Source organism: Rhizobium sp. CG5 (assembly GCF_023701945.1).
Taxonomy (GTDB): Bacteria; Pseudomonadota; Alphaproteobacteria; order Rhizobiales; family Rhizobiaceae; genus Allorhizobium.
This window is the reverse complement of sequence record NZ_JABAEF010000003.1, coordinates 169,413-396,908: the sequence shown is the minus strand read 5'-3', so window position 1 is coordinate 396,908 and position 227,496 is coordinate 169,413. Positions and strand designations below refer to the sequence as shown.

Sequence of the window (227,496 nt, the reverse complement as noted above, 5' to 3'; positions counted from 1 at the left end):
CAGGCGCGTTCATGCCGACCGTGCCCGGCTTGCGCAGGAGCTCGATCAGTCGGAGTTTCGCGCCAATCGGCTGGAAGAGGTCAACAGGGAGGTGTCGCGGCGCCTCGTGACTGCTATGGAAACGATCCGCGCCGTTCTCGACCGGTAAATCGGGCGGCCTGCTCACACAGATTTTGCAATTCGGAAGGCTCTATGGCTCAGGTTACGGTGACGATCGACGGCAAGGCCTATCGCATGGCCTGCGAGGAGGGGCAGGAAGGTCATCTGACCGAGCTTGCGACCCAGTTCGATCAGTATGTGAACCATCTGAAGGGGCAGTTCGGCGAGATCGGCGACCTGCGCATCACCGTCATGGCCGGCATCATGGTCATGGACGAGCTGGCCGACGTGAAGCGCCGGCTGACCGGCATGGAAGCCGAATTATCGACGCTCAGACAGGGCCGCGACACGGCACTCGACAATGCGTTGGCGCGCGAAGAGCGGCTGACCGGCGCGATTGCCGAACTGACCGAGCGCCTCAACGGCATCAGCCGCAAGCTGACCGCCCCCGCCTCGCAGCGCGTGCCGGCCGAAACGTAAATCGTTCAAAGATCCGCCACCTGCCTCTGGCGCTTTGCGTCGTTCGGCCCTATATCTCGAAGTGCGGTCTGCGCCTCTCGACAGGTACCACAATCCCTGGGGCCATACTCGATCCAAAGGGAGCTGTCCCTGGCCAGGCCCGTGGGCTTGGACACACGGCGCCCACCTACGTTTGTAGGCACCCAGGATCGTAAAAACCACCGGTTGCCGTGGATCGCACTTTTCCCTTTTTGAAATTATATCGGCTTTTACTGGCCGCTAGGTCATCGTTTAGATGCCCCTGCTGAAATATGCTTCTAGGAGAGCGGCGCGCACCGGCGTCCATCCGCATCGATATTTATTAAAGTCTCGTAATCAGCGAACTGATCCACGACATGCAGGTTTGGATTGCCCAACTGTCTTGCTGCTTGCTGAGTTCAAGCATTGGGGCCGTACCTGAACCATGACCGAGCTTGTTTCTGACTTCGCCAAAAAAACTCTTTAGGAGGGTTGCTTCCCAAACATCGATAAACCGACCGTTTTTTGCACTGACCAGATTGTCGATGTATCCGGCGGCGCCTTTCTCATTGCAGGTGGTCCAGCCCTTCTCATCAGAAATGATCTTGATAGTGCTTTCCAGAGCTTTTGCTGCTGATAGGGCAGCATCCTTGCGTTTATTATCACGACGATCGATGGCTTCCAGCAAGTCGTGTTCAACATTTTTCCATTTTGGATCGGACATCAAGGACCAGAATGGTTCTTCAATAGTCGCTGCTATCACTGCGTCTTCCGAAAATTGAACAAAACCGTTGCGGTATAAGAGTGGAAACCTCGCTTGTCGAAATCTCTCGTTTATCTCAGCAACATTTTGGCTAAGAGTTTTGCTTTGGGCATCGTATTGTTGGCGCATGAACTCTTCGGTAGCTTCGGGAATGTGTAATGCACGCGCTAGATTATAAAGGTTCCCATCGCCCCGACTGGCAGCTACACGACGCTCGAATTCAGAATGGGCAAATTCCAGCTGATTTTCGTATTCACGCATCGCAAGTTCTACGAAGCTCACGCGACGCTTGATAAAGATATCTACGTCTAAACCAGGTTCAAAATCTCTCGTGAAGAAATTTTTGACAACATCTACAATTTGGTAGCGATAAGTTCCGAGATAAAGGGGCGAGAGGGGGTCTATGCCTATCTCCATCGCAATCTTGTCATGGATTGCTTGCAGTGTTTCTTTGGACGAATGATTCAAGTCTCCGTTGATGTAATACGGAAAAACCTGCTCGGTTATGATTTTAGCAGCCTGGACCATGAACCGCCGCTCACGGTCACCGAATGAAGTCCAAATCGGTGTATCTTCGTAACGAGTCACGAATACGTCGGTCAGCATTGCGAATCGACCCCAAGTTAAAATGGGCTAGTATTTTAACATATACTGCTGCCTTAAAAGACGCCATGTCTCATGACGGCTGGTTGGTTGTCACACCCTCAATTTGTAGTCACCCAGGACCGTAGAAATCTTTCAAACCCCGAGATCGAGCGTCTTTTCCTTGTCGATATAGGCGCGCTGCTGGTCGGTGATGTAGTCGCGCACGATCGGGGCGGCGTCGCGTTTTCGCGACAGCTGCATGTGGAACACCAGCTGGCTGCCGGTGCGGAACATCATCTCGGCGCTGATCAGGTAGAATTCCCACATCCGCGCAAAACGTTCGTCGTAGAGGGCCACCACCTTGTCGCGGTTGTGCTGGAAGCGTTTTTCCCAATGGGCCAGCGTCGTTGCGTAATGGACCCGCAGGAATTCGAGATCCGTGACCCAGAGGCTGTTCTGCTCCACCACCTCGAAGACTTCCGAGAGCGCTGGCGAATAGGCGCCGGGGAAGATGTATTTGCGCAGCCAGGCGCTGGCCATGCCGGGCGGGCTCATATGGCCGATCGAGTGCAGCACGGCGATGCCGTCATCGGGCATCAGGGCGTTCAGCTTCTTGAAGAATTCGTCATAGTGATGCACGCCGACATGTTCGAACATGCCGACCGAGACGATGCGGTCGAAGGTCTGGTCGAGGTCGCGGTAATCCTTGAGTTCGAAGCGCACGCGGCTCGACAGGCCGGCAGCCTCGGCCCTTTGGGTGGCGAGCGCCTGCTGCTCCTTCGACAGGGTGACGCCCAGCACCTCGACGCCTTCCAATTGCGCGAGATAGAGGGCCAGATCGCCCCAGCCACAGCCGATATCCAGCACTTTCATGCCCGGCTTCAGGTCGAGCTTGGCGGCCAGCAGGCGCAGCTTGTTGCGCTGGGCCTGTTCCAGCGTCTCGTCCGGCTCGCGAAAGTAGGCGCAGGAATAGAGCATGTTGCGGTCGAGGAAGAGTTTGTAGAAGTCGTTGCCGAGATCGTAGTGATGGGCGACGTTTCTCTGGGCCTGGCCCTTGCGGTTCGACTGCTGGCGCTTGCGGAAGCGCATCTTGATGGCGCGCAGGATCTTCTGGATCGGATAGGAGCCGAGCGACAGGCGGTTGATCGAGAACAGGGTGAGGAAGTCGCGCAGGGTCGAGCCTTCCTCGAAGCGCATCGTGCCATCCATATAGGCCTCGCCGGCCGCCAGTTCGGCATTGAAGACCAGCGTGCGGTAAAGTTTCGCGTCGGTCAGGCGCATGGTGACATGGGGCCCGTGCTCGCCGGCAAAGACATGGCGCTTGCCCTCGGCATCGATGACGGTCAGCTGGCCCTTGCGAATGAAGGCTTTCATCATATGCGACAGCAGAAACATGCATGACCTCGCAGCGGAATGATCCTGAGGTCAGCATGCTAGCGAAAAAAAGAGGCTTCGCAATGCCGGAAAGGCAGCCCTGCGGCTGCCTTTCGAGTCATGATAAGGTGCGCCGACCTCTCCGGTCATGGTCGGGCCTGACCCGACCATCCATACTTCATGGAAGCAGATGGATCCTCGGCTCAAGGCCGAGGATGACTCGAGGAGTCGACTTTCGAAGCGGTGATTGTCGCTGAACGGAGAGGCCTATGACGGAAACCGGTCTGTTTGCCGGCCTTAGAACTCTTCCCAGTCATTGCTGGTAGCCGGGCTTGCCGCGGCAGGGCCTTTTGATCCGGAGAATGCCTGGGTCAGCTTGCCGACCATGGTGCGGGCCGGCGATGCGACCGGACGGGCAGAGGGTTCGGCAGGCTTGACCTTGGCAAACAGGGAGCGCGTCGGGGCAGGGGTCCTTGGCGCTGCCGCCGTCGGCTGGCTTGACCAGGATGTCGATGGGCCGGCGCCCGAGACCTGGAACTGTCCGACAAGGCCCGCCAGCGCCGTGGCGCTTTCGGCCAGGCGGTGGGTCACGGCGGTGGTTTCCTCGACCATGGCGGCGTTCTTCTGGGTGAACTGGTCCATCTGGTTGACCGCGGTGTTGATCTCGTGCAGGCCGGTGGTCTGTTCGCGGGCCGATGTGGCGATCGAGCCGATATGGCTGTTGATCTTGTCCACCTGCTGGGAAATCGCGCTCAGCGCCTCGCCGGTTTCGCGCACCAGTTTGACGCCGCCGGCCACTTCCGTGCCGGATTTGGTGATCAGCGCCTTGATGTCCTTGGCGGCATTGGCCGAGCGCTGCGCCAGTTCGCGCACTTCCTGGGCGACGACGGCAAAGCCCTTGCCAGCCTCGCCTGCGCGGGCCGCTTCGACACCGGCGTTCAGCGCCAAAAGGTTGGTCTGGAAGGCGATCTCGTCGATCACGTTGATGATCTTGGAAATCTCGCTGGAGGCGCCTTCGATGCGGCCCATGGCGGCAATGGCGTCGGATACCACCTTGCTGGAGCCTTCGGTGCTCTGGCGGGCAGCGGCAGCCATTGTCGAGGCTTCGTCGGCACGGGCCGACGCGTTGCGAACCGTGGCGGTGATCTGGTCGAGGGCTGCCGAGGTCTCTTCCAGCGAGGCGGCCTGCTGCTCGGTGCGTCCGGCCAGTTCGGTGGAGGCAGACCGCATTTCGTTGGAATTGGCTTCGATCGCCAGGGTTTCCTCGCGCAGCTGGGACAGCGTGTTGTTGAGCTGTTCCGCCGACTGGTTGAAGTTGAGACGCAGGCTGTCGAGGCCATCGGTGAAGGGCTGGTCGATGCGGATGGTCAGGTCGCCTTCGCTGAGGCGCTGCAGGCCGGCGGCCAGCGCATCGACGGCTCTCTGCACGTCGCGGGCCTCAGCGGCCTTGGCGGCCTCGCGCGCCAGGCGTTCCTCTTCGCTCTGGGACAGGTGCTCGGCGGCGCGGCGCTCCAGCTCCTGCTTCTGCACGGCGCCTTCGCGGAACACTTCCAGCGCATGGGCCAGCGCGCCGATCTCATTGTTCAGGTCCTTGTGCGGCACCGTCACGTCGAGCCGGCCCTCAGCGAGACGCTCGGCGGTGGCGGTCAATTGCGGCAGCGGACCCATGATCTTGCGGGCGACCAGGACGACGACGATGGTGGCACCAATCAGCACGAGGACAGCGGTGATGCCGATCGTCCAGGCCATCTGGTTGGCGATGCTGTTGATATCGGCTGAGCGGACGCCGGCATACAGAATGCCGATGACCTCGCCGGCCGGTGCAAAGATCGGCTGATAGATGGTGTAATACGGTACGTCGAGAATGACGGCTTCGCCGCGGAAGGTCTGGCCCTTGGTGGCGATCGGGTAGACGGCGCCGGTCTGGCCAAGCGCCGTGCCGACGGCGCGGCTGCCGTCCGGCTTGATGATATTGGTGGTCTTGCGCCAGAAGTCCTTGTTCTCCGGGTTCCAGGCAAAGATCGTCGCCGTCTGGCCGGTCATGCGGCCGATCGTGTCGATCATCTTGTGGTCGGTGAAGGTATCCGGAATGGCGGTCATGACGATGCGTTCGACATTGCCGTCGCGGCCCCAGGTCACCGTGGTGCCGGGAAAATCGCGCTCGACAATCGTCGCCGCCGTTCTGAGGCTGGCATTCTGGCCGTCGATCGCCTGGGCGGCGATGCGGCCGTTGATACTGCTGGAGATGGCCCATGCGACGGCGCCAAGCGACAGAACAAGGATCAGTATCGTGGTCGCCGTGACGGTTCCGACAAGACCGAAGCGCGAGAAAAGTCTCATGGAGTATACCTTCCGTAAAATATCCTCCCTTCCTTGGTCTTACTTGACTTTTGTTAAATCATCGTTGCCTCAATTTAGTGGTTTCTGAATTGCGATTGCGGACGATCTGGCACAGAAGACATGGCAAGATTGCATTGCCGGAGCGTTTGAATATTGTGCGGGCAGTTCAATCAGTTTGACCGGGGCTCATGACCAGCAAAGAGAAAAAGGCGCAGCTGCGGGCGGAGCGGCTTGGCGTTCGCGACAGTATCGCGCCGGAGGTCAGGATAGAGCACAGCCTGGCCATGGCCGAGTTCGGCGGCGATGCCATAGCGTTCGAGCCTGGCACGATGATCTCCGGCTTCCTGCCGATCCGCTCCGAGGCGGATCTGCGACCGTTGATGGCGAAACTTAAGGATCGCGGCGCAAGGCTGTGCCTGCCGGTCGTCATGGATCGCCAGACCATCGTGTTTCGCGAGCTGATGGCCGGCCAGGAGCTTGTCGATACGGGTTTCGGCACAAGCGGGCCGGGGCCGGATGCGCCGGTGGTGGATCCGTCCGTGCTGCTGGTGCCGCTGTCGGCTTTCGATGCCAGCGGTCACCGCATCGGCTACGGCGCCGGCCATTACGACCGGGCGATTGCCCGATTGCGGGAAAAAGGCCTTGTACCGCGGCTGATCGGCATTGCATTCGACTGCCAGGAAGTGGCACATGTGCCCTTTGAGCCGCATGACGTGGGATTGGACGCTATCCTGACCGAAAGCGGATATCGGCAATTCAGGGGATGACTGGACAACGGAATGCGGCTGCTTTTTCTGGGTGACATGGTTGGCAAGACGGGCCGGACGGCGGTGTGGGAGAGGCTGCCGGGATTGATCTCCGACCTGAAACTCGACTTCGTGATCGTCAACGGCGAGAACGCCGCCGGCGGTTTCGGCATTACCGAGGACATCTATCTGGAGACCATCAATGCCGGCGCCGATGTGGTGACCACCGGCAATCACGTCTGGGACCAGAAGGAGGCCGTCACCTTCTGCACGCGCCACGACCAGTTCCTGCGCCCGGCCAATTATCCGGCCGGCACGCCGGGCAAGGGCTCGGGCCTTTTCTACGCCCGCAACGGCGCCCGGATCCTGGTCGCCAATATCATGGGCCGGGTGTTCATGCATCCCGAACTGGACGATCCCTTCAAGTCGGCGGAAGGCATTCTGGCGGCCTGCCCGCTGAAGGAACAGGCCGACGCCATCATCTTCGATTTTCATGCGGAGGCGACCAGCGAGAAGCAGTGCTTTGGCCATTTCGTTGATGGCCGCGCCAGCTTCGTGGTTGGCACCCATACCCATGTGCCGACCGCCGATTGCCAGATCCTCAACGGCGGCACGGCCTATATGTCGGATGCCGGCATGTGCGGCGACTATGATTCGTCGCTCGGCATGGAAAAGGAAGAGCCGCTCAACCGCTTCATCTCCAAGATGCCGAAAGGCCGTTTCGAGGCGGCCCATGGCCCGGCGACGATCTGTGGCGTCGGCGTGGAAATCTCCGACAGCACCGGTCTTGCCGAAAAGATCGCGCCGCTGCGGCTAGGGCCGCGGCTGGCTGAAACCATTCCGGACTTCTGGCGCTGATCGACCTGATTCATCTGTGAACAGGTCGGCGTGTTGACGAAAATGTGAGCGGTAACGCTCATCTTCGGCCTTTACCTGCCGGGGGCCGTGCCGCATCCTGATACTCGAAAATGGTTCGGGCGGGAGCGGCATGATGCTGCTGAAACTTGCATTTGCAGTTTTTGGTCTGTTGACCACCGTGATGCCTGGCATCGCGGCCGAGGATCGCCCGCCCGTCAGTCAATGCCAGCTGGTGGCCGAGACGCTGCCCTCCGCCACCTTCGCAAGCTTCAAGCCGCCGCTCGGTCGGCAACAGTTTGCGGCGCTGGCCGAAGACGTCACCATCACCTATCTCGGCCATTCGACATTTCAGATCGACACGCCGGGCGGCATCGAGATCGCCACGGATTACAATGGCTGGCTGCGCTCGGCGCGGCTGCCGGATGTCGTGACGATGAACAAGGCCCATTCGAGCCACTATACGCTGTCGCCCGATCCCGCCATTACCCATGTGCTGCAGGGCTGGAACGCGACAAATCCCGGCGAAAAGGTCGAGCATCACGTGGTGCTGGGCGATGCCTATGTGCGCAATGTCGCGACCGACATTCGCTCGTTCGGCGGTTTCGAGGCGAACGGCAATTCGATCTTCATCTTCGAGGTGGCGGGCCTGTGCATCGGCCATCTCGGCCATCTGCATCACGAGTTGACCGACAAGCATTATGCCGAGATCGGCCGCCTCGACATCGTCATGGTGCCGGTCGATGGCGGGCTGACCATGGGGGCGGACAGCATGAGCCGTACCATCAAGCGGCTGCGCTCGGCGCTGATCCTGCCGATGCACCGGCGCGGCCCGCCGATCGGCGACTTCCTGTCGATGTTCGATGCCAGTTTCGACTGGCGGCTGTCGGACAGTCCGGGAGTGACGGTGTCGATGCGGACCCTGCCGAAGAAGCCGCTGATCCTGGTCCTGAAGGGCGTTTGATAGTGGCAATGGAAAAGGCGCAGTCGGTTGACTGCGCCTTGCATGCTCTCTCGATAGGCCTTTGGTTCAGGCAAAGGACAAGCGGCGATGTACGCCGACATCCGGCATTTTCTCGTCATGCAGGTTGGCCTTGGCGATTTCCCAGCCGAATTTCAGCGTGCTGCCGGTCGAGGCCCAGATCTCCGCGTCGTCGAGATGCAGCGCCAGCAGAACCAGCGTCGGGTCCTTCTTGCCGTGTTCATACCAGGCAGCGACGACGGCGCTCCAGTATTCATCGACCTTGGCCGGATCGTTGCGCTGCTCGATGACGCCGGACAGGCAGGCGTGATAGTCGTGGTTCTTGCCGATCACGCAGAAATGCGCACGGGTGCCGGGGCGGATCTGCTGAACCAGATCGGTCGTGGTCTTGGAGAAGAACCAGATCGTGTTGGTGGTCGGATCGGCATAGGGCGCCATCGGCTGCATGTGCATATGGTTGCCTTCCAAGCCCAGCATGCCGGCATGGATATTGTTGATCTCGTCCCAGAGCTGGCTGGCGGGCGCTTCGCGTGCTTCAGAAAAACTGGCCATATCGCTTCCTTTTCATTTGTCGTCGAATTCGAAAGGCCGAACGGTTGCGGCGGGTGGTTTGTTCCCAAGAGCGGGTGATGCCGGTGGAGCGCTTTTGACCCGTGCCGGCTCACTGTGGCAGCATCTTGGGCCGTTAAAAGCCGGCAATCCTCTTGAATGGCGGCAACAACGCCCGTATAAGGCGCCCATTCCGAACAATTAGACCTGAAGCAGGGGTGCCATGGCTGGCCATTCACAGTTTAAAAACATCATGCACCGCAAGGGAAAACAGGATTCCGTGCGGTCGAAAATGTTCTCCAAGCTGGCGCGCGAAATCACCGTGGCGGCAAAGACAGGCCTGCCCGACCCGGCCATGAATGCCAGCCTTCGCCTGGCGATCCAGAATGCCAAGGCGCAGTCGATGCCGAAAGACAATATCGACCGGGCCATCAAGAAGGCCTCGGGCACCGATGGTGAAAACTACGAAGAAGTGCGCTACGAAGGCTACGGCCCGGGTGGCGTTGCCGTCATCGTCGTGGCACTGACCGACAACCGCAACCGCACCGCCTCCACCGTGCGCTCGACCTTCACCAAGGCCGGCGGCGCACTGGGCGAAACAGGCTCGGTGTCGTTCTCCTTCGACCGGGTCGGCGAAATCAGCTACAAGCTGTCGGTCGGCAGTGCCGACAAGGTGATGGAAGCCGCCATCGAGGCCGGCGCCGAGGACGTCTCGACGGACGAGGATGGCCACACGATCATCTGCGAATTCGAAAGCATCGGCGAAGTCTCCAAGGCGCTCGAAGCCACGCTGGGCGAAGCCGAGACCGTCAAGATCATCTGGAAGCCGCAGAACACCGTGCCGGTCGACGAAGAGCGGGCGATATCGCTGATGAAGCTGATCGACACGCTGGAAGACGACGACGACGTGCAGACGGTGTTTTCGAACTTCGAAGTGTCCGATGAAGTGATGGCCAAGCTGTCGGCTTGATCGTCGTGGACCGGAGCAATATTGAGGCCTGGCACCCAAGGATGCCGGGCCTTTTGTTTATCTGGCCGCCTGTCATTCTCAAGATTTCAGACTGGGTCTTTGTTGGTAACATCTGTCGGAAAGTGAGGCGCTTCCATGAAAAAGATCCTCTTCGTTTGCAGCCAGAACAAGCTTCGTAGCCCCACGGCTGAACAGGTTTTTGCAGACTGGCCAGATATCGAAACTCTGTCTGCCGGCACGAACAATGATGCCGAGAACCCTCTGTCGGACGAACAGGTTGAATGGGCTGACATCATCTTCGTGATGGAGAAAGCCCATCGCAACAAGATGCAACAGAAGTACCGATCAGCCTTGAAGGATAAGAGGCTGATCTGTCTTCATATTCCGGATGACTATGATTACATGGATCCGTCACTCGTCCTCCTGCTGAAAGCAAAAGTACCGCAATATCTGTAGGACTTGCCTGCCGATTCCTTACAGCGACGTCTGCTGGGACCCCGCCCGGCCTGGGCCGAGGGGACCAAGCCCCTCGGCGCCGCGGCCCGAGGTTTTATGAGATGTAGAGAACAGGGCAGGCGGCCTCAGGCCGCGACCTTGGCCTGGGAGATCACGCCGATCAGGTCGTTGACGATGCGCTCTATCTGGCTGCGGTCGTCGCCTTCGGCCATGACGCGGATCAGCGGTTCGGTGCCGGAGGGGCGGATCACCAGGCGACCGTTGCGCGACAGCTCGCTCTCGGCATCGGCAATGGCCTGCAGGACCCTGGTGTCCTCCAGCGGCTTGCCGCCGGATATGCGCACATTGCGCAGGAGCTGCGGTACGGGGTCGAAACGGTGGCAGATCTCGCTGACCGTCTTGCCGGTGCGCTTGACGGCCGACAGCACCTGGAGGGCTGCCACCAGGCCATCGCCGGTGGTGCCGAAATCCGACAGCACGATATGGCCGGACTGTTCGCCGCCGACGTTGAAATTGTTCTGGCGCATATGCTCGACCACATAGCGGTCGCCGACCTTGGTGCGGGCCAGCGACATGCCCTTGTCGCCGAGGAAGCGCTCCAGGCCGAGATTGGACATGACGGTGGCGACGATGCCGCCGCCCTTCAGGGTGCCGTCATTGGCCCAGCTCTCGGCAATCACCGCCATCAGCTGGTCGCCATCGACGATCGCGCCGTTCTCGTCGACGATGATGACCCGATCGGCGTCGCCATCGAGTGCAATGCCGATATCGGCGCGGATCTCATGCACCTTCTTCTGCAGGGCGGAGGGATGGGTCGAGCCGCATTCCAGATTGATGTTGACGCCGTTCGGCGTGTTGCCGATCGTGACGACTTCGGCGCCGAGTTCCCAGAGAGCGGCGGGCGCCACCTTGTAGGCGGCGCCATTGGCGCAATCGATAGCGATCCTGAGCCCGTTCAGGGTGACGTCGCGGGGCAGGGTGCGCTTGACGAATTCGATATAGCGGTAGATGTCGCCATCGACGCGCTTGGCGCGGCCGATATCTTCGGCCTTGGCGAGCTGCGAATAGAGGTCCTGGTCGAGAAGGCCCTCGATCTGCGCCTCGATCTCGTCGGACAGCTTGTAGCCGTCAGGGCCGAACAGCTTGATGCCATTGTCGGCAAAGGGATTGTGCGAGGCCGAAATCATCACGCCGATATCGGCGCGCAGCGACCGGGTCAGCATGGCGACGGCCGGGGTCGGGATGGGGCCGAGCAGAAAGACGTCGAGACCAGCGGCGGTGAAACCGGCCACCAGCGCGTTTTCCAGCATGTAGCCGGACAGCCGGGTGTCCTTGCCGATCACCACCCGGTGGCGATGATGGCCGCGGCGGAAAATCGTGCCGACGGCAATGCCAACCCGCATGGCCAGATCAGGGGTCATCGGAAACAAGTTGGACTGTCCGCGGATCCCGTCCGTTCCAAAATAGCGTCGTGTCATGGGTTCTCCCAAAATCCTGTCATCCGCGCCATCCAAGGTGCCGCATCCGATCGGCAGACGAGGATATGGCGCGGTTCTCAATCGCCGCTCATTGCATAATTCGCAGCGCCAAGCACGTAAATTACCATCAAAATCGATTATAACCCGTTACCGGCAAACGAAAGGGCCACACGCCTTGCGGCGCATGACCCTCGTCGGTTCAATCGGAAGATGCTCAGTGCGGCTGGGGTTCCAGGCCGCCTTCGGGCTCGCCGCCGCCCTTGGCATCGGCCGGGCCGTCCTTCTTGGTGCCGGTGCTCGGCACGGCCGAGCCACGGTTCGACGGACCGTCGTCACCGAGGTCACGGGCCGGCTTTTCGCCGCGGATCAGAGCCTTGATCTCCTCGCCGGACAGGGTCTCGTATTCGAGCAGGCCTTCGGCAATGGCGATGAAGCCATCATGGTTGTCGGTGAGAATCTGCGTGGCCTGGGTATAGGCTTCGTCGATCAGGCGGCGCACTTCGGTATCGATCTTCTGGGCGGTCGATTCCGAGACGTTCTTCGACTGCGAGACGGAATGGCCGAGGAATACTTCCTGCTGGTTTTCACCGTAGGAGACGTGGCCCAGAACATCGGAGAAGCCCCATTGGGTGACCATGGCGCGGGCAAGCTTGGTGGCCTGCTCGATATCCGAGGATGCGCCGGAGGTGATGTTCTCCTTGCCGAAGGTCAGTTCTTCGGCAACGCGTCCACCCATCATGATGGCCAGGCGCGACACCATCCACTTGTAGCTCATCGAATAGCGGTCGCCTTCCGGCAGCTGCATCACCATGCCGAGAGCCCGGCCGCGCGGAATGATCGTCGCCTTGTGCAGCGGATCGGCGACGGCGACCTTCAGGGCGCAGATGGCGTGACCGGCCTCGTGATAGGCGGTCAGCTTCTTTTCGGCTTCGGTCATGGCGGACGAGCGGCGCTCGGCACCCATCATGATCTTGTCCTTGGCGTCTTCGAATTCAGCCATGGTGACGACGCGCTTGTTGCGGCGGGCGGCCATCAGGGCGGCTTCGTTGACGAGGTTCATCAGATCGGCACCGGAGAAGCCGGGCGTGCCGCGGGCCAGAACCTTCAGGTCGACATTCGGCGCCAGCGGTACGTTGCGGGCATGAACCTTGAGGATGCGCTCGCGGCCGACGATATCAGGATTGGGCACGACGACCTGACGGTCGAAGCGGCCCGGACGCAGCAAAGCAGGGTCGAGAACGTCGGGACGGTTGGTGGCAGCGATCAGGATCACACCTTCATTGGCTTCAAAGCCGTCCATCTCGACCAGCAACTGGTTGAGCGTCTGTTCGCGCTCGTCATTGCCACCGCCGAGGCCCGCGCCACGATGGCGGCCGACGGCGTCGATTTCGTCGATGAAGATGATGCAGGGTGCGTTCTTCTTGGCCTGCTCGAACATGTCGCGCACACGGGATGCGCCGACGCCGACGAACATTTCGACGAAGTCGGAACCGGAAATGGTGAAGAACGGCACATTGGCTTCGCCGGCAATGGCGCGGGCCAGCAGCGTCTTACCGGTGCCCGGAGGGCCGACCAGCAGAACGCCGCGGGGAATACGGCCACCGAGGCGCTGGAACTTCTGCGGATCGCGCAGGAATTCGACGATTTCCTCAAGGTCCTGCTTGGCTTCGTCAACGCCGGCGACGTCTTCAAACGTGACGCGGCCATGCGCTTCGGTCAACAGCTTGGCCTTCGACTTGCCGAAGCCCATGGCGCCACCGCGGCCACCGCCCTGCATCTGCCGCATGAAGAACAGCCAGACGCCGAGGATCAGCAGCATCGGCAGCAGTGTGCCGATATAGCTTAAAAAACCGGAGGACCCGTCGGTTTCCGGGCGGGCAACGATCATGACATTCTTGGCCTGCAGCTTTTCGAGCAGGTTGTCGTCGATCACAGGGGCATAGGTCTGAAAGGCCGTGCCGTTCTCGACATAGGTGCCGGTGACGCGGTTGCCCGTCACGGTCACGTCACGGACGCGGCTGGAATCGATCTCGCGCAGAAACTGCGAATAGGGAATCTCGCGCGAACTGGTTTGGGACGGTGACGTCTGGAACATGCTGAACAGGGCGATCAGCAAGAGGGCGATGATGGCCCACAGCGCGAAATTTCTCAAATTCGGGTTCATTGAACTCCCCAGGACTGTGCTCGGCGCACAAGGCGCCTTCTTTATGTTGCTGTAACATAGGATTGCCGAGCGTGCTTGCCAAGGCAAACCGGGCTTCCATCTGTGTTTTCCGTCAATAAGTCCTAAAACGGCGGCGGCAAATACGGGTCCCGGCCGAATACTGCGGCAAGAGCGTCGGCCAGTGTGAGGTCGAATCGCGGCAGGAACAGATCGAACGGGGCGATCCGCAGGGTGATCCGCGCGTCCTGTGATCCAACGGGCTGGCCGTCGTCGCTGCGGCTGAGGCTCGGCAGGCCCTTGCGGGCAAGGCGTGCGAGCCCCGACGGCAGGTTCAGCGCCAAGTCGGGAATGGCACCATCGGCGTCACCTTCGACGGTTAAGGGGACATCGCAGAGATTGGCGATCTCGAAGCGGTCGTCCCATAGGTCAACATCGCCGGCTGCGATCACCAGCGGCAAAATACCGCGGTTCTCGCGCAGGATGAACAGGCCGTCGCGGCGGTTGGACAGCACCGTGCGCCCCGTGGTCAGCTGGCCACCCGGCGGTTGGCGGAGCAAAGCCAGGACGCGGTCCATGCTGTCGCGGCCGGGACCATGGACGCGGCCACCGACCGTGGCGATGGCAGCGCTTAGCATATGGCGCAGGTCTTCGCCGGGCTCCGACAGGCCGGCCGGGGCGATCTGCACTGCAGCGCCTGCAATGGTCTTTGCATGGTTACGCAGCCGGTCGGCGGCGCGGGCCGACAGGGCGGTCCGCCGGGTGGTCGATTGTGGATCCAGCTCCGGTAGACCGGTCGCGGCAAGGGCCTGGCGGGTTCTGACCCGCTCGTAGCGGGCATCGGTGTTGCTGGGATCGTCGATCCAGCCCAGGCCATGGTCGGTCAGCAGTCGGCGGATATCGGCACGCCGGCAGAAGAGCAGGGGCCTGGCGATCCAGATGCGGCGATCGTAAAGAACAGCATCGGCCATGCCGGCCAGACCGGAGGCTTGCGTGTCGCTGCGGGCGGCCCGCATGGCGATGGTCTCGGCCTGGTCCTCAAGCGTATGGGCGGTCAGGATGAGCGTGGCGCCCAGCTCGGCGGCGGCTTCAGCCAGCAGGCGATAGCGCGCCTCGCGGGCGGCGGCTGAAATCCCCGTTGCCGGCTTTTGACCATGCCAGCGGCGGATGGTGTGGGAAATCCCGAGACTGGCGCAGAGCTTTGCCACGTCGGCGGCCTCGGCTGCGGATGTGTCGCGCAGGGCATGGTCGATCGTGGCAGCGGCGAGGGTGATATGGGGAAAGGCATTGGTGCGCAGGACCTGATGCAGGGCGATCAGCAGGCCGGTCGAATCACTGCCACCGGAGATGGCGACCAGAAGGCGGGCCGGTTGGCGCATGCAGCCCAGGAACTGACGGGTGGCGTCTTCAGGAGAAAGAGGGTGGTGGCGCACAGCGGGGCCGGCGCTTGATCAGCAGGCCAGCCGCTTTTGTTCGCTGGTCGCCTTGCCGAGCACGGCACGCGAGGCGCTCGGATAGCGCTTGGAGACTTCGCGCAGGGTGGCGCAGGCGGTGTCCTTGTTGTCGAGGGCGGCCAGCGACATGCCGAGTTTCAGCAGCATTTCCGGCGCCTTGGCGGATTTGCCAAAGGCCTGGTGGGCATTGAGGAAGGTCTTGGCGGCATTGCCGAAATCGCCCTGCGAATATTGCGCCTCGCCGAGCCAGAAATTGGCATCCGCGGCCTTGGCGCTTTTTGGATAGCGGGACAGGAAATCGTTGAATTCCGTTTCGGCAAGACCGTAGTCGCCGGACAGCACATGGCCGTAGGCCACCTGGTAGACATCGGCCTCGCGGTCGAGCGAGGCGACTTTCGGACCATTGGGGGTTTCCACGCCGGGGAGGCTGGCATTGGCGCCGGCCTCTCCGTTGAGGGTTGCCGAGCGCGGCATGCCATTGGCGTCGAGCTCGATCGAGCCGAGAACCGTCTCCGGCGGCGCCTGGTCAGCCCCGGACACGGTGGTGTCCCGGGACTGGGTGATGATATCGGTGACGGAGCTTCCCTGATCGGGTGTGACATTGCGGGCGACCGGCGTGTCACGCGGGCGCGTCGTGCCGTTTTCGCTCTTTTCCAGCTCCTGGAAGCGGAATTCGTTGTCTTCCTGGGTCTTGCGCATCTGTTCCTGCATCTGCAGGATCTGGAAGCTCATCTCCTCGATCCGGCCGTTCAGGGCCCGGATTTCTTCCTCCAGCTGCTGAACGCGGACGGCGGGGTCCGCCATTTGCACCAGCTGAACCGGCTGCCCGGCCTGCGCGCGCGGCGATGCCTTGGGTGCACCGTCCATGGGCAGGAGCGGCAGGGAACTTGCGCTGCCATGCGAGCCGACGAATGCTGCCAGCCCCAGCATTCCGGCCATGACAAGTTTCTTCATGTCGTTCTTTCCTGTTTCGAGTTTGATCCAAGCGCCGCATCGGCGCGGACAGGAGTTTTTCCAATTGCCCGCAAAAAGCAACTGAAGTTCGGCCAAAGTGTGGACAAAAGCAAAAGGCGGCCTCTCGGCCGCCCTGCTCGTCCCATCCGAAACGGATGTCCTTTACATTCCGGCGCCACCGAGAACCGTCACGGCGCGGCGGTTCTGCGACCAGCAGGAAATATCGTCGCAGACGGCGACCGGACGTTCCTTGCCGTAGGAAATGGTCTTCATGCGCTGGGCGGGAACGCCCTGCGAGGCCAGGAAGTCCCGGGTGGCGGCAGCGCGGCGGGCGCCGAGCGCCAGGTTGTATTCGCGGGTGCCGCGTTCGTCGGCATGGCCTTCGACGGTGATGGCATATTGCGGATACTTGGCCAGCCACTGCGCCTGACGGCTGAGGATGCCCTGGGCGTCGGCACGGATCGACGACGAATCGGTATCGAAGAAGATCCGGTCGCCGACGTTGACGGTGAAGTCCTGGGTCGAACCCGGCGTTGCAGCACCGGCGCCAAGGCCGAGCTCGGATGCGCTGTTCGGCAGGTTCTTCTTCGAGGCGCAGCCAGCCAGAGCCAGCGTCATGGCGATTGCCACGATCACCGGATTGGTTGCCAGCTGCTGCATACGGCTTTTCGCCGGAGTGTGAATGCGGCTCATCGCCGGTCTCCTTGCATTGTCCATTAGGGTTGCCGAACAATAACCATTCTCGGTTAACTGGCCTCAAACGAACGTGGTTAATTTTGTCTAAAATCGCGCCCTATCAGGGTTCTTACACGAGACTTTGCGGCAACAAAGAGGCAGAGCGCCTCTTCGCTCTTCTCAAGAGCTATTCCAGCAGCGGCGACCAGGCCGGGTCGGATGCGTAGGTCGGCGTACGGACCAGCTGTTCGTTATAGCCGGTCAGGTCGATCGAATACATCTGCGGGCCACCGGCGCCGGCGGTCTGGCGGAAGAACATCAGCACGCGGCCGTTCGGTGCCCAGGTCGGGCCTTCATTGTGGAAGCCGGTGGTCAGGATGCGTTCGCCCGAACCGTCGGTCTTCATCACGCCGATCGAGAATTTGCCGCCCGACTGCTTGGTGAAGGCGATCAGATCGCCGCGTGGCGACCAGACCGGCGTGGAGTAGGAGCCGTCGCCAAACGAGATGCGCTGCTGGCCGGAGCCGTCGGCGCCCATCACGTAAAGCTGCTGACGCCCGCCGCGGTCGCTTTCAAAGACGATGCGGCTGCCGTCCGGTGAATAGGACGGCGAGGTGTCGATCGCCGCCGTATTGGTCAGGCGGGTCGTGGTGCGCGAGCGCAGGTCCATGGTGTAGATGTTGGAATTGCCGTCCTGCTGCAGGCTCATGATGACCTTCTGGCCATCGGGCGAAAAGCGCGGGCTAAACGTCATGCCGGGGAAATTGCCGACCACCTCGCGCTGCCCGGTTTCCAGCTGCAGCAGATAGACGCGCGGCTGCTGGCCTTCAAACGACATGTAGGTCACTTCCTGGCGGCTCGGCGAGAAGCGCGGCGTCAGGACGATGTCCTTGGTGCCGGTCAGCATGCGGACGTTCTCGCCGTCCTGGTCCATGATGGCGAGCTGGCGCTTGCGGTCGATCTTGGAGCCGCTTTCGGAGACGAAGACGATGCGGGTATCGAAATAGCCCTTTTCGCCGGTGATGCGCTCATAGATCGCGTCGGCAATGATATGGGCGACGCGGCGCCAGTTTTCCGGCTGGGTGAAGAATTGCTGGCCGGTCATCTGCTGGCCGGCAAAGGTGTCCCACAGGCGGAACTCGGCGCGCAGGCGGCCATCGGCCTCCTTGGTGATGCGGCCGACGACCAGCGCCTGGGCGTTGACGACCTTCCAGTCCTCGAACCGTGGTGCCTGGTCGGGATTGGAGATCTTCTCGATGAAGGCGGCCCGGTTGACCGGGGCAAACAGGCCCGAGCGCTTGAGGTCGGCTTCAACGACGGCGGAGATCTTGGCGCCGATGCCGTCGCCCGACACGAAGTCGGTGATGGCGATCGGCATGGGCTCGACATTGCCCTTGTTGATGTTGATCTCGACCACGGCCGCAGCCGGTGTCGCGAAGGCGCCGGCAAGACCGGCCACGACGATCAGGAGGCGAAAGAGAGAGAATGTCTTCATAAGGGCAAGCCTTTCAGCTCTTACAGCAATTCGCTTGGGTCGAAATGGACGATCACTTCGGACCAAGCATCATATTTGTCTCTGGGAAGGTTTTTAAAGGGCGCCGATTTCAGGACGGCGCGCTTGGCGCCACCCATCAGCACCCGCTGCGCGGATGGCGAACCGCCGCTGGCGGACACTTCGGGGTCCCCAACCAGCATGCCATCCTGGTCGAGGCTAAACTTCACGGTAATCTGGATGCCGTCGGCATCGGCAATGCCGGACATGATCGACCAGTTGTTCTGGATCTGGCCGCGCAGCGCGTCCATCTCGCTCTGGCTGAGTTTTGTTCCGGTGGTCTTCTTGCCGCCGGCCGAGGCCTTGTCGGGCGAGCGCTTGGCGCCGCCGCCGACGGCTTCGGTCTTGTTCAGCAGGGCTGCCACTTCGTCGGCGTTGAAATCGCTCTCCTTGGAGGATTTCGACTTGGCGGTTTCCTGGGCCTTGTCGGATTGCTTGCGGTCCGGGGTCTTGGCGGTCTGGGATTCGGCCGGCTTGGTCTCGGCGGGCTTTGCCTCGGCCACCTTGGTCGGTTCCGGCTTCGGCTTGGAGGCCGGCACGGGCACGTTTTCGGGCAGCGGGATCTCTTCGGCCTGGGCTTCTTCCGGCGGCTGTTCCTGCGGCGTCGGCTCGGGCTTGGTCTCCGGCGTCACCTCGCGCGGCGGCTCCGCCTTGGCGGCCACTTCTGTTGCCGGTGCCGTCACCGTTTCTTCCTTGGCGACTTCCTTGACGTCGTTGGTCTCGTCGTCGATCGTCGGTTGGACCTTCTCGACCTTTTCGGGCGCCGCTGCGGTCTCGGTGACCACGGGCTTGTTGATCGGCGTCGGCGGTGTCTTCAGGTCGACATCGTTGTCGCCGACGTTTTCGGCATTTTCGACCGGTGTCGGCTTCTTGGTCGGCACGGGGGCGGGCTTTTCGCTCAGCGGCGCGCTCTTGTCGCCCTGCTGGATCTGCGTCAGTTCCTCGATCGGCACGATATCAACAGGCAGCGCTTCGACATCGGCGACCTCGAAAGAGGCCGGCGAGCCGAGCGACATCAGCGCGAATGCCAGCGCGGTGACGTGCAGAATAGCAGATGTGACAATGCTGCCCTTCATTGCGGCGGATCACTTGTCCTGTTGTTGTAGGGTTACAAGGCCGATATTCTTGAAGCCGGCCGCAGAAATCTGCGCCATGACCTTCATCACCGTGCCGTAGGCGGCGGTTGTGTCGCCCCGCACATAGATACGCTCGTTGTAGCCTGTCGTGGCGATCGCCTCGAGTTTCGGAACCACTTCCTCCAGCGCGATGACGGATTCCTGCAGATAGATCTCGCCGGCCGGATTGACGGAAATGGTGATCGGCTGGGTATCGGAGTTCATCGCCTTGGCCTGGGTCTCGGGCAGGTCGATCGGCACGCCGACGGTCATCATCGGTGCGGCCACCATGAAGATGATCAGCAACACCAGCATGACGTCGACCAGCGGCGTGACGTTGATTTCGCTGACCAGGCCGCGCTTGCCACCGCCGCGTCGCGAGCGTCCGCGACGACCGCCGCCTCCGCCGCCATTTCCTCCAGCTGCCATACCCATCGTCTAACCCTTAGCCTTCAAGCTTGTTTACTGCGCTGCGCTTACCGTGCTGCCCTTTACTGCGCGGCTTGACGCGGCTGCAGCTTCTCATCGATCTGGCGCGAAAGAATGGCAGAGAATTCGTCTGCAAAGCCTTCCATGCGCGCCGAGAGCTTGCCGGCCTCGCCGGAAAACTTGTTGTAGGCAATAACGGCGGGAATAGCGGCAACGAGGCCGATGGCGGTTGCCAGCAGCGCCTCGGCGATACCGGGTGCGACGACCGCCAGGTTGGTGGACTTCGATCCGGCAATGGCCTGGAAGGAGGTCATGATGCCGACGACGGTGCCGAACAGGCCGATGAAGGGGCCGGCCGAGCCGATGGTGGCCAGCGAGCTGAGGCGCGCTTCGAGCGTTTCCGCTTCGCGGGCCAGCGTCACGTCCATGGCGCGGTCGATGCGCATCTGCAGGCCGATCGGCGACCGGGCGCCGCGCTCGAAGCTCTTCTTCCACTCGCGCATGGCTGCCACGAAGATCGCCGCCATGCCGGTATTGGTGCGCTCGGCGAGCGTGCGGTACAGCTCTTCCAGCGATTGGCCGGACCAGAAGACCTGTTCGAACTGGTCGAACTGGCGTCTTGCGCGCGAGAAGCTCATGACCTTGTCGATCACGATCGCCCAGGTCCAAACCGATGCGGCGAGCAGGCCGAGCATGACGAGTTTCACCACAAGGCCGGCCTGAATGAAAAGCGACCACAGACTTACATCGTGGGTCGCCGCTGCCAATCCTACTTGTTCCATCGCTCTTTCGTCCCCGAAATCCAAACGCCCGGCGCAGGACCGGGCGATTCAAGTGGTATTACTGCCAAGATATGTCCGGGGGCTTCCGTGTAACGCCCTGGTCTAGCCCCAAGTACCCAGTCTGCCTTCTTGCCTTCAAATTTGGTTAAAGGAAGGCGTGCACCGCACAAATCTAATTCGGGCGATTAAGACATCATTACGGTTAACGGAGCGTTAGCATACCAGTATAGCATATCGTCACTCATCCCAAGAACTTGGCGGCCAGATCCTCCGGCAATCTGCGAGGCCGGCCGCTGGCGTTGACGACGGCGATGATGACGTTGGCTAAGATCAACAGGCGTCCGGCGCTGCTGATCTGCTGCTTCAAGACCATCTTGGCGCCACCGGCCTTCTCGGTCGATGTCTCGATCAGCAGAATATCGTCCATGCGAGCCGGGCTCTTGAAGTCGATCTCCATGCGATGCACGACGAAGACCAGCCCCTCCGCATCGACCGTGTGCAGGGCGCTCTGTTCCACCCCGAGACATCTCAAATAATCCGTGCGGCCGCGCTCCAGGAAGTGCAGGTAGCGGGCGTGGTAGACCAGGCCGGAAAAGTCCGTGTCCTCGTAATACACCCGCTGCAACAACCGGTGTCCATTCTCGGACAGTTCGCCGCTCAGCTGCGCGCTGACATCGTTCATCTCTCTATCCTTTACAGCAGATCGGCCGGGGCCGCCGCGTCGCTCGGCCAGGGTCGGCGTTGTAGTTCTGTCACAAATCGGCATTATCACGGTCGTCTATCATGTGGCCACAGGAGACGATTCCATGAAAATAGCGGTAATGGGCGGCGACGGGTTTATCGGTTGGCCGACCTCATTGCATCTGTCGGATGCTGGTCACGACATTCATATCCTCGACAATCTGTCGCGTCGCTGGATCGATACCGAGCTTGGCGTGCAATCGCTGACGCCGATGGACAGTATCCAGGAACGCACCCGTATCTGGCATGCCGAGACCGGCCGCCGCATTCATTTTCATCTGATCGATCTCGCCAAGGACTACGAGCTGCTGAAGAACTGGCTTGCCGAAAACCGGCCGGACGCCATCATCCATTTCGCCGAACAGCGCGCCGCGCCCTATTCGATGAAAAGCGACCGGCACAAGAACTACACCGTCAACAACAATGTCAGCGCCACGCACAATCTGTTGAACGCGCTCACCGAACTCAATCTCGATGCGCATCTGGTCCATCTCGGCACCATGGGCGTCTACGGCTATTCGACGGTGGGTGCTGCCATCCCCGAGGGCTATCTGCCGGTCGGCATCGAGACGGTCGACGGCCGCTCGGTCAGCCAGGAGATCCTCTATCCGGCCAATCCCGGCTCGATCTACCACATGACCAAGTGCCTCGATCAACTGTTGTTCCAGTTCTATGCCAAGAATGACGGGTTGCGCATTACCGACCTGCACCAGGGCATCGTCTGGGGCACCCATACGGAGCAGACCCGGCGCCATGCGCAGCTGATCAACCGGTTCGATTATGACGGCGATTACGGCACGGTTCTCAACCGCTTCCTGATCCAGGCGGCGATCGGCTATCCGCTGACCGTGCATGGCACCGGCGGCCAGACCCGCGCCTTCATCCATATCCAGGATTCGGTGCGCTGCATCGAGATCGCGCTCAACAATCCGCCGGTCCGCGGCGCGCGGGTCGAGATTTTCAACCAGATGACCGAGACCCATCGGGTTCGCGACCTCGCCGAGATGATTGCCAAGATTTCCGGCGCCGAGATCGCCTGGCTGCCCAATCCGCGCAAGGAAGCAGCGGAGAACGATCTGATCGTCCGCAACGACAAGTTCCTGGAACTCGGCCTTGCGCCGACCACGCTGGAAAGCGGTCTGCTGGCCGAGATCGTCGATGTGGCGAAGAAGTTCTCCTATCGCGTCGACCGGTCGCGTGTTCCGGCTGTCTCGGCCTGGACCAAGGACATCGCCCAGACCATCAACCGCGATCCGGAAGGCAGGCGGCTGAAATCCGTCTCGTGATGATGGGAACCGAAATGCTGCGCGGCATGCGCTCTGCCACCCCCGCCAGCTCCCGCGAGGCCTATGTCACGTTGGTGACCAATGGCGATTATGCCATGGGGGCCGTGGCGCTGGCCCGTTCGATCCGGCTTTCCGGCAGTCATGCCGACATCGTCGTGCTGCATACGGAAGGCGTCGCGGCTGACGATCTTGAGCCGCTGCTGCCGTTCGGCTGCCGGCTGGTCGAGGTCGATCATCTGCCGCTGTCGGACGGCTTCAATCAACGCCATGCCAAGGGCAATGTGCATGCCGCGGCGCCCTTCACCAAGGGGCGAAAGCCGGCCTTCCACGCGCCGCTCGACAATTTCTGCAAGCTCAGGCTCTGGCAGTTGATCGACTACAGGGCCTGCATATTCATCGATGCCGATGCGATTGTGCTGAAATCCATCGACAGGCTGTTCGACTACCCGGAATTTTCCGCAGCGCCGAATGTCTATGAAAGCCTGGCCGATTTTCAAAGGCTCAATTCCGGCGTGTTCGTCGCCCGGCCGTCGCTTGCGACCTTCGAGACGATGCTGAAGCGGCTGGACCAGCCGGATGCCTTCTGGCGGCGCACCGACCAGACCTTTCTCGAGGACTATTTTCCCGACTGGCACGGTCTGCCTGTTTTCATGAACATGCTGCAATATGTGTGGTTCGCGCTGCCGGATCTCTGGGACTGGAAGAGCATCTCTGTTCTGCATTACCAATATGAAAAGCCGTGGGAGATCGATCATCCCAAGGCGGACCGGCTGAAGCCGCTGATCGCTTTGTGGCAGGCCTATTATACCGGCCGGGATATTCCGGACATTGCGTCGCTGGCCAATCCTGAGCAAGTTGCTGCCGCATGAAGGTGCTGGTCTCCGGCGGCACGGGACTGGTCGGGCGCTATGTGGTCGAGGCGCTGCTGGCGGGCGGCTATGAGGTGACGGTCGGCGGGCGACACGCACCGCAGGTTTCGCTGTTCTCCAGGCCAGTGCGTTTCGTGCCGCTGCTGCTGGATGCCGATCTCGACCAGATCTCGGCCTTCGACGAGGCTTATTTCTTCGTCCACGCGGCCTTCGATCATCTGCCCGGCCGGTATCGCGGCGGGGAGGGGGACGATCCCTCGGGCTTCCGGCGGAGAAATCTCGACGGTACGGTCAGCCTGTTCGACGCGGCCAGACGGGCGGGTGTGCGGCGCTGCGTCTTCCTGTCGAGCCGTGCTGTCTATGATGGGGTCGAATCGGGCACAGAGCTTGTCGAAGACCTGCAGCTCTCGCCGCAGACGCTCTATGGCGACGTCAAGCTGAGGGCCGAGCAGGTGCTGCGCGACCTGACCTCGCCGGGTTTTACCGGGGCAAGCCTCAGGCTGACCGGTGTCTATGGCGACCTGCGGCCGAACAAATGGGACGATTTGTTGGGTGATTACCTGGCGGGCCGGCCGATCGCGGCGCGGGTGGGCTCGGAGGTGCATGGGCGCGATGTCGGCCAGGCGGTTCGGCTGATGCTGGAGACCGAGGCTGCAAAAGTGAGCGGTCAGGTGTTCAACGTCTCCGATATCGTCACCGACCGGCATGACATTCTGGCCACCGTCCAGACGGTCACGCATTGTCAGCATCCGCTGCCAGACGCCTCCGACAAAGGCGCGGTCGCGGCAATGCCGACGGACAAAATCCGGGCGCTCGGCTGGCGACCGGGCGGGCAAACGCTGCTGGAGGAGACGGTTCGGCGGCTGGCGGGTTGCGAGGTGCAGGCCGGCTAACGCATCAGATCCGTCTCGGTCCATCCGAATGCCGCCAGGTCTTCGGTGCGGGCCGTTGCATCGTCACCGACGATGAACTCGTCCAGCTGCGGCGGTCTGACACTGGTGCCCGACAGCATGGCATGGACCTGGCCGCGGTGGTGGGTCTGGTGCTGGAACAGGTGGCTGAGGATATCGTCGCAGCGGTCGTGCTGGATGCGGCTGCCGCGATGCACGTTGACGATGGCGGCAAGTTTTTCGCCATCCAGAGCGTTACATAAAGCGATCAGGCGGCGGTCGACGTCGGTCTGTGCCTTGGAGAGATCAGGTAGGTCCGGGAAGGGCTCGCGGTTCTCGAAGGCTTTCGGGCCGAGCGTGCCTCCTTCCAGGGCGTCGACATAGAACCAGTCGACGATCAGGATATGGTTCAAGGTGGCGCGGATCGAGGGGAAGAAACTCTGTCTCGCCGCTTCGAATTCACCGGGACGCAGGGCGGAACAGGCGGTATGCAGCCGGTGATTGGCCAGCGCATTGGCATGGGCGAGTTTGCGGAAGACGCGGACTGGATCGGTCATTTCTGATCAAGCTCCCCGTCGAACCATACCAGATGGCGGGTCGTGTCCGGCAGGGTTTCGATCTGCTCGGCGATGAAATAGGGCGGGATGTCGAGCGCCGTCAGGCTGGCGGTGGTCGCTTCCACCCATTTGAACTCAAGATCGTTGCCGCCGTCTGTCAGGCGATGGACGATGTCGGTCGGATGAAAGGGGAAATCGGCCGGGATCTCCATGCGGTAGTAGAAGCCGAGTTCGTGCCAGTCGCGCTTTTCATAATGGAAGAAGTTCTCCACCACCCAGAGCAGCGGCCCGACGGTGACCTCGACACCCAGTTCCTCGATCATTTCGCGTTTGAGCGTGTCTGCCGATGTCTCGCCGATTTCGGCGCGGCCGCCGGGAAAGGTCCAAAAGCTCTCATGGGTGGCGCGATGCACCAGCACATGGCCATCGCGAAAACCAAGGCCGGCGATGCGGTAGTTGAACCGCTTCGGCTTGGCCTTGATGGTGATCATCGTGCGTTTGGCCATAAAACTATCCCAAGTCGATGACGAGGATCTCTGGCGGCGAGCCGAAGCGGATCGGTGCGATGGAGCAGCCGAGCCCGCCGGAGACGATCAGGTTACAGCCATTCTCCTCGACATGGCCATAGGCATATTTGTCGCCGAAGCGCGACGGAACGACGGGCGCATGGCCAAATAGCCGGACCTGGCCGCCATGGGTATGCCCGGACAGCGTCAGGGCCACCCGGCTTGGCACGTTGGGAAAGATATCGGGCTCGTGGGCCAGCAGGATCACCGGTGCCTCGTCGGTCACCTTGGCCAAGGTGCCGTCGAGATCGTGCCGGCCCTGCACGCCATGGCGGTTGAACTTCGAATTCGGCAGCAAGGCGATCTGGTCTTCGAGGCCGGCGATCCAGAAGGCGCTACCGTCCTTTTCCAGCCGGATGGCGGTGTTGGAATGCACCGTGATCCCGACATCGCGCAGGGCGCGGTGGCTGAAGGTTTCGGTTCCACCGTCCTGGGCCTCGGGATCTTCCCACCAGTCGTGATTGCCCATCACCGCATGGACGCCCAGCGGTGCCGTGAGCGTCGAAAGCGCTGCCGCCCATCGGTCCGGGGCAACGGTGCCGGTGGTCAGCTTCATGCCGGAGACATAGTCGCCGAGCAGAACGGTGACGTCGCCGCCAAGCTCATTGGCGCGGGCGCAGATCGTCGCGATGCGGTCGGCCGACATCCAGGGTTCGCAGGCGTGAATATCGGCAAGCGCCACGATCCGAAGCTTGAGGCCCGGCGTCCAGCCGGGCGGCGTCAGGGCGTAGCGGGTGATATTGAGGCGGGCGAGGGGTTCGATCGCGAAGGCATAGGAGCCAAGGACCATCATGCCGGCGACACCGCCGCCAAGCGTTTTCATAAAATTCCGTCTGTTGATCAATCAATCGTCCTCGAGCGTCAGCCTGAACTGCGCGGCCTCCATGTCTTTCGGAGGCTGCAGGCCGAGATGTTTCCACGCATTTGCGGTCAGAACACGGCCGCGCGGCGTGCGCTGGATAAATCCCTGCTGGATCATATAGGGCTCGATGATGTCCTCGATGGCATCGCGGGGCTCGGACAGGCCGGCGGCGATCGTCTCGATGCCGACCGGGCCGCCGCCGAAATTGACGGCGATCATGTTGAGATAGCGCTTGTCGAGCTGGTCGAGGCCCATATTGTCGACCAGCAGGCGGGTCAGCGCCTCGTCGGCAATCTCGCGGGTCACGGCTGGCGCACGGGCGACCTCGGCAAAATCGCGCACCCGGCGCAGCAGGCGGCCGGCAATGCGCGGCGTGCCGCGGGCCCGTCTGGCGATCTCGCGGGCGCCGTCGTCGGTCATGCCAAGGCCCATCAGCCGCGCGCCGCGCCGAACGATCAGCTCCAGTTCCTCCACCGTATAGAAGGACAGGCGCACAGGAATGCCGAAGCGGTCGCGCAGCGGCGTTGTCAGAAGGCCGAGACGGGTGGTGGCGGCGACCAGCGTAAATTTCGACAGGTCGATCTTCACCGAGCGGGCCGCCGGGCCTTCGCCGATGATCAGGTCGAGCTGAAAGTCCTCCATGGCCGGATAGAGGATTTCCTCCACCGCTGGGCTGAGCCGATGGATTTCGTCGATGAACAGCACGTCGCGCTCTTCGAGATTGGTCAAAAGGGCGGCGAGATCGCCGGCCTTGGCAATGACCGGACCGGAGGTCGAGCGGAAATTGACGCCGAGTTCTTTCGCCATGATCTGCGCCAGCGTCGTCTTGCCGAGGCCCGGCGGGCCGACGAACAGCACATGATCCAGCGCCTCGCCACGGTTCTTGGCCGCCTCGATGAAGATCTTCAGATTGGCGCGCGCCTCCGCCTGGCCGGTGAACTCGTCCAGCGTCTGCGGCCGCAGGGTGGTGTCGAGATCCTCGCCCTTCTTTTCCGGGGTGATCAGACGGGCAGGGTCGGTCATGCGAGCAGTTCCATGTGGGGGACTGTCCTTGCGGCTTTCCGGTCGAATGTCATGGTTGTCCTGCAGCCAAGCTCCCGGTTCTTGAGAGCGATAAAAATATCGGCGAATTCCTCGTTGCTGCGATCCATTTCATCCAGTGTCAGTTCGATGACGTTTTCGTCTTCCAGCACCAGATTTTCAGAATCGAGCAAGCCCGATAGGATGATCTTCAATTCCTCTTTGGACATTTTTACCTGCCGACGGGCTGTCCAGATGAATTCCAGCAAAACCGCGCTGTTGATGAAGCCAGGCTGTTCAAGCGTGAGGCTGCCAGCAAACGCGAGCGCCAGTTTCGTCTGCTCATCATGGTCCCGGATGGTGAGGCGAAGCAAGACATTGGTATCGATGCCGATCATTCGCGTCCCATCACATGGTCGACGATAGCCTCGCCAATAGCCTCGTTCATCTCTTCGACCGTCATGGCCGGCATGCCTGGACGATGCAGGATGCCCGCAAGATCGGTCAGCCGCTTATTCTTGGCTTTCAGCGTGACCTCGCCGTTTTTCACGACGTACCGAAGCCGGTCGCCGGGCTTCAACTTCAAAAGCTCGCGGATTTCAGCAGGGACCGTGGTCTGCCCCTTGGAAGTCATGGTCGCATAGAAGACATTCATGCTCTGCGTCCTCAGGTTCGTCAGTTGTCCTGCTCCTTACAAATCCAAAATAGTAAGGAACTACGCCAAAAGCAAGGATATCACCGCGACAGCTCTTTCAGCCCCAGCCGGATCAGCTTGGCGCTGTCGGCGTCCTCGCCGCCGTTCTTCAGCGCCGCGGCAATGGCGTTGGCGGCCTGGTCGCGGGAATAGCCGAGATTGGTCAGCGCCGAGACGGCGTCCGAGACCGGCGCCGAGGCGACGCCTTCGCCGAGTTCCTGCTTCAGGCCGATATTAGCGCTGGCCTCGCCGGCATAGGCGGGAGCCTTGTTCTTCAATTCGGTGACCAGGCGAATGGCAACCTTTGGCCCGACGCCGGGGGCGCGTGAAATCGATGTCTTGTCCTGCAGCGCGATGGCATTGGCGAGTTCGCCCGGCGTCAGCGTCGACAGCACGGCCAGCGCCACTTTGGCGCCGACGCCCTGGACGCTTTGTAGCAGGTTGAACCATTGGCGCTCCAGCGCGGTCATGAAGCCGTAGAGCTTCAACTGGTCCTCCCGCACATAGGTCTCGATATAGAGCACGATCGCTTCACCCGGCGAACCGAGCCGCCCGAGCGTGCGCGACGAGCAAAAAGCGACGTAGCAGACGCCATGCACGTCGACGAGCACGTAATCGTCGCCGATCTCCTCGATGGTACCTTTAAGTTTGCCGATCATGGGGGTGTCCGTCAGGGATGGGTTTCGGGGGAGATGAGGGAAAGGAGCGGAAAATAGGTGCGGTACCGACCGGCATCGCGGCTGAGCAGTTTGTGGTTCTTCACCATGGCGTGGGCACCGATGTAGAAGTCGGGCAGCGGCGCGCGTTTCTCTCCGCCGCCGCGGCGATACTGCAGGTAGGCATGGCCCGCGGCATAGGCCGCTTCCCAGGGAAGGTCTTCCCGCTGAAAGAGGCTCGGCACCAACGCCGCCTCCAGGTCTGCCACGGTGGCGTAGCCGGCCGCCATTTCGGCATAAATGAGAGGATTGATGATCAGTGCGCCCTCAAAGCGGGCTGCCTGCAGCCGGGCGAAAGACCATTCCGTGAATGCGCTTCGCGTGTGAAAGACGTCGATCAGGATATTGGTATCGACCAGCGTTGCCATGGGTTCAGTCTCGCAGCAACCGGTAGAACTCGTCACCGGTCATGTCGCCGAGAGACATCGAGCCCTGCTGGCGCCGCAGGTGATTGACAAGCTCCTGCACGCGGCGCTCTGCTTCTTTGCTTGATGGCTGAACGCGCCGTAACACGGCTTCTCCGTCACGCAGCACAAATTCGACCTCGCTGCCGGAGTCTATGCCGAGATTGGAGCGGACATTTTTCGGTATGGTCACTTGGCCTTTTTCGGTCACTCGCATTGTAATACCTCCAAGGTATTACTTATCGAGGGAGCGAGAACAAGTCAAGAACAAACTAGCCGGCCAGCAGCGCCTTGCGCATCCGGTCGCCGCCGCGATTGTGGGCGTGGCAGATGGCGATGGCCAGCGCATCGGCGGCGTCGTCGCCCTTGAATTCCGACTTCGGCATCAGGATCTTCAGCATCATGTGGATCTGTTTCTTGTCGCCGTGGCCGACGCCGATCACCGATTTCTTCACGGCATTGGGGGCGTATTCGGCAACCGGCAGCCCGGCGCGGGCCGGCACCAGCATGGCGATGCCGCGGGCCTGGCCGAGCTTCAGGGTGGCCACCGCATCCTTGTTGACGAAGGTCTGCTCGACGGCCGCCTCGTGCGGCTGATAGCTGTGCACGACCTCCGAAAGGCCGTCATGCAGCTGGCAAAGTCTTGAGGCCAGGTCCATGTCGCCATCGGAGGTCACCGTGCCGGAGGCGACGAAGCGCAGCGAATTGCCCAATGTCTCGATGACGCCCCAGCCGGTGCGGCGCAGGCCTGGGTCGATGCCGATGATGCGAATCGCGTTATTCATGATCGATGATATCCTTCCGGATCGCAGAAGTGCCAGCGAAAAGTGAACAAACCAAAAACATCGACCATTGGCCCGCATGACGGCCAGGCAAATATTGGTAAATCCGCAGGGCGTGACTACATGAGAAACCAAACCGTTTTTATATCCCGTTTTATGAAGGCTCTCGTCCATGATCCCGTTTTCCATTCTCGACCTTTCGCCGGTGTCCGAAGGCCATAGCGTCAGCGAGGCGCTCGATGCGTCGCGCCGTTTGGCACAGCAGGCGGAAGCCTTTGGCTACAACCGTTTCTGGCTCGCCGAACACCATGGCATGCCGGGCATTGCCAGCGCCGCGACCTCGATCGTCATCGGCCATGTTGGCGCCGCCACCAAGCGGATCCGCATCGGGTCCGGCGGCGTCATGCTGCCCAATCATTCGCCGCTGGTGATCGCCGAACAGTTCGGCACGCTGGAGGCGCTGTTTCCCGGCCGCGTCGATCTCGGCCTTGGCCGCGCGCCGGGCACCGACATGCGCACGGCGCGGGCGCTGAGGCGCAATCTGGAGGCGGGTGCCGAAAGCTTTCCAAACGATATCATAGAGTTGCAGCGGCTGCTCGGGCCGGCCGGCGAGGACCAGGGCCTGCTGGCCGTTCCCGGCATGAACAGCAATGTGCCGATCTGGGTGCTCGGGTCCAGTCTCTACAGCGCCCATCTCGCCGCGGCGCTGGGGCTCCGTTATGCCTTTGCTTCGCATTTCGCCCCGGATTCGCTGATGGAGGCCGTCTCCATCTACCGCGATCGTTTCCAGCCCTCCGCAGAACTGGCCGCACCCTATATGATGGTCGGCGTCATGGGGGTCGTTTCGGATACGGATGCCGAAGCCGAACGGCATTTCACATCGGCGCAGCAGCAGTTCATCAATCTGCGCCGCAATGTGCGCCAGGCCTTTCCCCGGCCGGTCGACAGCATGGAGGGATTGTGGAGCGAGATGGAGAAGTTCAGCGTCGAACATACGCTGCGCTATGCCGTGGTCGGTTCGCCACGCACCGCCAATGACAAGCTTTCGCAGTTCCTGGCCGAAACCGGGGCCGACGAGCTGATCATTTCGATGCCGGTTCACGATGTCGAGGCACGCCTGCGGTCCGTCGAGCTTTTCGCCGGTTTGGGGCAGTTGATGCGCGCAGCGGCCTGACACGGGCAGGCCGGCACAATCAGGTTTTGGATTTTGGACCGGCGGTGGCGGACACGTTGCCGCCGGTTTGTCTTTGTCGGGAGTAGTACAGTTCGAGTTCTGATGCAATTTAAAGTAAACAGACGTAGTTAATCGCCCCTTAACTTTTGTTCTTCATTATCCAAACGAGATCAGGATGGTGGCCGCGATAACGGCCCGTGGTTCAACGAGGATTTGGAGAATATCGCCATGAAACTGGGCCTTTTGAGCGCGGCTGTCGCGCTGCTGGCGGCAACCACCGCCTATTCCGCCGATGTGTATCAGCCCGAGCCCGCGCCGATGATGGATGCTCCGGAAGTCGTGGTTTCTGAAGCCTCCGGCTGGTATCTGCGGGGCGATATCGGCTATTCGTTCAACGACATGAAGGGTGCCAACTATTTCCAGGGCAGCAATTCCAACCGCGTCGATTTCGACAGCGCGGATCTGGACGACAGCTTCCTGCTCGGCGCCGGTGTCGGTTACCAGGTCAACAACTACCTGCGCACGGACGTGACCTTCGATTACCTGACCAGGGCCGACTTCAACGGCTCGACCAGCGGCTCGTGCGGCGTGGCCGACGACTGCACCTCTTCGGATAAAACGTCGATGACGGTCTATAGCCTGCTGGCCAATGCCTATGTGGATCTCGGCACCTACGGCTCTGTCACCCCTTATGTCGGCGCCGGTATCGGTGGCTCCTATGTCAAGTGGAAAGACCTGCACAACACATCGTGCGACACGGCCGATTCGACCAATTGCGACCCGACCTATGATCACGACGGCAAGGGCAGCTGGCGCCTGACCTATGCGCTGATGGCCGGCGCATCGATCGACGTGACCTGCAACATCAAGGCCGATGTCGGCTATCGCTTCCGCCATATCTCCGGCGGCGACATGTTCGGCTACAATCTCGGCGGCGGTCCCGGCGAAGACAAGGGCTTCAACATGCACGAAGCCCGCGTCGGCGCCCGCTATGCCTTTGGCGGCTGCGACCAGCCGGCTCCCTATGAGCCGCCTCCGGCCGATATCGTCTACAAGTAAGACACCGCTCTCCGGCCCGATCCCGGACCGAATCAAATCGCCCGCATCCACCAGTGATGCGGGCGTTTTCGTGTGTCGGAAGCGATGGGCCGATCAGAATTCCTTCTTGAGGAACAGCCGGTCGACCGACCAGTAGCCGCCACCGAAGGCCGCAAACACTCCGGCACCGCCCGTCCAGAACAGCGAGGCGAGCTCGGCCTTGGTCTGGACCTGTTCCAGGAATTTCGTTCCGCCGTCGGCAAGCCGCTTGACGCCGTCCGGAGTGAAGAAATCACTGCCGGTTTTCAGGGCTTCGATGCCGGCATCCGTCAGGAGTGCATGGCCATAGGGAAAGGCGTAGTGGAACCACAGGGTGATGGCCAGCATGACCATGTTGGCGAGCGCCACCGGCCGGGTCAATAGACCGATGGCGATCATGAAGCCGCCAAAGAATTGCATCACCGCCAGCAAAGGCGACCAGATCCAGCCGGGGTAGAAGCCGAGATTTTCGACGAAGCCGACCTGGGCAAGCGGTGCCATGAGCTTCGGCCAGCCTTCGACCATCAGCATGCCGCCGATTGCGATACGAAATGCCGTCCAGGCAAAGGGTTGCGCAAACCGGTCATAAAATCCGCCAAGGACTGGAATCCACAGGCGTTCTTGTGGGTTCGAAAAGGATGTATTGTCGGTCATTGGAAAGGTCTTTCTTGGCAATGGGCGGAGCCTCCCCCGGCATTGCCGTTAAGAGAGCCGCTCGATGGCGTTATCGTTGTCTTTCGTCACGACTGCGTGGCAGTTTTCCGAGCTGCAGTTGACGATTGGCAGGATAGGCCGCCCGGCGGATTTCGAGTTGACCTATGTCAATAAAGTTGAGCCGATCGGAAGAGTTTTGCAAAACGCACTGTTCGGCAAAAAACGCTTGACGGAAAAGAAAGCTGGCGATAGTCCGGTCAGTGGGACACCTCTCCCCAACGAGAGGCCATATACCTGGAAGGGTAGTACGATGACCACGACGAAGCCGGACCTGCGTCCGAACAACACCCATTTTTCTTCTGGCCCTTGCTCGAAGCGCCCCGGTTGGTCGCTCGACGCGCTTTCCGATGCCCCGCTCGGTCGTTCGCACCGGGCCAAGGTCGGCAAGGCAAAGCTCAAGCAGGCCATCGACCTCACTCGCGAAATTCTGAACGTTCCCGCCGATTACCGCATCGGCATCGTGCCGGCGTCCGACACCGGCGCCGTCGAAATGGCGCTCTGGTCGCTGCTCGGCGAGCGCGGCGTCGACATGCTTTCCTGGGAAAGCTTCGGCGCCGGCTGGGTGACCGATGTGGTCAAGCAGCTGAAGCTGGCCGACGTGCGCAAGTTCAATGCCGATTACGGCCTGCTGCCCGACCTTTCCGCGGTCGATTTCGACCGCGACGTGGTCTTCACCTGGAACGGCACCACGTCGGGCGTGCGCGTTCCCAATGCCGATTTCATTCCGGCCGACCGCAAGGGCCTGACGATCTGCGACGCCACCTCGGCGGCCTTTGCGCAAGACATGGACTTCTCCAAGCTCGATGTGACGACCTTCTCCTGGCAGAAGGTGCTGGGCGGCGAGGGCGGTCATGGCATGATCATCCTCAGCCCGCGCGCTGTCGAACGCCTGACCACCTATGTTCCGGCCTGGCCGCTGCCGAAGATCTTCCGCATGACCTCGGGCGGCAAGCTGATCGAGGGCATCTTCACCGGCGAGACCATCAACACGCCGTCGATGCTCTGCGTCGAAGATTATCTCGATGCGCTGAACTGGGCGAAGTCGCTCGGCGGGCTCAAGGCCCTGATCGCCCGTGCCGATGCCAATGCCAAGGTGATCTTCGATTTCGCCGCCAAGACCGATTGGCTCGCCAATCTGGCCAAGGTCGACGAGACCCGTTCCAATACATCCGTGTGCCTGACCATCGTCGACAAGGACGTGCTGGCGCTCGACGCCGACGGACAGGCTGCCTTTGCCAAGGGCGTTGTCGGCCTGCTCGAGAAGGAGGCCGTTGCCTTCGATATCGGCGCCTATCGCGATGCGCCGTCCGGCCTGCGCATCTGGGCCGGTGCCACCATCGAGACTCCCGACATGGAGGCCCTGATGCCGTGGCTGACCTGGGCCTTTGAGACCCAGAAGGCAACGCTCTCCAAGGCTGCGGCCTAAGCGGTTCCGGCTCCGCCCGCTCGGCGGAGCCTTTCATTCCCGAATTCAGATCCAACGTCTTAACCAGGAGGCCTACCATGGCACCTCGCGTTCTCGTATCCGATGAACTGTCGGAAACTGCCGTCCAGATTTTCCGCGACCGCGGCGTCGAAGTCGATTTCCAGCCGCAGCTCGGCAAGGACAAGGACAAGCTGGCCGAGATCATCGGCAATTACGATGGCCTGGCCATCCGCTCCGCCACCAAGGCGACGGAAAAGCTGATTGCGGCCGCCACCAATCTCAAGGTCATCGGCCGCGCCGGCATCGGCGTCGACAATGTCGATATCCCGGCCGCCTCGCGCCGCGGCATCATCGTCATGAACACGCCGTTCGGCAACTCGATCACCACGGCCGAACATGCCATCGCGCTGATGTTCGCCGTGGCCCGCCAGTTGCCGCAGGCCGATGCCTCGACCCAGGCCGGCAAGTGGGAAAAGTCGAAGTTCATGGGCGTCGAAATCACCGGCAAGACGCTCGGCGTCATCGGCGCCGGCAATATCGGCGGCATCGTCTGCAAGAAGGCCATCGGCCTTGGCATGCATGTTCTGGCCTATGACCCCTTCCTGTCGGCCGAGCGCGCCCAGGAAATGGGCGTCACCAAGGTCGAACTCGACGACCTGCTGGCGAAATCCGATTTCATCACCCTGCATGTGCCGATGACCGACAAGACGCGCGGTATTCTGGGCGCTGAAAACCTCGCCAAGACCAAGCCCGGCGTGCGCATCATCAATTGCGCCCGCGGCGGCCTGGTCGATGAAGCAGCCCTTGCCGAAGCCATCAAGTCGGGTCATGTGGCCGGTGCCGGCTTCGACGTCTTCGAAGTCGAGCCTGCCAAGGAAAGCCCGCTGTTCGGCCTGCCGAATGTGGTCTGCACGCCGCATCTGGGTGCCTCGACCACGGAGGCCCAGGAAAATGTGGCGCTCCAGGTGGCCGAGCAGATGTCGGATTACCTGGTCAAGGGTGCCGTCTCCAACGCCATCAACATGCCGTCGATCACGGCGGAAGAAGCGCCGATCCTGAAGCCGTTCATTCGTTTGGCGGATGTGCTCGGCTCGTTTGCCGGCCAGATGACCGAGGGCCCGATCAAGGAAATCGAGATCCTCTTTGACGGCGTCACGTCCGGCATGAACACCAAGGCGCTGACATCTGCCCTGCTGGCCGGTCTCATTCGCCCGCAGGTGGCCGACGTCAACATGGTCTCGGCGCCGATCATGATCAAGGAAAAGGGCGTCATCGTCTCCGAGGTGAAGCGCGACAAAACAGGCGTCTATGACGGCTATATCAAGCTCACCGTCACCACCGACAAGCAGACACGCTCGATTGCCGGCACGGTGTTCTCCGACGGCAAGCCGCGCTTCATCCAGATCAAGGGCATCAACATGGATGCCGATGTCGGTCAGAACATGATCTACATCTCGAACACCGACGTTCCCGGCATGATCGGCTTCATGGGCACCACGCTCGGCAATGCCAACGTCAACATCGCCAACTTCCAGCTCGGCCGCGACAAGGAAGGTGGCGACGCCATCGCGCTTCTTTATGTCGACGGCCCGGTCGCCCAGACCGTGCTCGACCAGCTGACCGCCAACCCGGCCGTCAAGCAGGCCAAGCCGCTGGTGTTCAACATCGACTGACGGGCTGATCGCCAATCCGGCAGAGTTCGAAACCCGGCGCGGAGCCTCCTCCGCGCCGGGTTTTTCTCATTCCAGCTTGCCGGAGGGGGCAAACGGTCGCACTGTGCGGTCCTGTCGCATCATGCGGGCGCGATGTCGCATTGATCCTTCGGGCGATAAGCCTATTTGACTTTCATCAGATTATGGTCGGCACCGTCCAGAGGAAGTCTATGTGATGTTTGACAATTTCGATGCGGAACTGCTGGCGCGAATCCAGTTCGCCTTCACGGTGTCCTTTCACATCATCTTTCCGGCCTTCTCGATCGGCGTCGCCAGCTATCTGGCGGTGCTCGAAGGCCTCTATCTCTGGACGAAGAAAGAGGTCTATCTGGAGCTCTTCAACTTCTGGAAGACGATCTTTGCCGTCGCCTTCGGCATGGGCGTGGTGTCGGGCATCGTCATGTCCTACCAGTTCGGCACCAATTGGAGCGTGTTTTCCGACAAGGCCGGGCCGGTCATCGGGCCGCTGATGGGCTATGAGGTGCTGACCGCCTTCTTCCTGGAGGCCGGCTTCCTCGGCGTCATGCTGTTCGGATTGAAGCGCGTCGGGCCGGGCTTGCATTTTCTGGCGACCCTGATGGTGGCGCTCGGCACGCTGATCTCGGCCACCTGGATCCTGGCCGTCAATTCCTGGATGCAGACACCGGCCGGCTTTGCCATGAACGATGTCGGCCAGTTCATTCCGGTCGACTGGTGGGCGATCGTCTTCAACCCGTCCTTTCCCTATCGGCTGGTGCATATGGTGCTGGCCGCCTATCTCACCACCGCCTTCGTGGTCGGGGCGGTCGGCGCCTGGCACCTGTTGCGCAAGACCGCGCCGCACCGGGCCGGCAAGATGTTTTCGATGGCCATGTGGATGGCGGCGATCGTCGCGCCGATCCAGATCTTTGCCGGCGACATGCACGGGCTGAACACGCTCGAACATCAGCCGGTCAAGGTCATGGCGATGGAAGGCCATTTCGAGAGCCATCCGAATGGCGCGCCGCTGATCCTGTTCGGCATTCCGAACACGGCGGAAAAGCGGGTCGACTACGCCATCGAGATCCCAAAGCTCTCAAGCCTGATCCTCAAGCATGACCTCAATGCGCCGCTTTCCGGTCTCGACACCGTGCCGGACGAGCTGGAGCCGCCGGTGGCGATCGTGTTCTGGTCGTTCCGGGTGATGGTCGGCATCGGATTTGCCATGCTCGGCATGGGGCTGTGGAGCCTGTGGTGTCGGTATCGCGGCACCCTGCGCGACAACGACTGGCTGCATCGGGCGGCCGTGGCCATGGGGCCGGCGGGTTTTGTGGCGGTGCTGGCCGGCTGGGTCACCACGGAGGTCGGGCGGCAGCCCTATACGGTCTATGGTCACCTGCTGACGGCGGATTCGCTGTCGCCCATCGGGGCACCGGCCGTCGCCACCTCGCTGATCGCCTTCATCATCGTTTACTTCCTGGTGTTCGGCGCCGGCACTTTCTACATCCTGCGGCTGATGGCGCGCCTGCCGCGCGACCCGATGGCCGATCTCGACGACGGACCGATCCGCACGTCCGGCATCACGCCGGCTGCTCAGACCAAGGGAGGCAAGCATGATCATTGATCTGGCATTCGTCTGGGCGGCGATCATCGCCTTCGCGGTTCTCGCCTATGTCGTGCTCGACGGTTTCGATCTCGGCGTCGGCATTCTCTTTCCGTTCTTTCCGGAAAAACGCCACCGCGACCAGATGATGAATTCGGTGGCGCCGGTCTGGGACGGCAACGAGACCTGGCTGGTGCTGGGCGGCGGCGGGCTGATGGCGGTGTTTCCGCTGGCCTATGCGACCATCCTGCCGGCGCTCTATGCGCCGATCATCGCCATGCTGCTCGGCCTGATCTTTCGCGGCGTGGCGTTCGAATATCGCTGGCGCACCAAGCGGGCCGAACATCTGTGGAACTATGCCTTCGCCGGCGGCTCCATTCTGGCGGGCTTTTCTCAAGGGGTGGCGCTCGGCGCCCTGGTGCAGGGCATTCCGGTGGTCAATCGCGCCTATGCCGGTGGCTGGTGGGACTGGCTGACGCCGTTTTCGGTGGCCACCGGCTTCGCCCTGCTGCTCGGCTATGCGCTGCTGGGGTCGACCTGGCTGGTCATGAAGACCACGGATGAACTTGCCACCCGGGCGCGGCGCTTCGCCGTGGTCACGGCCTTTCTGACGGTTGGCGCCATGGGCGTGTTCAGCCTGTGGACCCCGTGGCTCGAGCCGCTCTATCTGGAGCGCTGGTTCAGCTTCCCGACGGCGGTGTTCAGCGTCATCGTGCCGGTGCTGGTGCTGGGCTGCCTCTATCTGATCGTCACCGGTGTACGCGGCAACAAGGACATCCGGCCCTTCGTGGCCGCACTCGGGCTGTTCGTGCTCGGTTATGCCGGGATCGGCATCAGCTTCTATCCCTATATCGTGCCGACCTCGCTGACGATCTGGGATGCGGCGGCGCCGGATTCGAGCCTCAAATTCCTGCTGGTCGGGGCGGCCGTGCTGGTGCCGATCATCCTCGCCTATACCGCCTATGCCTATTGGGTATTCCGCGGCAAGGTCGATCCGGAGGAGGGCTATCACTGATGGAGAAGCAATCCCTGCCCAAGCGCCTGGGGTGGTTCGTCGGTCTCTGGTTCGTCGGGTTGCTGGCGGTCAGCGCCGTGGCGCTGGTGATCAAGCTGGCCCTTGCGGTCTAGGCGCGCGGCACGAATTTGGCGAAAAGCGACGGCGTGCCCTTCAATTGCCGGCACGCCGTCGCCATATAGATTGAAACGGGTGCATGGGAGCGTCCGGAGGAAAGGGAAAATTGGTGTCCATTCGCAGCATTTCGAAATATCTGGGGATCCTGGCCGTCGGCCTGATGGTGTCGATCGCCACCACCGACATGGCCGAAGCCCGCAAGGCCGGTGGCTTCAGCGGCTTCGGCAGCCGTGGCACCAAGACCTTCTCGGCGCCGCCGGCCACTCGCACGGCGCCGGCTCCGGCAGCACCCGTCGAGCGCAGCATGACGCCGCGCACCAATACCACCCAGCCGAATGCAACGCCGGCCAACCAGCAGCGTCCCGGCTTCTTCGGCGGCCTTGGCGGCTCCATGCTCGGCGGCCTGATGATGGGCGGTCTGATCGGCATGATGCTCGGCGGCGGCATGGGCGGCGGCATCGGCTTCCTCGGCCTGATCTTCCAGGTCATTCTGATCGCGGTTCTGGCAAGCCTTGCCATGCGGTTCTTCCGCAATCGCCAGCAGGCGGCCCATTCGACCCCGACCGGCGGTCCGTCGCCGCAGGGCAACAAGGCGCCCGGTTTCGAAATTCCCCGCATGGGCGCGCTGCTCGGCGGCTCGAAGCCCGTATCGGCTGACGAAATCGGCATCCAGAAGCAGGATCTCGACACGTTCGAAAGCATCTTGAAGGATGTGCAGGCCGCCTATGCCGCGGAAGACTATGCGGCCCTGCGCCGCCTGACGACGCCGGAAGCTATGTCTTATCTGGCCGAAGAACTGAGCGACAACGCCACCAAGGGCTTGCGCAACGAGGTGCGCGACGTGCATCTGGTGCAGGGCGACGTGGCGGAGAGCTGGCGCGAAGGCACGGTCGACTATGCCACCATCGCCATGCGCTACGAGGCGATCGACGTGATGCGCGACCGCACCACCGGCGCCGTCGTCAGCGGCGACCCGGACACTGCGTCCGACTCGGTCGAGATCTGGACCTTCGTGCGCCGCCCCGGCGCCGGCTGGCAGGTCTCCGCCATCCAGGGCACGGACGCCGCCTGATCACAAAGACCAAAAGGCCCGAAGCACGGAATGGTGCTTCGGGCCTTTTTTTGTTTTGGGACGTGGTCATGGCAGGAATAGGAGAGGGCGCTCGCCTGTTACGCCAACGGCTGATATCATTTGCTGGCATCGCCGTTGAGCCACGACGGCGTCAAATGATGGGCACCTGGCATGGCACCTCCTTTCTCCCCTGTCGGCATCGATCATGTCGTCTTGCTGATCGATGACATGGACCGAGCGCTTCGATTCTATCTTGAGGTCATGGGGTGCCAGCCGGGCTATTCCTATCCGGCGCTCGGCATGGAGCAGGTCTGGTGCGGATCGTCGCTGATCGTGTTGTGGGACATTACCCATCCGGGCGGGCGGACGGCGGCGCCGCCTGTCGCTGGCGGCCGCAATGTCGATCATATCTGCATCGCCACCAGCCCCTTTGATCACCAAGACCTCCGTGCCCATTTGGAACGCCATGGGGTCGAAATCTCGCGCGAGGCCTTCCATGGCGGTGCCCGAGGCATGGGGCATTCGTTCTATATCCACGACCCGTTCGGCAACAAGATCGAGATCAAGGGGCCTGCGGAATATCCCGATGGACGCACGGCGTAACCGTTGAGACTGTCAACTCCGGCCAATCACCGAGGGCAGGGTCGCCCTAATAGTTGCTGCAATCCTTCAGCTGGCGGGCATAGGTGTAGCTGATATTGGTGAAGCGCTTGGCGCCGTTGAGCGCTTCCGGGCGGCCGCGATAGGCGCCGCGCTTGAATCCCTCATGACCCGAATGATAGGCGAGGTAGAGGTTGTAGGGATCGCTGAGGGCGATGTTGTTGCGGCGATGGCTCTGGTAGTGATACCAGGCGATGAAGCGCACGGCATCGCCGAAATCGGTGCGGCGCGCCAGGCCGCGGCCGGTCTCGCGCTTGTAGCGCTCCCAGGTGCCATCGAGCGCCTGGGAATAGCCGAACGCCGTCGACTGGCGTTTCCACGGAATGAAACCCAGCAGCTTGCGGCGCGGCGGGCGGGCGTTGTGGCGGAAGCCGGACTCCGTATAGATTGTCGCCATCAGGATCGACACGGGAATGCCATACTCGCGCGAGGCCTTGTTGGCCTCTCTGCGCCAGTTGTTGAACACGCCATCGCGCTGCTCGAAAATGGCGCAGGCGTTCTTGGTCTGGCTCGGTGGCTTGGCACAACCGGCCAATGCCAGGAAAAGGGCGACGATTAAGACGCTACGCATCGCGGGACCTCTCTTTGACCCGCTATTGTATTAGGTAAAATTTAACGAAACGTTTGGCGATTGGGTTAACCGTGACGGCGCGCAGATCGCTGGATTGTTAAGACAAATGGCCGGAAAACGGCGATTGCGCGGCGGTGGCGTTAACGCCTGCCGCGTCTGTTGGCGCGAGGCGCCGGTGCAGGGCCCAGAGTCCGGCGCTGGCATTTGAAACAAGAACGATACAACCTTTTCAGCCCTTCTTAATAGTTGAAACGGGCCATTCGGACCCGGCGCTTTTCAAGGTTCTGTGCCAAACGGCGCAAAAGGCCCGGAAAACCTGGGTTTTGGTGCCGTTAAATGCATATTAACCATTTGAAATCAGAGACTTGTCCGGTTGCAAATTATTAGCATTTCGTTGAGGACTTGGTCCGTAGTGTGGCATTGTTCCTATCTGGAACCTCCGCAGATGACTTGTGGGGCAATGAAAAATGGGGACTGGGCACATGAAGTGCGTTAAGTGGCCTGCAATCATTGCGGGCGTTTTTGGTTTGTTTCTGATCTGGCTCCCGATGAGCCTGCAGGCACAGCTGGTTCTGAGCATTGCCGTCCTTGGCCTCATGCTGCTCTGCATGACGCGTCCGGACAACAAGACGCTCCGGCTGATGACCTTCGTATTCGCCGCCATTCTGGCGCTTCGTTACGCCTTCTGGCGTACGACCGAGACCCTTCCGAATTTTTCCGAGCCGCTCAACTACATTCCGGGACTCATTCTCTATGTGGCCGAGATGTATTGCCTGCTCATGCTGGCGATCAGCTTCTTCATTGTGGCCGATCCGTTGAAGCGCAAGACCCCGGCCAGGGCCGCCGACAAGGATTGCCCGACCGTCGACGTCTTCGTCCCGAGCTATAACGAGGAGCCTGAGCTGCTGGCACTGACGCTGGCCGCCGCCCGCTCGATGCACTATCCCAAGGACAAGCTGACCATCTACCTGCTCGATGACGGCGGGACGGATGCCAAATGCAGCCACAAGGATCCGCGCACGGCCCTGTCGGCGCTGCGCCGTCGCGAGCAACTCAAGTCCCTATGCGACGCGATGGGCGTGAATTACCATGCCCGTGCCGAAAACAGCCATGCCAAGGCGGGTAATCTGAATGCCGGCCTGCAGATCTCCAAGGGCGAACTGGTCGTGGTCTTCGATGCCGACCATGCGCCGGTGCGCGATTTCCTCAACGAGACGGTCGGCTTCTTTGCAGAGGACGAAAAGCTTTTCCTCGTCCAGACCCCGCATTTCTTCCTCAATCCCGATCCACTGGAAAAGAACCTGGAGACCTTCGCCCGCATGCCGTCCGAGAACGAGATGTTCTATTCGGTCGTGCAGCGTGGCCTCGACAAGTGGGATGCCTCGTTCTTCTGCGGCTCGGCCGCCGTGCTGCGCCGCGAGGCGCTCTTGGAGACCGACGGTTTTTCGGGCCAGTCGATCACCGAGGATTGCGAAACGGCCCTGTCGCTGCACAGCCGCGGCTGGCACAGCGTTTATGTCGACAAGCCGCTGATCGCCGGCCTGCAGCCGGAAACCTTCGTCTCCTTCATCGGCCAGCGGGCCCGCTGGTGCCAGGGCATGCTGCAGATCCTGATCCTCAACCGGCCGTTCCTTGCGGGCGGCCTGAGCGTGGCGCAGCGTATCTGCTATGCCGGCACCAACCTGTTCTGGCTGTTCCCGATGACGCGGCTGACCTTCATGTTTGCGCCGCTTTTGTACATCTTCTTCTCGCTGGAAATCTTCCAGGCCAATATCCTTGAATTCGCCTCCTATACGGTGACCTATCTCGTCTCGTCCTTCGCCATGCAGAGCTATCTCTACGGCAAGGTGCGCTGGCCGTGGATCTCCGAACTCTACGAATATGTGCAGTCGGTGCTGCTGTTCGGCTCGATCATCAGCGTCGTGCGCAATCCGCGCAAACCGACCTTCAACGTCACGGCCAAGGGCCAGACGCTGGACGAAAGCAAGCTGTCGCCCCTGGCGCGGCCCTATTTCGCGATCTTCTTCCTGCTGCTCGGTGCCAGCCTCTATGCGGTCTGGCGCTACATGACCGAGCCGATGCCGTCCGAACTGCTGCTGATCGTTGCCGGCTGGAACCTCATCAATCTCGGCATTGCCGGTGCGGCGCTTGGCGTCGTCTCGGAGCGTCGCGAACGGCGCCGCAACCAGCGCCTGCCGGTCAAGCGCCATGCGCTGATGCGTGTCGGCGAGATGGTCTACACGATCATCATCCAGGACGCGTCAAGCGGCGGCGTCTCCATCCAGTTCCTCGACGGCAAGCCGGTCATGGACAAGGGCGCGCCGCTGGAGGCCCTCATCGAACTGCGCCGCAATGGCAAGGCTCTGGGCCTCAACGTCGTCTACCGCAGCACCAGCAAGCGTGACGAGGATACCGTGCATGGCTTTGCCTATGCCGAACGCACGCCGCAGACGTTCCTGGTGATTGCCGAGCTGATGTATTCCGACCAGTCGGTGCTGCAGGATCGGTTGACCCGGCGCCAGAAGCGCCGGGGCTTTTTCCAGGGCACCGTGCGCTTTGCCGTATGGACCGTGGCCGAGACCCTGCGCTCGCTGCAATATGCCGGCGGTCTGGTGCGCGAGCAGCAGGTCAAGTCCTTTTCCGATGCGCCAATGGTCATCACCGATAGGGGCGACGCGCCGTTGGAAGAGGGCGAGAATTCCCATGCCCATGATTATCCGGTTCTGGTTGGAGGCGTCGTCTATGGCTAAGCTCGCAAGCGCTACCGCGCTCTCTATCATCCTGAGTGCCGGCTTGTTTGCCGCGCCAAGCCTTGCCGCCCCGCTGCAATTGTTTCCCGGCGCCGAGCCGGCCACGGCGGCCGCTGAACCGGCCTTGACCAAACTTGCCGCAGCCGATGGCCGGCTGGTGCCCTTCGAACAGTCCGGCGACCGGCTTCGGCTGATCGGCGAGGACGCCGCGCGCCTGCTGAGCTTCCATCTCAGCAGCGAGCAGGCCCGCCAGCCGGGCACGCTGCGCATCGCCTATACCAATGCCGTGTCGGTTCTGCCCGACGACGCGATCATGGATGTCGAGGTTAACGGCCGGGCCGTCGGTTCCTTTGCCATCCGCTCACCGAATGGTGTTCTTGCCGAACAATTGGCGCTGTCGCCGACAGACCTCGTCCCCGGCCGTAATGCCGTGCGGCTGCGGGCGCGCCAGCATCACCGCGTCGATTGCTCGCTCGATGCGGTCTATGAGCTCTGGACGCAGGTCGATCCGATTGAGAGCGGCTTTGTGTCGGGTGCGGCGGGGCAGTTTGAGACCCTTGACGATCTCCTGGCGATCGGCCGGACGGCCGAGGGTATCACCGAACTGCGGCTGATCTCACCGGAAGGCGATCGCTCGGTGATGGCGGCCGACAGCCTGGCGACCGTGCAGGCCCTGGCGCTCTATCTCAACCGCGATGACCTGAAAATCTCGGTTGCCGACAAACCGGGCGAGGGTGCCGGCATCGATCTCTATTTCGGTGATGTCAGGAGCTATCCGCAGACCGCCAAGGCCCGTGCCATTCTCGCCGCAGCCCCCAACGGGCTTTCGGTGCGCCGCGGCGAGACGGCGGGTCGCGTCGCTGTCGTCATGCGCGGTGCCAACCCTGCCGATCTGTCGGCCTCGCTTAAAACCGCGGTCGGCAATGTCATGCGTCCCGGCTTCGAGGCCGGCGTGCTGAAGGCCCAGCCGGGCATGATCGACGGCACTGAGACCGGACGCGTCACGCTGGCCGATGCCGGCTATCGCACCGCGCCGTTTACCGGCCGCCTGTTTCGTACCACGCTCGATATCGACATGCCGGCCGATTTCTATCCTGGCGACTATGGCGCGATCGACTTCTATCTGAAGGCGGCCACCGCCCCCGGCCTGGCGCCTGGCTCCCAGCTTCTGTTCCGGGTCAACCAGCGGGCCGTCACCAGCCATATGCTTTACAATCCGGAAGGGGCGAAATTCGACGGCAAGCGCATCGAACTGCCGCTGCGCGCCTTCCACCCTGGCGTCAACCAGGTCGAGATCCTGGCCGAGTTGCCCATGGAGTCCGACAAGGCCTGCGAGCCGGCCGGCCGGTCGCAGGAGCGGCCGCGGTTCCTGCTCTTGGAGGATTCGGCCTTCGAATTCCCCGATGTTGCCCATATCGGCCGCCTGCCGGACCTGGCGGCGTTTTCCGGCAAGGCCTATCCTTTCCAGGATGCGGTGCCGTTTGACGTGCATGTCGACCGGCCGGATGGCGCGTCGCTCGGTGCGGCGATGACCATGGTGACGCGGCTGGCGCTGGCGGCCAGGAAGCCGCTCAATGCGTCGCTGAAGGTCGGTGCACCGGACGCTTCCGTCGATCGCGACGCGCTCATTGTCACCGCCAATGGCCGGCAGGACGGCAGCCCGCCGCCTGCAAAGGGTGTCACGCCGCTTGCCTCGGCAGGTGAGAATGCCGGGCAGCTCGACATGGTGAAGACGGCAGCAATCGGCTCAGCGGTCCCCGGTGGCCCGCAATTGGCGTCGCAGTCGGATGTTCTGCTGGATGCCTTCCAGCAGAGCACGGCGCTGGAGGATGAACATCTGTCGCTGAAGACACGGGTGTGGGTCTGGATGCGCAAGGCGTCCCGCGTCATCAATCACTGGCTGAGATACGAGGACGCAATCGACGACGTGGCGCGGCTTGACCGCTCCGATGTGCTGGTCAGCATGACCCAGACGCGGGCGCCGCTCGGCAATGGCGTGTGGACCGTGATCGAGGCCGATAGCCCGCAGGATCTGGAGGCCGGCGTGCGCGGCCTGACAGCACCGGCCGTCTGGGGTGCGCTGAAAGGCGGCACGGCGCTGATGAAGCGCGACGATCATTCTCTCGTCACCTATATGCCGGCCAGCTATTCCTTCTCGGCCCCCAGCGATACCAGCTTCTCCAATCTGCGCCGGCTGGCCGCGGCGTGGCTGTCCGACCATTTCCAGATCTATGTGCTGCTGGTCATCGCCTGCATGGGCGTGTTCGGCTTGTGGCTTGGCTATGCTGTTCCCCGCAAGGGCGTGAGGACCGATCAATGACCCGAAGCTTTACCCGCCTGACCGCGCTGCTGCTGCAGGGCACTGTACTATTCCCGCTGGCCACGGGCGCCGTCGCCCAGCAGACCCTATCGCTGTTTACGCCGGCCGCGCCTGCGGCTGAAGCGGCCGTCGCCAAGGACGGTGCGGTCGTTGGCGATGCCCAGGGGCCAACACCGGATGCCGTCGAACTGGCGGCGCTCTATTATTATGCCAAGGAAGGCCGGATGGACCGCGTCACCGCCGAGACACGGCGGCTGCAGCTGAAATATCCCGGCTTCTCCATGCCGGGCGACGTCTTTGCGCCCGAGGCCGCAGCCCCTGTGGACGAAAGCTCGCTCTGGGCGCTTTACGAAGCCGACGATTACAGCGGTATCGAGACCGAGGTGACGCGGATTGCCGCGGCCAATCTCGGCTGGGAACCGTCGGAGGATTTCCGCACCAAGCTGGAACGCCGCAAGCAGCGCCATCTGATGAGCGAGGCCTACAAGAACCAGGACTGGCCGTCGGTGATCGCCGCCGGGCAGACGCTCGATCCGCAGCGGGAAACCGAGGTCGACCTGTTGTGGATGCTGATCGAGGCCTATCGTGAGAGCCATATGGCCGAGGCGCTGGTGCCTCTTTATCGCGGCATCCTGTTTCGCGAAGGCGAGGCGCGCATGAGCGACGATGTCATCATGACGACGCTGCAAAAGGCCGTCGAGGATTTCCCGGTGGCCGAGTTGCGCAAGGCGGTGGCGCAGTTTGCCGTGTCGCCCTCGATGACCGAGCGCATGCGCGACCTGTCGCTGGATCTTCTGCGCCGTGAGGTCGCGGATTTCAACAGCGCTGCTGCCGGCGGTCCTGCCGTGGCGCCCGGCATGATCGAAAAGCTCAGGGTCGTGGCAGGCGAGGGCAAGCGTCCCGAAGACCTGACGCTGCTCGGCTGGTATGCGCTGAAGACCGAAAAGCCGGAAGAGGCGGAAAAGTGGTTCCGCCTGGCGCTGGAGCAGAAGGCCTCCGTGGAGACCATCAAGGGCCTGTCGCTCAGTCTTTTGCGGCAGAAGCAGGACGACCAGGCCTATCAGGTCGTGGTGGATCACCTGGCAGAGCTTGGCGAGGAGAGCGAGTTTTTGGCCGACACGCTGTCGCTGCGCTTCCAGAAACCGGAACTCGGCGAGATCGACGCGGCGGTGGTCACGGCCTATTCGGCGGCGATCCAGAAAAGTCTGTCGGCCGATCATGCGGCGGTGCTCGGCTGGTATGCCTATAATTCGAGGCAATTTGCCGCCTCTGCCGCCTGGTTCGGCAAGTCCTTCGAGTGGCAGAAGCATCCCGACAGCCTGAAGGGCCTGGTGTTGAGTGCGGCGCAGATGAAGGATACCGCCACGCTCGATGCGTTGAAATCCGAGTATGCGGCCGCCTATCCCGCTGCGTTCGAAGACCTGAAGGCGATGACGGCGCCGAAGGGCAAGCGCGGCAAGGATGTCGCCGCACCGGCCGCCAATATCGATGCGACCTATGTGGCGAATTTCCGCAACAAGAAGTTCGGCGCCTGCATCACCGATCTGAGGGCGCTTGAGGCACGCAGTACGCTCTCCGCCGATGCGCTGCTGATCAAGGGCTGGTGCCATCTGGAGCTCAACCACCTGAGCGAAGCGCGTGCCTCGTTCTCGGCGGTGCTGTCTGCCGGCGGGCAGAAGGGCCAGGATGCGGCCTATGGCTTGGGGCTGACGCTGCTGCGCGCCAAACTCACCGACGATGCCGAGGCGGTGTTGTCGCGTTATCCGCTGACCGCGGCGCGCGACAGGGAGATCCGCAGCGAGATCTATTGGCTGCGGGCGCGGGATGCCTTCGACCGCAAGCAATACCAGCAGGTGCTGGAGGCGCTCAACGCCCGCCTGCTGATCGCGCCGGAAGCGGCTGGTATTTCGCAGATGCGGGCCTGGTCGCACTACCATCTCGGCAATCTTTCCCAATCCAAGGCGATCTTCGCACAGCTGAATGCCGCGATCAGCGATCCGGCCAATCTGCGCGGCATCGCCGTCATCAACGACCGATTGAGTGGACAATGATCAAAACCCTTCTCACCTCCCTATCTCTTGCTTTGCTCAGCGGCTGCACCTCGGTTCAGGATCCGTTTCTGACGGCCTCGACGGTCAATGCGCCAAGGGTTGCCGGTGCGTCTGCCTCGACCAGCGAAGTGGCGCCGCATTTCGCGCTGGCCTCGCTGCCGGGGCTGCCGGCCAGCATCCTGTCGATCCGGCAGAACCTGACGGCGGAGACCGCCGTGCAGACCATCGTCTTTGCCAATGACACGGTCCAGGACGGCGAAAATGCCCTGACCATCGAGGTTGGGCTTTCCGGCGAAGGCGTGTTCCGCCAGGCACCGAGCCGCAATGATGTGATGCGCGAGATGAAAGCGTCGCTGCGCGGTGTGCCGATGAAGATGACCGAGGCGATGGGCCGCAATGCCTATGGCGTCTACGGCTATGCGACCGGCTCTCTGCCGTCCGGCGGCGCCTGCGTCTATGCCTGGCAGTTGATCAAGGACGGCCAGATGGAGAACGGCGCGCCTGCGGTCGGCAATCTGATGCAGCGGGCCCATCCGGTCCGCATCCGGCTACGCTATTGCGACACGGCGGCAACACCGGACCGGTTGGCGACCCTGCTCGGCGATCTGCGCATCAAGCCGATCACCAGCCAGACCCTCGACATGCTGCGTCTTGCCTCAGGCTCCTCTGCCGCGGCATCGTTTGCACCGGTTGCGCCGGTTGCGCCGTTTGAATCGTTTGCGCCCGTCGCTGCCGAGATGCCGGCTGTGGTGCGTGCGCAGCCGGTCGAGGTGGCGGAAACCCCGAAACCAAGGGCTGCGGCAGTGAGCGCGCCGTCGAACGCCAAAGCCCCGACAGCCGCGCCGGTTCTGACCGGTGCCGTCGAAGTGCCGCTGCCGGAGTGAGGGGCGACGGAATGAGAAGAGGTGAGGGCGTGGCAGATCGACAGTGACGGAGTCCTGTCGTTTGTGCTCTAGGCAGCCGTCATCCCGGCCTTGAGCCACAGCTGTCCGGTTTAAGTTGGCCTGAGATCGAAGGAGATCTGTGCGTTATCTTCGGGCGGCTTTTTGGGCGGCTCGATGAGGTTCTGGATCGTCTTTCGATGCATGAGATTGGCGCGGACCAGCCGTGCGAATGCGAGCGGGCTTTCGATTCTGGCCTGGGTCTTCTTGAGGCTTGCGAGGAGGATATAAGTGATGAGCGCGACCATGACCTGGATGCGCACGGCATTTTCCGAGGTGCCGAGGAAATGACGAATGCGCAGGGTTTGCTTGACCCAGCGGAAAAACAGCTCGATTTGCCAGCGCCTCTTGTAGAGGGCGGCGATCTCTTGCGCCGGTGCGTCGAGGTCGCTGGTGACGATGCGTATGATCTTGCCCGTGGAAATCCTGACCATGACCTCGCGAACGGGATCGACGTAAGGATTGGGGCGCCCATATCCGATCCTGCGATTGAGATGGCCTATCCTGTCAGACAGGATGTCGCCGCCTTCGGGGACCGGCCGGCTCTCGATACTCTGTAGCGGCGTGTGGGTCTTGAGGCGTGTAACGATGCGGCAACCTTTTGCCTTCAGCTCGGCCCACCATGCAAAATCGTAGTAGCCAAGGTCGAAAACATAGGTCGCTGCGGTCTCGACCGGCATGTTCTGCGCCGGCGTGATGTCGTTGACATTGGCGGCAGTGACGACGGCGTAGACCGGCGAGGCCTCGTCGGGATCGTAGACGACATGGATCTTGCCGGCGCAGCTTTTTGCGGAGAAGTGGGCCCAGTTGGCGGAAAGCCTGATGTTCGTCGCATCGACGAGACGCACCGCATCACCGATCTTGCGGCGGGCAGCGCGATCGGCGCCTTGCGCCAAGGCGGAAAAGAGCCCTTCGAACACGGCGGCCGGCCGGCGAGCATTGGCATCGGAAAGGGTCGAGCGCGCCGGGCTCTTGGCGCCGAGGTGATAGAGACCACGCCAGTGGCTGGACAACCCTATCTCGATATCGCGCAGGCTGACCGCACCGCTCAACTGACCGTAAAGCAGTGCCACGAACTGACTTTTTGTGGACAGCCTGCGGACTCTGTGATCGGCATCATGTTGACGGACGAGGCGATCAAAGACGCCCCAGGGAACCTGCTTCAAAACGGCGTGAAAAACACTATTGTGGTGCTGCATGGCATTGATCCCTTGCTCGTGTCCGAAACGCGCTCAAACGTTCAAATACGAGTAGAATCAATGTCATGCGCCATGTCCACAAATTTAAACCGGACAGCTGTGGCCTTGAGCCGGGATCCAGCGTGATCAAGTCCTTGATCACGAAAGACTCTTTCACGGCGCAGACGCGCCGTGCTGGATTCCCGCTTTCGCGGGAATGACGGAAGAGGGAGGGTGCCCTTCGGCCGCGTCGCTTACCAGGCCTTGCTGAGCTTCAGCGTGAATGTCTGGCCCTGGCCGTAGCCGCAGACCAGGGTGCCCTGGCAGCCCGTGACATATTCCTTGTCGAACAGGTTGGTGACGTTGAGCGAGGCGCCCCAGCCGTTCTTTTCGTAGCGGATGGCAGCGTCCACCAGCGTGGCATCGGGCACTTTCTTGGTATTGGCCATGTCGGCCCAGGATTCGCCCTGGTAGCGCAGGCCGGCGCCGATGCTGACGCCTTCAAACACCCCTGACGGAATGGTGTAGTCGAGCCAGGCGGAGGCCTGCACGGCCGGGATCAGATACGGCGTGTTGCCGATCAGGCTGGTATCGGCATGCTCCTGGATTTCCAGATCCTGGTAGGTGAACGAGGTGATCATCTTCCAGTCCGCCGCGATGTCGAACTTGCCTTCCAGCTCGACACCGGTCGAGGTCACTTCGCCGATCTGCGTTGATAGATAGGTGAGCGGGTCGGTGACGGTCCAGTTTTCCTTGTTGATATGGAAGACGGACGCCGTGATCATGCCGGGCAGGAAGCTCGGCTCGTATTTGAAGCCGCCCTCGACCTGGAAGCCTTCTTCCGGCTTCAGGGCGTCGCCGCTGGTGGTGCCGATCTGGGGGTTGAAGAAGGTGGCGAGGCTGGCATAGGGCGTCAGGCCATTGGCGAATTCATAGGCGAGGCCGGCGCGGCCGCTCAGCGCTCCGTCATCGGATTCGTAGCTGTCGGTGCCGAGGCGATCGTCGACCTCGGTGTTGACGAAATCATAGCGGCCGTTGAGGGTCGCCACCCAGCCGGTGCCGAAATGGATCTGGTCCTGGGCGTAGACACCGAACTGCTGCTGGGTCAGCACTTCGTCGATCTGCGTAGTGTTGTCCGGTTGCGCCGTGCCATAGACCGGATCCGTGACGCTGATCGGCGTGGCGGAACTCCATTTCTGCACGTTATCGAGGCGATAATACTTGTAGTCCATGCCGATCGTCAGGTCATGCTTCAGGGCGCCGGTGTCGAACTTTCCGTTCAGGCGGTTGTCGATGACGAAGGTGTCGACCTTGGTGACACCTTCAAAGCCGATGCGCTGCAGATAGGCGTCCGCGCTGGTCGGCTCTTCGAGATAGCCGGTATCGGTTGCCGGATCGTAATAGCCATAGGTATAGGGCCCGACCTCGCGCTTGTTGAGATGGCCGTAGCGGGCGTTCTGGCTGAAGGTCAAGCCATTGTCGAATTCATGCTCGAATTCGTAAGCGATGGTCTTCTGCCGGTATTCGCTGTCGTCGATATCGGGTTCGCCATAATTGGCGTCGGGATCGATCCGGCCGTAGGGCGCGTCGACGACGGTGCCGACATAGGGGAAGAAGCCGTTGCTCGAGCGGGTCTGGTCCAGGCTCGAATAGGTGGCGGAGATGTTGAGCTTGGTGGCGTCGTCCGGCGCAAAGGTGATCTGCGGCATGAAGACGCCGCGCAGGTCTTCGGCATCGTCGCCGGCCTGGTCACCGCCGGCCACCTTGCCGGTGAAGCGATAGCTGATCGTACCGTCGCTGTTGACGTCGCCGGCATCGAGGCCAACAAAGGCGTTGCCGTCGCTGTTGATGCCGATTTCGGTATAGGTGTGTTTCTCATCCAGCGGCCGCTTGCTGACCATGTTGACGAGGCCGCCCGGATTGGAGCCGCCGTACAGCACCGAGGCCGGACCTTTCAACACTTCGACGCGTTCCAGGGTGAAGGGATCGGTCTGGAAACTGCCGTAGCTGTAGCCGTAGAGGCTGAGGCCATCGAGGAACAGGCCGGTCTGGCTGGCGTCGAAGCCGCGGATATAGATCCAGTCGGTATCGCCATCGACGCCGAACGGCTGGGTGGTGACACCGGCCGTGTAGCGCAGGGCTTCGTCGACCTTGTTGACGACGCCGCGATCGGAGAGTTCCTGCGTGCCGATCACCGACACGGCCTGGGGAATTTCGTTGATCGGCGTGTCGGCCTTGGAACCGGTCGAGGATTGCGTCGCGGCATAGCCGTCGACCGGGCCGGTGGCCGTCTCGCCCTTGCCCTCGACGGTGATGGTCGACAACTGCGTGTCCGCATCCTGGGCAAAGGCCTGGATCGGCGCAAGCGACGCCGGCAGGGCGAGCGCCAGAAGCGCGACGCCGGTTTTCAGATGGCGGTTGGTAAACATCAGTCCTGTCTTGCTGCGCATGAAGCACCCCGTACTAGCTGGCAGGCGCGGTTGGCGCTGCCGGTCCCCACTCAAAGTATAAGATGAGTAGTTAGCTCAAGAATTAACGCGGCGCTTGTCTGAAGCGGTGCCGACTTGAACGGATTTGGGTAAACTTCGCACTGCACCCATGAAATTGCCATAAATCAGTTTCCAGCCCTTACAGGGCATGGGTGCGCCGCCAGGCCGACGGCGACATGCCGACCTGCTGGCGGAAGACGCGGGCGAAATGGGCGGGATCGGCAAAGCCGGTTTCGGCGGCAATGGCGGTCAGCGGCAGAGTGCGGTTGGCGAGATGTTCCTTGACCCGGGCGATACGCGCCTTCATCTGCCACTGGTGCGGTGACAAGCCTGTCGAGGCCTTGAAGGCATGGCTGAAATAGGATTGCGACAGGCCGGTCAGCTCGGCCAGTTCCTCCAGCCGGATGCTGCGCAGGCAATGTTCCTCGATGAAGTCGCAGGTGCGGCGCAATTGCCAGCCGGCAAGCTTGGTGCGCTTGCGGTTCTGGGCAGGGGCGATCTGCAGCACGTCGATCAGCAGCGCCAGGGTCAGGCCATCGCCGTAGAGATCGTGCAGCGGCTGGGCGGCGCTGCATTCGGCGGCGATCAGTTCGGCCAGCGCCATCAGCTTTTGTTCGTTGAGCAGGAAGCGCGGCCGTCTCAGGGCCTCGATATCGAGGTTCTCGCCGATCCGGCGCTTCAGGGCGTCGGTGTCGAAATGCAGGTCGAGATGGCGCAGATACTGGATGTCGTGCACCTGGGTGCGCATTTCCATGCCGGCCGGGATAAAGGATACCGCCCGGCGCTGGCAGCCGTTCAGGACCGGGCCGCCGATCTCGGCCATGGTGAAATTGCCGGTCTCGGTGCTGTGCGCATCCAGCACGATGAACAGTCGCGGATCATTGCCGACATAATAACCGCCGGCGCTCGGTGCGCAGTCGACATTCCACAGATCGGCAACCATGCCGTTCCAGTAGCGCCGGTGATAGCCGTCCAGCACGGAGAAACCGTCGATCTTGTTGTTCATGCGCGGCAGATAGGTCATGCCGTCTCCTTGGGACAAAGCGGGCTTTTGCGGATCGTCCCGGCAGGCCATTTGCAATAGATACTTGATTAAAAATATCATATTTAGTAACGGGCATACAAGGCCTGTTGTAGTGGGCCGGGAAGGACCTCGGCATGAACGGGCAAAAAATGCGGGATAACACTGCCATCGGCGACACGAATGCGTTCTCGGTCACCGATCTGACCTTTGCCGTTGACGGGCGACGCCTGCTGAAGGGCGTCTCGTTGGCCTTCAAGGCGGGCGAGATTTCCGGTCTTGTCGGCCATAACGGCTCCGGCAAATCGACGCTGCTGAAGCTGCTGGCCCGCCAGCAGACGCCGACAGCGGGCAGCATCCGCTTCGGTGATCGTGAGCTTGCCTCGATCGGTACGCGGGATTTCGCCCGCAGCGTCGCCTATCTGCCGCAGGACATGACGGCAGCCCATGGCATGACGGTGCGCGAGCTGGTCGCCTGCGGGCGCTATCCCTGGCATGGCGCGCTCGGGCGCTTCACGGCCACCGATGCCGCCAAGGTGGAGGAGGCGCTACGGCTCACCCATATCGAGGCGATGGCCGACCGCATGGTCGACACCCTGTCGGGCGGCGAGCGGCAGCGCGCCTGGATCGCCATGCTGATGGCGCAGGACAGCCAGTGCCTGCTCCTGGACGAGCCGACCTCGGCGCTCGACATCGCCCACCAGATGGAGGTCCTGGCGCTGATCCGCCGGCTGTCGCGCGACAAGGGTCTGAGCGTCGTCATCGTGCTGCATGACATCAACATGGCGGCGCGGTTCTGCGATCATGTGCATGCGCTGAAGCAGGGCGAGGTGGTGGCCAGCGGCCGGCCGGCCAGCCTGATGAACGGGCCTGTGCTGCGCGACATCTACGGCATCGACATGGATACCACGCCCCATCCGGGTCTCGACATTCCGCTTGCCTATGTCTGCTGATCCCGTGCCCCTCTCGACCTTGCACAGCCGCCGCGCCTTGCTGGCCCTGATGGCCGGCAGCGCAGTTCTGCCAGCCTTGCCGGCCCTTGCCGACCCGCTGCCGTCGCGGATCGTCAGCCTCGATTACGGCCTTGCCTCGACCCTGCTGTCCTTGGGCGTGGTGCCGGCGGCGGTCGCCTCGCTGGCCGACTGGGGCAAATGGGTGGTGGAGCCCGAAATGCCGGCCAGCACGATTGATCTGGGCAATTCCTGGGAGGTCAATTTCGAGATGCTGGTCAGCCTCAAGCCGGATCTCATCTTGAGCACGCCCTATCTCGACGCGCTGCAGCCGCGGCTGGAAACGGTGGCACCGGTCGCACGGCTGGAGGTCTTTTCGGCCGAAGGCGGCGATATCCTGCCCAAGGCGATTGCCGCGACACGCAAGCTTGGCCAACGCATCGGCCGGGTTCGTGAGGCCGAGGATTTCCTGAAACGCGCCGACGATACGTTTGAGGCGTATCGGCAGCGTCTTTCGGGCCGCGCCGCGCCGCCGCTGGCGCTGGTCAATTTCATGGATGCCCGGCACGCCCGGATCTATACCAAATCAGGTCTCTACGACAATGTGCTGACCCGGATCGGGCTGACCAATGCCTGGCAGGGGCCGGGCAATTACTGGGGGTTCGAGACGATCGGCATCGAGCAACTGTCTGCGGTGACGTCGCCCGACGCCCGGCTGATCGCCTTTGATCCGGTGCCGGCCGATGTCCTGCCGAAGCTTGGCCAAAGCCCGTTGTGGAACGCCTTGCCCTTTGCCCGGCCTGGGCATTTTGCCGTGCTGCCGCCCGCCCTGATGTTCGGCATGGTCAACGATGCCCTGCGGTTTGCGCGGCTGATCACCACCCATCTGGAAGACACCCTATGACCACCGTGACCCCGAATTGGCAGCGCACCGGTCCGGCGCTGACGACGCTGGCCCTGGCGGTTTTGGCGGCGGGCTTTGCCTCCATGCCGATCCGGGCCGCCCTGCAGGCGGTGCCCGGCGAGGGCTATGATATCGGCCGCATGGTGTTTCTCTATTCGACCCTGCCGCGCATGGCGACCGCGCTGATCTGCGGCGCGGCGCTGGCCCTGTCGGGCGCGCTTTTCCAGCAGGTGCTGCGCAATCCGCTGGCCTCTCCCACCACGCTCGGCATTTCGGCTGGTGCCAATCTGGCGCTGGTGGTCGCCATGCTGTGGGTGCCGGGCCTGCTTGGCATCGGCCGCGATCTCGTCGCGCTGGTCGGCAGCGGCACGGCGGCAGCGCTGGTCTTCCTGCTTGGCGCGCGGCGCGGCTTCTCGCCGTTTTCGCTTGTGCTGTCGGGCCTGGTCATCAGCCTGTGGTGCGGGGCCCTGTCGGCCGTGCTGATGCTGCTCAACGAGCGTTATCTGGTCAGCCTGTTCATCTGGGGCGCCGGCTCGCTGTCGCAGCAGAGCTGGGCCATTCCTCTGTCGCTGCTGCCGAAACTGGCGGTGATCGCCATTCTCGCCGGGCTGATCATCCGCCCGCTATCGCTGCTTGATCTCGGCGACAGCGGCGCCAGTGCCCTTGGTGTGCGGCTGTCGCATCTGCGGTTTCTGGCGGTGGCGGCCGCCGTGGCGCTGGCGGCCTTTGTGACCAGTGCGGTCGGCGTGGTCGGTTTCATCGGCCTTGTTGCGCCGACCATTGCCCGGCTGTCGGGGGCGCGGCGGCCGGCGCAGATGTTGATCTGGTCAAGCCTGATCGGCGCCTGCCTGCTGTGGTTTGCCGATGGCGCCGTGCAGTCTCTGGCCGGCCCCATGGCCGAGTTCCTGCCGACCGGGGCGGTCACCGCGATCTTCGGGTCGCCGCTGCTGCTCTTGCTGCTGCCGCGTCTGAAAACCCGCCACCGGGTTCTGCAGGAACAGATCCGCCAGGCGCACCGGCGGGCGCCGGGCCTGAGGGCCGGGCTGCTGGCTGGCGCCGGCTTGTTGCTGATCGTGGTGCTGGCGCTGGTCTTCGGGCGCAGTATCGAGGGGAGCTGGACGCTTCTCGACCGATCGCTGTTTGCCGATATCCTGCCGCTGCGGCTGCCGCCGGTGTTTGCGGCGCTGGCGTCCGGCGCCATGCTGGCGGTGGCCGGCTCGATCCTGCAGCGGCTGACCGGCAATGAAATGGCAAGCCCTGAAGTGCTGGGCATCAGCGCCGGTGCGACGATCGGCGTGACGGTGGCGCTGTTCGTCTTTGCAGCACCCGGTCTCGGCGCGCAGCTTGGCTTTGCCGCGGCGGGCTCGATCCTCGTTCTCCTGGTGATCTTCCTCTTCGCGATGCGCTCCGGGCTTGCGCCGGAGCGCGTGCTGCTGGCCGGGATCGCGCTCAGCGCCATGGTCGATGCGTTGGTCGGCGTGCTGGCGGCCAGCGGCGATCCGCGGGCGATGTTCCTGATGCGCTGGATGAGCGGCTCGACCTACAATGTCACCGGCACGACCGCCGTCACCGTCTGCGGGGCGGCGATTGCGCTGGTGGCGCTGGCGGTGCTTTCCCGCCGCTGGCTTGATATCCTGCCGCTCGGGCCGACGGCGGCCACGGCGCTCGGCCTGCCGCTGTCGCGCACCCGGCTCTCGCTGTTTGCGCTGGCGGGGCTCTTGAGTGCGGCGGCGACGCTCTGCGTCGGACCGCTGAGCTTTGTCGGATTGATGGGACCGCATCTGGCGCGCGAGGCGGGGCTGACCCGCGCCCGCCCGCAGTTGATCGGTGCTGCGCTGATTGGCGCGGCCCTGATGGTCATGGCCGACTGGGTGGGCCGGACGATCGTCTACCCCTACCAGATCCCGGCCGGCCTCGTCTCCGCCCTGGTTGGCGCACCCTTCCTGATGCTGCTGATGCGGCGCCGCTGATCGGGCCGCAGCCGACATTCGCTTATGAGCAAAAAGACCCTCTCTGGCCTGCCGGCCATCTCCCCCACAAGGGGGGAGAAGACCCGGACGAACCCGCTCGCTTTTATCCATCGAGGGTGCGGCTGGGTTAAGCCCTCCCCCTTGTGGGGAGGGTGGGGCGGGGATCTTTGTCCCAGCACGCCTGGCCGCCCTTCAGCCTCTACCAAAGACCAAAAAACCCCGGCAGCGTTGTCAGAACGTTGCCGGGGTTTCCATTGTCCATCACCGATGCGGCGAGGCTTTATCCGCCTACCAGGTGTATTTCAGCGTGCCGACGATCTTGCGGCGGTCGCCGTAGTAGGAGGTGCCGTAATAGCTTGTCGTCTCGTATTTCTTGTCGAACAGGTTGGTGACGTTGAGCGCCAGGCTGACATTCTCGGTGACCGCATATTTGGCGGAGGCATCGACCACCGTGTAGCTGTCGACCGGAACCGTGTTGGCGGCATCGCCATAGGTGGAGCCGACGAACCGAATGCCGCCGCCGAGCGTCAGGTCGCCGCGGAAACCATCGCCGGGGATCGTATAGTCGAGCCAGGCCGAGGCGATATGCTCGGGGACGCGGTCCGGGCGGTTGCCTTCATTGCCGCTGATGCCGTCCTCGACGATTTCGGCATCCCAGTAGGAATAGGCCAGCGTCACATTCCAGCGATCGTTGAGCGCCATCTTGCCTTCCAGCTCGACGCCGCGCACGTTGACCTCGCCGATCTGGCGCTGCACCGTCGGGCTGATATAGGTCGGCACATTGGTCTGGGTCAGGTCGAACAGGGCGACGGTGAACAGGCCGTTGAAACCTTCCGGCTGATATTTCATGCCGATCTCGTACTGGGTGCCTTCCTGTGGCTGCAGCGAGCCCTCCACCGTGTAGCCATTGCCGGTCGGGGCGACCAGCGGCTGGAAGGATTCGGAATAATTGGCATAGGCGGCCAACTGCGGATTAATCTTGTAGGTGAGACCCGCCCGCTTGGTGAAGGCACTGGCCGTGTCGTGGTCGGAGGTGCCGGTCAGAAGGTAATCGGCTGTGGTATCCACATAGTCGTAGCGCCCGCCGAACGTGGCGATCCAGCGCTCGTCGATGGTCAGTTGTTCCTGCGCATAGATGCCGACCGCCTTCTGCTTGACGACCCAGTCGACATAGGGAGAATCGACCACGCAGGCACGACCGCAATAGACGGGATTGTAGATATCGATGGGGCCAGCCGTGCCGTAGCGGATATCCTCATGGGTATCGTCATAGGTAAAGTCGGCGCCGACCAGCAGCTTGCTGTCCATGTTCTGCCAGCTGCTGTCATACTGCAGCTGGTTGTCGATGGAGAAACGATCCGACGTGCTGTAGACGGCAAAGGACGTGCGGTCGGCGGTGGCGTCGGTCGAGGCGCCGTAGACCTCCTCATAGTCGAGATTGAGATGGGAATAGCGGGCGGTCTGGCGGAAGGTCACGCCATTGTCGAAATCGTGCTCGAAGAGATAGCCGATATCGGTCTGCTCGGTGTCGAACTTGTTGTAGTCCGGCTCGCCAAGAAAGGTGTCCGTGTCGATGTCGACGCCATTCGGAAAGCCGCGCGCCCCATTGCCGTCGCGTTTGCTGTAATCGGTGAGGATGGTCAGCGATGTGCCGTCGTCCGGGCTGATGGTCAGGGCCGGGGCGATATAGACGCGATCATCGTTGGAATAGTCGGTGCCGTGGTCGCCATCCTGCCAGAGGCCGGTGAAGCGGTAGCTCCAGACGCCTTCCGGATCGATGGCGCCGCCGAAATCCGTGCCCGTCTCCAGATGGCCTTCGCCGAAGGTGGTGTATATCTCGGCATGGAACTCGTCCTGCGGCCGCTTGGTCACCGAATTGACCAGGCCGCCCGGACCGTTGAGGCCGAACAGGGTCGAGGTCGACCCTTTCAGGATCTCGACGCGTTGCAGGCCATAGGGCTCCAGGCGGCTTGCCGTGAACCAGGCGGGAATGCGCGCCGGCAGACCGTCGCGATAGGTGCCGAGAACGGTCTGATCGAAGCCACGAATGCGATAATAGTCGTAACGGTCGTCGGAGCCGAACTCGTCGACCATCACGCCCGACGTATAGGACAGGGCAGCCTGAAGGCTATCCACGCCGCGGGTTTCAAGCTCTTGCGCGGTCACGACCGAGACGGCGGCCGGCACGTCGATGATCGGCGCATCGGTCTTGCTGGCGGTTGCCGATTGGGTGGCGACGATCGAGGTATCCGGGCCGACCGGGCCGCCGCTTTGCGTTCCCGTGACGGTGATCGCATTGAGCTGGGTGGTGCCGTCCTGGGTGGTGGTCGTTGTCGAATCCTGGGCCAGGGCCGGCGCCAGCGGCGCGGCAAGAACCAGAATTGCGGCGCCGGCCGAAAGTGCCCTCAAATGGCTGGCCATCCTCTTCCTGCCGCCGTTTCCGGCCTTGGCCCGAACGATCATCCCCATCTCTGCTCTCCTTGATGCTGTCTCTCAATCGCAGTCCCGGCGCGACCTGTCCCCGGTCGAATCCGTCTGTTTCGCCGCGACATTATGAACTGAACTAATTGAGTCAACTTTAAAGGTGAATATGTTACTCAACATTTCAGGTGTGTGGCGAAATGGTCACGGGCGCGCCGCAGGCGGTCTGAGCCGATCGATGGGGCAATGGGCCGCCGAGACCAACCGCCCATTGCCGAACGACCGGGAATAGGTTTGATAAGGGGACCTCACGGGCAGCGGGCGATGCGCAATGGGGTGCCGTGATAGAAAAAGACGACCGGGTGGAGATGGGCATGCCGATACTGGACATTCTGGACTATGCCGGCATTGCCGTGTTTGCCGCGACCGGCGCGCTGTCGGCATCGCGAAAACAGCTCGATATCATCGGTTATGTCTTTCTGGCCTGCGTGACCGCGATCGGCGGCGGCACCATGCGCGATGTCGTGCTGGGGGCGACGCCGGTGTTCTGGGTGGCAAGCCCGATCTATCTGCTGATCAGCGCGGCGGTCGCCATCGTCCTGTTCTTCACCGCCCATCTGTTCGAATCGCGCTACCGCGTGCTGGTCTGGCTCGATGCGATCGGCATGGCCGCCTATTGCGTGATGGGGGCGGCCAAAGGCTTTGCGGCCACGGGCTCCCTCACCGTGGCGCTGGTCACAGGGGCGCTGACCGCCACCTTCGGCGGCGTGCTGCGCGATCTGCTGGCCGGCGAACCCTCGGTGCTGCTGCGCCCGGAGATCTATGTCACGGCGGCGCTCACCGGCTCCTTCGTCTTCGTGCTCTCGAGCTGGGTCGGCCTGCCGCAATCGGCCGCCTCCGTGCTCGGCTTCCTCTCAGCCTTCGCCGTGCGCGGCGGCGCGCTCTATTACGGCTGGCAGCTGCCCAGGGGCAAAGCGCTGCCGGGGCGGGATCCGGATGATGTGTTGTGAGGGGAGTGGTCAGCCGCCCTCGTGGCCGCTGTCGCTACTGTCCAAATTGCTAATCAATGATGAATTGTCGAGAACCGATAGCTGCTGCGCGACGCTCGACCGGATATGATTGTCGTCCTTGTAAAGGACGTGAAGGTCCGGACCGACAATCCTGCAGGTTTCGCCGCTGCACCAGGCCCGGTTAGGATCGGCGAGAACAGTGTCGCCGTCGGCAAGGCCGAGGAGAAAAGCGCCGACGCCATGGCGGTCGTTGATCAGCATCGAACGCGGAAGGTTGCCATAGATCTGCAAATCGAAGCCGTTGAACGCATCCCGCGCAATGCGGTCCGGACCTGAAAATGGCAGAATAGGGCCAGGAAGCACCACCACGATGCGGCGGCCCTGGCGCTTGAGCCGCGCAACGGTTTGCCCGATCAGCGTCCGGGCCGCCTCGAAGGTCGCCACATCGTTGATCCGCTTGCATGCGGCATCACGGATGACGCAGACAGTATTTAAAGGCTTTTCATAGTCCAGAAAACCGACCCAGTTCGCAATGATCATGACCTTGTTATAAGCGGGATCGTCCGCAAGCTTCAAAACGGCCTGATTGAAGGGGCCGCATTTCGGCTGGCCGATTTTTCCGAGCCCGCTGACCGGCGGGCAGCCTGCCATAGTCGCAAAATCGATGGAGGCTCTGCTGCTTTCGGCAAGCGCTGCAAAGCGCGGATACCACATCTGGGCATGGGAATCGCCGATGACGAGGGTCCGCCGATCCGTCTCGGGACCGAGTTTGCAGACGCGCACCGCGCCACTCTGGTCCAGCCCGTCGCAGGATCCGTTCGGAAACGTCCAGTCTTGGCGGGCCTGCTCCGCGTCGGCGATGATCGGACGTTCCGTCGGCTGCGCACGCGCCTCCACGCCGCCTGCCATGTAAACGCCCGCGCTGGCCATCGCGACGGCAGCACAGCCGGCATAGGCCAGGCCGGATGCCAGCCGGCGGCCCTGCATGGCGCGAACCAGCTTGCGCGCCGGCGTTTCGATCGCAACGAAGGATAGGTAACCGAGCATGAAGCTTGTGACAAAGCCGGCGACCAGCAGCGGCCAGGAGGTGAGGCCCGTATAGCGAAGTGCCACCAGCAGCGGCCAGTGCCAGAGATAGACGGAATAGGACCAGTCGCCGACGCGCTGCAGGATCTCATGCTGTAGCCCACCGTCCTTGCCGCGATCGGCTGCGATCACCATGGCGGTCCCCAGCGTTGGCAGCAGCGTGGCAAATCCTGGCCACGGGGTCGCCTCCGTCAAGGCAAGGAAGGACATGGCGATCAGGATGAGACCGAGGCTTTCGATCAGAATTTTGGGAGCGGGAGTTTTCAGGCGCGTCACGAAAACGCATCCACCGAGCAGCATTTCCCAGGCGCGCGACGGGAACATGTAGAACAGGAAGGATGCCATCCGGGTGCCACCGATCTGCGTCAGGCCGAGCGGAACGACAAACGCAATGGCGAAACTGCCGATCACGAACGGGCCGGCATGGCTTGGCGCAAGCCGATACACAAGCGCCATAGCGATCGGGTAGACGATATAGAATTGCCACTCCACCGAGAGCGACCAGGTGTGGAGAAGCCAGAGATCGGCGGATGTCGGTGCGAAGTAACCGCTGGTGAAAAAGAAAAGAATGTTCGAAACGAAAATCAGGGAGGCGGCGGACTGAAGGCCGATCGCCTCATAGGCAATAGGATCGACAAAGATCCATCCGACGATCAGCATTGCCAGCACCATGACGGCCAGCGCTGGAACGATACGGGCAAACCGCGCGGTGTAAAAACCAGGCAGCGAGAAATTGCCCCGCTCATGCCCCTGGATGATGATCCTTGTCATCAGATATCCGGAGATTACGAAGAAGATGTCGACGCCGGCAAACCCGCCCGGGAGATAGGTGAAATGGAAATGAAAAAACAAAACGCCGATGACGGCAAGTGCGCGAAGGCCATTGATATCGGTACGAAAGAAGAACTGCGGTGAAGGCAATGGATGTTTCGAGCCCATAAAGCGCTTGCTCTTTGTAAGAGGGCCGGTCTCGATAACCAGAATTGCCTATGTCTATATTGGAAATAACCGAACTGCAATTGCAAGATATGATTTACTTAACCACGAATGATTTTTGATAACGACTACTCGCGCAACAACCGCGAAATGGGCCCTGCACGGCACTTGAACTATGCTTTTGGCATTTCCACAGCAATTGTCCCGGAACAGAAGGTCGGATAAACGAACGGCTTCCTGTCGTATACATCCGGCGAAACGGTCCCGGCTGCCTCATCGACACTTGGTATCAGACCAGGACATGGCTGGCACATAGCCGCAGGCAAAGCGCTGCCGGGGCAGGATCCGGATGATGTGCTTTAGAGGCGTCAGCCGCCCTCATGGCCGCTGTCGATACTGTCTTTCAACAGGCCTTTTTCCGGCACGATGATCGTGCCCTCGGCGGGTTTGTCTGCCGGCTTGGCGGGCTCGTGAGCCTCATGCTCCGGCGCCGGTTTTCCGTCCTCCGCACTCTCAGCCGGCTTTGCGGTCTCGGCCTGCGCCCCTATCGGCGCCGCCAGCAGGGCGAGCGGCAGCAGCATGGAAAGGATGCGGGTCTTCAGATTGAGGATGGGCATGCGAACTCCGGTGTTTCGAACGGCTTGGGACGCGACCATAGGCGCTCGGGGTTTCGATGCGCTGTTATTTTTGTGGGGCTTTTTAGGGAAGGGGAGGGTTGGGGGCGACAGGCGCGGCTCCATGGCCAAGCCGCTATTTTCCTGACCCTGACCTGCCTAGGCTTTCGGGCGTCCCATTTGCGGACTATGCGGGTGGCACATCGAGGCCGTTCGGGAGCGAGATCCAGATGACGGTCTGGGCCTCAGGGGAATGACGGGACAGATGGCCCTTGCCGTGGGTGTCTTCCACCAGCACGAAGCTGCCCGCCTTGACGCAGCGCACCTCACCGTCGCTCGTCTCGTATTCCACCGAACCATCCAGTCTGACCGTCAGCACAGGCTCGGGGACCTTATGCCAGGCGACCTGTCGCATGCCGGCCGGGATATGGGTGAGGCGGACGCGGGATGCCGGATAACTGGCCGTGACGTCGAACGGCGCGGCATCGGGGTGCACCGATATCTTCGTGGTGGGGAGTTCGACTTCGTCGAAATGCGACTCGCCATCCGGGGTGGCATAGATGCGCAGGCACTTCATGACGGCTGGCTCCTTGTGGTTTCCATGCTGAAACGAAGCATGCCTAGCATGAAGTCGTCGGGAAACACCACGCGCCTGGTGCGAGAGTTCGATGTCGGCCACAGCCGATACCACACAGCACCGACTCGCGGCGGCGACTACACAACACCAAAAACATCCGGTAAAAAATGGTAGCGGGAGGCAGAGTTGAACTGCCGACCTTGGGGTTATGAGTCCCACGCTCTAACCAACTGAGCTACCCCGCCACAGGGGTCCGAAGGGGCGTTCGCCGCTCCGGCCTTAGGTTGGCCGGCTTATAAGATGCGGCTCGTCATCCTGTCAAGCGGTGCCTTCATCTTTGTGTCGTGAAAAATCGGCATGGGGTTTTGGCTGGCCCGTCGGCCGGCGCCGGCCGGGCCGGTTCAGGCGGCGACGGGCCTTTGCAGCAGGGCCTGCAGGCTCACTTCGGCCTCGTGGGAGCGTTCCGAGCGCTCGATGAAGCCGCCGCCGTAAACGCGGGCATCCGGGCCGAGGCCGGAATAGAGCACGCAGGCCTGGCCGGGGGCCACGCCCGCTTCGCCGATCTCCAGGTCGACATAGGTGCCGCGGCTGTCGCAATGCAGCGTGGCCGGTGCCGGCGGGCGGGTGGAGCGCACCCTTGCATAACAGGCAAAGCCGTCGGCCGCTTCCTCGGCAAGCGTCAGGTCGCCGAGCCAGTTGATGTCGCGCAGATAGACGCGGTGGGTTTCCAGCGCTTCCTTCGGGCCAACGATGACGCGCCGCGAGCGGGCGTCGAGATAAACCACATAGAGCGGTTCGCCGGTGGCAACGCCCAGACCCTTGCGCTGGCCGATCGTGTAATGAAGGATGCCGTCGTGGGTGCCGAGAATACGGCCGTCGAGATGGACGATCTCGCCGGCCAGCGCCGCATTCGGGCGCAGCTTGTTGATGATATCGGCATATTTGCCCTGCGGCACGAAACAGATGTCCTGGCTGTCGGCCTTCTTGGCGACGACTAACCCCATGTCTTCGGCCAGCGCCCGGGTCTCGGCCTTGGAGAGGTGCCCCAACGGAAAGCGCAGGTAGTCGATCTGCTCCTGGGTGGTGGCAAACAGGAAATAGCTCTGGTCGCGTTCGTTGTCGATCGGCCGGAACAGCGCGCGGTGGCCGGGATCGTTTGCGAGCGGCACGGATTTCGAGCGGATGTAATGGCCGGTCGCCAGCGCATCGGCGCCGAGCTCCTTCGCCGTTGCCAGCAGATCGGCGAATTTGACGGTCTGGTTGCAGGCCACGCACGGGATCGGCGTTTCGCCGGCCACATAGCTTTCCATGAACGGATTGATCACCGTGTCGCGAAAGCGCTGTTCGTAATCCAGCACGTAATGGGGAATGCCGAGCGTTTCGCAGACGCGGCGCGCATCGTCGATATCCTGGCCGGCGCAGCAGGACCCGGCGCGGTGCACGGCTGCGCCATGGTCGTAGAGCTGCAGGGTGATGCCGAGCACGTCGTAGCCTTCGCGCTTCAGCATGCCGGCGACGACGGAGCTATCGACACCGCCCGACATGGCGACGACGACGCGGGTGTCTTCCGGCCTTTTGTCAAAATCCAGGCTATTCACGGGCGTTCCGCCATTCTCAAGCGTTGCGTGGGATCGCGTCCTCAAAGGCTTTGCCGCCGCGGGAGGGGCCAAATTGCGGGTCAGCGGCAATTCTCGATATCGATCCGATTGTTGAGGGATATAGAAAGGAATGGGCCGGCATGCAAGGGGTTGCTGATTCGGCGAGCGGGCCGGATGGGCCAAGCAAGAGGGTTAGGATGCACAAAGGTTTGACGCTCAGCGCCGTCGAGGAACGGTTTCCGGTTGCCGGCACGTTCACGATCTCGCGCGGCTCGCGCACGGAAATCCGCGTGGTGACGGTGGAGATCTCGGACGGTGTGCAGATTGGGCGCGGCGAATGCGTGCCCTATGGGCGCTATGGCGAGACGGTCGAAGGGGTGATCGAGACGATCCTGTCGCTGGCCAAGGACTTTGCCCAAGGGCTCGATCGGGCCGGCCTGCAGCAGCGTCTGCCGGGCGGGGCGGCGCGCAACGGGCTCGATTGTGCGCTCTGGGATCTCGAGGCCAAGCGGGCGGGAAAGCCGGTGTGGCAGCTGGCGGGGCTCAACCCGCCAAAGCCGATCCAGACCGCCTTCACCCTGTCGCTCGATACGCCCGAGAATATGCGCGCCGCGGCGGAAAAGAATGCCGGCCGGCCGCTGCTGAAGGTCAAGCTCGGCACGGATGCCGATCTGGAGCGCATCCTGGCGGTCCGGGCCGGGGCGCCGCATTCGACGATCATTGTCGATGCCAACGAGGGCTGGACGGCGGAGCATTACCTGGCGCTCGCGCCGGAGCTGGTGCGGCTTGGCGTGGCGCTGGTCGAGCAGCCGCTGCCGGCAGGACAGGACGAGGTGCTGTCGACGATCGAGCGCGTGCTGCCGGTCTGTGCCGACGAGAGCTGCCACGACCGGGCGTCGCTTAGCGCACTTGCCGGCAAATACGATGCGGTCAATATCAAGCTCGACAAGACGGGCGGGCTGACCGAGGCGCTGGCCATGCGCGATGCGGCGGTGGCCGCCGGCTTCGACATCATGGTCGGCTGCATGCTCGGTACTTCGCTTGCCATGGCGCCGGCCTTCCTGGTGGCCCAGGGCGCCCCATACGCCGATCTCGACGGCCCGCTGCTGCTGGCTAGCGACCGCGGCGAGGCGATCCGCTACGAGGGCTCGCAGATGCAGGTGCCGGTGGCGGGGTTGTGGGGGTAGGGTACGGCAGACGGCAGTCAGAAAGACCCCTCCCAAACCCTCCCCACAAGGGGGAGGGCTTAACCCAGTCGCAACTCCTGGTGGAAGGAGCCGAGCGGCTTCCACGAGTCTTCTCCCCCCTTGTGGGGGAGATGGCCGGCAGGCCAGAGAGGGTTTTTCTTCCGCCCCGCTCAAAGTCCGTTCAGCTCGACCCGGTGGCGCTGCATGGTGAGGAACTTTGCATAATCCCGGTCGTAGAGCGTCCGGTTGGCCGGGTTCGGGGCGATGCGTTCTCCGGAGGGGGCCATGGCGGCACCGGCTTCGGTGAGGCTTTTATAGAGCCCGCCGGCGGCGGCGGCATTCATCGCGGTGCCGACCAGCACGGCATCGCGGCTGTCGGGAATGACGAGGTCGCAGCCGGTGACATCGGCATAGAGCTCGACCAGCAGCGGGTTCTTCACATGGCCGCCGGTCAGGTGCAGCACGCTGCTGTGCATGCCGCTCTCGGCCATGGTCTCCAGGATCTGCCGGAGCCCCAGCGCAATGGCGACGCAGGCGCGCCAATAGAGCCGGCAGAGGCCGTCGAAGGAGGCGTCGAGCGTCAGGCCTGATATCACGCCGGTCAGGTGCGGATCGGCAAAGGGCGAGCGGTTGCCGTGGAAATCCGGCAGGATATTAATGCGCTCGGCAAAGCCAGACCCTTCTATGGCGCGCAGCTGCTGGACGCGGGCGATGACCTGCTGGTGGCGTTCGGGCGTCGGGTCGCCGCCAAGGCTGTGCAGCCTGAGCAGATGGCCGAGCAGGGCGCCGGTTGCCGATTGGCCGGCCTCGACCAGCCATTGGCCGGCAAACACGGTTTCCTGATAGGGGCCCCACAGGCTCTTGCCGAATTGCGGATTGCTGGCAAAGCTGATGATGCAGCTCGACGTGCCGCCGACCAGCGCCGTCTGCTGGTGCAGCACGTGCGGATCGGCCGCCACGCCGCCGAGAACGCCCAGCGCACCGGCATAGGCATCGATCATGCCGGCGGCAACGCTGACCGTCTCGTCAAGGCCCAGTTCCGCCGCGACTGCCGCCGAGAGACGGCCGACCGGCGCGCCGACCGGGACGGCGACGTCCGGCAGCGTGCCCTTCTCGACCAGATCGTCAAGGCCGATCAGCCGCAGGAAATCGGCCTGCCAGCCGCTGGCGCGGCCGGCGACGAAATTCCATTTCGAGGTCAGGGTGCAGACCGAGCGCTCGGTCGAACCGGTGGCCCGCCAGGTGAGATAATCCGACAGGTCGAAGAGATAGCCGAGCCTGTCCCAGAGGTCGGGCCGGTGGCGCTTCAGCCACATCAGCTTGGGCATCTGCATTTCAGGCGAAATGCTGCCGCCGCTATGGGCAAGGGTCGGATGGCCGGTGCGGTTGCATTCCTCGGCTTGCGCGGTGGCGCGATGGTCGAGCCAGGCGATGGTGTCGAAGGCCTCGCCGTCTTGCCAATCGAGGGCCAGCGGCGCGCCGTCGTGGTCGCGCAACACCAGCGAGCAGGTGGCGTCGAAGGCAAGGGCAGCGATGCGATCCGGCGCAATGCCGGATTGGGCCAGGGCGCTCCGCACCGAATGGCAGCAGGCGCGCCAGATGTCTTCGGAGGCATGTTCGCCGCGCTCGTCCTGCGGCCGGCGCAGCAGGATCGGATGTTCGCAGCGCACCAGAAGGTGGCCGTTGCGGTCGACCACGCCGGCGCGTGCGCTGCCCGTTCCGACATCCACCGCAATCACGTGGTCCCGCATTATGGCCTGTTTCCGTCCCGGTTTTTCATTTTGCGATAAGGTGGAGCAATTCGGCCATGGCGTCAAACACGGCGTCCGGCTTCAGCCGTGTCACGGCGTCGCGATGGCCTGGTGTGCCGGCATGGGAGCCGCCGGTAAAGGCAAACACCGTCATGCCGGCGGCCTTGGCTGCCTCAATGCCGGCCGGGCTGTCCTCGATGACGATGCAGTCCTTGGGATCGCGCTGCATCTGCTCCGCGGCATAGAGAAACAGATCCGGCGCCGGCTTGCCGTTTCTGACCATGCTGGCGCTGAAGATATGCGGCACGAAGCGGTCGATCAGGCCGGTGACGGTCAGGGACAGCTCGATGCGCTCGCGCTGGCTGGACGAGGCGACGCACCAGGAAAAGCCGTTGGCTTCCAGGTCGTCGAGCGCCGTTTCAATGCCCGGAATGGCCCGCAGGTCGCGGCGGAACCGCGCATAAAGATCATTGCGCAGTTTCAGCAGAAAGGCTTCGTCGATCTCCAGGCCGAATTCGTCGCGGGCCGTCTCGATCACGGCGCCAAGGCTGCGGCCGAGAAAGCGGCGATAGGCCTCCTCGCTGTCGATGGCGACGCCTGCCGCCGCCAGAGCCGCGACCAGCACCTCGACGGAAATCGGTTCGCTGTCGACGAGCACACCATCGCAATCAAAGATGATGAGCTGCTGTGCCGTCTGCGCCATGCCGGTTATCCTATCCGCCGAGTGTGCCGTCGAGATAGCGCTGAAGGGTTTCAGCGGTGCCGACTGTGCGCAAGCTAGCAAGAGCCTCACCGAAACGCTTGATGAATTGAGGGTTTTCCCCGACTTTGCCGAAGATGTCGCCAAGCGCCAGGAAGACGCGAGGATCGGCCTTGGAGGCCAGTGCCGTTGCATGCAGCCGGTCGGCGCTCGGATCGTTGAAGGTGATCTCCTTGCCGCTGTCGGTGACGCCCTCGAAATAGCGGCACCACAGGGCCGATACCAGCGCCAGACCGGTGACGTCGAGGCCCTTGGCAAGGCGATCGGCGGTCGAGGGCAGGATGAATTTCGGCTGGCGGTTGGAGCCGTCCTGCGCCAGGCGCGGAATGGTGTCGCCGATCTTCGGGTTGAGGAACCGGCTTTCGATCAGGGTGAAATAGTCGGCCAGGCTGGTATCGGGCACCGGCGGCACGATCGGGATGATCTCCTCGTTTTCCAGCTTGGCGAGATAGGCGCGGATCAACGGATTTTCCATGGATTCGTGCACGAAGTGAATGTCCATCAGGGCGGCCGGATAGGCGATGGCCGCATGGCCGCCGTTGAGGATACGCAGCTTCATCAGCTCGTAAGGGGCGACGTCCTTCACGAAGGTGACGCCGACCTCTTCCAGCGCCGGGCGGCCGAGCGGGAACTTGTCCTCCAGCACCCATTGCTTGAACTCTTCGCAGAACACAGGCCATTTGTCGTCGATGCCGTAGGTGTCGCGGGCAATGCCGATCTCGCGCTCGCCGGTGGCCGGCGTGATGCGGTCGACCATGGCATTGGGGAAGGCGACATTCTCCTCGATCCAGTGGGCGAAATCCGGGTCCGACAGCTTTGCGAGGCCGGTGACGGTCGCCTCGGTCACTTCGCCATTGCCGGGGATATTGTCGCAGCACATCACGGTGAAGGGCGGAATGCCGGCGGCGCGGCGGGCCCTGAGGCCAGCGATAATCAGGCCGAAGACGCTTTTCGGATGGCTCGGATCGGCGGCATCGGCGACCATGGCCGGATGGGTCGGATCGAACTTGCCGGTGGCCGGGTCGATGTAGTAGCCGCCCTCGGTGATCGTCATCGACACGATGCGGATCGCCGGGTCCGCCAGGGCGGCTACAATCTTGTCAAAATCCGGCGCGGTCAGGATGCCGGTCATCGGTCCGGTGACGGTGGCCGCACTGCGGTTGTTGTCCTGCTCGACGACGGTGGTCAGATAATCCTGGGATTCGAGCTTCTCCTTCATCAGCCGGTCCGACGGCATGATGCCGGCGCCGAGAATGGCCCAGTCGAGATCCCGGCCCTTGTTGAACAGCTCATGGAGATAGATCGCCTGGTGGGCGCGGTGGAAATTGCCGACGCCGAAATGCAGGATGCCGGCTTTCAGCTGGTCGCGGCGATAGGAGGGCACTGACGCCGTCGAGGCGATGTCGGCGAGATGGGCGAGCGATAGGGTATGGGTCATGTCACGGTCCTCGGGGTGCGAGACGCAAAGTCTTTCAGCGATCTGAGCGCCGGAGCGCTCAGCTCATCCAGTTGCCGCCGTCGACATTGTATGTCTGGGCGACGATGTAGTCGGCTTCGGGCGAGGCGAGGAAGATCGCCATGCCGGTCAGGTCCTCGGCCCGGCCCATGCGGCCGAAGGGCACGGCGGCGCCGACCTGTTTCTTCTTTTCGCCCGGTGCCAGATTTTCGTGTCGGGCAAACAGCGCGTCGACACCATCCCAATGCTCGCCGTCGACCACGCCGGGGGCGATCGCGTTGACATTGATGCCGTGCTTGATCAGGTCGAGGCCGGCCGATTGGGTGAGCGAGATGATCGCTGCCTTGGTGGCGCAGTAGACGCCGACCAGCGCTTCGCCGCGCCGTCCGGCCTGGCTGGCCATATTGATGATCTTGCCGCCCGTGCCTCGCGAGATCATCGATCGGGCTGCGGCCTGCAGCATGAACAGCGAGCCGGCGACGTTGATCGCAAACAGCCGGTCGTAGCTGGCCCTGGTAATCTCGACGATCGGCGCCAGATCGAACAAAGCGGCATTGTTGATCAGGATATCGAGCCCGCCGGTCTTTTCCTCGACGGCGCGGACGGCGGCGTCGATGGAGGACTGTTCGGTGACGTCAAGCAGAACCGGATAGGCATTCGGTCCGAGTTCGGCTGCCGTGTCGCTGGCCCGCACGAAGTCGATATCGGCAATGGCAACGGTGGCGCCTTCGGCGATATAGGCCTTTGCAAAGGCGCGGCCGATGCCGCGGGCCGAGCCGGTGATCAGGGCGCTTTTTCCATCCAGCCTGTTCATCGGATTGCCAGCCCCTTGTCGTCGAAGCGGTGGATGCGGTCGGCATCCGGGGTCAGGAAGACCTTGTCGCCATGGCCGACGGGGAAATCACCGCTGGTGCGCACCGTCACCATGCCGATCTCGTCGACATGAATGTGCAGGAAGGTGTCGGATCCCAGATGCTCGGCGACGCCGACGGTGCCGGGCCAGGTGCCGCTCTCCTTGGAGAGTTTGATATGTTCCGGCCGGAAGCCGATGGTGTGGGCCTGGTATGGGGGGGCCAGCGCGCCGCTGGCAAAGTTCATGCGCGGCGAGCCGATGAAGCCGGCGACGAAGATGTTGTCGGGCTTGTTGTAGAGATCGAGCGGCGAGCCGACTTGCTCGATATGGCCGGCACTCAGCACGACGATCTTGTCGGCCATGGTCATGGCCTCCACCTGGTCGTGGGTGACGTAGATCATCGTCGTCTTCAGCTGCTGGTGCAACTCGCTGATCTCCAGCCGCATGGTGCCGCGCAGCGAGGCGTCGAGGTTGGATAGCGGTTCGTCGAACAGGAAGGCCGAGGGTTCGCGCACGATGGCACGGCCGATGGCGACGCGCTGGCGCTGGCCGCCGGACAGCTGGCCGGGACGCCGGTCGAGATAATTGGTGAGGTTCAGCACCTTGGCGGCGTCGTTGACCTTCTTGTCGATGACGGCGGGATCGAGCTTGGCCATCTTCAGCGGGAAGGCGATGTTGTTGCGCACCGACATATGCGGATAGAGCGCATAGGACTGGAACACCATGGCAAGACCGCGCTTGGCGGGCGCTTCGCCGGTGACGTCACGGCCGTCGATGACGATATGGCCGCTTGTCGTGTCCTCCAGGCCGGCGATCAGGCGCAAAAGCGTCGACTTGCCGCAACCCGACGGGCCGACGAAGACGACGAATTCGCCTTCCTTGATCTCCAGGTCGATGCCTGGAATGACGATGGTCGCCCCAAAGGATTTGGAGACCTTGTTGAGTACGATATTGCCCATGTTGTTTTCTCCCCGAGCGTTCTCGGCTTATTGGATTGCCGACGTCTCTTATTTCACCGCGCCGAAGGTCAGGCCGCGCACGAGTTGCTTCTGGCTGAACCAGCCCATGATCAGGATCGGCGCGATGGCGAGCGTCGATGCGGCCGACAGTTTTGCCCAGAACAGCCCCTGCGGACTGGAAAACGAGCTGATGAAGGCCGTCAGCGGCGCGGCATTGGTCGCCGTCAGGCGGATCGTCCAGAAGGCTTCGTTCCAGGCAAGGATGATGTTGAGCAGCATGGTCGAGGCGATGCCCGGCACGGCCATCGGGGTCAGGACATAGATGATCTCGTTCCACAGCGAGGCGCCGTCCATGCGGGCCGCTTCGAGGATTTCCGACGGAATTTCCCGGAAGTAGGTGTAGAGCATCCAGACGACGATCGGCAGGTTGATCATGGTCAGCATGACGGTCAGGCCGATGCGGCTATCCAGAAGCCCAAGGTTGCGGAAGATCAGGTACATCGGAAACAGCACCGCCACCGCCGGCATCATCTTGGTCGACAGCATCCACATCAGGATGTCCTTGGTGCGCCGGGTCGGCGAAAAGGCCATGGACCAGGCGGCCGGAACGGCGATCAGCAGCGCCAAAAGCGTGGAGCCGACCGACAGGATCACCGAGTTCATGAAGGGTTTGAAATAGTTGTACTGGCCCTGGACCTCGGCATAGCTTTCGAGTGTCCCGGACGGGATCATGTTGAAGCCGGCGATCGCCTCCGTTTCCGATTTGAACGACGTGATGATCGTATAGAGGATCGGAAAGAAGATGATGAGGGCGACGATCCAGGCCGCCACGGTGAAGACTGCCTTGCGTTTTGTGCTGATAGCGCGTGCCATGATGTCTTCTCCTACTTGTCCAGGTTCCGGCCGACGGCGCGCATGGCGAAGAAGGCGACGATATTGGCAAGGATGACGGCGATGATGCCGCCGGCGGATGCCTGGCCGATTTTGAATTCGAGCGAGGCCTTCTGGTAGACTAGGAAGGGCAGGTTGGTGGAGGCGTAGCCGGGGCCGCCATTGGTGGTGACGAGGATTTCCGCATAGACGGCCAGCAGGAAGATCGTCTGGATCAGGATGACCACAGTGATCGCCCGCGACATGTGCGGCAGCGTCAGATACCAGAAGCGCGACAGAAAACCGGCGCCGTCCATTTCGGCGGCTTCCTTCTGCTCGCCGTCGAGCGACTGCAGCGAGGTGAGCAGGATGAGGGTGGCAAACGGCAGCCATTGCCAGGCGACGATGATGATGATCGAAAACAGCGGATATTGCGCGAACCAGTCGACCGGCTGCAGGCCGAAAAACCGGGAGATATCGGCGAAAACGCCGTAACTCGGGTGCATGATCATGTTCTTCCAGACCAGGGCTGCCACCGGCGGCATGACGAAGAACGGTGAGATCACCAGGATGCGCACGATCCCCTGGCCGAAGATCGGCTGGTCGAGCAGCAGCGCCAAAAGGGTGCCGCCGATCACGGTGATCAATAGCACGCTGCCGACGATCAAAAGCGTGTTGATGATCGAATAGAGGAAGGCGGGGTTGGAATAGAACAGCGCGTAATTGGAAAAGCCGACGAAGCCGTCGCGGATCGGGTTCAGCGGATTGTACTGCTGGAACGAGAACCACAGGGTAATGCCGAGCGGTATGATCATCCAGATGAACAGCATCAGCACGGATGGCGCCAGCATCAGCCTGGCAAGGGTTTGCGTCTGTCGCGTGGCCATGAAAGTCCTCCCTCGATTGATCTGGACCGTTCGGTCTCTCGGTATTTTTTCTAGGCGACCATGCGGCCGATGGGATCACAGGGGCTGGCGCGGTCTTCATGCAACTGCGTGACGTGTCATGCCTGAACAATTTGGAACGATCGGCGATCTTTCATTTCAGGCTTGAGAGAGACAAAGGCCGCCCGCTTTGACGGGCGGCCAGTTGGCAGGTCTGGTTCAATGGACCAGACCCTGCTGCATGCAAGCGGCACTCTTATTGGATATAGCCGCCTTCGGTCATGGTTGCCGTCGAGACATCCTGGGCCTGCTTCAGCGCGTCGTCGACGCTCATCTGACCGGCAAGGGCTGCCGAGAAGAGCTGGCCGACCGTCGTGCCAAGGCCCTGGAATTCAGGAATGGCGACGAACTGCACACCGACATAGGGCACCGGCTTGACAGTCGGCTTGGTCGGGTCGGCGGCGTTGATGCTGTCGAGCGTCATCTTGGCGAACGGAGCCGCCTTCTGGTACTCGGGGTTGGCGTAGAGCGAGGAGCGCGTGCCCGGAGGAACGTTGGCCCAGCCTTCCTTGGAGGCGACGAGGTCGAGATAGGCCTTGCCGGTTGCCCAGGAAACGAATTTCTGGGCGGCTTCGGCCTTCTGCGTGCCAGCCGGTACGGCGAGCGACCATGCCCACAGCCAGTTGCCGCGCTTGCCGAGACCGGTGTCGGGGGCCAGCGCATAGCCGACCTTGTCGGCAACCGTCGAGTCCTTCGGGTTGGACACGAAGGAGGCTGCCACCGTGGCATCGATCCACATGCCGCATTTGCCCTGCTGGAACAGCGCCAGGTTCTCGTTGAAGCCGTTGGAGGAGGCGCCGACCGGGCCTGCGTCCTTCATCAGGTCGACGTAGAACTGCAGGGTGTTCTTCCATTCGGCTTGGTCGAACTGCGGCTTCCACTCTTCGTCGAACCAGCGGGCGCCGAACGAGTTGGACATGGCTGTCAGGAAGGCCATGTTTTCGCCCCAGCCGGCCTTGCCGCGCAGGCAGATGCCGTTGATCTCAGTGCTGCGGTCGGTCATCTTGCGGGCCGCATCGGCGACGAATTCCCAGGTGGGCGCGTCGGGCATGGTGAGGCCGGCCTTTTCCATCAGGTCCTTGCGGTACATGATGAACGAGCTTTCGCCGTAGAACGGGGCTGCATACAGCTTGCCGTCGACGGAGAGACCGCCGGCAATCGCCGGGATGATGTCGGCAGCGTCATAATCGGCACCGAGATTGTCGAGCGGCAGGAGCCATTCCTGCTTGGCCCAGATCGGGACTTCATAGGTGCCGATCGTCATGACGTCATACTGGCCGCCCTTGGTGGCGATATCCGTGGTGACGCGTTCGCGCAGCACGTTTTCTTCCAGCGTGACCCATTCAACCTGAATGTCGGGGTTTTTTGCGGTGAAATCTTCCGTCAGCTTTTGCATCCGGATCATGTCGCCGTTGTTGACGGTGGCAACGGTGAGGGTTTCAGCCGAGGCCATGGTGGCAAGGGCCAATACCGAGCAGGCGCCCAGTAGAATTGTTTTCAGTGTCATGGTCTTCCTCCCAGAAGAGAAATGAGCAATCGCTAGGCTCATGGGCAATTACTCACTTTTGACGGTGCGAAAGTCAATGCTGAATCCATGCTGCACCGCCGAAGCGGCAGGTTAGCGCGTTGAATCAATGTCAGAAAAACTTATTCTGGAGGATGCTCAGATCTTCAGAAGGTAGCGCGCCGTGTCCTCATCGGTGATGAGGGCGTTGACAAAGCGGCCTTTGACGGCGGCGCGGATGGCGGCGTATTTGCGCTTGCCCTTGGCAATGCCGATGACGCAGGAGGTGTCGCGCGACGGTAGCGCAATACTGGCGACGCGCTCGTTGACGGGATTGTCGAGCAATTGCCCGTCGGCATCGAAAATCCAGCCGCAGATCTCGCCGGTGGCGCCGGCCGCCAGCAGATCTTCCATCTCATTGGCCTGCAGAAAACCGTCGACTTCGAGCGGCGCCTGGTGGTCCATCTCGCCGATGCCGACAAAGGTCACGTCGGCCTTGGCGCCCAGCGAAATCGTCGGGATGACCAGGGCCTGCTGGTGCAGCAGGTCGCGCTCGGCGCGCGACGAGACCAGCACGGGCAGGGGCATGGGAAAATGGCGGGCCTGGATGGCGTCGGCCATCGAGAAGATGACGTTGTAATAGGCGGCCGAGCCGTCCGGGCTGATATTGCCGGTCAGCGAGACGATGCGGTGCTGCGGACAGGCCATCGGCGGCAACTGGTCGACGGCGGCGCGCAGGGTTCGTCCGGTGCCGATGGCCAGGATCAGCGGCTCGGGCTGTTTCAGCCAGCGCTCGATTTCGGCGGCCCCCGCTTCGGCAAGGCCCGTGGTGGCCGAGTCCGAGCCCGGATCGCTCGGCACGATTTCCACCTGCCTAAGGCCATATTTGCGCTTCACGGCTTCGCCGAGCTCGAGACAGACGGCGATCGGGTGGTCGAGGCGGACCTTGATCAGCTTTTCGGCAACGGCCAGCGAGACGAGGCGCTGGGCGCTCTGGCGGGAAATGCCCATGGCGGCGGCGATTTCGTCCTGGGTGCGGCCGGCCACGTAATAGAGCCATCCGGCCCGTGCCGCATCGTCAAATCGTCCGTTGCTGCCTGCTTTGCGTGCCATGGAAACCCTTTGCCTTAATCTGAGTAACCCTGCCGGATTTGGCTGTCAATTGCCGAGCGGGTGCCGAGCGAGCGCCGATCAGGACGGGTTCTGGTTCGATGCCAGCACCAGCTCCACCTGGTTGTCGGCCAGCATCGCGGCGATATCGTCCGGCGGGCGCCGGTCGGTGACCAGCATGTCATAGGTCGACGGCGCGCCGATGATGATCGGCGCCTTGCGGCCGAACTTGCCGGCATCGGCGACGATCATCCGGCAGTCGGCCTGCTTTGCCGCTTCGCGGGAGAAATCCGCCTCATTCATGTCCTGCAGCATGAAGCCATGGGCGGCATCGATGGCGGTGACCGACAGGATGGCGTAGCGGACCTGGAAGCGGCGCACGAAGGTGATCGCCTCCTGCCCGAAGGCGCCGCCATCGTGGGAGCGCAACTCGCCGCCGGCGAAAAACACCCGGTTGCCGTTGCGGGTCGCCAGCGTCTGGGCGACGGCCAGCGAATTGGTGACGACGAACAGATTCTGGTGCTTTTGCAGCGCCACGGCGATGAAGGCGGTGGTCGAGCCGATATCGAGGAACAGCGTGTCGCCATCGGCGATCCGGCTGGCGACGGCAGCGGCGATCGAGCGCTTGGCTTCCGGGTTTTCGCCCATGCGGAAATGCAGAGGCGGTTCGTTGCCGCTGTCCTTCAAATGGACGCCGCCATGCACCTTGGTCACCAGGCCGTTGGCCTCGAGTGTGCGGATATTGCGGCGGATGGTTTCTTCCGAGACGGCAAGGCGTTCGGCCAGGAACTGGATGCGGACCGATCCGCCGGCCAGACGCAATTCGTCCAGAATTTCCCGTTCGCGGTGGTTGGAAAAGGCCTGCTGCGGGTCCGGTTCTGCCATTCTTGAGACGTCCATGGGGTTTGTCGTCGACATCAATGCTGCGTGCATCGACCGCCTCCCTTCCGCATGAGATGGGATCGGCACGGCTCGATGCTTCGAAAGCCTAACGCGGCTGCTGATAAAAATCCACATATTCCCAATATTTCGTTTCTTTCTGTGGTTTTATCTTGACAGGGAAGGCGTTGTGTCCAACCATTTCGGGCAAATGCGCAGGCGAGCGGATCGAGGTTTTCAACCTCCAGCCGGCTCGGATATGGGCGACGGGAACGAGAGGATAGGCATGGTCACTTCGCCGGAGGACAGGATCTCCGCGCTCGACATCTGGTCGGGTCCGGTCCGCATCGCGCCGCTTGATGGCGGCATGACCAACCGCAATTATCTGGTGCAGGACACCGTCCGGCGCTCAGTGGTGCGGTTCGGCGATGACATTCCCGTGCACCATATCAGCCGTGCCAACGAGCTTGCCGCCAGCCGCGCCGCCCATGCGGCGGGCATCTCGCCGGCGGTGGTGCATGCCGCCCCCGGCCTGTTGGTGCTCGACTATATCGAGGCGCGCACGCTCTCAGCCGAAGAGGTGCGCCAGCCGCAGATGCTTTCCCGCATCGTGCCGCTGATCCGCGCCTGCCACCACGAGATCCCAAAGTATTTCCGCGGTCCGGCGATGATTTTCTGGGTCTTCCATGTGATCCGCGACTATGCGGCAAGCCTTGCCGACAGCGGCAGCCGGCACATGACCCTGCTGCCGTCGCTGGTCGCCAAAGCCGAAGGGCTGGAACGGGCGGCCGGGCCCTTCGATTTCGCCTTCGGGCACAATGACCTGCTGGCGGCCAATATTCTCGACGACGGCAAGCGGCTGTGGCTTATCGACTGGGACTATGCCGGCTTCAACACGCCGCTGTTCGATCTCGGCGGTCTCGCCTCCAACAACGGATTTTCCGACGACGACGAGCGGTGGCTGCTTGAGAGCTATTTCGATACGGCGCAAGGCGAGGCGCAGATGCGGCGCTACCGGGCGATGAAATGCGCCTCGCTGCTGCGCGAGACCCTGTGGAGCATGATCTCGGAACTCCACTCGACGATCGACTTCGACTATGCGGCCTATACGGCCGAGAACCTGGCCCGTTTCAACGAGGCCTATGACATCTTCAGCACGCGGTGAGACCATGAGCAAAAAAGACCTGCCCAGCACAGCCAAGGCCGTCGTCATCGGCGGCGGCATTATCGGCTGCTCGACGGCCTATCATCTGGCCAAGCTTGGTCTGACCGATACCGTGCTCCTGGAGCGCCACAAGCTGACCTCCGGCACCACCTTCCATGCCGCGGGCCTGGTCGGCCAGTTGCGCACCAGCGCCAATATCACGCAATTGCTCGGCTATTCGGTCGAGCTCTACAAGACACTGGAGGCCGAGACCGGGCTTGGCACCGGCTGGAAGATGAATGGCGGGTTGCGGCTCGCCTGCAATGCCGAGCGCTGGACCGAGGTCAAGCGGCAGGCGACGACCGCGCAATCCTTCGGGCTCGACATGCAATTGCTGACGCCGAAGGAGGCGCTGGACCTCTGGCCGCTGATGACCATCGACGACCTGGTCGGTGCGGCCTTCCTGCCAACCGACGGCCAGGCCAATCCGTCCGACATCACCCAGGCCTTGGCGCGGGGTGCGCGCATGGCCGGCGCCTCGATCTTCGAGGATACCGAGGTGCTTGACCTGGAGATCGACAAGGGGCGGATCCGCGCCGTTCTCACCTCGCGCGGCCGCATCGAATGCGAGCGGGTGGTGGTCTGCGCGGGGCAGTGGACACGGGCCTTTGCGGCGCGCTTCGGCGTCAACGTGCCGCTGGTCTCCGTCGAGCATCAATACATGATCACCGAAGGTTTCGGCGTGCCGTCCAATCTGCCGACCCTGCGCGATCCCGACCGGCTGACCTATTACAAGGAAGAGGTCGGCGGGCTGGTGATGGGCGGCTACGAGCCGAACCCGATCGCCTGGGCGGTGAACGGCATTCCCGACGGCTTTCATTATTCGCTGCTCGACAGCAATTTCGACCATTTCGAGCAGATCATGGAACAGGCGCTCGGCCGCGTGCCGGCGCTGGAGACGGCCGGCATCAAGCAATTGCTGAACGGGCCGGAGAGCTTCACGCCGGATGGCAATTTCATTCTCGGCGAGGCGCCGGAGCTGAAGAACTTTTTCGTCGGCGCCGGCTTCAATGCGTTTGGCATCGCGTCGGGCGGCGGGGCCGGCATGGCCTTGGCCGAATGGGTGCACAAGGGCGAACCGCCCTACGATCTCTGGCCGGTCGACATCCGCCGTTTCGGCCGTCCGCATTTCGACACGGACTGGGTGCGCACCCGCACGCTGGAGGCCTATGGCAAGCACTATACGCTGGCCTTCCCGCATGAGGAATATTCAAGCGGCCGCCCCTGCCGCAAGTCGCCGCTCTATGACCGGCTGAAGGCGCAAGGCGCCTGCTTCGGCGAAAAGCTCGGCTGGGAGCGGCCCAACTGGTTCGCCGATCTTGCCGCCGGCGAGGTGGCCAAGGATGTCTACAGCTATGAGCGGCAGAACTGGTTCGCTGCGGTCGGCCGCGAGCACAAGGCAGTGCGCGAGGACGCTGTGATCTTCGACCAGACCTCATTTGCCAAATTCGTGCTGAAGGGCCGCGACGCCGACGCCGCTTTGTCATGGATTGCCGCCAACGACGTGGCAAAGCCGGTCGGCACGCTGACCTATACGCAGATGCTCAACGACAAGGGCGGCATCGAATGCGACGTCACCGTGGCGCGCATCACCGAGACCGAGTTCTACATCGTCACCGGCACCGGCTTTGCCACCCATGATTTCGACTGGATCGCCAAAAACATCCCCGAAGGCCTGCATGCCGAACTGGTCGACGTCACCTCGGCCTATACGGTGCTGTCGCTGATGGGGCCGAAGGCGAGGACCATCCTGGAAAAGGTGACGCGGGCCGATGTGTCCAACGCCGCCTTCCCGTTCGGGCGGGTGAAGACGATCGGCATTGCCGGCTGCCCGGTGCGGGCGCTGCGGGTCACCTATGTCGGCGAGCTCGGCTACGAGCTGCATCTGCCGGTCGAATATGCCGGCAGTGTCTACGATGCGCTGATGGCGGCCGGCAAGGAGGATGGTCTGGTCAATGCCGGCTATCGCGCCATCGAAAGCTGCCGGCTCGAAAAGGGCTACCGCGCCTGGGGTTCCGATATCGGGCCGGACCATACGCCGGTGGAGGCGGGCCTTGCCTGGGCGGTCAAGACGCGCAAAGCCATTCCCTTCAAGGGCCGCGAGGCGATCGAGCGGCAGCTGTCTGCCGGCGTCAGGAAACGCATGGCAGCCTTCGTCGTCGACGATCCGGCCGTGGTGCTGCTCGGCCGCGAGACGATCTACCGCGATGGCCAGCGGGTCGGCTGGCTGTCGAGCGGCGGCTTCGGCTACACGCTCGGCAAACCGATCGGCTACGGCTTCGTGCGCAACCCCGACGGCGTGACGGAAGACTATGTGCTGTCCGGCACTTACGAGCTGGATGTGGCAATGACGCGGTTTGCCTGCACGGTATCGCTGGCGCCGCTCTACGACCCCGGCATGGCGCGCATCAAGAGCTGACCGGCGGCTGTGTCTGCATGTGGAAGAGGCGCATGGGGTCATCGGGTCTCCCTCTTCTCCCCAGCGGGGAGAAGATGCCCGCAAGGGCAGATGAGGGGGCCGAGTGCGCTGGCGCTTACCCCCTCATCCGGCGCTGCGCGCCACCTTCTCCCCGAGGGGAGAAGACGATCCGCAGGCGTCCTGCCATGTCCCGGTGTGCGAGGGTCGTCGATCTTGAACGCGAGAGAGGGCTCTCAGCATTTTCCCCGTTGACCGCGCATTTTCGAGCAGCGATACCGCAGGGCACAACGATGCCGCATAACTCGAATGGACCTGCCATGAAACTGTCGATCCCTGATGCCGAAACCCTGGTTGCCGAAGTGCTGATGGGCAAGGGGGTGGCGGAAGGCAATGCCCGGTCGGTGGCCCGGGCGCTGGTGGCGGCGGAGGTGGCGGGGCAGGGCGGCCATGGCCTGCGCCGCGTTCCGGCCTATGCGGCCCAGGCGGTGGCCGGCAAGGTCAATGGCCAGGCGGTGCCTGTCGCAACCCGGCCGAAACCCGGCGTGCTGCTGATCGATGCCCAGAACGGTTATGCCTATCCGGCGCTGGATCTCGCCGTCGAGCACCTGGTGCCGATGGCGCGCGAGCAGGGCATCGCCATTGCCGCGATCCGCCGCTCCCATCATGCCGGGGTGATGGCGCTGACCGTCGAGCGTTTTGCGCAAGCGGGGCTGGCGGCGATGATGTTTGCCAATGCGCCGGCTGCCATGGCGCCCTGGGGCGGCCGCAAGCCGCTCTATGGCACCAATCCGATCGCCTTTGCCACGCCGGTTGCCGGCGCCGAGCCGATCGTCATCGATCTGGCGCTGTCGAAGGTGGCGCGCGGCAAGATCATGGCGGCCGTGCAGAAGAACGAGCCGGTGCCGGAGGATTGGGCCTTCGACGTCGACGGCCATCCGACAACCGACCCCCGTGCGGCGCTTGCCGGCACCATGGCGCCGCTGGGTGGAGCCAAGGGGGCGGCGCTGGCCATGATGGTGGAAATCCTGTCGGCCGGCATGATCGGCGCCAATTATGCCTATGAGGCCTCGTCGCTGTTCGACGACCAGGGTGCGCCGGTGGCGCTTGGCCAGACGATCATCGCCATCGATCCGGTGGCAACCGGCGGCACCGGAGTGCTCGACCGGTTGCGCGACCTGGCCGACGAGATCGGCGCGCAGGAGGGCGTGCGCATTCCGGGCCGCCGTGGCCAGACCCTGCGGGCCAAAGCGCTGGAAGGCGGCATCGAGATCGACGACGAGGTGGTTGCAGCGGCGCGCAACGCCTGACGCGGATCGCGCTTACGCCTCGTAGTCGGTGCGGCTGATCTGGTGGCGCTGCAGCTTGTCGTAAAAGGTCTTGCGCGGAATGCCGAGCGCCTCGATCGTGCGGCGGACATCGCCTGCATTGTCGGCCAGCGCCTGGCGGATCAGCGCCGCCTCGTGGTGCTCCATACGGTCGGGCAGCGACAGGCCCGGCGGTGTGTCGTCCCGAATGGGGGCGGCGGCGTCTTCGGCCAGACCCAGCACGGTGCGTTCGGCGTAGTGGGCGAGTTCGCGGACATTGCCCGGCCAGTCATGGCTCATCAGATGGTGATGGACGAAGGCCGGCAGGTCCGGCACGTCGCGGCGGAAACGCTGAGCGGCGCGATGCAGGAAATGGGAGAACAGCAGCGGAATGTCGCCGCGCCGCTCGCGCAGCGGCGGGATCGAGATGGTCACCACGTTCAGCCGGAAATAGAGGTCCTCGCGAAAACTGCCGCGCTGCGAGGGATCACCGAGATCGACCTTGGCGGCTGCGACGACGCGCAGGTCGATCGGCCTGACCTCATTGGTGCCGAGCGGCATGACCTCGCGCATTTCCAGCACGCGCAGCATCTTCACTTGCGTCGCCAGCGGCATGCTCTCGATCTCGTCGAGAAACAGCGTGCCGCCGCCGGCATGTTCGATGCGGCCGATGCGCTTCTTCTGGGCGCCGGTAAAGGCGCCGGGCTCATGGCCGAACAATTCGCTCTCGATGACGGTTTCCGGCAGGGCGCCGCAATTGAGCGCCACGAATTGGCCGCTGCGCCGCCGGCCCCAGCGATGCAGCAGGGTGGCCACCACTTCCTTGCCGCTGCCGGTTTCGCCGGCCACCAGCACGTCGACATCGGTGTCGGCGATCTGGCGCAGCGTGGCGCGCAGCCGCTCCATGGCCGGCGTCTGGCCGATCAGCGGCAGGTCGTCGCCGGCACTCTCCGCCATCTGCCGCAGGGCGCGGTTTTCCAGCACCAGCCGGCGCTTTTCCGCGGCGCGGCGCACGCTTTGCACCAGTCGGTCGGCGGCAAAGGGCTTTGCAATGAAATCATAAGCGCCATCCTGCAGCGCCTGCACCGCCATCTGGATATCGCCATGGCCGGTGATCAGGATAACCGGCAGGTCGGCATCGATCGCCTTCAGGCGGCTGAACAGCTGCAGCCCGTCCATGCCGGGCATGCGAATATCGGTGACGACGATGCCGCGGGTCTCGGCGGTGGTTTCGCTCAGCATGGCGGCGGCGTTTGAAAAGGCGCGGACGGCAAAGCCGGCCAGTTCCAGCGTCTGCTGCGTGGCGCGGCGCAGGTCCGCGTCGTCATCGACCAGGATGATTTCAATCGCCGTGCTCATGCCGGGTCCGCCTTCTTGAGGGTCACGGCAAATGTCGTGCCGGTGCTGCTGCTGGTGACATCGATGCCGCCGCCATAATCGGCGGCGATGTCCTTGGCGATCACCAGGCCGAGACCGAGGCCGCCGTCCTTGGAGGTGTTGAAGGGAATGAACAGGCTTTTGAGGATGGCGTCTGGAATGCCCGGCCCGTTGTCGGCAACCTCGATCACCACCTCGCCGGCGGAGGCTAGCCCAAGCGACACGTCGATGCGGCCGCCGGGACTGTCGCCGATTGCCTCAAGCGCATTCTGCAGCAGGTTGATGAAGATCTGTTCGAGCCGGATGCGGTTGCCGTGGACGCAGAGCGACGGTGGAATTTCGGCGATGTGCAGCGTGTCCATGCGCCCGGAAAAGCGGCTGCGCAGCAGGAAGAGGGCGCCCTCCAGCACGGTTGCCACGGCGATCGGTTCGGCGGCGCCGCGGCCCTTGCGGGCCAGCGTCTTCAGTTCGTCGGTAATGGTGCCGATCCGCTCCGTCAGGCCGGCGATCAGGACCAGGTTTTCCGCGGCCGTCTCGGGGCGGCCGCGGTCGAGGAAGGTGCGGGCATTGTCGGCATAGGCGCGGATGGTGGCCACCGGCTGGTTGATCTCATGGGCGACGCCGGCCGCCACCTGGCCGAGAATGGCCAGCCGGTTGGCCTGCACCAGTTCCTGCTGCACGGTCTGCAGCTTGGTCTCGGTGCTGCGGTGGCCGGCGATTTCGGCCTGCAGGCGCTCGCCGGCAAGGCTGAGCGCCTGGGTCCGCTCAATCACCCGGCGCTCCAGTTCGTCGCGCCCCTTGCGGTCCTGAGCGGCGCGGCGCAGGGCGCGCTCACGGCGATAGAGCAACCATGCGGCAAGGCCGATCATGGGCAGCAGGATCAGCAGTGCCTGCATTCGGCTTTGCCATGCACCGGATCTGGCGGCCGCATCGACCGGCGTCAGCAGGTGCAGGGTCCAGGGGGTGGAGGCGACCGCCGCCTGCAGGGCCAGCATCTGTTGGTTGGGTCCGGCTGTGTCTGGGGGCGGCTGCACGGTGATCAGGCCGCGGTGCCGGTCTCCGGTTTCGAGAAAGGGCAGGGGCGTCAGCGGCGCTTCGCCGAATTGCAGGCTGTCGCGGATTGCCTCGCGCCGGTCGGGCGCAATCGGCACGATGCTCGAAAACCGCCATTCCGGCCGGCTGGTCATCAGGACGATGCCGCTCTGGTCGGTGACGAAGGTCGGCTTGCCGGAGGCGCCCCATTCCCGCTCCAGCCCGTCGAATTCGACCTTGACCACCACGACGCCCAGCACGTCGCCGCCGGCCGTCTCGACGCGCCGCGAGATATAGAGGCCGGGCCGCTTGCTGACGCTGCCCAGCGCATAGTGTTCGGCGGTCCCGTCCCTCATGGCCAGCCGGAAATAGTCGCGAAACGCGTAGCTGCTGCCGACGAAGCTCGTTTCCTCGCGCCAGTTGCTGGAGGCAACCGTCACGCCATCGGTGCCGATCACGTAGATGACCGAGGCCTTGGTCTCGTCGATCAGACTTTCGAGCTTGCGGTCGAGGCCGTCCAGCAGGCCCTTGTCCTTGGTGGCCAGAGCGCCGCGCAGGTCAGCATCGGCTGACAGCACCAGCGGCAGGGCGCGCGGCCGTTCCAGCACGGCCTGCAGCAGCGCCACCTTGAGGCCGGCATCGGTGCGGGCATCGGCCTCGATGCGCTCCAGCGCCGCCCCTCGGCCATAGTCGCCGGCCGCATAGAGCACTGCCGCCAGCAGGAGGGCGGCGACGGCTGCAAAGACCAGCCAGGCCCGGCCGGGTCGCTCCCTTACTGCTGATGTTTTGTCGTCGCCGTTTCCGCTCATGGCCGTATTGTGCATGAATTCGCACGGATTTCAAAGGCCGTCGTGCGAATATCCGCACACACTAGGATGGCCTTTCCCACTCTCGAGATTATTATGTTTTACAATCAATGGCTTGTCGCTCGCGGCGCCAGTTGGCACGGGCCTTGCTGTTCAGATCTATCATCGGTCAAGGCCGTTGAATTTGACGAACGCAAGGTTGCCCGGGAGGCGGAACTCTTTCCGACGGGCATGATTGGAGGATACCATGATCATCGCATCCGCGGGCGAGACCCCACGCGTAAAACAAGCCTTTTACAAGCATCTCTATGTCCAGGTCCTGGCGGCCATCATCGCCGGCATCCTGCTCGGCCATTTCTATCCCGACATCGGCACGCAGCTGAAGCCGCTGGGCGATGCCTTCATCAAGCTGGTGAAGATGATCATCGCGCCGGTGATCTTCCTGACGGTGACCACCGGCATTGCCGGGATGAGCGACATGAAGAAGGTCGGCCGGGTTGCCGGCAAGGCCATGCTCTACTTCCTGACCTTCTCGACGCTGGCGCTGGTCGTCGGCCTGGTGGTGGCAAACGTCGTGCAGCCGGGCGCCGGCATGCATATCGATCCGGCCTCGCTCGATGCGGCGGCCGTCGCCACCTATACGCAAAAGGCCCATGACTCGTCGATCGTCGGCTTCCTGATGGGCATCATCCCGACCACCATCGTCGGGGCCTTTGCCGATGGCGACATCCTGCAGGTGCTGTTCTTCTCGGTGCTGTTCGGCATTTCGCTGGCGCTGGTCGGCGATGCCGGCAAGCCGGTCACCGATTTCCTGCATGCCGTGATCAACCCGATCTTCAAGCTGGTCGCCATCCTGATGAAGGCAGCCCCGATCGGCGCCTTCGGGGCGATGGCCTTTACCATCGGCAAATACGGCATTGCCTCGGTCGCCAACCTCGCCATGCTGATCGGCACCTTCTACCTGACCTCCTTCCTGTTCATCGTCGTCGTGCTTGGCGCCGTTGCCCGCTATAACGGTTTCTCGATCTTCGCGCTGATCCGCTATATCAAGGAAGAACTGCTGCTGGTGCTCGGCACGTCTTCCTCGGAAGCGGCATTGCCGGGCCTGATGAACAAGATGGAAAAGGCCGGCTGCAAGCGCTCGGTCGTCGGCCTGGTCATCCCGACCGGCTATTCCTTCAACCTCGATGGCACCAATATCTACATGACGCTGGCTGCCCTGTTCATTGCCCAGGCAACCGATATTCACCTGCCGCTCGGTGACCAGATCCTGCTTCTGGCGGTCGCCATGCTGAGCTCGAAGGGGGCGGCCGGTATCACCGGCGCCGGCTTCATCACGCTGGCCGCGACGCTTTCCGTCGTGCCTTCCGTGCCGGTGGCCGGCATGGCGCTGATCCTCGGCATCGACCGCTTCATGTCGGAATGCCGGGCACTGACCAACTTCATCGGCAATGCGGTGGCAACCGTCGTGGTCGCCCGCTGGGAAGGCGAGCTGGACGAAGGCCTGCTGCATGCAGCGCTTGGCGGCAAGGTCTACGAGGAAAACGTACCCGCGCCGGCCCTCAACCCGGCGGAGTAATCTTCGGCGCCGACCCAAGACGGTAAGCCGAAACCAAGGCGCGGTCTGCTTGAAGCGGACCGCGCTTTTTTCATTCCGCCGCGATGATGTGGAATTCGTGCGCGCGGTCCGGATGCTGGGCCTTGCCCATCAGGTAGATCAGACAGCTTGTCCGCAGCAGCGAGGCAAAATTGCTGACCTGGCCGTTGATGTTCAGCGCTTCGTCGTAGAGCGTCGAGAGAAAGCGCGATGTCGACATGGATTGCCCGGCGGCAATCTCGTCGATCAGATCCCAGAAGGCCGCTTCGATCTGGATGCTGGTCGAATGGCCGCCGATCCGCACCGACCGGTTGACGGCGCGGTAGCGGCCGGGATCCTGTCCTGCAAACACCTCACACATGGCGTAAATCCTCCTCCGTTTCTTGTTTTGGCACCCATTATGCGTCCGCTTTTGATGGGGGTCAATTTCGAAGTCATCCGTCGGTTTCCCGCGGAAAATCAGGGGTGCGGTAATGGGCTGCTACCCGCATCGACGCTGTCGGTAGCAAACTGCTGATATAAGATGATTTGCCTGACGTCCTTCAAGGAGTTGCCATTGGCCAAGATGATCCATTCGATGATCCGCGTTCTGGACGAGACCCGGTCGGTCGCCTTCTACGAGGCGGCCTTCGGTCTGTCGGTGGCCGAGCGGCTCGATTTCGAAACCTTCACCTTGCTCTATCTCAGCAATGGCGAGAGCGAGTTCGAGCTGGAGCTGACGGTCAACAAGGGCCGCACCGAAGCCTATGGCCTCGGCGATGGCTACGGCCATCTGGCGGTGTCGGTCACCGATCTCGATGCCGAGCATTTGCGCGTGACCGATCTCGGGCTGAACCCGGGCAAGATCGTCGAATTCAACCGGGACGGCGCGCTTTTGGCGCGGTTCTTCTTCATGACCGATCCTGACGGCTACAAGATCGAGGTTTTGCAGCGGCACGGGCGCTACAAGTAACGGGCGCTACAAGTAAGGCGGTCGGCAGCGGCGGATAGGAGGTCCGCCGCTCTGATCGAAAATTCCGGCCGGCACTTCGATTGTGCCGTCCGACAGCGGACCGGGTGAGGCCGGCTCCGTTTCATGAACCGCAGGACTTTGGGAGGAGACTGACGTGGTAACAGTTTACGAGAAGACGAATGGGCTTTCCCGCCGCGATCTTTTGAAGCGCGGCAGCATCGGCGCCATGCTGGTGATCAGCGGCACGGCGGTGATCAGCCCGCAGAATGCCTGGGGCCTTGAGACGACCGCCTTGAAGCCGGAGACCATGGCGACCCTGATCACGCTTGCCCGAGACATCTATCCGCATGACCAGCTGGCCGACCGCTTCTATGCGATCGCGGTCAAAGGACAGGATGGCCGCGCGGCTAAGGATGCCGCTCACAAGGCGCTGATCGAGGACGGCATCGCCGATCTCAACGCCCGCGCCGGGGCCGGCGGCTATTCCGGGCTCGGCTGGGAGGATGACCGGGTGGCGCTCCTTCGGGAGATCGAGACCACACCGTTCTTCCAGGCGATCCGCGGCGACCTCGTCGTCAGCCTTTATAACCAGCCGGAGCTCTGGCCGATCTTCGGCTACGAGGGCGAGTCTTATTCCAAGGGCGGTTATATCGAGCGCGGCTTCAGCGACATCGAGTGGCTCTGAGCCTTCATCGCTTCCAAAGACCTGCGTGAAGCCGGCGCCTCGATAGGCGCCGCCACGCGACATCACTTCATAGCTGATTTCGACTTTCTGGGAGGAAAACATGGCAGCTCCTTACGATCTCAACGACGACAGCGTGGTCGTCATCATCGGTTCGGGTGCGGGCGGCGGAACGCTCGGCAACGAACTGGCACAGAAGGGCATCGACGTCGTCATTCTGGAAGCGGGCAACCGCATCGAATACGAGGAATTCGTCAACGACGAATGGGCAAGCTTCTCGCAGCTGGCCTGGCTCGACAATCGCACCACCGGCGGCGGCTGGCGGGTGTCGAAGGACTTTCCCAACCTGCCGGCATGGATCGTCAAGGCGGTCGGCGGCACCACCACCCACTGGGCCGGCGCCTCGCTGCGCTTCCAGGAGCACGAGTTCAAGGACCTCACCCATTACGGCAAGGTCGAGGGCGCCAACCTGCTCGACTGGCCGATTACGCTCGCCGATCTCGAACCTTACTATGCCAAGGCCGAGGACAAGATGGGCGTGACCCGCACCAACGGCATCGACGGCCTGCCGGGCAACAACAATTTCAAGATCCTGAAAGCCGGTGCCGACAAGCTCGGCTACAAGGAATGTCACACCGGCAACATGGCGATCAACTCGGCGCCGCGGGACGACCGCAACAGCTGTCAGCAGACCGGCTTCTGTTTCCAGGGCTGCAAATGGGGCGCCAAGTGGTCGACGCTCTATACGGAAATCCCGAAGGGCGAGGCGACCGGCAAGCTGGAAGTCCGGCCGAATTCGCATGTGGTCAAGATCGAGCATGACAAGGACGGCAAGGTCAATGCCGTGGTCTATGCCGACAAGGACGGCAAGCTGCAGAGGCAGAAGGCGCGCATCGTCTGTCTGGCCGGCAATTCCATCGAGAGCCCGCGGCTGCTCTTGAATTCGGCATCGTCGCTGTTCCCGGATGGCCTTGCCAATTCCTCCGGCCAGGTCGGAAAGAACTACATGCGCCACACCACCGGTTCGGTCTATGGCGTGTTCGAAAAGCCGGTGCATATGTATCGCGGCACCACCATGGCCGGCATCATCCGCGACGAGGCGCGCCACGATCCGTCGCGCGGCTTCGTCGGCGGCTATGAGCTGGAAACCCTGTCGCTCGGCATTCCGTTCATGGCGGCCTTCCTCGATCCGGGCGGCTGGGGCCGCTCCTTCACCTCGGCCATGGACCAGTATGCCAATATGGCCGGCCTGTGGATCGTCGGCGAGGACATGCCGCAGGAACAGAATGCGGTGACGCTGCATGCAACGCTGAAGGACAAGTATGGCATGCCGATCCCGGATGTCTCGTTCACCGACCATGCCAATGACGTGGCGATGCGCAACCACGCCTATAAGCAGGGCATGGCGATCTACGAGGCGGTCGGCGCGACCCGCACCTTCCCGACGCCGCCTTATCCGTCGACCCACAATCTCGGCACCAACCGGATGAGCGAAAAGGCGCAAGATGGCGTCGTCAACAAACACGGGCGGGCGCACGACATCAAGAACCTGTTCATCTCGGACGGCAGCCAGTTCACCACGGGGGCTGCGGAAAATCCGACCCTGACGATCGTGTCGCTGGCCATCCGCCAGGCAGACCATATCGCTGCGGAAATGTCGGCCGGCAGCATCTGACGGCGGGGGCTTGAACGATCCCGCACTGCGCGCCCGCGAGAAAAATCCGGGCGCGCAGTTGTGCGTGTCAGGCGGCGATCTTGTCCCGGCGGTGGCGGGCAGGGGGCACTGCCATCTGATTGCCGCGCCAGACAAAGCCGTTGCCGAACCAGGCCGCAGCCCAGAGAGCGGGAAGGGCGGCATCGCGCAGCAGCATGGCGAGCAGCGTCAGCGGCGACAGCGGCCAGCGAAAGAGAGCGGTCAGCAGGATTTCAGACCCGTACCATAGGGCGGCATAGAGCAGCCCGGCCCAGAACGGCCAATCGCCGAACCCCACGAGAACCGCGGTCGAAAGCATCGGCAGGGCGCCGCCGCTTGCGATTTCCGGTGCGAAATAGAGCGGAAAGGAGGCCCGCCGCAGCCGCGCCCAGCGCAATTGCCGGCGCCAGATGCCGGTCCAACTGCGCTGCCCGAGCGGTTGCTGGAACGGCTCGAGGGTCAGGCGCACGCAAAGACCGGCGGTTCGCACGATCTTGGTGGCGGCGGCATCCTCGGCCACCTCTTCGGCAAGCCGTTCGATGCCGCCACTGGCGCCCAGCAGGCTGCGCTGCATCAGCATGGTCTTGCCCTGGCCGAAGCCGAAGCCGATCTCGTCGGCGACAAGCTGCCAACGGGCCTGGAAACTGTTCAGCCAGGCGCATTCGACCTCGGCCCAGAATCCCTCCGGCGCGGAGCCGGCGGGCGGCGAGCACACCATGCCGGTGCCGGGCAGCCAGCGGGCAAACAGCCGGTCGAGATAATCGGACGGCGCCAGCACATTGCTGTCCGCCAGCACGATCCAGTCGTGGCGCGCTGCCTTCCAGCCCTTGACGACATTGTTGAGTTTCGGATTGACGCTGACCTTGACGTCGCCGACCAGCAGGCGGGCCGCGACATCGGGATGGGCGGCGATCAGCCGCTCGACGAGCGGGATGGCCGGGTCATCCGCGGCGGCGACGCAAAAGAGGATCTCGACCTCGGGCCAGTCGAGATGAAAGCTCGATTCGAGGGTTTCGGCGAGATTGTTCTCCAGGCCGCAGACCGGCCGCAGGATGCTGACCGGCGGCCGCCTGACCTGCCATTCGGTGGCGTGCGGTTGGGCCTTGCGGATGCGCCAGGCAGCGCAGGCGATGCTGAGCATCTGACTGACCAAGGCCGTCGCGCAGAAAATCGACAGTGCCCACATGGTGTTTTCCTTATATCCGGCCCGTCCGGGATATAGGGGCTGTGTGACAGTTCGATGAACGGCTGTGGGCTTGGCTGCTGTGCCGGCCGGCATCAGTGGTGGTGCGGAACCTTGATGTTGCGCCGGTTCCCTGCCGGCACCGTCCGTGGGTGCCCCGGCCGTCGGGGGTTGACACGGTGGACACCGCCCTTTCAATCAGGACAGTGCAGAACGGTAAAGGGTGACGGCTTTTATGACGGCGACGGAGATCAGGCTGGAAGACAGCTGGAAGCGGGTGCTCGGGCCGGAGTTTTCCAGCCCCTACATGCAGCAGCTTCGCGCATTCCTGCTGGCGGAAAAAGCGCAGGGAAAGCATATCTTCCCGAGGGGTCCGGAATATTTCCGGGCGCTTGACCTGACGCCGCTTGAGCATGTGCGCGTGGTGATTCTCGGGCAGGATCCCTATCACGGCGCCGGGCAGGCGCATGGGCTGTGCTTCAGCGTTCAGCCGGGCGTGCGCACGCCGCCGTCGCTGGTCAATATCTACAAGGAATTGCAGGCCGATCTCGGCATTGCGCCGGCCCGCCATGGGTTTCTCGAAAGCTGGGCGCGCCAGGGCGTGCTGCTGCTCAACAGCGTGCTGACGGTGGAGGAGGCACGGGCCGCCTCCCATCAGGGCAAGGGCTGGGAGCGGTTTACGGACGCGGTGATCCGCACCGTCAACGACGAATGCCAGAATGTCGTGTTCATCCTGTGGGGGGCCTATGCCCAGAAGAAGGCGGCCTTCGTCGACCAGACGCGCCATCTGGTGCTGAAGTCGCCGCATCCCTCGCCGCTCTCGGCCCATAACGGCTTTTTCGGCAGTCGCCCGTTTTCCAAGGCCAATGAATTCCTGGTGTCGCGCGGGCTGGAGCCGATCGACTGGCGCCTGCCGGATGCGCCGCATACGGCCTGATGGTGCGCTGCAGCGGCGTCGCGCGGCACCGGCTGGACCCCTAAAATCTTAGTGCTTTTCAAGTGGAACAAATTCGGCATACTTTGGACATATTCCATTGAATTCCTAGGATCAATACCGATGATACCGCCTGTCTTCTCCCGCCCGGTGTGGAGGCGCCCGAACCGTGCGCCTGTGGCCACCGTCGGGCTTGAGCAAAACGAAGAGGCTGACCTCGTCATCATCGGCGCCGGCTTTCAAGGGCTGTCGACGGCGCTGCATGCCGCGAGAAAAGGACTGTCGGTCCGGGTGATCGAGGCCGGCCGGATTGGCGAAGGTGCCTCGGGGCTGAATGGCGGGCAGGTCATTCCGGGCCTGAAATATGATCCGGAATGGCTGCTGCAGCATTTCGGCGATGACCGCGGCGAGCGGCTGACGGCGTTTTCTCAGACAACGGCCGATACCGTTTTCGACCTGATCACACGCAACGGGCTCGATGTGGAGCACAGTCGCCACGGCTGGATCCAGGCCGCGCACACCGAGACGGCACTGGCTGCCGCCGCCGAGCGCAATCGCCAGTGGAAGGCGCGCGGCGCCGATGTCACGCTGCTCAACGATGCCGAGATCTCCTTCATGACGGGTGCCAGCGGTTATGTCGGCGGCTGGCTCGACCGGCGCGCCGGGGTCATCAACCCGCTGGCCTTCGTGCTGGAACTGGCGCGGCTGGCCGTGGAAGCCGGCGTGCGGATTGCCGACGGTGCGCGGGCAACGAAACTCCGGCAGGAGAACGGCCGCTGGACGGTCGAGACGGCGGCCGGCGGTGTGGTGCGCGGCAAGACGGTGGTGGTCGCCAGCAATGCCTATTCCGACCGGCTGGTGCCGGGGCTTGCCCTGAGCCTGGTGCCGCTCAATTCCTTCCAGATCGCCACGGCGCCGCTGCCTCTTGCTCAACAGGACCTGATCCTCGCCCATGGCCAGGCGGTTTCCGACAGCCGGCGCATTCTCGTCTACTACCGCCGCAGCCCCGACGGGCGTCTGGTGCTGGGCGGGCGGGGCCGGATGGCGGGGCCGCGCCGTGGCGAAGACTGGGCGCATCTGGAACACGCGCTGCTCAGGCTTTTCCCGGTGCTTGCCGGCATCGACATCGAGCATCGCTGGTTCGGGCAGGTGGCGATGACGGCCGACCACCTGCCGCATATCCACGAGCCGCAGAAGGGCCTGCTGATGGCCGCGGGCTGCCAGGGCCGCGGCGTCGGCCTGATGACGGCGCTGGGCAACAGCTTTGCCGATTACATCGAATGCGGCGATCCGGCCACGCTGCCCTTCCCGATCTCGCCGATCCGGCCCATCCCGCTGCATGCCCTGCGCCAGATCGGCGTGGCGGCGATGATCACCTGGTACCGCATGCTCGACAGCCGCGAGCGCTGAGGGGTTCCTGTGCCGCCTGACATTTGCGAGTGGTGTCGACAGCAGCCAGCGCGTCAGATCAGATTATGGATCATGCTCACCAGCGCACTCGTTCAACGTCTCTATCCTTGACAAAATGTGTAAAACACGTAATTTACGCAAAAAGGGAGACGAGCAATCATGGCCCAAGCTTTAAAAGTTTCCGCTACTGAGTTCGCGCGTAAATTTACGACATTCAGGGAACAGGTGCAGTCGGCGGGTGTGATTGAAGTCACGGCGCATAACCGCACGATCGGCGGGTTCCTCTCTGCCGCGGAGCTCAATCACTATCACGACATGAAAAAGCGTGAGCGAGACGTCATTCGTGTCAGCGAAATTGACGACGAAACCATGGCGTTGATCATGAATTCTGAATACGGCAAAGCTTCCGAGTGACATACCCAAGGCCGGTTGCGGGCCTCGTCGTGCGCTACAATTACCTGTGGGACAAGGAAAAGAGCGAGGGCTTTTCCGTGGGCAGCAAGGATAGGCCTTGCGCCATTGTCGTTTATCACTCGAAGACCAACGATACCATCGTCGTGCCGATCACGCATTCTCCACCCGAACTAGGTGAGGAAGATCTCTCCCTCGAGGTTCCGCCCGAACTCTGCAAGCAGCTCGGCTTGGACGATGACGCCAACTGGATTCGCGTGAGCGAGGTCAACAGATTTGAATGGCCCGGCGTTCACCTCAGGCCACTCCTCTCCGATCCGAGCCGTTATCATTATGGAATGATCCCGCCGGACCTCTTCGAACGGATCAAAGCCAAACTTCATGAGACGATGAAGAAGGGGCGGGTGGCTTTGGCTAAGCGTTGACTGGCGGTGCCATGGTCGATGATCTTCTTCTCTACTTCATAATTCCTGAAAATTTTCCCCGTGCGCGTCTGCGGCTTGCGGCGGCGGAGGGCTTGATTGATAGTGCGCGGCACACACCGCATTCAGAGGAGTAAGCCATGAGCCACCATCTGCAGTTCTTCATCGACGGCCAGTGGGTCGATCCGGTCAAGCCGGCGGTGCTTGATGTCATCGATCCCTCGACGGAAGAGGCCTATACGCAGATCTCGCTCGGCTCCGAAGGCGATGTCAACAAGGCGGTTGCTGCCGCCAAGGCCGCCTTTGCCAGCTTTTCGCTGTGGTCGAAGGACGAGCGCATGGCGCTCTTGAAGCGCATCCTCGAGGTCTATAACGAACGCTTCGAGGATATCGCCCAGGCCGTCAGCCAGGAAATGGGCGCGCCGCTGTCCTTTGCCCGCGACAGCCAGGCCGCTGCCGGCCGCGGCCACATGGAATCGACCATCGCTGCCTTCGAGACCTATGAATTCTCCGAAAAGCGCGGTTCGACCATGGTGGTCAAGGAGCCGATCGGCGTCTGCGCGCTGATCACGCCGTGGAACTGGCCGCTCAACCAGATCGTCTGCAAGGTCGCCCCGGCGATTGCCGCCGGCTGCACCGTCGTGCTGAAGCCCTCGGAAATCGCGCCGATCAGCGGCGTGATCTTTGCCGAGGTGATGGAAGCCGCCGGCACGCCGAAGGGCGTGTTCAACATGGTGCAGGGCAACGGCCCGGATGTCGGGCAGATCATGGCCGGCCACCCCGATGTCGACATGGTGTCCTTCACCGGTTCGACCCGGGCCGGCATTATCGTCGCCAAGACGGCGGCCGATACGGTCAAGCGCGTCGCCCAGGAACTGGGCGGCAAGTCGGCCAATATCATCCTGCCGGATGCCGATCTGCAGCAGGCGGTCACCGATGGCGTTGCCGGCTGCTTCGGAAATTCCGGCCAGTCCTGCGACGCGCCGACCCGCATGCTGGTGCCGGCCGATCGCCATGACGAGGCACTGGCGATTGCCAAGACGGCGGCCGAGACCTTCGTGGTCGGCGATCCGCGTTCCGACGAGACCATGCTCGGGCCTGTCGTCAGCCAGGTGCAGTTCGACAAGATCCAGCGGCTGATCGAGGCGGGCATCGCCGAAGGGGCGGTGCTCGTCACCGGCGGTCCGGGCCGGCCGGAAAACCTCAACCGCGGCTATTACATCCGCCCGACCGTGTTCGGCAATGTTTCCAACGACATGACGATCGCCCGCGAGGAGATTTTTGGTCCTGTTCTGTCGATCCTGCCCTACAAGGACGAGGAAGAGGCGGTTTCGATCGCCAATGACACGGTTTATGGGCTGGCGGCCTATATCCAGTCCGGCGAGATCGGCCATGCCCGCAAGGTGGCCGCCCGGATGCGGGCCGGCTCGGTCTATATCAACTATCCCGACTGGGATACGTTCGCGCCGTTCGGCGGCTACAAGCAGTCCGGCAATGGCCGCGAATATGCCGACTGGGCGATCCACGATTTCCTCGAAATCAAGGGCATCGTCGGCTACGGCGACTGATCCCTGAGACGCCTGAGGCCGGGAGGGACGAACGTCTCCCCGGCCTTATCCCATCGCGACAGGAAACAGCGCGGACCGCGCTTGTTCGGGCCCGATCGTCGCGATAGGGTCGGTCATTCTTCACGAGTCCCGGTTCCTCCATGCCTCCTGACAATCAGCGCCAGTATCGGGCCGGTGTGGTCTATGCCGCGACCTCGGCTCTCGCCTGGTCGACGTCGGGCCTGTTCATCCGCTCGATCACCACGGACCTGATGACCATGCTGTTCTTGCGCGGCCTGGTGTCGGGCACTTGCGTCTTCCTGGTCTTTCTCTTCATGGAGCGGGGCCAGGCGCTGGCGATCCTGAAGCGCATGCGCGGGCCGTCGATCGCGGCCATGGTGCTGTCGGCCGTCAGCATGATCAGCGGCATCGGCTCGATGTATTACACCTCGATTGCCGATGCCATGGTGATCTACGCCACCGTGCCTTTCGTGACGGCGGGCGTCGCCTTTCTTACGATCGGCGAGCGGCCAAGCCGTTCGACGCTGATTGCCAGCGCCGTCGCGGTCATCGGCGTGTTCGTCATGCTGGCCGACAGCGATGGCGAACCTGGAAGCTGGGTGGGCAGGTTGCTGGCCGTGGTGATGACGGTCAGCGTAGCGGGTCTGGCGACCGTGATGCGCCGGCATCGCAGCGTGCCGATGCTGCCGGCCATGGCGGGCTCGGCTTGGTTGTGCTCGGCTGCGACCTTCTGGTTTGCCGCGCCTTTGTCCGTTTCCGCCGCCGATCTCGGACTGATCGTCACCTTCGGCATCGTCCAGAATGCCGTCGGGCTCATTCTCTACACCGCCGCCTCGCGCCGCATTCCGGCGGCCGATGCCAGCCTGCTGACGGCGCTGGAAGTGCCGCTCACGCCGCTCTGGGTGGCGCTGTTCCTCGGCGAACTGCCATCGGCCTCGACGATGATCGGCGGGCCGATCGTGCTGGCAGCGCTGTTCGGGCATATCCTCTACGAAGTCCGTCGTGATCGTGGTGGCGTGGCAGCACCTGAGAGCCTGGCGTAGAGTGTTTCCTGGTTAGATTGAAACATTCTGTTGGCTCAAACGGAGTTGGATGATCGCCCGACCGGCGCGTGTCGTAGCCACGCCCTACGGCCAAGCCGGTCGGGCGATCAGGCAGCCCGTTTCAGCCAACCCGAAGGGCCGGGCATCTTTCCGTCAGGGCAAAGGCGATCGGCTCGGACGTACCTTCGGGTATGCCCTTCGCCAATCGCCTTTGCCCTGACGAAAACCTGCTCCGGCAGAATGCTTCAATCTAACCAGGAAACGCTCTCACCTGCCGCCAAGGCTTGAACCGGCGGACGAAAGGCGGTTCACTGACCTTTGTCCTTTGCCGCGCTATCCTCTTCGAGAATCGAGTCTGCCCATGAAACAGGTCTTCAATCCGCCGTCGGTGCGGCGTCCGTTCGGTCACTACAATCACGGCCTGCTGGTGCCGGCCGCGGCCAGCCTGCTGGTCACATCGGGTCAACTGGGCATCCGTCCGGACGATACGGTTCCAGACGACGTGACATCGCAGGCCGAGCTTTGCTTCGAGGCGATCAAGGCCATTCTGGAAGAGGCCGAGATGACCTTTGCCGATGTCATCCGCATCTCGGGATTCGTGACGAAGCGGGAGGATTTTGCGCCCTACATGGCGGTGCGGGATCGCTATACGCTCGATCCGAAACCGGTTTCGACATTGATCATCGTTTCCGGTTTCACCTGTGCGGAATTCCTGGTCGAGGTGGAGGTGACGGCAGCGAAGTTGCTCTAGCCGCAGCGCGTGGATCGATCGCGGTGGAACAAAAATGGCGATCATCCGTTGTTCGTGCACCTGATTATGCAGGAACAAAGGACCAAGTCATGAAGACCAAACTGATGATTCTCTCTGCCGTTATGATCGGTGCCATTGCCGGCACAGCCGTTGCCCAGGAAGGCACCGTGACCGGCGCTGCCGGGGGTGCCGTGACTGGTGCCATCGTTGGCGGTCCGGTCGGCGCTGCCGTCGGCGGTGTGGTCGGTGCGATTGCCGGCACGGCCATTGATCCGCCGCCGGCCCCTGTCGTCACCTATGTGCGCCAGCAGCCCCTGCCGCCTGAAACCGTTGTAATCGACCAGCGTGTGGCGGTCGGCGAACCGATCCCGCAGCAGGTCGTGCTCATGCCGATCCCGGAAAATCCGACCTATTCCTATACGGTGATCAACAATCAGCGCGTCATCGTCGATCCGCAGACCCATGTGGTCGTCGGCATCGTCGAGTAAAAACTGCGATGAGCCATTGCGGCAAGCCGCCTTTCGCGGCCCTGCAATGGCTCGTTCCAAACCCGGCTTGCGGGCAGAAACCATGAAACATTTGATGATGATGACTCCGGCGGATTCGCGTTTTGCGGCGGCCGCTGTTGGAGCGTTTTTTGTGGTCGCCGGTTCGACCACGGCATCGTCCTCGGCTCCAACGCTCGAGACACAGCCTGACTTCGCTTGAGACACAGCCTGAATTTTCGGAACCGGCTTCGATTGCTGTCGACACCAATGGCGGACTTTCCCTTCGCGACGCTTCGTCCATTCGTATGGTCGGTCCGCGCTTCTATACTGATCCTGAGAAAGCCCGCGATTTCGTCGGCCGGGATTGAGACTTGTCCTCAAAGGAGTGACGCCATGACTGACGATAGAGCCCCAACTGTCATTAATACCGGAGAAGGTGGCGCCGGATGGGCTGTTGCCCTGATCTTGGCCGTGCTGCTGGCGCTCGGCGCCTTCTTCGTCTTTTCGGACGGTCAGATGACCGGCGGCGGCAACGTCAACGTCAATGTTGCACCAGCGGCAACAGAGGCGCCGGCCGCATCGGCCCCGTCATCGCCCGCTCCGGCGACACCGGCCCCCGCGGCACCCGCACCGGCTGCCGCACCTGCCAGCAACTGAGGCTGGTTTGCCGCCATCTCTCAACGAAGAAGGCCACGCCGGCGACGGCGTGGCCTTTTTTCATGTCAGGGGATGGAATTACTGGCCATCCGGCAGGGCGTAGGCGATGACGTAATCGCCGCGGTCCGGTGACTGGCGGGCACCGCCGGCCGAGATCAGCACATATTGCTTGCCCGTCTTCGGCGACTTGTAGGTCATCGGGCCACCCTGGCTGCCAACCGGCAGGCGGGCTTTCCAGACTTCTGCACCGGTCTGGGTGCTGAAGGCGCGCAGATAGTAGTCCTGCGTGCCGGCGATGAAGACGAGGCCACCCTGGGTGGCCAGCGTGCCGCCGAGCGTCGGCATGCCGATCGGGATCTGCAGGCCCATCTTGATGCCGAGCGGGCCGGTGTCCTCGACGGTGCCGACCGGAACCTGCCAGGCGACCTGCTGGGTCTTCATGTCGATGGCGGTCAGCGTGCCATAGGGTGGCTTCTGGCAGGGGATGCCGAGCTGCGACAGGAAGCGGTTCTTGTTGACCGCATAGGGCGTGCCCTTCATCGGCACGAGGCCCATGCCGGTATTGACGCTTTCGCCGCCGGTATTGATGCCGGTTGCCGTCTTGGTCTCGACCTTGATCATCTGGATCCACAGGCCGAGGCGCATGTCGTTGACGAAGATGTAGTTGGAGTTCGGATCCGACGACAATCCGCCCCAGTTCATGCCGCCGAGCGAGCCGGGGAAGCTCAGCGAGACATCGGTGTCCGGCACCGTGTAGAGGCCGTCATAGCGCATCGACTTGAAGGCGATGCGGCACAGAAGCTGATCGATCGGCGTTGCGCCCCACATATCGGCTTCGGTCAGGGTTTCGGTGCCGATCTGCGGCATGCCGACCGAGCGCGGCTGGGTCGGGGCATAGGGCTCGTCCGGGATCGTGCCCGGCTTGACCGGCTGTTCGACCACGTCGGTCAACGGCTTGCCGGTGGCGCGGTCGAGCACGTAGAGCTGGCCGGCCTTGGTGCCGAAGACCAGCGCCGGCACGGTGGTGCCGTCCTTCTGCGGGAAATCCACGAAGGTCGGCTGCATCGGCACGTCGAAGTCCCAGAGGTCGTTGTGGACGGTCTGGTAGACCCATTTTTCGCGACCGGTGGTAGCGTCGAGCGCCAGCATTGAGGCGCCGTATTTGTGGTCAAGCGCGGTGCGGTCGGCACCCCAGAGGTCGACCGACGGACTGCCGACCGGCATGAAGACGGTGTTGGAGGCCGGGTCGTAGGACATCGACGCCCAGACATTCGGGGTCGAGCGGGTATAGGTCTGGCCTTCAGGCGGCAGCAGGGTGATCGCCGGATTGCCCGGATCGAAGGCCCAGCGCAGGGCGCCGGTGACCGCATCGAAGCCGCGCATGACGCCGCCCGGCATGTCGGTGCTGACATTGTCGGCGATACGGCCGCCGACCACCACCGTGGTGCCGGCAAGGGTCGGTGCTGAGGTCAGCACATAGCTGGGATCCGGCGCATCGCCCATGCCGATCTTCAGGTCGACGCGGCCATTGGTGCCGAAATCCGGGCAGAAGGCACCGGTCTCGGCATCGAGCGCGATCAGTTCGGCCTGGATGGTGTTCATCAGGATGCGGCGTTCGCAGAGCGCGCCGGGTGCCACGGCGACGGCGGTCACCGGTGTGGAGTTCGGTGCGGTCGGCTGTTCGAGGGGCCGCGTCGCGTCGAAATAGGCCAGGCCGCGGCAGCGCATCCAGACGGATGACTTGGCGTTGATCTCGGCCTTCCAGATTTCCTTGCCGGTATCGGCATCGATGGCAATGACGTTATTGTGCGGCGTGCACAGGAAGACGCGCTCGCCGACCTGCAGTGGGGTCTGCTGATCCTCTGCGCCATTGGCGCCGGGGCTGATCGGCGTATCGCCGGTGTGATAGGTCCAGGCGACCTGCAGGCCCTTGACCGTGTCCAGATTGATCTGGTCGAGGGCGGCAAAACGGCTGCCGCCCGGCGTATTGCCGTAGTGTTCCCAGTTCTTCTGTTCCGTTTCAGGCGTCACCGCGACGCGCTCGGGAAGAGCGCCGCTGGCCGTCACCGTCGGATGGGGAATGAACATGGTGGCAAAGCCGGCGCCCGAGGCGATGGCGAGCATCAAGGCGATGGCAAACGATCCCTTGTAGGCCGGCGCCTTGCCAACGCTGCGGCGCAGCAGCGGGAAGGATAGGGCGATGACCGTGGCGCCGACGCCGAGCGCCAGCAGGCGCGAGATCAGCGGCCAATAGTCCAGGCCGACTTCCCAGATCGCCCAGCCGATGGTGGCCAGGGTGGCAATGGCGAAGATCCAGGCGCCGAGCGGGCGCCCCTTGATGATCAGGAGGCCGGAGACGACCAGCGCCAGGCCCATCAGGGCAAAATAGGCACTGCCGCCGAGCGACAGAAGATAGGCACCGCCACCCAGCAGCGCCAGGCCGGCCAGAACGACCACGAGGCCGAGCAGGACCAGATACAGGCGTCCAAGAATGGTGGGAGGGAAGGAAGAATGGGGCATACTGAGAGGGACTCCGGCTGATGTCTCATTCCGGAGCCTGCGCCACGAGGAGATCCCATTCAAGGCCCGTCTTGATCAGCGGGACACGATGGACGAACCTGCGATCGTGCAAGGATGATCCGGAATACACCGCTCTGTCCCACCTGCATCGGCTCGACGCAAGGTGTGAAATACAACAATCGTTCCTCGTAACGGTGTTGTGTAGCCTCTTAGGCGCAGATCCAGCCGGTCTAGAATTTTTCCATCTCGCGCTTCACCCGCTGCAGAAATGCCGCGCGCGTCTCGTCCGTGCAGTTGTTCATGTCGTAATGGGCGAGATACTTGACCGGCGCACCGAGCTTGATCTGGGCGCGCAGCACGCGGGTGACGATCTTCTTCGGCGGATTGCCGGCCAGAAAGGCGCGCATCGGCGTGGCGCCGTAGGTCATCACGGCGGCGAGTTTTCGGATATGGCGCAGCGACGGCGTCAGCTTGCCGTCTTCGAGCACAAAGGACACGCCCGGCAGCCAGACGCGGTCGAAATAGCCTTTCAGCATGGCCGGGAAACCGAAATTCCACACCGGGGTGACGATGACCAGCGCTTCGGCCTGTTTCAACCGCTCGACATAGGGTTTCACCAGCGCCGTATTGTCGGGATAGGTGTGGTAGATCGCCCGGTCATGGGCCGAGAGGACCGGGTCGAAACCTTCCTCATAGAGATTGCAGCCATCGACCTGATGGCCGACCTTTGTGAGGCTTTCGCAGGTCTGGCGATAGAGCGCCCGGCCATAGCTTTCATCCAGCGGGTGGGAGTGCAGAACGAGAACGCGCATTGTCAAAGCTCCAAGTCATTGCCCGTCGGCTGCAAGCCTTCGGGTGCAAATTCAAAACTTCCGCGCCGTTTGTCCGACTGCCGTTTCCCCGTGTCCGACGGGGAGCGGCATTCATGACCGTTACCGATCATCGATCCCGGCACGTCAGGCGATGGCCGGGATCGGGAGTACCTTCGGAATGTGACAGTTCACAAGAGGCGTCAGGCCTCCATGAAGGATTGCAGGCCGGGGAAGAGATAGTTCTTGCCGGCCTTGAAATCGAAATCGGGATTGTCCCAGGCAATCATCTTGCCGGGGTTCAGGAGACCCTTGGGATCGGTCTCCTTCTTGAAATCCAGCTGCACGGTGTCGGTCTGCTTCATGCCGCCTTCTTCCAGCGTGTAGCGGTGCGGATTGAAGATCGGGCAGCCGTTTTCCTCATGCAAGCGGATGATTTCCTCCAGCCGCTCCGGCGTCGTATAGCGCACCAGCGGCAGGCCGGAGCACTGGATGGCGCCGTTGAACTTGATGAATTCGAGATGGCCGATCACCTCGTCGCCGAACAGCTCGACCATCGCTTCGACCTTGGCGACGTGATCCGGACCCGGATACTGGACCTGCAGATAGGTGAAAGTCGGATCGACCTTCAGGGCGCGCAGCGTCGTGTGGTTCCAGGCCAGTTCATAGGCATGCGGCATGCCCTTCATGCTCTCGACGGTGTCGGAACGGAAGCGCACGTCGCCGTTCATCTTCTCGGCATAGGCCAGGAACGGTCCCATGGAATGGGGCGCCACCATCAGCACGACCACCGACTGGCCGTCCTTCAGGTAGGGCTTGTGGCGGGTGAAATAGTCGAACGGCACGGGGGCGGCGATCGGTGCCACTTCCTTCAGCAGGATGCCGTTGCGATGGGTCAGGGCATCGGCGAAGCGCACGGCCTCCATGAATGTGTCATAGCCGACGATGACATCGACCCAGTCATAGGCAGGCGCAAGCGGCATTTCCACTTCGGTGATGATACCGTTGGTGCCATAGGCATGGCTGACCTTCTGCAGGTCCCAGGCGGACAGGTCGAGAACGCGCGGTTCTGCCTCCATGGTGACGACCCGCAGCCGCAATATATTGCCGAGATCGCGCAGCCCGCCCCAGGTGATCGAGCCGACGCCGCCCGAGCCGCCGGCGATGAAGCCGCCGAGGGTGGCCGTCTGGGCGGTCGAGGGATGGAAGCGCAGTTCCTGGCCGGAATGGGCTTTGGTCTGCTTGTCGAGCTGCGAAATGATCACGCCGGGCTCGCAGATGACGCGGCCGGGCTGGATATCCCTAACCTTGTCCATGCCGAGCAGGTTGAGCACGATGCCGCCCGACAGGGGCATGGCCTGGCCGTAATTGCCGGTGCCGCCGCCGCGCGGCGTGATCGGCGCGCCATGGGCAAAGGCGAGTTTCAGGGTGGTGATCACCTCCTGCTCGGACTTCGGCGAGACGATCAGGTCGCCGGTGACATTGTCGAGCTGACTTTTGAGGATCGGCGAATACCAGTAGAAGTCGCGGCTCTTCTGCTTGACGAGGGCCGGATTGTCCTCGACGGCGATGCCTTCGGCCTCGAGAAGGGCCTTGATCTCTCTATAATCGGGCATGGTCAGTCTTTCACGATCGGGTCAAGGTCACGGTAATCCGGCAGGCGACGGTCGATGCCCTTGCCATTCCGCATCACGATGCGGTCGGCCTGCGGACGGGAAAGGAATTCGCTCCAGCGCCTTGCGCTGAACAGCACGAGATCGGCGGCCTGGCCAACGGCGATGCGCCCGAGATCCGGGCGGCCGAGGATATCGGCGGGCGAGCGGGTAACGATGCGGGATGCCTCGTCGAGCGGGTGGTCGAGATGGAGGATGCGCACCGCCTCGCGGAACACCTCGACGGCATCGAGGTCGCCATAGGCGTAGAACGGGTCGCGGGTATTGTCGGAGGAGACGGCGGTGGCGACGCCGGCCGCGGCCAATTCCTTGAACAGCGTGACGCCGCGATAGCGCGGCGTGCGGCCGGGCGTGCGGTCCTGCAGATACATGTTGCACATCGGCAGCGACACCACGGCGATCTTCGCCTCAGCCACAAGATCGATGGTCGCCTTGGCAACGTCCTCGTCCTGGCGGGCCAGCGAGCAGCAATGGCCGACGGTGACGGCGCCCTCGAAGCGGTTGCGCAGCTTGGCCTCGGCGATGGATTTGAGCGTCAGCACCTGCTTGTCCTGCGTCTCGTCGACATGCAGGTCCACATCGAGCCCGTTGTCGGCGGCGGTGCGAAACAGCAGGTCGAGGCGGGCGTCGAGATCGGGCCACATCTGCGTGACGCCGCCGAGCAGTCCCTTGTGGGTGACGATGACCTCGACCAGATCCTTGAAAAAGGCCGCGTCGGTGATGGCATCGAGCGGGAAGAGGGCGACGGCCTGCAGTGCGATGCGGTCCTTCCAGGCCTCACGAACCTGCGAAAACACCTCGAACGAGATGCGGTGCTGCGGCGCCAGGCTGTCGAGATGGGTACGGATCAGATGGGTGCCGTGGGCATAGGCTGACTTCAACGAGAATTCCATGCGGGCGCGCACGTCGGCAGCCGACCAGTTGGCCTCGCGGTCGCTCCTGACGGCATCCAGGGCGCCTGGAAAATCGCCGGTCGGGTTGGGACGGCGGTCCCAGATATGGCCCTTGTCGAGATGGGTGTGCATGTCGACGAAGCAGGGCCAGGCCATGCCGTGGCCCAGATCGGCGGAGGGCAGGTCGGCAGGCGCGGTGCCGGCCGGCAGCAGGGCCTCGATACGGCCAGCCGAGACCACGATATCGGCGGCGATCAGCCCTTCTTTGGCCGGTGTCACAAAACCATCGACGGCGATGGCCGGCAGGGTGGCGTTGGCAAGCACGAAACGATCAGAATTGGGCAGCGACAGGAAGGACGAACTCATCAGTTTTCTCTTTTCAGGCTGCTTTCATGCCAGCGATGCAGGCTTGCCCAGGCAATGGTGGAGGTGATGGCGAAGATCGTCACGCCGAGGGCGGAGAGCAGGAAGAGGGCGGCAAACAGGCGGGGGATGTTGAGGCGGTACTGGGCTTCGAGCAGGCGGAAGGCGAGGCCCGATCCGGCCCCGGCCGAGCCCGCGGCAAATTCGGCGACCACGGCGGCGATCAGCGCCAGGCCGCCGCCGATCTTCAGGCCCGTCATGAAATAGGGGAGTGCTGCGGGCAGCTTCAGATAGAGCAGGGTCTGCCAGCGGCTGGCGCCGTAGAGATCGAACAGGTTCAGCAGGTTGTGATCGACGCTTTTCAGGCCCTGCACCATGTTGGAGAGGATCGGGAAGAAGGCGACCAGGAAGGCGCAGATCAACAGCGCCACCTGGGTCGACGGTGCATAGATCAGGATCAGCGGCGCGATGGCAACGATCGGGGTGACCTGCAGGATGACGGTGATCGGATAGAAGGCGGTCTCGATCCATTTCGATTGGACAAGGCAGATGGCCATGCCGCCGCCGCCGATCAGCGCCAGAGCGAGCGACGCCAGCGTGATCTTGGTGGTGACCCAGAGGGCGGGCGCCAATGTGCCCCAGTCCTTGATGAGCGCGCCGGCCACCGCCACCGGCCCCGGCAGGATATATTGCGGCACGCCGGAGACCAGCACGCCGATATGCCAGATCAGGATCAGCACCGCGACGACACCGACCGGAACGGCGATGCTGAGCAGCGTCTCGCCATAGCGGGTGAAAAAGGTCTGAGGCTTCGGCTGCAGAAGGGTCTGGGTGTCGAGCGGTGCCATCAGTGACCGTCCTTGCCGGGTTCGAGCGGGAAGCCGATGGCCTCCAGAAGCACGTTGGAGGCTTTTTCGCAGGTGACGCGATACTCTTCCGAGGTGCGGTAATGGGCGTCGCGGTCGAGGCTGGTATGGATCGGAAAATCGGCATGCACCCGGCCGGGCCGCGCCTTCATCACCACGATGCGGTTCGAGAGATAGGCGCTCTCGAACACCGAATGGGTGACGAAGATCACCGTGATGCCGGTCTCCTTCCACAGCCGCAGCACGTCGTCGTTCAGTCGCTGCCGGGTGATCTCGTCAAGCGCCGCAAAGGGCTCGTCCATCAACAGCAGCTTGGGCTTGGTCACCATGGCGCGGGCGATCGAGACGCGCATCTTCATGCCGCCGGACAGTTCGCGCGGATAGGCATCGGCAAAATCGGCAAGACCGACGGCGGCAAGCGCTGCCATGATCTCTGTCTTGACGGAGGATTTCGACTGGCCGCGCAGCTTCAGCGGCAGATAGACATTGCCGAACACGGTCTGCCAGGGCATCAGGGTCGGCTCCTGGAAGACGAAGCTGATATCGCCCTCCGGCAGGCCGCGGGAATTGATGCGGGAGCTTGGCCAGTCGATCGAGCCGGCCGAGACATCGCCAAGGCCGGCAATGATGCGCAGCGCCGTGGACTTGCCGCAGCCCGACGGCCCGAGCAGGCTGACGAACTCGCCCGAATTGACCGACAGCGACATGTCGGACAGGGCCAGGGTGCCGTTCGAGAACATTTTCGACACACGATCCATCACCACCAGCGGACGCTTGAGGGTTTCGGGCGGCAGGCTTGTGGTCGGTGCGTCTGAAATGATCATTACAGGCCTTGGATACTGGGTCTCGACGGTCGCTTGGTTCGGCGTCGGGTCTTGGCTGTACCCTGCCCATGAGGGAAGGGTACAGCATATGAAAAGATCCCCTCCCAAACCCTCCCCACAAGGGGGAGGGCTTAACCCGCGGCACTCTTGGTGGATGGAGCCGAGGGGTTTCCGCTAAGTCTTCTCCCCCCTTGTGGGGGAGATGGCCGGCAGGCCAGAGAGGGCCTTTGTAAGGGCAATCGTCGATTACTTCTTCAGCGCCATGCCGACGCCCTTGCAGACGTATTTGGTCGTATAGGCCTTGGTGTAGTCGAGGCTGGCGTCGACGACGCCGATTTCGACCATGTCGTCGAAGAAATCCTTGTAGCGCGCATCGGTCATGCAGCCGATGCCCTTGTCGAGCGCTTCACCGGACTCGACGATGCCATATTCCTTCATCTTCTTGATCGAATATTCGATCTGGCCGTCGGTCATCTCAGGATTGTCTTTCTTGATCAAATCGTTGGCCGGCTTGTTGTCGCCGTAGAGATAGTTGTACCAGCCCTCGATCGAGGCATCGACGAAGCGCTGCACCAGATCCGACTTGGTCTCGACCATGGTGGTGGTCGTGGTGATCATCGTCGAATAGGGGTTGTAGCCATTGTCGGCGAGCAGGAACACTTTTGGGTCCCAGCCGGCCTGCTTGCCGATCTCGTAGGGCTCGGAGGTCAGGTAGCCCTGCTGGGCGGATTTCGGATCGGCGATGAAGGGCGCCGGGTTGAAGGTATAGGGCTTGTACTGCTCGTCCTTGAAGCCCTCGTAATTCTTCTTCATCCATTCGAAATAGGTGACGTAGCCATCCTTGCCCATGAAGATGCTGTCGAGCTTGGCCAGATCGGCAAATTTCTCGATGCCCTGGTCGGGATGGGCCAGCAGAACCTGCGGATCCTTCTGGAAGATCGACGCGATGTCGATGAGCGGCACGCCCTGCTTGATGGCATCCATTTCGCCGAGCGGGCTGCCCATGTAGAAATCGACCTTGCCGGCGATCAAAAGTGCACGATTGGCGGCATTCGGACCACCCTGCACGATGGTGACCTTGAGGCCGTATTTCTCGTAGGTGCCATCAGCGACGGCCTGGTAGAAGCCGCCATGCTCGGCCTGGGCCAGCCAGTTGGTGCCATAGCTCACTTCGTCCAGCGCAAGGGCCTGGCTGGTCGTCGAAAACGCCACCCCGAGGCCGATACAGGCGAGAAGGGATGTGGATTTCAGTGTCTGGAGCATGTCGATCTGTTCCCCTTTTGAGCCATGCAGCGTCCTCATGGACGCCCATTTTCTTCATTTGAGCCGTTGCGTTGCGCTTTGAAAAGCATCAAAATTCGTCCGCATTGATGCCTTTGAGGCATCGCTCGCCGCTTTGTTATCGGATTGGGCGCATTGATCAAAAAACAGGCAGGCACAGCGTATGCTACACTCAAGAAAGCTGCAATATATTGACGAGATTGCCCGCTGCGGCTCGATCCGCAAGGCGGCGGCCAGGCTCAATGTCGCCTCGTCGGCCGTCAACCGGCAGATCCTGGCGCTGGAGGAGGAATTCGGCGCGCCGATCTTCGAACGCCTGCCGCGCGGGTTGCGGCTGACGGCGGCCGGCGAACTCTGCGTCGAGCATATCCGCGATGTGCTGAAGAACTACGAGCGGCTGGAGAGCCGGATCCGCAGCCTGAAGATGCCGCAGGCCGGCAAGGTATCGATCGTCACCACGGTGGGCCTTGCGGCCGGCCCGCTGCCGGAGATCATCAGCCGCTTCATCGAGGCGCATCCGCGGGTGCGCATCCAGCTGCGCAACGATGGCGGCTCGACGACCATCAATGCGGTGCTGACCGGCGAGGTGGATATCGGCCTCGGCTTCAATATTCCAGCGACCCCCGGCATCCGGACGCTCGCCAATTTCGACATTCCGATCGGTGCCGTGCTGCCGCCTGGGCATCGGCTGGCCAAGGAGACTGGACCGATCGACCTGATCGACGTGGTGCAGGAACGGCTGGTGCTGGCGCAGCCCGGCACCAGCCTGCGCAATGTCATCAATCTGGCGCTCGCCCCTTTGCCGCTGCCGGTCGAGCCGGTCGTCGAGACCAATGCCTCGGAACTGCTGAAGCAGCTGGTGAGATATGGCACGGCGCTGACCATTCTCAATCCGCTCGACGTGATCATGGAATGTCGGCGCGGCGAACTGGTGTTCCGCCCCTTTGCCGACCAGCATGCCCGTCACCAGCCGATGAAGCTGTTTGCCCGCGCCCGCGCGCCGCTTGACGCCGCCACCAGCCTGTTCGTCGAATATCTGATGCAGGAATTGCTTGGTCTCGTGCAGGAACTGCAGGAGCGGGGCTATATTCCGCCCGTCGAAAAATCACCGCTGGAGCGCGGCGGGCTCGACCGCGATCCGGGATGAACGCGGTCGGGATCTCGCTTAGCGGCTGTAGAGATTGGAGAGCGGATAAGTGCTGAGATCGCGCAGCAGGTCGATGAAGCCTGCGACCTGATGCCGGCAGATGGCAGCCCCCTTGTCGGCCGTGCCCTTGGAGGCATCGCCGACCACGCCATGCGGGTTGAGGTCATGGGCGATCCAGGCCAGCGAATGGGGCGGCAGCGGCTGCAGGAAGCGGGAATGGGCCTTCATCTCCTCGGCCTTCGAGACAAAATTCTCCGCCTTGTCCATGCGCACCAGATCGGGCCGGAAATGCAGCATCAGCGATGTCTCGACCTCGCCGCCATGAATGCCGAATTTCGTTTCATGCTCGGAAATCAAACCGTCCGGATTGCCGAAACGGCCCCATTGCGTGCTGACCACGGCCATCTGGTGGCGAACCCGCAGTTCGCGGGCGACGATGCTCATCACATCGACATTGCCGCCATGGGAATTGACGATGACCAGCTTGCGGATGCCGGCCTCGGCGACTTTCGCACCGATGGCTGTCCAGGCCGGAATGAGGATCTCCGGGCCGAAGGACAGCGTGCCGGGGCCATAGATATGCTCGTTGGCCTTGCCGATTTCCTGGGTGGGCAGGACGAGGAAATCGAGATCGTCCGGCCGCTGGACACGCAGTTCGGCGAGCATGCCGTTGGCGATCGCCACGTCGGTGGCGACAGGCAGGTGCGGTCCGTGCTGCTCCGTCGAGGCGATCGGCAGGATGGCGATGGTGGTGTCGGGGGACAGGAGCGCGAAGTCGGCGGTGTTCAGTTCGTTCCAGTAAAATGGCGTGCCCATGGCCGCTCCTCTGTTTGCAGGCACTACCGATACGGCAATTGCGCGGCGCTGGAAAAGCACCAATTTGTCACCGCTATGATGCTTTTAAGCGCGCAATGGCGCGCCGGGCGCACGCCGGGGCCGGCCGTTTCCCGAATTGCGTGCTACACACCCGACGCCAAGACGGTTGGCGGCGGCGGCCTGTGGCGGGGCCGGCAGTTGTGAAGGTCGATCAGCCGGGGTAGAGAGGGCTTAAGCATGGAATGGCCGGAGCCCCGATGAGACGTTTGCTGCGCAGAATTTTCTCCAATGGCTCGGGACGCGGGCGGGGCGCTGACGCCCGGTCGCGCCTGTCGCTGCAGGGAGCCGCGTTTTCTGCGATCTATGCGATCGGCGACGTGCATGGCTGCTATACGGAGCTTCTGGGCGCCGAGCAGCGGATCCTGCGCGATGCCAGCCAGCGGGATGGTCGCAAGCTGATCGTCATGCTCGGCGATTATATCGACCGGGGACCCAATTCCAGCCAGGTGCTCGATCATCTCTGCCAGGCGCCGCCGCAGGGTTTCGAGCGGGTGGCGCTGTGCGGCAATCACGACGATGTCTTCCTGCAGTTTATCAAGACGCCGCGCGACCATATGGAATGGCTCGAGCTGGGCGGTCGCGAGACGCTTTATTCCTACGGCATCGATGCGGCCCATATGCTGGAGCGCTCCGGTGGCGAAAAAATGCTCGCGGACACCGTGCGCCAGACGATCCCGGTCCAGCATGTCGAATTTCTGGAAGGCCTGCCGTCCCTGCTCTGCGTCGGCCGGCTGGTCTTCGTGCATGCCGGGCTTCGGCCGGGCGTGCCGCTGGAGGAGCAGATCGACGAGGATCTGATGTGGATCCGCGAGCCGTTCCTCAGTCGCGGTCCGGATCTGCCGGTGCTGGTGATCCACGGTCATACGCCAGCGACAGAGGTGATGTACGGAACGCGCCGGGTCGGCATCGATACGGGGGCCTATGCCACCGGGCGGCTGACCGTCCTGAAGCTCGCGGACGGGGCGGCCGAGGAACTCTGACGATCGCTGCGGGCTTTAGCCTTTGAGCCTGCTAGCCTGCTGTTTTCGGCTTGCCCCATTCGGCAATGGCGATGCCGCCCAGCACCAGCGCCAGGGCAATGACGTGGAAGGTTTCCAGGCTCTCGCCGAGAATGAGGAGCGACAGCAGCGTGCCGAACACCGGCACCAGATTGATGAACAGGCCGGCGCGGTTGGCGCCGATGCCCTCGACTCCCTTGATGTAGAGGATCTGCGAAATCAACGAGGGGAAAATGCCGGCATAGAGCATGATCGCCCAGCCGAGCATGTCGGGCGCGATCAAGCGGTCGTTGGAGAGTTCCCAGAAGACGAGGGGCAGGGAGGTGAGGGTGGCGGCCAGCGCCGGGCCGGCCATCAGACTCTTCCAGTGCACCGGCGGCTTGAAGCGCAGCGCCACGGTATAGATGGCATAGCTGATGACGGCGAGCAGCAGCAGCGCGTCGCCGTAGTTCAGTGTCAGGCCGAGCAGGCTTGCCAGGTCGCCATGGGCCGCCGTCAGCGCCACGCCGGTGAAGCTGATCAGGAAGCCGAGGATCTGCACGGGGGAGACCGGAATGCGGAAGATGGCGAAGTTGATGATGAAGATCAGCACCGGAATGCCGCCCTGTTCGATCGCGCCATTGACCGCGCTGGTATATTGCAGGGCCGAATAGAGAAAACCGTTGAAGGCCGTATAGCCGATCGCGCCATAGGCCAGCAGCAGCTTCCAATGGCGGCGCAGCAGCGGCCAGTCCTTCTTCAGTTGCGGACCGGAAATCAACAGGATGATCAGGGTGGCGATCATCCAGCGGCTGAAATTGAGCACCATCGGGCTGACATGACCGACAGCAAGCTTGCCGACCATTGTATTGCCGCCCCAGAGTATCGTGGTGACGACCAGATAGGTATAAGCTCTAAAAGGCAATGGAGAGATACCGCTGTTTGGAAGGCGCGAAGTGGGCCCACCGCGCCGTTTGCCCAGCCGGAATAGGGCAGAGCCTTGACTTTGTCACGCAAAAAGCCAAATCGGCGAACATAAACAGGTCGATTTCCGCAAAACAACGCAGTATAGATGCGCGGGTTTGCGGTAGGCGCGTTTTCGCGCATGGAACAGGATTTTGAAATGACCAATGTCGTGGTGGTGGGTTCGCAGTGGGGCGACGAAGGCAAAGGCAAGATTGTCGATTGGCTTTCGGAGCGTGCGGATATCGTGGTTCGATTCCAGGGCGGCCACAATGCCGGCCATACGCTGGTGATCGACGGCGTGTCCTACAAGCTGTCGCTGCTGCCCTCCGGCGTCGTGCGCCCCGGCAAGATGGGCGTGATCGGCAATGGCGTGGTCGTCGATCCCCATGCGCTGATTGCTGAAATCGGCCGGTTGAAGGTCCAGGGCGTCGAAGTCACCCCGGCAAATCTGCGCGTTGCCGACAATGCGACGCTGATCCTGTCGCTGCACCGCGAACTCGACGGCATGCGCGAAGATGCCGCCACCAATAGCGGCACCAAGATCGGCACGACACGCCGCGGCATCGGCCCGGCCTATGAAGACAAGGTCGGCCGTCGCGCCATCCGCGTCATGGACCTGGCCGATCTGGAAGCGCTGGAAGGCAAGGTCGAGCGTATCCTGACCCATCACAATGCGCTGCGCCGCGGCTTTGGCGTTGCCGAAGTCGAACACAAGACGATCATGGAGGAATTGACCTCGATCGCCGATCAGGTGCTGCCGTTCCGCGAGACCGTGTGGCTGTTGCTCGACAAGGAACGCCGCAAGGGGTCGCGCATCCTGTTTGAAGGCGCGCAAGGGTCGCTGCTCGACATCGACCACGGCACCTATCCCTTCGTGACCTCGTCCAACACGGTGGCCGGCCAGGCCGCTGCCGGCTCCGGCATGGGTCCCGGATCGCTCGGATATATCCTTGGAATCACCAAGGCTTACACCACGCGCGTCGGCGAAGGGCCGTTTCCGACCGAACTTACCGACGAGATCGGACAGTTTCTTGGGGAAAAAGGTCATGAATTTGGCACGGTGACCGGTCGTAAACGGCGCTGCGGCTGGTTCGATGCGGCGCTGGTGCGCCAGTCGGTTGCCACCAACGGCATCACCGGCATCGCGCTCACCAAACTCGATGTTCTCGACGGTCTTGACGAGTTGAAGATCTGCGTCGGCTATACGCTGGATGGCGTGGAAATCGACCATTTGCCGGCCAGTCAGGGCGCTCAGGCCCGCGTCGAGCCGGTCTATATCACCCTGGAAGGCTGGAAGGAATCGACCGTCGGCGCCCGCAAATGGGCAGAACTTCCGGCCCAGGCGATCAAGTATGTTCGCCAGGTGGAAGAGCTGATCGGAGCGCCGGTCGCCCTGCTTTCGACCAGCCCGGAGCGCGACGACACCATACTTGTGACCGATCCGTTTGAGGATTAATGTCAGAAATAATTAACCAATTGTCATACGGCACGGGCCGTCGACCATGAGAAAGTGCTGATGGCTGACTTTGTAGCAGTTATTCGACGGGCCGTTGACGGCCTGTCGAACAATACCCCGGAAATGCGCGCGAAGGTGTACGAGAAGGCTCGTGGCGCGGTGATGCGCCAGCTTCAGAACATGTCGCCCCGCCCGCCGGAGGAAATGCTGCGCCGTCAGCTCGACAAGCTTGAAGCCGCGATCGTCGAGGTCGAGGCGGAGCATGCCGAGGCCTTGATGGCGATCGAGGAGGAGGCGGCGACGGCCACTGCGGCAGCCTATGTCGCGCCGGCCTTTGTCGAGCCGGAGCCAGTCCCGCCTGAACCCGTCGAACCCGAAGCGCCCGCCGAACCGGAGCCGGCCCCTGTCGAAGCGCCGGTCGTGGCCGCCGCGCCGGAACCGTGGAGCCCCGAGCCCGAGACGTCTGCAAGCCCGAGCGTGGACACCGACGAGCCCGCCTCTGTCGGTGAGAATGCTGCGCATCCCGTCGAGCATGCGGCGCAGAACCCCGATGTGTTTGCCCCTATGGTCGACGACAGAAGCGGTGCCGTGGCTGCGGAACGACCGCGCTACGACTATCCCGAGGTGACAGCCGACGAGCCCGCGGCCGATCGTGCGTCGCCGGCTGTTGACGCCGACGATCACTTTGCCGCGGATGCCGGTTCCGCTGCGCCCGGCGCCTATGCGCCCTGGCCTGAGCCCGAGCCTGAACCCGTCCGGACACCACCCGCTGCCGACGTCGAAGCCTGGGACGAGACCCCTCAGCCCGACCGCCTTGCGCAATGGCCGGACGATGCCGAGACCGTGGTTCACGGCGACGTTCAGGACCGTCCGGTTACGCCCGTTACGGCGCCGCCGGCCTTCGGCGACTGGCCGCCTTATGAGGAGGACGCGCCGGATCCCTTCGTCTTGCCCGAGGATGCGACTGCACCGGTCGCTCCGATTGCCCCCGACGCGCCGAAGGCCAAGACCTTCGACGAAGCCGGCGCGCTCGGCGAATTCGACGATTTCGTTCGCAGTGGTCAGAGCAAGCGGCCCGCGCCGGAAATGCCGCCGGCGCTCGATCTTCTCGAATGGGACGAAGCCGATCATCAGACCAGCTTTGCCGGCAAGGCCGCAGCTCCCGACGCGGATCTTTCGGATGGAGCGGATGCCGGCTGGTTCAAGGATTTCGATCAAGGAGCGGCCAACGCCAGCGCCGTCCCGGCCGCGGCCCGCGGCAATGGCGCCAAGGCTCAGACGGCTTCGACCGAGGATATCGATGCGCTTCTGGCGAACGCCGAGCAGAAGGCCTACCGCCGCGATGACAAGCCGCGCCGCAATTATGCGCCCGTCGTGCTGGGCGTGGCTGGCGTCCTGCTGCTGGCCGGTGCCGGCTATGGATTGTGGATCAACCGCGACGCTGTCGGCAGCCTCGTCGAAGGATTGATGAGTTCGGCTCCGCAGACGGAGACAGCGAGCGAAGAGACCACCGCCGACACGGAGACGCCGGGTACGATCGTGCCGTCCGGCAATGGCACGATACCGGCTGATCCCGCGGCCAATGGCACTCCCCCTGCCGATGGTTCGGTCACCGGCCACAAATTCACGCAACGGCTGCTGCCGGACGGTGGCGAAGTCGACGAGGGTGTCGGCGCAGCACCCGGCAGTGCCGTGCCGGCCGGCGAAGGCACATCGGTCGCGGAAAAGAACGTTCCCTCCGCGACATCGCCGACAACGCCAGCCATCCAGGCGCCTGCCGCTGCCGAGGGGGCTGCCACGACGACCCCGGCACCTGCCACCCCGGGTGCGCCCACTGCTCCAGCTGCGACTGCGGCCAGCGATGTTGCCATGCCGGTCGACGGGCAGAAGGCCTTTCTCTATGAGGAACGGCTCGGCCAGACCGTGCCCACCACGGTTCCGGGCCATATCGTCTGGACAGCGCTTCGGGAAACCGCCGATAACGGCAAGGCCGAGCCGGTCATCCAGGGCAGCCTGTCCATTCCGGGCCGCGGCCTGACCGCGCTCATCACCTTCAAGCGCAATGCCGATAATTCCTTGCCGGCCAGCCATCTGGCGGAAGTGGTGTTCTCCGTGCCGGCCGATTTCGAGGGCGGGGCGATCGACAGCATCCAGCGGATCGCCATGAAGGCGACCGAGCAGGACCGCGGCGATCCGCTGATCGCGGTGACCGCGAAGATCACCGACGACACCTACATGATCGCCTTCAACGATTTCGCCGAAGTGGTGGCGCGCAATCTGGAACTGCTGCAGAGCCGCGGCTGGATCGACATTCCGGTGACCTACCGCAATGGCCGCCGCGCACTGCTGACCCTCGACAAGGGCGCGCAGGGCAAGGCCGTGTTCGACAGCGTCATCAAGGAATGGTCGACGATGAGCAGCGCCCGCGGCGGCTGAGTTTTCTCAGGGTGCATAGACAAAAACAAACGGCCGGCAATTTGCCGGCCGTTCTGTATTCGGGGGTAACGTCAGCGTGATGCTGCCGATCAGGCGTTGACGAGCCGAACAGCCTTGGCGCGTTCCAGGGCTTCCTTCTGGACGGCCTCCTGGACCTTTTCAAAGGCTCGCACCTCAATCTGGCGGACGCGTTCGCGGCTGATGTCGAATTCGCTCGACAGTTCTTCCAGCGTCACCGGATCTTCTGCCAGGCGACGTGCTTCGAAGATGCGGCGTTCGCGGTCGTTCAGCACGCTCATGGCACGGCTCAGCATGCGACGGCGGGTTTCCAACTCGTCCTGCTCGATCAGCACGGCTTCCTGGCTCTCATGGTCGTCGACCAGCCAATCCTGCCACTGGCCGGATTCACCCTCGGAGGCGCGGATCGGGGCATTCAGCGATGCGTCGCCGGACAGGCGGCGGTTCATCGAGATGACCTCCTCGGCCGAGACGTTCAGCTTGGTGGCGATTTCCGCGACCTGGTCGGGACGCAGGTCGCCTTCCTCGATCGCCTGGATCTTGCCTTTGAGGCGGCGCAGGTTGAAGAACAGCCGCTTCTGGTTGGCGGTGGTGCCCATTTTGACGAGCGACCACGAGCGCAGGATATATTCCTGGATCGACGCCTTGATCCACCACATGGCATAGGTCGCCAGGCGGAAACCGCGTTCCGGATCGAATTTCTTGACGGCCTGCATCAGGCCGACATTGCCTTCGGACACCACTTCGCCGATCGGCAGGCCGTAGCCGCGATAGCCCATGGCGATCTTGGCGACCAGACGCAGATGGCTCGTCACCAGCCGATGGGCGGCATCGCGGTCGGCATGCTCGGCATAACGCTTGGCAAGCATGTATTCTTCCTGCGGCTCCAGCATCGGAAACTTGCGGATCTCGTCGAGATAGCGGTTCAATCCCGCTTCGCCGGCAGTAATGGTTGGCAGATAGTTGCGGGCCATAAAGCACCCCCTTTCGCTATTGGCTTCCCTTGCGGACTGGTCGGGCAAGCCAAGACTGTTGTGGATTTTCCAAATCCCACAAAAATCCATGTAACAAATAAGTGTGGCAAACTAGGGATTCAAGGGATCACGAAAATGTAATGACATTACGTTTCGGTAATGTTCCGGCGGCTCAATAGTCGAACAGCGTATGGCTGTCGCGCCATTGTTTCCGCAATGCCGCACCGTCGCAAAATCCATCATCCAGGAGGCAGCAACCTTCGAACCGGTTATGACGGAAATGGCGAAATCCGTTGCGCAGTTCACAATAGGCCGCCAGATGAATGCCGTCCACATAATAAACGAGGGCCAGCGGCCGGATGGTGCGTTCCGTCTGGCGTCCGACGGCATCCCGATAGACGATCAACAGCTTGCGCTCGTCGCGGATGGCGCGGCGGATGATGTTGAGATCGACGCTGGCTTCAGGAATGGAATGCCAGGTCGAGACGTAGAGCGGCATGGCGTCGATGCTGGTGCGGTCGCAGGGCAGCACGTCGCCGATCTTGGCGGCGGCGCTGCGGCCGGCGGCCTCAAGGCTGTTGTCGCCGGTGCGGGCGACCAGCGACAGACCGACGGCGATCGCCTCGATCTCCTCGTGCGAGAACATCAGCGGCGGCAGGTCGTAACCGCGTCGCATCATGTAGCCAAGGCCGGCCGCGCCCTCGATCGGCACGCGCGAGGCCTGCAGGGCGGCGATGTCGCGGTAGATGGTGCGCTTGGTCACCTCCAGCCGTGCCGCGATCGCATCGGCGGTGAGCGGCACGCGCGAGGCTCGCAGCATCTGGATGATGTCGAACATGCGGCTGGACTGCGCCACGGTCTTGTCCTTCGATTGAGTGGCCTTCGATTGTGTGGCCCATGCTGCTGACAGGCTGTTGTCAGCAGCACCTTGCTACAGCTGGCGACGCTTTCCAACCGCCAAGGACACACGCTCCGTGAAAATCTCTCCCTATGTCTTCGGCCTCACCGCTGTCTTGACGGCTACCGTGGCGCTCAGCACCGCCGGGTTGATGACGCGGCTCATCACCATGGATGCCCCGACCCTGCTGTTCTGGAGAGGGATCATCAGCGGCGCCTTTCTGTTGCTTTGCCTGCTCGTCTGGAAGGGGCGGGGCGTGCGGGGCGATTTCGCCCGGCTCGGGTTTTCCGGGTTGGCGATCTGCATCGCCTCTGCCACCAGTGCGACCCTGTTCATCTCGGCCCTGCATGAAACGACGGTGGCGCATGTCGCCATCATCTTCGCCACATGCCCGTTCCTGGCCGCCGGACTTGGTTTTGCGGTTCTCGGTGAACGGCCGGGCCGCGGTGCCTTGGTGGCCAGCAGCGTGGCGATGGCGGGCGTGCTGCTGATGATCGGCACGGGAGACGAGGGCTCGCTGTTCGGCGACATCCTGGCCTTTGCCATGACTGCAACTGTCGCGCTGTGGACGGTTCTGGTGCGGCGCTATCCGAATAAGCCGGTGCTGGCCTGCTCGGTGCTGTCGACGCTTCTGACTGCTGCCTTCGCGGTGCCGTTTGCCGCACCGCTGGCCGTGTCCGGCCACGACTTGGCTGTCGTCGTGCTGTTTGCCGTGTTCGGCTTTTCGCTCGGCGTGGTGCTGCTGATCATCGGCTCGCGGGCACTGCCGCCGGTCGAATCCGCCCTGATCGGTGCGCTGGATGCGCCGCTGGCGCCATTCCTGGTCTGGCTGTTCGTCGGCGAGGTGCCGTCGGTCACGACCCTTGTCGGCGGAACCGTCGTGCTGTCCGCCGTCACCCTGCACGTCGTTTCCACCACGATGTTCAACCGCAGTGCCTGCCAGACCTAAGTGAGGTCCTACACCGCCTGCAAGGCGTCGATCACGGCCTGCATGTCGGCCGGCACCGGGGCTTCGAAACGCATGGTCTTGCCCGTCGAGGGGTGTTCGAAGGCCAGCAGATAGGCATGCAGGGCCTGACGGTGGAAGCCGTTGACCACGGTTCTGGCGACGTCCGGCAGGAGATTGGCCTTGGTCTTGAAGGCGGCGCCATATTCCGGGTCGCCGATCAGGGGATGGCCGATATGGGCCATGTGCACGCGGATCTGGTGGGTGCGGCCGGTTTCCAGGCGGCATTCGACCAGTGAGGCGACGCAGGTGGCGTCCGGCTTCTCGCCATAGCGCTCGACCACCGTGTAATGGGTGATCGCCTCGCGGGCGTCGTCGGTGTCTTCCTTCTTGACGGTGCGCTTGGTGCGGTCGCCGGCGCGGCCGAGGGGCGCGTCGATGGTGCCCTTGAGGGTGCGGGGACGGCCCCAGACGATCGCCCGGTAGGCACGCTCCAGCGGTCCGGTGCGGCCATGGTCGGCAAACTGGTCGGCCAGATGCCGATGGGCCAGATCGTTCTTGGCGACCACCATGACGCCGGTGGTTTCCTTGTCGAGTCGGTGCACGATGCCCGGCCGCTTGACGCCGCCGATGCCCGACAGGCTGTCGCCGCAATGGTGGATCAGCGCATTGACCAGCGTGCCCGTCCAGTTGCCGGCGCCGGGATGCACGACGAGGCCAGCGGGTTTCGCCAGCACGATCAGGTCGCGGTCCTCGTAAAGCACCTCGAGCGGAATGTCCTCGCCCTGCGGTTCGGCGTCTTCCGCCTCGGGCATGACGATCGCCAGGCTGTCGCCCGGCTTGATCTTGCGCTTGGGTTCGGTGACGGCCGTGCCGTTGATGAAGACCGCCCCTTGCTCGATCAGCGCCTTGACGCGGTTGCGCGACAGATCGCCGCCAAGCGCGCCGGCAAGCCATGCGTCGAGCCGCCCTTCGGCGTCTTCTCCGGCAATCAGGGCTTTTCTTAACGGATCGGCTTGTTTAAAGGGGTCGTTCATTCTGTCATCCCGCGTGTGCACCACCGGCTTGCGGCGCATTGGTTTCGGTGCCACTTGGCACAGACTGCCGCATTCTACAATCGAACAGCCATATAACGTGGCTCTTTTTCCCTGAACCGAGGTTCGCAGCCAGGGAAAACGCCCAGATCCCGCGGACGCAAGAGAAGCAGAGACAAAAAGCCGATGGCCGATATCGAACCCGACGACCTGGACGAAAAGCCGCTCGATCCGGCCATGGAAAATGTCCGCCGCAAGATGGTGAAGCTGCAGCTGGTGTCGGGCGGCATCATGCTGTTGATGTTTATGGCGGTGCTGGCGGCGATTGTCTACAAGGTGACCCGTCCGGACGGTTCGGAGCGCCTTGTCGCCCAGCCGGGTCTTGCCATTCCCGCCGACCAGCCGATCGTCGTGGCAGCACTCCTGCCGCCGGGCTTCACCGTGCTGTCCACGGATCTGTCGAACAACCAGATCCTGTTCTATGGCACGACGAGCGACGGCACCCGCAAGGCGTTGGTGTTCGATCTCTCGGTCGGCCGGATCGTTGCCGACGTCACCATTGCCGGCAACTGATTGGCGGATGCTCCGATGAGGGAACGGGCGCTGATTGCCATCACAGACCCCGACGACCCGCGCATTGCCGAGTTCCGTCAGATCCGCGAGCGCGACCTGACGGGCCGGCAGGGCCGGTTCATCGCCGAGGGCACGGTGGTGCTGCGCATGCTGGCGCAGGCGCATGGCGCTGGCCGCGGCATAAGGGCGGAAAAGATCCTGCTGCTGCAGAACCGGGTTGGCGGTCTCGACGAGTTGCTGGCAGCCTTCCCGCCCGATATCCCGGTCTATGTGGCCGAGAGCGCCCTGCTCGATGCCATTGCCGGCTTTCACCTGCATCGCGGCGTGCTGGCGCTTGGCCTTCGCGACGCGGCGTTGCCGGCATCTGGGCTGATCGCAAGCCTGCCGGAGCAATCGCTGGTGCTGGTCGGCTGCGGCATTTCCAACCATGACAATATTGGATCCATGTTCCGCAATGCGGCCGGTTTTACGGCCGACGTCGTGCTGCTCGACGAGACCTGTTGCGATCCGCTCTATCGCAAGGCGCTGCGGGTGTCGGTCGGCTCGGTGTTGAGCGTGCCGTATGATCGACAGGGCAGTGCGGTCGAGTTGCTCGGCAGTCTTGCCGATGCCGGTTTCGCCATCTGGGCGCTGTCGCCGTCCGGCGCCGTTGAGCTCCGCGACATCCCGGCGTCGACGCGCATGGCGCTGGTGGTCGGCACCGAGGGTGAGGGGCTGCCGGCCGAGGTGCTGGCGCGCTTTCAAACGGCCCGCATCGCCCAGGCGCCCGGTCTCGACAGTCTCAATGTCGGCACGGCCAGCGGCATCGCGCTTTATGGCCTGGCGCAGGCCATGGGGCGGCTCTAAAAAGGCGAAGGACCTGCACCAGGTGTGAAGCCTGTCTAACTGAAATCAGGCGACACAATCGACTGTCGAGAAGGCTACGTCTTTCAATTGAAAGACGTATCAACGCCCGAATAGAATCTATCAGGCGAGACTCGGCTGATGATCATGCGACTTTGCGGTCAATTCAATTCCAAGCGCCTTCATCACCGCAATCGTTGTCTTAAGCGTCGGGTTTCCGTTTTCGCTGAACGAGCGATACAGCTGTTCGCGGGACAGCCCTGTTTCACTGGCGATTTGCGTCATGCCTTTTGCGCGCGCGACCACGCCGAGCGCATGGGCAATATATCCCGCATCTTCGGATGCGAATGCTTCTGCCATGAACGCGGCAATCGCTTCATCGGAGTTCAATCCTTCTGCAGGGTCGAAGTTCGTCAGTTTTTCAACCATGTCATTCACTCCATTCTTTTGCCAGACGTTTCGCCGTCTTGATGTCCTTGCTCTGAGTGCTCTTGTCGCCTCCGCAAAGCAGGATGACGATGGTGGTGCCGCGCTTTTGAAAATACACTCGATAGCCCGGGCCGTAATGAATGCGCAGCTCGCTTATTCCTTCCCCCACAGGCTCGGCATCGCCGGGATGGCCGTAAGCAAGCCGATCAAGCCGGGCAAAGATCGCGCCTCGGGCACGTTCGTCCTTGAGCTTGGTCCACCATGTGCGAAACGTTTCCGTCTGCTTTAATTCGATCATATCTCGATGTAGTTTAAAAACTACGATCGGTCAAGAATTACGCGTAAGCGCAATATCCGGTGCCAGGCGGGCCACCCGTTCGGCCAGCGAGCCGGGTTTTGGGGCGGGCGCATCGGCGGCGCCTGCCAGCAGCGATGGGATCGGCGAGGCGCTGCCTTCGCGCGCAGCCGTCAAGGCGATCATCCGGGCGGCAATCTCCGCCACTTCTTCGCGCAGGGCCGGATCGTTGGCGTCGGTGCGGGCCTTCAGGAGCCGTTCGGTCAGGGCGATATGCCGATGGCGCACCTCGTCGGCAAGCGCGTCAGTGGCCGGGTCCGGGGCGGGGGCTGGGACGCTGCCGACGATATCGACCGGCATGCGCTGCGGCATATCCCGGGCGATAGCCGGTTTTGCCGGGCGTGAGGGTCTGACAGCGGCGCGGCCGTTCAAGTCGGGTTCCTGCAGCTTTTCCTTCAGTCGGGCGATTTCTTTCAGATGGCGCTCGATCGTGCCGTCCTTGTCGACGGAGGTCGCCATGGCGCGGGCCAGCTTGTCCTCCAGCCGCAGCAGCTTGTGTTCTTCCTGCGCAAGGCGCTGTTCGGCCTGCTTGGCGCGGATGCCGGTCGATTTGACCTCCTGGCGCAGGGCCTCGCGCTCGTCGCGCAGGGTCTGGACGCGCATGCGCAGGTCCTCGATCTGGGTCTCCCGCGTCGTGCCCTCGATCTTCAGATTGTCGATTTCGCCGTTGAGCCGGGTGATCCGCTGGGTCAGCCTCTCGATCTCCAGATCCTTGGCGACCGCGGTTTCCTCGACGCGCAGCAGCGCGTCCTTCATCTGCTCCAGATTGGTCGCCTCCCGGCGCAGCTGCGAGCGCAGAGTGCCGGCCTCGGTGCTCATCTCGTCAATCTGCATGCGCAGGTCCTGGCTTTCGGCGAGCGCATGGCTGGTCTCTTTCGCCAGCGTATCGTTGCTGATCTCGAGCGCCATGGATTTTTCCCGCTCGCGCTGCAGCTCCTGGGCGGTCCTGGCGTTTTCGGCGGCATAGACCGCCCGGGCCATGTCCTTCTGGGCGCGCACTTCCTGGGCGCTCAGCGGCGTCGTCGCCTTCAGGCGGTGTTCCGTATACAGTACGATGCGGCGATGGATCGCCGGCGCCAGCAGCATGGCCAGCAGCGCCGCACTCAAAAAGCCCAGTCCGAACAGCAGAGCATATTCAATCACGGCGGCGCCATTTCAGCTCGAGTCCATGCCATCATCCGATCCTTAACCCACGGGCCTCGCCGCCGACAAGCCGTGGGCCTGGGGATGCCCGCAAAAAGCCCGTTGGCGATGGTCTTTTCAGGGTCAATGGGCGATCAGAAGGGGTTCCAGGTGGGGGCGCGGGTCAGCTTGAGATAGCCGACATTGACGCCGAGGCGGGCGCCGACGCCGGTGCGGATCGGCACCAGCAGGACGTCGTTGGATTTCAGCACGGTCATGCCGACGCCGGCCACCACATAGGCCGAGCCGCTGACGCCGCCGAAGCGGGTGAAGAGCGTGTCGACGGCCGGCAGGTTATAGACCAGCATCATCGAGCGGGTGCCGTTGCCGCCGTAGTCGATGCCGAGCGACGGGCCTTGCCAGAAGACCTCATGCTGGCCGGCATTCTTCGTGTAGAGAATGCCTTCGCCATAGGTCAGGCCGGCGATGAAGGCGCCCGAGCCTTCCTGGCCGAGGATATAGCCGTTCGGCAGGCCGTATTGCTGGAAGGCTTTTTCGAGCACCTTGGCCAGCGCGCCGCTGGTCGAGCCGAAGAAGCCATGGCCGGCATCGACCACTTCCTGAACGGAGTACTGGCTGTTGTCGACAGCTTCGGCATGCCGCGGGTTCAGCGTCAGGGCGGACAGCAGCAGGCCCGCGACGAGCAGGCAAAGACGAGCGGTCCCGCGATTTCTGACAAGGCGCATGGCGTCCTCCATCCAAAGTCAATATAAAGGGCTGTCGTTGAGACAGGTTGGCGTATCTTGCTTCGATCGTCTTAATAATCGGTTTACCAAATATGGTGTCATTATGGCGGCAATGGTATCCGGCCAGATGCGCGCGCTGCATAAGCGTGGCACCTGGGGCCGATATGTGCCGATCCCGCAGTTCAGGAGAACTCGATGCTGAAGAATCCCACGCTTACCCTTGCCGGTCCTGATCTCGCGGCGCTGTTGTGCAGCCGGGTCTGCCATGACGTCATTTCGCCGGTCGGCGCCATCAACAATGGCCTGGAACTGCTGGACGAAGGCGGCGCCGATGCCGATGCCATGGACCTGATCCGCACCAGCGCGCTCAATGCCTCGGTTCGCCTGAAATTCGCGCGCCTGGCCTTCGGCGCCTCGGGCTCGGTCGGCGCATCGATCGATACCGGCGAGGCCGAGAAGGCCGCCAAGGATTTTGCCGCGGCCGAAAAGAAGGCCGAGGTGACCTGGACAGGCCCGCGGTCGATCATTGCCAAGAACAAGGTGAAACTGCTCTTGAACCTCTTCCTCGTCGCCTACAGCGCCATTCCACGGGGCGGCGTCATCGACGTGACGCTGGAGGATCCGGAAGACAAGGCGAAGTTCCGCCTGGCGGCGCGCGGCCGGATGATGCGGGTTCCGGCGAAATTCGCGGAAATCTGCGCCGGGCGTCTCGACGAGGCCGTCGATGCCCATTCGATCCAGCCCTATTATACGGTTCTGCTGGCCGACGAATCCGGCATGGAGCTGAAATACGAGGTGACGGACGAGGAAATCATCTTCACCGCCGAGACCGTCGCGGCCTGACCGGCTGCGGACGGACGGGTTCGGACTATTCGCAAAAGGGGCGGGAAATCGTCCCTTTTTTCATGGGCGACAGCTGCAGCGCGCTCCTTTGTGGCGCAAAACGGGACAGTCAGCGGTAACCTTTCCTTAGTCGAATAGCCCTACACTTTATGCGAGGCAGCCGCGTCTGCAGGTTGCGGCGTGGAAAAAAGATGGAGATGGGCATGCAGCGCTTGATGATCGCCGATTCGTCGGATGTGGTTCGCAAAGTGGGCAAGAAAATCCTCTCCGAACTTGGTTTCCTGGTGATGGAAGCGTCGACGGCGCGCGAAGCGCTGAAGCGCTGCGAAGGCGAATTGCCCAATATCGTCATCGTCGATGCCGGCCTGGAAGGTGCGCTCGATCTGATCGCCAACATCCGGGCGCTGCCGGAAGGCAAAGACGTGCGGATCTATTATTGCGTCATCGAGGCCGATCTGAAGACCATGATGATGGGCAAGCGCGCCGGCGCCAACGACTTCCTGCTGAAGCCCTTCGACCGCAAGATCCTGACGACGATCTTTACCGATCGTATCGCTGCCTGATATTTTCGACTGCCGAGAACAATCGCAAGGCCGGGCGTGGTTTCCACCGCCCGGCCTTTTTGCATGGTCGGGAGCCGACATGCCGCATAACGTCAAAAAGCCCGCCCCGAAGGGCAGGCTTTTTGGGTACTATCGGCGGTGGTCGAAAGGGTCAGGCTGTTTCCATATACTCGGCGGCGTCCGGCTCGCGCAGCACGTAGCCGCGGCCCCAGACGGTTTCGATATAATTGGCACCACCGGCAGCATTGGCCAGCTTCTTGCGCAGCTTGCAGATGAAGACGTCGATGATCTTCAGTTCCGGCTCGTCCATGCCGCCATAGAGGTGGTTCAGGAACATTTCCTTGGTCAGCGTCGTGCCCTTGCGGAGCGAGAGCAGCTCCAGCATCTGGTATTCCTTGCCCGTCAGATGAACGCGCTGACCGCCGACTTCGACCGTCTTGGCATCCAGGTTGACGATCAGTTCGCCGGTAATGATGATCGACTGGGCATGGCCCTTCGAACGGCGGACGATCGCATGGATGCGGGCAACCAGTTCGTCCTTGTGGAACGGCTTGGTCATATAGTCGTCGGCGCCGAAACCAAGGCCACGAACCTTGTCTTCAATGCCGGCCATGCCGGACAGGATGAGGATTGGGGTCTTGACCTTGGAGAGACGAAGCGTCCGCAGCACTTCGTAACCGGACATGTCCGGCAGGTTGAGATCCAGTAGAATGATATCGTAGTCGTAGAGCTTGCCGAGGTCGACACCTTCTTCCCCGAGATCCGTCGTGTAGACGTTAAAACTCTCGGATTTGAGCATCAATTCGATGCTCTGCGCTGTCGCGCTGTCGTCTTCGATGAGTAGAACCCGCATAATTATCCCCTTTACCGCCGCCGACAGGTCGAATTGGCCCCCTACGCGTTACGGATCCAGTCGTTGCCTGATTTGAAGGCTGCCACCAAATGGTTAACAAATTCTGATTCCCTATGGCAAGGTGTATCGAATTTATTAAATAATTAGAGCAGTCTCCTGATTTTGAATGCGATTTCGCCATTGCCATATATGAATCGGATTGTCAGGCTTTCCCGATAACCGATTCAAATGACTCATCATTGTCATTGGCCCATATTTAGACCCTGGCATTTACTGACCCTTAAGTGATCCTCCTTATCATTAACGATGCCCGTAAACGAAAGGTTACCAACGGTAGTTTTTTGTTAACGCCGCCGATTTTTTTCGCTGGTGATTCGTTTTTTGCGTGCGGGCGCATTTGTAAAGCGTGTGAAAGCGGGCCATCTCGCATCACGGGAGTATTGCGTATGAAGTCGCGTGAGAGCCTGGTGCGCCTGAAAGGTTTTCAGGTCACCGAAAAGCGTCGGCAGTTGCAGCAGCTGCAATTGATGATGTCGGAATTTGAGCGCATGTCCAAGGACCTGGAAAACCAGATCACCGTGGAAGAAAAGAAATCCGGGATAACCGACCCCAACCACTTCGCCTACCCGACGTTTGCCAAGGCGGCGCGTCAGCGGGCCGACAATCTTCAAACCTCGATCCGGGAGTTGAAGGTGCAGCAGGAGGCGGCCGAACTGGGGCTGGAGGAGGCGGAGGCTGAGTATGCCAAGGCCGCAGCGCTCGAGGAGCGGGACGGCCAGATGCGAGTCCGGGCGTAGCGCGCTGCGCCCCGAAGCGTTGACTTCAAAATCCGCGGCGGCCTAAGGCTGGCCGCGGCGGCGGCATTTGCCGCCCCAACGCCGTCCAGCATGCGCCCTTGCGGGTGTTGCACGGGTCAGCCTCAGTGTTTGACCACATCCTGCCAGTCGGGGTGGCGGTCCAGCTGAGCGCGAAAGAACGGGCAGAGCGGGATGATCTTCCAGCCGCCGCGCCTTGCGTCTTCCACTGCATATCGGGCCAAGGCCTGTCCGGCGCCCTGGCCGCGCAAGCTGTCGGGCACTTCGGTGTGATCGATGATGATCAGTTGCGGCGAACTGCGCGAATAGGTCATCAGCGCCCGCGGTTCCTGCGTCCCCAGCAGATAGCGCCCGCCGGACTTGGTTTCTTCATGAACGATGGTCATGTCGTGCTCCACAAGTTGCATGGTCCTGCCTTAACATCTGTCGATTCGTACGGCAAAGATGTGTCGGGCTGGCCGGTCATGCGGCATCGGCCACGACGGACGGTCCAAACTGGGGTGTCGGATGATCTGGGTGAAATCCGCGATGCTGGCGCTGGCGCCGTTTTGCCTGGCGCTTGGGCTGGTGCTGCCGCTGGTCCGTTTTGAGAAGCTGTATTTCTTCAGCGAGGATCCATCGTTAATCGGCATCGTGCTGTCGCTGTGGCAAAATGGATCACCGGGGCTGGCGGTGCTGGTCGGTCTGCTGTCGATCGTCTTTCCTGCGGTCAAGATGGTCGGGTTGATGGCCGAGGCCCTTGCGCCTCTGGAGACGGGCGCTGCCGCCTTGCTGGTGCGCCGCATCGTGCCGCATCTGTCGAAATGGTCGATGATGGATGTCATGCTGGTGGCCATCGTTATCTTCGCGGCCAAGACCAGCGGCCTGGCAAGTGCGTTCACTCAGCCAGGCCTTTGGTTCTATGCTATCTCGTCCGTGATGGCCGGGCTGTTAAATATCCTGCTGCGCAGGGCGGCCTGATCGTATCTTAAAAAGGAATAAAATACCCGACGTACTCGGATCTCAATGGCGATATTGCTGGATCCGCGTGGTCCGCAGACCGGGCAGGCCATGATCGTTGATCGACGACTGCCAGGACAGGAATTCCTCGACCGTCAATGTATAACGCTCGCAGGCTTCTTCCAGGCTCAGCAAGCCGCCGCGAACGGCAGCGACGACCTCGGCCTTTCTGCGAATGACCCAACGACGGGTATTGGCAGGCGGCAAATCGGCAATCGTCAAAGGGCTGCCATCGGGACCGATGACATATTTAACTCGGGGACGTATCAATTCGGTCATTGGACTCTCTACACATACTCAAGACCACAGATGCGCATCCTAGCGGCGCATCTTTAAAATTTGGCTAAGCCTGTCGTAACAATTTGCTAATAAATTGAGCGAGTTCGAAGCGGCGGATTCAGGGTCGCGATGGTCTTTGCCTGCCGTTGCGTAAACTTGCGGCAGTTGCATAGGAGTTATGCTAAATTAGAATTATTTCTATTTAAAAATTAGAGTAAAAGCAGCAGTAGAACTGAAGCGTCCGGTTCCTGATAACAATTGACGCTGTCGTGGCACGGCCGCGGATAATTCCAAAAATCAAGTATGGTGTCCGGAAGGGAAATCGTTCCCTCCTGGGCTTTGAAGCGTTTCGGTTGGCCGTTGGGCCCAAGGCATAGCCTTGTCGCGGCGAAGGGAAAACATCAGTGAGAATGACGGAATCGACATTCGGTGAACTGGCCCAGGATGGGTCCGGCGCCACCGCTGACGCAGGCAACAGTGCGCTTTGCGCCATCGGCCGGCAATTTCAGTCGCTGGCGCGCAAGGCGGGGCTCGATTTCTTTCTGGTCACGCGGTTTCCGCTGGGCGACCGGATCGAATTTGCCGCCAATCATCTGCTCAGCAACTGGCCGCGCGCGCTGATCGACGGCTACGATGCCAGCGACATGTTCGGCATCAGCACCCTGGTATCGCGCCTCAAAGACAGCATTCTTCCGGCCTTTTGCCGCAAGGGTCTGTTTTCCAACCGTGCGTCCAAGCTGGCGGAGGACCTGGACAAGGCGTTCCTGACGGCCGGCCTGCAAGACAATCTGGCCTTCTCGCTGCACGATGCCGAACTCAACCAATATATTTTCGTGTTCTCCGGCACCAAGGAGAGGCTGGAGCAGAGCGAGATTTCCGCACTTTATTTCGGCTGCATGGAACTGCTGGATACCTGTTTCAACAATATCCGGGCGCAGGAAGGGCCGCGCGAGCGTCTCTCTGCTCGGGAACTCGAATGTCTGAAATGGTCGGCGGCCGGCAAGAGCAGCGAAGAGATTGCCATCATCCTCGGCATTTCAGCCCATACCGTGGTGAGCTACCTGAAAAGCGTCATGCGCAAGCTCGATGCGGTCAATCGGATGCAGGCGGTGGCGCGCGCCTGTCGGTATCGATTGCTCTGATATCCCAGGGGACCGCCGTCGTTTTCCTGAACGCTTTAAAAGCCGTTGCCGCCGGTCAGTTCGGCACGGATCGTGCCGGCGATGATGCGCAGGTCCATCCAGAACGAAAAATTGTCGATATAGTGCAGGTCGCAGGCAATGCGGGCCCGCGCCTTGCGCGGTCGATCTGTCGGGCCGCGCAGGCCGCGCATCTGAGCCAGACCGGTCATGCCGGGGCGCATGGCGTGGCGGCGGTGGTAATGGGGCACGAGGTCCTCGTAAAGACGCCCGGCCGCCAGCATGCCAATGGCGTGGCAGCGCGGGCCGACCAGCGACATGTCGCCTTTCAGCACATTGAAGAGCTGCGGCAGTTCGTCAATGTTGGTGCGGCGGATGATTGCGCCGATACGGGTCACCCGGGGATCGCCGGCCACGGTTTGCTGTACGCCGGAGATATCGCAGAGATCCGTGCGCATGGATCGGAACTTATAGACGCGGATCTTTCTGCAATCCTTGCCCCAGCGGGTCTGGGTGAACAGTACCGGACCGGGACTGTCCAGGCGGATGACCAATGACACTGCCAATAAAAATGGCAAAAGCAGAATCAGTGCCGCGAGAGATACAGCAATATCCAGTATTCGTTTGGCGAAAAAATGTGCGCTTCCGGCTTTTATTTGATCGGAAAATGTCATCTTGCTGTAATATTCAGCATGATGAGTGTTGTCTCCCTCAAGATCAAAGGGGCGCGTTGCAGTGCGATTATGTGTTCGGGGGATACTCACTGTCTTCATCCAGCCCTGGTTTATCACTGTTCGCTTCTCATCACTGCGACATGAATATCTTAGGCATTCCCGAAAGTCACCGCTATTCTTAATAAATGGTTAACTCACAAAGCAAGGGTTGATATTGCATGGGACATGTTGCTTGCCAATAATTCATTCACTGTAACAAAGCAGCAACTCATCGATGTTCCAGATAAACAGGATGTTTCTATATTTAAGAACAACCTAACGTTCCTTATTGTGGAAGGGGTTGCGGCTATAGCATCGCCGCTGTTAGCTCGGTCTTGCCGGAGCCGAACTGCACTTGCGCGGTACCTGTATGGGAGAGCGTCAGCCAGTCGCCGGACGAGAGGGAAGCCAATGTCGTCAGAGACTGGGTGAGGGGACCGCCCGTGCCCTGGCAGCCGGAGAGCGCGCTGCTGTCATTCAGGATCAGTTCCATGCCGTGGCCGGTCGACGTCAAAACGCTCAGATGAACAGCGATGAGATAGATTCCATCGACCGGTATCAGCAGCCGGTTGCCGTGGCCGGAGGACAAGGCGGTGCCAAGAGAAAAACCGCCCTGCTGGAGATGCAGCGTATCGAAGCCCGTCTGGCTGCCGCTTGCCGGCGTGAAGGCCGTGCTGGTGAGGGCGGCACGAACAAGCGGGCGGTGGCCGGTGCGCACGCAACCGTCGGCAGAGATGCTCAGTGCCGTTTTCCACAGGGCGCCGTCGGCGCTGACCTTGATGGCGAGGTCGTCGGAACCGGTCAGGCCCAATTCAGCCCGTCCCTGCCAGTTGGACTGAAACAGCAGCGACGCGGTATCGAGCGGCCCCGCCTTGTTGATCTTCAACTGATGGCCGCTGCCGGCATGGGTGAGCAGGCTTGCCGGCGAGGAGACCGCCAGGCGGTTGAAATCATCAGCAGTCGTGCCGATGCCGAGGGTTGATACCGTTGGATTTTGCGGCAGCGGCAGATCGGACCACTCTCCCCCGACGAAGACCAGCAGGCTCTGGCTCGTCAGATCGTAGGCGCGCCATCCCTGGCGGGGCTGCAGAAAAATCCAGTCGCCGTCCTGGCGCAGCGCCAGCTGCCCGGCCTTGCCGCTCCAGGCGCCGGTGGCGGGCGCGTTGACGGCATAACAGGCGCCCTCGCTGGCGTCGTCCGGCGGTGCGGGCAGGTGGGCGGCCAGGACCAGCTGCACCGCCGCATCAAGGCGCTGCAGGGCCTCGTTGTGGGTGACGTGCTTCTGCGCCTGGGAGGGCAGGATATAGGGCAGGGCGAGATTGGCTGTGGCGTCCGACATGGCGTGCTCCGCGGGTTGCTGTGTGGAGCATTATGATGCGCGGCACAGCATCGGGGACGACCGCGGGGTTTGTGGCCTGAAAAGATTGCCAAGCCGCGAAAACGCTTCCGCCCCGCAATCGGTTTTTTCCGTGGCGGGGCGGATTGATGGGTCGCTCTGTCTCGGGATCAGCCGCGCTTGCCGCCCCAGGCGACGAAGAACGGATTGGCGAAATCGGAATCGGTCGCCTGGTTGATCTTGCCATAGGGCAGGGGCTCTCCGTCGAGACCAAGCGTGATGCCGCCGGCGGCGCGCAAAACGGCATCGCCGGCGGCCGTATCCCATTCCATGGTGCGGCCGAAGCGCGGATAGACATCGGCCTCGCCCTCTGCCAGCAGGCAGAATTTCAGCGAGGAGCCGACCGATTTGTAGTCGGCAACGCCATTGTCGCGCAGGAAGGCTTCGGTTTCCGGGCTGTTGTGCGACCGGCTGGCAACCGCGATCGGTGCGCCTTCGTGTCTGCGCACGGCAATTGCCTTGCGGTCGGTGACGGTGAAATCCGCATCGACCGTGAGCTTTTCCGCGCCAGCCCTGGAGCCGAGATAGGCGACGCCCTTGGCCGGGGCATAGACGATGCCGGCCACCGGCACGCCGGCCTCGATCAGCGCGATGTTGACGGTGAAATCGTCGCGCTTGTTGATGAATTCCTTGGTGCCGTCGAGCGGATCGACCAGAATGAAGTTGCGGCCCGCCGTCTGCGGGATCTGGCCTGCCGCCACCGCCTCTTCGGCCACCACCGGAATGTCCGGAAAGGCTTTTGCCAGATGCTCGAGGATGATCGCCTCGGCCCGTTCGTCGGCTTCCGTCACCGGCGAGGCGTCGGCCTTGATTGTGACATTCGGACCCGAATTGTAGACGTCGAGAATGGCCCGACCGGCGGCAAGCGCTGCCGTTTCAAAGAGTGCCAGCATGGTCGTTCAGTCCTTTGCGTTGCTGATCAGGAAATCGGCGATCTGCATGGCCAGCGCCTGCGGCGTGTTGCCGACCGTCTCCAGATGCAGTTCCGGGTTTTCCGGGATTTCGTAAGGTGAATCAAGGCCGGTGAAATTGTTGATCTCGCCGGCCAAAGCCTTCTTGTAGAGACCCTTCGGGTCGCGGCGGGCGCATTCCTCAAACGGCGTGTCGATGAACACCTCGATGAATTCGCCGGGCTCCATCAGGTCGCGCGCCAGGCGGCGTTCGGACCTGAAGGGCGAGATGAACGAGACCAGCACGATCAGGCCGGCATCGGCCATCAACTTGGCGACTTCGGCGACGCGGCGGATGTTTTCAACGCGATCGACGTCGGTGAAGCCGAGGTCGCGGTTCAGCCCGTGGCGGACATTGTCGCCGTCGAGCATATAGGTGTGCTTGCCTTCGGCATGCAGCAGCTTTTCGAGGTTGTTGGCAACCGACGACTTGCCCGATCCGGACAGGCCGGTGAACCAGACCACGCCGGCGCGCTGATGCTTCAATTCGGCGCGTGACTTGCGGTTGATGTCCAGCGCCTGCCAATGAACGTTGTCGGCGCGGCGCAGCGGATGATCGATCATGCCGGCGCCGACGGTCGCATCGGTGAAACGGTCGATCAGCACAAAATTGCCGGTAATGCGGTTGTCGGCATAATTGTCGAAGGCAATCGGCGTCTGGGTCGAGATATTGCAGACCCCGACTTCGTTCATATGCAAGGACTTGGCGGCCATCTGGGCGAAGGTGTTGACGTCGACGCTGTGCTTGAGCGACGTGACGGTGGCGGCAACGCTGTCGGTCTCGGTGCGCAGCACATAGCTGCGGCCCGGCATCAGCGCGTTGGCATCGAACCAGATGACATGGGCCTGGAACTGGTCGGCGATATGCGGCCGGTTGTCAGGGGCCACCAGCATATTGCCGCGCGACACGTCGATCTGGTCTTCTAGAACGATGGTGACCGCCTGGCCTTCGACCGCGGTTGCAAGAGAGCCGTCCTGGGTAACGATATCCTTGATCTTCGACAGCTGGCCGGATTTGGCCACCGTCACCGCATCGCCGATCGAAATAGAGCCTGAGGCGACCTGGCCGGCAAAACCGCGGAAATCGAGATTGGGACGGCTGACCAGCTGCACCGGGAAGCGGAACGGCTTGTCGATATAGAGGTTCTCGATCGGCACGGTTTCCAGATGTTCAAGCAGCGCCGGGCCGGTATACCAGGGCATCTTGGCCGAGCGGCTGGAGACATTGTCGCCGAAGCGGGCCGAGAGCGGGATCGGCTGCACCGAGGTGAAGCCGAGATCCTTGGCGAAGTCCATGTAGTCGGCGACGATCTGGTCGAAGACCGTCTGGTCATGGCCGACCAGGTCGATCTTGTTGACCGCCAGAACGATGTGGCGAATGCCGAGCAGCGAGGCGATGAAGGAGTGACGGCGCGTCTGGCGCAGGATCCCCTGGCGGCTGTCGACCAGCACAATGGCGAGATCGGCGGTGGAGGCGCCGGTGGCCATGTTGCGGGTATATTCCTCATGGCCGGGTGTGTCGGCGACGATGAACTTGCGCTTGGCCGTGGCGAAGAAACGATAGGCGACATCGATGGTGATGCCCTGTTCGCGCTCGGCCTCGAGGCCATCGACCAGCAGGGCGAAATCGATGTCCTCGCCATTGGTGCCGTGTTTCAGGCTGTCGCGCTCCAGCGCTGCCAGCTGGTCCTCGAAGATCAGCTTGGTATCGTAGAGCAGGCGGCCGATCAGCGTCGACTTGCCGTCATCGACGGAGCCGCAGGTCAGGAAGCGCAGGAGAGACTTGTTTTCCTGCTCGTGCAGGTACTCGACGACGCTCCTGGGGAATTCGGTCTTGGTCATGGTATCCATCAGAAATAGCCCTCGCGCTTCTTCCTCTCCATCGAACCGGCTTCATCCTTGTCGATCATGCGGCCCTGGCGCTCCGAGGTGCGGGCGGTCAGCATTTCGCGCACGATGTCTTCCAGCGTCGCTGCATCCGATTCGATGGCGCCAGTCAGGGGATAACAGCCGAGCGTGCGGAAACGCACCAGGCGTTCCTTGACCTTGTCGTTTTCGGTCAGCGGCATGCGCTCGTCATCGACCATGATCAGCATGCCGTCGCGCTCGACCACCGGCCGCCTGGCGGCAAAGTAGAGCGGCACGATCGGGATGTCCTCCTTCAGAATGTATTGCCAGATGTCGAGCTCGGTCCAGTTGGACAGCGGGAAGACGCGGATCGATTCGCCGGGACCGACGCGGGTATTGTAGGTCTTCCACATTTCCGGGCGCTGGTTCTTCGGATCCCAGGCGTGCTGGGCATTGCGGAAGGAAAAGATGCGCTCCTTGGCGCGGCTCTTTTCCTCGTCGCGCCGTGCCCCGCCGAAGGCTGCATCGAAACCATAGTGATCGAGCGCCTGGCGAAGCCCGAGCGTCTTCATCACATGGGTATGCACGCTCGACCCATGAGTGAACGGGCCGACATTCTGCGCGATGCCGTCGGGATTGACATGGACCAGCAGGTCGAAGCCGAGCGTTTTGGCCATCCGGTCGCGAAAGGCGATCATCTCGCGGAATTTCCAGGTGGTATCGACATGCAGCAAGGGGAAGGGCGGCTTGGCCGGATAAAAGGCCTTCATCGCCAAATGCAGCATGACGGAGGAATCCTTGCCGACGGAATAGAGCATGACCGGCTTGGCAAACGTGGCGGCTACCTCGCGGAAGATATGAATGGCTTCCGCTTCGAGACGCTGCAGATGGGTTAGGGGCATTGGATGTTCTTTCGACGCATGGTGTCACATCACAGTCGCACCCATAGCTTTCACGGAGCTTGGGTGCGCGTCGTTTCGCCCGCTAAAGATTGGCCTATGGCTCCGGCTTCTGGCCGGTCGCTGCCCGCATCGACTGCAGGCGCTTCAAGTGAGCTTAAGGGCCGACGGTGTCAGGTCTTGACCATCTTCACGGCTTGTCTTGAGAGACATCATCACCTCAAGCGCTTCCTCGATCTCGATCGTACGATTCTCGATGGGGTGAAAGTACCGGGGATAGAGAATATAGGCTGCCGCGAAGACGTTGAGGACCGAGAGCGTCCTGGTTCGGCGCGGATTGGGCTGCCGCGCATCGGTCAATCCCCAGCCGGCATAGAACGGGCAGCCCAAGGTGGTCACCGGAATGCCCCGCAAAAGAGCCTCGAAACCGCCGAGCGATGTAATGGTGTAGACGTGATCGATCGTCTCGAGGGATTGGCTGAAGGGAATGCGGTCGAGAACGACGGTCGCAATGTCCGCCACTTCATTCGGGTCCGACAGCATCTTGCGACTGCCATAGATCGTGTCGGGATGGGGTTTGTAGATGATCTGCGCGTCTGGGTTCTCCGCATGGGCCAGTCGCACCAGGTCATTGTTGTTTATCTTTTGATCGCAGCCATATCGGATCGACGCATCGTCCTCGACCTGGCCGATGACGAGAATTCGCTTGGCTTTCTTCTCGCCGTAAAGGGCGGCGATATCGATGTTTTCGGCAAAATTATATTTGCTCAGCCCGGACTTCAGGAACGTTGCGGCGCACTCCTCGGCCCGTCGCATCAGTTCGACATCATTGTCGAAGTCGTAGTTTTGCAGCAGCGTCTCAAGATCCGATGGCGTCCGCGCGTCAAAGTAGAGCCCCTGACGATCGAAGCAGAGAGACAGGGGTTGCTGGCGCTCGTTGCCAAGGCCGGTGCTGCGAATAAAGCCATCCTCGCAGTAGATCACCGGGATGGAGTTTTCGCGCGCGAAGTCATAGACCCATTTGTCTGCCCGATATCCCCAGGAGAGAATTTCCGAGCGTGAATCGGCCAGCAGCCTGCGCCGGAAGTGTTGGTCGAACATTTTACGATCAACCCGCATGCCCATGATGAGCAATGTTCTGTCGGGAAACCATTTTTTCAGGAACAGCTTGCGGTCATCGAAAAAGAAGGCAAACAGCGGAGGGCTGGGAAAGCCCCCGGATGACCCCTTGCCCATGTATTCTCTGAGGCTGTCAGGAATGGCGCGAAGGTGGCTTTTTCCTGTAAACGGGCGGGCAAGGCGTTTGGCGATTCTTGTTAAATTGCTTTGTATGGTCATTTATCTGCCGTTTTCCTAGGTGTCAGTTTATTGGTCTCAGCCATCACTGGGCGACGTGTTCGTCGTCGCGCTAACGCCCGGTCGTTAAATTTGTTCGGTCCAGCCATCGCACCTGATCGGACGTTCTTGCCAATGCCGCCACAGGCGATTCAAGCAAGATGTGAGCGTTGTCATAGCCGTATATCTATTTACATGAATATGAAAAACGCATTCCACTTTTTTCGAGCCTCGCGAAGTCGCATCGTGCTATCGAAGACCGGCTGTCAGCATCCAGAGCCGTCTGGCCGCCGGTGAAGTAAGAGTCTCGCAGTGCTTCTGTCACCAATCCCGGAAGGCCGTAAAGCGGTGGCTATCAGCTGCTTTCTCATACAAAAATGGTCAATTGTGTGGCGGACCATACGGTTTGCCAGAGGTAGACTTTCGTTTCGCTGGTTGATATCAGGTGAGCCCCTCATGAGGGTGATATGCGATGAAAATCCACCTCTTAGTTCCAGATGTCGCATAGCGGAATAAAATCCCGGAGCCAGGTGACTAATGCAAAGTATTAAAAGAATAGTGACAATGGCGGTTCGTTATTGTTCGGCGCTCTTCCGGCTAGGATCCACAGCCAAATCAAACAATTCCGAAGCCAAGGCTAACCTTTTTAAGGGGTGGGCGGTTGCCACAAACCCGATCGACCAAATCGACGACGGCGCGACAAAAATCGCCTATGTGCGCTGGATCCCGGAACACAGCGATGTTCTGATTGCCAGGATCATCGGCGCAACGCCCCTGTTCGATTTCGTGGATCTCGATGCGTTTCGGGGGCAGGATGGGCCGGCTCTGCGTAGAGAACTGACGCAAGCGTCGGAGCGGGAGCCGGTTCGGTATCGTCGGATTCTGCTGCAGAAGATTCTGGCACTGCGTTCGAGCGGCGTTAAGGCTGTTGTCCTGACGCTTGACTGGACAGCGCCATTGCGGGAGATCGTGTTTGCCTGCCGCAGTGTCGGCATCACGACGATCCTCGTGCCCCATGAGAGTGTCTTTTCGACGCCCGATACGTATTATGTTCAAAAGCGACGCAAGACCAATGCGCCGATGACGGACTACGTGCTGTGTTGGGGCGGACTGCAGGAGCAGATTTTTCTCAATCGAGGCTATCCGAGTGATCGTCTGATCAAGGTCGGATCGCCGAAGCTTGATTTTGACGTGACATACGAGCCGATCCTGTCGAATTCCCAGTATCGGGAGATTTTCGGGCTGGGTGAAGGTGGAAAAATCATCGTCTTTGCCATGCAGCCAATGGACAATTACGATAGCAAGCGCTCGGCGCGGGAGGATCAGGCAAGAGCGATATCCGACGTTCTGGCCTATTGCGAAGAGCGGGGACACCAGCTTGTCGTCAGGACCCCGCCGTCCAGAGACGAAGTCATTCCGACGTTCCTTTCACAGAAGCTCAACAGTTCGCCCAACATCGCCGTCGATATTGCCGGGGAGTATGTGCTGACGCCGGAAGAGACCATTGCCCATGCCGATCTCGTGGTATCGGTGAACAGCACCATGCTGTTCGAAGCCCGCTTGATGGGCAAGCCAAGCATCGGCATGCGCTATATTGACCTGCCCAGCATTTGGTCCGAAGCCGGCATTCCCATGGTTCTGTCGCGCCTCGAGTTTTCCATGGTAGCCGACAAGGCTCTTGCGGCGGACGGAGGCTCTGTTCCAAAGGCCAGCGAGTGGGCCGAAGCGCAATTTTCCAATCCCGATTTCGGGTTCGACGGCAAGTCCCTGTTGCGCATTCGCGACAAGCTTGAAGCTATCGTGAAGGCGCCGGGTGCGCCGCTGGCGCTTGACGTGCGCGGTTTCGCCAATCCGGCCGTGGGGCCGGTATTTTACCCCTCGTCGGTGGTGGTGACGGACGGCCTGTTGCAGCAATATGGTGCAGAAACCCTGCAGAGCATCCTGCAGGTCGAGGCCGTTTTCAAGGCGGCGACGCCTTATAACGCCGCAGCCGGAGATCTCTTCGTGGGTTCGCCGGAAACCCTGACGGTCGAGTTCGAGAAGATGCGCAAGAGTTTGGGGCGGCCTCTGCGGGTGCTGGACGACAGCGAGATTGCCGCCCGCGCCGAGAAATTGGCACCGGCACCGGAGCGTGAGGACTAAAACACCGGATTTCGGGAAGAGGTCGCCGGCGTCGATCCAGCCGGAACGGCGCCCGCCGCCTTGCCGCGTCATGCGCTGCCTTGCCAATCCGGCGCATGTCCCAAACGCACCACTTTCCGTCCCAACCGGACTTGCCCTTTTCGCCGCATGTGCAAATGTGCGGCGAAATCTTTCTGGGGTGCTCGATGCGCTATTCCGCCTTTTCCATTTTGAAGAATGCCCTTTCCGGCAATCGCGACTGGGCGCCGATGTGGCGCGAGCCGCAGCCGAAGGCCCATTACGACGTGATCATCGTCGGCGGCGGCGGGCATGGGCTGGCGACCGCCTATTATCTGGCCAAGGAGCACGGCATCACCAATGTCGCGGTGCTGGAAAAAAGCTATCTCGGCTCCGGCAATGTCGGGCGCAACACGACGATCATCCGCTCCAACTATCTGCTGGAAGGCAATGAGCCGTTCTACGAGCTGTCGATGAAGCTCTGGGAGGGGCTGGAGCAGGATTTCAACTACAATGCCATGGTCAGCCAGCGCGGCATCGTCAACCTGTTCCATTCCGATGGCCAGCGCGATGCGGCGGCCCGGCGCGGCAATGCCATGAAGATGCACGGCGTCGATGCCGAGCTGCTCGACCGCGAGCAGGTCCGCAAGATGATGCCGTACTTGAATTTCGACCATGCCCGCTTTCCGATCTTCGGCGGTCTTCTGCAGAAGCGGGCCGGCACGGCGCGCCATGATGCGGTGGCCTGGGGCTATGGCCGCGGTGCCGACAGCCGCGGCGTCGACCTGATCCAGCAATGCGAGGTGACCGGCATCCGCCGCGACGAGGCCGGCAAGGTTGTCGGCGTCGAGACCTCGAAGGGTTTTATCGGCTGCAACCGGCTGGCGCTGGCCACCGCCGGCCATACATCGGTCACCGGCCGGATGGCCGGCCTCGAGCTGCCGATCGAGACCCATGTGCTGCAGGCCTTCGTGTCGGAGGGCATCAAGCCTGTGATCGACAATGTCATCACCTATGGGGCCGGACATTTCTACATTTCGCAGTCCGACAAGGGCGGCTTGGTGTTCGGCGCCGATATCGATTATTATTCGTCCTATGCGCAGCGCGGCAATCTGGCGACCGTCGAGCATACGATCGAGGAGGGCGTGTCGCTGATCCCCGGTCTGTCGCGTCTCAGGGTGCTGCGCGCCTGGGGTGGGGTGATGGACATGTCGATGGACGGCTCGCCGATCATCGACCGCACGCCGATCGACAATCTCTACCTGAATTGCGGCTGGTGTTACGGCGGCTTCAAGGCGACGCCGGCCTCCGGTTTCTGCTTTGCCCATCTGATTGCCAAGAACGAGCCCCATCCCGTCGCCCGCCTGCTCCGGCTTGATCGCTTCCGCCGCGGCTTTGCCGTGGACGAAGGCGGCAAGGGCCCGCAACCCAATTTGCATTGAGATCCTGTCATGGCCAGCCTGATATCCTGCCCCCATTGCGGCGCCCGTCCCAAGGAAGAGTTCTCCATTCGCGGCGATGCGACGCTCACGCGCCCGGCGCCCGGCGCCTCGGAAGACGCCTGGCATGCCTATGTCTTCGTGCGGGACAATCCCAAGGGACGTATCTCGGAATATTGGCATCATACGCTCGGCTGCCGGCGCTGGCTGGTGGTCGAGCGCGACAATGCTGCAAGCCATGAGGTCTATGCGGTGACCGATGCGGCGGTGAAGGCCAGGGAGGTGGCGCGATGACCGGTTTCCGTCTCAATTCCGGCGGTCTGGTCAATCGCGGCCGTGCCCTGTCCTTTACGTTCGACGGTCGCGAGATGACCGGATTCGAGGGCGATACGCTGGCCTCGGCGCTGATTGCCAATGACCAGCTGCTGGTGGCCCGCTCGTTCAAGTATCACCGGCCGCGCGGCATTGTGACGGCTTCGTCCGCCGAGCCGAATGCGCTGCTGACCATCGGCTCGGGCGCCCGCAGCGAGCCGAACACGCGCGCCACGGCGGCCGAGCTTTATCACGGGCTGATGGCTGCCAGCCAAAACCGCTGGCCGTCGCTCCAATACGATATCGGCGCGGTCAACAGCCTGCTGTCGCCGTTTCTCGGTGCCGGTTTCTACTACAAGACCTTCATGTGGCCGGCCGCTTTCTGGGAGAAAGTGTACGAGCCGATCATCCGTCGCGCCGCCGGTCTCGGCAAGGCGGTGATGGAGGCCGATCCCGATCGCTATGAAAAGGCCTGGGGCCATTGTGACCTGCTGGTCATCGGCGCCGGTCCGACCGGCCTGATGGCGGCGCGGGCGGCCGGCCGCGCCGGTCTGCGGGTGATCCTCGCCGACGAGAGCTTTCGTCTCGGCGGCTCGCTGCTGTCGGAACGGGTTTCGGTCGGCGGCATGGCGGCCGCCGCGTTTGCCGATCAGGTGGTGGCGGAGCTGAAAAGCCTGCCGAATGTCACGCTGATGCCGCGCACCACCGTGTTCGGCTGGTATGACGACAATGTCTTTGGCGCGGTCGAAAAGGTCCAGAAGCATGTGGCGCTGCCGTCCGCCGACCTGCCGGTCGAGCGGCTGTGGCGCATCGTCGCCAAGCGGGCGATCCTGGCATCGGGCTCGGAAGAACGGCCGCTGGTGTTCGGCGGCAATGACAAGCCGGGTGTGATGACGTCAGGTGCGGTGCGCAGCTATCTCAATCGTTATGGCGTGGCGGCGGGCCAGACGGTTGCCGTCTTCACCAATGGCGGCGCCGGATATCGCACGGCGGCTGACTTGAGCGCTGCCGGCGTCGAAGTTACGGCGATCATCGACAGCCGCGCCGGCTCAAACGATGCCGGGCCGCAGGGCGTGCGGGTCATTCGCGGCGGTTCGGTCACCAAGACGACGGGCCGGCTCAGGCTGTCCGGCCTGATTGCCGGGCGCTCCGGTCTGGAAGAAACCATCGCCTGCGACGCGCTGGCGATGTCGGGCGGGTTCAGCCCGATCATACATCTCGCCTGCCAGCGCGGCGCCAAGCCGGTGTGGTCGGACGACCATCAGGCCTTCCTGGCGCCGGATGTCGGCGGACACTTCGTGCCGGCTGGTGCGGCTGCCGGGTTTGCCGCGCTGTCTGACTGCCTGAAGGACGGCGCCACCAAGGGCCATGCGGCGATTGCCGCTCTCGGACGCCTGGTCGGCGATATCGATCTGCCGGAGGTCGAGGGCGACTATGACGCCTCGTTTGCGCCGCTGTGGTATGTGCCGGGCGCCAAGGACAAGGCGTTCACCGATTTCCAGAACGATGTGCATGTCAAGGATCTCGCTTTGTCGCAGCGCGAGGCCATGGGCCATGTCGAGCATACCAAGCGTTATACCACCGGTGGCATGGCGACCGACCAGGGCAAGCTCGGCAATGTCAATGCCGCCGGCATCATTGCCGGCATGCGCGGTGTGTCGCCGGCCGAGATCGGCACCACGACCTTCCGGCCGTTCTATACGCCGGTGTCGTTCGGGGCGATGGCCGGCACCAGCCGGGCCGAGCATTCGCGGCCCGTGCGCCAGTCGCCGCTGCATGGTTGGGCCAAGAAGAACGGCGCCGTCTTTGTCGAGACGGGCCTCTGGTATCGTTCTTCCTGGTTCCCGAGAGAGGGCGAGAAGACTTGGCGCGAGAGCGTCGACCGCGAAGTGCTGAATGTGCGCAAGAATGCCGGGCTCTGCGATGTCTCGACGCTCGGCAAGATCGAGGTGTTAGGCAAGGATGCCGCCGAATTCCTCAACCGGCTCTATTCCAACGCTTTCCTGAAACTGCCGGTCGGCAGGGCGCGTTACGGGCTGATGCTGCGCGAAGACGGCATGGTCTATGACGATGGCACGACCAGCCGGCTCGCCGACCAGCATTTCTTCGTCACCACCACCACGGCCTATGCCGGCGAGGTGATGACCCATATGGAATTTGCCGCGCAGGCGCTGTGGCCGGATCTCGACGTGCGCTTCGTCTCGTCCTCGGATCAGTGGGCGCAGATGTCGCTGGCCGGGCCGAAGGCGCGGACGATCCTGCAGCCGCTGATCGAAGACGACATTTCCAACGAGGCCTTCCCTTTCTTGTCGGCCCGTGCCGTGACGCTGAAAGGCGGGCTGAAGGCGCGGCTGTTCCGCATCTCGTTTTCCGGCGAACTGGCCTTCGAGCTGGCGGTTCCGGCCGGCTACGGCGAGGCGGTTGCCGATCAGATCATGGAGGCCGGCAAGGCGCATGGCATCTGCGCCTATGGCGTCGAGGCGCTCAACGTGCTGCGCATCGAGAAGGGCCATGTCACCCACAACGAGCTGGACGGCCGCACCACGCCGGACGATGTGGGCCTGGGAAAAATGTTCTCGACCCAGAAGCCCGATTTCATCGGCAAGCGCCTGTCGAGCCGGTTTGGCCTGACGGCCGCCGACCGGCCGCAGCTGGTGGGCCTGAAGCCGATCGAAAAGGACAAGGAAATCAAGGCCGGCGCCCATCTGTTGAAAGAAAACGCCAAGCCGTCGATGACCAATGACCAGGGCCATGTCTCCTCGGTCTGCTATTCGCCGGTGCTCGGCCAGTATATCGCGCTGGCCTTCCTGAAATCGGGCCGCGAGCGGCTCGGCGAGCGGGTGGTGGTCTGGGATGGACTGCGCGGAACGGAAGTGCTGGCGGAAGTCTGCAGCCCGGTCTTCGTCGATCCCGACAATATCCAGCTGCATCTTTGAGAGGAGAGGGCGCGATGACCTTCATCTACAGACACCCGCTCGAAGACTTCATCACCGGTTTCGAGGCCGAGCCCAATCCGCATCATCTTGATGTGCTGAAACGTCCGACAGTGATCTCGGTCATGGTCCATGCCGGTTTCGAGGCCGACGTGGCCAAGGCTTTGCAGGCCCTGCCGGATGTCTCCTGCCGGTTTGCCGGTCCTGGCGAATGGCTGCTGGTCTCCGGCACATCAGGTGCCGACAGCCTGCTGCGCGATGTGGCGGCCCTGGGGCCTGAAAAGGTCTCGGCGCTCGACCAGAGCGATGGCCGCGTGGTGCTGCGGATCGTCGGGCCGCGGGTGCGGCAGATCCTGGCGAAATGCCTGGCGCTCGACCTGCATCCGGACGAATTTGCGATCGGCCGGGCCACCAATGCGCAGTGCTGCCATGTCGCCGCCAACCTCGCCCGCACGGCCGAGCATACGTTCGAGATCGTGGTGATGCGCTCCACTGCCGGCTTCGTCTTCGAGGAACTGGTGGAGATGGGCCGCGAATGTGCCATGACGACGAGGTTCGCGCACTGATTGCAACAGACCTATCCCTCTGATATTCAACCCAGATTTATTTTGTTAGCACTGGATCTTTTTCGTCCCGTACCCGTTTCCTTTGCACGTATATTTTTATACGCGAATGTTCCACCGGTTGGACGGGTATGAGTGCGCATGGATAAGATCGGGACCGGCAACGAAGGTGATATGGCTGAACGGGGCTCACAGGCGGTCGATTACGATACCAACAGCGCTGCCTTCTCAGAGGCTGCCGATCCAGCGACACGCGGACGAGCGGCCCTGCATGAAATCCTGATGGGGTTCGCGCTGGTCTTATGTTCGCCACGCCAGCTGCAAGTGACACGTCAGGCGATTTCCCAAGCTGACAGTACGCCGGATGGTCCACTTCTGTTGCACGGCGATTGGGAGCAAAAAGCGCATGATGCCGTCGTTCACGTGCTTGCTCTAAACCCTGAGATAATGCCCGGCCCCGTCAGGGATGCGTCATCGATCGCGACCGCTCTCATCGGGGCTGCGACCGGCGGCCTGCAGATCGCCGCACTGATCGGCCATACGGATCCGGATAAAGTGCTGCAAACCTTGGATGAGCGTATTGCCGATGCGCTGACCCTCGTCCTGGGGCCGGACCGGAGCGAGGTTGTCGTGCCGATGACCCGGTCGAGAGCCTTTTGATAGGCGCCTGTGCCGGAACTGTTCTGACGATCTGAGGTGCGGACGGGCCGCAGCAGCCGGGGTCGGCCGCTGCGGCAGTCCTGATCAGGGCTGCTCGGTCGCCAAAACGGCCTGACGATCGAAGCTGGTAAGGGCCACAAGTGCCGCCAGCAGGGCGAAGCCGGCGATGATAGCGACCATCGGGATGGCGCTGCCGTCTTCGAAGATGCCGATCAGAAAACTTCCCAAGGCACCCGCCCCGAAGCCAAGCCCGCCCATCAGCGCCGCGGCCGTTCCGGCAATCGCGCCATGGGCTTCCATGCTCAAGAGATTGCAGGACGGCATGATGGCGCCAAGGGCGGAGATGATCAAGAAGAGCAACAGGCAGACCTGCCAGAGGCCGGACAATCCGCTCATTTCCAGTGCCAGCAGCAGGACGGCGGCCGAGGCGTAGACCAGGGTCGCTGTCTTGACGATGGTCTTTGCGCCGAACCGCTTCATCTGGCTGGCGGCGACCTGCGTGCCGATGCCAAGACCCACGGCGTTGACCCCGAAAATGATCGAATAGACCAGCGGCGACAGGCCGTAGATGTTGATCATCACGAAGGACGAGCCGGTGATATAGGCGAAGAAGCCACCCTGGGTGAGGGCGAGCGTCCCGGCAAACGGGACGAAGCTGCCGCTGACCAGCAGCCGTGCATAATGCTTCAAGGCATGAGCCGGATTGCTGCCGGCGCGCAGGTCCGGCGTTCGCGTTTCCGGCAGGCGGCTGTAGATCATGGCAGCGGCGGCGAGGCTGAAGGCGGCCAGCAGCGCGAAAATGTAGCGCCACTCGGCAAATTCCAGGATGAGGCTGCCGATCAGCGGTGCGATGATCGGCGCCATGCCCAGAACCAGGACGACCAGCGACATCAGCTTTGCGGCCATGACGCCGGTGTAGAGGTCGCGGACGACGGCTGTGCTGATCACCATGCCGATCGAGCCGCCGATGCCCTGGGCGAAGCGCCAGACCAGCAACTGGTCGGCACTGGTTGCAAAGGTGCAGCCGATCGAGGCGATGAGGAAGATCGCAAGGGCCAGGTAGACCATCGGCTTGCGACCGGTGCGGTCCGAAATCGGACCGTAGAACAATTGGCCGATGGTAAAGCCCAGGAAAAAGCTCATGACGCTCATCTGGATACTGGCGGCCGGGGCGCCCAGATCGGCAGACATTTGCGGCATGGCGCTCAGGTACATATCGGTGCCGAGCGGCCCCAGGGCACAGAGCGCACCCAGGCACAGGGCGATCGGCAGTGTTTTCTTGTCCATCAAAGCATCTCTTTCTCGTGCGGACGGTTCCGCTTGCCAGACAGGAGAGGAAACGATAACGTTTCCGCTACAAAACAGGAAACGTATTCGTTTCCTCTTGTCAAGAAAAATGTCAAGGAGACGGAGTATGGACCTCGAAACCGCCCGTCAGGGTAAAGAGAGCGTATCGATCAGGCCGCCGGTCATGCCGGAGGCGGAGCGGCGGATGCTGATCATCGAGGCTGCCGAGCGGGTGTTTTCGGCGACCGGTTACGGCGATGCGACGATGGAGCAGATCGCGCGCGACTGCGGCATGGCCAAGAAATCCGTCTATCGGCTCTATCCCGACAAGCAGGCTCTGTTCACCGCCCTGATCAATAGCCACGAGTATCCGGCAATCACCCGACCGACCGATCCGGCCACGGCAACAGTGGGGCGGCAGGCGCTGCATGACCTGCTGCTGGATATTGCCCGGTTCGTGTTTTCGCCGCGGCAGCTTCGTCTGACCCGGCTGGTGATCTCGGAAGCCGGCAAATCGCCGGAACTGGCGCAGCAATTCTATGACGACTGCGTTCAGAAGACGCGCAGCTTCGTCTCCCAGGAAATCGAGCGCAATAGCGCTGTGACGATGAAGAGCCACGATCCCGGCATGATCGCCGATGTCTTCATCGGCGCAACGCTCGGCGCGCTGCAGTTCAAGGCGCTGATCAGCAAGCTCGATTGCAACGGGATCAACGACGAACTGGAGACCAGGATCGACATCGCGCTGGCGCTGATCCTCGGCCCGGCGCCGGAGCAGCCGACGATCGTTGCACGGGCAATGCACCAGCGATCCGCGTGATATCGACGCCGCTGGCTTCTTGGCACAAACGCTCGAACCCCTGTGATCTGCCGGTGCCTTCCGGCCGTAGTGCAGGGTGATCAACACGAAAGGCGTTTGATGTTTCATCTCATTTTCGGGCTGCCGTGGCTGGTGGTCGTCGTCCGGTTTATCCAGCCATTGCCCTGGAACTGGACCTTCAAGCTGGCGCTGGCGATCATGCTGCTGATTGCCTCCCAGTACCACCTGTTCAGCCGCCTTTCGTCCGGATCGGTTTTTGCGCCGGAGTTTCCGCGCCCGCTGGTCATTGGCTTCAACGTGCTGTTGGGCGCCATCCTGATGCTGGCGGTGTTCCAGATTGTGCTCGATGCGGCCTCGCTGCTGGTGATGGTCGTCAAGGGATCGTTTCCCGTTGTGCCGGTCGGGGTGCGATATGCGCTGGGCGGCGCGGCCATCGCCCTTGCGGGTCTGGGTGTCAGCCGCGCCATCATCGTGCCGCCGCTGAAAGACGTGGAAATTTCCATTCCCGGCCTTCCCCAGGAATTCGACGGCTATCGTCTCGTGCAACTGACCGACCTTCACATCAGCCGGCTTTTTCCGGCAGCGTGGACGCAGGCCGTCGTGGCGCGGACCAATGCGCTCGGGGCTGATGTGATCGTGATCACCGGAGACCTGATCGACGGCGACCTTGACCATCGCCGCGCGGATGTTGCTCCGCTATCGGGTCTGCAGGCCCCCGATGGGGTCTATACGATTCCTGGAAACCACGAATATTTCTTTGGCGTGGACAACTGGCTGCAACACTTTGCAGGCCAGAACATGCGCATTTTGGCCAATGACCATGCGATCCTGAGGCGCGACGGAGCCGAGCTGGTGCTGGCTGGTGTCACGGACCTCTCGGCGGAGCGGAGCGGCTCTCCCGCTCCGGACCTAGCTGCGGCTTTGCGTGGGACACCGGCCAATGTGCCCGTCGTGCTGCTCGATCATCAGCCGATGCTGGCGGCAAAGGCGGCGGAAGCCGGCGTCGCACTGCAGCTGTCCGGTCATACCCATGGCGGAATGATCGTCGGCCTCGATCGGATGGTGGCTAGAGCGAACAACGGCTTCGTGTCCGGTCTCTACCGGGTCGGGGCCATGCAGCTTTACGTCAACAACGGGACGGCGCTCTGGCCGGGCTTTGCTCTGCGGCTGGGAACGACGGCCGAGCTGACCCGCATCACGCTGCGCCGCGCCGCGCCGTGACGGTCCGCCCCGGCCGACCTGTGGCCGCGGCGCTATTCGGACAGTTTCTTTGTCTTGAGCGACATGTTTCGTCGCAGCGTGGGCTTCCGGCTTTTCCCGCGCCGCTCTAGCTTCGGGCAATCGCCTGCAAGCACCCAAAGGAGCGTTTCATGAAAAGCCATGCCAGAGTTGTCGTCATCGGCGGGGGTGTCGTCGGGTGTTCGGTGCTCTATCACCTGACCAAGTTCGGCTGGACCGATGTCGTGCTTGTCGAGCGCTCGGAGCTGACCTCCGGCTCGACCTGGCATGCGGCCGGCGGCATGCACACCATCAACGGCGACCCGAACGTTGCCAAGCTGCAGAAATATACCGTCGAGCTCTACAAGGAGATCGAAGAATATTCCGGCCAGGATATCGGGTTGCATATGACCTCCGGCCTGATGCTGGCGGCTACCACCGAGCGCTTCGACTGGATGAAGTCGCTGCTCGCCAAGGGCAAATATGCCGGCGGAGAGGCGACACTGATCTCGGCCGAAGAAGCCTATGAGATGATGCCGCTGCTCGATCCCAAGCAGTTCGTCGGCGCGGTGTTCGATCCGCACGAAGGCCATCTCGACCCCTATGGCACGACCCATGCCTATGCGAAATCCGCCAAGAAGAACGGCGCCGAGATCTATCTGCACACCAAGGTCGAGGATCTGGTGCAGCTCGAAGACGGCACCTGGCGGGTCATCACCGACAAGGGCGAAATCCGCGCCGAGCATGTCGTCAATGCCGCCGGTCTCTGGGCGCGCGAGGTCGGCCGCATGGTCGGGCTGGAACTGCCTGTTCTGGCCATGGAGCATATGTACCTGATCACCGAGGACATGCCCGAGGTCGTCGAGTTCAACCAGAGCCGCGGCAAGGAGCTGATGCATTGCGTCGATTTCGATGGCGAGATCTATATCCGCCAGGAGCGCAACGGCATGCTGATGGGCACCTATGAAAAGGATTGCCGACCGTGGTCGCCGATCGAGACGCCGTGGACCTTCGGCCACGAGCTGCTGGCCGAAGACCTGGAGCGCATCACCAACGAATTGGAAATCGGCTTCCGGCATTTCCCGGCCTTCAACAATGCCGGGATCAAGAAGATCATCAACGGCCCCTTCACCTTCTCGCCCGACGGCAACCCGCTGGTGGGTCCGGTGCGCGGCATGACCAATTTCTGGTCGGCCTGTGCCGTCATGGCCGGTTTCAGCCAAGGGGGCGGCGTCGGCCTGGCGCTGGCCAACTGGATCATCGAGGGCGATCCGGGCTTCGACGTCTTTGCCATGGATGTCTGCCGCTATGGCGATTATGCGACGCTTGGCTACACCAATGCCAAGGTGCGCGAAAACTATTCGCGCCGCTTCTCGATCCGCTATCCCAACGAGGAACTGCCGGGCGGCCGGCCGCTGCTGACCACGCCGATCTACGACAAGCTCAAAAGCGCAGGCGCCGTGTTCGGCGCGTCCTATGGTCTGGAAACGCCGCTGTGGTTTGCGCCTGAGGGCGTCGAGGACAAGTTCTCCTGGCGTCGCTCCACCGATTTCGAGGCGGTCGGTGCGGAGGCCAAGGCGGTGCGCGCCAGCGTCGGGCTGATGGAAACCTCGGGCTTTGCCAAATATTCGGTGGGCGGCGAGGGGGCGCGCGACTGGCTGGATCGGATGCTGGCCTGCAAGATCCCGGACATGGGCCGCATGGTGCTGGCACCGATGCTGAAGGACGACGGCAAGCTGATCGGCGATTTTACGCTGGCCAATCTCGATGACGAGGAATTCCTGATCATCGGCTCCGGCATTGCCGAGGACTATCACATGCGCTGGTTCGAGAGCCATCTGCCGGAGGACGGCTCGGTGGAGATCAATCCGCTCAATCTCGGGCTGGTCGGTCTATCGATTGCAGGACCGAAGGCACGCGAGGTGCTGCAGAAGCTCACCCATCTCGACCTGTCGGATGCTGCCTTTCCGTTCATGGATATCCGCGAGATGGATCTCGGCATGGCGCCGGCGATTGTCGGGCGCGTCAGCTATACCGGCGATCTCGGCTATGAACTGTGGATGCGGCCGGAATACCAGCGTTATCTCTTCGACGCGCTGATGGAGGCCGGCGCCGAATTCGGCATCACGCTGTTTGGCCTGCGGGCGCTCAACGCGCTCCGGCTGGAAAAGAGCTTTGGCAGCTGGTCGCGCGAATATCGCCCGCTCTATGGGCCCTATGAGGCCGGCCTTGGCCGTTTCGTGTCGTTGAAGAAGGAGGCGGATTTCATCGGCAAGGCGGCGGCGGCCCTCGAAAAGGCAGAGGGCGGCACGATGCGGCTCTGCACTTTCCTCATCGAGGCGCGGGATGCCGACGTGATCGGTGACGAACCGATCTCGTTCAACGGCGAGGTGCGCGGTTGGGTGACCTCGGGTGGTTATGCCCATGGAAGCGGCGTCTCGGTGGCGCTCGGCTATGTGCCGAAAGAGATCGCCAACGAGCTCGAAGGCTGGAGCATCGAGCTGCTGGGCGAGATGCTGACGGCAAAGCTGCAGCCGCAGCCGCTGTTCGACGCCAACGGTTCGCGCATGCGCTCTTGATGGCGGGCAACTGTATTAGTCATGTATAGCATATAACGATTATCAAGATACCAGGTCGGCATCCCTGCCGATCTGGTCAATAAATAAGCGGATCATGCCGCTTTTTTGATGAAACTGATCCTGATTGCGCCAAATTGTGTGCAACTGGTAACAAAATGCGCGCTGCACAGCTTTTGCGCTTCACATTTCAAACGAAAAGGCTATCAAATCGCCCTCATGTTAAGAACCCGAATGGGACAACATACAAGAGACGCGGCGTCCAAAGGACCGTGTCCGGGGGATAGTAAATGGAGTATTTCGTCCAGCAGCTCATCAACGGGCTGACTCTTGGATCCATCTATGGCTTGGTGGCTATCGGCTATACGATGGTGTACGGTATTATCGGCATGATCAACTTCGCTCATGGCGATATTTTCATGCTTGGCGGCTTCTCCGCCCTGATCGTCTACCTCATCCTGACATCCTTCTTCGCCGGCATTCCGGTGGCGCTTGCGCTGCTGATCATGCTGGTGATTGCCATGCTGATGACGGGTCTGTGGAACTGGGCGATCGAGCGGGTTGCCTATCGGCCGTTGCGCGGATCGTTCCGCCTGGCGCCGCTGATCACCGCGATCGGCATGTCGATCGTGCTGTCGAATTTCATCCAGGTAACGCAGGGACCGCGCAACAAGCCGATCCCGCCGCTGGTCACCGATGTGTTCCATCTCGGTGCGATCACCGTGTCCCTGAAGCAGCTGATCATCGTCGCCGTGACGGCCGTGCTGCTGACGATCTTCTGGTACATCGTCAACAAGACGCCGCTTGGCCGCGCCCAGCGCGCCACCGAACAAGACCGCAAGATGGCGGCTCTGCTCGGCGTCGACGTGGACAAGACGATTTCCATCACCTTCGTGATGGGGGCAGCACTGGCTGCCGTCGCCGGCACCATGTACCTGATGTATTATGGCGTCGCCTCGTTCAACGATGGCTTCATTCCGGGCGTCAAGGCCTTTACTGCAGCCGTTCTGGGTGGCATCGGCTCGCTGCCGGGCGCCGTGCTCGGCGGGCTGCTGATCGGCCTGATCGAAAGCCTGTGGTCGGCCTATTTCTCGATCGCCTACAAGGATGTCGCGACCTTCGGCCTCCTGGCCTTCGTGCTGATCTTCAAGCCGACCGGCATTCTGGGCCGGCCCGAAGTCGAGAAGGTGTAAGCGGATGGCACATTCTGCAATCGAGACCGACAAGGCGCCGTCCAGTCTTCTGGTACGGGCAGTGAAGGAAGGCCTGTTTGCCGCAGCCATCGCATTCGGCATGTTCCTGCTGTTCGTCGGCATCAAGACCGACCAGAACATTTCCAACGAACTGATCTGGTATACGCGCTGGGGCCTTCTGGCCGTGTTCGTGGCGGTGGCCGGGGTCGGCCGCTTCCTGATGGTGGCGGTGTTCGCGCCGTGGTTTGCCGAGCGCAAGATGAACCGCGCCAAGGCGGCCGATGCCGACATCGACGCCAAGCCGAGTTTCTTCAAGGTGCATTTCCTGAAGATCGCGCTGATCGCGCTGATCCTCTATCCGCCTGTCATCATGTGGCTGGCCGGTATCCAGGGCTCGCTGAAATATGTCGATAACTTCGGCATCCAGATCCTGATCTACGTCATGCTGGCCTGGGGCCTGAACATCGTCGTGGGTCTCGCCGGTCTGCTCGACCTCGGCTATGTCGCCTTCTATGCGGTGGGCGCCTATTCCTACGCGCTGCTGTCGCAATATGGCCTGTCCTTCTGGGTGCTGCTGCCGATCTCCGGCGCGCTTGCTGCACTCTGGGGCATCATTCTCGGCTTCCCGGTCCTGCGTCTGCGGGGCGACTACCTGGCCATCGTGACGCTCGCCTTCGGGGAAATTATCCGGCTGGTGCTGATCAACTGGACCGATGTCACCAAGGGCACGTTCGGCATTTCCGGCATTCCCAAGGCGACACTGTTCGGCATCAAGTTCGATGCCTCGGCCACCGGCTTTGCCAAGCTGTTCGGCCTGCCGATGTCGTCGGCCTATTACAAGGTCTTCCTGTTCTATCTGATCCTGGCACTCTGCATGCTGACGGCCTATGTCACCATCCGCCTGCGCCGCATGCCGATCGGCCGGGCCTGGGAAGCGCTACGCGAGGACGAGACCGCCTGCCGTTCGCTCGGCATCAACACGGTGACGACCAAGCTGACGGCCTTTGCCATCGGCGCGATGTTCGGCGGCTTTGCCGGCTCGTTCTTTGCCGCCCGCCAGGGTTTTGTCTCACCGGAAAGCTTCGTCTTCCTGGAATCGGCGGTTATTCTCGCCATCGTCGTTCTCGGCGGCATGGGCTCGCTGACCGGCATTGCGATTGCGGCGATCGTCATGGTCGGCGGCACCGAACTGCTGCGCGAAATGGAGTTCCTCAAGCACGTGTTCGGGCCCGATTTCACGCCTGAACTCTACCGCATGCTGCTGTTCGGCCTGGCGATGATCATCGTCATGCTGTTCAAGCCGCGTGGCTTCGTGGGGTCCAGAGAGCCGACGGCCTTCCTCAAGGAGCGCAAGTCCGTCTCAGGCAGCTTTACCAAGGAGGGTCACGGCTGATGACCTCCGGGACAGAAACGATGACCACCGATACGATCCTGAAAGTCGAACACCTGTCGATGAAGTTCGGCGGCCTGATGGCCATCAACGACTTCTCCTTCGACGCCAAGCGCGGCGAGATCACCGCGCTGATCGGCCCGAACGGCGCCGGCAAGACCACCGTGTTCAACTGCATCACCGGCTTCTACAAGCCGACGATGGGCATGATCACCATGACGCAGAAATCCGGCAAGCAGTTCCTGCTCGAACGCCTGCCGGACTTCGAGATCCCCAAGAAGGCCAAGGTCGCCCGCACCTTCCAGAACATCCGGCTGTTTTCCGGCCTGACGGTTCTGGAAAACCTGCTGGTCGCCCAGCACAACAAGCTGATGCTGGCCTCCGGCTATACGGTCCTCGGCCTGCTCGGCCTGCCGGCCTACAAGAATGCGGCCAAGCAATCGGTGGATTTCGCGGCCCATTGGCTTGAAAAGGCCGACCTGCTCGACCGCGCCGACGATCCGGCCGGCGATCTGCCCTATGGGGCGCAGCGCCGTCTGGAAATCGCCCGCGCCATGTGCACGGAGCCGGAACTGCTGTGCCTCGATGAGCCAGCCGCCGGCCTCAATCCGCGGGAATCGGCGGCCCTCAACACGCTGCTGCACAGCATCCGCGACGAGAACGGCACGTCGATCATGCTGATCGAACACGACATGTCGGTGGTCATGGAGATCTCCGACCACGTGGTCGTGCTGGAATACGGCAAGAAGATTTCCGATGGTACGCCGGACCATGTGAAGAACGATCCCAAGGTTATCGCGGCCTATCTGGGCGTGGAAGACGACGAAGTGGAAGACGTGATTGCGCATGAACTCGACGGAGGGGCGATCTGATGACCGATGAAGCCCTTCTGAAAGTCCAAGGTGTCGAAACCTATTACGGCAATATCCGGGCGCTGGCCGGGGTCGATGTGCATGTCAACAAGGGCGAGATCGTCAGCCTGATCGGCGCCAACGGCGCCGGCAAGTCGACGCTGATGATGACGATCTGCGGCAGTCCGCAGGCCCGCGCCGGCTCGATCATCTTCGACGGCACGGATATCACCCGCATGCAGACGCATATGATCGCCCGTCGCCGCATTGCCCAGTCGCCGGAAGGCCGCCGCATTTTTCCGCGCATGACCGTGCTCGAAAACCTGCAGATGGGCGCCGGCCTCGACAACCTGAAATATTTCGACGAGGACGTGGAAAAGATCTTCACGCTCTTTCCGCGGCTCAAGGAGCGGCGCGCCCAGCGCGGCGGCACGCTGTCGGGCGGCGAACAGCAGATGCTGTCGATCGGCCGCGCGCTGATGGCTCGTCCGAAGCTGCTGCTGCTCGACGAGCCGTCACTCGGGCTTGCGCCGCTGATCGTCAAGGGCATTTTCGAGGCGATCAAGAAGCTCAACAAGGAAGAGGGACTGACCGTCTTCCTCGTCGAGCAGAACGCCTTTGCAGCCCTCAAACTGTCCGATCGCGCCTATGTCATGGTCAATGGCCAGGTGACCATGAGCGGCTCGGGCAAGGAACTGCTGGCAGACCCGCAGGTTCGCGCCGCCTATCTCGAAGGCGGACGACATTGAGCGGCGGTCAGGGGAGCGATTGATATGCAGGGTTTGTTTTTCGATACCGATACCGGCGTTCGCTACGTGCTGCGCGTCCTCGTCATGCTGGTCGGTTTCTGGACCGCATGGCGGGCCGGCCGAGCGGTTGCCGACGGCTGGCAGAACTATCCGGCCGTGGTGATCTACACGGCGCTTCTGGGCGTTGTGATGCGCTTCCTCCACTATGCCCTGTTTCAGGGCCCCTTCATCAGCCCCTTCTTTTACGTCATCGATGTGGCGCTGCTGCTGGTGTTTTCGACCGCGGGTTTCCGCACGAAACGCACCAACCAAATGGCCGATAACTATTATTGGCTTTACGAAAAGACCTCCGCCTTCTCATGGCGGAAGAAAGATTGACAGCCGCGCTTTTCTTGTCAGATTGGCAAGTGAAGCGGATGCTTTCAACGAGTGGAACAGCTTTTCCCGGCGCAATCACGGTGGGTATTGCGCAGGGTTCTAAAAAACCAAACCCGCCTAAGAAATTGGGAGTATCACTATGAAGAAAACTCTTCTTTCCGCCGTTGCGCTGTCGGCCATGGTCGCCTTCAGCGGCAACGCCTGGGCTGACATCCTTGTCGGCGTCGGTGGTCCGTTGACCGGCCCGAATGCTGCTTTCGGCGCACAGCTCCAGAAGGGTGCCGAACAGGCAGCCGCAGACATCAATGCTGCTGGTGGCATCAATGGCGAGCAGATCAAGATCGTTCTCGGTGACGACGTGTCCGACCCGAAGCAGGGCATCTCGGTTGCCAACAAGTTCGTGGCTGACGGCGTGAAGTTCGTCATCGGTCACTTCAACTCCGGCGTTTCGATCCCGGCGTCTGAAGTCTATGCTGAAAACGGCATCCTCGAAATCACCCCGGCTGCGACCAACCCTGTCTTCACCGAGCGCGGCATGTGGAACACCTTCCGTACCTGCGGCCGTGACGACCAGCAGGGCGCCGTTGCCGGTGCCTATCTCGCTGAAAAGTTCAAGGACGCCAAGATCGCTGTCGTTCACGACAAGACGCCTTACGGCCAGGGCCTTGCCGACGAAACCAAGAAGGCGATGAACGCTCTCGGCCTGACGGAAGTCATGTACGAAGGCGTCACCACCGGCGACAAGGACTTCTCGGCCCTCATCGCCAAGATGAAGGAAGCCGGCGTCACGATCATCTACTGGGGCGGTCTCCACACCGAAGCCGGCCTGATCATCCGCCAGGCTGCCGACCAGGGCCTCAAGGCCACGCTCGTCTCGGGCGATGGTATCGTTTCGAACGAACTGGCCTCGATTGCCGGCGACGCTGTCGAAGGCACGCTCAACACCTTCGGCCCTGACCCGACACTGAACCCGGCCAACAAGGAACTCGTCGAAAAGTTCAAGGCTGCCGGCTTCAACCCGGAAGCCTACACGCTCTATTCGTATGCAGCCATGCAGACGATCGCAGCTGCCGCCAAGGCCGCCGATTCCATCGAGCCGGAAGCCGTTGCGACTGCCATGAAGGAAAAGGGCCCGTTCCCGACCGCTCTCGGCGACATGTCGTTTGACGCAAAGGGCGACCCGAAGATCCCAGGCTACATCATGTACGAGTGGAAAAAGGGCGCCGACGGCAAGTTCACCTACGTTCCGCAATAAGCTGTTCGCTTTTGCCTGAAAATACTGGAAAGCCCGGCCTCGCGCCGGGCTTTCTGTTTTGCGGCGCCGCAGCCGATATCGTCGGGCATCCGGAAATAATAACGTTGCGTGCATCGGCGTTTCGGTAATACTTGAAAGCTGGGAAACGAGTTGGGAGGCTCCAGAACCATGCATGCAATGACAGCTGCCGGCAGCGACAGCATCTATGACCGCGACCTCGACAAGAGCCCCGCCAATTTCTCGCAGATGTCGCCGTTGAGCTTTATCGAGCGGACTGCTGCGATCTATCCGGCGCGCACCGCCATCGTCTATGGCACTCTGCGGCGCAACTGGGCGCAGACCTATGATCGGGTGCGCAAGCTGGCCAGCGCGCTGACCAATCGCGGCATCGGCAAGGGCGACACCGTCGCGGTGATCGCCGCCAATATCCCTGAAATGTTCGAGTGCCATTTCGGCGTGCCGATGAGCGGCGCGGTGCTGAACGCAATCAATACAAGGCTCGATGCCGAGGCGGTCGGCTTCATCCTCAACCATGCCGAGGCGAAGCTGTTGATCGTCGATCCGGAATTTGCAGATCTTGCCGAGCGCGCCGTGGCCATCACCGGTCGGTCCATCGAGATAATCGATATCCTTGACCCGAGCTTTGCCGGCGGACGGCAGGTTGGTGCCCAGACCTATGACGCCCTGCTGGCAGAAGGCAATGCCGATTTCCCGTGGCAGCGGCCGGCCGACGAATGGGATGCGATCAGCCTCAATTACACCTCCGGCACGACGGGCGACCCGAAAGGCGTCGTCTATCACCATCGCGGCGCGTATCTCAACGCCATCGGCAATATCCTGACCTGGAGCATGGCCACCCATCCGGTCTACCTCTGGACCCTGCCGATGTTCCATTGCAACGGCTGGTGTTTTCCCTGGACCATCGCCGCTGCGGCCGGCACCTCGGTCTGCCTGCGGGCGGTCCGGGTCGATGCGGTCTACGGCTTGATCAAGACGGAAAAGGTCACGCATTTCTGCGGCGCGCCGATCGTTCTCAACCTGCTGGCCCATGCCCCGGCCGAGCTAAAGGTCGGCATCGATCATTCGGTCAAGGTGATGACGGCGGGGGCGGCACCGCCGGCGGCGGTGATCGAGGCCATGGAGGCGCTCGGCTTCGAGATCACCCATGCCTATGGTCTGACCGAGACCTATGGCCCCGCCGTGGTCTGCGCCTGGCATGACGAATGGGATGCGCTGGACATCTCCGAAAAGGCCCGGCTGAAGGCCCGCCAGGGCGTGCGCTATTGCGTGCTCGACGGGCTGATGGTCGCCGATCCCGAGACGCTCGAGCCGCTGCCGCACGATGGCGAGACGATGGGCGAGATCTTCTTTCGCGGCAACAATGTCATGCGCGGCTATCTCAAGAATGCCTCATCGACGGACAAGGCCTTTGCCGGCGGCTGGTTTCATTCCGGCGATCTCGCCGTGACCCATGCCGACGGCTATATCGAGATCAAGGACCGCTCCAAGGACATCATCATCTCAGGCGGCGAGAACATCTCGTCGATCGAGGTGGAGGGCGTACTCTACCGCCACCCGGCGGTGATGGAGGCGGCCATCGTCGCCCGACCGGACGAGAAATGGGGCGAAACCCCTTGCGCCTTTGTCGGGCTGAAGGACGGCGCTGAGGTGACGGAGAAAGACCTGATCGACTTCTGCCGCGCCAACATGGCCCATTACAAGGCTCCGAAGACGGTGGTGTTCGGGCCTCTGCCGAAGACTTCGACCGGCAAGATCCAGAAGTATCTGTTGCGGGAAAAGGCGAGGGCGCTTTAGGGGTTGGGGCGTTTTGTCTTGTTGCAGACCCTTGCATGAGACGGTTACCCCCCTCTGGCCTGCCGGCCATCTCCCCCACACGGGGGGAGATCGGCTTGAGCCGCCGGTGCCGTCAAACCATGGCCATGACCAGGAATCACTACATTGCTGATGGGCTGAGCGTTTCCGCGATTCGATCTCCCCCCGTGTGGGGGAGATGCCCGGCAGGGCAGAGGGGGGTACCCTATCCACCGTCGTGTCTCAAAAGACGTGAAAAAACTCACCCCTCGTGCAACACATGCGCTGCCTTGACCGCGGCCGAGGCGCGGTTTTCGACGCCGAGTTTGACGTAGATCTGTTCGAGATGCTTGTTCACGGTGCGGGCCGAGAGGCCGAGGATGTCGCCGATATCGCGGTTCGACTTGCCCTTGGCGATCCATAGCAGCACTTCGGATTCGCGCTGGGTCAGGCCAAAGCTCTGGCGCAGGGTTTCGTCGTCGCTCTTCTGGCTGGAGGCGGTCAGGCGGAACAGGTATTCGTCGGCTCCGATGGCACCGAGAAAGGCCAGTTGCAGGGCGGCCTCGCCGTCATGGGCAAAGGCAAACGACGTATCGCGTGAAAAGCCTGGTGTGTTGCGGCTGGCCATCCAGGTGGCGACCGAGCGGGCGACGGTTTCGAGCCCATCGTCGCGGCCGGTGGCGGCATTGACGAGGCGGGTTGCCTGCGGGGTCGACCAGTGCACCGAGCCATCGCCCTTGACGGCCAGAAGGTGGCGGCCGGCGGCATCCAGCGCGACGCGGGCGCTCTGGGCCGAACGGGCATTGGACAGATGCACGCGGATGCGGGCCCGCAATTCGTCGATATTGATCGGCTTGGTCAGGTAATCGACGCCGCCCGATTCCAGCGCGTGCACCACATGTTCGGTTTCCGTCAGGCCGGTCATGAAGATGACGGGCACCTGCGCCACTGCGGCATTGGCCTTCAGGCGGCGGCAGGTCTCGAAACCGTCCATGGCCGGCATCACGGCATCGAGCAGGATGAGATCGGGGCTGATGCGCTCGACGATGCCGAGCGCTGCCGTGCCGGAGGTGGCGATCAGCACGGAAAAACCCGATTGCTCCAGCGCATCGGTGAGGAAACCGAGTGCGTCCGGGCTGTCATCCACCAGGAGGATGATATCGCGGGGTTGGTTGCCGTCAGCCACGGGTGTCTTCTTTCTCCGACTGGAACTGCTTCAGGAAGGCTGCGTAACCCGACAGGTCGAAGGCCTGAACGTAGACCCGCAGAGCTTCCGTAAATGGCAGGTTTTCCGGGCTTTTGGCAAGGTCGGCGAGCTTGGATTCGATGCCCCTGACATAACCGATTTCGCCCAGCTGGACGAGATCCTCGATATGGCCGGCGCCGGGGCTTTGCGGGCGGGCCGGCGGTTTTGGTTTCAGGGGGGCCGGCATCTCGTCGGCATAGATCCAGTCGAGGCCGAGATACATGGCGAGCTTGTCGCGCAGCTTCTTGACATCGACCGGCTTGGAGATCGCATCATTGTGACCGTCCTCGCCGGCGCTGCGCACCGAACCGTCGCCGATATTGGCCGACAGCATCAGGATCGGCGAAGTCTGGCCGCCGTCGCGCAGCTTTTCGACCAGTTGCCAGCCGTTCATGCCAGGCATGGAGATATCGACCAGGAAGAGATCCGGCTTGACGCCCTCGATCAGGGTCAGGCAGTCCGGTCCGGAATTGGCGGTCAGCACGACGAAATCGAGCGGTCCGAGCACTTCGCGCATCAGGTCGCGGTGGTCCTCGTTGTCGTCGACCACGACGACGGTGCGGCGCGGGCCGGAATAGGAGACGATCTTGCGTTCCGGTGCCGGTGCCGTGCTCGGCCGGTCGACGGTCGACAGCATCAGCCGGACCCGGAAGGTCGAGCCCTTGTCCTTCTCGCTGGTGACGGCAATTTCGCCGCCGAGTGTATTGGTCAGCAGGCGGGTGATCGTCAGGCCGAGACCCAGGCCCGGCATCGGCCGCACAGTTTCGGCCTCGCCGCGCTGAAAGGGCTCGTAGATGCGGGCCAGGTCCTTCTCGGCAATGCCGCGGCCGGTGTCGGCGACGGTGAAGGTCGCCACCTGGCTGCGATAGGTTATGTCGAAACGCACGGTGCCGGCATCGGTGAACTTGATGGCGTTCGACAGCAGGTTGACAAGGATCTGGCGCAGCCGCTTTTCGTCGGCGCGCACATATTGCGGCAGGTTGCGCGGCCGTTCGTGCTGGAAGGTCAGCCCCTTGGCCTCGGCCTGGGGCTGGAACATGTCGACGATCTGGTCGAGGAAATCCTGGATGTTGATTTCGTTGGAATAGCCCTGCAAGCGACCCGCCTCGATCTTCGAAATGTCGAGCAGCCCGTCGATCAGGCCGGATAGGTGATCGGCCGAGCGGCGGATGACGCGGATCGCCGACTGGCGGGGGGCAGGGATCGTTTCGTCGCGCTCCAGCAGTTGCGCATAACCCAGCACGGCATTGAGCGGGGTGCGCAGCTCGTGGCTGAGCCCCACCACATAGCGGCTCTTGGCGCGGTTGGCAGCTTCCGCTGCTTCCTTCGCCGACTGCAGGGCGGCGTCGGTCTTCTTGTGGGCGGCGATTTCCTTGAGGAGCAACGTGTTCTGGCGTGACGATTCCTCTTCCGCCACCACCCGGCTGTCATGGGCCAGCACATAGAACCAGCTGGCCACGCCGGTGATGACCGAAAATACGAAGAAGACGATCAGCACCGAGCTGTTGACCACATCGGCGGTGTCCGGCGAGGCGGTCGCCACCTGATGGGCAATCAGCGCCAGGATGGCGCCGATCAGCGAGATCGAGATCACCGCGGTGATGACATAGCGGCCGAGCCGGGTGGTCAGTCGGGCGATGATGCCGGCCGGCAGGAAGGCGCCGGCCACCGTGCCGACCTGGGCATTGAGCTTGGCCTGCGGCTTGCACATGTCGTGGCAGCGGCTGTCGAGCGAACAGCACAGCGAACAGATCGGCGCCGCATAGGCGGGGCACCAGGCCATGTCTTCCGGCTCGAACGGGTGTTCGCAGATCGAACAGGTGATCGAGGAAAGATTCTTCCAGCTCTGGCGGGGTTTGCGGGCCAGATAGAACTTGCCCTCGGTTAGCCAGGCGATCAGCGGCGAGATCAGGAAGGCGATCAGCGTCAGATAGGGGGCAAGCGAGGCCAGCAGTGGGCCGAACAGGCCGAAATGGGCGGAAAGCGCGATGCCGCCGGTCAGAAGCAGCGTGCCGCAGCCGACCGGATTGATGTCGTAGAGATGGGCGCGCTTGAACTCGATGCCGGGCGGGGCAAGGCCGAGCGGCTTGTTGACGAAGAGGTCGGCGGAAATGGTGCAGAGCCAGGACATGGCGATGATCGAGAAGATGCCGAGCGTCTGTTCGAGCAGCCGGTAGATGCCGAGTTCCATCAAAAGCAGGGCGATCGCCACGTTGAACACCAGCCAGACGACGCGGCCGGGATGGCTGTGGGTGAGGCGGGAAAAGAAGTTCGACCAGGCGAGCGACCCGGCATAGGCGTTCATCACGTTGATCTTCAGCTGCGAGATCACCACGAATGCGGCCATCAGCAGCATGGCGGCGGTGTCGTTGGGGATCATGTAGCCAAAGGCGGTCAGATACATATGGGCCGGATCGGCCGCCTCGCGGATCGGCACGGCGGTCGAGAGCGTCAGGACTGCGAGGAAGGAGCCGGCCAGAAGCTTCGGCACGCCGAGCACCACCCAGCCGGCGCCGGCCAGGAAGATCGCGAAGCGATGATGCAGCTTGCGCCCGCCCTCCGGCGGCAGGAAGCGCAGGAAGTCGACCTGCTCGCCGATCTGCGGCATCAGCGCCAGGATCACGGCGGAAGCGGCGCCGAATTCCAGGAGATCGAAGGGGGCGGCCAGGCCCGGTTCCGCATTGGAATGGCCGACGCCGGCAAAGGAGCGCCAGAGATCGAACTTTTCCCAGTCGGAAAAGGCGATGAAGATGAAGGGCAGGACGTTGAGAACGATCCAGAAGGGCTGGGTGATCAGCTGGAATTTCGAGATCAGCTGCACGCCATAGGTGACCAGCGGAATGACCGCGACGGCCGAGATGATATAGCCGATCCACAGCGGGATGCCGAAGGCCAGCTCCAGGGCGCCGGTCATGATCGACGCCTCGATGGCAAACAGCATGAAGGTGAAGGCGGCGTAGATCAGCGAGGTAATGGTCGAGCCGATATAGCCGAAGCCGGCGCCGCGGGTCAAAAGGTCGATATCGACGCCGTGTCGGATCGCATAGCGGCTGATCGGCAGGCCGATGCCGAGCATCAGGATCGCTGCGGCAACGATGGCGAAGAAGGCATTGGTGGTGCCGTAGGACAGCGTGATGGTGCCGCCGATCGCCTCCAGCGCCAGGAACGAGATCGCGCCGATGGCCGTCTGGGAGATGCGGCTGGAGGAGAAGCGCCTTGCGCTCTTGGCGGTGAAGCGCAGCGCATAGTCTTCCAGGGTCTGGTTGGCGACCCAGCGATTGTATTCGCGCCGGACGGGAATGATGCGTTGGCGTGCTGCCATGCGGCCTGACTAACTTCTCGACAAAAGGGGATGATGACCTGAGGTCTAAGTGTCGGCGGATTATTGGCAATTTGCAAGGGCGGATTGCTGCGCTGCGAAAGGCCGGAGCGGGTCAGAAATGGTCTGGCCGGGTTGCTTGGGCCGGCTTTCAAAGTCCGGGGCTTTGTCCTAAGGCTTGCCCGATGATGCCGACAGGGGTCGACCCTGGGAGGGACGAGAATGGACACCGCAAACCAACCGCAACGGCCGTCGACCTGGCGGGTCGTGCTGGCCTTCATCCTTGATTTCTTCATGGTGTTCTGGGTGTTCGGCCTGCTGATCGCCCGGATCTTCGGCGGCGCGACCGAGGGCGGCTTCAATCTGACCGGCGGACCGGCCATCCTGCTGTTTGCCCTGATGATCGGCTATTTCGTGATCTGCAACCGCTATCTCGGCGGCACGATCTGGAAGCGCATCCTGAAGGCCCGGTAGGCAGACACGGCCCCGCAACAGCGCCGGAGGACTTCCGGCGCCTGCGATCATCTTGGATGGGAAGCGTCTTATTTCTTGGGCGTCGCAGTCTTGGCGGGCGTCTTGCGCACGGTCTTCTTCTTGGGCGCCTCGTCTTCCACGGGGGCCACCCCTTCCTGCTGCATGCGCAGTTCGCGCAGCTTCTGGGTCTTCTTTTCCCGGGCTGTCGCTTCGGCCTCGATAATGGCGCGGGCGCTGTCGTCGGTCTGCTGCGCCTTGGCGATCTTGGAGACTTTCTCGGGCTTGAAAAATGCTTCAGTCGTTGCGGTCATGTCATATCCTCGCAGATCGGTTGTCATGCGCGGGACCGCCAGAAATGGCGGCCCGAACCGGAGTCGGTCTGTTAGAGCTCGTCAGGGAAACGAAGGCCGTTCCCGAAGCGACAAACTCACAGAAAATTCAAGCGCGGGCGGCAGGCACGACGCGCTTGGGCATGGGCAGCAGGCCTTCGCGCTGCATCTTCTTGCGGGCCAGCTTGCGGGTCCGGCGAATGGCTTCGGCCTTTTCACGAACGCGCTTTTCGGACGGCTTCTCGTAAGCCGAGCGTGCCTTCATTTCGCGAAAAAGACCCTCGCGCTGCATCTTCTTCTTCAGAACGCGCAGAGCTTGATCAACGTTGTTGTCTCTTACCAGAACTTGCAATGGAACTCCTTGGCCTTGACCCTGGATCATCTGGATCCGGGCGGTCGGCTTTCATGTGGTCGTTGCGGGCGAAAAGGCTCGGGCCATTTCCGCTTTTCAAGATGATGCGCTTTCGGTCGGAACGCGACGTCGGCAAAGCTCAAGATAAACGAAGAAGGCCGAGCGATGGCTCGGCCCTGCCGTTTCGAGCGACTATGGTGCCGGCATATCCGCGGTCACCGGTCGCTGGAACCGAATTGTCAGATCGCCTGCAGATTGGCAGCCGAGCTTTTGCCCGTGCGGCTGTCCTTGGCGACTTCGTACTGGATCTTCTGTCCTTCGGCGAGACCGGAAAGGCCCGAACGCTCGACTGCGGACACGTGTACGAACACATCCGTCGAACCGTCGTCAGGCTCGATAAAGCCAAAACCCTTGGTGCTGTTAAACCACTTCACAGTGCCTGAAGCCATGTTCCATTCCTCCATTCGTCTTAATCTTGCCGACGGAGATCCGTCGGCGGCGGATCGATAGTGAATGGAATCGTGCGAAAGCTTAGGCTTACGGGTGATGGTCGCAGACAGGGATCGATGCGTTAAATATAAGTTCCGGCATCGAAAAAGCAAGTTTTTTATAAAAATATTTTATCAGATTGGACTATTGGAAAATTATTTATTCGTATGTACCGGCAAAATTCGGGTTCTGGAAGAATTTCTTTGCCCGGCTCGTTTTGAGCGGAGCGGCGCTTGGCCAGATCCAGTGTCCCCTGAGGCGAATCCCCCCATTCTCCCCCCTCGGTTACGTCATATGACGTATACGGTTTTGCAGTGCAGCGTCCGATAGTCCCCTTCAGCAACGGTTAAAGTTTTCTTTACCCACCGATTGCCCAACGAATAGAGGGGAGTTCCAGATGAAACTGAAAGCCAAACTGACCGGCGCATTGCTTGCTGCCATGCTGTCCACCACGGCATTCAACGGCGCGCTTGCGGCCGATGACACGATCAAGGTCGGCGTCCTGCATTCGCTGTCCGGCACCATGGCCATTTCCGAGACGACGCTCAAGGATGCCATGCTGATGCTCATCGAGGAGCAGAACAAGAAGGGTGGCGTACTCGGCAAGCAGCTTGAAGCTGTCGTCGTCGATCCGGCCTCCGACTGGCCGCTGTTTGCCGAAAAGGCCCGCCAGCTGATTTCCCAGGACAAGGTCGCTGCCGTGTTCGGCTGCTGGACTTCGTCGTCGCGCAAGTCGGTTCTGCCTGTGTTCGAAGAGCTGAACTCGATCCTGTTCTACCCCGTGCAGTACGAGGGTGAAGAATCCTCGCGCAATATCTTCTATACCGGTGCCGCTCCCAACCAGCAGGCCATCCCGGCCGTCGACTACCTGGCTGAAACCGAAGGCGTCGAGCGCTGGGTTCTGGCCGGCACCGACTATGTCTATCCGCAGACCACCAACAAGATCCTCAAGGCCTACCTGCTCTCCAAGGGCGTGAAGGAAGAGGATATCATGATCAACTACACGCCGTTCGGTCATTCCGACTGGCAGACGATCGTGTCCGACATCAAGAAGTTCGGCTCGGCCGGCAAGAAGACCGCCGTCGTGTCGACCATCAACGGTGACGCCAACGTTCCCTTCTACAAGGAACTCGGCAACCAGGGCATCAAAGCCGAAGACATTCCGGTCGTCGCCTTCTCGGTTGGCGAAGAAGAACTGGCCGGTCTCGACACCACGCCGCTGGTCGGCCATCTGGCTGCCTGGAACTACTTCCAGTCCGTCGACGCTCCGGTCAATGCCGAGTTCATCAAGACCTGGCATGCCTATACCAAGAACGACAAGCGCGTCACCAACGACCCGATGGAAGCCGCCTATATCGGCTTCAATGCCTGGGTAAAGGCCGTCGAGGCTGCCGGGACGACCGACACCGACGCTGTTCTCGACACGATCATCGGCACCTCCGTTCCGAACCTGTCGGGCGGCTATTCCACCGTCATGCCGAACCACCACATCACCAAGCCGGTGCTGATCGGTGAAATCCAGGCCGATGGCCAGTTCGAAATCGTCCAGGAAACCCCGGCCGTGGTCGGCGACGAATGGTCGGATTATCTGCCGGACTCCAAGGACCTGATCTCCGATTGGCGCAAGCCGATGGAATGCGGCAACTTCAACGTTGCCACCGGCAAGTGCGGCGGCAAGGGCGCCTGATCGGGCAATCCCCTCCCCACAAGGGGGAGGGGCTTTACGGCGGGGCGTTTGCATCTGCTTGTCATTGTTGAAGAGACGCGGGGCGATGCCACGAATTGTCTCCCCCCTTGTGGGGGAGATGGCCGGCAGGCCAGAGGGGGAGTCAGTGTCCACTGACACCCGAAACCATCGCCACGGCGCATCTATGCGACGGGCGGATGAGGGGCGATCTCATGACCTTTAAAATATTCATCCAGGCGTTTTTTGCACTTTTGATGCTCGCCCTCGCCACGCCATCCCTGGCGCAGAGCGATCCGAAGGACCTGATCAATGCGCTGGGCAAGGCGAGCTTCACCGAGGCTGCCGATCTGCTCGGGCAGATCGCCGCAAGCGGCGACACCCGCGTCGTGCCGGCGCTGGAGGCCTTTGCCGAGGGCGATCTCTATCTGCGCAAGACCGACGGCGCTGTCGTCATCACCAAATCGGCCGGCGCCAATCTCAAGGCGATCGATCCTCTGACCGGCGAGAGCGCCGGCGAGGCGCCCAAGGCCGCCTTTACCAAGATCAAGGTCAACAACACGCTGCGCCGCGCCATCCGTTCGGCGCTTGGCGGCCTGACACTGCTCAGCCCCGACAAATCGGTGCGGTTGGCCGCGGCGCAATCCGTGCTGCAATCGCCGAGTGCCGAAAATCTCGATCTGGTCGAGACGGCGCTGGCCAAGGAAACCGACGCTGAAGTCAAGCTGCGCATGGAAGAGGCGCGCGCCGTGTCGGTGCTCGCCTCCGACCGCTCCGTCGAGGAGAAGCGCGCCGCGATCGACACCGTCCAGTCGATCGGCGGCCGCGAGGCGATCGGCATGCTGATGACCGTGTCCTCGTCGATCGATGCCACACTGAAACCGGATCTCGATGCGGCGATTGCCGACCTGCAGGGCGATCTGGCCCTCTGGGATCTGGCGCAGAATGTCTGGTACGGCCTGTCGCTCGGCTCCGTGCTGCTTTTGGCGGCGATCGGCCTTGCCATCACCTTCGGCGTGATGGGCATCATCAATATGGCGCATGGCGAAATGGTGATGATCGGCGCCTATTCCACCTTCGTGGTGCAGGAGGTGATCCGCTCCAGCTATCCCGGCCTGTTCGACTGGTCGCTGGCCATCGCCGTGCCGGTCGCCTTCCTGGTCACGGGCTTTATCGGTCTGGTGGTCGAGCGCGGCGTCATCCGGTTTCTGTACGGCCGGCCGCTCGAAACGCTGCTGGCCACCTGGGGCATATCGCTGATCCTGCAGCAGGGCATCCGCACCATTTTCGGGCCGACCAACCAGGAGGTCGGTAACCCCTCGTGGATGTCCGGCTCCTTTCCGCTCGGCGGCATTACGGTGACCTGGAACCGCATGTGGATCATCCTGTTCTCGCTGTCGATCTTCTTTGCGCTGCTGGTGCTGATGAAGAAATCCGCCTTCGGCCTGCAGATGCGCGCCGTGACCCAGAACCGCCGCATGGCCTCCTCCATGGGCATCCGCACACCCTGGGTCGATGCCTTCACCTTTGCGCTCGGCTCCGGCATTGCCGGCATTGCCGGCGTGGCACTCAGCCAGATCGACAACGTTTCGCCGAACCTCGGCCAGGCCTATATCATCGACAGTTTTATGGTCGTGGTGTTCGGCGGCGTCGGCAATCTGTGGGGAACGCTGGTCGGTGCCTTGTCGCTCGGCGTGCTCAACAAGTTCCTTGAACCATCGGTCGGCGCCGTGCTCGGCAAGATCCTAGTTCTGGTGCTGATCATCCTGTTTATCCAGAAACGACCGCGCGGCCTGTTCGCGCTCAAGGGAAGGGCGATCGAAGCATGATCACCGGTTTCATCCTGCGCGCCCTCGAAGGCCGGATCATCGTCACCATCGCCATACTGATGGGCGTGGCCGTGCTGATCCCGGCGCTCAATCTGCTCACCCCGGAAGACAGCTTCTTCCACATTCCGACCTATGCCATGGCGCTGATGGGCAAGTATCTGTGCTACGCCCTGCTGGCCCTGGCGCTCGATCTGGTCTGGGGCTATTGCGGCATCCTGTCGCTTGGCCACGGCGCCTTCTTCGCGCTCGGCGGCTATGCCATGGGCATGTATCTGATGCGCCAGATCGGTTCGCGCGGCGTTTACGGCAATCCCATCCTGCCCGACTTCATGGTCTTCCTGAACTGGAAGGAATTGCCGTGGTTCTGGCACGGCTTCAACATCTTCCCGTTCGCCATGGTCATGGTGCTGTTCGTGCCCGGCCTGCTCGCCTTCATCTTCGGGTGGTTCGCCTTCCGCTCCCGCGTCAACGGCGTCTATCTGTCGATCATCACCCAGGCGATGACCTATGCGCTGCTGCTTGCCTTCTTCCGCAACGACATGGGTTTCGGCGGCAATAACGGCTTGACCGATTTCAAGGAAATCATCGGCTTCAACGTCCAGGCCGACGGCACGCGGGCCGTGCTGTTTGCGGCTTCGGCGCTGATGCTGGCGCTCTGCCTGCTCCTGACCTCCGGCATCGTCAATTCGAAATTCGGCAAGGTGCTGGTCGGCGTGCGCGATGCGGAAAGCCGGGTGCGGTTTCTGGGTTACCGGGTCGAGAATATCAAGCTCTTCACCTTCGTCGTCTCGGCGATGATGGCCGGCATTGCCGGAGCGCTGTTCGTGCCGCAGGTCGGCATCATCAATCCCGGCGAATTTGCACCGGCCAATTCCATCGAAGTGGTGGTGTGGACCGCGGTCGGCGGCCGCGGCACGCTGATCGGCCCGATCATCGGCGCCATCCTGGTCAATGCGGGCAAGAGTTATTTCACCGGCGCCTTCCCCGACCTCTGGCTGTTTGCGCTCGGCGGCCTGTTCATCGGCGTGACGCTGTTCCTGCCCAAGGGCATCGTTGGAACGATCCAGCAGCGCTGGACCGCCCGAAAGGATCTGAAGGCGGCGGCAGAGGCGGAAAAGGGCAGGGATACCGGCTTGCCGGTCGGCCAGGCAGCGGAGTGATGGATATGACCGAGACAAAACCGACAAGCCTGCTCTACCTCGATGGCGTTTCCGTCTCGTTCGACGGGTTCAAGGCGCTGAATTCGCTGTCCTTCGTCATCGAACCCGGCGAGCTTCGCGCCATTATCGGCCCGAACGGTGCCGGCAAGACGACGATGATGGACATCATCACCGGAAAGACCCGGCCCGACAGCGGCGTCGTGTTCTTCAACGGCGAGGTCGATCTCACCAAGAAGGACGAGGCGGAAATCGCCCAGCTCGGCATCGGCCGGAAATTCCAGAAGCCGACGGTGTTCGAAAGCCACACGGTCTGGGACAATCTGGAACTGGCGCTCAACCGCAAACGCGGCGTGTTCGCCACGCTGTTTTATCGGCTGACGGCCGACGACCGGGCCCGTATCGAGGAAATCCTTGAGACCGTGCGGCTGACCGGCCGCAAGGACGATCTGGCCGCCAACCTGTCGCACGGCCAGAAGCAATGGCTGGAGATCGGCATGTTGCTGGCGCAGGAGCCCAAGCTGTTGCTGGTCGACGAACCGGTGGCCGGCATGACGGATGCCGAAACCGTGGAGACGGCCATCCTCTTGAAAGAGATCGCCAAGACCCGTTCGGTCGTCGTCGTCGAACACGACATGGGCTTCATTCGCGACCTCGGCGTCAAGGTGACCTGCTTGGCCGAAGGCTCGGTGCTGGCCGAGGGCTCGATCGACTTCGTGTCCAACGATCCGAAGGTCATCGAAAACTATCTGGGGCGGTGAGGATGGCTCATCGGTGCAGCGAAATCCCCCCCTCTGCCCTGCCGGGCATCTCCCCCTCAAGGGGAGAGATCGGTATGGGGCAGGCCGCTTACCTCCCATCTGCCCCCCTGAGGGGGAGATGTCACGACGTGACAGAGGGGGGTGAACCCCGCGTGTTGCCATTTTGCAGGAGCATCCCATGCTGACAGTCGAAAACGTCAATCTCCATTACGGCGCCGCGCAGGCGCTGAGGGGTGTCTCGATCAAGGCCGAGATGGGCAAGATCACCTGCGTGCTGGGGCGCAACGGGGTCGGCAAGTCGTCGCTGCTTCGGGCCGTCACCGGCCAGCATGCGATCTCGGCCGGGACGATCACCTTCGGCGACACCAAGCTCAACGGCATGGCGCCGTTCAACCGCGCCAAGCAGGGCATCGGCTATGTGCCGCAGGGCCGGGAGATTTTCCCGCTGTTGACCGTCAGGGAAAACCTTGAGACCGGCTTTGCGCCGGTGGCGCGCAAGGACCGGTTCATTCCCGACGACATCTTCAGCCTGTTTCCTGTCTTGCAGACCATGCTGTCGCGGCGCGGCGGCGATCTGTCGGGCGGCCAGCAGCAGCAGCTGGCGATCGGCCGGGCCATGGTGACGCGGCCAAAGATCCTTGTTCTCGACGAGCCGACCGAAGGCATCCAGCCGTCGATCATCAAGGATATCGGCCGGGCGATCCGTTATTTGCGGGATTCCACGGGGATGGCCATTCTGCTGGTCGAGCAATATCTCGACTTCTGCCGGGAGCTGGCCGACCATGTCTATATCATGGATCGCGGCGAGATCGTCCACCAGGGAGCGGCCGAGACGCTCGACACGCCGGAGGCGCGCCGACACCTGACCGTGTGATTTCTGCAGGGCAGGGTTGATGATTTATTAGGAATAAGCGGTTGATGCTGGTGCGCAGTATGCTATTTTTACCGCAACTGCTAACGGAAGGCGTCTCATGACCAACAAAGCACTTTCCCGCCGTTTTCGGCTGGAGACGATGCTTCGCGCGTTTGCGACCGGAGCTCTTTTTCTCTCAGGCCTGGCCAGCACGGCCCATGCCGCAGGCTGCGGAACAACGGTTCGCTCCGGACAACAGGAGCTGATCATCCAGTCCGGTGGACTGGAACGCCGGGCGATCGTTTTTGTTCCGGCAAATTACACCGCCAAGAAAAAAGTCGCCGTGGTGTTCGACCTGCATGGCAGCAACAGCTATCCGAAGGATCAGCTGGCGCGCAGCCGTTGGGACGATGTCGCCAAACGCGAGGGCTTTCTGGTGGTGGCGCCGCAGGGCGGCCTTGATGGCAAGCTGGCCGGCACCCATGCCTGGAACGTGCCGGGCGTGACGGCCGGTGATGGTCCGGACGATGCCGGCTTCCTGAAGGATGCGGTGGAAACCGTGAAAACCAAGTTCTGCGTCGATGCCGAGCGGATCTATGCGTCCGGTTATTCCGGCGGCGGGCGCATGCTGTCGCAGTATATCTGCAACGGCAATGGCGATTTTGCTGCGGCCGGTTTCGTGATGAGCCTGCGTGCCGGCTATCCACGACAGAAGGATGGCGTCTGGCTTCCCGACAATACCAGTTGCGCGCCGCCGAAGCCGGTGTCGATCATCGCCTTCTGGGGCCTGAAGGACAATACCAACCCGTTTGCCGGTGGCGGCAGCCCCTATTGGCAATATAGCGGCGAGACGGCGCTGAAGCGCTGGGCGGAGCTCGATGGTTGCGAAGGCGACATGAAGGTGGCCTCAGGCGAGCGCATTTCCTACATGTCCTTCGACAAGTGCAAGGGCGGGGCGCGCATCCTGTCCTATACGATTGCCGATGGCAGCCATGCCTGGCCGTCGCAGACGGTCGGCTTCTCGCTGGCATCGGCTGCAGACAAGGTGTCGGAAGAGGTTGATGCGGCGACCAGAATGTGGAACTTCTTCGATGACAGCCAGGGCAAGCTGATTGCCGATGTTCGGGCCAAGAGCGATTGCCCGGACGATGCCATTGCCGCTATCTCCAAGGCGGATGCGAAGGGAAAGACGTGCAGCCAGCCGGGCAAGCCAGACAGCAACGCGCATACGGCAGCGGACGCCTTGTAGCCAAGGCGTTCGAGGGGCGTACGCGCCTTGTCGAATTCTACCAGGAAGGGGCGGGCAAGATCCGCCTGCCCCAGACCTTCACCTCCGAAATGGAAGCCGTGCTGATCAATACGGCCGGCGGTTTGACTGGCGGCGATCAACTGACGTGGTCGCTGACCGCCGGCGCGGATACGTTCCTGACCGCCACCACGCAAGCCTGCGAAAAAATCTACAAGGCCTCGTTCGGCACTGCCGAGATCGCCACGACCATCTCGGTCGGCGAGGGCGCCCGCTTCGACTGGCTGCCCCAGGAGAGCATCCTGTTCGACAATGCCTCGCTGACGCGCCGGCTTGAGGTGGATCTCGCCCCTGACGCCGAGTTCCTGGCCGTCGAGGCGGTGCTGCTCGGCCGCAAGGCGATGGGCGAGGCCATGCGGCAAGGGCAGATGCGCGATCGCTGGCGGATTCGCCGCAGCGGCCGGCTGATCCATGCCGAAGACCTCAACCTTGACGGCGATATTGCGAGGCTCACCGCCGAAACGCCGGTGCTGGGCGGGCAGGTGGCCTTTGCCACGGCGCTTTATACCGGCGCAAAAGCCGAGGCGCTGCTGCCGCAGGTGCGCGAGGCGTTGGGCAGCGCCTGCGGCGGCGCCAGCCAGTGGCAGGACAAGCTGGTGGTCCGTCTGACGGCCGATGATGGCTTTGCCTTGAGAAAAATCCTGATCCCGGTCATTTCGGTCTTGCGCGGCGGCGCATCTGTGCCGAAAGTCTGGAATCTCTGACACCGGCCCAGCATAGCGGAGCAACCATGAATCTCAGCCCCCGAGAAAAAGACAAATTGTTGATCGCCATGGCGGCCATGGTGGCGCGGCGCCGGCTGGAGCGCGGCGTCAAGCTCAACTATCCGGAAGCGATCGCGCTGATTTCCGATTTCGTCGTCGAAGGGGCGCGCGACGGTCGGGCTGTTGCCGACCTGATGGAGGCGGGCGCCCATGTCATCACCCGCGGCCAGGTGATGGAGGGCATCGCCGAGATGATCCATGACGTGCAGGTGGAAGCCACCTTCCCGGACGGCACCAAGCTGGTGACCGTGCACGAACCGATCCGCTGAGGGGAATACGATCATGGCCCTGGAGCTGCGTCCGAACTGCGAATGCTGCGACCGCGATCTGCCGCCGGACAGCGTCGACGCGATGATCTGCAGTTTTGAGTGCACCTATTGTGCCGACTGCGCTGGCGGGGTGCTGGCCGGCCTCTGCCCGAATTGCGGCGGTGAATTGGTGCGCCGACCAATCCGACCGGCCGGAAAACTCGTAAACAATCCGCCGTCCACACAACGGGTCCTGAAGGCCGAGGGCTGTGTCGGCTCCAAGGCCGCCTGAAATTGCCGCTAGTGTACCGACCAGATAAGTCCGGCCGTGCATGTTTTCACCCTCGACGAGGTGATCGAGGGAGTATTCAATCTGATCCAGGATGTTCAGTCTAGGTATCGTTTTCAAACTGTACAAAGCTTGAGGCCGGCTACGAAACGATCCGCTGAGGGGTGCGAAATGTTTGGATTTTTCAAGAACGCCGTGCTTCGGGAAAATGCCAGACTGATGAGCCAAAACTGGAGCGCGTCTAGTTATGTCGCCGCGTTTGAGCCGGACCTCGCAGCTTCTGCTCAAGCTCAGATAACGGCACTTCAGACAATATGGAATCCTTTGATGCCCTTACCGCCTGAGGTGGTCCGTAGTCTGCTCTACACAAATAAACGGCTTCGGCGCGCCTATGATCGAACTCCTGGTCGGCATTCGAAAAAGTTCGACGATGCATTCCGACCTATACTAGGCTGGGATAGTCATTATCGTGATCTTGGAATTAAGTAAGACTTCAGCGCCTGCTTTGAATGAACCTATGAACAACGAATGGAGGATTAGTCCATGATCCCAGGCGAAGTGATTGCCGCCAAAGGCGAGATCGAACTCAATGTCGGCCAGCCGACCCTCACCATCGAGGTGTCGAATACTGGCGATCGGCCGGTGCAGGTCGGCAGCCATTACCATTTCTACGAGACCAATGCCGGCCTCGAGTTCGAGCGCGACAAGGTGCGTGGCATGCGGCTCGATATTCCGGCCGGCACGGCGGTGCGTTTCGAGCCCGGCCAGACCCGCCAGGTGACGCTGATCCCGCTGGCGGGCAAGCGCGAAGTCTACGGCTTTCGCCAGAAGGTGATGGGCAAGCTGTGAGCGGCCCGATCTGGGGAGGGGGCTGCTTATGAAATCCGCGCTGTTTCTCATGCTCTGCGGCTGCGTGCTGCTGGTCGACGCGCCTGCCTCGGGCGAGGACGAGGTCGACTGCGCCAATGCCATGACGCAGTTCGATATGAATGCCTGCGCCCAAAAAGACTACGAGGCAGCCGATGCGCGGCTCAATGCGCAGTGGAAGCTGACCAAGACGGCGATGGCCGACGTCGACAGCGGGCTCGACGAGGCCCTCAAGGGGGCGTCCAAGGCGCTGCTCGACGGGCAGCGGGCCTGGATCGCCTATCGCGATGCGCAATGCACGCTGGCCGGTTTCGAAGCGCGCGGCGGCAGCATGGAGCCGATGCTGGTGTCGGGCTGTCTGGCTGAACTCACCGATGCGCGCACCAAGGAGCTGAAGGCGCTGGCCGACGGTCTGGGGAACTGACGGTTGGCAAGCCTTGCGCGGCAGATCATGATCGTCGGCAATGGACCGGTCCCGGAGGGTGCCGATGCCGTGATCGATGCAGCCGATTTTGTCATCCGGTTCAACGATTGTCGCAGTTTTGGGCGCGCCGGTCAGCGCACCGATGTGATCGCGGTCTGCAATACCGGCCGGCCGGCCCGCAACATGATCGGGTCTGAGACCTGGCGCGACAGTGCGCCGGTCGTTGCCTGTTCGCAGATCTGGTCGGTGCGCGATCCGGAAAAGTTTGAGGAGATGCGCCGGCCTCTCGTCCTCAGCCATCCCGAGCTCGACGATTTCTGCGACGACTATACCGAGGCCTTCCGGACCTTTGCCGAAGGTCAGGGAAAGGTGCATGAGGTGATCGACCGACGGGTCCACGAGGCCATGGACGCGGCCCTGTCCGCCCATCAGCCGCCGCCTTATGTCGTGCCGAGCAGCGGCATGGTGGTGATCGGCGCGTTGCTGGACAATCCGGCCTATGGGCAGGACGCCATCTCGATTGCCGGTTTCAGCCATGAGGGCTGGGACGGCCATCCCTTTGCCGCGGAAAAGCGGCTGGTGGAGGCCTATGTGGCGCAGGGATCGCTGCACAGGCTCGGGTAGACGCTGAAGGTTGGTTGCTTGGATGGGTAGGGCTCTTGTGATAAAGTAGGGCGATCGCTAAAAAGCAGGAAATGTTCTCATGGGTCGGTACGAAGCCAAGACGTCCCGCAAAGGTCAGGCCACCATTCCGGTGGAAATCCGTAACCTGATCGGCCTTGAGCCCGGCGGTTCCCTTCAGTTCATCGTGTCGCCCGAAGGTCAGGTCAGCGTTGTCGCCAAGAAGAGCGGTTTGCGGCATCTGAAAGGCCTGTTCGGGCCGCAGGCAGCGCCGGTGGATGTGGAGGCTGCCGTATCGGAGACGATCGAACGGCGAACCGATCCACAATCCGGGGGTGTCGATCCTTGATCGGGCTCGATACCAATGTACTGGTGCGCTACATTCTCGACGACGACCCGGTCTGGTCGCCGATCGCCACCGATTTCATCGATACGAAACTGTCGCCACAGCGTCCGGGCTACATCAACCCTATCACGCTGGTCGAACTGGTGTGGACCATTCGACGTTTGCCGCAGTTTGATCGCGAAAAGCTCGCCTTTCTGATTGAAAATCTGCTGCTTGCCGATACGATTGTGGTGGGTGAGGCCGATGCCGTTTCCCGCGCTCTTGCAGCGTATAAAAGCGGAAGCGCCGGTTTTGCCGACTATCTGATTGCCGAACTAAACGAAGCGGCCGGTGCATCCTCGACGGTGACGATCGATCGAAAAGCCGGAAAAAGCCTGCCCTTTACTCCCCTCTCCCAAGGAGCCTGACCGTATGCCCTACAAGATGTCCCGCGCCGCCTATGCCTCGATGTTCGGACCGACCACCGGCGACCGGGTGCGGCTTGCCGATACGGAATTGTTCATCGAAGTGGAGAAGGATTTCACCACCTATGGCGACGAGGTGAAGTTTGGCGGCGGCAAGGTCATTCGCGACGGCATGGGCCAGAGCCAGGTGACGCGGGCCACTGGTGCGGTCGACACCGTCATCACCAATGCGCTGATCGTCGACCACTGGGGGATCGTCAAGGCCGATGTCGGTCTGAGGAACGGTCGCATCCATGGGATCGGCAAGGCGGGCAATCCCGATACCCAGCCGAATGTGACGATCATTGTCGGCCCGTCGACCGAGGTGATAGCCGGCGAAGGCAAGATCCTGACGGCGGGCGGCATGGATGCCCATATCCACTTCATCTGCCCGCAGCAGATCGAGGAAGCGCTGATGTCCGGCATGACCACCATGCTGGGCGGCGGCTCCGGCCCGGCCCACGGCACGCTGGCCACCACCTGCACCGGCGCCTGGCATATCGAGCGCATGATCGAGAGTTTTGATGCCTTCCCGATGAATCTCGCCCTGGCCGGCAAGGGCAACGCCTCGCTGCCGGCGCCGCTGGAGGAAATGATTCTCGCCGGCGCCTCCAGCCTGAAACTGCACGAGGACTGGGGCACGACGCCGGCCGCCATCGATTGCTGCCTCTCGGTCGCCGATCAGTACGACGTGCAGGTGATGATCCATACCGATACGCTGAACGAGAGCGGCTTCGTCGAAGACACGATCGACGCCATCAAGGGCCGCACCATCCATGCCTTTCACACAGAGGGGGCGGGCGGTGGCCATGCGCCCGACATCATCAAGATCTGCGGCCAGACGAATGTCATCCCGTCGTCGACCAATCCGACCCGGCCCTACACGGTCAACACCATTGCCGAACATCTCGACATGCTGATGGTCTGCCATCACCTGTCCTCATCGATCCCGGAAGACATCGCCTTTGCCGAAAGCCGCATCCGCAAGGAAACCATCGCGGCGGAAGACATCCTGCACGATATCGGCGCGTTTTCGATCATCTCGTCGGACAGCCAGGCCATGGGCCGCGTCGGCGAAGTGGCGATCCGCACCTGGCAGACCGCCGATAAGATGAAGCGCCAGCGCGGCCGCCTGACCCAGGAAGTGGGTGACAACGACAATTTCCGGGTCAAGCGCTATATCGCCAAATACACGATCAACCCGGCCATCGCACAGGGGCTGTCCCATGAGATCGGCTCGATCGAGATCGGCAAGCGCGCCGACCTGGTGCTTTGGGACCCGGCCTTTTTTGGCGTCAAGCCGAGCATGGTGCTGCTCGGCGGCATGATCGCCGCGGCGCCGATGGGCGATCCGAACGCCTCCATTCCGACGCCGCAGCCGATGCATTACCGGCCGATGTTCGGCGCCTATGGCAAGGCGCGCACCAGTTCCTCGGTGACCTTCGTCAGCCAGGCCTCGCTCGATGCCGGTCTTGCCGCACGTCTCGGCGTTGCCAAGCAATTGCTGGCGGTCAAGAACACCCGCGGCGGCATTTCCAAGAAGTCGATGATTCATAACGATCTGACGCCGGAGATCGAGGTGGATCCGGAAACCTACGAGGTGCGGGCCGACGGGGAATTGCTGACCTGCGAACCGGCGACCGTGTTGCCGATGGCGCAGCGCTATTTCCTGTTCTAGGCGGCGGGTGCCGAGACGTTTAGCGGGCCTGTTGTTAAAGCCGGTGCGCAGTCTGCTGGCCGTTCTGCTCAGCTTGCTGGCTCTGGCAGGGGCGGGCACGCTCGTTCCGCGGCCGCTATGGTCGGCGGGCCACCCTGGGTCGGCCGAGGCGGCGGCGCGGCGCATTCTGGTGCTGAGCAACCCGATCCATACGGATATCGCCATTCCGCTCGATGACGAGACGCGACGCCGTTTTGCTTTTCTGGACGAGAGCGGCATGCCGCTGTCCCATCCGGAGGCCCGCTGGTTGGTCTTGGGCTGGGGCGGACGGGCCTTCTATACGCAAACCCCGACCTGGGCGGATCTGAAGCCTCTGCCGCTTTTGAAGGGGCTGACGCTGGACCGCTCGGTCATGCATGTCGATGTGGCCGGGGATATCGTGGAACCCTCCGAAGGCATCATTGGTTTCGACGTCGATGCGGAGCGCTATCAGGCCTTGTTGGCCTTCATCGCGGCCAGTTTCCGCGGCGAGGGGGACCGGGTCGACGTGATCCCGGGTGCCGGTTATGGGGCGAACGACCGGTTCTTTGAAGCCGATGGCTGGTTCAGTGCTCTGCTTGGCTGCAACACCTGGACGGCGGCGGCTCTGCGGGCGGCGGGTATGCGCACCGGCTGGTGGAACCCCCTGCCGGTAACGCTGACCACGTCCCTGGCCCTGTTCAACTGAGCAGGCATCCGTGCATGGCCTCTCGCCAGGCATGCGTCGTCTGCAAGGCTGCCATGCGCGGGCTTTTGTTCCATGGTTTGATGCTGCGCCGCAGCAGGATTTCGGCTACACCAAAATCTTCCTCTTTCGCCGCCCCGCGTCCTCCCAAGACGCTGGGCGTTGCGGCCCTGAATTTAAGGAGATTTGTTTATGTTGATCGGCAAGAAAGTCCCGTTCGTTACCTTCCGCACGCGTATTCGCGACGAGGCGGTTGGCGGCCCGAATCCCTTCCGTTGGGAAGACAAGACCTCCGACGATTATTTTGCCGGCAAGCGCGTCGTGCTGTTTTCGCTGCCGGGCGCCTTTACCCCGACCTGCTCGACCTTCCAGCTGCCGGACTTCGAGAAGATGTACGAGCAGTTCAAGGCCGAGGGCATCGACGAGATCTATTGCATCTCCGTCAACGACGCCTTCGTCATGAATGCCTGGGGCAAGTCGCAGAGCCTCGATCACGTCAAGCTGATCCCGGACGGTTCTGGCGAATTCACCCGCAAGATGGGCATGCTGGTCTCCAAGGACAATCTCGGCTTCGGCATGCGCTCCTGGCGCTACGCTGCCGTCATCAACGACGGTCTGGTCGAGCAGTGGTTCGAGGAAGAAGGCTATTCCGACAATTGCGACAGCGATCCCTATGGCGTGTCGTCGCCGCAGAACATCCTGGAGAAACTCAAGGAAAAGAAGGCGGCCTGATCCCGCCCTTTTTCCTGTTCGACCTGAAAAACCCGGCCGCGCGCCGGGTTTTTTTATTCGCGATTGCCGGACCGGCGAATTGGGGCTGCCGGATCTGCAAGGTCCCGCAGCCGTGGCGCCCCCGATTGGCGGATGCTGTGACGTTGAGGGACGATTTCAGGCTTGAAACGAAGAAATTGTCGTATTCCGGTTGTTGCCGTTACAGTTGCGCAAATAGGCACAAGTGTTAACGGACGATGCCCGAAAGTGGGACAATATTGTGCCGGGGCCTGAACAATAGGACTACACCCGCAGGTTGATAATTGACAGGTGGCAATTCTGCGGCAAGCGAATATTTTCGGTTGCTTCTATGCTTTGGTGCAAAGTTTCTTCCTATTCTGATGCTTTGTCACCGAGATGGGCCGTTGCTGGATACAATCTGCGATGGCGCGCCGTTCCGTTTCTGTGGACAATTCAGATATTTTGAGCTTTGTCGGCATTTTATCGATTGTTTTAGGACTACGCCAATAAAAGCCTCCTATTCGATGAGGGAAGGAACGAGGAGCGACAAGATGCATTTGTTCAAAAACTGGATATTGCTTCAAGTCGATCTTGGGAGCTTTACGAGGAAGGGCGCGGTCTATGAATTTGCGCTGAAAATGGCGTTAAGAGCCATTCTTCTGTCTTTTATACTCAATCTCATTGTGTTGCCGATCTGTCATTCGTTGGGTCTCGTGCCGATGGCGCTCGGCGATGCGATCCGCCTCAGCGTCGTCATGTCCTGGCTGGTTGTGGGTGGGACGTCCGGAGCGCTCGGTATCCTGACCGGTCACATGATCCGGCACTTGTCGCTCTCCAAAGCTGAATTCGAGCATCTGAGCCGGACCGACATGCTGTCCGGTCTTCACAACCGGCGGGCTTTTTCCGACTTTCTCGACAAGACCGTCGGTCCGGCTTCCCTGGCGATCCTTGATCTCGACCGCTTCAAATCCATCAATGACGGCTATGGCCATTGCGCCGGTGATGCGGTCATTCAAGGCGTGTCTGGCATTCTGCGCGAGGTGTTCGGCGAACGTCACGTAACGGCCCGGCTCGGGGGCGAGGAGTTCGGCGTGATCATCCATGGCGGCACACCGGAAAGCCGCCTGGCGATGGTGGAAGAGGTGCGGGCGGCGATTGCCGGTCGGATCATGACGCTGGACGGTGCGGTGATCTCGACGACCATCTCGGCCGGTGTTGCCGAGATCCGCAGCGGCCGGCGCATCGAGGCGATCTATTCCTCAGCCGACCGGGCACTGTATCTGGCCAAGGCCGGCGGGCGCAATCGGGTGGTCCATGAAGACGACGGCGTCGCCCTGTTTGAAACACCCCTGAAGGAAGCCGCGGGCGGCTTCTAAGAATTTTGGGCGGCGATAGCAGCAAACTTCCTGTTGCAGGCTGGCGCTTTATTTTGCATGGTTCTGCTCTGCCAATTCGGAGTGCAAATGCAGCGCGTTACCTCCTATCTCACCGCCGGAACGTCCGGCGAATGTCCTGTCGCCACCGTCATCCTTGCCCATGACGAGCGTCATCTGCGGCGCAAGCTGCTGCATCTCGACAATGGCGACATGGTCATGCTCGATCTGAAGGAGCCGGTGCTGTTTGCCCATGGCGATCGGCTGGTGCTTGAGAATGGCGATCTGGTCGAAATCCATGCGGCGGACGAACGCCTTCTGTCGGTCTTGCCGCGCGATCCCCTGCATCTGGTCGAGCTTGCCTGGCATCTGGGCAATCGTCATCTGCCGGCGCAGGTCGAAACGGACCGTATCCTGATCCAGCGCGACCACGTCATTGCCGCCATGCTGAAAGGTCTTGGTGCCGAGGTGCGCGAGGTGATCGAGCCGTTCCAGCCGATGCGCGGTGCCTATCACACGCCAGGCCATGGTCATTCGCACGGGCACGGCGCGAAGACCGAGCACGATCCTGCGGCCGTGCATGCCCCCGACGCGGATTGACGTCGCTATGACCAAGGCGACCGACATGCGCAGCCTGCTGCGGCTGATGGCCTGGCTGTCGCCGGCCTTTCCGGTTGGCGCCTTTGCCTATTCCGGGGGGCTGGAACGGGCGGTGGCCGATGGGTTGCTGGCCGGTGAGCATGGCCTGTCCGACTGGATCGCAGCAGTGGTCGACCATGGTTCGGCCTGGAACGATGCCGTGCTGCTGAACGAGGCGCTGAGCGCCCATGCGGATGCCGGTCGGCTTCATGCCGTGGCCGAACTTGCCGAGGCGCTGGCCGGATCGCGCGAGCGGCATGCCGAAACCATGGCGCTGGGCAATGCCTTTGTGGAGGCGGCCGGGGCTTGGCCGGCGGACGTGGTTGGCCTGCTGCCGCAGACCGTTGCCTATCCCGTGGCGGTCGGCGCCGTCGCCGGGGCTCATGGCATTGCGGCCGGCCAGGCGATCGGCGCCTATCTGCATGCGGCCGTCTCGCAACTGGTCTCGGCCGGTATCCGGCTTGGCGTGGCGGGTCAGCGGCAGGGGGTGGCTGTTGTGGCGGAGCTCGAGCCGCTGCTGGAGGCGGTGGCGCAGCGTGGGGCGGCCTCGACGCTTGACGATCTCGGCAGCGCCACCATCCGGGCGGATATCGCGTCGCTTGCCCATGAAATTCAAGGAACGCGGCTGTTCCGCTCGTAGGCGGTCGGGCGGCCTCGGTCCTGCCGACAATGAGGGCTGCCAAGGCGGCCGTTCCATAAAGGATAGAGATGATGAAATCGGCGAATGGCCCTTTACGCGTCGGGATCGGCGGACCGGTCGGCTCCGGCAAGACGGCACTGACGGAAAAGCTCTGCAAGGCGATGCGCGACGACTATTCGGTCGCCGTTGTGACCAATGACATCTATACCCGCGAGGATGCCGAGGCGCTGGTGCGCATGCAGGCGCTGTCGTCCGACCGGGTGGTCGGGGTGGAAACCGGAGGCTGTCCCCATACGGCGATCCGCGAGGACGCGACGATCAATCTGCAGGCGATCGCCGACCTTTCCCGGCGTTTCACCGACCTCGACATCGTCTTCATCGAGTCGGGCGGCGACAATCTGGCCGCGACCTTTTCGCCGGATCTGGCGGATCTGACGATCTATGTCATATCGGTCTGTCAGGGAGAGGAAATCCCGCGCAAGGGCGGTCCGGGCATTACCCGATCCGACCTGCTGGTGATCAACAAGAAGGACCTGGCGCCCTATGTCGAGGTCGATCTCGATGTCATGGAGCGGGATGCGCATCGCATGCGCGACGGCAAGCCCTTCCTGTTTTCCGACATGAAGCGAGGCGCCGGCGTCGAGGAGATCGTGCGGTTTCTGAAAGACACCGGCGGCCTCTGACGGGAGAGGCCGGCCGACCTGCGAGACAATCAGATCTGCTTCAGGGCGCTGATATCGCTGATCTGGATGATCCGGCCACGCACCGTGACACCAGCCCGGCGCAGGGCCGAGAAGGCGCGGGACAGGGCTTCCGGCGCCAGACCCAGCTTGCCGGCCAAAAGGCTTTTCTGGAAGGGCAGGCGGATGGAGGCAGAGGCGCTGTCGCGCGGGCAATTGTCGAGCAGGTATTGGGCGACGCGCTGCGGTGCTGTCTGCAGCCGGTCATTGGCGATGCAGTCCATGGTGCTGCGCAGATAGTTCGACAGGCACTGGATGATGGCTTTCGCCACGTCCTTTTCCTGCTCGGCGATGGTGCGAACCTTCTGCAGTTCAAACCGCGCCACCGTGGCATTCTCGGCGGCCTGGCTGTTGTAATAATAGGTATCGCCCACCGAAAGCAGGCATTCGGCAAAGGTGTCGCCGGGGCCGCAGATGCGGATATCGGCTTCGCGGCCGTCCTTGTTCAGCCGATAGAGCCGGACATAGCCGCTGAGAACACAATAGAAATACTCGGCCGCCTCGCCGTCGCGAAACAGCAGGTCGCGCGCCTCGTAACTGGTCACGGTCGCGATGTCGATCATGCGCGCCAAAGCGTTCGGACCGAGCGACGCCATCAGCGGCGTCTTGAGCAGGATATTTCTATCGCGTGTGTTCAATTTCAAAACCTTGTTCACGGCTTCCCGGCTCCTTCAAGCGGCGCTGCCAAGAGCGCCATGCCTTTCCCAACGACCCGCAAAATTCAACTGGGAAATATCAGCGACACGCGCCACGATCACGCTTGGTTCTCACGATCGAAAGACTGATGGCGCGGACGTCTTCCCTTTGGCAATCGCCGCGTATGGGCTGGTCACGCATTCCTCAACAGCCCGTAGAATAGGGCAGTCAAAATGGCGGCGGGTTGATTTCGATCAATAGAACCGAGACGTCGCGCCGCATTTTTGAAGAACAACGGAGAGCGACATGGCAAAGGCGGCCGGATCGAGCCCGTCCGGCTTGCCGAAACCGTCATTGCGACGCATTCTGCAGATCGACCGACCGCGACTGGACCATGGAGGCACAACAGACATTGACGATCCACATCGAGATCGAGACAGCGCCAGATGAAGACGTGCAACGGCTCATCGACGAGGGGCTCGATATCTTCAATACTGAGCGGGCCGGGCCTGACAATGCCGAGGATTTATGGGTCATCGCCCGTGGCAGCGACGGCAGCGTTTGCGGCGGCCTCAAAGGCCGGACATACTATGGATGGCTGTTCATTGACTGGCTCTGGGTGTCCCCCTCGGCACGCGGCCATGGCACCGGCCGGCACCTGATGACCAAGGCCGAAGATGCGGCGCGCGGGCGCGGCTGCCTGGGTGCCTATGTTGATACGTTCAGCTTCCAGGCGCCGGATTTCTACCGCCGCAACGGCTACGAGGAATTCGGCCGGATCGACGGACTTCCGCCGGGCCATGCCTGCATATGGCTGAAGAAGACATTTTAAAGACGGGCTAGAGGGGCGCCGGTCTCTCAAGGTCATCCGAGATTATGTGAAATAGGAATTCTGAAAGCGACAGATGCGGATAGTGCTTACGGGTAGTTCTGGACGGGTCGGCCGCGCAATTTTCAGCGCCCTGGTTGACAAATACGAGGTCGTCGGAATCGACCGCTCGCCTTTCTCAACCACACATCTTGTCGGGGATTTCGCCGATGCAATGCTTTTGCATTCTGCTTTTGAGGGCGCGGATGCCGTGATCCATGTGGCTGCGCTTCACGCTCCTCATGTTGGCACAATTCCAGATGAGGAGTTTCAGCGCATCAATGTGGAAGGAACGCGTCTGGTCGCAGAGGCGGCGATTGCCACAGGCGTGAGACGGCTGATCTTCACCAGCACGACAGCCTTGTATGGCTACGCCGTTTCTCCCTCCTCATGCACATGGATCGACGAAGAGACGCAGCCGAAACCCAAGAGCATCTATCACCGGACGAAGCTCGACGCTGAGCGCGTTCTGGAAGACATGGCCGGCCCGGAATTGGCCGTGCGTGTCCTGCGCATGTCGCGGAGCTTTCCCGAGCCAGCCGATATAATGGCGGGGTACAGGCTGCATCGCGGCATTGATATTCGCGACGTTGCCGACGCTCATGTATCAGCGCTCACGAATGAGGGAGCGAATTTCCAGCGCTATATCGTTTCGGCCGCCAGTCCGTTCACGATGCAGGACTGTGAAGACCTCGCGACTGACGCAGCGTCTGTCATAAAGCTAAGGGCTCCGGCCCTTGCTGCCGAATTTGACCGGAGGGGATGGAGCCTGCCCAAATCCATCGATCGCGTATATCATTCGGCGCGGGCAAAGCATGGACTTGGGTGGCAGCCACGCTTCGGCTTTGACGAAGTCGTGGCGCAGATGGACCGGCGGAGTCTGGACGTGTTGCCTCCCGGTTCCGACATCAGCAGGCAATCCGAGTAGATTTTGCGAACCTCCCATGTCTGACGCCAGATCAGCCGTCGCCGGATAACCGAGGGCGTTTCCGTCGCAAAATCAGGCTATACTATTTCGTGTTCTGCGACGGATCGCTGCCACGGAAGGCAATCCGAATTTAGCTTGAGAGCCGGGCTGGACCCGGCTCCTGTGTCGTCTCTCTCGGCCTTTGCCTCTGCGCCGTCACTCGGCGGCCAGCGGCGGACGTGGAACGATGCGGATCGGTTCCTGGGCGCGGCGGGCGGCGTCCTGGCGTTTTTCCATGGTCGTCAGGCGCTCTTCCATCGAGGTCAGGGCCTGGCGGTTGGATTTCGCCAGTTCCGTCAGCACCTCCGGTGCCAGGGCTTCCGGTTCCTGCTCCTTCTTGCCGACCATGCGGCTGAACAGCCAGCCGAGCAGGCGGGACAGGTCGTCCATGATCAGGAAGAAGGCCGGAACGACCAGCAGGCTCATTACCGTCGAGACGATGATGCCGCCGATCACGGCGATCGCCATCGGGGCGCGGAACGAGCCGCCTTCGCCGACGCCGAGCGCCGAGGGCAGCATGCCGGCCGACATGGCGATCGAGGTCATGATGATCGGCCGGGCGCGCATGCGGCCGGCTTCCACCATGGCTTCGACGCGGTGCAGGCCCTTGTGGCGCATCTCGATGGCGAAATCGACCAGCAGGATGGCGTTCTTGGTGACGATGCCCATCAGCATCAGGATCCCGATCAGCACGGGCATCGACAGGGCGTTGCCGGTGATGATCAGGGCCGCTGCCACGCCGCCGATCGCCAGCGGCAAGGACAGAAGGATGGTCAACGGCTGGATGACGTCCTTGAACAGCAGGATCAGCACGGTCAGCACCAGCAGCAGGCCGAGCAGCATGGCGTTGAGGAAGCTCTGCTGCATCTCGTTCTGCACTTTGGTGTCGCCGCTTTCAGCCAGCCGCACGCCGGCCGGAAGGCCGGCCTGATCGACCGTCTGGCGGAAGGCTGCCGAGGCCGTGTCGAGGGCGACGCCCTGTGGCAGGTCGGCGCCGATGGTGACGACCCGGTTGCGGTTGTTGCGCTTGATCGAGCTGACGCCTTCCGAATAGTCGATATCGGCGACGCTCGACAGGGGAACCGCAGCACCCGTCGCGGTCGTGATTTTCAGCGCCCGGATGGCCGCCAGATCGCTGCGCAGGTCCAGCGAGGCCTGCACGCGGATCGGGATCAGGCGGCTGTCGAGCGAGATCTTCGACAGAGCGGCGTCGATGTCGCCAATCGTGGCGACGCGCACCGTTTCGGCGATCTGGCTCGGAGTGATGCCGAGACGGGCTGCCTCGTCCTTGCGCGGCCGGATCTGCAGTTCGGGGCGGGGCAGGGCACCTTCGGCGCTGACATTGGCCAGAACCGGCACGGTGCGCAGTTTTGCTTCCAGCACGCCGACGGCGTCGTTCAACTCGTCCTCGTTCTTGGAGAGGAAGTTGAAGGCAAGGTCGCGCTCGCCGCGGTCATTGAGCTTCAGCACGCGGATGTCGGCGATCGGCCGCAGCTTCTGGAAGACTTCCAGCTCGATATCCCATTGCGGGCGCTTCCGGCCTTCGACATGCATTTTCGGCATGTACTGGCCGATCACCGGCAGGCCGCCGAGGCCCTTGTTGACCAGCGTCTTCAGCAGCGAATGCTCGATCTTGGCCAGGTTGAGCGTGACGCTTGCCCGGCGCAGTTCCAGATCGCCCTTCGGCGAGGCGCCGCCGAGGATGAAGACGCTTTCGACGCCGTCGAGATCCTTGACGGCGGCATAGATTTCGTCGGTCTTGCGTTCAGTCTCGGCCAGCGTCGCATTCGGCGGCAATTCGACCGACAGCGAAACGCGACCGGCGTCTTCCGGCGGCAGGAAGCTGCCGGGCACCTGCGCCAACAGCATCATCGATCCGATCAGGAAGGCGAAGGCGCCGATCAGCGTCGCATAGCGCATATACCATTTGGTCGTGGTGGTGCGTACCAGCCGTGTATAGGCCTTCATGAACAGGCTGTCATTGTCGTGATGGTCGTCTATCCCGTCTTCGGCGCGCATCAGATAGGCGGCCATCAGCGGCGTGATGAGGCGCGCCACCATCAGCGAGAAGAACACCGAGAAGGCGACCGTCAGGCCGAACTGGATGAAGTACTGGCCGGGAATGCCGGGCATGAAGGACACCGGCACGAAGACGGCGATGATGGTGAAGGTCGTGGCGATGACCGCCAGGCCGATTTCGTCGGCGGCCTCGATGGCGGCGCGATAGGGCGATTTGCCCATCTTGATATGGCGGGCGATGTTCTCGATCTCGACGATGGCGTCGTCGACGAGAATACCGGTTGCCAGGGTCAGCGCCAGGAAGCTGACGAGATTGAGCGAGAAGTCCATCATGTCCATGATCCAGAAGGTCGGGATCGCGGACAAAGGCAGGGCGACGGCGGAAATCAGCGTGGCGCGCCAGTTGCGCAGGAACAGGAAGACGACGATGACGGCCAGGATCGCGCCTTCCAGCAGCGTATGCATGGCGGCTTCGTAATTGCCGTAGGTGAAGTAGACGGAATCGTTGATCAGCTCGATGTCGACATCGGGATTGTCGGCGCGGACCTGCTTGAGGCTGGCGCCGACCGTTTCGGCGACGCTGACCTCGCTGGCCCCTTTGGCGCGGAACACGGCAAATGTGACGACCGGCGCGCCATTGTAGCGCGAGAAGGATTTCTGTTCCTCATAGGTGTCTTCGACCGTGCCGAGATCCGACAGCTTGACGAAGCGTCCGCCGGACAGCGCAATGGTCGTGTCGGCGAGTTGCGACACATCGCGGGCATCGCCCAGCGTGCGGATTGCCTGTTCGGCACCGGCCACCTGGCCGCGACCGGACCCGACATCGAGATTGGTGGTGCGCATCTGGCTGTTGACGTCGGCGGCCGTGATGCCATAGGCGTTCAGCCGGTCGGAATCGAGTTCGACGCGGACTTCGCGGTCGGCGCCGCCGTAGCGGTCGATGCGGCCGATGCCGGCCTGGCCCTGCAAAGCGCGCTTGACGGTATCGTCGACGAACCAGGACAGCTCTTCGAGCGTCATGTTGGGGGAGGAGACCGCAAAGGTCTGGATCGCCTGGCCTTCGACATCAACCTTGGAGACGATCGGCTCGTCGACCGAGGCGGGCAGGTCGCCACGGATCTCGTCGATGGCGTCCTTGACGTCCTGGACGGCCTGTTCGGTCGGGATTTCCATGCGGAACATCACGACCGTCTGGGACTGGCCATCGGTCACCGTCGAAGACAGTTCGTCGACGCCGGTGATGCTGGCGACGGCGTCCTCGATCTCCTTGGTCACCTGCATTTCCAGCTCGGCCGGCGAGGCGCCGCTCTGGGTCACGGTGATGGCGACGAGCGGCACGTCGATATTCGGGAAGCGGGTGATCGGCAGCGCCAGGAAGGCCTGCGTGCCGACGACCATCAGCAGGAAGAAGGCGAGCAGCGGCGCAATGGGATTGCGGATGGACCAGGCTGAGAAATTCATCGCGGCGTCCTTCTCAATTCGACATCGCCGCCGGGTCGCGGACAGGGTTGATATGGTCGCCATCACGCACGAAGGCGCCGGCCTTGGCCACGACCTCGTCTTGGCCGCCGATGCCGCTGGTGACCTGGATATAGGCGCCGTCCTGAATGCCGGTGTCGATCTTGACCTGCTTGACGATACCGTCGTTGACGAGGCGCACCGTGGAGCCGTCCTTGTCGGTGTTGACCGCCGATAGCGGCAGGGCAATGCCCTCCTGGCTCTCGATAACGATCTCGGCGCTGCCATACATGCCGGCGCGGGCGCGCTGGTCATCGTCGATGGCAATGTGCACGGCGGCAAGCCTGGTCGTCGCGTCGACGGTCGGCGAAATCAGCCGGACGGATCCGCTGAGGGCCTGGCTCGCGCCCGCCACCTTGACGATCGCCTTCTGGCCGACCGTGATGCGCAGCATGTCGGTTTCCGAAATGTCGGCGACCAATTCGATCTCGCCATCGCGGATAATCGTGAACAGCGGTTGGCTGGCGCCGGCGGCAATCGCGCCGATCTTGGCATTGCGCGAGGCGACGAGGCCGCCATAGGGGGCCTTGACATCGGTGCGGGCCAGGTTGAGATCGACATCGGCGATCTGGCTTTCGACCACCCTGACGTCGGCTTCGCCGACGGTCACGGCCTGCTCGGCCGCATTGAGGCGGGCCACAGCCACGTCGGCGGTCGCCTGGGCCTGTTCGACCTGCGAAATGGACGTCGTGCCATTGCTGCCAAGCTTCTTGGTGCGGTCGCGCTGGCGGATGGCGTCGTCGAGATTGGCCTTTGCCTCGATCAATTGTGCCTGGTACTGCGCAACGCCGGCTTCGGCCTTCGCCTTGTTTGCCTCGTATTGGCTCTTCTGCAGCAGCAGCGCATCGACATTGAGGGTTGCCAGAATACCATCGGCTTCGACACGGTCGCCGATATCCGCCGCCAGCGACTTGATCGACAGACCGTCGACCAGCGGCTGGACGTAGATTTCCTCGACAGCCTTGATCGTGCCGGTCGCCACGATGCGGTCGACCAATTGCCGGGTCTCGGGCTGGGTCACGACAATCGACGGCAGCTTGGGTGCTGGCGGCGCTGCCGCCGGTTCCTGCGCGAGGCCGTGTATGGGCGTGAACAGGACGCCGATCGTCATCAGCGCGGCTGCGGTCTTGTGCAGATCTCGAACCATGGGCCCCTTCCGAAATTTCGGATAAATTGTAATAAACTATAACTATACGGATGCGCAGGATGTAATCCTGTAGTTCCTCTCCAACCGTGCAACGTAACGCGGTGTTGCGTTGCTCCTCCATCCCCGGCGGTTCTGCTTAGTCGATTCCGTGTCCTAAAGTGGGGCCGGGCGATACACTTACAAGGCCCATGCTTCAGGATTCCGTTCGTACAATTTTAAGCCGCCGCGCCGCACAAATCAATCATACATGGGCGCGGATTCATGTTGTTTTCTAGCAGAACAAACAGCTACCGGCTGTTCTATAGAAAAGGCGCGCGAACAACAGCCCGCGCGCCTCAGTTTTTCAAATAAAAGCTTAAGCGACCCTTATTTCAGGGCGGCGTCGGTGATCTCGGTGGTGAAGGCGCCGGTCGGTTCCTTGCTGATGACCGGATCCGATCCGCCGCCAAGCAGGGTCTTGACCGTGCGGTCGTAGTCGGCCTTGTCGAGGGCGCCGTTGGAGCCGGCGGTCAGCTTGGCCACTTCGCCCATCATGCGCTTCTGGTGCTGTTCGGTCTGGGCGCCGGAGGCATCGTTTTCGAGGACGATGTCGGCGGCGTCATCCGGATTTTCCTCGGCCCATTTCCAGCCCTTCATCGAGGCGCGGACGAACTTGACCATCTTTTCCTTGAAAGCCGGATCGGCAAGCTTGTCTTCCAGCGCGTAGAGGCCGTCTTCGAGCGTGGCGACGCCTTCATCCTCGTATTTGAAGGTGACCAGTTCCTCCGGCTTGATGCCGGCGTCGATGACCTGCCAGTATTCGTTATAGGTCATGGTCGAGATGCAGGCCGCCTGCTTCTGCAGCAGCGGATCGACGTTGAAGCCCTGCTTGAGCACGGTCACGCCACCTTCGGAACCGTCGGTCTTGATGCCGAGCGTCGCCATCCAGGACAGGAACGGATATTCGTTGCCGAAGAACCAGACGCCCAGCGTCTTGCCCTTGAAGTCTTCCGGCTTGGTGATGCCGGTTTCCTTCAGGCAGGTCAGCATCATGCCGGACGACTTGAACGGCTGGGCGATGTTGACGAGCGGCACGCCCTTTTCGCGGGTGGCAAGCGCTGACGGCATCCAGTCGACGATCACGTCGGCGCCGCCGCCGGCCAGGACCTGGGCCGGTGCGATATCCGGTCCGCCCGGCTTGATCTCGACATCGAGGCCTTCAGCCTCGTAAAAACCCTTGTCCTTGGCGGCATAATAACCGGCGAACTGCGCCTGGGTCACCCATTTCAGCTGCAGCGTCACCTTGTCGGCAGCGGCCGCCTGCATCGCCATCAGCGAGACGGCGCTGGCCAGCAGCACTGTTGCAATCCTGGTTTTCATTGTCTTCGTTCCCTCTTCTTGTTTATGCCTGCCCACCACGGACAGACGGATGCCAGAACGTAACGGCGCGCTCGGCGAGCGCCACCACGCCATAGAAGACCGAGCCGGCGAGTGCGGCAACCGCAATCTCGGCCCAGACCATGTCGACATTGCTGCGCCCCACTTCCGTGGAAATCCGGAACCCCATGCCGACGATCGGGGTGCCGAAGAATTCTGCCACGATGGCGCCGATCAGCGCCAGCGTCGAATTGATCTTCAGGGCGTTGAAGATGAAAGGCCATGCGGCGGGCAGCCTGAGCTTGACCAGCGTCTGCCACCAGGAGGCCGCATAGGTGCGCATCAGGTCGCGCTCCATGGGGCTGGCGGCGGCTAACCCCTGCACGGTGTTCACCAGCATGGGGAAGAAGGTCATGATGACCACCACGGCGACCTTGGATGGCCAGTCGAAGCCGAACCACATCACCATGATCGGCGCCACGCCGACGACGGGCAGGGCGGAGACGAAATTTCCGATCGGCAGCAGGCCCTTCTGCAGGAAGGGCGAGCGGTCGATCAGGATGGCGGCGATGAAGCCGAGCCCGCAGCCGGCGACATAGCCGGTCAGCACCGATTTCAAGAAAGTCTGCTGAAAATCGGCCCAGAGGATCGGCAGCGAATGGATCAGCCGGATCCAGATCATCGACGGCGCCGGCAGAAGGATGGCGGGGATGGCAAAGCCGCGTACCGCGCATTCCCAGATCACCAGCAGGGTCACGCCGAACAGCACCGGCACGGCGATATTGACCGCCCGTTGGGTCGGGGCATGGGCGAAACGCTGGCGCACCAGCCATTCGTTGAGCGCCCAGGCTGCTCCCCAGAAGACAAGCGCAAAGATGAGATACGCGCCGGTCATGGCTTCATCCCCATGCGCCTGAGGACGGAGGTATGGGCAAGACCGACGATCGAGACCAGCACGGCGGCAAGGCCGGCGGCCATGAACAGGGCTGCCCAGATCTGGATGGTCTGGCCGTAATAGGAGCCGGACAGCAGGCGCGCGCCGAGACCGGCGACCGCGCCGGTCGGCAATTCGCCGACGATGGCGCCGACCAGCGAAATGGCGATCGCTACCTTCAGCGAGGTGAAGAGATAGGGTATCGAGGCCGGCCAGCGCAGCTTCCAGAAGGTCTGGGCGGGGCTGGCATTATAGGTGTGCATCAGGTCGATGAAGATGGTGTCGGGGCTTCTGAGCCCCTTCACCATGCCGACGACGATCGGGAAGAAGGACAGGTAGGTCGAGATCAGCGCCTTCGGCATGATGCCTGATATGCCGATGGCGTTGAGCACGACGATGATCATCGGCGCGATGGCGAGAATCGGGATGGTCTGGCTGGCGATCACCCAGGGCATCAGCGAGCGGTCCATGGCGCGGTTGTGGACAATGCCGATGGCGAGAACAATGCCGAGCACGGTGCCCATGGCAAAGCCGGCCAGCGTCGCCGACAGGGTGATCCAGGCGTGGTAGACGAGGCTGCGCTTGGACGTCACCGCCTTGTTGACGGTGGTGTCCCAGAGTTCGACGGCGATCTGGTGCGGGGCGGGCAGGACCGGGCGCTCCTGGACAAAGGTGCGCTCGACCAGCTGGGCAAAGCTGATGGTCTCCTTGGCGCGCGCCGCCTGATCGCGCACGAAGGGCGCATTCAGGGAGATGACGCAAAGATGCCAGATCACCAGGATCGCCAGGATGACGGTGAGGATCGGCAGGATGCGGTCGCGGAATAGGCTTGGCTTTGTCATGGTCAGACACCGCCCTTCGAGGGAAATAGCATCAGTCCCATCGACACGACGCCAAGCGCCACGCCGGCGATCTGCACGGGTGTCAGGCGCTCGCCGAAGACGAGGAAGGCGATGATGTTGATCAGCAGCAGCTGGGCGACCGAGGAGGCTGAAATCGCCAGACCCAGCCCGCCTTCGCGCATCAGCTTCACCATCAGCAGATTGCCGATGCAATAGAGCGCCAGCGATCCGCCGAGCACCCAGAGATTGCTGCTGGCAATATAGGCCCGCGAGGCGGTGGCGGCACCGAGAAAGACCACCATGGCGGCGCCGAGCCAGAGGAGGAAGGCGGGGTTCATGGGGTCATGTCCTTGGTCAGCCTTGTGGAAAACACACCCCCCTCTGTCCTGCCGGACATCTCCCCCTCAAGGGGGGAGATTGGCAAGACGCGAAACGCTTTGCGCAGATTTCCAGGGCGAGCTGCTGTTGGCGTTTTCCTTCTCAAGACGGCCGCAGCGTTGGCGGCCAATCTCCCCCCTTGAGGGGGAGATGTCACGGAGTGACAGAGGGGGGTAACCGCGCATGCCGCCGGTTGACCTCGTTCGGCTACCGCAAGGGGCAAATGCAGCCGATTATTCCTCATAACTATGCCCCGCTCTCAAACCTTCCCGAACCCGGTGGGCGATCTCCAGGAATTCTGGCGTTTCGCGGATGCCGAGCGGGCGCTCCTTCGGCAGGGTCGATTCGATGATGTCGGTGACGCGGCCGGGGCGGGGGCTCATGACGACGATCTTGGTGGAGAGATAGACCGCTTCGGGAATGGAATGGGTGACGAAGCAGATGGTCTTGTTGGTGCGGTCCCAGAGCTTCAGCAGCTGTTCGTTCAGATGGTCGCGGACGATCTCGTCGAGCGCGCCGAAGGGTTCGTCCATCAGCAGCAGATCGGCATCGAAGGCGAGCGCCCGGGCGATCGAGGCGCGCTGCTGCATGCCGCCCGAGAGCTGCCAGGGGAATTTCTTGCCGAAGCCCGCGAGATTGACCAGATCCAGCGTCTGCCCGACCCGCTTCTTCTGCTCGTCGCGGGTAAAACCCATGATCTCCAGGGGCAGGGCGACATTGTCCTCAATGGTGCGCCAGGGATAAAGGGCGGCAGCCTGGAAGACATAGCCGTAGGAGCGGTCCTTGCGGGCGTTTTCCGGCGTCATGCCATTGACGGTGATGGTGCCGCTGGTGTGTTTTTCGAGATCGGCGATGACCCGCAGGAAGGTCGTCTTGCCGCAGCCGGACGGGCCGATGAAGGAGACGAATTCGCCCTTCTTCACCTCCAGGTCGACATTCGACAGGGCATGCACCGGCCCATCGCCGGTCTGAAAGGTCAGGCAGAGATTTTTGGCCGAAACGACGGAAAACGGTGCGGATGTCATCAAGCGGGACCCATCGGACTTCTTGCAAATGCGCTTTGCATCTGGCGTATTATCATAGGGCCATGGAGACAGCCCGGCCTATCGGGTTTTGTGGCAACGGCCCTTTTCGAGGAGGAATTCGGCAATGGATCAAGCATCAAAACCCACCTGCCGGCTCGTCAAGCCCGGCGCCACCTATGACGGCAAGCAGGGGCTTTCCTATTTTCACGGCATTTCGGCCGAAAGCACGGGTGCCAAAGGCATCTGCATGCATATCCTGACCATGCCGCCGGGCACCAAGGCCAAGGCGCATCTGCACGAGAGCCACGAGACGGCGATCTACATGCTGTCGGGCTCGGCCCATACCTGGTACGGCGAGCGCCTGGAACACCATGTCATAGTGCATGCCGGCGAGCTGTTCTACATCCCGGCCGGCGTGCCGCATGTGCCGGCCAACCTGTCGAGCACGCCCTGCACGGCGCTGATCGCCCGCACCGATCCCAACGAGCAGGAAAGCGTCGTGCTGTTGCCGGAGCTGGATGCGTTGGTGGAGATGCCGCTGCCGGCGTGAGGAAAGCTGCTGCCGGGCGGACTGACGGGCGGTTTTACCCCCCTCTGCCCTGGCGGGCATCTCCCCCTCAAGGGGGGAGATCGGCTCCATCCGTACTCCTGCCGGAGGCAAAGTCTGGAAGCTGTGGTTGACGCGTGTTTCGGCGGCGATCGATCTCCCCCCTTGAGGGGGAGATGTCGCGGAGCGACAGAGGGGGGGGAAAGCCACGGAATGCGCCATCTCAGAGATCGTCAAACCCCGCTCGCCGGAATGCCGGTGCGTTCCACCTTGCGCGGCGAGACCAGGTCCTTCCAGGTGGACAGCGCCTTGTTGACCGCCGAATAAGGCTCTCGGCTGACGAACTGGCCGTGGCCTTCTTCCGTCTTCACCGTGCCTTCCTCGATCGCCACCTTGCCGCGGGTCAGCGTGAACCGCGGCAGGCCGGTGACGGTCTTGCCCTCGAAGACATTGTAGTCGATCGCCGATTGCTGGGTCTTGGCCGAGATCGTCTTGGAGCGTTTTGGATCAAGCACGACGATGTCGGCGTCGCTGCCCACTAGGATGGCGCCCTTTTTCGGATAGATGTTGAGGATCTTGGCGATATTGGTCGAGGTGACGGCGACGAATTCGTTCATGGTCAGGCGACCTGTCGCCACGCCATAGGTCCAAAGCATCGGCAGACGGTCTTCCAGGCCGCCGGTGCCGTTGGGGATTTTGGTGAAATCATTAAGGCCGAAGCGTTTCTGGTCGGTTGTAAACGCGCAGTGGTCGGTGGCGACGACCGACAGCGAGCCTGCCTGCAGGCCGGCCCAAAGACTGTCCTGGTGCGTCTTGTTGCGGAACGGCGGGCTCATGACGCGGCGGGCGGCGTGGTCCCAATCCTTACTGAAATATTCGCTCTCGTCGAGTGTCAGATGCTGGATCAGCGGCTCGCCATAGACCCGCATGCCTTTTTGCCGGGCGCGGCGGATGGCCTCGTGGCTCTGTTCGCAGGAGGTGTGCACCACATAGAGCGGCACGCCGGCCATGTCGGCCAGCATGATGGCACGGTTGGTGGCCTCGCCCTCGACTTCCGCCGGCCGAGAATAGGCATGCGCCTCGGGGCCGTTGTTGCCCTCGGCCAAGAGCTTGGCCGACATGGCCGCCACCACGTCGCCGTTTTCGGCATGGACCAGCGGCAGGGCGCCGAGTTCGGCGCAGCGCGAGAAGGAGGCGAACATCTCGTCGTCATTGACCATCAGCGCGCCCTTATAGGCCATGAAATGCTTGAAGGTGTTGATGCCCTTGTCCTGAACGACGGTCTTCATCTCATCGAACACCCGTTCGTTCCAGCCGGTGATCGCCATGTGGAAGGAATAGTCGGTGTTGGCGCGCGACGTCTTGTTGTGCCACATCTGCAGGGCATCGAGCAGGGACTGGTCGGGCGCCGGCAGACAGAAATCGACCACCATGGTGGTGCCGCCGGAAAGGGCCGCCCGCGTGCCGCTCTCGAAATTATCGGCTGAATAGGTGCCCATGAAGGGCATTTCCAGATGCACATGCGGATCGATGCCGCCCGGCATGACATAGCAGCCGGTGGCGTCCAGGGTCTCATCGCCGGACAGGTTTGGACCTATCTCGACGATCACGCCGCCGTCGATCTTGACGTCCGCCTTGTAGGTGAGGTCGGCGGTGACGATCGTGCCGTTCTTGATGACTGTGGTCATTGTTGTTCCCCTGTTTGTTCGACTTCATTCGCGGGAGAAATTGCATATCCCAGGCCAGTGACGTGAATAAGCGCTGCTTCGAGCCGCTTCATCTCTCCAGCGCCCAGCCGTCCGATCTGCTGACGAATGACGTCCTTCCTCAATGGCGAGATTTTTTCCACCATGATTTGTGAGAATTCCTGCAAACCATTTTCACCATTCGGTGCAATGATCGGTCGCAGTATGGGAGCATCGATCAGGTGTGTTGTCATCGGGCAGGCCAGAACAGTGCTGAATATCTCTGTCAGTTGGTCTGGTTGGAGAATGACAGCCGGCCTCGGTTTGCCCAGTTCACCCGGAAAAACAGCGATTACGACGTCTCCCCGACTCAACTTCACGGCTTGTCCCAATCCGTGGGTCCGACAGCTTCAATCCAATCCATGATGCCTTCCTTCGCATCGGCTTGCGCGATCCGTTGCGCTTCCTCCTGGAGCTGTCTGCGGAGCACCTCATTATCGAGATCGGGCACCCAGATCTCGACTGGCCGGTAGCCGCGGCGCATCAGATCAGCGCGCTCTTCCTGCGACAATTCCGTTGGTCGTCCCATGGTGATCTCCTGTTCGATCAAGAAGGCACTGCAACTTACCCCACAATCTCCGCCGTCTCCAGCACCGCATGCAGCAGCACGTCGGCGCCGGCCAAGGCCCAGTCCTTGGATATTTCCTCGGCCTCGTTGTGGGACAGGCCGCCGACGCAGGGGCACATGATCATGGTGGCGGGTGCCACCTTGGCCGCCCAGCAGGCGTCGTGGCCGGCGCCGGAAATGATGTTCATATGGCTGTAGCCGAGCCGTTCGGCGGCGTTGCGCACGCTGTCGACCAGTTTCGGATCGAAGGTGATCGGATCGAAATGGCCGACGGCCTCGACCGAACAGCCGACGCCGAGTGCCGCGCAGATCGTCGCCGCTTCCGCCTCGATCTTCGCCCGCATGCGGTCGAGCTTGTCCTGGCTTGGCGTGCGGATGTCGACGGTGAAGACCACCGTGCCGGGCAGGACGTTGCGCGAATTGGGCGAGAACTTGACCTGGCCGACGCCGCCGACGGCGCCCGGCTGTTCACTCATCGCCACCGTCTGGACCATTTCCAGGATGCGCGCCATGGCAAGGCCGGCATTGACGCGCAGGTTCATCGGCGTCGAGCCGGTATGGGCCTCGCGGCCGGTGAGCGTGAATTCCAGCCACCACAGGCCCTGACAGTGGGTGACGACGCCGATCTGTTTATCCTCGGCCTCGAGGATCGGCCCCTGTTCGATATGATATTCGAAATAGGCGTGCATCTGCCTCGCGCCCACCTCTTCCTCGCCGCGCCAGCCGATGCGCTGCAACTCGTCGCCATAGGTCTTGCCGTCCGGATCTTTTCGCGAATAGGCGTAGTCGAGGCTGTGCACGCCGGCAAAGACGCCGGAGGCCAGCATGGCCGGCGCAAAGCGGGCGCCTTCCTCGTTGGCCCAGTTGGTGACGACGATGGGATGTTTCGTCTTGACGCCGAGATCGTTCATCGAGCGCACCACTTCGAGCGCCGCCAATACGCCGAGCACGCCGTCATATTTGCCGCCGGTCGGCTGGGTGTCGAGATGGCTGCCGACATAGACGGGCAGGGCGTCCGGGTCGGTGCCGGGGCGGGTGGCAAACATCGTGCCCATCTGGTCGAGCCCCATGGTCAGGCCGGCATCCTCGCACCAGGTCTGAAACAGCGAGCGGCCCGCCGCGTCCTCGTCGGTCAGGGTCTGGCGATTGTTGCCACCGGCCACGCCAGGGCCGATCTTCGCCATGTCCATGAGCGAATCCCACAGACGATCGCCATTCACGCGCATGTTCTCGCCGGGTGCTGCCGTCATTACAAAAGTCCTCGCCTGTTTCTCTGGGGAGCCTGCAAGCGGTCTGTCCCCAATCTGTTCCCCGGTCTCCGGCGGCCATTTTTTTGGCTTTTTCCGGGTTGTTATATCGATGGTTGCCTTTGCGCAGCAACTGGTCGATATTTGACCGATTGGTAAACATTACAACTTCCGGCGCGGCACTCAAGACGGAAAAGACGAAAAATACCGACAAAATATCGGGCATTTTGCCTTTAAAATAAGCGGCAGGCTATAAAGCGGTCCATTGGGCGGAACCTATTGAAATTCGAGGACAAAGACAGCGTGATGGCCATCCCGAGAGCAGCGAGAACCCAGCGCCGGACCCGTATCCAGGAAGAAAAGGAAGAGCAGATTCTCGAGGCCGCCCTCGACGTGTTTTCGCTGAGGGGGTTTCGCGGCTCGACCATCGACCAGATCGCCGAGGTGGCGGGCATGTCGAAGCCCAACCTGCTCTATTATTTCCGCACCAAGGAGGCCATGCACCGGGCACTGATCGACCGGGTTCTCGAAGGCTGGCTGGAGCCGCTTCGGGAATTCGATGCCGATGGCGATCCGGAGGCCGAACTGTGTGCCTATATCCGCCGCAAGCTCGAAATGGCGCGGGATTTCCCGCGCGAGAGCCGGCTGTTTGCCAACGAGATCCTGCAGGGCGCCCCACATATCATCGACATGCTGCAGGGGCCGCTGAAAGACCTGGTCGACGAGAAGGTCGAGGTCATCCGCAGCTGGATGCGGGCGGGAAAGGTCAATACCTGCGATCCCTATCACCTGATCTTCTCGATCTGGTCGACCACGCAGCATTATGCCGATTTCGACGTGCAGGTGACGGCGGTGCTGGGCGAGGGGAAGCGCTCGGACAACCGCTTCGAGGATTCGGCACGGTTTCTCGAAGACCTGTTCGTGCGCGGGCTAATCGTCACGAAGGTTTCGGAACTCTGAGTTCCCGGGCATCCGGGTGCCGGTCGCTGTGGCAGTGATGTGCACCCGGATGTCGTCGGCGAATGATACGGGGTTTAGATGCTCTGACCGCCGGAGACTTCGATGCGCTGGCCGGTCATCCAGCGATTGTCATCGGACAGAAGGCTTGCAATCATCGGGCCGATATCATCTGGCAGACCAACGCGACCAAGCGCCGTCATTCCGGCGAAGAACGTGTTGAAGTCCGGCGTGTCCCGCACCGCTCCCCCGAAAAAGTCGGTTTCAATGGCGCCGGGCGCCACGGTATTCACCGTAATGCCGCGGGCGCCGAGTTCCTTGGCCATATAGATGCTGAGGACTTCGATGGCGCCTTTGACGGCGGCATAGGCGCCCCAGCCGGCCGCGGAAATGCGTGTCAGTCCCGACGACAGATTGACGATGCGGCCGCCGTCCGCAATGAGCGGCAGCAAGGCCTGGGTCAGAAAGAACACGCCCTTGAAGTGGACGTTGACCAGGGCGTCGAACTGCGCCTCCGTGGTCTCTGCAATCAGTGCCATGTCGCCATGACCGGCATTGTTGACGAGATGATCGAATGTGTCGCGGCCCCATGTGTTGCGCAATGCCGCCTGCAACTGCTCGATGAAGGCTTTGAAGCCGGCCACAGCGCCGGTGTCGAGTTTCAGCGCGACGGCCCGGCGACCCATGGCCTCGATCTCGGCAACGACGGCCTGCGCATCCTGTTTACGGCTCTGATAGGTGACGATGACGTCATTGCCTTTTCGGGCGATGTTGAGGGCGGTGTTGCGGCCCAGTCCGCGGCTGGCTCCCGTGATGATGGCGATCTTGGTCATGTCGAAAACTCCTAATTTTGCGAGGACCATCAGTAGTCGACCGAGGCCGGAGACGTCGTTGCCGAAACCGTGACGATCTTTGCCTATTCCTCCAGAGTGGTTTCGAGCCGATCGGAAATCTGTTAGGGATTTGCCATGACCAATCCGCTCCTTGATGCTGTTCTTAGCTATTCCCAGGCCCATGCCGATTCGACCGGCCTTTGCCAGACGCCGATCTCCGGCCTGTCCATCGTCCGGTTGTTGGCGCCGAGCGGTCTCGAATGTGCGATCAGCCGGCCGCTCGTGTGTCTTGTCCTTCAGGGCGACAAGCATGTGGCGATGGGCACACAGAGCTTTGCGTTCGGCGCGGGCGATTCGCTGCTGATCACGGCCGATGTGCCGACGGTCAGTCAGATCACCAGGGCCAGTCGGGACGAACCCTACCTGTCCTTCGTGCTGGAACTGGACACGGCGGTCGTTGCCGAACTGTCGCTGCGGATGAAGGATGCACCGGTTGCCGGGCCGCCGGTTCGCGTGGAGCCGACCGATTCCCAGGTGGCCGATGCCGCATTGCGGCTGATGAGCCTGCTGGATCGGCCGGAATCCCTTCCCGTTCTCGTTGGGTCCGTGGTCAGGGAGCTTCACTATTGGCTTCTGGTCGGGCGGCACGGGGCGGAGATCCGGCGTCTGGGCTGGCCGGACGGTCATTCGCATCGCGTCGGACGCGCCATCGCCAAGCTGAGGTCCGATTTCGCGCAGCCGCTGCGGGTCGAGCAACTGGCCTCTTTGGCCGGCATGAGCCCGTCGTCGTTCCACCAGCATTTTCGCAGTGAGACCTCACTGTCGCCACTGCAGTTTCAAAAGCAGCTTCGCCTGATCGAGGCCAGACGCATCATGCTGTCGGAGGGAAGGACGGCGAGCAGCGCCGCTTTTGCGGTGGGTTACGAGAGCGTGTCGCAGTTCAACCGGGAATACCGCAGACTGTTCGGGCTGCCTCCGGCGCGCGACGCCGAAACGGCACGGGGCGCTACGCGGCCGGCCGCCTGATTGGTCGCCGCGGCCTGTCAGATGCGCCTTGCACGGACAATCGCAAAGGCAGATGGCGATGTGTTGGCCTCCCGCGGTCAGGCCCCGGCGACCGATTTTGGTGTCAGGCCCGAGCGCCCTTGCCGAGCGACAGCCAGGCGCGGTCCGTGGCGAAGGTCATGAAAGCATCGGCGCTCATCGGCCGGGCGAGGGCGAAACCCTGCAGCGTATGGCAGCCGAGATCGCGCAGGATATCGGCATGATCCAGGGTCTCGACGCCTTCCGCAATGATCTCGATGCCGAGCGAGCGACCGATATCGACGATTGAGCTGATCAGCCGGCGCTGCGGCTCGGAGGTCAGGATCGGCATGGTCAACTGCCGGTCGATCTTCAGACGGGCGGGCGACAGTTTCAGCAGGCTGAGGATCGAGGCATAACCGGTGCCGAAATCGTCGATCTCGATCTCGATGCCGCAGCTCTTGATGCGTTCGATGGCCACGGCCACAGCCTCGCCCTTGTCGTCGAAGGAAATCGACTCGAGCAATTCGAAGGAGAGCGAGCCGGGTGCGATCTGCAGATCCTGCAGGCGGCTCATCAAGGTCTCGTCAAACAGGCGCTGCGCCGAGATATTGACCGAAACTCTGGGAATGTTCAGTTCGGCGGCGGCCCAACGGGTCGATTGCAGCAGCGCCTGTTCGAGGATCGCCGCGTCGATCTGCGAGACGACGTTGAGGTTTTCGGCGACCTTCAGGAAGGCGTCCGGCGACAGCAGCCCGTGTTCGGGATGCTGCCAGCGCGCCAGCGCCTCGACGCCGGAGATTTCCAGGGTCTCGGCATCAAACTGCGGCTGGAAGAATGCCAGGAAACCGTCCTGGTCGAGCGAGCGCAGGATGGCGTCGGCGGTGCGCTTGGTATTGATGGTCATCGACTTCAGCGTGTCGGTATAGTGCTCGACGCGGTTGCGGCCCTGGCGCTTGGCCTCATAGAGGGCGATATCGGCATTGATCAGCAGTTGCTCCACGGCGAACTCAGCGCGCCGGCGCGTGGCGATGCCTGCGCTGGCGGCGACCCGGCATTCGTGGCCGGCATAGCTGATCGGCACGTTGACGGCGTCGATCAGCCGGCGGGCAAGGTCACCTGCTTCCGGTTCCGTCCTGAGACCCCGGCAGACCACGACAAACTCGTCGCCACCGATGCGGGCGACAAAGTCGCCGGCGCGGATATGGTCGCGCAATTGCTGGGCGGCATGGCGCAGGATCTCGTCGCCGGCGCCGTGGCCCATGGTATCGTTGATGTCCTTGAAGCGGTCGAGATCGATATGCAACAGGGTCAGCGGTGCATCGGCAACAGGCTCATGGTCAATCTCCAGCAGATACTGGTCGAGATAGCGCCGGTTGGGCAGGAGGGTGAGGGCATCGTGCAGCGAGTTATGCTCCATGTGCCGGCGGGCCTGGTCCAGGGCCAGATTGTGGATCTCCGCCTCGGACTTGGCGGCCCGCAGCTCTTCCTGAAGCCGGATGTCGGCGGTGACGTTCCAGTTGACGCCGACGATCTTCTTGCGGAAGCGTGCATCGCGATACATCGTGCCATAGGCACGGATATGGCGGATTTCGCCGTTGGCACAGGCGATGCGGAATTCGGTCGAGTAGTCGCGGCCCGACTTGACGGCGTTTGCAAAGACGCGCTCTGCCTCCTCCAGATCGTCCGGGTGGATGGCACACCGCCAATCCTCGTAGGTGCAGGCCTCGCGGGCCGGGTCGACGCCATAGAGCAGCTTCATGCGGGTATCCCATTCGAGGTTGCCGCTGCCGACATCGAGCTCCCAGACGCCGATCTTCGAGGCTTCCAGGGCGATCTGGAAGCGATGCGACAGGGCCCGCAATTCCTCCTCGCGCTGGCGCAGCACCGCGATGTTGCGCTGGCGTTCGCGCAGCAACCGCGCCACCCAGAGAACCGGCGCCATGATCATCACGGCGACCAGCATCATGACGGTGCGGAAGAGCCAGATGTCGGGCGGCAGCCTGTCCCAGCCGCCTTTCGGAACAGCGGCCAGAATCCAGGTTTCCTGGCCGAAATTGACTTCCATGCGGACTGGATCGGCGAGCATCGTTGACTGGTCACCGAAAAACAGGATGCTGGAGCTGTCTGTGTCCCGTTTCGACGCGATGGCGATGTCGAGAAACGGATTGTCGACCAGAAGGCCGCTGTCGCGGTACAAGGCATCAATGTCGATGACGGCCGACAGGATGCCCCAGAATGTGCGTCCACCGTTGATGGTTTCATTGACGATGGGATAGCGCACGATCAGGCCACGGCCACCCTGGAGAAGGTCGACCGGCCCGGTGACCACATATCGACCGGTCTGCTGCACCCGCATGACAGCGTCATGCTGGATGGAATCGGTGCGGAAATCGAAGCCGATCGTCTGCTTGTTGGCCTGGTAAGGGTAGACGAATTTGATGACGAGGTCTGGTGCGGCGGCAATATTGCGCAATTGCGACGGCGCCTCGAAAATGCGTGCGGACAGGGCCGAAAACCGTTCCTGGGTGATGTCCGGTTCGGTGTCCAGCGTTGCGACGAATCCTTGCATGAGCTGGATATTGGCGTTGATATCTCCCTCAAGCTTGGCGCGCACGACCCCAAGGTTTTGGGTGACGCCGAAGCGCATCATCTCGCGGTGAAACCCGCGTTTCTGGACGTCGGCATAGGCGATCGACAGGGCGACCGCCAGAATGACGATCAGGGCCGGCGCGTAGTATTGCGCCGCCGTGCCGAGTGCGTTCCATGGAAATCGGTTTCTTTCATGCGCCGTCATTCAGGAATGGTCCCTCGCCAGAGCTTAAGGGTGCATCTTTCCGGCAAACCCTTTACCCCCGATTCAAGGGATGCACGTAATCCTTCAATAAACTCTGAAGACAAGCGGAGAATCTTGACCAGGTGGCGTTTTGTCATCCCAAAAACGACAAGGCCCCTGGGAAGGGGGCTTTGCCCTCTGCAGATGCCGGGGTCGGTCTATTCGGCGGCCTGGACCGACATCGGGTTATTCGGATGGGTCGTCCAGTTGGCATAGGTCGGATCGACCGGCTTGCCGGTGCGCTGGTCGAGCGTTCCGGCGTCGAGGCCGACCATGGTGATGCAGTTTTCGACCGGACAGACGTTGACGCAGAGGTTGCAGCCGACGCATTCGTCCTCCATCACCTCGAAATGGCGGATGCCGTTGACCGAGCTGGTGATCGCCTGGTGCGAGGTGTCCTCGCAGGCGATGTGACAGCGGCCGCATTCGATGCAGGCATCCTGATCGATGCGCGCCTTGGCGATATAGTTGAGGTTGAGATATTGCCAGTCGGTGACATTGGGCACGGCGCGGCCGGTAATGTCGTCGAGATTGCGGTGGCCCTTGGCGTCCATCCAGTCGGAAAGGCCCGTGATCATTTCCTGGACGATCTTGAAGCCGTAGGTCATCGCCGCGGTGCAGACCTGCACATTGCCGGCGCCGAGCACCATGAATTCGGCTGCATCGCGCCAGGTGGTCACACCGCCGATGCCGGAGATCGGCAGGCCGTAGGTTTCCGGATCGCGGGCGATTTCGGCGACCATGTTGAGGGCGATCGGCTTGACGGCCGGGCCGCAATAGCCGCCATGGGTGCCCTTGCCGTGGATCGAGGGTTCCGGCGAGAAGTTGTCGAGATCGACCGAGGTGATCGAGTTGATCGTGTTGATCAGCGACACGGCGTCGGTGCCGCCGGCTTTTGCGGCGCGGGCCGGCTTGCGGATATCGGCGATGTTCGGGGTCAGCTTGGTGATGACGGGCATGCGGCTATACTGCTTGCACCAGCGCACCACCATCTCGATATATTCCGGCACCTGGCCGACGGCCGCCCCCATGCCGCGCTCGGACATGCCGTGCGGACAGCCGAAATTGAGCTCGATGCCGTCGGCGCCGGTTTCCTCGACCAGCGGCAGGATGGCCTTCCAGCTTTCCTCGACGCAGGGCACCATGATCGAGGCGATGAGCGCCCGGTCCGGCCAGTTCTTCTTGACCATCTTCATTTCCTGCAGGTTGATCTGCAGCGGCCGGTCGGTGATCAGTTCGATATTGTTGAGGCCGAGCAATCGGCGGTCGGCACCCCAGATGGCGCCGTAGCGTGGGCCGTTGACGTTGACGACCGGCGGGCCTTCCTCGCCGAGCGTCTTCCAGACCACGCCGCCCCATCCGGCCCTGAAGGCGCGCTCGACGTTATAGGCCTTGTCGGTCGGTGGCGCCGAGGCGAGCCAGAAGGGGTTCGGCGATTTGATGCCGACGAAATCATTGCGCAGATCAGCCATTTAAAATGTCCTCTCGAAAAGCAGGTCCGGGAAAGCCATGACACGGGTTTCCGCGACGGACCTGCGTTGAAACAAAGCCGTCAGGCGACGGCACTTGCTCCCGCCGAAAGCGCGGCGAGAGAACGGTTGATGGATTCCGCTGCATCGCGGCCCATGGCAACGGCAGAGACGGTGAGGTCCTGGCCGCCGGCCGCGCAGTCGCCGCCGGCCCAGACGCCGGCAATCGACGTGCGGCCCTCGGCGTCGACGGCGATCTTGTTGCCGTCAAGCTTCAGCGATTCGATGCCGGTGCCGTCGAGCTTCTGGCCGATGGCGACCAGAACCTGGTCGGTGGCAATCTCCATGACATGCCCGGTGCCCTTCATGATGCCGTTGTCGACATGGGTATATTCGAGCCTGATGCTGGAGACGTGGCCGCCGTGATGGTCGAGGTGTTTTGGCTGCAGCCAGTGGCGGATGACGACGCCCTTGGAGGTCGCCAGGTCCTGTTCGAAGTCGGAGGCGTTCATGTGCTCCTTGCCGCGGCGATAGCAGATCGTCACGTTTTCCGCGCCGAGCAGTTTTGCCTGGACGGCGGCATCGATGGCGGTCATGCCGCCGCCGATCACCACGACATTGCGGCCGACCGGAACGTCGGCCTTGTCCTTGGCCTCGCGCAGGTTGGAGATAAACTCGACCGCGTCGACGACACCGTTGACGTGGCTGCCCTCGGTATTGAGCATGTTGACATTGCCAAGGCCGATGCCGAGGAACACCGCGTCGAATTTGGCCTGCAGCTCATGGAGCGTGAAATCGCGGCCGAGCATCTGGCCGGCCAGCACGTCGATGCGGCCGATCGACAGGATGTAATCCACTTCGGTCTGGGCGAAATCGCCGGTCGTCTTGTAGGCAGCGATGCCGTATTCGTTGAGGCCGCCGGCCTTTTCGCGGGTGTCGAAGATCGTCACCTGATGGCCGTTCATCGCCAGGCGATGGGCGCAGGCAAGGCCGGCCGGACCGGCGCCGACCACGGCGACCGTCTGGCCGGTGGGGGCGGCTGGCGTGTAGAACTGCCGGTTCTGTTCGATGGCGATGTCGGTGGCGTAGCGCTGCAGCCGGCCGATCTCGACCGGGCGCTCTTCGGCCGTGTTGCGCACGCAGGCCTCTTCGCAGAGCGTTTCGGTGGGACAGACGCGGGCGCACATGCCGCCAAGAATGTTCTGGTCGAAAATCGTCTTGGCCGAGCCGAGCGGATTGCCTGTCGATATCTGCCGGATGAACAGCGGGATATCGATGGAGGTGGGACAGGCCGTCATGCAGGGCGCATCATGGCAGAAATAACAGCGGTCGGACGCCACCAGCGCCTCGTGGTCGCCAAGGCGCGGGTGCAGATCGGAAAAGTTCTTTGCGTATTGGGCAGCGTCCAGCCGCCCGGCCTTCAGGCCCGGTTCCAGTCTTCGCATCGCAGTTCCCTCTTTTTTATAACGCGATTGCAGCAAAGGTAACTCAGCTTAAAAAATTTATCAAACGGTAAAATTTCAGAAATCGCAGACGCAAACTCCCGGCGGCACAAGGCTTCAGCCGTCGAGCAGGGCCTGTTCCCGCTGCCGATAGGTGCTTGGGGACTGGCCGGTATGGCGGGAAAAGAATCGGCTGAAATAGGCATGGTCGTCGAAGCCAAGACCGGTGGCGATCTGCTGGATGGAGATCGAGGTGAAGACCAGGTCGCGCTTGGCCTCGGAGACGATGCGCTCGGCAATCAGCCGGCTGACCGGCTTGCCGGTCAGGGAATGGGTGATGCGGTTGAGATGGGTTACCGACATGCCGAGGCGACGGGCATAGGTCTCGACGGGAAGGTGGGCGCGAAAACCGTCGCCGATCAGCGCGGTCAATCGCTCGAAGCGCTGCTGGTCGCGGTCGTGCTGTTGCGCCGGCACCGCTCCGGCGAGACGATGGGCCATGAGCAGGGCGGTGGCAAACATCGCCTCGAGAAGGGCGGCCGAGCCTGGCGCATCCTGAAGGATCTCCCGTTCGGCGCGGTCGAGGATGTCGCCCAGGAAAACCGCGTCGCCATGGTCGGCGGCGAGCGTCAGAAGACGCGGCTGCGATAGCCATTCGCCAAGGCCGGCATGGGCCGGCAGGCGCGCCGGAAAGCGTTTCGACATCAGGGTCATGATCGCCCCGTCGATCGTCCTGGAAAACCGAAAGCCGTGATCATGCTGTTCGGGCACGACGATCACCGCCGGCGCCGTGAACGGCTGCCACTGGCCGCCCAGCAGGGCCTGGCCGTCGCCATGCCGGATGTGCAGAATTTGAAAAAGATACTCATGGCGATGCGGTTTGATTTCCCAGTCGTGCAAACGGCTGCGGCTGGCGATCGACTCCGCATGGACCCAGAATTCGGGCTTCTGGGACAATTCCTCGCCATAGAGATTGTAGGTGGGTACCGGTTTGTTCATGGCGTGCGCAGGCCTGCATGTTCGAATTGTCCAATAAATTGCCGGAATTTTCCATTGCCGGCAAGGGGCCCCGGTTTATCATTCGGCAAGAAATGAGGGAGGAGACTTCATGCGTACCCAGGTTGCCATCATCGGCTCCGGGCCTTCGGGCCTGTTGCTCGGCCAATTGCTCAGCAAGGCCGGCATCGACAATATCATCGTCGACCGGGTCGACCGCGACTATATTCTCGGGCGGATCCGGGCGGGCGTCCTGGAATCCGGCGCCGTGCAGATGCTCAGCAAGGCCGGTGCCGGCGAGCGCATGCACAAGGAGGGCCTGATCCATGACGGGTTCGACCTGTCCTTTGCCGGGCGCCGCCATCGCATCCATCTCAAAGACCTGACCGGCACGTCGGTGATGGTCTATGGCCAGACGGAACTGACGCGCGACCTGATGGATCATCGCGAGGCGACCGGCGGGCTGACGGTCTACAATGCCGAGGACGTGACGCCCCATGATTTTGACGGCGCCCACCCGTATGTCACCTACAAGAAAGACGGCGTGACCCACCGCATCGACTGCGATTTCATCGCCGGCTGCGACGGCTATCACGGCGTGTGCCGCGCCTCGGTGCAGGACAAGGGCATCCAGTCCTTCGAAAAGGTCTATCCGTTCGGCTGGCTCGGCATCCTCGCCGACGTGCCGCCGGTGCATCACGAGTTGATCTACGCCAACCATGCGAGAGGCTTCGCGCTCTGTTCGCAGCGTTCGCATACCCGGTCGCGCTATTATGTCCAGGTGCCTTTGACCGACAAGGTCGAACAATGGTCGGACGACGCGTTCTGGGACGAGCTGCGCCGCCGCGTGCCCGACGATGTGGCGCAGGCGCTGGTGACCGGCCCGTCGATCGAGAAGTCGATCGCGCCGCTGCGCTCCTTCGTTGCCGAACCGCTACGCTTCGGCGCCCTGTTCCTGGTCGGCGATGCCGGCCATATCGTGCCGCCGACCGGCGCCAAGGGGCTCAATCTGGCCGCCTCCGACGTGCATTACCTGTTCGAGGGCCTGCGCGAGCATTACGGCGAAAAGTCCATGGCTGGCATCGACGCCTATTCGGGCCGCGCGTTGAAGCGCATCTGGAAGGCCGAGCGCTTCTCCTGGTCGATGACCATGCTGCTGCACCGGTTTCCGGCGGATGGCGAGTTCGGCCAGAAGGTGCAGGAGGCGGAACTCGACTATCTCTCGTCCTCCCATGCGGCCCAGACGGCGATGGCCGAAAACTATGTGGGACTGCCTTATTAGGCGGGCCATTCTCCCGGCCATCGGCGGCCGGGCGGGGACAAGGCCTTCACGGTTCCAGGACGGATAGTCCCAGGCTGTGCTTGACGGTTTTCAGGGCGATCAGGCTCTTGTACTTTCGCACAAGGGCCTGCTGCTCGCTCATCAGTCGCTCGATGAAGGCGTTGTATTCGTCCAGATTGCGGACAGCGACCAGCAGGACATAGTCCATGTCGCCGGTGACATACCAGCATGACTGCACCTCAGGCGCACGGTCCAGCCAGCGCTGGAATTGCTCCAGCGTGTGTCGGTGTTCGTTCTGGATTTCAAGCTCGACCAGAACCGACAAGGTGCGATCGACGGCTTTCGGACTGACCACCGCGACGATCTTCTGGATGATGCCATCCTGCTTCAGTCGGCCGATCCGCCGCTCGACGGCCGAGGTCGACAGATTGACCGCGTCGGCAATCGTCTTGCCGGGAATGTCGGCATTGTCCTGCAGCATGGCCAGAATGGTGCGATCGATAGTGTCCACGGCGTTTGATCCCGACTGTAAGCGGAAAATCCTTGCAGATTTTCAGAGTTGCGCGGTTTCTCCGCGTCGAAAATTCATACCATCTGCCCATGACAAAACAAGCACCGCTTTCCGCCGTCCATATCGACGATGCCCGCACGAAGATCGATCCGGTTTTCCTGAACAGCAAACTCCTGCGTAGCGATCGGCTCGGGCTGTCGCTGTTTGCCAAGGACGAAACCGACAATCCGATCCGCAGCTTCAAGGGCCGCGGAACGGGGTATTTTCTCGCCGATCCCACGGGCGACACGGCGCCCTTGGTCACGGCATCGGCCGGCAATTTCGGCCAGGGGCTTGCCTATAATGCGGCGCGGCACGGGCGATCGCTGGTGGTCTTTGCCAGCGTCAACGCCAATCGCCTGAAGATCGAAGCCATGCGCCGGTTCGGGGCGGAGGTCCTGCTCGCCGGAGAGGATTTTGACGCCGCGAAGGACGCCGCCCGAGCCTATGCCGCCCAACGGAGTCTTCCGTTCGTCGAGGATGGTGCAAGTGCCGCCATTGCGGAAGGGGCGGGAACGATCGCGGCGGAGTTGACCGACGAGGTCGACGATATCGATGCGGTCTTCATTCCGCTTGGCAACGGCGCGCTGGCGGCCGGGATCGGCTGCTGGTTCAAATCGCGGTCGCCGCGAACACGGGTCGTGGCCGTCGCCGCAAAGGGTGCGCCGTGCATGGCGCTGTCCTTTGCGTCGGGTCAGGTGATCTCGACGCCTGAGGCGCGCACGATCGCCGATGGCATTGCGGTGCGCATTCCGGTCCCGTCGGCCGTCGACTGGCTTCAGGATACCATCGACGAGGTCGTTCTGGTCGATGACGATCAGATCCTGGAGGCCATGCGCTTTGCGCAGGACACCTGGTCGCGTCTCGTCGAGCCCGCCGGGGCGGCGGGGCTTGCCGCTGTTCTGGCCCAGGCCTCCGCGCTCAAAGGTTGCCGCGTGGCGACGATGTTGTGCGGTGCCAACCTCACCGATCAACAGATCAGGGACTGGCTGCCCTCGGCCTTCAGGAATGGTGCCGGGACCTGATCGGCGGCCTGGGTAAACCGGCGGTTTTCTTTTGTCGTTTAATATGAGAAAAATAATCAGGTATATACTTTACTCAAAAACTCATGTTTTGTATGGTCCAGATCCAAAGGGCACGAGTCTGCAATCGGGCAGGGCTCGCCGCACCCTTGAGAGGGACGACATGGCCAAGAAAAAGCGCGCCGATCAGAAGAATGGCGGCAAGTCGGGTGGCGATGCCACGCCGGTCAAGAAGCCGGCGCTCGACGTCAAGAGCTTTCTCTATGTCGGCGGGCGCGATTGCCAGGTCGCCCATCTGCGCCAGATCGCCAGCAATTTCGGCGCCGAACTGATCCATCACGATGGCGGTTTGAGAGAAGCGGTGTCCCGCATCGATACGGTGCTGCCGTCGGTCGACTGCGTCTTCTGCCCCATCGACTGTATTAGCCACGATGCGTGTCTGCGGGTGAAGACCGGCTGCAAGAAGTTCGGCAAGACCTTCATCCCGTTGCGCAATGGCAGCAAGTCCAGTCTGGAGCGGGCGCTGCAGACCCTGAACGAGAGGAATGACGCACAATGACTGACGATGGTCTCGATCCGGCCCTGCTGATCGGCCTTCATAAACTGGCCGCCCAGAATGGCGACGGTCTGGCCGCGGAGCTTCTGGAGCGGCTGGCCGACCAGCAGGCCTGCCTGGCGGCATCCGCCGAGGTGATTGCGCTGCCGGGCCTGCACGAGCGTCCCGTGTCGCGCAACCAGCATCTGGCCGATGGCTGGCGGCCGTCTGGGCCGCGCGACACAGACAATGTCATCGCCTTTCCGGCTCCCAAATGGCAGCAGAACGCTGCCCGCAAGAAGGTCTGACGGGCATGGCCGACGACGACAACCGCATCGAGATTCTGCCGATCCTGCCGTCGCTGTCGATCGCGGAAAGCCGGGCTTTCTATAGCGATCAACTCGGCTTCGACGAGATCGTCTACGAGAGCGGCGACTACCTGATCGTGCGCCGGCAGTTCTGCGGCGCGCCGCTGGAGCTGCATTTCTGGCTGACCGACGACCCCTCGCTCTGCGAGCGCTCCGCGGTCTATCTGCGCGGCGGCGGCATCGACCGGTTGCATGCGGAGTTCACGGCGCGCGCCGTCAAATCCCTGTCGGAGATGGCTGTGCGGCCGTGGAACATGGAGGAATTCTATGTCTCCGACCCGCACGGCAATCTGCTGAAATTCGGCCGCGTGCCGCAATGAACGGGGTCTGACCGCGGCTGCTCAGCTGTCGCTGCGAAAGAAGGCGCCGGCGCCGGCCACCAGCCATCCCGCGATCATCAGCATGCCGCCGGTCGGGGCGGCCATGGGCAAGAGACCAAAGCCGAGGAATTGCTTGCTCGCCAGATCGCCGGCAAACAGGATGGCACCCAATCCCATCAACAGGGCGGCAGCGGTTGCCGTTCTGATCGAGCGGCGGCCGGCATGCAACGCCAGCAGAGCCGGCGCATGGGCCAGGCACATGGCCGATGCCGGCCCCAGCAGCGCGCCGCCCATATGGGTGGCGGCCGCCGCCATGGCAACGCCGGCAGCCCCGATCAGCCCGGCCAAGAGAACAACGACGCGAGGGGCCAGGCCGCTTGACGGCGTGCCGGAGGACATTGCGGAAGGCATGGGGGCTATTCCTTGTTCTGCATGTGTTTGGCCAACCGGACGACCGGATCCCAGATGATGTCGCGCAGCTTTTCGTTGTCGATCGTCTCCGCCATGGCGCGACTGAAGCACAGCAGCCATTCGTCATGCTCCTGCGGTCCGATCTCGGCCACCATATGGCGGCGGCGCAGCATGGGATGGCCGCGTTTCTGCATATAGATCGGCGGGCCGCCGAGATAGCCGGTCAGATAGTCGTAGAGTTTCTCTTCGCTGCCCGAGAGATCCGGTGGATGGATGGCGCGGCAGCGGGCGGCTTCGGGCAGCGTATCCATCAGCTCGTAGAAGCGCCGGGTCAGCGCGCGCACGGTCGGCTCGCCGCCGATGGCCTCGTAGAGAGTGATGGTGTCTTCGCTCAAGCCCGGGATCCTCGTCATCGCACGCTTTTCTTTTGCCGGTTTAGGCCGGCCCGTGCAACGGGTCGAAGCGGCACTGCGGCGATCGGGCACATATTTTGCGAGCAATATGGCCGGCGGAATTGTCCAGGCCAAAAAGTCGCCCGCCATCCGATGCCGGTCCAACCGGCGGGGCGACCGGTCTTGTGGCATCGGGCGACGGGCGTAGACGCGCGCGTGTCTATCGAGGCTTTCTCAGAGGCATTTTTCTTCCAGCACATACTTCAGCAGCCGTGCGGTATCAGCGGTGAACAGCGGTCCGTTCTCGTCAACGTCATTGCCCACCAGGTGATGGGAGTTGAGGCTGACCACGAGGTTGTCGCCCGAACCGCCGTCGATCTTGAAATTGGAGAACCAGGCGCCGCCGCTGTTGCCCTTGCGCATCGGATTGCCGCTGATGGTGACAATGCCGCCCAGCACCGAGGCCCATTCGCCATCGACGCTTTGCAGCACCTTGCCGTTGCCGTAATTGCGGGGATAGCCGACGGCGGTCAGCGGCTTGGTGGCTGGGATGCCAATCTGCAGGGTGAGGGGGGGCTTTTCGTCGTTCTTGTCGGTCAGGATGAAGGCATAGTCATAGGCATAGTTCTTCGCCGGCGCATGGTAGGCGTCGAAGATCGACATGCAGCGCCAGCCGACGGTCTGCGCCGACTTGCCGCTGGTATAGGCACGTTTAAAGGTGAAGTTGGTGTTCCAGGCGCCGGCCTTGATGTCATAGACGCAATGGGCGGCGGTCAGGATGATCTTGAGGTCGCCGACGAATTGCGCCGTGCAGCGATGGGTCTTGCCGTCCGCCTTCTTGAAGGCCAGCTTGCCGGTGCTCCAGTAGGGGCTGTTGGCGTCAGGATCGTTGACCGGTGCAGGCACGCCTTGCTGCAGGTTCTCGGTGTGGTCGCCGGGCTCGATTTCGAGCAGGCCGGGATTGAGCTCCCGGTAGCGCTGACGCATCAGCTCAAGTTCCTCCGGCGTGACGGTTTCGTCGAGCGGCTCGGCAGCCTCGATCTCTTCGAGGCTGAGCAGCGTCGATGTGCCGCTGTTCTCTATGCTGTCGATCTTCTCGTCGGCATGGGCCAGGACCGGCAGGCCGCCGAGCAGCACAGCAAGCACAAGCAGGGTGCCGCAGCCAGGTCGAGCTGTGGGCTGGGGGCGCGGCAGGGTGTCTCGGGATGTGATGTCCATTGTCATGACCTTTCTGGCATGGGCGCAGGAACGGGCTCCGCTCCGTCATGGGCGGCAGGCCGGCAACGCCACTGGTGAAGGGAAGGTGGGGCCGCCCGGTTGCGGATTTATCGGCCGCGACCGGGCGGTGCATCTGCCGCAATCGCCGGCTGTGGGGGCGGCGATCGAGGCAGAATCGTCAGTCGTGTCAGGTCGGCAGGAACTGGCCGTGGACCGGATCGTAGGTCAGATCCGCATCGGTGACGGCGCCGCCGAACTTGGCAATGGTCGGATTGCCAGCGATCTCGGTGATCACGGTCTGGCTGGTGAATTCGCTCTGCAACCAGATATAAAGGTTGATGAACGGCGTCATCTTGGCATGCTGGGTGGCCAGCACGGTCTGCGCCGAGATCGGCCGGCGGTCCTCCGGCTTGTTGTTGACCAGGGCGGTCTGCGCCAGGCCGAAGGTCAGCGAGTTGTACTTGTCGTAGGGCATCTTGTTGATGGCGGCATAGGTGCCGCCCGAGACCGGCAGGATGGCGTTGTTCTTCTGGTAGGGCCCGAACACGCTGGTCGTGGCCAGGTCATAATAGCCGCCGTCGAGCGCCGGACCCGGATCAACCTCCGTCAGCTTGTTGATCTTGGCGCCATCGACAACCTCGTCAGTGGAGGCATAGATCCAGTAGTTTTCCTCCCATTCGATGGTGGTCGAGGGGAACGGATCGACGTCCAGCCAGATCACGTTGGGACCGATCGTGCCGACCGGTTTGGCGATGGCAACGCGCTGTCCGGCATTCTTGATGTTGGTCAGGACATTGCCGGCGAAGCGCAGGGTAAGGGAATAAGTCGTCACGTTGGTGCTCCTTGCTGCTGGGTTTTTCTCAATGCTCCGCGACGGTATTTCGTCTCTAAAGCGTTCCTATTCGCACAACCGGGACAGCGATGATTTCAACCCTTGAATTGTGTCGGGTTTCAATCCGCAAGCGGCCGGCGCTGACCGGTCACGAGGGCCGAAAACCCCTGCGGACGGGGCCTGCGGCCCGGCCATGGAGGCGAGGACGCAACTCAAGAAAATATGCAGCTTTATGGGGTTTTTGGAATTGACAGCAACTTAATGGTGTGATCAAAAAGGAACGGTTGTGATACAGTTCATCACAGGGGATCGGCTTGGCTTGCCCGGTCGATCGTTGAAATTGTTCTCGGTTGTCTGGAAAATTGGCGCGATGAATCCATGAGAATTGGCTATGCACGCGTGTCGACATCCGACCAGAACCTGGATCTGCAGTTGCAGGCGCTGACGGCCGCCGGATGCGAGCGGATCTTCTCCGACCAAGGACTTTCGGGCGCCTCGCGTGCCCGGCCCGGACTGATACAGTCCTTCGACCAGCTCGGCGCCGGCGATACCCTGGTCGTATGGCGGCTCGACCGCCTCGGCCGCTCGCTGTCGCATCTGATCGACGTGGTGGCCGAGCTTGGCCGGCGCAATATCGGGCTTTATTCGATCAACGAGGCAATCGACACCGCCTCGGCCGGCGGCATCCTGATCTTCCACATCATGGGGGCTTTGGCCGAGTTCGAACGCACGCTGATCTCCGAGCGCACCCGCGCCGGCATGTCGGCCGCCAAGGCGCGCGGCAGCCTGATCGGCCGGCCCGTCAAGCTGCCGGCCGCCGCGATGGACGACGCCCTCCATGCCATTCGCGTCGATGGCCGGACGGTGACGGCGGCGGCGGCTGAATTCGGCGTCAGCCGCGCCACGCTCTACCGCGCCATGCGGCGCAGAACACCCGACACGGGCACGGCGGTGCGGGTGTAGACTGTGCCTTTGTGCCCTGCCGTCTGGATGGTCAGGCGCTCAGGGCCATCGCGGCCGGGCCGTCTGCGCGGGACGGTGCCTCGGCCTTTGGGAGAAGCTCCACGACGCTGGTCCAGAGGTGGTAGAGGGAGCTTGCCGGGATGGTCTTGGCGACGGAGTTCCCCTCAAGGTCGAAACGATCATGCCAGCAGCCGGCGGGCGCATCCTTGAGATAGGAGCCAAACAGCGCGGCGGCAACGGTTTCCGCCTGCTGCAGGTCTTCTTCCTTGCCATGCGCTCGGTGCTGCACCAAAAACGCCTTCAGCAACTCGGTCTGCGGCCACAGACGGCGATGCTTCGCCGTCGATGCGCCGCCGACCGTGGCGCCGTCGAGAAGGAACGCTGAACCCTCGAGCCGCCCGAGCGCCAGCGCTTTGGACAGCAAGGCGGCGCAAAGGGTGTCATCGCCCTGTCCGGTCAGAGCCTCATGCCGCCGGACCAGCCATACCCATTCGCACATATGCCCCGGCTCCAGCGTATCGGACTGATAGCGATCGGAAAGCTCCCAGCGTGGACCGAACAATTCGCGCAGCAGGCCTTTGCGGGCGTCGAAAAAATGGTCGCCGAGCAGGGCGAACAGTTTTGCTTCCAGCGGAGGGTATTGCGGGTCACTGTCCGTTTCGCACAGGGCCAGACTGGCTTCCAGAAAATGCATGTGCGGATTTTGCCGCCGCGGCAAGGTGCCGGCGCTGTCTTCCGCCCAGCCGCCGAAGGGATCGCCGAGCGTCTGGTCGATCGCGGCGATCAGCAGCTTGATGTGTCGCCGATAGACGGGCTTGCCGGTGGCTTTCGCCAGCCAGGCGAGCGCCAGCAGGACGCAGGCACTGTCATAGAGGTCGCGCTCGGGATCGGTGACCTCGTCGCTGAAGCGGTCGAAGGTCCGCGCATATCCCGGTCTCGTGCCGGAAATCCAGGCGACGCGATGCAGATTGGCGAAGGCGCGTTCGGCCTTTTCGAGGGCACCGGCTGGCGCCACATTGAGCGCGCTGGCATGGGCATAGACATAGATCAGCCGCGCCGCCGTTCGCGTGCGGACGATGCCTGTCGCCTCCGCAGATCCATCGAGTTGCAGCGCCTCCATGAAATGGCCACGCTGTTCGTCATAGGCGGACATCGCCCATTTGGGCAGCGCTTCATCGATGAAATAGCGCGTCAGTCGGTCCAGTTCCATGCGGGTCTCCTGTCAATGGTCAGTGAAGCGCGGCGCTTTGTCCGTGGGATGCGGGCCGATTGGTGCGAGCCGGACATGTGCGGGCGAGGGGGCGGCGGGTTTTGCCCGTGCGAGGGACAGGTCGAGCGCTCGGCCACAGCCGAGGCAGACGAATTCAGGCACTTAAAGCCAGAATTCGTTCCCAAAATCATATTGCCGTCTTATTGTCAGGAATATTTGTGATATTAATGAGGCAGGATTGTAATTTTCAAGCCAAAAAAATGAAATCAAAATGATCAATTGGAACAATTATACGTTCATTTGAATCGATAATACGTGTTGTCTGTGTGTTTTTATTTTAATTATGGAACTTTTATATATTTGAAACGTTTCGACATTCGTCGGCAATTCTAAACTCCGGCTTGCTTCAATCTTGTCTTGCACGAAGGGTACACCGGAATGAGCGCATTCAAACGTCTGGCCATCATCGGCAATTCTCTACCGCGCCGTTGCGGGATCGCCACCTTCAGCAGCGATCTGCACCGGGCGATGACGCAATCCTTCGAGAGCATCGAAACCTCGATGGTGGCGATGACCGACAAGGGACGCACCTATCTCTATCCGCCGCAGGTGATTGCCGAAATCCACGAAGAGGTGGTGACGGACTATATCGCGGCGGCTGATCAGCTGAATGCCGGCGGCTATGATCTGGTGTCGCTACAGCACGAATTCGGGATTTTCGGCGGCGAGGCCGGCGGCCATATCCTGACCCTGCTGTCGCGCCTGCGGATGCCCGTCGTCACCACGCTGCACACCGTGCTGTCGGAACCAAGCCCGGCGCAAAGGGCTGTTCTCCAGCAAATTATTGCCACGTCGGCACGCATCGTGGTCATGGCGGAAAAGGGTCGTGAATTGTTGCAGACCGTCTATGGCGCGCCGGCCGCCAAGATCGACGTCATTGCCCATGGCATTCCCGAAGTGGCCTTTGCCGAGCCGGACCAGGCCAAGGCCAAGCTCGGCTTTGCCGACAAATCGGTGATCCTGACCTTTGGCCTGCTGTCACCGAACAAGGGCATCGAGGTGATGATCGACGCCATGCCGCAGATCCTCAAGACCTGCCCGGATGCGGTCTATGTCGTTCTGGGTGCCACCCATCCCAACCTGTTGCGCGATAAGGGCGAAGCCTATCGCGACAGCCTGAAGGCGCGCGCCGAAGCGCTGGGCGTCGGGGCCAAGGTGGTGTTTCTCGACCAGTTCGTCGACCTGCCGAAACTTCTCGATTTCATCGGGATGTGCGACGTCTACGTCACGCCTTATCTCGATGAAGCGCAGATGACGTCCGGTACGCTCGCCTACAGTTTCGGGCTTGGCAAGGCCGTGGTGTCGACGCCCTATTGGCATGCCCGCGAATTGCTGGCCGATGGTCGCGGTTGCCTGGTGCCGTTCAATGCCCCGGTCGAGACCGGCCAGGCAATCGCCGAGCTTTTGGGCGATGCACCGCGCCGTCTGGCGATGCGCGAACGGGCCTATGCCGACAGCCGCTCGATGACCTGGGAACACACGGCTGAAAAATACCTTTCAACCTTCAACGCGGCCCGGCGCAGCCAACCGCTGCGTCTGGTGGCGCCCGGCGGGCAGGGCGGGTTGCCGGCGATCGGCGGCGGACCGGGCATCAATTTCGGCCATCTGCTGGCAATGTGCGACGATACCGGCATCTACCAGCACGCCGTGCACTCGGTGCCTGACCGATCGCACGGCTATTGTGTCGATGACAATGCGCGGGCGCTGATTCTTGCCTGTGGACTGGTGGCGGCCGGCGAAAAGACGATACCCGACCCGCTGGTGGCCGGGTTTTCCGCCTTCGTGCAGCATGCCTGGAACCCGGATACCGGGCGATTTCGCAATTTCATGAGTTTCAGCCGCAACTGGCTTGAAGATACCGGCTCGGAAGACAGCCACGGCCGCACGCTCTGGTCACTGGGCATTGCCGCCTCCACCGACGTGGACCTGTCGCGCCGCCGCTGGGCGCAGGGGCTGTTTCCAAAAGCGATGGAGGCGGTCGAGGGCTTCGCCTCGCCGCGGGCCTGGGCGTTCACGCTGTTGGGCCTTGATGGCTATTGCAGCAGCAAGCCGGAGGATCGCAGGGCGGCGCGCCTGCGTATCGTGCTGGCCGAGCGATTGATGGCGCTGCTGGCGTCGGTCGAGACGCCGCAATGGCTCTGGTTCGAAGAGGGGCTTTCCTATGACAATGCCCGGCTGCCGCAGGCCTTGATCCTGACCGGCGTTGCAACGCTTGCGCCGCAATATGTCGAAGCCGGCATCCGCACGCTTGAGTGGCTGATGACCAAGCAGACCGCACCGCGCGGCCATTTCCGCCCCATCGGCACGGAGGGTTTCTTCGAGCAGCGCAAACCGCCGCGGCTGTTCGATCAGCAGCCGGTCGAAGCGACGGCCACCATCTCGGCCTGCATCGCCGCATGGCGGGTGACGGGCGATAGCAATTGGCGCGACACGGCCCTCCGGGTGTTCACCTGGTTTTCCGGCAATAACGATCTTGGCGTGCCGCTCATCGACGACGAGACCGGCGGCTGCCTCGACGGTCTGCATGCCGACCGGGCCAACCAGAACCGCGGCGGCGAATCCGTCGTCTGCCTGCTGATCAGCAGCGTCGAAATCCGCCAGCTGTCACGAAACCGCGACAGCCATCCGGGCCTCCTGCAGCGGCGCGCCTGAGCGCGCCGCCTTCCTTCCGCCAGTAAAGAAACCTCGAGGCAATTTTGTCCCATTCCGCATTCGTCAATCGCCAGGCCCTCTACCTCCGTCCCGATCCAGCACGAGTCATCGTGCGCCCCTTCAAGCCGGCAACCGAAGCCCGCGACCTGAAGCCGACCGACAAGACGCGGGCCAACCATATCGTCGACCGGGTGCTGGCGCTGGACGACGTGACGGCGGCAAGACTGCTGACCGACATTCTCGAGAACTTCGAGGGGCGGCACCGCAACCTGTTGCGCAAATTCGAGCTTCGCGCCGATTCCATGGAAGACGCGCTGGTGGGACATGAGCCCTTCTCCCAGAAGCAGCGGCAACTGGTCGGTGCCTATTTCATGAACGAATATTCGTTCGAGGCGGCTGCCCTCTTCAACCCGAGCATTGTCCTGCATCCCGACCAGTCGAGCGCCTCGCCGGGAGCGCAGCGCTTCATCCTCAGCCTTCGCGCCGTGGGGGAGGGACACATTTCCTCCCTGACCTTCCGATCGGGGGAAGTCACTGCCGATGGCGCGGTGCGGATCGATCCGCCGGTACGGCTTGCCTCGCCGCCGGAAATCGTCAGCTCGTCCGCCTCGGCTTATGGCGATGCGATCCGGCTGAATTTCAGCGCGGACAGCGACTTGAGCGAACGGGTGATCTTTCCGGTCACGCCCTCCCAGTCGAACGGCATCGAGGATGCCCGCTTCGTCGCGTTTGTCGATGAGGGTGTTACCACCTATTACGCGACCTACACCGCCTATAGCGGTCAGGCGATCCGTTCCGAACTGCTTGAGACCACGGATTTTGTCAGTTTCCGCATGACGCCGCTGAACGGCAGCGCGGCCCGCAACAAGGGCATGGCGCTGTTTCCGCGCAAGATCGGCGGCCAGTATGCGATGGTTGCCCGGCAGGACAACGAGAACCTCTATCTCATCTATTCCGACGATCTCTATCGCTGGGATGGTGGTGATATGCTGATGTCGCCGAAATTTCCCTGGGAATTCGTGCAGATCGGCAATTGCGGCGCGCCGATCGAGCTGGACGAAGGATGGTTGCTTTTGACCCATGGCGTCGGGCCGGTGCGGCGCTACTCGATCGGCGCGACCCTTCTCGACAAGGAGGATCCGACCAAGATCCTGGCCCGCTCCAGCGAACCGCTGCTGCGTCCGGAGGCTACCGAGCGTGAAGGTTATGTGCCGAATGTCGTCTATACCTGCGGCGCCATGCGCCACAAGGATATCATCATCCTGCCATACGCGATCTCCGACACCTATTCGAATTTCGCCACCATGAGCATCAAGGCGCTGCTGAAGGCGATGGGCTGAAGACGTCCTTGGCCGCTGGCGGGGAATGGTCTGCAGCAGCGGGCTGCTGCCAGTCCCGCCGCGGCACATTTGCCGGCGATCGCGGGCGATAGGCGGCTCTGTCTCAATTGAAACGTTACGCCTTGTCGTAGGTGAACGAGGTCAGCAGCGTCGTGACGAAATTGCTGGCCTTTTCCTTGACCAGAACCTCGGTCCACTCATTGGTGCCGCGCAGCATCAGCCCGGAATAGATGCTGTCGACGGCCGCCTCTTCAATGCGCTTGATATGGGCGTGAAAGGCGGCCTCGCCGCCCGACGTGTACATGTCGCGGATCACCATTCGCAGAATTTCCTGAATGGCGATCTGCCAGGCCGTATTGATTGCCTGAAGCTCGCTGGTCTGTTCCGTCATGGGATCTCCGGCGGGTGGGGCCCGCATGTCCGCCGCTGCAGGAGCATGGCAACCGGGCATAAAAAAAGGCCAGGCATATTGCCTGACCTCGCTTGGTAATTTGCCTTCGACAGTGCCGGTACATCCGTGGTCAAAGGAAAGCAGTTACCGATTATACGGCCTGCAGGTTGCAGGCAGACATCTTGCCCGACTTCTTGTCGCGCTCGAGGTCGAAGCTGAGCTTCTGACCTTCAACGATTTCGCGCATGCCGGCGCGCTCTACGGCCGAGATGTGAACGAAAGCGTCGTCGCCGCCGTTGTCAGGCTGGATGAAGCCGAAGCCCTTGGTGGAATTAAACCATTTAACTGTGCCAGTGGTCATGATGAACCCTTTCATAGCAGTAAGAGACGACCGCGGCACGAATGCTGCGGATGGTGATAACGATTTTTGAAAGGAAGGTTCGTTCAGGGCGCGGTGCCAATCGCGCGTTAACCAAAGCTCAGCAAGCAAATATCGACAACCCATACATAGAGGGTCCACAGGCCGGCGTCAACTTTTAGTTTTTCTTTTTCAAAGATCAACTTTCAAGCGGTTGATCGGTGCGAGCAATCGGCTGGTTGCAAGGCTTTATCGGTCACAGCGTGTCTTAAATACAACCGGTCGCGGTCAACAGGCTGCCCGACATTGTCAATATTTCGAGAAGGCCCATATAACGGGCCAAGCATGGTGCAAGGGTAGATCCCTGCCGCTGTTTTTAAGAATGTGCCAACAGTCTTTTTGTGGAATGTGACGTAATGACGAAGCGGAGAAAGACGTCAGTGGTCAGCACTGGGATCGCCGGACTTGACGAGATCGTGCGGGGCGGCCTGCCGGTGTCCAATCTCTATATGCTGCAGGGCGCTCCCGGCTCGGGCAAGACGACGGCGGCGCTGCAGTTCCTGCGGGCCGGTGTCGAGGCCGGCGAAAGCTGCATCTATGTCACGCTGTCGCAGACCGCTGCCGAACTCGAGGCGATTGCCCGGTCGCATGGCTGGACGCTCGATGGCATTCGCGTCGAAGAGCTGTCGACGTCGGGCACCGTCAACGAAGCCGATGACCAGAGCATATTCCTGACCACCGATCTGCGCCTCGACGAGACGCGCAAGGCCATCGAGGCGGCGATCGTGGAGCACAAGCCCCGCCGCCTTGTCTATGATTCCCTCCTGGAGATCCGCCTGATCACCGGTGACTCGCCCCGCTTCCGCCGCGAGCTGATCGGCTTCAAATCCTTCCTGGCCAAGCAGAATGTCGTGGCGTTGCTGCTCGATACACAGTCGGCCGGCTGTGACCGCAGCGGCGAGGAGGTCGAGGGGCTGGCCCATGGCGTGATCCGGTTTGACAAGTCGCTGGAGGACTATGGCGGCGTGCGCCGCCGCGTCGAGGTGTCGAAAATGCGCGGCGTGCCGGTTGCAGACGGCTATCACGACATGGCGATCCGCGAAGGCGAGGGGGTGGTGGTGTTTCCGCGCATCATGCCGAACACCGCGTCTGACAGCGGCAAGCCGCAGCTGATCAAATCGGGCGTTGCCGAACTGGACGATATGTTCGGGGGCGGCCAGGAGGCGGGCACGACGACCCTGGTGATCGGCCAGTCCGGCACCGGCAAATCGACCATGTCGTCGCTGTATGCAACGGCGGCGCTGGAGCGCGGCGAGAGTGTCGCGCTGTTTTTGTTCGAGGAACGGCTCGAAACCTTCTTCCGGCGCTCCGAGGGCCTCGGCATGGAGCTGCGGCAGTTTCATAAAGACGGCAAGCTGATCCTGCGCGACTTCAATCCCAACGAAATATCCCCCGGCGAATTCGGCAAGATCGTCCAGGAGGCCGTCACCGAGAACAAGGTGCGCGTCGTGGTGATCGACAGCCTGACCGGCTATCTGAACTCGCTGCCGCATCGCGAGAAGGCGGTGCGCGATATCCAGTCGCTGCTGAAGTATCTGGCGCGCTCCGGCGTGCTGACGATGCTGATCGTCGCCCAGCATGGGCTGATCGGCCAGAATGTCAGTCTCGATGTCGATGTCAGTTTTCTGGGCGATACGGTCCTGCTGCTGCGCATCGTCGAGCATGAGGGGCGCCTGCGGCGCAACATCACCGTGGTGAAGAAGCGCCATGGTCCGCATGACCTGAACATTCGCGAATTGCAGATCGAGAGCGGCAGCGTCAGCGTTGTCGCCTATAACCCTCTGCCGGACCCGAAATGAACGCGGTTGCGAGCGGCAGCGAGCTCGACTGGGTGCTGGTTGTTGCGCCCTTTCGCAAGGATGCCGACTATATCGCGGCGTTTCTGCGCGAGCAGGCTATCGAGGTCAGGACCGGCCGGCCGGCCGACGATCTGAATGAGCACTTGGCGCTCTCGCCGGGCATTATCGTCGTCTCGCACGAGGCGCTGAATGCGGATGTGGTGGCAAGGATTGCCGAACATCTGGCCACGCAGCCCGACTGGTCGGAAGTGCCGATCTTCGTGCTTCTGGAGCGTGCGGCGCCGATTTCCCGCATCCGCAGCCATCTGGCCGGCTGTTGGACCGGGTCGCGTCTGCTGTTCCACACCCGTCCGATCGCGCCGCTGGAACTCGTCAACGGCATCCAGTCCAATCTGCTGGTGCGGCTGCGCCAGCGCCAGGTGCGCGATTCCATTGAGCGCGAACGGGAACTGCGCCTGGAACTGAACCACCGCGTGAAAAACATCCTGGCCAGCGTCACCTCGATTTTCCAGATGACGCGGCGCGGCGCGGCGACGGTCGAGGATCTGGCGCACGATTTCACCGGTCGCCTGCAGGCCCTGTCCAATGTGCATACCGCCGTGTTCGAGGCGGGAGGCGAGGAGGTGCTGCTCTGCTCCGTCGTCGAGTTGACGGTATCTCCCTATTACAGCGATGGCGTGCGGCGCATTCATGTCGCCGGGCCGGATGTGACGGTGAACCGCCAGGGCGGCACGACGATCGCGCTCTGCCTGCACGAACTGATCACCAATGCCATCAAATACGGCGCGCTCTCCCATGCCGACGGACAGGTCGACATCCTCTGGGACGTTTCAGATGGTGATGATCCCGCGCTGTCGTTGACCTGGATCGAAAGGGGCGGTCCCGCCGTCCGCGAGCCGACGCGCCAGGGCTATGGCACACGCTATGTGCGCTCGGCGCTGGCGGGCCTGTTCGGCAAAAGTCCCGAGATCGTCTTTGCGCCATCCGGGTTTCGCTGCAGCGCCAGCGGCCCGCTGTCGCGTCTAGCGCCGTCCAGCCATGAGGCGTAGGGTCGCGCCGCCTGCCGATCGTTTGTACCGCCACAGCGGCGGCGCTGGCGGTGCAAACAAAGAGCCGTTTCCCGACGGATCATTCCAGCCACGCATGCGTTACACCTGTTCGTCCGACTGATTAAAAACAATAGCTACGGCGTAAAAGGCGGAGACGACGGATGGCGCATAATGGGATTGCAGTGCTTGTTGTGGAGGACGAGACGCTTATCCGCATGGATATCGCCATGTCGCTGACCGACGAGGGTTTCACCGTCTACGAAGCCGCCAATGCGGACGATGCGATCGTCCTGCTGAACACCCATTCCGATATCAGGCTTCTGTTCACCGATATCGACATGCCGGGCAGCATGGACGGCCTGAAACTCGCCGTCGCCGTGCGCGACCGCTGGCCCCCCGTCCAGATCATCGTGACCTCGGGCCACCGCAACCTTACCGATGACGCGCTGCCGGTCAAAGGCCGGTTCTTCAGCAAGCCCTATGACCATGCGCGCGTGGTCAGCACGATGCTGGAGATGGTGGGGGCGTAGGGCATCGGAGGTTTGGGATTTTTTATCGATGAGCCACATAAACGCGGATTCTGGCTCGTTTTTTCGTTGAATTTTCAAATCTTCCGACAAAAGCGTGCACTCATGCACGATAAGTCCGGATCTCAAAGCCAGCCGAACCCATCAGTATGGATGCTGTTTGATTGGAGCGGCCATTGGGACTATGATACGGGTATCCAGAGAGGTAACCGCTATGCTCAACCCTAAAGAGGATGGTCCGACCGTCGAAGAGACGCTGATCGACTTTTCCGAAGGACGCATCAGCCGGCAGCGCGCCATGCAACTGCTCGATGTCGACTACTCGGATCTATGGGATCTGCTGGCGCAGCGCCGCCTTTCCATTCCGGAAATCAGCGATGAAGAGGCTGAAGCCGCTGGACGGAAAATGTCCGACTTCCTGGGTGCCATGGGTGTATGACGAACGTCGTCATCGTCGTGCCGGACGCAGGCCCGCTGATCAGCCTGGCCAAAGCAGATCGGCTTGACTTGCTAACGGCTCTGGGTTTGCCCGTTTATGTGATGGATCAGGTCTACTGGGAGGCAACCCGCAACAGAGACAAACCTGACGCCATGCTCATCGCGGAATTTGTCGCCGAGAATTCTGACCTCATTCACATCGCCGAGACGGAGACAGGGGAAAACGCACGCTTTGCCCGCGAAGGCGGCCGCCTCGGAATGCGGCAATCCAGTTTGGGCGAAGCGGCCATCTCCGAATTCCTCACTGAATTCGAGGTGCGCTTTGAGGATACGGCTGCTCTCCTCATCTATGAAGATTCCGACTTCAAGAGGAAGCGGTTCGTCATTCCAGAAAACGTGCACGTCGTGTCGACGAAAAGCTTCCTCTATGGTCTTCAGGATAGGAAGCTTGTTGAAGATGCATCCGCTGTCTGGCAGGCGATCAAGGCTGCAGGACGCGAGCCATCCGAAGAAGAGGTCGATCA

214 protein-coding genes, 1 tRNA gene, 1 other RNA gene and 1 pseudogene (2 of these 217 running past the window's edge) are annotated in these 227,496 nt (G+C 62.2%); 112 read left to right on the top strand and 105 right to left on the bottom strand.

What is annotated here, in order from left to right; translation table 11 throughout:
* The 3 genes from HGO38_RS07760 to ssrS all read left to right on the top strand — a co-directional run.
* A protein-coding gene (locus HGO38_RS07760; RefSeq protein ID WP_168471955.1) for a DUF4164 domain-containing protein crosses the window boundary here: on the top strand, window positions 1–148 show its 3' portion. 122 nt of this gene lie to the left of the window's left edge; only the last 148 of its 270 coding nucleotides appear in the window; its start codon lies off the left edge, out of view; it ends in the stop codon at window positions 146–148.
* Between the two features lie 44 nt (window positions 149–192).
* Window positions 193–579 (top strand): cell division protein ZapA, encoded by a 387-nt coding sequence (locus tag HGO38_RS07755; RefSeq protein ID WP_250955312.1) that lies wholly within the window; start codon window positions 193–195, stop codon window positions 577–579.
* Between the two features lie 62 nt (window positions 580–641).
* A non-coding RNA gene (gene ssrS / locus HGO38_RS07750) (6S RNA) lies at window positions 642–799 on the top strand.
* A 120-nt stretch (window positions 800–919) separates the two neighbouring features.
* Here the strand turns inward: ssrS and HGO38_RS07745 are convergent.
* The 3 genes from HGO38_RS07745 to HGO38_RS07735 form a co-directional block, all read right to left on the bottom strand.
* Window positions 920–1,945, bottom strand: coding sequence for an abortive infection family protein (locus HGO38_RS07745; protein ID WP_250955311.1), 1,026 nt, complete (start codon window positions 1,943–1,945; stop codon window positions 920–922).
* A gap of 132 nt (window positions 1,946–2,077) precedes the next feature.
* Window positions 2,078–3,319, bottom strand: coding sequence for an SAM-dependent methyltransferase (locus HGO38_RS07740; RefSeq protein WP_250955310.1), 1,242 nt, complete (start codon window positions 3,317–3,319; stop codon window positions 2,078–2,080).
* Between the two features lie 276 nt (window positions 3,320–3,595).
* Window positions 3,596–5,638, bottom strand: a complete 2,043-nt coding sequence (locus tag HGO38_RS07735; protein ID WP_250955309.1) for a methyl-accepting chemotaxis protein — start codon at window positions 5,636–5,638, stop codon at window positions 3,596–3,598.
* Window positions 5,639–5,826: 188 nt separating this feature from the next.
* Between HGO38_RS07735 and HGO38_RS07730 the strand changes: the two genes are divergently transcribed.
* The 3 genes from HGO38_RS07730 (at window position 5,827) to HGO38_RS07720 (ending at window position 8,203) form a co-directional block, all read left to right on the top strand.
* Window positions 5,827–6,405: a 5-formyltetrahydrofolate cyclo-ligase gene (locus HGO38_RS07730; RefSeq protein WP_250955308.1), complete on the top strand. Its 579-nt coding sequence runs from the start codon at window positions 5,827–5,829 to the stop codon at window positions 6,403–6,405.
* A 12-nt stretch (window positions 6,406–6,417) separates the two neighbouring features.
* Window positions 6,418–7,242: a TIGR00282 family metallophosphoesterase gene (locus HGO38_RS07725; protein WP_250955307.1), complete on the top strand. Its 825-nt coding sequence runs from the start codon at window positions 6,418–6,420 to the stop codon at window positions 7,240–7,242.
* Between the two features lie 133 nt (window positions 7,243–7,375).
* Window positions 7,376–8,203, top strand: coding sequence for an MBL fold metallo-hydrolase (locus HGO38_RS07720; RefSeq protein WP_502941513.1), 828 nt, complete (start codon window positions 7,376–7,378; stop codon window positions 8,201–8,203).
* 66 nt (window positions 8,204–8,269) lie between these two features.
* Here HGO38_RS07720 and HGO38_RS07715 read toward each other — a convergent pair whose 3' ends face one another.
* Window positions 8,270–8,773 carry a pyridoxamine 5'-phosphate oxidase family protein gene (locus tag HGO38_RS07715; protein ID WP_250955306.1) on the bottom strand — a complete coding sequence of 168 codons (504 nt, stop codon included), beginning with the start codon at window positions 8,771–8,773 and terminating at the stop codon, window positions 8,270–8,272.
* A 220-nt stretch (window positions 8,774–8,993) separates the two neighbouring features.
* On the opposite strand from HGO38_RS07715, the gene HGO38_RS07710 reads away from it, so the two are divergent.
* Both HGO38_RS07710 and HGO38_RS07705 read left to right on the top strand, forming a co-directional pair.
* The gene (locus HGO38_RS07710) at window positions 8,994–9,740 is read left to right on the top strand and encodes a YebC/PmpR family DNA-binding transcriptional regulator (protein ID WP_250955305.1); all 747 of its coding nucleotides are present in this window, start codon (window positions 8,994–8,996) and stop codon (window positions 9,738–9,740) included.
* Window positions 9,741–9,875: 135 nt separating this feature from the next.
* Window positions 9,876–10,196: a low molecular weight protein tyrosine phosphatase family protein gene (locus HGO38_RS07705; RefSeq protein ID WP_250955304.1), complete on the top strand. Its 321-nt coding sequence runs from the start codon at window positions 9,876–9,878 to the stop codon at window positions 10,194–10,196.
* 125 nt (window positions 10,197–10,321) lie between these two features.
* Here HGO38_RS07705 and glmM read toward each other — a convergent pair whose 3' ends face one another.
* The 10 genes from glmM to ybgC form a co-directional block, all read right to left on the bottom strand.
* The gene (gene glmM / locus HGO38_RS07700; protein ID WP_250955303.1) at window positions 10,322–11,674 is read right to left on the bottom strand and encodes a phosphoglucosamine mutase; all 1,353 of its coding nucleotides are present in this window, start codon (window positions 11,672–11,674) and stop codon (window positions 10,322–10,324) included.
* 214 nt (window positions 11,675–11,888) lie between these two features.
* Window positions 11,889–13,838, bottom strand: coding sequence for an ATP-dependent zinc metalloprotease FtsH (gene ftsH / locus HGO38_RS07695; protein WP_250955302.1), 1,950 nt, complete (start codon window positions 13,836–13,838; stop codon window positions 11,889–11,891).
* Window positions 13,839–13,960: 122 nt separating this feature from the next.
* Complete coding sequence (tilS, locus tag HGO38_RS07690) at window positions 13,961–15,214, bottom strand: tRNA lysidine(34) synthetase TilS (RefSeq protein ID WP_250955301.1); 1,254 nt, start codon at window positions 15,212–15,214, stop codon at window positions 13,961–13,963.
* A gap of 72 nt (window positions 15,215–15,286) precedes the next feature.
* Window positions 15,287–16,243, bottom strand: coding sequence for a tol-pal system protein YbgF (ybgF, locus tag HGO38_RS07685; protein WP_250955300.1), 957 nt, complete (start codon window positions 16,241–16,243; stop codon window positions 15,287–15,289).
* A gap of 162 nt (window positions 16,244–16,405) precedes the next feature.
* Entirely contained in the window at window positions 16,406–16,936 is a 531-nt protein-coding gene (gene pal, locus HGO38_RS07680; protein WP_250955299.1) for a peptidoglycan-associated lipoprotein Pal, read from the bottom strand.
* A gap of 169 nt (window positions 16,937–17,105) precedes the next feature.
* Entirely contained in the window at window positions 17,106–18,413 is a 1,308-nt protein-coding gene (gene tolB, locus HGO38_RS07675; RefSeq protein ID WP_250955298.1) for a Tol-Pal system beta propeller repeat protein TolB, read from the bottom strand.
* A gap of 20 nt (window positions 18,414–18,433) precedes the next feature.
* Window positions 18,434–19,546, bottom strand: coding sequence for a cell envelope integrity protein TolA (gene tolA / locus HGO38_RS07670; protein WP_250955297.1), 1,113 nt, complete (start codon window positions 19,544–19,546; stop codon window positions 18,434–18,436).
* A gap of 9 nt (window positions 19,547–19,555) precedes the next feature.
* Window positions 19,556–20,020 carry a protein TolR gene (gene tolR, locus HGO38_RS07665; protein WP_250955296.1) on the bottom strand — a complete coding sequence of 155 codons (465 nt, stop codon included), beginning with the start codon at window positions 20,018–20,020 and terminating at the stop codon, window positions 19,556–19,558.
* 56 nt (window positions 20,021–20,076) lie between these two features.
* On the bottom strand, window positions 20,077–20,796 hold the full coding sequence (tolQ, locus tag HGO38_RS07660; RefSeq protein WP_250955295.1) for a protein TolQ: 720 nt from the start codon (window positions 20,794–20,796) through the stop codon (window positions 20,077–20,079).
* A 241-nt stretch (window positions 20,797–21,037) separates the two neighbouring features.
* On the bottom strand, window positions 21,038–21,478 hold the full coding sequence (gene ybgC / locus HGO38_RS07655; RefSeq protein WP_250955294.1) for a tol-pal system-associated acyl-CoA thioesterase: 441 nt from the start codon (window positions 21,476–21,478) through the stop codon (window positions 21,038–21,040).
* A gap of 124 nt (window positions 21,479–21,602) precedes the next feature.
* On the opposite strand from ybgC, the gene HGO38_RS07650 reads away from it, so the two are divergent.
* Genes HGO38_RS07650 through HGO38_RS07640 form a run of 3 tightly spaced genes read left to right on the top strand, consistent with a single transcriptional unit; the run spans window position 21,603 to window position 24,585 of the window.
* Entirely contained in the window at window positions 21,603–22,823 is a 1,221-nt protein-coding gene (locus HGO38_RS07650; protein WP_250955293.1) for an NAD-dependent epimerase/dehydratase family protein, read from the top strand.
* Complete coding sequence (locus HGO38_RS07645; RefSeq protein WP_502941512.1) at window positions 22,823–23,692, top strand: glycosyltransferase; 870 nt, start codon at window positions 22,823–22,825, stop codon at window positions 23,690–23,692. The genes HGO38_RS07650 and HGO38_RS07645 overlap by 1 nt, the downstream gene beginning before the upstream one ends.
* On the top strand, window positions 23,689–24,585 hold the full coding sequence (locus HGO38_RS07640; RefSeq protein ID WP_250955292.1) for an NAD-dependent epimerase/dehydratase family protein: 897 nt from the start codon (window positions 23,689–23,691) through the stop codon (window positions 24,583–24,585). The genes HGO38_RS07645 and HGO38_RS07640 overlap by 4 nt, the downstream gene beginning before the upstream one ends.
* On the opposite strand, the gene HGO38_RS07635 is transcribed toward HGO38_RS07640, so the two are convergent.
* From HGO38_RS07635 to ruvC, 10 genes are all read right to left on the bottom strand, one after another.
* Window positions 24,582–25,139 (bottom strand): DinB family protein, encoded by a 558-nt coding sequence (locus HGO38_RS07635; protein ID WP_250955291.1) that lies wholly within the window; start codon window positions 25,137–25,139, stop codon window positions 24,582–24,584. The genes HGO38_RS07640 and HGO38_RS07635 overlap by 4 nt on opposite strands.
* A complete protein-coding gene (locus HGO38_RS07630; RefSeq protein ID WP_250955290.1) occupies window positions 25,136–25,645 on the bottom strand; it encodes an NUDIX hydrolase in 510 nt (169 codons plus the stop codon). Before HGO38_RS07630 ends, HGO38_RS07635 begins: the two co-directional genes overlap by 4 nt.
* A 4-nt stretch (window positions 25,646–25,649) precedes the next feature.
* Window positions 25,650–26,549, bottom strand: a complete 900-nt coding sequence (locus tag HGO38_RS07625; protein ID WP_250955289.1) for a metallophosphoesterase — start codon at window positions 26,547–26,549, stop codon at window positions 25,650–25,652.
* Complete coding sequence (gene ruvB, locus HGO38_RS07620) at window positions 26,550–27,590, bottom strand: Holliday junction branch migration DNA helicase RuvB (RefSeq protein ID WP_250955288.1); 1,041 nt, start codon at window positions 27,588–27,590, stop codon at window positions 26,550–26,552.
* Complete coding sequence (locus HGO38_RS07615; RefSeq protein ID WP_250955287.1) at window positions 27,587–27,985, bottom strand: type II toxin-antitoxin system VapC family toxin; 399 nt, start codon at window positions 27,983–27,985, stop codon at window positions 27,587–27,589. The genes ruvB and HGO38_RS07615 overlap by 4 nt, the downstream gene beginning before the upstream one ends.
* Entirely contained in the window at window positions 27,982–28,242 is a 261-nt protein-coding gene (locus tag HGO38_RS07610) for an AbrB/MazE/SpoVT family DNA-binding domain-containing protein (RefSeq protein WP_250955286.1), read from the bottom strand. The genes HGO38_RS07615 and HGO38_RS07610 overlap by 4 nt, the downstream gene beginning before the upstream one ends.
* Before the next feature lie 80 nt (window positions 28,243–28,322).
* Window positions 28,323–28,940, bottom strand: a complete 618-nt coding sequence (gene ruvA / locus HGO38_RS07605) for a Holliday junction branch migration protein RuvA (RefSeq protein ID WP_250955285.1) — start codon at window positions 28,938–28,940, stop codon at window positions 28,323–28,325.
* An 11-nt stretch (window positions 28,941–28,951) separates the two neighbouring features.
* Window positions 28,952–29,365 carry a type II toxin-antitoxin system VapC family toxin gene (locus HGO38_RS07600; RefSeq protein WP_250955284.1) on the bottom strand — a complete coding sequence of 138 codons (414 nt, stop codon included), beginning with the start codon at window positions 29,363–29,365 and terminating at the stop codon, window positions 28,952–28,954.
* 4 nt (window positions 29,366–29,369) lie between these two features.
* On the bottom strand, window positions 29,370–29,618 hold the full coding sequence (locus HGO38_RS07595) for an AbrB/MazE/SpoVT family DNA-binding domain-containing protein (protein WP_250955283.1): 249 nt from the start codon (window positions 29,616–29,618) through the stop codon (window positions 29,370–29,372).
* Window positions 29,619–29,673: 55 nt separating this feature from the next.
* Complete coding sequence (ruvC, locus tag HGO38_RS07590; RefSeq protein ID WP_250955282.1) at window positions 29,674–30,186, bottom strand: crossover junction endodeoxyribonuclease RuvC; 513 nt, start codon at window positions 30,184–30,186, stop codon at window positions 29,674–29,676.
* Between the two features lie 169 nt (window positions 30,187–30,355).
* Here ruvC and HGO38_RS07585 point away from each other — a divergent pair, with 169 nt between their 5' ends.
* Together HGO38_RS07585 and HGO38_RS07580 are read left to right on the top strand one after the other, a co-directional pair.
* On the top strand, window positions 30,356–31,357 hold the full coding sequence (locus HGO38_RS07585; protein WP_250955281.1) for an LLM class flavin-dependent oxidoreductase: 1,002 nt from the start codon (window positions 30,356–30,358) through the stop codon (window positions 31,355–31,357).
* A 228-nt stretch (window positions 31,358–31,585) separates the two neighbouring features.
* Window positions 31,586–32,416: an outer membrane protein gene (locus HGO38_RS07580; RefSeq protein ID WP_250955280.1), complete on the top strand. Its 831-nt coding sequence runs from the start codon at window positions 31,586–31,588 to the stop codon at window positions 32,414–32,416.
* 93 nt (window positions 32,417–32,509) lie between these two features.
* Here the strand turns inward: HGO38_RS07580 and HGO38_RS07575 are convergent, their stop codons facing one another.
* Window positions 32,510–33,088, bottom strand: a complete 579-nt coding sequence (locus tag HGO38_RS07575; protein WP_250955279.1) for a DoxX family protein — start codon at window positions 33,086–33,088, stop codon at window positions 32,510–32,512.
* Window positions 33,089–33,398: 310 nt separating this feature from the next.
* On the opposite strand from HGO38_RS07575, the gene HGO38_RS07570 reads away from it, so the two are divergent.
* From HGO38_RS07570 to HGO38_RS07545, 6 genes are all read left to right on the top strand, one after another.
* Complete coding sequence (locus HGO38_RS07570; protein WP_250955278.1) at window positions 33,399–34,574, top strand: phosphoserine transaminase; 1,176 nt, start codon at window positions 33,399–33,401, stop codon at window positions 34,572–34,574.
* Window positions 34,575–34,651: 77 nt separating this feature from the next.
* Window positions 34,652–36,247 (top strand): phosphoglycerate dehydrogenase, encoded by a 1,596-nt coding sequence (serA, locus tag HGO38_RS07565; protein ID WP_250955277.1) that lies wholly within the window; start codon window positions 34,652–34,654, stop codon window positions 36,245–36,247.
* A gap of 214 nt (window positions 36,248–36,461) precedes the next feature.
* Window positions 36,462–37,868: a cytochrome ubiquinol oxidase subunit I gene (locus HGO38_RS07560; protein WP_250955276.1), complete on the top strand. Its 1,407-nt coding sequence runs from the start codon at window positions 36,462–36,464 to the stop codon at window positions 37,866–37,868.
* On the top strand, window positions 37,858–38,862 hold the full coding sequence (gene cydB, locus HGO38_RS07555; protein ID WP_250955275.1) for a cytochrome d ubiquinol oxidase subunit II: 1,005 nt from the start codon (window positions 37,858–37,860) through the stop codon (window positions 38,860–38,862). The genes HGO38_RS07560 and cydB overlap by 11 nt, the downstream gene beginning before the upstream one ends.
* Before the next feature lie 232 nt (window positions 38,863–39,094).
* On the top strand, window positions 39,095–40,051 hold the full coding sequence (locus HGO38_RS07550) for a Tim44 domain-containing protein (RefSeq protein WP_502941516.1): 957 nt from the start codon (window positions 39,095–39,097) through the stop codon (window positions 40,049–40,051).
* Window positions 40,052–40,222: 171 nt separating this feature from the next.
* A complete protein-coding gene (locus HGO38_RS07545; RefSeq protein WP_250955274.1) occupies window positions 40,223–40,654 on the top strand; it encodes a VOC family protein in 432 nt (143 codons plus the stop codon).
* A 46-nt stretch (window positions 40,655–40,700) separates the two neighbouring features.
* Here HGO38_RS07545 and HGO38_RS07540 read toward each other — a convergent pair whose 3' ends face one another.
* Window positions 40,701–41,282, bottom strand: a complete 582-nt coding sequence (locus HGO38_RS07540; RefSeq protein WP_250955273.1) for a transglycosylase SLT domain-containing protein — start codon at window positions 41,280–41,282, stop codon at window positions 40,701–40,703.
* A 467-nt stretch (window positions 41,283–41,749) separates the two neighbouring features.
* Here HGO38_RS07540 and bcsA point away from each other — a divergent pair, with 467 nt between their 5' ends.
* The 4 genes from bcsA to bcsN are packed head-to-tail and all read left to right on the top strand — an operon-like array spanning window position 41,750 to window position 49,287.
* A complete protein-coding gene (bcsA, locus tag HGO38_RS07535; protein ID WP_352230463.1) occupies window positions 41,750–44,032 on the top strand; it encodes a UDP-forming cellulose synthase catalytic subunit in 2,283 nt (760 codons plus the stop codon).
* Window positions 44,025–46,352 carry a cellulose biosynthesis cyclic di-GMP-binding regulatory protein BcsB gene (locus HGO38_RS07530; protein ID WP_250955271.1) on the top strand — a complete coding sequence of 776 codons (2,328 nt, stop codon included), beginning with the start codon at window positions 44,025–44,027 and terminating at the stop codon, window positions 46,350–46,352. The genes bcsA and HGO38_RS07530 overlap by 8 nt, the downstream gene beginning before the upstream one ends.
* On the top strand, window positions 46,349–48,403 hold the full coding sequence (locus HGO38_RS07525) for a hypothetical protein (RefSeq protein WP_250955270.1): 2,055 nt from the start codon (window positions 46,349–46,351) through the stop codon (window positions 48,401–48,403). The genes HGO38_RS07530 and HGO38_RS07525 overlap by 4 nt, the downstream gene beginning before the upstream one ends.
* Complete coding sequence (gene bcsN / locus HGO38_RS07520) at window positions 48,400–49,287, top strand: cellulose biosynthesis protein BcsN (protein ID WP_250955269.1); 888 nt, start codon at window positions 48,400–48,402, stop codon at window positions 49,285–49,287. Before HGO38_RS07525 ends, bcsN begins: the two co-directional genes overlap by 4 nt.
* 110 nt (window positions 49,288–49,397) lie before the next feature.
* Here bcsN and HGO38_RS07515 read toward each other — a convergent pair whose 3' ends face one another.
* The 3 genes from HGO38_RS07515 to HGO38_RS07505 form a co-directional block, all read right to left on the bottom strand.
* The gene (locus HGO38_RS07515; RefSeq protein WP_250955268.1) at window positions 49,398–50,543 is read right to left on the bottom strand and encodes an IS4 family transposase; all 1,146 of its coding nucleotides are present in this window, start codon (window positions 50,541–50,543) and stop codon (window positions 49,398–49,400) included.
* Between the two features lie 233 nt (window positions 50,544–50,776).
* Window positions 50,777–52,972 (bottom strand): TonB-dependent siderophore receptor, encoded by a 2,196-nt coding sequence (locus tag HGO38_RS07510; protein WP_502941511.1) that lies wholly within the window; start codon window positions 52,970–52,972, stop codon window positions 50,777–50,779.
* Between the two features lie 178 nt (window positions 52,973–53,150).
* On the bottom strand, window positions 53,151–54,035 hold the full coding sequence (locus tag HGO38_RS07505) for a helix-turn-helix domain-containing protein (protein ID WP_250955267.1): 885 nt from the start codon (window positions 54,033–54,035) through the stop codon (window positions 53,151–53,153).
* A gap of 134 nt (window positions 54,036–54,169) precedes the next feature.
* Here HGO38_RS07505 and HGO38_RS07500 point away from each other — a divergent pair, with 134 nt between their 5' ends.
* The 3 genes from HGO38_RS07500 to fhuB are packed head-to-tail and all read left to right on the top strand — an operon-like array spanning window position 54,170 to window position 57,856.
* The gene (locus tag HGO38_RS07500) at window positions 54,170–54,985 is read left to right on the top strand and encodes an ATP-binding cassette domain-containing protein (RefSeq protein ID WP_502941510.1); all 816 of its coding nucleotides are present in this window, start codon (window positions 54,170–54,172) and stop codon (window positions 54,983–54,985) included.
* The gene (locus HGO38_RS07495; RefSeq protein WP_250955266.1) at window positions 54,975–55,886 is read left to right on the top strand and encodes an ABC transporter substrate-binding protein; all 912 of its coding nucleotides are present in this window, start codon (window positions 54,975–54,977) and stop codon (window positions 55,884–55,886) included. Before HGO38_RS07500 ends, HGO38_RS07495 begins: the two co-directional genes overlap by 11 nt.
* Window positions 55,883–57,856 (top strand): Fe(3+)-hydroxamate ABC transporter permease FhuB, encoded by a 1,974-nt coding sequence (fhuB, locus tag HGO38_RS07490; RefSeq protein ID WP_250955265.1) that lies wholly within the window; start codon window positions 55,883–55,885, stop codon window positions 57,854–57,856. Before HGO38_RS07495 ends, fhuB begins: the two co-directional genes overlap by 4 nt.
* A 288-nt stretch (window positions 57,857–58,144) precedes the next feature.
* Here the strand turns inward: fhuB and HGO38_RS07485 are convergent, their stop codons facing one another.
* Complete coding sequence (locus HGO38_RS07485) at window positions 58,145–60,319, bottom strand: TonB-dependent siderophore receptor (protein WP_502941515.1); 2,175 nt, start codon at window positions 60,317–60,319, stop codon at window positions 58,145–58,147.
* Window positions 60,320–60,651: 332 nt separating this feature from the next.
* On the opposite strand from HGO38_RS07485, the gene HGO38_RS07480 reads away from it, so the two are divergent.
* Window positions 60,652–61,287, top strand: coding sequence for a trimeric intracellular cation channel family protein (locus HGO38_RS07480; RefSeq protein WP_250955263.1), 636 nt, complete (start codon window positions 60,652–60,654; stop codon window positions 61,285–61,287).
* 9 nt (window positions 61,288–61,296) lie between these two features.
* Here HGO38_RS07480 and HGO38_RS07475 read toward each other — a convergent pair whose 3' ends face one another.
* The 5 genes from HGO38_RS07475 to mnmA all read right to left on the bottom strand — a co-directional run bounded on the left by HGO38_RS07475 (window position 61,297) and on the right by mnmA (window position 66,098).
* Entirely contained in the window at window positions 61,297–63,312 is a 2,016-nt protein-coding gene (locus HGO38_RS07475; RefSeq protein ID WP_250955262.1) for an acyltransferase family protein, read from the bottom strand.
* A gap of 365 nt (window positions 63,313–63,677) precedes the next feature.
* Window positions 63,678–63,926 (bottom strand): hypothetical protein, encoded by a 249-nt coding sequence (locus HGO38_RS07470; RefSeq protein WP_250955261.1) that lies wholly within the window; start codon window positions 63,924–63,926, stop codon window positions 63,678–63,680.
* 184 nt (window positions 63,927–64,110) lie between these two features.
* A complete protein-coding gene (locus tag HGO38_RS07465; protein WP_250955260.1) occupies window positions 64,111–64,500 on the bottom strand; it encodes a cupin domain-containing protein in 390 nt (129 codons plus the stop codon).
* 168 nt (window positions 64,501–64,668) lie between these two features.
* A tRNA-Met gene (locus tag HGO38_RS07460) sits at window positions 64,669–64,745 on the bottom strand.
* A 156-nt stretch (window positions 64,746–64,901) separates the two neighbouring features.
* Window positions 64,902–66,098 (bottom strand): tRNA 2-thiouridine(34) synthase MnmA, encoded by a 1,197-nt coding sequence (gene mnmA, locus HGO38_RS07455; protein ID WP_250955259.1) that lies wholly within the window; start codon window positions 66,096–66,098, stop codon window positions 64,902–64,904.
* Window positions 66,099–66,295: 197 nt separating this feature from the next.
* Between mnmA and dgcA the strand changes: the two genes are divergently transcribed.
* The gene (gene dgcA, locus HGO38_RS07450; protein WP_250955258.1) at window positions 66,296–67,285 is read left to right on the top strand and encodes an N-acetyl-D-Glu racemase DgcA; all 990 of its coding nucleotides are present in this window, start codon (window positions 66,296–66,298) and stop codon (window positions 67,283–67,285) included.
* Between the two features lie 170 nt (window positions 67,286–67,455).
* On the opposite strand, the gene HGO38_RS07445 is transcribed toward dgcA, so the two are convergent.
* The 10 genes from HGO38_RS07445 to HGO38_RS07400 all read right to left on the bottom strand — a co-directional run bounded on the left by HGO38_RS07445 (window position 67,456) and on the right by HGO38_RS07400 (window position 78,377).
* Window positions 67,456–69,036, bottom strand: a complete 1,581-nt coding sequence (locus HGO38_RS07445; protein ID WP_250955257.1) for an FGGY-family carbohydrate kinase — start codon at window positions 69,034–69,036, stop codon at window positions 67,456–67,458.
* Between the two features lie 25 nt (window positions 69,037–69,061).
* The gene (locus HGO38_RS07440; RefSeq protein ID WP_250955256.1) at window positions 69,062–69,739 is read right to left on the bottom strand and encodes an HAD family hydrolase; all 678 of its coding nucleotides are present in this window, start codon (window positions 69,737–69,739) and stop codon (window positions 69,062–69,064) included.
* 10 nt (window positions 69,740–69,749) lie between these two features.
* On the bottom strand, window positions 69,750–71,234 hold the full coding sequence (locus tag HGO38_RS07435) for a mannitol dehydrogenase family protein (RefSeq protein ID WP_250955255.1): 1,485 nt from the start codon (window positions 71,232–71,234) through the stop codon (window positions 69,750–69,752).
* Between the two features lie 58 nt (window positions 71,235–71,292).
* Entirely contained in the window at window positions 71,293–72,066 is a 774-nt protein-coding gene (locus HGO38_RS07430) for an L-iditol 2-dehydrogenase (RefSeq protein WP_250955254.1), read from the bottom strand.
* Window positions 72,063–73,064, bottom strand: coding sequence for an ABC transporter ATP-binding protein (locus HGO38_RS07425; protein WP_250955253.1), 1,002 nt, complete (start codon window positions 73,062–73,064; stop codon window positions 72,063–72,065). Before HGO38_RS07425 ends, HGO38_RS07430 begins: the two co-directional genes overlap by 4 nt.
* A 48-nt stretch (window positions 73,065–73,112) precedes the next feature.
* On the bottom strand, window positions 73,113–73,937 hold the full coding sequence (locus tag HGO38_RS07420; protein WP_250955252.1) for a carbohydrate ABC transporter permease: 825 nt from the start codon (window positions 73,935–73,937) through the stop codon (window positions 73,113–73,115).
* 11 nt (window positions 73,938–73,948) lie between these two features.
* On the bottom strand, window positions 73,949–74,821 hold the full coding sequence (locus HGO38_RS07415; RefSeq protein ID WP_250955251.1) for a carbohydrate ABC transporter permease: 873 nt from the start codon (window positions 74,819–74,821) through the stop codon (window positions 73,949–73,951).
* Between the two features lie 253 nt (window positions 74,822–75,074).
* Window positions 75,075–76,385, bottom strand: coding sequence for an ABC transporter substrate-binding protein (locus HGO38_RS07410; RefSeq protein WP_250955250.1), 1,311 nt, complete (start codon window positions 76,383–76,385; stop codon window positions 75,075–75,077).
* Between the two features lie 156 nt (window positions 76,386–76,541).
* Window positions 76,542–77,495 carry a sugar-binding transcriptional regulator gene (locus HGO38_RS07405; RefSeq protein ID WP_250955249.1) on the bottom strand — a complete coding sequence of 318 codons (954 nt, stop codon included), beginning with the start codon at window positions 77,493–77,495 and terminating at the stop codon, window positions 76,542–76,544.
* 78 nt (window positions 77,496–77,573) lie between these two features.
* On the bottom strand, window positions 77,574–78,377 hold the full coding sequence (locus HGO38_RS07400) for a DeoR/GlpR family DNA-binding transcription regulator (protein ID WP_250955248.1): 804 nt from the start codon (window positions 78,375–78,377) through the stop codon (window positions 77,574–77,576).
* 280 nt (window positions 78,378–78,657) lie between these two features.
* On the opposite strand from HGO38_RS07400, the gene HGO38_RS07395 reads away from it, so the two are divergent.
* From HGO38_RS07395 to HGO38_RS07385, 3 genes are all read left to right on the top strand, one after another.
* On the top strand, window positions 78,658–79,536 hold the full coding sequence (locus HGO38_RS07395; protein WP_250955247.1) for a phosphotransferase: 879 nt from the start codon (window positions 78,658–78,660) through the stop codon (window positions 79,534–79,536).
* 4 nt (window positions 79,537–79,540) lie between these two features.
* Window positions 79,541–81,994, top strand: a complete 2,454-nt coding sequence (locus tag HGO38_RS07390) for a GcvT family protein (protein ID WP_250955246.1) — start codon at window positions 79,541–79,543, stop codon at window positions 81,992–81,994.
* 317 nt (window positions 81,995–82,311) lie between these two features.
* Window positions 82,312–83,301 (top strand): Ldh family oxidoreductase, encoded by a 990-nt coding sequence (locus HGO38_RS07385; protein WP_250955245.1) that lies wholly within the window; start codon window positions 82,312–82,314, stop codon window positions 83,299–83,301.
* A 12-nt stretch (window positions 83,302–83,313) separates the two neighbouring features.
* On the opposite strand, the gene HGO38_RS07380 is transcribed toward HGO38_RS07385, so the two are convergent.
* Together HGO38_RS07380 and HGO38_RS07375 are read right to left on the bottom strand one after the other, a co-directional pair.
* Window positions 83,314–84,657, bottom strand: a complete 1,344-nt coding sequence (locus tag HGO38_RS07380; RefSeq protein ID WP_250955244.1) for a sigma-54-dependent transcriptional regulator — start codon at window positions 84,655–84,657, stop codon at window positions 83,314–83,316.
* Window positions 84,654–86,531 (bottom strand): sensor histidine kinase, encoded by a 1,878-nt coding sequence (locus HGO38_RS07375; RefSeq protein ID WP_502941509.1) that lies wholly within the window; start codon window positions 86,529–86,531, stop codon window positions 84,654–84,656. Before HGO38_RS07375 ends, HGO38_RS07380 begins: the two co-directional genes overlap by 4 nt.
* Window positions 86,532–86,760: 229 nt before the next feature.
* On the opposite strand from HGO38_RS07375, the gene HGO38_RS07370 reads away from it, so the two are divergent.
* On the top strand, window positions 86,761–88,092 hold the full coding sequence (locus HGO38_RS07370; RefSeq protein WP_250955242.1) for a dicarboxylate/amino acid:cation symporter: 1,332 nt from the start codon (window positions 86,761–86,763) through the stop codon (window positions 88,090–88,092).
* Window positions 88,093–88,162: 70 nt separating this feature from the next.
* Here the strand turns inward: HGO38_RS07370 and HGO38_RS07365 are convergent, their stop codons facing one another.
* A complete protein-coding gene (locus HGO38_RS07365) occupies window positions 88,163–88,471 on the bottom strand; it encodes a ribbon-helix-helix domain-containing protein (RefSeq protein WP_250955241.1) in 309 nt (102 codons plus the stop codon).
* A 195-nt stretch (window positions 88,472–88,666) separates the two neighbouring features.
* Between HGO38_RS07365 and HGO38_RS07360 the strand changes: the two genes are divergently transcribed.
* From HGO38_RS07360 to HGO38_RS07350, 3 genes are all read left to right on the top strand, one after another.
* Window positions 88,667–89,062, top strand: a complete 396-nt coding sequence (locus HGO38_RS07360; protein WP_250955240.1) for a VOC family protein — start codon at window positions 88,667–88,669, stop codon at window positions 89,060–89,062.
* Window positions 89,063–89,216: 154 nt separating this feature from the next.
* A complete protein-coding gene (locus HGO38_RS07355) occupies window positions 89,217–89,747 on the top strand; it encodes a gluconate 2-dehydrogenase subunit 3 family protein (protein ID WP_250955239.1) in 531 nt (176 codons plus the stop codon).
* Between the two features lie 100 nt (window positions 89,748–89,847).
* Window positions 89,848–91,419, top strand: coding sequence for a GMC family oxidoreductase (locus tag HGO38_RS07350; RefSeq protein WP_250955238.1), 1,572 nt, complete (start codon window positions 89,848–89,850; stop codon window positions 91,417–91,419).
* A 67-nt stretch (window positions 91,420–91,486) separates the two neighbouring features.
* On the opposite strand, the gene HGO38_RS07345 is transcribed toward HGO38_RS07350, so the two are convergent.
* Entirely contained in the window at window positions 91,487–92,623 is a 1,137-nt protein-coding gene (locus HGO38_RS07345) for a ceramide glucosyltransferase (protein ID WP_250955237.1), read from the bottom strand.
* Window positions 92,624–92,855: 232 nt separating this feature from the next.
* Here HGO38_RS07345 and ung point away from each other — a divergent pair, with 232 nt between their 5' ends.
* The 9 genes from ung (at window position 92,856) to HGO38_RS07300 (ending at window position 100,304) form a co-directional block, all read left to right on the top strand.
* Window positions 92,856–93,557 carry a uracil-DNA glycosylase gene (gene ung, locus HGO38_RS07340; protein WP_250955236.1) on the top strand — a complete coding sequence of 234 codons (702 nt, stop codon included), beginning with the start codon at window positions 92,856–92,858 and terminating at the stop codon, window positions 93,555–93,557.
* A gap of 120 nt (window positions 93,558–93,677) precedes the next feature.
* Window positions 93,678–94,964, top strand: a complete 1,287-nt coding sequence (locus HGO38_RS07335) for an NAD(P)/FAD-dependent oxidoreductase (protein WP_250955235.1) — start codon at window positions 93,678–93,680, stop codon at window positions 94,962–94,964.
* A gap of 159 nt (window positions 94,965–95,123) precedes the next feature.
* A complete protein-coding gene (locus HGO38_RS07330; RefSeq protein WP_250955234.1) occupies window positions 95,124–95,378 on the top strand; it encodes a hypothetical protein in 255 nt (84 codons plus the stop codon).
* A 29-nt stretch (window positions 95,379–95,407) separates the two neighbouring features.
* Window positions 95,408–95,800: a hypothetical protein gene (locus HGO38_RS07325; RefSeq protein WP_250955233.1), complete on the top strand. Its 393-nt coding sequence runs from the start codon at window positions 95,408–95,410 to the stop codon at window positions 95,798–95,800.
* 137 nt (window positions 95,801–95,937) lie between these two features.
* Window positions 95,938–97,365: an aldehyde dehydrogenase family protein gene (locus HGO38_RS07320; protein WP_250955232.1), complete on the top strand. Its 1,428-nt coding sequence runs from the start codon at window positions 95,938–95,940 to the stop codon at window positions 97,363–97,365.
* A gap of 140 nt (window positions 97,366–97,505) precedes the next feature.
* The gene (locus HGO38_RS07315) at window positions 97,506–98,408 is read left to right on the top strand and encodes a DMT family transporter (RefSeq protein ID WP_250955231.1); all 903 of its coding nucleotides are present in this window, start codon (window positions 97,506–97,508) and stop codon (window positions 98,406–98,408) included.
* A 361-nt stretch (window positions 98,409–98,769) separates the two neighbouring features.
* A complete protein-coding gene (locus tag HGO38_RS07310; RefSeq protein WP_250955230.1) occupies window positions 98,770–99,159 on the top strand; it encodes a RidA family protein in 390 nt (129 codons plus the stop codon).
* A gap of 89 nt (window positions 99,160–99,248) precedes the next feature.
* Window positions 99,249–99,647 carry a DUF1236 domain-containing protein gene (locus HGO38_RS07305; RefSeq protein ID WP_250955229.1) on the top strand — a complete coding sequence of 133 codons (399 nt, stop codon included), beginning with the start codon at window positions 99,249–99,251 and terminating at the stop codon, window positions 99,645–99,647.
* Window positions 99,648–100,040: 393 nt separating this feature from the next.
* On the top strand, window positions 100,041–100,304 hold the full coding sequence (locus HGO38_RS07300) for a hypothetical protein (RefSeq protein WP_250955228.1): 264 nt from the start codon (window positions 100,041–100,043) through the stop codon (window positions 100,302–100,304).
* Window positions 100,305–100,382: 78 nt separating this feature from the next.
* Here the strand turns inward: HGO38_RS07300 and HGO38_RS07295 are convergent, their stop codons facing one another.
* From HGO38_RS07295 to HGO38_RS07265, 7 genes are all read right to left on the bottom strand, one after another.
* Entirely contained in the window at window positions 100,383–102,824 is a 2,442-nt protein-coding gene (locus tag HGO38_RS07295) for a glucose/quinate/shikimate family membrane-bound PQQ-dependent dehydrogenase (protein ID WP_250955227.1), read from the bottom strand.
* 230 nt (window positions 102,825–103,054) lie between these two features.
* Window positions 103,055–103,636, bottom strand: a complete 582-nt coding sequence (locus tag HGO38_RS07290; RefSeq protein WP_250955226.1) for an NAD(P)H-dependent oxidoreductase — start codon at window positions 103,634–103,636, stop codon at window positions 103,055–103,057.
* A gap of 200 nt (window positions 103,637–103,836) precedes the next feature.
* Window positions 103,837–105,249 (bottom strand): FAD-binding oxidoreductase, encoded by a 1,413-nt coding sequence (locus tag HGO38_RS07285; protein ID WP_250955225.1) that lies wholly within the window; start codon window positions 105,247–105,249, stop codon window positions 103,837–103,839.
* A gap of 2 nt (window positions 105,250–105,251) precedes the next feature.
* Window positions 105,252–106,565 (bottom strand): cytosine deaminase, encoded by a 1,314-nt coding sequence (locus HGO38_RS07280; protein WP_250955224.1) that lies wholly within the window; start codon window positions 106,563–106,565, stop codon window positions 105,252–105,254.
* Complete coding sequence (locus HGO38_RS07275; protein ID WP_250955223.1) at window positions 106,565–107,410, bottom strand: ABC transporter permease; 846 nt, start codon at window positions 107,408–107,410, stop codon at window positions 106,565–106,567. The genes HGO38_RS07280 and HGO38_RS07275 overlap by 1 nt, the downstream gene beginning before the upstream one ends.
* On the bottom strand, window positions 107,410–108,252 hold the full coding sequence (locus HGO38_RS07270; RefSeq protein WP_250955222.1) for an ABC transporter ATP-binding protein: 843 nt from the start codon (window positions 108,250–108,252) through the stop codon (window positions 107,410–107,412). Before HGO38_RS07270 ends, HGO38_RS07275 begins: the two co-directional genes overlap by 1 nt.
* A 246-nt stretch (window positions 108,253–108,498) precedes the next feature.
* Window positions 108,499–109,515 carry an ABC transporter substrate-binding protein gene (locus HGO38_RS07265; RefSeq protein WP_250955221.1) on the bottom strand — a complete coding sequence of 339 codons (1,017 nt, stop codon included), beginning with the start codon at window positions 109,513–109,515 and terminating at the stop codon, window positions 108,499–108,501.
* 181 nt (window positions 109,516–109,696) lie between these two features.
* Here HGO38_RS07265 and HGO38_RS07260 point away from each other — a divergent pair, with 181 nt between their 5' ends.
* The gene (locus HGO38_RS07260; protein WP_250955220.1) at window positions 109,697–110,680 is read left to right on the top strand and encodes a LysR family transcriptional regulator; all 984 of its coding nucleotides are present in this window, start codon (window positions 109,697–109,699) and stop codon (window positions 110,678–110,680) included.
* 18 nt (window positions 110,681–110,698) lie between these two features.
* On the opposite strand, the gene HGO38_RS07255 is transcribed toward HGO38_RS07260, so the two are convergent.
* Window positions 110,699–111,496, bottom strand: a complete 798-nt coding sequence (locus HGO38_RS07255) for a creatininase family protein (RefSeq protein WP_250955219.1) — start codon at window positions 111,494–111,496, stop codon at window positions 110,699–110,701.
* A gap of 257 nt (window positions 111,497–111,753) precedes the next feature.
* Between HGO38_RS07255 and HGO38_RS07250 the strand changes: the two genes are divergently transcribed.
* Complete coding sequence (locus tag HGO38_RS07250; RefSeq protein WP_250955218.1) at window positions 111,754–112,536, top strand: metallophosphoesterase family protein; 783 nt, start codon at window positions 111,754–111,756, stop codon at window positions 112,534–112,536.
* A 31-nt stretch (window positions 112,537–112,567) separates the two neighbouring features.
* On the opposite strand, the gene HGO38_RS07245 is transcribed toward HGO38_RS07250, so the two are convergent.
* On the bottom strand, window positions 112,568–113,458 hold the full coding sequence (locus HGO38_RS07245) for a DMT family transporter (RefSeq protein ID WP_250955217.1): 891 nt from the start codon (window positions 113,456–113,458) through the stop codon (window positions 112,568–112,570).
* 198 nt (window positions 113,459–113,656) lie between these two features.
* On the opposite strand from HGO38_RS07245, the gene HGO38_RS07240 reads away from it, so the two are divergent.
* Window positions 113,657–114,955, top strand: a complete 1,299-nt coding sequence (locus tag HGO38_RS07240; protein ID WP_250955216.1) for an adenylosuccinate synthase — start codon at window positions 113,657–113,659, stop codon at window positions 114,953–114,955.
* A gap of 60 nt (window positions 114,956–115,015) precedes the next feature.
* The gene (locus tag HGO38_RS07235) at window positions 115,016–117,391 is read left to right on the top strand and encodes a hypothetical protein (RefSeq protein ID WP_250955215.1); all 2,376 of its coding nucleotides are present in this window, start codon (window positions 115,016–115,018) and stop codon (window positions 117,389–117,391) included.
* A gap of 89 nt (window positions 117,392–117,480) precedes the next feature.
* Here the strand turns inward: HGO38_RS07235 and rpoH are convergent, their stop codons facing one another.
* Window positions 117,481–118,383, bottom strand: coding sequence for an RNA polymerase sigma factor RpoH (gene rpoH / locus HGO38_RS07230; protein ID WP_250955214.1), 903 nt, complete (start codon window positions 118,381–118,383; stop codon window positions 117,481–117,483).
* 172 nt (window positions 118,384–118,555) lie between these two features.
* On the bottom strand, window positions 118,556–119,239 hold the full coding sequence (locus HGO38_RS07225) for a helix-turn-helix transcriptional regulator (RefSeq protein ID WP_250955213.1): 684 nt from the start codon (window positions 119,237–119,239) through the stop codon (window positions 118,556–118,558).
* Between the two features lie 118 nt (window positions 119,240–119,357).
* On the opposite strand from HGO38_RS07225, the gene HGO38_RS07220 reads away from it, so the two are divergent.
* Window positions 119,358–120,230 carry a DMT family transporter gene (locus HGO38_RS07220; RefSeq protein WP_250955212.1) on the top strand — a complete coding sequence of 291 codons (873 nt, stop codon included), beginning with the start codon at window positions 119,358–119,360 and terminating at the stop codon, window positions 120,228–120,230.
* A gap of 8 nt (window positions 120,231–120,238) precedes the next feature.
* Here the strand turns inward: HGO38_RS07220 and HGO38_RS07215 are convergent, their stop codons facing one another.
* Entirely contained in the window at window positions 120,239–121,264 is a 1,026-nt protein-coding gene (locus HGO38_RS07215; RefSeq protein WP_250955211.1) for an RluA family pseudouridine synthase, read from the bottom strand.
* Between the two features lie 183 nt (window positions 121,265–121,447).
* Between HGO38_RS07215 and HGO38_RS07210 the strand changes: the two genes are divergently transcribed.
* Window positions 121,448–121,834, top strand: a complete 387-nt coding sequence (locus HGO38_RS07210; RefSeq protein ID WP_250955210.1) for a hypothetical protein — start codon at window positions 121,448–121,450, stop codon at window positions 121,832–121,834.
* A gap of 15 nt (window positions 121,835–121,849) precedes the next feature.
* Entirely contained in the window at window positions 121,850–122,680 is an 831-nt protein-coding gene (locus HGO38_RS07205; protein WP_250955209.1) for a TrmH family RNA methyltransferase, read from the top strand.
* 120 nt (window positions 122,681–122,800) lie between these two features.
* Here the strand turns inward: HGO38_RS07205 and HGO38_RS07200 are convergent, their stop codons facing one another.
* The 4 genes from HGO38_RS07200 to HGO38_RS07185 form a co-directional block, all read right to left on the bottom strand.
* On the bottom strand, window positions 122,801–123,106 hold the full coding sequence (locus HGO38_RS07200) for an addiction module antidote protein (protein ID WP_250955208.1): 306 nt from the start codon (window positions 123,104–123,106) through the stop codon (window positions 122,801–122,803).
* Window position 123,107: 1 nt separating this feature from the next.
* Window positions 123,108–123,404 carry a type II toxin-antitoxin system RelE/ParE family toxin gene (locus HGO38_RS07195; RefSeq protein ID WP_250955207.1) on the bottom strand — a complete coding sequence of 99 codons (297 nt, stop codon included), beginning with the start codon at window positions 123,402–123,404 and terminating at the stop codon, window positions 123,108–123,110.
* Between the two features lie 30 nt (window positions 123,405–123,434).
* Complete coding sequence (locus HGO38_RS07190; protein ID WP_250955206.1) at window positions 123,435–124,604, bottom strand: coiled-coil domain-containing protein; 1,170 nt, start codon at window positions 124,602–124,604, stop codon at window positions 123,435–123,437.
* 134 nt (window positions 124,605–124,738) lie between these two features.
* The gene (locus HGO38_RS07185; RefSeq protein ID WP_250955205.1) at window positions 124,739–125,329 is read right to left on the bottom strand and encodes a DUF1134 domain-containing protein; all 591 of its coding nucleotides are present in this window, start codon (window positions 125,327–125,329) and stop codon (window positions 124,739–124,741) included.
* Between the two features lie 195 nt (window positions 125,330–125,524).
* On the opposite strand from HGO38_RS07185, the gene chpT reads away from it, so the two are divergent.
* Window positions 125,525–126,172 (top strand): histidine phosphotransferase ChpT, encoded by a 648-nt coding sequence (chpT, locus tag HGO38_RS07180; RefSeq protein WP_250955204.1) that lies wholly within the window; start codon window positions 125,525–125,527, stop codon window positions 126,170–126,172.
* Between the two features lie 197 nt (window positions 126,173–126,369).
* The gene (locus HGO38_RS07175; protein ID WP_250955366.1) at window positions 126,370–126,735 is read left to right on the top strand and encodes a response regulator; all 366 of its coding nucleotides are present in this window, start codon (window positions 126,370–126,372) and stop codon (window positions 126,733–126,735) included.
* Between the two features lie 151 nt (window positions 126,736–126,886).
* On the opposite strand, the gene ctrA is transcribed toward HGO38_RS07175, so the two are convergent.
* Window positions 126,887–127,588 carry a response regulator transcription factor CtrA gene (ctrA, locus tag HGO38_RS07170; protein ID WP_168472072.1) on the bottom strand — a complete coding sequence of 234 codons (702 nt, stop codon included), beginning with the start codon at window positions 127,586–127,588 and terminating at the stop codon, window positions 126,887–126,889.
* A gap of 446 nt (window positions 127,589–128,034) precedes the next feature.
* Here ctrA and HGO38_RS07165 point away from each other — a divergent pair, with 446 nt between their 5' ends.
* Window positions 128,035–128,385 (top strand): flagellar export protein FliJ, encoded by a 351-nt coding sequence (locus HGO38_RS07165; protein ID WP_250955203.1) that lies wholly within the window; start codon window positions 128,035–128,037, stop codon window positions 128,383–128,385.
* A gap of 122 nt (window positions 128,386–128,507) precedes the next feature.
* On the opposite strand, the gene HGO38_RS07160 is transcribed toward HGO38_RS07165, so the two are convergent.
* A complete protein-coding gene (locus HGO38_RS07160; protein WP_250955202.1) occupies window positions 128,508–128,789 on the bottom strand; it encodes a GNAT family N-acetyltransferase in 282 nt (93 codons plus the stop codon).
* 121 nt (window positions 128,790–128,910) lie between these two features.
* Here HGO38_RS07160 and HGO38_RS07155 point away from each other — a divergent pair, with 121 nt between their 5' ends.
* Window positions 128,911–129,363, top strand: coding sequence for a paraquat-inducible protein A (locus tag HGO38_RS07155; protein ID WP_502941508.1), 453 nt, complete (start codon window positions 128,911–128,913; stop codon window positions 129,361–129,363).
* Between the two features lie 42 nt (window positions 129,364–129,405).
* Here HGO38_RS07155 and sciP read toward each other — a convergent pair whose 3' ends face one another.
* The gene (sciP, locus tag HGO38_RS07150) at window positions 129,406–129,681 is read right to left on the bottom strand and encodes a CtrA inhibitor SciP (RefSeq protein ID WP_250955200.1); all 276 of its coding nucleotides are present in this window, start codon (window positions 129,679–129,681) and stop codon (window positions 129,406–129,408) included.
* Between the two features lie 410 nt (window positions 129,682–130,091).
* Here sciP and HGO38_RS07145 point away from each other — a divergent pair, with 410 nt between their 5' ends.
* Window positions 130,092–130,823: a helix-turn-helix transcriptional regulator gene (locus HGO38_RS07145; protein ID WP_250955199.1), complete on the top strand. Its 732-nt coding sequence runs from the start codon at window positions 130,092–130,094 to the stop codon at window positions 130,821–130,823.
* Between the two features lie 35 nt (window positions 130,824–130,858).
* On the opposite strand, the gene HGO38_RS07140 is transcribed toward HGO38_RS07145, so the two are convergent.
* The 6 genes and pseudogenes from HGO38_RS07140 to HGO38_RS07115 form a co-directional block, all read right to left on the bottom strand.
* Complete coding sequence (locus HGO38_RS07140; RefSeq protein ID WP_250955365.1) at window positions 130,859–131,494, bottom strand: sugar transferase; 636 nt, start codon at window positions 131,492–131,494, stop codon at window positions 130,859–130,861.
* Window positions 131,495–131,840: 346 nt separating this feature from the next.
* Window positions 131,841–132,872, bottom strand: a complete 1,032-nt coding sequence (locus HGO38_RS07135) for a DUF2793 domain-containing protein (RefSeq protein ID WP_250955198.1) — start codon at window positions 132,870–132,872, stop codon at window positions 131,841–131,843.
* Window positions 132,873–133,039: 167 nt separating this feature from the next.
* Window positions 133,040–133,822, bottom strand: a complete 783-nt coding sequence (cysQ, locus tag HGO38_RS07130) for a 3'(2'),5'-bisphosphate nucleotidase CysQ (protein WP_250955197.1) — start codon at window positions 133,820–133,822, stop codon at window positions 133,040–133,042.
* Between the two features lie 6 nt (window positions 133,823–133,828).
* On the bottom strand, window positions 133,829–135,721 hold the full coding sequence (nodQ, locus tag HGO38_RS07125; RefSeq protein ID WP_250955364.1) for a bifunctional sulfate adenylyltransferase/adenylyl-sulfate kinase NodQ: 1,893 nt from the start codon (window positions 135,719–135,721) through the stop codon (window positions 133,829–133,831).
* 8 nt (window positions 135,722–135,729) lie between these two features.
* Window positions 135,730–136,632 (bottom strand): annotated as a pseudogene (gene cysD, locus HGO38_RS07120) (sulfate adenylyltransferase subunit CysD); the annotation flags it as partial.
* A gap of 141 nt (window positions 136,633–136,773) precedes the next feature.
* Entirely contained in the window at window positions 136,774–137,964 is a 1,191-nt protein-coding gene (locus HGO38_RS07115; protein ID WP_250955195.1) for a capsular polysaccharide export protein, LipB/KpsS family, read from the bottom strand.
* 561 nt (window positions 137,965–138,525) lie between these two features.
* Here HGO38_RS07115 and HGO38_RS07110 point away from each other — a divergent pair.
* The 6 genes from HGO38_RS07110 (at window position 138,526) to HGO38_RS07085 (ending at window position 146,007) form a co-directional block, all read left to right on the top strand.
* Window positions 138,526–140,103 carry a glycosyltransferase family protein gene (locus HGO38_RS07110; protein ID WP_250955194.1) on the top strand — a complete coding sequence of 526 codons (1,578 nt, stop codon included), beginning with the start codon at window positions 138,526–138,528 and terminating at the stop codon, window positions 140,101–140,103.
* Window positions 140,104–140,288: 185 nt separating this feature from the next.
* Window positions 140,289–141,542 (top strand): sarcosine oxidase subunit beta family protein, encoded by a 1,254-nt coding sequence (locus HGO38_RS07105; protein ID WP_250955193.1) that lies wholly within the window; start codon window positions 140,289–140,291, stop codon window positions 141,540–141,542.
* 9 nt (window positions 141,543–141,551) lie between these two features.
* Complete coding sequence (locus HGO38_RS07100) at window positions 141,552–141,833, top strand: sarcosine oxidase subunit delta (RefSeq protein ID WP_250955192.1); 282 nt, start codon at window positions 141,552–141,554, stop codon at window positions 141,831–141,833.
* Window positions 141,830–144,787 carry a sarcosine oxidase subunit alpha family protein gene (locus HGO38_RS07095; protein ID WP_250955191.1) on the top strand — a complete coding sequence of 986 codons (2,958 nt, stop codon included), beginning with the start codon at window positions 141,830–141,832 and terminating at the stop codon, window positions 144,785–144,787. The genes HGO38_RS07100 and HGO38_RS07095 overlap by 4 nt, the downstream gene beginning before the upstream one ends.
* 14 nt (window positions 144,788–144,801) lie before the next feature.
* The gene (locus HGO38_RS07090; protein ID WP_250955190.1) at window positions 144,802–145,350 is read left to right on the top strand and encodes a sarcosine oxidase subunit gamma; all 549 of its coding nucleotides are present in this window, start codon (window positions 144,802–144,804) and stop codon (window positions 145,348–145,350) included.
* 138 nt (window positions 145,351–145,488) lie between these two features.
* Window positions 145,489–146,007: a hypothetical protein gene (locus HGO38_RS07085; protein WP_250955189.1), complete on the top strand. Its 519-nt coding sequence runs from the start codon at window positions 145,489–145,491 to the stop codon at window positions 146,005–146,007.
* A gap of 84 nt (window positions 146,008–146,091) precedes the next feature.
* Here the strand turns inward: HGO38_RS07085 and HGO38_RS07080 are convergent, their stop codons facing one another.
* Window positions 146,092–147,294: a multidrug effflux MFS transporter gene (locus HGO38_RS07080; RefSeq protein ID WP_250955188.1), complete on the bottom strand. Its 1,203-nt coding sequence runs from the start codon at window positions 147,292–147,294 to the stop codon at window positions 146,092–146,094.
* Between the two features lie 127 nt (window positions 147,295–147,421).
* On the opposite strand from HGO38_RS07080, the gene HGO38_RS07075 reads away from it, so the two are divergent.
* The 10 genes from HGO38_RS07075 (at window position 147,422) to HGO38_RS07030 (ending at window position 159,539) form a co-directional block, all read left to right on the top strand.
* Entirely contained in the window at window positions 147,422–148,114 is a 693-nt protein-coding gene (locus tag HGO38_RS07075; protein ID WP_250955187.1) for a TetR/AcrR family transcriptional regulator, read from the top strand.
* A gap of 99 nt (window positions 148,115–148,213) precedes the next feature.
* Window positions 148,214–149,335: a metallophosphoesterase gene (locus HGO38_RS07070; RefSeq protein ID WP_250955186.1), complete on the top strand. Its 1,122-nt coding sequence runs from the start codon at window positions 148,214–148,216 to the stop codon at window positions 149,333–149,335.
* 149 nt (window positions 149,336–149,484) lie between these two features.
* Window positions 149,485–151,911, top strand: a complete 2,427-nt coding sequence (locus HGO38_RS07065; RefSeq protein ID WP_250955185.1) for a GcvT family protein — start codon at window positions 149,485–149,487, stop codon at window positions 151,909–151,911.
* A 287-nt stretch (window positions 151,912–152,198) separates the two neighbouring features.
* On the top strand, window positions 152,199–153,101 hold the full coding sequence (locus HGO38_RS07060; RefSeq protein ID WP_250955184.1) for a branched-chain amino acid ABC transporter permease: 903 nt from the start codon (window positions 152,199–152,201) through the stop codon (window positions 153,099–153,101).
* A gap of 4 nt (window positions 153,102–153,105) precedes the next feature.
* The gene (gene livM, locus HGO38_RS07055) at window positions 153,106–154,494 is read left to right on the top strand and encodes a high-affinity branched-chain amino acid ABC transporter permease LivM (protein ID WP_250955183.1); all 1,389 of its coding nucleotides are present in this window, start codon (window positions 153,106–153,108) and stop codon (window positions 154,492–154,494) included.
* Window positions 154,494–155,363 carry an ABC transporter ATP-binding protein gene (locus tag HGO38_RS07050; RefSeq protein ID WP_250955182.1) on the top strand — a complete coding sequence of 290 codons (870 nt, stop codon included), beginning with the start codon at window positions 154,494–154,496 and terminating at the stop codon, window positions 155,361–155,363. The genes livM and HGO38_RS07050 overlap by 1 nt, the downstream gene beginning before the upstream one ends.
* Complete coding sequence (locus tag HGO38_RS07045; protein WP_250955181.1) at window positions 155,363–156,091, top strand: ABC transporter ATP-binding protein; 729 nt, start codon at window positions 155,363–155,365, stop codon at window positions 156,089–156,091. The genes HGO38_RS07050 and HGO38_RS07045 overlap by 1 nt, the downstream gene beginning before the upstream one ends.
* A 24-nt stretch (window positions 156,092–156,115) precedes the next feature.
* On the top strand, window positions 156,116–156,469 hold the full coding sequence (locus tag HGO38_RS07040; RefSeq protein ID WP_250955180.1) for a DUF6867 family protein: 354 nt from the start codon (window positions 156,116–156,118) through the stop codon (window positions 156,467–156,469).
* A gap of 139 nt (window positions 156,470–156,608) precedes the next feature.
* A complete protein-coding gene (locus HGO38_RS07035) occupies window positions 156,609–157,724 on the top strand; it encodes a branched-chain amino acid ABC transporter substrate-binding protein (RefSeq protein ID WP_250955179.1) in 1,116 nt (371 codons plus the stop codon).
* A gap of 168 nt (window positions 157,725–157,892) precedes the next feature.
* Complete coding sequence (locus tag HGO38_RS07030) at window positions 157,893–159,539, top strand: acyl-CoA synthetase (RefSeq protein WP_502941507.1); 1,647 nt, start codon at window positions 157,893–157,895, stop codon at window positions 159,537–159,539.
* A gap of 259 nt (window positions 159,540–159,798) precedes the next feature.
* Here the strand turns inward: HGO38_RS07030 and HGO38_RS07025 are convergent, their stop codons facing one another.
* On the bottom strand, window positions 159,799–160,722 hold the full coding sequence (locus HGO38_RS07025; RefSeq protein WP_250955178.1) for a response regulator: 924 nt from the start codon (window positions 160,720–160,722) through the stop codon (window positions 159,799–159,801).
* Window positions 160,715–164,104: a hybrid sensor histidine kinase/response regulator gene (locus HGO38_RS07020; protein WP_250955177.1), complete on the bottom strand. Its 3,390-nt coding sequence runs from the start codon at window positions 164,102–164,104 to the stop codon at window positions 160,715–160,717. The genes HGO38_RS07025 and HGO38_RS07020 overlap by 8 nt, the downstream gene beginning before the upstream one ends.
* Window positions 164,105–164,323: 219 nt before the next feature.
* Here HGO38_RS07020 and HGO38_RS07015 point away from each other — a divergent pair, with 219 nt between their 5' ends.
* A complete protein-coding gene (locus HGO38_RS07015) occupies window positions 164,324–164,575 on the top strand; it encodes an RDD family protein (protein WP_250955176.1) in 252 nt (83 codons plus the stop codon).
* A gap of 68 nt (window positions 164,576–164,643) precedes the next feature.
* On the opposite strand, the gene HGO38_RS07010 is transcribed toward HGO38_RS07015, so the two are convergent.
* From HGO38_RS07010 to HGO38_RS07000, 3 genes are all read right to left on the bottom strand, one after another.
* Complete coding sequence (locus HGO38_RS07010; RefSeq protein ID WP_250955175.1) at window positions 164,644–164,886, bottom strand: hypothetical protein; 243 nt, start codon at window positions 164,884–164,886, stop codon at window positions 164,644–164,646.
* A 127-nt stretch (window positions 164,887–165,013) separates the two neighbouring features.
* Window positions 165,014–165,256: a 30S ribosomal protein S21 gene (gene rpsU / locus HGO38_RS07005; protein ID WP_168472100.1), complete on the bottom strand. Its 243-nt coding sequence runs from the start codon at window positions 165,254–165,256 to the stop codon at window positions 165,014–165,016.
* A gap of 239 nt (window positions 165,257–165,495) precedes the next feature.
* Window positions 165,496–165,705 (bottom strand): cold-shock protein, encoded by a 210-nt coding sequence (locus HGO38_RS07000; RefSeq protein WP_250955174.1) that lies wholly within the window; start codon window positions 165,703–165,705, stop codon window positions 165,496–165,498.
* A 437-nt stretch (window positions 165,706–166,142) separates the two neighbouring features.
* On the opposite strand from HGO38_RS07000, the gene urtA reads away from it, so the two are divergent.
* From urtA to ureG, 21 genes are all read left to right on the top strand, one after another.
* Window positions 166,143–167,432: an urea ABC transporter substrate-binding protein gene (gene urtA, locus HGO38_RS06995; protein ID WP_250955173.1), complete on the top strand. Its 1,290-nt coding sequence runs from the start codon at window positions 166,143–166,145 to the stop codon at window positions 167,430–167,432.
* Window positions 167,433–167,644: 212 nt separating this feature from the next.
* Window positions 167,645–169,258 (top strand): urea ABC transporter permease subunit UrtB, encoded by a 1,614-nt coding sequence (urtB, locus tag HGO38_RS06990; RefSeq protein ID WP_250955172.1) that lies wholly within the window; start codon window positions 167,645–167,647, stop codon window positions 169,256–169,258.
* Window positions 169,255–170,418 (top strand): urea ABC transporter permease subunit UrtC, encoded by a 1,164-nt coding sequence (urtC, locus tag HGO38_RS06985; RefSeq protein ID WP_250955171.1) that lies wholly within the window; start codon window positions 169,255–169,257, stop codon window positions 170,416–170,418. Before urtB ends, urtC begins: the two co-directional genes overlap by 4 nt.
* A 5-nt stretch (window positions 170,419–170,423) precedes the next feature.
* A complete protein-coding gene (gene urtD / locus HGO38_RS06980; RefSeq protein WP_250955170.1) occupies window positions 170,424–171,176 on the top strand; it encodes an urea ABC transporter ATP-binding protein UrtD in 753 nt (250 codons plus the stop codon).
* Window positions 171,177–171,354: 178 nt separating this feature from the next.
* Window positions 171,355–172,050, top strand: coding sequence for an urea ABC transporter ATP-binding subunit UrtE (urtE, locus tag HGO38_RS06975; RefSeq protein ID WP_250955169.1), 696 nt, complete (start codon window positions 171,355–171,357; stop codon window positions 172,048–172,050).
* A gap of 97 nt (window positions 172,051–172,147) precedes the next feature.
* Complete coding sequence (locus tag HGO38_RS06970) at window positions 172,148–173,278, top strand: CE1 family esterase (RefSeq protein ID WP_250955168.1); 1,131 nt, start codon at window positions 172,148–172,150, stop codon at window positions 173,276–173,278.
* Window positions 173,221–174,039 carry an urease accessory protein UreD gene (locus HGO38_RS06965; RefSeq protein WP_250955167.1) on the top strand — a complete coding sequence of 273 codons (819 nt, stop codon included), beginning with the start codon at window positions 173,221–173,223 and terminating at the stop codon, window positions 174,037–174,039. The genes HGO38_RS06970 and HGO38_RS06965 overlap by 58 nt, the downstream gene beginning before the upstream one ends.
* 26 nt (window positions 174,040–174,065) lie before the next feature.
* Window positions 174,066–174,368, top strand: a complete 303-nt coding sequence (locus HGO38_RS06960) for an urease subunit gamma (RefSeq protein WP_250955166.1) — start codon at window positions 174,066–174,068, stop codon at window positions 174,366–174,368.
* A gap of 13 nt (window positions 174,369–174,381) precedes the next feature.
* Complete coding sequence (locus tag HGO38_RS06955) at window positions 174,382–174,639, top strand: DUF1272 domain-containing protein (protein ID WP_250955165.1); 258 nt, start codon at window positions 174,382–174,384, stop codon at window positions 174,637–174,639.
* 540 nt (window positions 174,640–175,179) lie between these two features.
* Window positions 175,180–175,485, top strand: a complete 306-nt coding sequence (locus HGO38_RS06950) for an urease subunit beta (RefSeq protein ID WP_250955164.1) — start codon at window positions 175,180–175,182, stop codon at window positions 175,483–175,485.
* A gap of 28 nt (window positions 175,486–175,513) precedes the next feature.
* Window positions 175,514–175,927, top strand: coding sequence for a lysozyme inhibitor LprI family protein (locus HGO38_RS06945; RefSeq protein ID WP_250955163.1), 414 nt, complete (start codon window positions 175,514–175,516; stop codon window positions 175,925–175,927).
* Between the two features lie 27 nt (window positions 175,928–175,954).
* Entirely contained in the window at window positions 175,955–176,551 is a 597-nt protein-coding gene (locus HGO38_RS06940) for a Urease operon accessory protein (protein ID WP_250955362.1), read from the top strand.
* A 79-nt stretch (window positions 176,552–176,630) separates the two neighbouring features.
* On the top strand, window positions 176,631–176,897 hold the full coding sequence (locus HGO38_RS06935) for an AbrB/MazE/SpoVT family DNA-binding domain-containing protein (protein WP_250955162.1): 267 nt from the start codon (window positions 176,631–176,633) through the stop codon (window positions 176,895–176,897).
* A complete protein-coding gene (locus tag HGO38_RS06930) occupies window positions 176,894–177,301 on the top strand; it encodes a type II toxin-antitoxin system VapC family toxin (protein ID WP_250955161.1) in 408 nt (135 codons plus the stop codon). Before HGO38_RS06935 ends, HGO38_RS06930 begins: the two co-directional genes overlap by 4 nt.
* A gap of 4 nt (window positions 177,302–177,305) precedes the next feature.
* Window positions 177,306–179,015, top strand: a complete 1,710-nt coding sequence (gene ureC, locus HGO38_RS06925) for an urease subunit alpha (RefSeq protein ID WP_250955160.1) — start codon at window positions 177,306–177,308, stop codon at window positions 179,013–179,015.
* Between the two features lie 31 nt (window positions 179,016–179,046).
* Entirely contained in the window at window positions 179,047–179,721 is a 675-nt protein-coding gene (locus HGO38_RS06920; protein ID WP_250955159.1) for a TIGR02117 family protein, read from the top strand.
* A 192-nt stretch (window positions 179,722–179,913) separates the two neighbouring features.
* Window positions 179,914–180,450, top strand: coding sequence for a peroxiredoxin (locus tag HGO38_RS06915; protein WP_250955361.1), 537 nt, complete (start codon window positions 179,914–179,916; stop codon window positions 180,448–180,450).
* Between the two features lie 551 nt (window positions 180,451–181,001).
* Window positions 181,002–181,826 (top strand): GGDEF domain-containing protein, encoded by an 825-nt coding sequence (locus HGO38_RS06910; RefSeq protein WP_250955158.1) that lies wholly within the window; start codon window positions 181,002–181,004, stop codon window positions 181,824–181,826.
* Between the two features lie 87 nt (window positions 181,827–181,913).
* Complete coding sequence (ureE, locus tag HGO38_RS06905; RefSeq protein ID WP_250955157.1) at window positions 181,914–182,423, top strand: urease accessory protein UreE; 510 nt, start codon at window positions 181,914–181,916, stop codon at window positions 182,421–182,423.
* Between the two features lie 7 nt (window positions 182,424–182,430).
* Window positions 182,431–183,102: an urease accessory protein UreF gene (locus HGO38_RS06900; protein WP_250955156.1), complete on the top strand. Its 672-nt coding sequence runs from the start codon at window positions 182,431–182,433 to the stop codon at window positions 183,100–183,102.
* 71 nt (window positions 183,103–183,173) lie between these two features.
* Window positions 183,174–183,785 (top strand): urease accessory protein UreG, encoded by a 612-nt coding sequence (ureG, locus tag HGO38_RS06895; protein ID WP_250955155.1) that lies wholly within the window; start codon window positions 183,174–183,176, stop codon window positions 183,783–183,785.
* Between the two features lie 29 nt (window positions 183,786–183,814).
* Here the strand turns inward: ureG and HGO38_RS06890 are convergent, their stop codons facing one another.
* A complete protein-coding gene (locus HGO38_RS06890) occupies window positions 183,815–184,498 on the bottom strand; it encodes a Crp/Fnr family transcriptional regulator (RefSeq protein ID WP_502941506.1) in 684 nt (227 codons plus the stop codon).
* 392 nt (window positions 184,499–184,890) lie between these two features.
* On the opposite strand from HGO38_RS06890, the gene HGO38_RS06885 reads away from it, so the two are divergent.
* Window positions 184,891–185,310 carry a GNAT family N-acetyltransferase gene (locus HGO38_RS06885; RefSeq protein WP_250955154.1) on the top strand — a complete coding sequence of 140 codons (420 nt, stop codon included), beginning with the start codon at window positions 184,891–184,893 and terminating at the stop codon, window positions 185,308–185,310.
* A 73-nt stretch (window positions 185,311–185,383) separates the two neighbouring features.
* A complete protein-coding gene (locus HGO38_RS06880) occupies window positions 185,384–186,274 on the top strand; it encodes an NAD-dependent epimerase/dehydratase family protein (RefSeq protein ID WP_250955153.1) in 891 nt (296 codons plus the stop codon).
* Window positions 186,275–186,469: 195 nt separating this feature from the next.
* On the opposite strand, the gene HGO38_RS06875 is transcribed toward HGO38_RS06880, so the two are convergent.
* The 7 genes from HGO38_RS06875 to HGO38_RS06845 all read right to left on the bottom strand — a co-directional run bounded on the left by HGO38_RS06875 (window position 186,470) and on the right by HGO38_RS06845 (window position 195,532).
* Window positions 186,470–189,793 (bottom strand): efflux RND transporter permease subunit, encoded by a 3,324-nt coding sequence (locus HGO38_RS06875; protein ID WP_250955152.1) that lies wholly within the window; start codon window positions 189,791–189,793, stop codon window positions 186,470–186,472.
* Window positions 189,794–189,806: 13 nt separating this feature from the next.
* Window positions 189,807–190,997, bottom strand: coding sequence for an efflux RND transporter periplasmic adaptor subunit (locus HGO38_RS06870; RefSeq protein ID WP_250955151.1), 1,191 nt, complete (start codon window positions 190,995–190,997; stop codon window positions 189,807–189,809).
* A gap of 366 nt (window positions 190,998–191,363) precedes the next feature.
* Window positions 191,364–192,356, bottom strand: a complete 993-nt coding sequence (locus HGO38_RS06865) for an ABC transporter substrate-binding protein (RefSeq protein ID WP_250955150.1) — start codon at window positions 192,354–192,356, stop codon at window positions 191,364–191,366.
* 22 nt (window positions 192,357–192,378) lie between these two features.
* Window positions 192,379–193,248, bottom strand: a complete 870-nt coding sequence (locus tag HGO38_RS06860) for an ABC transporter permease (RefSeq protein ID WP_250955149.1) — start codon at window positions 193,246–193,248, stop codon at window positions 192,379–192,381.
* Window positions 193,245–194,129, bottom strand: a complete 885-nt coding sequence (locus HGO38_RS06855) for an ABC transporter permease (RefSeq protein ID WP_250955148.1) — start codon at window positions 194,127–194,129, stop codon at window positions 193,245–193,247. Before HGO38_RS06855 ends, HGO38_RS06860 begins: the two co-directional genes overlap by 4 nt.
* 2 nt (window positions 194,130–194,131) lie before the next feature.
* A complete protein-coding gene (locus HGO38_RS06850; RefSeq protein ID WP_250955147.1) occupies window positions 194,132–194,467 on the bottom strand; it encodes a hypothetical protein in 336 nt (111 codons plus the stop codon).
* A gap of 273 nt (window positions 194,468–194,740) precedes the next feature.
* On the bottom strand, window positions 194,741–195,532 hold the full coding sequence (locus tag HGO38_RS06845; RefSeq protein WP_250955146.1) for an ABC transporter ATP-binding protein: 792 nt from the start codon (window positions 195,530–195,532) through the stop codon (window positions 194,741–194,743).
* 124 nt (window positions 195,533–195,656) lie between these two features.
* On the opposite strand from HGO38_RS06845, the gene HGO38_RS06840 reads away from it, so the two are divergent.
* Window positions 195,657–196,082 carry a cupin domain-containing protein gene (locus HGO38_RS06840; protein ID WP_250955145.1) on the top strand — a complete coding sequence of 142 codons (426 nt, stop codon included), beginning with the start codon at window positions 195,657–195,659 and terminating at the stop codon, window positions 196,080–196,082.
* A 230-nt stretch (window positions 196,083–196,312) separates the two neighbouring features.
* On the opposite strand, the gene hydA is transcribed toward HGO38_RS06840, so the two are convergent.
* The 4 genes from hydA to HGO38_RS06820 are packed head-to-tail and all read right to left on the bottom strand — an operon-like array spanning window position 196,313 to window position 199,642.
* Window positions 196,313–197,767, bottom strand: coding sequence for a dihydropyrimidinase (gene hydA / locus HGO38_RS06835; protein ID WP_250955144.1), 1,455 nt, complete (start codon window positions 197,765–197,767; stop codon window positions 196,313–196,315).
* Window positions 197,764–198,144: a type II toxin-antitoxin system PemK/MazF family toxin gene (locus tag HGO38_RS06830; RefSeq protein WP_250955143.1), complete on the bottom strand. Its 381-nt coding sequence runs from the start codon at window positions 198,142–198,144 to the stop codon at window positions 197,764–197,766. Before HGO38_RS06830 ends, hydA begins: the two co-directional genes overlap by 4 nt.
* Window positions 198,141–198,374 carry an antitoxin MazE-like protein gene (locus tag HGO38_RS06825; protein WP_250955142.1) on the bottom strand — a complete coding sequence of 78 codons (234 nt, stop codon included), beginning with the start codon at window positions 198,372–198,374 and terminating at the stop codon, window positions 198,141–198,143. The genes HGO38_RS06830 and HGO38_RS06825 overlap by 4 nt, the downstream gene beginning before the upstream one ends.
* Window positions 198,375–198,388: 14 nt before the next feature.
* Window positions 198,389–199,642: a Zn-dependent hydrolase gene (locus HGO38_RS06820; RefSeq protein ID WP_250955141.1), complete on the bottom strand. Its 1,254-nt coding sequence runs from the start codon at window positions 199,640–199,642 to the stop codon at window positions 198,389–198,391.
* Window positions 199,643–199,945: 303 nt separating this feature from the next.
* Between HGO38_RS06820 and HGO38_RS06815 the strand changes: the two genes are divergently transcribed.
* Window positions 199,946–200,599, top strand: a complete 654-nt coding sequence (locus tag HGO38_RS06815) for a TetR family transcriptional regulator C-terminal domain-containing protein (protein ID WP_250955140.1) — start codon at window positions 199,946–199,948, stop codon at window positions 200,597–200,599.
* 74 nt (window positions 200,600–200,673) lie between these two features.
* Here HGO38_RS06815 and HGO38_RS06810 read toward each other — a convergent pair whose 3' ends face one another.
* Window positions 200,674–201,429 (bottom strand): SDR family NAD(P)-dependent oxidoreductase, encoded by a 756-nt coding sequence (locus tag HGO38_RS06810; RefSeq protein ID WP_250955139.1) that lies wholly within the window; start codon window positions 201,427–201,429, stop codon window positions 200,674–200,676.
* Between the two features lie 135 nt (window positions 201,430–201,564).
* On the opposite strand from HGO38_RS06810, the gene HGO38_RS06805 reads away from it, so the two are divergent.
* Window positions 201,565–202,455, top strand: coding sequence for an AraC family transcriptional regulator (locus HGO38_RS06805; RefSeq protein WP_250955138.1), 891 nt, complete (start codon window positions 201,565–201,567; stop codon window positions 202,453–202,455).
* A gap of 103 nt (window positions 202,456–202,558) precedes the next feature.
* Here the strand turns inward: HGO38_RS06805 and HGO38_RS06800 are convergent, their stop codons facing one another.
* From HGO38_RS06800 to HGO38_RS06785, 4 genes are all read right to left on the bottom strand, one after another.
* On the bottom strand, window positions 202,559–205,249 hold the full coding sequence (locus HGO38_RS06800; protein ID WP_250955137.1) for a bifunctional diguanylate cyclase/phosphodiesterase: 2,691 nt from the start codon (window positions 205,247–205,249) through the stop codon (window positions 202,559–202,561).
* Between the two features lie 197 nt (window positions 205,250–205,446).
* Window positions 205,447–206,760, bottom strand: coding sequence for an NAD-dependent dihydropyrimidine dehydrogenase subunit PreA (preA, locus tag HGO38_RS06795; protein WP_250955136.1), 1,314 nt, complete (start codon window positions 206,758–206,760; stop codon window positions 205,447–205,449).
* Between the two features lie 80 nt (window positions 206,761–206,840).
* Window positions 206,841–208,202, bottom strand: coding sequence for an NAD(P)-dependent oxidoreductase (locus HGO38_RS06790; protein WP_250955135.1), 1,362 nt, complete (start codon window positions 208,200–208,202; stop codon window positions 206,841–206,843).
* 114 nt (window positions 208,203–208,316) lie between these two features.
* On the bottom strand, window positions 208,317–209,198 hold the full coding sequence (locus HGO38_RS06785; RefSeq protein WP_250955134.1) for a helix-turn-helix domain-containing protein: 882 nt from the start codon (window positions 209,196–209,198) through the stop codon (window positions 208,317–208,319).
* A 109-nt stretch (window positions 209,199–209,307) separates the two neighbouring features.
* On the opposite strand from HGO38_RS06785, the gene pobA reads away from it, so the two are divergent.
* A complete protein-coding gene (gene pobA, locus HGO38_RS06780; RefSeq protein WP_250955133.1) occupies window positions 209,308–210,477 on the top strand; it encodes a 4-hydroxybenzoate 3-monooxygenase in 1,170 nt (389 codons plus the stop codon).
* A gap of 46 nt (window positions 210,478–210,523) precedes the next feature.
* On the opposite strand, the gene HGO38_RS31115 is transcribed toward pobA, so the two are convergent.
* Window positions 210,524–210,988 carry an Lrp/AsnC family transcriptional regulator gene (locus tag HGO38_RS31115; RefSeq protein WP_250955132.1) on the bottom strand — a complete coding sequence of 155 codons (465 nt, stop codon included), beginning with the start codon at window positions 210,986–210,988 and terminating at the stop codon, window positions 210,524–210,526.
* Window positions 210,989–211,077: 89 nt separating this feature from the next.
* Here HGO38_RS31115 and HGO38_RS06770 point away from each other — a divergent pair, with 89 nt between their 5' ends.
* The 4 genes from HGO38_RS06770 (at window position 211,078) to HGO38_RS06755 (ending at window position 213,272) form a co-directional block, all read left to right on the top strand.
* On the top strand, window positions 211,078–212,052 hold the full coding sequence (locus HGO38_RS06770) for a threonine ammonia-lyase (RefSeq protein ID WP_250955131.1): 975 nt from the start codon (window positions 211,078–211,080) through the stop codon (window positions 212,050–212,052).
* A 160-nt stretch (window positions 212,053–212,212) separates the two neighbouring features.
* Window positions 212,213–212,608 (top strand): DUF2325 domain-containing protein, encoded by a 396-nt coding sequence (locus HGO38_RS06765; protein WP_250955130.1) that lies wholly within the window; start codon window positions 212,213–212,215, stop codon window positions 212,606–212,608.
* On the top strand, window positions 212,605–212,892 hold the full coding sequence (locus HGO38_RS06760; RefSeq protein ID WP_250955129.1) for a hypothetical protein: 288 nt from the start codon (window positions 212,605–212,607) through the stop codon (window positions 212,890–212,892). Before HGO38_RS06765 ends, HGO38_RS06760 begins: the two co-directional genes overlap by 4 nt.
* Window positions 212,893–212,897: 5 nt before the next feature.
* Window positions 212,898–213,272: a bleomycin resistance protein gene (locus HGO38_RS06755; RefSeq protein WP_250955128.1), complete on the top strand. Its 375-nt coding sequence runs from the start codon at window positions 212,898–212,900 to the stop codon at window positions 213,270–213,272.
* Window positions 213,273–213,293: 21 nt separating this feature from the next.
* On the opposite strand, the gene HGO38_RS06750 is transcribed toward HGO38_RS06755, so the two are convergent.
* From HGO38_RS06750 to HGO38_RS06735, 4 genes are all read right to left on the bottom strand, one after another.
* Window positions 213,294–213,683: a DUF423 domain-containing protein gene (locus tag HGO38_RS06750; protein ID WP_250955127.1), complete on the bottom strand. Its 390-nt coding sequence runs from the start codon at window positions 213,681–213,683 to the stop codon at window positions 213,294–213,296.
* A 5-nt stretch (window positions 213,684–213,688) separates the two neighbouring features.
* Window positions 213,689–214,078, bottom strand: a complete 390-nt coding sequence (locus tag HGO38_RS06745) for a globin domain-containing protein (RefSeq protein WP_250955359.1) — start codon at window positions 214,076–214,078, stop codon at window positions 213,689–213,691.
* Window positions 214,079–214,309: 231 nt separating this feature from the next.
* On the bottom strand, window positions 214,310–215,293 hold the full coding sequence (locus HGO38_RS06740) for a trypsin-like serine peptidase (RefSeq protein ID WP_250955126.1): 984 nt from the start codon (window positions 215,291–215,293) through the stop codon (window positions 214,310–214,312).
* Between the two features lie 187 nt (window positions 215,294–215,480).
* The gene (locus HGO38_RS06735; protein ID WP_250955125.1) at window positions 215,481–216,125 is read right to left on the bottom strand and encodes a hypothetical protein; all 645 of its coding nucleotides are present in this window, start codon (window positions 216,123–216,125) and stop codon (window positions 215,481–215,483) included.
* 378 nt (window positions 216,126–216,503) lie between these two features.
* Between HGO38_RS06735 and HGO38_RS06730 the strand changes: the two genes are divergently transcribed.
* Window positions 216,504–217,088, top strand: coding sequence for a recombinase family protein (locus HGO38_RS06730; RefSeq protein ID WP_250955124.1), 585 nt, complete (start codon window positions 216,504–216,506; stop codon window positions 217,086–217,088).
* A 31-nt stretch (window positions 217,089–217,119) separates the two neighbouring features.
* Here HGO38_RS06730 and HGO38_RS06725 read toward each other — a convergent pair whose 3' ends face one another.
* Window positions 217,120–218,298, bottom strand: coding sequence for an AGE family epimerase/isomerase (locus HGO38_RS06725; protein ID WP_250955123.1), 1,179 nt, complete (start codon window positions 218,296–218,298; stop codon window positions 217,120–217,122).
* A 438-nt stretch (window positions 218,299–218,736) separates the two neighbouring features.
* Here HGO38_RS06725 and HGO38_RS06720 point away from each other — a divergent pair, with 438 nt between their 5' ends.
* On the top strand, window positions 218,737–221,010 hold the full coding sequence (locus HGO38_RS06720; RefSeq protein WP_250955122.1) for a glycosyltransferase family 4 protein: 2,274 nt from the start codon (window positions 218,737–218,739) through the stop codon (window positions 221,008–221,010).
* Window positions 221,011–221,054: 44 nt separating this feature from the next.
* Window positions 221,055–222,350, top strand: a complete 1,296-nt coding sequence (locus HGO38_RS06715; protein WP_250955121.1) for a glycoside hydrolase family 130 protein — start codon at window positions 221,055–221,057, stop codon at window positions 222,348–222,350.
* Between the two features lie 115 nt (window positions 222,351–222,465).
* On the opposite strand, the gene HGO38_RS06710 is transcribed toward HGO38_RS06715, so the two are convergent.
* Window positions 222,466–222,741, bottom strand: a complete 276-nt coding sequence (locus HGO38_RS06710; protein WP_250955120.1) for a hypothetical protein — start codon at window positions 222,739–222,741, stop codon at window positions 222,466–222,468.
* Window positions 222,742–222,892: 151 nt separating this feature from the next.
* Window positions 222,893–223,102, bottom strand: a complete 210-nt coding sequence (locus tag HGO38_RS06705; protein WP_250955119.1) for a cold-shock protein — start codon at window positions 223,100–223,102, stop codon at window positions 222,893–222,895.
* 413 nt (window positions 223,103–223,515) lie between these two features.
* Here HGO38_RS06705 and HGO38_RS06700 point away from each other — a divergent pair, with 413 nt between their 5' ends.
* From HGO38_RS06700 to HGO38_RS06680, 5 genes are all read left to right on the top strand, one after another.
* Window positions 223,516–224,958, top strand: a complete 1,443-nt coding sequence (locus HGO38_RS06700) for a DUF7125 family protein (RefSeq protein ID WP_250955118.1) — start codon at window positions 223,516–223,518, stop codon at window positions 224,956–224,958.
* Window positions 224,955–226,007 carry a sensor histidine kinase gene (locus HGO38_RS06695; RefSeq protein WP_250955117.1) on the top strand — a complete coding sequence of 351 codons (1,053 nt, stop codon included), beginning with the start codon at window positions 224,955–224,957 and terminating at the stop codon, window positions 226,005–226,007. The genes HGO38_RS06700 and HGO38_RS06695 overlap by 4 nt, the downstream gene beginning before the upstream one ends.
* Window positions 226,008–226,168: 161 nt before the next feature.
* On the top strand, window positions 226,169–226,537 hold the full coding sequence (locus HGO38_RS06690) for a response regulator (protein ID WP_250955116.1): 369 nt from the start codon (window positions 226,169–226,171) through the stop codon (window positions 226,535–226,537).
* 211 nt (window positions 226,538–226,748) lie between these two features.
* Window positions 226,749–226,973, top strand: coding sequence for a hypothetical protein (locus HGO38_RS06685; RefSeq protein WP_250955115.1), 225 nt, complete (start codon window positions 226,749–226,751; stop codon window positions 226,971–226,973).
* Window positions 226,970–227,496: the 5' portion of a PIN domain-containing protein gene (locus HGO38_RS06680; RefSeq protein WP_250955114.1), read on the top strand. It continues 37 nt past the right edge of the window; 527 of the gene's 564 nt are visible here — the first part of the coding sequence; the start codon lies at window positions 226,970–226,972; the stop codon falls past the right edge of the window. Before HGO38_RS06685 ends, HGO38_RS06680 begins: the two co-directional genes overlap by 4 nt.

Bases quoted from the DNA above. Each gene is read 5' to 3' on its own strand.
- HGO38_RS07755 (WP_250955312.1), top strand. From the start codon at position 193: ATGGCTCAGGTTACGGTGACGATCGACGGCAAGGCCTATCGCATGGCC.
- HGO38_RS07745 (WP_250955311.1), bottom strand. From the start codon at position 1,945: ATGCTGACCGACGTATTCGTGACTCGTTACGAAGATACACCGATTTGG.
- HGO38_RS07740 (WP_250955310.1), bottom strand. From the start codon at position 3,319: ATGTTTCTGCTGTCGCATATGATGAAAGCCTTCATTCGCAAGGGCCAG.
- HGO38_RS07735 (WP_250955309.1), bottom strand. From the start codon at position 5,638: ATGAGACTTTTCTCGCGCTTCGGTCTTGTCGGAACCGTCACGGCGACC.
- HGO38_RS07730 (WP_250955308.1), top strand. From the start codon at position 5,827: ATGACCAGCAAAGAGAAAAAGGCGCAGCTGCGGGCGGAGCGGCTTGGC.
- HGO38_RS07725 (WP_250955307.1), top strand. From the start codon at position 6,418: ATGCGGCTGCTTTTTCTGGGTGACATGGTTGGCAAGACGGGCCGGACG.
- HGO38_RS07720 (WP_502941513.1), top strand. From the start codon at position 7,376: ATGCTGCTGAAACTTGCATTTGCAGTTTTTGGTCTGTTGACCACCGTG.
- HGO38_RS07715 (WP_250955306.1), bottom strand. From the start codon at position 8,773: ATGGCCAGTTTTTCTGAAGCACGCGAAGCGCCCGCCAGCCAGCTCTGG.
- HGO38_RS07710 (WP_250955305.1), top strand. From the start codon at position 8,994: ATGGCTGGCCATTCACAGTTTAAAAACATCATGCACCGCAAGGGAAAA.
- HGO38_RS07705 (WP_250955304.1), top strand. From the start codon at position 9,876: ATGAAAAAGATCCTCTTCGTTTGCAGCCAGAACAAGCTTCGTAGCCCC.
- glmM (WP_250955303.1), bottom strand. From the start codon at position 11,674: ATGACACGACGCTATTTTGGAACGGACGGGATCCGCGGACAGTCCAAC.
- ftsH (WP_250955302.1), bottom strand. From the start codon at position 13,838: ATGAACCCGAATTTGAGAAATTTCGCGCTGTGGGCCATCATCGCCCTC.
- tilS (WP_250955301.1), bottom strand. From the start codon at position 15,214: ATGCGCCAACCGGCCCGCCTTCTGGTCGCCATCTCCGGTGGCAGTGAT.
- ybgF (WP_250955300.1), bottom strand. From the start codon at position 16,243: ATGAAGAAACTTGTCATGGCCGGAATGCTGGGGCTGGCAGCATTCGTC.
- pal (WP_250955299.1), bottom strand. From the start codon at position 16,936: ATGAGCCGCATTCACACTCCGGCGAAAAGCCGTATGCAGCAGCTGGCA.
- tolB (WP_250955298.1), bottom strand. From the start codon at position 18,413: ATGAAGACATTCTCTCTCTTTCGCCTCCTGATCGTCGTGGCCGGTCTT.
- tolA (WP_250955297.1), bottom strand. From the start codon at position 19,546: ATGAAGGGCAGCATTGTCACATCTGCTATTCTGCACGTCACCGCGCTG.
- tolR (WP_250955296.1), bottom strand. From the start codon at position 20,020: ATGGGTATGGCAGCTGGAGGAAATGGCGGCGGAGGCGGCGGTCGTCGC.
- tolQ (WP_250955295.1), bottom strand. From the start codon at position 20,796: ATGGAACAAGTAGGATTGGCAGCGGCGACCCACGATGTAAGTCTGTGG.
- ybgC (WP_250955294.1), bottom strand. From the start codon at position 21,478: ATGAACGATGTCAGCGCGCAGCTGAGCGGCGAACTGTCCGAGAATGGA.
- HGO38_RS07650 (WP_250955293.1), top strand. From the start codon at position 21,603: ATGAAAATAGCGGTAATGGGCGGCGACGGGTTTATCGGTTGGCCGACC.
- HGO38_RS07645 (WP_502941512.1), top strand. From the start codon at position 22,823: ATGATGGGAACCGAAATGCTGCGCGGCATGCGCTCTGCCACCCCCGCC.
- HGO38_RS07640 (WP_250955292.1), top strand. From the start codon at position 23,689: ATGAAGGTGCTGGTCTCCGGCGGCACGGGACTGGTCGGGCGCTATGTG.
- HGO38_RS07635 (WP_250955291.1), bottom strand. From the start codon at position 25,139: ATGACCGATCCAGTCCGCGTCTTCCGCAAACTCGCCCATGCCAATGCG.
- HGO38_RS07630 (WP_250955290.1), bottom strand. From the start codon at position 25,645: ATGGCCAAACGCACGATGATCACCATCAAGGCCAAGCCGAAGCGGTTC.
- ruvB (WP_250955288.1), bottom strand. From the start codon at position 27,590: ATGACCGACCCTGCCCGTCTGATCACCCCGGAAAAGAAGGGCGAGGAT.
- HGO38_RS07615 (WP_250955287.1), bottom strand. From the start codon at position 27,985: ATGATCGGCATCGATACCAATGTCTTGCTTCGCCTCACCATCCGGGAC.
- HGO38_RS07610 (WP_250955286.1), bottom strand. From the start codon at position 28,242: ATGAATGTCTTCTATGCGACCATGACTTCCAAGGGGCAGACCACGGTC.
- ruvA (WP_250955285.1), bottom strand. From the start codon at position 28,940: ATGATCGGCAAACTTAAAGGTACCATCGAGGAGATCGGCGACGATTAC.
- HGO38_RS07600 (WP_250955284.1), bottom strand. From the start codon at position 29,365: ATGGCAACGCTGGTCGATACCAATATCCTGATCGACGTCTTTCACACG.
- HGO38_RS07595 (WP_250955283.1), bottom strand. From the start codon at position 29,618: ATGCGAGTGACCGAAAAAGGCCAAGTGACCATACCGAAAAATGTCCGC.
- ruvC (WP_250955282.1), bottom strand. From the start codon at position 30,186: ATGAATAACGCGATTCGCATCATCGGCATCGACCCAGGCCTGCGCCGC.
- HGO38_RS07585 (WP_250955281.1), top strand. From the start codon at position 30,356: ATGATCCCGTTTTCCATTCTCGACCTTTCGCCGGTGTCCGAAGGCCAT.
- HGO38_RS07580 (WP_250955280.1), top strand. From the start codon at position 31,586: ATGAAACTGGGCCTTTTGAGCGCGGCTGTCGCGCTGCTGGCGGCAACC.
- HGO38_RS07575 (WP_250955279.1), bottom strand. From the start codon at position 33,088: ATGACCGACAATACATCCTTTTCGAACCCACAAGAACGCCTGTGGATT.
- HGO38_RS07570 (WP_250955278.1), top strand. From the start codon at position 33,399: ATGACCACGACGAAGCCGGACCTGCGTCCGAACAACACCCATTTTTCT.
- serA (WP_250955277.1), top strand. From the start codon at position 34,652: ATGGCACCTCGCGTTCTCGTATCCGATGAACTGTCGGAAACTGCCGTC.
- HGO38_RS07560 (WP_250955276.1), top strand. From the start codon at position 36,462: ATGTTTGACAATTTCGATGCGGAACTGCTGGCGCGAATCCAGTTCGCC.
- cydB (WP_250955275.1), top strand. From the start codon at position 37,858: ATGATCATTGATCTGGCATTCGTCTGGGCGGCGATCATCGCCTTCGCG.
- HGO38_RS07545 (WP_250955274.1), top strand. From the start codon at position 40,223: ATGGCACCTCCTTTCTCCCCTGTCGGCATCGATCATGTCGTCTTGCTG.
- HGO38_RS07540 (WP_250955273.1), bottom strand. From the start codon at position 41,282: ATGCGTAGCGTCTTAATCGTCGCCCTTTTCCTGGCATTGGCCGGTTGT.
- bcsA (WP_352230463.1), top strand. From the start codon at position 41,750: ATGGGGACTGGGCACATGAAGTGCGTTAAGTGGCCTGCAATCATTGCG.
- HGO38_RS07530 (WP_250955271.1), top strand. From the start codon at position 44,025: ATGGCTAAGCTCGCAAGCGCTACCGCGCTCTCTATCATCCTGAGTGCC.
- HGO38_RS07525 (WP_250955270.1), top strand. From the start codon at position 46,349: ATGACCCGAAGCTTTACCCGCCTGACCGCGCTGCTGCTGCAGGGCACT.
- bcsN (WP_250955269.1), top strand. From the start codon at position 48,400: ATGATCAAAACCCTTCTCACCTCCCTATCTCTTGCTTTGCTCAGCGGC.
- HGO38_RS07515 (WP_250955268.1), bottom strand. From the start codon at position 50,543: ATGCAGCACCACAATAGTGTTTTTCACGCCGTTTTGAAGCAGGTTCCC.
- HGO38_RS07510 (WP_502941511.1), bottom strand. From the start codon at position 52,972: ATGCGCAGCAAGACAGGACTGATGTTTACCAACCGCCATCTGAAAACC.
- HGO38_RS07505 (WP_250955267.1), bottom strand. From the start codon at position 54,035: ATGACCTATCTGCCGCGCATGAACAACAAGATCGACGGTTTCTCCGTG.
- HGO38_RS07500 (WP_502941510.1), top strand. From the start codon at position 54,170: ATGAACGGGCAAAAAATGCGGGATAACACTGCCATCGGCGACACGAAT.
- HGO38_RS07495 (WP_250955266.1), top strand. From the start codon at position 54,975: ATGTCTGCTGATCCCGTGCCCCTCTCGACCTTGCACAGCCGCCGCGCC.
- fhuB (WP_250955265.1), top strand. From the start codon at position 55,883: ATGACCACCGTGACCCCGAATTGGCAGCGCACCGGTCCGGCGCTGACG.
- HGO38_RS07485 (WP_502941515.1), bottom strand. From the start codon at position 60,319: ATGATCGTTCGGGCCAAGGCCGGAAACGGCGGCAGGAAGAGGATGGCC.
- HGO38_RS07480 (WP_250955263.1), top strand. From the start codon at position 60,652: ATGCCGATACTGGACATTCTGGACTATGCCGGCATTGCCGTGTTTGCC.
- HGO38_RS07475 (WP_250955262.1), bottom strand. From the start codon at position 63,312: ATGGGCTCGAAACATCCATTGCCTTCACCGCAGTTCTTCTTTCGTACC.
- HGO38_RS07470 (WP_250955261.1), bottom strand. From the start codon at position 63,926: ATGCCCATCCTCAATCTGAAGACCCGCATCCTTTCCATGCTGCTGCCG.
- HGO38_RS07465 (WP_250955260.1), bottom strand. From the start codon at position 64,500: ATGAAGTGCCTGCGCATCTATGCCACCCCGGATGGCGAGTCGCATTTC.
- dgcA (WP_250955258.1), top strand. From the start codon at position 66,296: ATGCACAAAGGTTTGACGCTCAGCGCCGTCGAGGAACGGTTTCCGGTT.
- HGO38_RS07445 (WP_250955257.1), bottom strand. From the start codon at position 69,036: ATGCGGGACCACGTGATTGCGGTGGATGTCGGAACGGGCAGCGCACGC.
- HGO38_RS07440 (WP_250955256.1), bottom strand. From the start codon at position 69,739: ATGGCGCAGACGGCACAGCAGCTCATCATCTTTGATTGCGATGGTGTG.
- HGO38_RS07435 (WP_250955255.1), bottom strand. From the start codon at position 71,234: ATGACCCATACCCTATCGCTCGCCCATCTCGCCGACATCGCCTCGACG.
- HGO38_RS07430 (WP_250955254.1), bottom strand. From the start codon at position 72,066: ATGAACAGGCTGGATGGAAAAAGCGCCCTGATCACCGGCTCGGCCCGC.
- HGO38_RS07425 (WP_250955253.1), bottom strand. From the start codon at position 73,064: ATGGGCAATATCGTACTCAACAAGGTCTCCAAATCCTTTGGGGCGACC.
- HGO38_RS07420 (WP_250955252.1), bottom strand. From the start codon at position 73,937: ATGGCACGCGCTATCAGCACAAAACGCAAGGCAGTCTTCACCGTGGCG.
- HGO38_RS07415 (WP_250955251.1), bottom strand. From the start codon at position 74,821: ATGGCCACGCGACAGACGCAAACCCTTGCCAGGCTGATGCTGGCGCCA.
- HGO38_RS07410 (WP_250955250.1), bottom strand. From the start codon at position 76,385: ATGACACTGAAAACAATTCTACTGGGCGCCTGCTCGGTATTGGCCCTT.
- HGO38_RS07405 (WP_250955249.1), bottom strand. From the start codon at position 77,495: ATGGCACGCAAAGCAGGCAGCAACGGACGATTTGACGATGCGGCACGG.
- HGO38_RS07400 (WP_250955248.1), bottom strand. From the start codon at position 78,377: ATGGCAGAACCGGACCCGCAGCAGGCCTTTTCCAACCACCGCGAACGG.
- HGO38_RS07395 (WP_250955247.1), top strand. From the start codon at position 78,658: ATGGTCACTTCGCCGGAGGACAGGATCTCCGCGCTCGACATCTGGTCG.
- HGO38_RS07390 (WP_250955246.1), top strand. From the start codon at position 79,541: ATGAGCAAAAAAGACCTGCCCAGCACAGCCAAGGCCGTCGTCATCGGC.
- HGO38_RS07385 (WP_250955245.1), top strand. From the start codon at position 82,312: ATGAAACTGTCGATCCCTGATGCCGAAACCCTGGTTGCCGAAGTGCTG.
- HGO38_RS07380 (WP_250955244.1), bottom strand. From the start codon at position 84,657: ATGAGCACGGCGATTGAAATCATCCTGGTCGATGACGACGCGGACCTG.
- HGO38_RS07375 (WP_502941509.1), bottom strand. From the start codon at position 86,531: ATGCACAATACGGCCATGAGCGGAAACGGCGACGACAAAACATCAGCA.
- HGO38_RS07370 (WP_250955242.1), top strand. From the start codon at position 86,761: ATGATCATCGCATCCGCGGGCGAGACCCCACGCGTAAAACAAGCCTTT.
- HGO38_RS07365 (WP_250955241.1), bottom strand. From the start codon at position 88,471: ATGTGTGAGGTGTTTGCAGGACAGGATCCCGGCCGCTACCGCGCCGTC.
- HGO38_RS07350 (WP_250955238.1), top strand. From the start codon at position 89,848: ATGGCAGCTCCTTACGATCTCAACGACGACAGCGTGGTCGTCATCATC.
- HGO38_RS07345 (WP_250955237.1), bottom strand. From the start codon at position 92,623: ATGTGGGCACTGTCGATTTTCTGCGCGACGGCCTTGGTCAGTCAGATG.
- ung (WP_250955236.1), top strand. From the start codon at position 92,856: ATGACGGCGACGGAGATCAGGCTGGAAGACAGCTGGAAGCGGGTGCTC.
- HGO38_RS07335 (WP_250955235.1), top strand. From the start codon at position 93,678: ATGATACCGCCTGTCTTCTCCCGCCCGGTGTGGAGGCGCCCGAACCGT.
- HGO38_RS07330 (WP_250955234.1), top strand. From the start codon at position 95,124: ATGGCCCAAGCTTTAAAAGTTTCCGCTACTGAGTTCGCGCGTAAATTT.
- HGO38_RS07320 (WP_250955232.1), top strand. From the start codon at position 95,938: ATGAGCCACCATCTGCAGTTCTTCATCGACGGCCAGTGGGTCGATCCG.
- HGO38_RS07315 (WP_250955231.1), top strand. From the start codon at position 97,506: ATGCCTCCTGACAATCAGCGCCAGTATCGGGCCGGTGTGGTCTATGCC.
- HGO38_RS07310 (WP_250955230.1), top strand. From the start codon at position 98,770: ATGAAACAGGTCTTCAATCCGCCGTCGGTGCGGCGTCCGTTCGGTCAC.
- HGO38_RS07305 (WP_250955229.1), top strand. From the start codon at position 99,249: ATGAAGACCAAACTGATGATTCTCTCTGCCGTTATGATCGGTGCCATT.
- HGO38_RS07300 (WP_250955228.1), top strand. From the start codon at position 100,041: ATGACTGACGATAGAGCCCCAACTGTCATTAATACCGGAGAAGGTGGC.
- HGO38_RS07295 (WP_250955227.1), bottom strand. From the start codon at position 102,824: ATGCCCCATTCTTCCTTCCCTCCCACCATTCTTGGACGCCTGTATCTG.
- HGO38_RS07290 (WP_250955226.1), bottom strand. From the start codon at position 103,636: ATGCGCGTTCTCGTTCTGCACTCCCACCCGCTGGATGAAAGCTATGGC.
- HGO38_RS07285 (WP_250955225.1), bottom strand. From the start codon at position 105,249: ATGCCCGATTATAGAGAGATCAAGGCCCTTCTCGAGGCCGAAGGCATC.
- HGO38_RS07280 (WP_250955224.1), bottom strand. From the start codon at position 106,565: ATGAGTTCGTCCTTCCTGTCGCTGCCCAATTCTGATCGTTTCGTGCTT.
- HGO38_RS07275 (WP_250955223.1), bottom strand. From the start codon at position 107,410: ATGGCACCGCTCGACACCCAGACCCTTCTGCAGCCGAAGCCTCAGACC.
- HGO38_RS07270 (WP_250955222.1), bottom strand. From the start codon at position 108,252: ATGATCATTTCAGACGCACCGACCACAAGCCTGCCGCCCGAAACCCTC.
- HGO38_RS07265 (WP_250955221.1), bottom strand. From the start codon at position 109,515: ATGCTCCAGACACTGAAATCCACATCCCTTCTCGCCTGTATCGGCCTC.
- HGO38_RS07260 (WP_250955220.1), top strand. From the start codon at position 109,697: ATGCTACACTCAAGAAAGCTGCAATATATTGACGAGATTGCCCGCTGC.
- HGO38_RS07255 (WP_250955219.1), bottom strand. From the start codon at position 111,496: ATGGGCACGCCATTTTACTGGAACGAACTGAACACCGCCGACTTCGCG.
- HGO38_RS07250 (WP_250955218.1), top strand. From the start codon at position 111,754: ATGAGACGTTTGCTGCGCAGAATTTTCTCCAATGGCTCGGGACGCGGG.
- HGO38_RS07240 (WP_250955216.1), top strand. From the start codon at position 113,657: ATGACCAATGTCGTGGTGGTGGGTTCGCAGTGGGGCGACGAAGGCAAA.
- HGO38_RS07235 (WP_250955215.1), top strand. From the start codon at position 115,016: ATGGCTGACTTTGTAGCAGTTATTCGACGGGCCGTTGACGGCCTGTCG.
- rpoH (WP_250955214.1), bottom strand. From the start codon at position 118,383: ATGGCCCGCAACTATCTGCCAACCATTACTGCCGGCGAAGCGGGATTG.
- HGO38_RS07215 (WP_250955211.1), bottom strand. From the start codon at position 121,264: ATGAACGACCCCTTTAAACAAGCCGATCCGTTAAGAAAAGCCCTGATT.
- HGO38_RS07210 (WP_250955210.1), top strand. From the start codon at position 121,448: ATGGCCGATATCGAACCCGACGACCTGGACGAAAAGCCGCTCGATCCG.
- HGO38_RS07205 (WP_250955209.1), top strand. From the start codon at position 121,850: ATGAGGGAACGGGCGCTGATTGCCATCACAGACCCCGACGACCCGCGC.
- HGO38_RS07200 (WP_250955208.1), bottom strand. From the start codon at position 123,106: ATGGTTGAAAAACTGACGAACTTCGACCCTGCAGAAGGATTGAACTCC.
- HGO38_RS07195 (WP_250955207.1), bottom strand. From the start codon at position 123,404: ATGATCGAATTAAAGCAGACGGAAACGTTTCGCACATGGTGGACCAAG.
- HGO38_RS07185 (WP_250955205.1), bottom strand. From the start codon at position 125,329: ATGCGCCTTGTCAGAAATCGCGGGACCGCTCGTCTTTGCCTGCTCGTC.
- chpT (WP_250955204.1), top strand. From the start codon at position 125,525: ATGCTGAAGAATCCCACGCTTACCCTTGCCGGTCCTGATCTCGCGGCG.
- HGO38_RS07175 (WP_250955366.1), top strand. From the start codon at position 126,370: ATGGGCATGCAGCGCTTGATGATCGCCGATTCGTCGGATGTGGTTCGC.
- ctrA (WP_168472072.1), bottom strand. From the start codon at position 127,588: ATGCGGGTTCTACTCATCGAAGACGACAGCGCGACAGCGCAGAGCATC.
- HGO38_RS07165 (WP_250955203.1), top strand. From the start codon at position 128,035: ATGAAGTCGCGTGAGAGCCTGGTGCGCCTGAAAGGTTTTCAGGTCACC.
- HGO38_RS07160 (WP_250955202.1), bottom strand. From the start codon at position 128,789: ATGACCATCGTTCATGAAGAAACCAAGTCCGGCGGGCGCTATCTGCTG.
- HGO38_RS07155 (WP_502941508.1), top strand. From the start codon at position 128,911: ATGATCTGGGTGAAATCCGCGATGCTGGCGCTGGCGCCGTTTTGCCTG.
- sciP (WP_250955200.1), bottom strand. From the start codon at position 129,681: ATGACCGAATTGATACGTCCCCGAGTTAAATATGTCATCGGTCCCGAT.
- HGO38_RS07145 (WP_250955199.1), top strand. From the start codon at position 130,092: ATGACGGAATCGACATTCGGTGAACTGGCCCAGGATGGGTCCGGCGCC.
- HGO38_RS07140 (WP_250955365.1), bottom strand. From the start codon at position 131,494: ATGACATTTTCCGATCAAATAAAAGCCGGAAGCGCACATTTTTTCGCC.
- HGO38_RS07135 (WP_250955198.1), bottom strand. From the start codon at position 132,872: ATGTCGGACGCCACAGCCAATCTCGCCCTGCCCTATATCCTGCCCTCC.
- cysQ (WP_250955197.1), bottom strand. From the start codon at position 133,822: ATGCTGGCACTCTTTGAAACGGCAGCGCTTGCCGCCGGTCGGGCCATT.
- nodQ (WP_250955364.1), bottom strand. From the start codon at position 135,721: ATGACCAAGACCGAATTCCCCAGGAGCGTCGTCGAGTACCTGCACGAG.
- HGO38_RS07115 (WP_250955195.1), bottom strand. From the start codon at position 137,964: ATGACCATACAAAGCAATTTAACAAGAATCGCCAAACGCCTTGCCCGC.
- HGO38_RS07110 (WP_250955194.1), top strand. From the start codon at position 138,526: ATGGCGGTTCGTTATTGTTCGGCGCTCTTCCGGCTAGGATCCACAGCC.
- HGO38_RS07105 (WP_250955193.1), top strand. From the start codon at position 140,289: ATGCGCTATTCCGCCTTTTCCATTTTGAAGAATGCCCTTTCCGGCAAT.
- HGO38_RS07100 (WP_250955192.1), top strand. From the start codon at position 141,552: ATGGCCAGCCTGATATCCTGCCCCCATTGCGGCGCCCGTCCCAAGGAA.
- HGO38_RS07095 (WP_250955191.1), top strand. From the start codon at position 141,830: ATGACCGGTTTCCGTCTCAATTCCGGCGGTCTGGTCAATCGCGGCCGT.
- HGO38_RS07090 (WP_250955190.1), top strand. From the start codon at position 144,802: ATGACCTTCATCTACAGACACCCGCTCGAAGACTTCATCACCGGTTTC.
- HGO38_RS07085 (WP_250955189.1), top strand. From the start codon at position 145,489: ATGGATAAGATCGGGACCGGCAACGAAGGTGATATGGCTGAACGGGGC.
- HGO38_RS07080 (WP_250955188.1), bottom strand. From the start codon at position 147,294: ATGGACAAGAAAACACTGCCGATCGCCCTGTGCCTGGGTGCGCTCTGT.
- HGO38_RS07075 (WP_250955187.1), top strand. From the start codon at position 147,422: ATGGACCTCGAAACCGCCCGTCAGGGTAAAGAGAGCGTATCGATCAGG.
- HGO38_RS07070 (WP_250955186.1), top strand. From the start codon at position 148,214: ATGTTTCATCTCATTTTCGGGCTGCCGTGGCTGGTGGTCGTCGTCCGG.
- HGO38_RS07065 (WP_250955185.1), top strand. From the start codon at position 149,485: ATGAAAAGCCATGCCAGAGTTGTCGTCATCGGCGGGGGTGTCGTCGGG.
- HGO38_RS07060 (WP_250955184.1), top strand. From the start codon at position 152,199: ATGGAGTATTTCGTCCAGCAGCTCATCAACGGGCTGACTCTTGGATCC.
- livM (WP_250955183.1), top strand. From the start codon at position 153,106: ATGGCACATTCTGCAATCGAGACCGACAAGGCGCCGTCCAGTCTTCTG.
- HGO38_RS07050 (WP_250955182.1), top strand. From the start codon at position 154,494: ATGACCTCCGGGACAGAAACGATGACCACCGATACGATCCTGAAAGTC.
- HGO38_RS07045 (WP_250955181.1), top strand. From the start codon at position 155,363: ATGACCGATGAAGCCCTTCTGAAAGTCCAAGGTGTCGAAACCTATTAC.
- HGO38_RS07040 (WP_250955180.1), top strand. From the start codon at position 156,116: ATGCAGGGTTTGTTTTTCGATACCGATACCGGCGTTCGCTACGTGCTG.
- HGO38_RS07035 (WP_250955179.1), top strand. From the start codon at position 156,609: ATGAAGAAAACTCTTCTTTCCGCCGTTGCGCTGTCGGCCATGGTCGCC.
- HGO38_RS07030 (WP_502941507.1), top strand. From the start codon at position 157,893: ATGCATGCAATGACAGCTGCCGGCAGCGACAGCATCTATGACCGCGAC.
- HGO38_RS07020 (WP_250955177.1), bottom strand. From the start codon at position 164,104: ATGGCAGCACGCCAACGCATCATTCCCGTCCGGCGCGAATACAATCGC.
- HGO38_RS07015 (WP_250955176.1), top strand. From the start codon at position 164,324: ATGGACACCGCAAACCAACCGCAACGGCCGTCGACCTGGCGGGTCGTG.
- HGO38_RS07010 (WP_250955175.1), bottom strand. From the start codon at position 164,886: ATGACCGCAACGACTGAAGCATTTTTCAAGCCCGAGAAAGTCTCCAAG.
- HGO38_RS07000 (WP_250955174.1), bottom strand. From the start codon at position 165,705: ATGGCTTCAGGCACTGTGAAGTGGTTTAACAGCACCAAGGGTTTTGGC.
- urtA (WP_250955173.1), top strand. From the start codon at position 166,143: ATGAAACTGAAAGCCAAACTGACCGGCGCATTGCTTGCTGCCATGCTG.
- urtB (WP_250955172.1), top strand. From the start codon at position 167,645: ATGACCTTTAAAATATTCATCCAGGCGTTTTTTGCACTTTTGATGCTC.
- urtC (WP_250955171.1), top strand. From the start codon at position 169,255: ATGATCACCGGTTTCATCCTGCGCGCCCTCGAAGGCCGGATCATCGTC.
- urtD (WP_250955170.1), top strand. From the start codon at position 170,424: ATGACCGAGACAAAACCGACAAGCCTGCTCTACCTCGATGGCGTTTCC.
- urtE (WP_250955169.1), top strand. From the start codon at position 171,355: ATGCTGACAGTCGAAAACGTCAATCTCCATTACGGCGCCGCGCAGGCG.
- HGO38_RS06970 (WP_250955168.1), top strand. From the start codon at position 172,148: ATGACCAACAAAGCACTTTCCCGCCGTTTTCGGCTGGAGACGATGCTT.
- HGO38_RS06960 (WP_250955166.1), top strand. From the start codon at position 174,066: ATGAATCTCAGCCCCCGAGAAAAAGACAAATTGTTGATCGCCATGGCG.
- HGO38_RS06955 (WP_250955165.1), top strand. From the start codon at position 174,382: ATGGCCCTGGAGCTGCGTCCGAACTGCGAATGCTGCGACCGCGATCTG.
- HGO38_RS06950 (WP_250955164.1), top strand. From the start codon at position 175,180: ATGATCCCAGGCGAAGTGATTGCCGCCAAAGGCGAGATCGAACTCAAT.
- HGO38_RS06945 (WP_250955163.1), top strand. From the start codon at position 175,514: ATGAAATCCGCGCTGTTTCTCATGCTCTGCGGCTGCGTGCTGCTGGTC.
- HGO38_RS06940 (WP_250955362.1), top strand. From the start codon at position 175,955: ATGATCGTCGGCAATGGACCGGTCCCGGAGGGTGCCGATGCCGTGATC.
- HGO38_RS06935 (WP_250955162.1), top strand. From the start codon at position 176,631: ATGGGTCGGTACGAAGCCAAGACGTCCCGCAAAGGTCAGGCCACCATT.
- ureC (WP_250955160.1), top strand. From the start codon at position 177,306: ATGCCCTACAAGATGTCCCGCGCCGCCTATGCCTCGATGTTCGGACCG.
- HGO38_RS06910 (WP_250955158.1), top strand. From the start codon at position 181,002: ATGCATTTGTTCAAAAACTGGATATTGCTTCAAGTCGATCTTGGGAGC.
- ureE (WP_250955157.1), top strand. From the start codon at position 181,914: ATGCAGCGCGTTACCTCCTATCTCACCGCCGGAACGTCCGGCGAATGT.
- HGO38_RS06900 (WP_250955156.1), top strand. From the start codon at position 182,431: ATGACCAAGGCGACCGACATGCGCAGCCTGCTGCGGCTGATGGCCTGG.
- ureG (WP_250955155.1), top strand. From the start codon at position 183,174: ATGAAATCGGCGAATGGCCCTTTACGCGTCGGGATCGGCGGACCGGTC.
- HGO38_RS06880 (WP_250955153.1), top strand. From the start codon at position 185,384: ATGCGGATAGTGCTTACGGGTAGTTCTGGACGGGTCGGCCGCGCAATT.
- HGO38_RS06875 (WP_250955152.1), bottom strand. From the start codon at position 189,793: ATGAATTTCTCAGCCTGGTCCATCCGCAATCCCATTGCGCCGCTGCTC.
- HGO38_RS06870 (WP_250955151.1), bottom strand. From the start codon at position 190,997: ATGGTTCGAGATCTGCACAAGACCGCAGCCGCGCTGATGACGATCGGC.
- HGO38_RS06865 (WP_250955150.1), bottom strand. From the start codon at position 192,356: ATGAAAACCAGGATTGCAACAGTGCTGCTGGCCAGCGCCGTCTCGCTG.
- HGO38_RS06860 (WP_250955149.1), bottom strand. From the start codon at position 193,248: ATGACCGGCGCGTATCTCATCTTTGCGCTTGTCTTCTGGGGAGCAGCC.
- HGO38_RS06855 (WP_250955148.1), bottom strand. From the start codon at position 194,129: ATGACAAAGCCAAGCCTATTCCGCGACCGCATCCTGCCGATCCTCACC.
- HGO38_RS06850 (WP_250955147.1), bottom strand. From the start codon at position 194,467: ATGAACCCCGCCTTCCTCCTCTGGCTCGGCGCCGCCATGGTGGTCTTT.
- HGO38_RS06845 (WP_250955146.1), bottom strand. From the start codon at position 195,532: ATGACATCCGCACCGTTTTCCGTCGTTTCGGCCAAAAATCTCTGCCTG.
- HGO38_RS06840 (WP_250955145.1), top strand. From the start codon at position 195,657: ATGGATCAAGCATCAAAACCCACCTGCCGGCTCGTCAAGCCCGGCGCC.
- hydA (WP_250955144.1), bottom strand. From the start codon at position 197,767: ATGACCACAGTCATCAAGAACGGCACGATCGTCACCGCCGACCTCACC.
- HGO38_RS06820 (WP_250955141.1), bottom strand. From the start codon at position 199,642: ATGACGGCAGCACCCGGCGAGAACATGCGCGTGAATGGCGATCGTCTG.
- HGO38_RS06815 (WP_250955140.1), top strand. From the start codon at position 199,946: ATGGCCATCCCGAGAGCAGCGAGAACCCAGCGCCGGACCCGTATCCAG.
- HGO38_RS06810 (WP_250955139.1), bottom strand. From the start codon at position 201,429: ATGACCAAGATCGCCATCATCACGGGAGCCAGCCGCGGACTGGGCCGC.
- HGO38_RS06805 (WP_250955138.1), top strand. From the start codon at position 201,565: ATGACCAATCCGCTCCTTGATGCTGTTCTTAGCTATTCCCAGGCCCAT.
- HGO38_RS06800 (WP_250955137.1), bottom strand. From the start codon at position 205,249: ATGACGGCGCATGAAAGAAACCGATTTCCATGGAACGCACTCGGCACG.
- preA (WP_250955136.1), bottom strand. From the start codon at position 206,760: ATGGCTGATCTGCGCAATGATTTCGTCGGCATCAAATCGCCGAACCCC.
- HGO38_RS06790 (WP_250955135.1), bottom strand. From the start codon at position 208,202: ATGCGAAGACTGGAACCGGGCCTGAAGGCCGGGCGGCTGGACGCTGCC.
- HGO38_RS06785 (WP_250955134.1), bottom strand. From the start codon at position 209,198: ATGAACAAACCGGTACCCACCTACAATCTCTATGGCGAGGAATTGTCC.
- pobA (WP_250955133.1), top strand. From the start codon at position 209,308: ATGCGTACCCAGGTTGCCATCATCGGCTCCGGGCCTTCGGGCCTGTTG.
- HGO38_RS06770 (WP_250955131.1), top strand. From the start codon at position 211,078: ATGACAAAACAAGCACCGCTTTCCGCCGTCCATATCGACGATGCCCGC.
- HGO38_RS06765 (WP_250955130.1), top strand. From the start codon at position 212,213: ATGGCCAAGAAAAAGCGCGCCGATCAGAAGAATGGCGGCAAGTCGGGT.
- HGO38_RS06760 (WP_250955129.1), top strand. From the start codon at position 212,605: ATGACTGACGATGGTCTCGATCCGGCCCTGCTGATCGGCCTTCATAAA.
- HGO38_RS06755 (WP_250955128.1), top strand. From the start codon at position 212,898: ATGGCCGACGACGACAACCGCATCGAGATTCTGCCGATCCTGCCGTCG.
- HGO38_RS06750 (WP_250955127.1), bottom strand. From the start codon at position 213,683: ATGCCTTCCGCAATGTCCTCCGGCACGCCGTCAAGCGGCCTGGCCCCT.
- HGO38_RS06740 (WP_250955126.1), bottom strand. From the start codon at position 215,293: ATGGACATCACATCCCGAGACACCCTGCCGCGCCCCCAGCCCACAGCT.
- HGO38_RS06730 (WP_250955124.1), top strand. From the start codon at position 216,504: ATGAGAATTGGCTATGCACGCGTGTCGACATCCGACCAGAACCTGGAT.
- HGO38_RS06725 (WP_250955123.1), bottom strand. From the start codon at position 218,298: ATGGAACTGGACCGACTGACGCGCTATTTCATCGATGAAGCGCTGCCC.
- HGO38_RS06720 (WP_250955122.1), top strand. From the start codon at position 218,737: ATGAGCGCATTCAAACGTCTGGCCATCATCGGCAATTCTCTACCGCGC.
- HGO38_RS06710 (WP_250955120.1), bottom strand. From the start codon at position 222,741: ATGACGGAACAGACCAGCGAGCTTCAGGCAATCAATACGGCCTGGCAG.
- HGO38_RS06705 (WP_250955119.1), bottom strand. From the start codon at position 223,102: ATGACCACTGGCACAGTTAAATGGTTTAATTCCACCAAGGGCTTCGGC.
- HGO38_RS06700 (WP_250955118.1), top strand. From the start codon at position 223,516: ATGACGAAGCGGAGAAAGACGTCAGTGGTCAGCACTGGGATCGCCGGA.
- HGO38_RS06695 (WP_250955117.1), top strand. From the start codon at position 224,955: ATGAACGCGGTTGCGAGCGGCAGCGAGCTCGACTGGGTGCTGGTTGTT.
- HGO38_RS06690 (WP_250955116.1), top strand. From the start codon at position 226,169: ATGGCGCATAATGGGATTGCAGTGCTTGTTGTGGAGGACGAGACGCTT.
- HGO38_RS06685 (WP_250955115.1), top strand. From the start codon at position 226,749: ATGCTCAACCCTAAAGAGGATGGTCCGACCGTCGAAGAGACGCTGATC.